The sequence below is a fragment of the Moraxella cuniculi genome (genome assembly GCF_900637105.1).
GTDB classification, from domain to species: domain Bacteria; phylum Pseudomonadota; class Gammaproteobacteria; order Pseudomonadales; family Moraxellaceae; genus Moraxella; species Moraxella cuniculi.
Genome location: NZ_LR134343.1, coordinates 1,441,788 through 1,672,473 on the forward strand (window position 1 = coordinate 1,441,788; position 230,686 = coordinate 1,672,473).

General features: G+C 44.3%; 212 protein-coding genes, 3 tRNA genes, 1 other RNA gene and 3 pseudogenes (1 of these 219 running past the window's edge). 72 read left to right on the plus strand and 147 right to left on the minus strand.

The genetic code is table 11. The features are described 5' to 3' along the window. Nucleotides 1-1,372, plus strand: partial view of a site-specific recombinase gene (locus tag EL162_RS06555; protein WP_227543454.1) — the 3' portion only. The gene continues 884 nt to the left of window position 1, outside the view; only the last 1,372 of its 2,256 coding nucleotides appear in the window; the start codon falls outside the window, past its left edge; its stop codon occupies nt 1,370-1,372. 250 nt (nt 1,373-1,622) lie between these two features. Here the strand turns inward: EL162_RS06555 and rpoD are convergent, their stop codons facing one another. After that, nucleotides 1,623-3,476: an RNA polymerase sigma factor RpoD gene (rpoD, locus tag EL162_RS06560; RefSeq protein ID WP_126331698.1), complete on the minus strand. Its 1,854-nt coding sequence runs from the start codon at nt 3,474-3,476 to the stop codon at nt 1,623-1,625. A gap of 415 nt (nt 3,477-3,891) precedes the next feature. On the opposite strand from rpoD, the gene EL162_RS06565 reads away from it, so the two are divergent. Continuing rightward, entirely contained in the window at nt 3,892-4,311 is a 420-nt protein-coding gene (locus EL162_RS06565; protein ID WP_076555211.1) for a CidA/LrgA family protein, read from the plus strand. Continuing rightward, nucleotides 4,304-4,996 carry an LrgB family protein gene (locus EL162_RS06570; RefSeq protein WP_126331699.1) on the plus strand — a complete coding sequence of 231 codons (693 nt, stop codon included), beginning with the start codon at nt 4,304-4,306 and terminating at the stop codon, nt 4,994-4,996. Before EL162_RS06565 ends, EL162_RS06570 begins: the two co-directional genes overlap by 8 nt. On the opposite strand, the gene EL162_RS06575 is transcribed toward EL162_RS06570, so the two are convergent. After that, nucleotides 4,988-5,290, minus strand: coding sequence for a hypothetical protein (locus EL162_RS06575; RefSeq protein ID WP_126330945.1), 303 nt, complete (start codon nt 5,288-5,290; stop codon nt 4,988-4,990). The genes EL162_RS06570 and EL162_RS06575 overlap by 9 nt on opposite strands. 73 nt (nt 5,291-5,363) lie before the next feature. On the opposite strand from EL162_RS06575, the gene EL162_RS06580 reads away from it, so the two are divergent. Further along, entirely contained in the window at nt 5,364-6,260 is an 897-nt protein-coding gene (locus tag EL162_RS06580; protein WP_126330947.1) for a lytic transglycosylase domain-containing protein, read from the plus strand. A gap of 235 nt (nt 6,261-6,495) precedes the next feature. Further along, nucleotides 6,496-7,398, plus strand: coding sequence for a protease HtpX (htpX, locus tag EL162_RS06585; protein ID WP_126330948.1), 903 nt, complete (start codon nt 6,496-6,498; stop codon nt 7,396-7,398). 79 nt (nt 7,399-7,477) lie between these two features. Here htpX and hflX read toward each other — a convergent pair whose 3' ends face one another. Beyond that, a complete protein-coding gene (hflX, locus tag EL162_RS06590) occupies nt 7,478-8,884 on the minus strand; it encodes a ribosome rescue GTPase HflX (RefSeq protein ID WP_126330950.1) in 1,407 nt (468 codons plus the stop codon). A 251-nt stretch (nt 8,885-9,135) separates the two neighbouring features. Here hflX and folP point away from each other — a divergent pair, with 251 nt between their 5' ends. After that, nucleotides 9,136-10,020, plus strand: a complete 885-nt coding sequence (gene folP, locus EL162_RS06595) for a dihydropteroate synthase (RefSeq protein WP_076555217.1) — start codon at nt 9,136-9,138, stop codon at nt 10,018-10,020. 126 nt (nt 10,021-10,146) lie between these two features. Here the strand turns inward: folP and EL162_RS06600 are convergent, their stop codons facing one another. From EL162_RS06600 to EL162_RS06635, 8 genes are all read right to left on the minus strand, one after another. Continuing rightward, nucleotides 10,147-10,878, minus strand: coding sequence for a 16S rRNA (uracil(1498)-N(3))-methyltransferase (locus tag EL162_RS06600; protein ID WP_126330952.1), 732 nt, complete (start codon nt 10,876-10,878; stop codon nt 10,147-10,149). A gap of 24 nt (nt 10,879-10,902) precedes the next feature. Beyond that, a complete protein-coding gene (gene metF, locus EL162_RS06605) occupies nt 10,903-11,847 on the minus strand; it encodes a methylenetetrahydrofolate reductase [NAD(P)H] (protein WP_076555219.1) in 945 nt (314 codons plus the stop codon). A 13-nt stretch (nt 11,848-11,860) separates the two neighbouring features. Then, nucleotides 11,861-12,313, minus strand: a complete 453-nt coding sequence (locus EL162_RS06610) for a type II toxin-antitoxin system VapC family toxin (RefSeq protein WP_076555220.1) — start codon at nt 12,311-12,313, stop codon at nt 11,861-11,863. Beyond that, nucleotides 12,303-12,536 carry a hypothetical protein gene (locus tag EL162_RS06615; RefSeq protein ID WP_076555221.1) on the minus strand — a complete coding sequence of 78 codons (234 nt, stop codon included), beginning with the start codon at nt 12,534-12,536 and terminating at the stop codon, nt 12,303-12,305. The genes EL162_RS06610 and EL162_RS06615 overlap by 11 nt, the downstream gene beginning before the upstream one ends. Nucleotides 12,537-12,550: 14 nt before the next feature. After that, the gene (locus tag EL162_RS06620; protein WP_126330957.1) at nt 12,551-12,802 is read right to left on the minus strand and encodes a hypothetical protein; all 252 of its coding nucleotides are present in this window, start codon (nt 12,800-12,802) and stop codon (nt 12,551-12,553) included. Next, nucleotides 12,786-13,139 carry an Imm51 family immunity protein gene (locus EL162_RS06625; RefSeq protein WP_197718965.1) on the minus strand — a complete coding sequence of 118 codons (354 nt, stop codon included), beginning with the start codon at nt 13,137-13,139 and terminating at the stop codon, nt 12,786-12,788. Before EL162_RS06625 ends, EL162_RS06620 begins: the two co-directional genes overlap by 17 nt. 87 nt (nt 13,140-13,226) lie before the next feature. Further along, nucleotides 13,227-14,600, minus strand: coding sequence for an adenosylhomocysteinase (gene ahcY, locus EL162_RS06630; RefSeq protein ID WP_126330959.1), 1,374 nt, complete (start codon nt 14,598-14,600; stop codon nt 13,227-13,229). 224 nt (nt 14,601-14,824) lie between these two features. Further along, nucleotides 14,825-16,717, minus strand: coding sequence for a TonB-dependent receptor domain-containing protein (locus EL162_RS06635; RefSeq protein WP_126330961.1), 1,893 nt, complete (start codon nt 16,715-16,717; stop codon nt 14,825-14,827). A gap of 378 nt (nt 16,718-17,095) precedes the next feature. Here EL162_RS06635 and EL162_RS06640 point away from each other — a divergent pair, with 378 nt between their 5' ends. Continuing rightward, on the plus strand, nt 17,096-18,643 hold the full coding sequence (locus EL162_RS06640; protein ID WP_126331700.1) for a mechanosensitive ion channel family protein: 1,548 nt from the start codon (nt 17,096-17,098) through the stop codon (nt 18,641-18,643). A gap of 280 nt (nt 18,644-18,923) precedes the next feature. Then, nucleotides 18,924-19,727, plus strand: a complete 804-nt coding sequence (locus tag EL162_RS06645) for a TatD family hydrolase (protein ID WP_126330964.1) — start codon at nt 18,924-18,926, stop codon at nt 19,725-19,727. Between the two features lie 232 nt (nt 19,728-19,959). On the opposite strand, the gene accC is transcribed toward EL162_RS06645, so the two are convergent. The 19 genes and pseudogenes from accC to EL162_RS06740 all read right to left on the minus strand — a co-directional run bounded on the left by accC (nt 19,960) and on the right by EL162_RS06740 (nt 41,700). After that, complete coding sequence (gene accC, locus EL162_RS06650; RefSeq protein WP_076555228.1) at nt 19,960-21,303, minus strand: acetyl-CoA carboxylase biotin carboxylase subunit; 1,344 nt, start codon at nt 21,301-21,303, stop codon at nt 19,960-19,962. A gap of 11 nt (nt 21,304-21,314) precedes the next feature. After that, nucleotides 21,315-21,746: an acetyl-CoA carboxylase biotin carboxyl carrier protein gene (accB, locus tag EL162_RS06655; protein ID WP_076555229.1), complete on the minus strand. Its 432-nt coding sequence runs from the start codon at nt 21,744-21,746 to the stop codon at nt 21,315-21,317. Nucleotides 21,747-21,936: 190 nt separating this feature from the next. Next, complete coding sequence (locus EL162_RS06660; protein WP_126330966.1) at nt 21,937-22,572, minus strand: LOG family protein; 636 nt, start codon at nt 22,570-22,572, stop codon at nt 21,937-21,939. A 12-nt stretch (nt 22,573-22,584) separates the two neighbouring features. Next, on the minus strand, nt 22,585-23,820 hold the full coding sequence (locus EL162_RS06665) for a ribonuclease D (RefSeq protein ID WP_126330968.1): 1,236 nt from the start codon (nt 23,818-23,820) through the stop codon (nt 22,585-22,587). 31 nt (nt 23,821-23,851) lie between these two features. Continuing rightward, nucleotides 23,852-24,445 carry a recombination mediator RecR gene (recR, locus tag EL162_RS06670; RefSeq protein WP_126330970.1) on the minus strand — a complete coding sequence of 198 codons (594 nt, stop codon included), beginning with the start codon at nt 24,443-24,445 and terminating at the stop codon, nt 23,852-23,854. A 3-nt stretch (nt 24,446-24,448) separates the two neighbouring features. Beyond that, nucleotides 24,449-24,784: pseudogene (locus EL162_RS06675) on the minus strand (YbaB/EbfC family nucleoid-associated protein); the annotation flags it as partial. 107 nt (nt 24,785-24,891) lie between these two features. After that, nucleotides 24,892-27,168: a class 1a ribonucleoside-diphosphate reductase subunit alpha gene (gene nrdA, locus EL162_RS06680; protein WP_126330972.1), complete on the minus strand. Its 2,277-nt coding sequence runs from the start codon at nt 27,166-27,168 to the stop codon at nt 24,892-24,894. A gap of 490 nt (nt 27,169-27,658) precedes the next feature. Next, entirely contained in the window at nt 27,659-28,612 is a 954-nt protein-coding gene (gene rluB / locus EL162_RS06685; protein WP_078310104.1) for a 23S rRNA pseudouridine(2605) synthase RluB, read from the minus strand. A 230-nt stretch (nt 28,613-28,842) separates the two neighbouring features. Then, on the minus strand, nt 28,843-29,409 hold the full coding sequence (gene scpB / locus EL162_RS06690; protein ID WP_076555235.1) for an SMC-Scp complex subunit ScpB: 567 nt from the start codon (nt 29,407-29,409) through the stop codon (nt 28,843-28,845). Between the two features lie 24 nt (nt 29,410-29,433). Continuing rightward, on the minus strand, nt 29,434-30,228 hold the full coding sequence (locus EL162_RS06695; protein ID WP_126330974.1) for a segregation and condensation protein A: 795 nt from the start codon (nt 30,226-30,228) through the stop codon (nt 29,434-29,436). Beyond that, nucleotides 30,225-31,283, minus strand: a complete 1,059-nt coding sequence (gene trpS, locus EL162_RS06700; RefSeq protein WP_126330976.1) for a tryptophan--tRNA ligase — start codon at nt 31,281-31,283, stop codon at nt 30,225-30,227. The genes EL162_RS06695 and trpS overlap by 4 nt, the downstream gene beginning before the upstream one ends. A 36-nt stretch (nt 31,284-31,319) precedes the next feature. Then, on the minus strand, nt 31,320-32,159 hold the full coding sequence (trpC, locus tag EL162_RS06705) for an indole-3-glycerol phosphate synthase TrpC (RefSeq protein WP_126330978.1): 840 nt from the start codon (nt 32,157-32,159) through the stop codon (nt 31,320-31,322). Next, nucleotides 32,156-33,250: an anthranilate phosphoribosyltransferase gene (gene trpD, locus EL162_RS06710; protein ID WP_126330980.1), complete on the minus strand. Its 1,095-nt coding sequence runs from the start codon at nt 33,248-33,250 to the stop codon at nt 32,156-32,158. Before trpD ends, trpC begins: the two co-directional genes overlap by 4 nt. Before the next feature lie 38 nt (nt 33,251-33,288). Beyond that, nucleotides 33,289-33,912, minus strand: a complete 624-nt coding sequence (locus EL162_RS06715) for an aminodeoxychorismate/anthranilate synthase component II (protein WP_126330982.1) — start codon at nt 33,910-33,912, stop codon at nt 33,289-33,291. A 364-nt stretch (nt 33,913-34,276) separates the two neighbouring features. Beyond that, on the minus strand, nt 34,277-34,846 hold the full coding sequence (locus tag EL162_RS06720; RefSeq protein WP_126330984.1) for a DNA-3-methyladenine glycosylase I: 570 nt from the start codon (nt 34,844-34,846) through the stop codon (nt 34,277-34,279). Continuing rightward, a complete protein-coding gene (gene cysE / locus EL162_RS06725; RefSeq protein ID WP_076555242.1) occupies nt 34,846-35,649 on the minus strand; it encodes a serine O-acetyltransferase in 804 nt (267 codons plus the stop codon). The genes EL162_RS06720 and cysE overlap by 1 nt, the downstream gene beginning before the upstream one ends. Before the next feature lie 84 nt (nt 35,650-35,733). Next, nucleotides 35,734-36,591, minus strand: coding sequence for an RNA methyltransferase (locus EL162_RS06730; RefSeq protein WP_126330986.1), 858 nt, complete (start codon nt 36,589-36,591; stop codon nt 35,734-35,736). Continuing rightward, complete coding sequence (gene dnaE / locus EL162_RS06735; RefSeq protein ID WP_076555244.1) at nt 36,591-40,328, minus strand: DNA polymerase III subunit alpha; 3,738 nt, start codon at nt 40,326-40,328, stop codon at nt 36,591-36,593. The genes EL162_RS06730 and dnaE overlap by 1 nt, the downstream gene beginning before the upstream one ends. Nucleotides 40,329-40,554: 226 nt before the next feature. Further along, nucleotides 40,555-41,700 carry a cupin domain-containing protein gene (locus EL162_RS06740; RefSeq protein ID WP_126330989.1) on the minus strand — a complete coding sequence of 382 codons (1,146 nt, stop codon included), beginning with the start codon at nt 41,698-41,700 and terminating at the stop codon, nt 40,555-40,557. A gap of 491 nt (nt 41,701-42,191) precedes the next feature. On the opposite strand from EL162_RS06740, the gene prmB reads away from it, so the two are divergent. The 12 genes and pseudogenes from prmB (at nt 42,192) to EL162_RS06800 (ending at nt 55,583) form a co-directional block, all read left to right on the plus strand. Continuing rightward, nucleotides 42,192-43,244, plus strand: a complete 1,053-nt coding sequence (prmB, locus tag EL162_RS06745; RefSeq protein WP_076555277.1) for a 50S ribosomal protein L3 N(5)-glutamine methyltransferase — start codon at nt 42,192-42,194, stop codon at nt 43,242-43,244. 96 nt (nt 43,245-43,340) lie between these two features. Then, nucleotides 43,341-43,880, plus strand: a complete 540-nt coding sequence (locus tag EL162_RS06750; protein ID WP_126330937.1) for a helix-turn-helix domain-containing protein — start codon at nt 43,341-43,343, stop codon at nt 43,878-43,880. Nucleotides 43,881-43,918: 38 nt separating this feature from the next. Further along, a pseudogene (locus EL162_RS06755) lies at nt 43,919-44,608 on the plus strand (IS3 family transposase); the annotation flags it as partial. 297 nt (nt 44,609-44,905) lie between these two features. After that, entirely contained in the window at nt 44,906-46,114 is a 1,209-nt protein-coding gene (gene rlmN / locus EL162_RS06760; RefSeq protein WP_126331701.1) for a dual-specificity RNA methyltransferase RlmN, read from the plus strand. An 88-nt stretch (nt 46,115-46,202) separates the two neighbouring features. Then, on the plus strand, nt 46,203-46,760 hold the full coding sequence (locus tag EL162_RS06765) for a pilus assembly protein (protein WP_126330992.1): 558 nt from the start codon (nt 46,203-46,205) through the stop codon (nt 46,758-46,760). Nucleotides 46,761-46,830: 70 nt separating this feature from the next. Next, nucleotides 46,831-47,946: a flavodoxin-dependent (E)-4-hydroxy-3-methylbut-2-enyl-diphosphate synthase gene (gene ispG, locus EL162_RS06770; protein WP_076555246.1), complete on the plus strand. Its 1,116-nt coding sequence runs from the start codon at nt 46,831-46,833 to the stop codon at nt 47,944-47,946. 57 nt (nt 47,947-48,003) lie between these two features. Further along, the gene (locus tag EL162_RS06775; protein WP_126330994.1) at nt 48,004-48,756 is read left to right on the plus strand and encodes a hypothetical protein; all 753 of its coding nucleotides are present in this window, start codon (nt 48,004-48,006) and stop codon (nt 48,754-48,756) included. Between the two features lie 52 nt (nt 48,757-48,808). Beyond that, nucleotides 48,809-50,077, plus strand: coding sequence for a histidine--tRNA ligase (gene hisS, locus EL162_RS06780; protein ID WP_126330996.1), 1,269 nt, complete (start codon nt 48,809-48,811; stop codon nt 50,075-50,077). 95 nt (nt 50,078-50,172) lie between these two features. Beyond that, nucleotides 50,173-50,940, plus strand: coding sequence for a YfgM family protein (locus EL162_RS06785; RefSeq protein ID WP_126330998.1), 768 nt, complete (start codon nt 50,173-50,175; stop codon nt 50,938-50,940). Nucleotides 50,941-51,060: 120 nt separating this feature from the next. Beyond that, nucleotides 51,061-52,227, plus strand: a complete 1,167-nt coding sequence (gene bamB / locus EL162_RS06790) for an outer membrane protein assembly factor BamB (protein WP_126331000.1) — start codon at nt 51,061-51,063, stop codon at nt 52,225-52,227. 119 nt (nt 52,228-52,346) lie between these two features. Continuing rightward, nucleotides 52,347-53,762, plus strand: a complete 1,416-nt coding sequence (gene der / locus EL162_RS06795) for a ribosome biogenesis GTPase Der (RefSeq protein WP_076555251.1) — start codon at nt 52,347-52,349, stop codon at nt 53,760-53,762. 216 nt (nt 53,763-53,978) lie between these two features. After that, nucleotides 53,979-55,583, plus strand: coding sequence for a DnaJ-like cysteine-rich domain-containing protein (locus EL162_RS06800; protein ID WP_126331002.1), 1,605 nt, complete (start codon nt 53,979-53,981; stop codon nt 55,581-55,583). A gap of 362 nt (nt 55,584-55,945) precedes the next feature. On the opposite strand, the gene EL162_RS06805 is transcribed toward EL162_RS06800, so the two are convergent. The 8 genes from EL162_RS06805 to EL162_RS06835 form a co-directional block, all read right to left on the minus strand. Then, nucleotides 55,946-56,377 (minus strand): organic hydroperoxide resistance protein, encoded by a 432-nt coding sequence (locus tag EL162_RS06805; protein WP_126331004.1) that lies wholly within the window; start codon nt 56,375-56,377, stop codon nt 55,946-55,948. Nucleotides 56,378-56,720: 343 nt separating this feature from the next. Next, nucleotides 56,721-57,353, minus strand: coding sequence for a DsbA family protein (locus EL162_RS06810; RefSeq protein ID WP_076555254.1), 633 nt, complete (start codon nt 57,351-57,353; stop codon nt 56,721-56,723). Nucleotides 57,354-57,444: 91 nt separating this feature from the next. Further along, the gene (locus tag EL162_RS10305) at nt 57,445-57,612 is read right to left on the minus strand and encodes a hypothetical protein (protein WP_197718966.1); all 168 of its coding nucleotides are present in this window, start codon (nt 57,610-57,612) and stop codon (nt 57,445-57,447) included. Continuing rightward, nucleotides 57,606-58,295, minus strand: a complete 690-nt coding sequence (locus EL162_RS06815) for an MBL fold metallo-hydrolase (protein ID WP_197718967.1) — start codon at nt 58,293-58,295, stop codon at nt 57,606-57,608. Before EL162_RS06815 ends, EL162_RS10305 begins: the two co-directional genes overlap by 7 nt. A gap of 203 nt (nt 58,296-58,498) precedes the next feature. Next, entirely contained in the window at nt 58,499-59,155 is a 657-nt protein-coding gene (locus tag EL162_RS06820) for an NAD(P)-dependent oxidoreductase (protein ID WP_126331006.1), read from the minus strand. 742 nt (nt 59,156-59,897) lie between these two features. Beyond that, complete coding sequence (locus EL162_RS06825; RefSeq protein ID WP_126331008.1) at nt 59,898-60,290, minus strand: DoxX family protein; 393 nt, start codon at nt 60,288-60,290, stop codon at nt 59,898-59,900. Between the two features lie 29 nt (nt 60,291-60,319). Beyond that, complete coding sequence (locus EL162_RS06830; RefSeq protein WP_126331010.1) at nt 60,320-60,712, minus strand: nuclear transport factor 2 family protein; 393 nt, start codon at nt 60,710-60,712, stop codon at nt 60,320-60,322. Between the two features lie 126 nt (nt 60,713-60,838). Beyond that, on the minus strand, nt 60,839-61,330 hold the full coding sequence (locus EL162_RS06835; RefSeq protein ID WP_126331012.1) for a nuclear transport factor 2 family protein: 492 nt from the start codon (nt 61,328-61,330) through the stop codon (nt 60,839-60,841). 193 nt (nt 61,331-61,523) lie between these two features. On the opposite strand from EL162_RS06835, the gene EL162_RS06840 reads away from it, so the two are divergent. Together EL162_RS06840 and thiI are read left to right on the plus strand one after the other, a co-directional pair. Then, complete coding sequence (locus EL162_RS06840; RefSeq protein ID WP_126331014.1) at nt 61,524-61,889, plus strand: winged helix-turn-helix transcriptional regulator; 366 nt, start codon at nt 61,524-61,526, stop codon at nt 61,887-61,889. 119 nt (nt 61,890-62,008) lie between these two features. Further along, nucleotides 62,009-63,463: a tRNA uracil 4-sulfurtransferase ThiI gene (thiI, locus tag EL162_RS06845; protein ID WP_126331016.1), complete on the plus strand. Its 1,455-nt coding sequence runs from the start codon at nt 62,009-62,011 to the stop codon at nt 63,461-63,463. Between the two features lie 130 nt (nt 63,464-63,593). Here thiI and EL162_RS10020 read toward each other — a convergent pair whose 3' ends face one another. The 3 genes from EL162_RS10020 to EL162_RS06855 all read right to left on the minus strand — a co-directional run bounded on the left by EL162_RS10020 (nt 63,594) and on the right by EL162_RS06855 (nt 67,968). Beyond that, nucleotides 63,594-63,743: a hypothetical protein gene (locus tag EL162_RS10020; protein WP_158078437.1), complete on the minus strand. Its 150-nt coding sequence runs from the start codon at nt 63,741-63,743 to the stop codon at nt 63,594-63,596. Further along, nucleotides 63,736-65,046, minus strand: coding sequence for a peptidylprolyl isomerase (locus EL162_RS06850; protein ID WP_126331018.1), 1,311 nt, complete (start codon nt 65,044-65,046; stop codon nt 63,736-63,738). The genes EL162_RS10020 and EL162_RS06850 overlap by 8 nt, the downstream gene beginning before the upstream one ends. Nucleotides 65,047-65,217: 171 nt before the next feature. Then, nucleotides 65,218-67,968: an LPS-assembly protein LptD gene (locus EL162_RS06855; RefSeq protein ID WP_227543390.1), complete on the minus strand. Its 2,751-nt coding sequence runs from the start codon at nt 67,966-67,968 to the stop codon at nt 65,218-65,220. Nucleotides 67,969-68,313: 345 nt separating this feature from the next. Here EL162_RS06855 and EL162_RS06860 point away from each other — a divergent pair, with 345 nt between their 5' ends. The 6 genes from EL162_RS06860 (at nt 68,314) to mfd (ending at nt 74,933) form a co-directional block, all read left to right on the plus strand. After that, complete coding sequence (locus EL162_RS06860) at nt 68,314-69,351, plus strand: aminoglycoside phosphotransferase family protein (protein WP_126331020.1); 1,038 nt, start codon at nt 68,314-68,316, stop codon at nt 69,349-69,351. A gap of 25 nt (nt 69,352-69,376) precedes the next feature. After that, nucleotides 69,377-70,084, plus strand: a complete 708-nt coding sequence (locus tag EL162_RS06865; RefSeq protein WP_126331021.1) for a nucleotidyltransferase family protein — start codon at nt 69,377-69,379, stop codon at nt 70,082-70,084. A 208-nt stretch (nt 70,085-70,292) separates the two neighbouring features. After that, a tRNA-Val gene (locus EL162_RS06870) sits at nt 70,293-70,368 on the plus strand. A 4-nt stretch (nt 70,369-70,372) separates the two neighbouring features. Continuing rightward, nucleotides 70,373-70,449 (plus strand) — tRNA-Asp (locus EL162_RS06875). A gap of 233 nt (nt 70,450-70,682) precedes the next feature. Beyond that, nucleotides 70,683-71,345, plus strand: coding sequence for a thiamine phosphate synthase (locus EL162_RS06880; RefSeq protein WP_076555266.1), 663 nt, complete (start codon nt 70,683-70,685; stop codon nt 71,343-71,345). Nucleotides 71,346-71,351: 6 nt separating this feature from the next. Beyond that, nucleotides 71,352-74,933 carry a transcription-repair coupling factor gene (gene mfd, locus EL162_RS06885; RefSeq protein WP_126331023.1) on the plus strand — a complete coding sequence of 1,194 codons (3,582 nt, stop codon included), beginning with the start codon at nt 71,352-71,354 and terminating at the stop codon, nt 74,931-74,933. A gap of 115 nt (nt 74,934-75,048) precedes the next feature. Here the strand turns inward: mfd and EL162_RS06890 are convergent, their stop codons facing one another. The 5 genes from EL162_RS06890 to EL162_RS06910 are packed head-to-tail and all read right to left on the minus strand — an operon-like array spanning nt 75,049 to nt 78,441. Further along, a complete protein-coding gene (locus EL162_RS06890) occupies nt 75,049-75,288 on the minus strand; it encodes a hypothetical protein (protein ID WP_126331025.1) in 240 nt (79 codons plus the stop codon). 3 nt (nt 75,289-75,291) lie between these two features. Continuing rightward, nucleotides 75,292-76,545 carry a beta-propeller domain-containing protein gene (locus EL162_RS06895; RefSeq protein WP_126331027.1) on the minus strand — a complete coding sequence of 418 codons (1,254 nt, stop codon included), beginning with the start codon at nt 76,543-76,545 and terminating at the stop codon, nt 75,292-75,294. A 26-nt stretch (nt 76,546-76,571) separates the two neighbouring features. Further along, nucleotides 76,572-77,297: a hypothetical protein gene (locus tag EL162_RS06900; protein ID WP_076555270.1), complete on the minus strand. Its 726-nt coding sequence runs from the start codon at nt 77,295-77,297 to the stop codon at nt 76,572-76,574. A gap of 6 nt (nt 77,298-77,303) precedes the next feature. Then, complete coding sequence (locus tag EL162_RS06905; RefSeq protein WP_375537531.1) at nt 77,304-77,738, minus strand: ExbD/TolR family protein; 435 nt, start codon at nt 77,736-77,738, stop codon at nt 77,304-77,306. Then, complete coding sequence (locus tag EL162_RS06910; protein WP_126331028.1) at nt 77,731-78,441, minus strand: MotA/TolQ/ExbB proton channel family protein; 711 nt, start codon at nt 78,439-78,441, stop codon at nt 77,731-77,733. The genes EL162_RS06905 and EL162_RS06910 overlap by 8 nt, the downstream gene beginning before the upstream one ends. A 207-nt stretch (nt 78,442-78,648) precedes the next feature. Here EL162_RS06910 and hrpA point away from each other — a divergent pair, with 207 nt between their 5' ends. Both hrpA and EL162_RS10025 read left to right on the plus strand, forming a co-directional pair. Next, on the plus strand, nt 78,649-82,812 hold the full coding sequence (gene hrpA, locus EL162_RS06915; RefSeq protein ID WP_126331030.1) for an ATP-dependent RNA helicase HrpA: 4,164 nt from the start codon (nt 78,649-78,651) through the stop codon (nt 82,810-82,812). 155 nt (nt 82,813-82,967) lie between these two features. Beyond that, nucleotides 82,968-83,144, plus strand: a complete 177-nt coding sequence (locus EL162_RS10025; RefSeq protein ID WP_158078472.1) for a hypothetical protein — start codon at nt 82,968-82,970, stop codon at nt 83,142-83,144. A 262-nt stretch (nt 83,145-83,406) separates the two neighbouring features. Here EL162_RS10025 and EL162_RS06920 read toward each other — a convergent pair whose 3' ends face one another. The 3 genes from EL162_RS06920 to EL162_RS06930 all read right to left on the minus strand — a co-directional run bounded on the left by EL162_RS06920 (nt 83,407) and on the right by EL162_RS06930 (nt 86,032). After that, nucleotides 83,407-84,918, minus strand: a complete 1,512-nt coding sequence (locus EL162_RS06920) for a subtype B tannase (protein WP_126331033.1) — start codon at nt 84,916-84,918, stop codon at nt 83,407-83,409. 209 nt (nt 84,919-85,127) lie between these two features. Further along, on the minus strand, nt 85,128-85,520 hold the full coding sequence (locus EL162_RS06925) for an antibiotic biosynthesis monooxygenase family protein (protein WP_126331035.1): 393 nt from the start codon (nt 85,518-85,520) through the stop codon (nt 85,128-85,130). A 71-nt stretch (nt 85,521-85,591) separates the two neighbouring features. After that, nucleotides 85,592-86,032, minus strand: a complete 441-nt coding sequence (locus EL162_RS06930; protein ID WP_126331037.1) for a hypothetical protein — start codon at nt 86,030-86,032, stop codon at nt 85,592-85,594. A 145-nt stretch (nt 86,033-86,177) separates the two neighbouring features. Here EL162_RS06930 and EL162_RS06935 point away from each other — a divergent pair, with 145 nt between their 5' ends. Beyond that, on the plus strand, nt 86,178-86,618 hold the full coding sequence (locus EL162_RS06935) for a MarR family winged helix-turn-helix transcriptional regulator (protein WP_126331039.1): 441 nt from the start codon (nt 86,178-86,180) through the stop codon (nt 86,616-86,618). Between the two features lie 129 nt (nt 86,619-86,747). Here EL162_RS06935 and EL162_RS06940 read toward each other — a convergent pair whose 3' ends face one another. Then, a complete protein-coding gene (locus EL162_RS06940; protein ID WP_126331041.1) occupies nt 86,748-87,593 on the minus strand; it encodes an AraC family transcriptional regulator in 846 nt (281 codons plus the stop codon). Between the two features lie 95 nt (nt 87,594-87,688). Between EL162_RS06940 and EL162_RS06945 the strand changes: the two genes are divergently transcribed. Continuing rightward, nucleotides 87,689-88,813, plus strand: a complete 1,125-nt coding sequence (locus tag EL162_RS06945) for an NADH-dependent flavin oxidoreductase (protein WP_126331042.1) — start codon at nt 87,689-87,691, stop codon at nt 88,811-88,813. A gap of 100 nt (nt 88,814-88,913) precedes the next feature. Here the strand turns inward: EL162_RS06945 and EL162_RS06950 are convergent, their stop codons facing one another. From EL162_RS06950 to EL162_RS06960, 3 genes are read right to left on the minus strand one after another with little or no spacing between them, the layout of a single operon-like run. Beyond that, nucleotides 88,914-89,822, minus strand: coding sequence for an alpha/beta hydrolase fold domain-containing protein (locus EL162_RS06950; protein WP_259772348.1), 909 nt, complete (start codon nt 89,820-89,822; stop codon nt 88,914-88,916). A gap of 54 nt (nt 89,823-89,876) precedes the next feature. Further along, nucleotides 89,877-91,040 carry an HlyD family secretion protein gene (locus tag EL162_RS06955; RefSeq protein WP_126331045.1) on the minus strand — a complete coding sequence of 388 codons (1,164 nt, stop codon included), beginning with the start codon at nt 91,038-91,040 and terminating at the stop codon, nt 89,877-89,879. An 8-nt stretch (nt 91,041-91,048) separates the two neighbouring features. Next, the gene (locus EL162_RS06960; protein ID WP_126331047.1) at nt 91,049-92,638 is read right to left on the minus strand and encodes an MFS transporter; all 1,590 of its coding nucleotides are present in this window, start codon (nt 92,636-92,638) and stop codon (nt 91,049-91,051) included. A 106-nt stretch (nt 92,639-92,744) separates the two neighbouring features. Here EL162_RS06960 and EL162_RS06965 point away from each other — a divergent pair, with 106 nt between their 5' ends. After that, nucleotides 92,745-93,608, plus strand: a complete 864-nt coding sequence (locus tag EL162_RS06965; protein ID WP_126331049.1) for an AraC family transcriptional regulator — start codon at nt 92,745-92,747, stop codon at nt 93,606-93,608. 88 nt (nt 93,609-93,696) lie between these two features. Here the strand turns inward: EL162_RS06965 and EL162_RS06970 are convergent, their stop codons facing one another. The 7 genes from EL162_RS06970 to EL162_RS07000 form a co-directional block, all read right to left on the minus strand. After that, nucleotides 93,697-94,659, minus strand: coding sequence for a carboxylesterase family protein (locus tag EL162_RS06970; RefSeq protein WP_126331051.1), 963 nt, complete (start codon nt 94,657-94,659; stop codon nt 93,697-93,699). A 26-nt stretch (nt 94,660-94,685) separates the two neighbouring features. After that, on the minus strand, nt 94,686-95,009 hold the full coding sequence (locus EL162_RS06975; protein WP_126331053.1) for a hypothetical protein: 324 nt from the start codon (nt 95,007-95,009) through the stop codon (nt 94,686-94,688). A gap of 27 nt (nt 95,010-95,036) precedes the next feature. Then, the gene (locus tag EL162_RS06980) at nt 95,037-96,236 is read right to left on the minus strand and encodes an alpha/beta hydrolase-fold protein (protein ID WP_197718969.1); all 1,200 of its coding nucleotides are present in this window, start codon (nt 96,234-96,236) and stop codon (nt 95,037-95,039) included. A 361-nt stretch (nt 96,237-96,597) separates the two neighbouring features. Then, nucleotides 96,598-97,155 carry a flavin reductase family protein gene (locus EL162_RS06985; RefSeq protein ID WP_197718970.1) on the minus strand — a complete coding sequence of 186 codons (558 nt, stop codon included), beginning with the start codon at nt 97,153-97,155 and terminating at the stop codon, nt 96,598-96,600. A gap of 30 nt (nt 97,156-97,185) precedes the next feature. Continuing rightward, on the minus strand, nt 97,186-97,812 hold the full coding sequence (locus EL162_RS06990) for a LysE family translocator (RefSeq protein WP_126331057.1): 627 nt from the start codon (nt 97,810-97,812) through the stop codon (nt 97,186-97,188). Between the two features lie 117 nt (nt 97,813-97,929). Further along, nucleotides 97,930-98,361 carry a tetratricopeptide repeat protein gene (locus EL162_RS06995; RefSeq protein ID WP_126331059.1) on the minus strand — a complete coding sequence of 144 codons (432 nt, stop codon included), beginning with the start codon at nt 98,359-98,361 and terminating at the stop codon, nt 97,930-97,932. Nucleotides 98,362-98,370: 9 nt separating this feature from the next. Beyond that, on the minus strand, nt 98,371-99,171 hold the full coding sequence (locus EL162_RS07000) for a PhzF family protein (RefSeq protein ID WP_197718971.1): 801 nt from the start codon (nt 99,169-99,171) through the stop codon (nt 98,371-98,373). 185 nt (nt 99,172-99,356) lie between these two features. On the opposite strand from EL162_RS07000, the gene mnmC2 reads away from it, so the two are divergent. Further along, nucleotides 99,357-101,300, plus strand: coding sequence for a tRNA (5-methylaminomethyl-2-thiouridine)(34)-methyltransferase MnmC2 (gene mnmC2 / locus EL162_RS07005; protein ID WP_227543391.1), 1,944 nt, complete (start codon nt 99,357-99,359; stop codon nt 101,298-101,300). Nucleotides 101,301-101,450: 150 nt separating this feature from the next. Here mnmC2 and EL162_RS07010 read toward each other — a convergent pair whose 3' ends face one another. Further along, nucleotides 101,451-102,092: a MarC family protein gene (locus tag EL162_RS07010; RefSeq protein ID WP_126331061.1), complete on the minus strand. Its 642-nt coding sequence runs from the start codon at nt 102,090-102,092 to the stop codon at nt 101,451-101,453. Nucleotides 102,093-102,239: 147 nt separating this feature from the next. Here EL162_RS07010 and queC point away from each other — a divergent pair, with 147 nt between their 5' ends. Further along, nucleotides 102,240-102,959, plus strand: a complete 720-nt coding sequence (queC, locus tag EL162_RS07015) for a 7-cyano-7-deazaguanine synthase QueC (RefSeq protein ID WP_076555924.1) — start codon at nt 102,240-102,242, stop codon at nt 102,957-102,959. Nucleotides 102,960-103,059: 100 nt separating this feature from the next. Here the strand turns inward: queC and pyrF are convergent, their stop codons facing one another. From pyrF to EL162_RS07065, 10 genes are all read right to left on the minus strand, one after another. After that, nucleotides 103,060-103,752, minus strand: a complete 693-nt coding sequence (gene pyrF, locus EL162_RS07020; RefSeq protein ID WP_076555923.1) for an orotidine-5'-phosphate decarboxylase — start codon at nt 103,750-103,752, stop codon at nt 103,060-103,062. A 70-nt stretch (nt 103,753-103,822) separates the two neighbouring features. Continuing rightward, on the minus strand, nt 103,823-104,215 hold the full coding sequence (locus EL162_RS07025) for a LapA family protein (RefSeq protein ID WP_076555938.1): 393 nt from the start codon (nt 104,213-104,215) through the stop codon (nt 103,823-103,825). 48 nt (nt 104,216-104,263) lie between these two features. Then, nucleotides 104,264-104,566: an HU family DNA-binding protein gene (locus EL162_RS07030; RefSeq protein ID WP_076555922.1), complete on the minus strand. Its 303-nt coding sequence runs from the start codon at nt 104,564-104,566 to the stop codon at nt 104,264-104,266. Between the two features lie 297 nt (nt 104,567-104,863). Further along, a complete protein-coding gene (gene rpsA / locus EL162_RS07035; RefSeq protein ID WP_197719013.1) occupies nt 104,864-106,540 on the minus strand; it encodes a 30S ribosomal protein S1 in 1,677 nt (558 codons plus the stop codon). A gap of 188 nt (nt 106,541-106,728) precedes the next feature. After that, on the minus strand, nt 106,729-107,427 hold the full coding sequence (gene cmk, locus EL162_RS07040) for a (d)CMP kinase (RefSeq protein ID WP_126331063.1): 699 nt from the start codon (nt 107,425-107,427) through the stop codon (nt 106,729-106,731). 23 nt (nt 107,428-107,450) lie between these two features. Then, nucleotides 107,451-108,038 (minus strand): tRNA adenosine(34) deaminase TadA, encoded by a 588-nt coding sequence (gene tadA / locus EL162_RS07045; RefSeq protein WP_227543392.1) that lies wholly within the window; start codon nt 108,036-108,038, stop codon nt 107,451-107,453. 2 nt (nt 108,039-108,040) lie between these two features. Continuing rightward, the gene (gene ung / locus EL162_RS07050) at nt 108,041-108,751 is read right to left on the minus strand and encodes a uracil-DNA glycosylase (RefSeq protein WP_076555919.1); all 711 of its coding nucleotides are present in this window, start codon (nt 108,749-108,751) and stop codon (nt 108,041-108,043) included. Beyond that, complete coding sequence (locus EL162_RS07055) at nt 108,748-109,659, minus strand: RDD family protein (protein ID WP_126331065.1); 912 nt, start codon at nt 109,657-109,659, stop codon at nt 108,748-108,750. The genes ung and EL162_RS07055 overlap by 4 nt, the downstream gene beginning before the upstream one ends. Nucleotides 109,660-109,703: 44 nt before the next feature. Beyond that, a complete protein-coding gene (locus EL162_RS07060; RefSeq protein ID WP_126331067.1) occupies nt 109,704-110,324 on the minus strand; it encodes a flavodoxin family protein in 621 nt (206 codons plus the stop codon). Between the two features lie 297 nt (nt 110,325-110,621). After that, entirely contained in the window at nt 110,622-111,770 is a 1,149-nt protein-coding gene (locus tag EL162_RS07065; protein WP_126331706.1) for a beta-ketoacyl-ACP synthase III, read from the minus strand. A gap of 286 nt (nt 111,771-112,056) precedes the next feature. Here EL162_RS07065 and argF point away from each other — a divergent pair, with 286 nt between their 5' ends. The 3 genes from argF (at nt 112,057) to EL162_RS07080 (ending at nt 115,013) form a co-directional block, all read left to right on the plus strand. Then, entirely contained in the window at nt 112,057-112,977 is a 921-nt protein-coding gene (gene argF / locus EL162_RS07070; protein WP_126331069.1) for an ornithine carbamoyltransferase, read from the plus strand. A 237-nt stretch (nt 112,978-113,214) separates the two neighbouring features. Then, nucleotides 113,215-113,895, plus strand: a complete 681-nt coding sequence (locus tag EL162_RS07075; protein WP_170161428.1) for an SIMPL domain-containing protein — start codon at nt 113,215-113,217, stop codon at nt 113,893-113,895. A 62-nt stretch (nt 113,896-113,957) separates the two neighbouring features. Then, entirely contained in the window at nt 113,958-115,013 is a 1,056-nt protein-coding gene (locus tag EL162_RS07080) for a L,D-transpeptidase family protein (protein WP_126331073.1), read from the plus strand. A 190-nt stretch (nt 115,014-115,203) separates the two neighbouring features. On the opposite strand, the gene EL162_RS07085 is transcribed toward EL162_RS07080, so the two are convergent. Together EL162_RS07085 and EL162_RS07090 are read right to left on the minus strand one after the other, a co-directional pair. Continuing rightward, on the minus strand, nt 115,204-116,649 hold the full coding sequence (locus EL162_RS07085) for an outer membrane protein transport protein (protein ID WP_126331075.1): 1,446 nt from the start codon (nt 116,647-116,649) through the stop codon (nt 115,204-115,206). Nucleotides 116,650-116,853: 204 nt separating this feature from the next. Beyond that, nucleotides 116,854-117,069, minus strand: coding sequence for a SlyX family protein (locus EL162_RS07090; protein ID WP_126331077.1), 216 nt, complete (start codon nt 117,067-117,069; stop codon nt 116,854-116,856). 213 nt (nt 117,070-117,282) lie between these two features. On the opposite strand from EL162_RS07090, the gene EL162_RS07095 reads away from it, so the two are divergent. The 3 genes from EL162_RS07095 (at nt 117,283) to panD (ending at nt 120,768) form a co-directional block, all read left to right on the plus strand. Next, nucleotides 117,283-119,241, plus strand: a complete 1,959-nt coding sequence (locus EL162_RS07095; RefSeq protein ID WP_126331079.1) for an ATP-binding cassette domain-containing protein — start codon at nt 117,283-117,285, stop codon at nt 119,239-119,241. Next, the gene (locus tag EL162_RS07100; protein ID WP_126331080.1) at nt 119,238-120,281 is read left to right on the plus strand and encodes an LpxL/LpxP family acyltransferase; all 1,044 of its coding nucleotides are present in this window, start codon (nt 119,238-119,240) and stop codon (nt 120,279-120,281) included. Before EL162_RS07095 ends, EL162_RS07100 begins: the two co-directional genes overlap by 4 nt. 103 nt (nt 120,282-120,384) lie before the next feature. Further along, nucleotides 120,385-120,768, plus strand: coding sequence for an aspartate 1-decarboxylase (gene panD, locus EL162_RS07105; RefSeq protein ID WP_126331082.1), 384 nt, complete (start codon nt 120,385-120,387; stop codon nt 120,766-120,768). A 29-nt stretch (nt 120,769-120,797) separates the two neighbouring features. On the opposite strand, the gene EL162_RS07110 is transcribed toward panD, so the two are convergent. The 3 genes from EL162_RS07110 to EL162_RS07120 all read right to left on the minus strand — a co-directional run bounded on the left by EL162_RS07110 (nt 120,798) and on the right by EL162_RS07120 (nt 123,475). Further along, nucleotides 120,798-121,445 (minus strand): FMN-binding negative transcriptional regulator, encoded by a 648-nt coding sequence (locus tag EL162_RS07110; RefSeq protein ID WP_126331084.1) that lies wholly within the window; start codon nt 121,443-121,445, stop codon nt 120,798-120,800. A 169-nt stretch (nt 121,446-121,614) separates the two neighbouring features. Continuing rightward, nucleotides 121,615-122,460, minus strand: a complete 846-nt coding sequence (locus EL162_RS07115) for a purine nucleoside phosphorylase YfiH/LACC1 family protein (protein WP_126331086.1) — start codon at nt 122,458-122,460, stop codon at nt 121,615-121,617. Then, on the minus strand, nt 122,453-123,475 hold the full coding sequence (locus tag EL162_RS07120) for an RluA family pseudouridine synthase (RefSeq protein WP_126331088.1): 1,023 nt from the start codon (nt 123,473-123,475) through the stop codon (nt 122,453-122,455). The genes EL162_RS07115 and EL162_RS07120 overlap by 8 nt, the downstream gene beginning before the upstream one ends. A 246-nt stretch (nt 123,476-123,721) precedes the next feature. Here EL162_RS07120 and EL162_RS10030 point away from each other — a divergent pair, with 246 nt between their 5' ends. Beyond that, nucleotides 123,722-123,859: a hypothetical protein gene (locus tag EL162_RS10030; RefSeq protein ID WP_170161429.1), complete on the plus strand. Its 138-nt coding sequence runs from the start codon at nt 123,722-123,724 to the stop codon at nt 123,857-123,859. Between the two features lie 250 nt (nt 123,860-124,109). On the opposite strand, the gene EL162_RS07125 is transcribed toward EL162_RS10030, so the two are convergent. From EL162_RS07125 to ftsY, 9 genes are all read right to left on the minus strand, one after another. Beyond that, on the minus strand, nt 124,110-124,961 hold the full coding sequence (locus EL162_RS07125; RefSeq protein WP_126331090.1) for an OmpA family protein: 852 nt from the start codon (nt 124,959-124,961) through the stop codon (nt 124,110-124,112). A 59-nt stretch (nt 124,962-125,020) separates the two neighbouring features. Next, complete coding sequence (locus EL162_RS07130; protein ID WP_170161430.1) at nt 125,021-126,382, minus strand: YadA family autotransporter adhesin; 1,362 nt, start codon at nt 126,380-126,382, stop codon at nt 125,021-125,023. Between the two features lie 369 nt (nt 126,383-126,751). Then, the gene (locus tag EL162_RS07135; RefSeq protein ID WP_126331094.1) at nt 126,752-126,946 is read right to left on the minus strand and encodes a hypothetical protein; all 195 of its coding nucleotides are present in this window, start codon (nt 126,944-126,946) and stop codon (nt 126,752-126,754) included. A 96-nt stretch (nt 126,947-127,042) separates the two neighbouring features. Next, nucleotides 127,043-128,383, minus strand: coding sequence for a lytic murein transglycosylase (locus tag EL162_RS07140; RefSeq protein ID WP_227516584.1), 1,341 nt, complete (start codon nt 128,381-128,383; stop codon nt 127,043-127,045). Nucleotides 128,384-128,592: 209 nt separating this feature from the next. Further along, nucleotides 128,593-130,122 (minus strand): amidophosphoribosyltransferase, encoded by a 1,530-nt coding sequence (gene purF / locus EL162_RS07145; protein ID WP_076555903.1) that lies wholly within the window; start codon nt 130,120-130,122, stop codon nt 128,593-128,595. A gap of 132 nt (nt 130,123-130,254) precedes the next feature. Continuing rightward, complete coding sequence (locus EL162_RS07150) at nt 130,255-130,767, minus strand: CvpA family protein (protein WP_126331096.1); 513 nt, start codon at nt 130,765-130,767, stop codon at nt 130,255-130,257. A 15-nt stretch (nt 130,768-130,782) separates the two neighbouring features. Continuing rightward, nucleotides 130,783-131,823 (minus strand): quinone-dependent dihydroorotate dehydrogenase, encoded by a 1,041-nt coding sequence (locus EL162_RS07155; RefSeq protein WP_076555901.1) that lies wholly within the window; start codon nt 131,821-131,823, stop codon nt 130,783-130,785. A 395-nt stretch (nt 131,824-132,218) separates the two neighbouring features. Next, nucleotides 132,219-132,740, minus strand: a complete 522-nt coding sequence (locus EL162_RS07160; RefSeq protein ID WP_126331098.1) for a methylated-DNA--[protein]-cysteine S-methyltransferase — start codon at nt 132,738-132,740, stop codon at nt 132,219-132,221. 9 nt (nt 132,741-132,749) lie between these two features. Beyond that, the gene (gene ftsY / locus EL162_RS07165) at nt 132,750-133,691 is read right to left on the minus strand and encodes a signal recognition particle-docking protein FtsY (RefSeq protein ID WP_126331100.1); all 942 of its coding nucleotides are present in this window, start codon (nt 133,689-133,691) and stop codon (nt 132,750-132,752) included. A gap of 235 nt (nt 133,692-133,926) precedes the next feature. Here ftsY and EL162_RS10310 point away from each other — a divergent pair, with 235 nt between their 5' ends. The 8 genes from EL162_RS10310 to EL162_RS07200 all read left to right on the plus strand — a co-directional run bounded on the left by EL162_RS10310 (nt 133,927) and on the right by EL162_RS07200 (nt 144,175). Then, nucleotides 133,927-134,055 carry a hypothetical protein gene (locus EL162_RS10310; RefSeq protein ID WP_259772315.1) on the plus strand — a complete coding sequence of 43 codons (129 nt, stop codon included), beginning with the start codon at nt 133,927-133,929 and terminating at the stop codon, nt 134,053-134,055. Between the two features lie 9 nt (nt 134,056-134,064). Continuing rightward, complete coding sequence (locus tag EL162_RS07170) at nt 134,065-135,450, plus strand: M16 family metallopeptidase (protein WP_126331102.1); 1,386 nt, start codon at nt 134,065-134,067, stop codon at nt 135,448-135,450. A gap of 15 nt (nt 135,451-135,465) precedes the next feature. Next, a complete protein-coding gene (locus EL162_RS07175; RefSeq protein ID WP_126331104.1) occupies nt 135,466-136,968 on the plus strand; it encodes a M16 family metallopeptidase in 1,503 nt (500 codons plus the stop codon). Nucleotides 136,969-137,266: 298 nt separating this feature from the next. Then, nucleotides 137,267-140,851: a bifunctional proline dehydrogenase/L-glutamate gamma-semialdehyde dehydrogenase PutA gene (gene putA / locus EL162_RS07180; protein ID WP_126331106.1), complete on the plus strand. Its 3,585-nt coding sequence runs from the start codon at nt 137,267-137,269 to the stop codon at nt 140,849-140,851. Between the two features lie 498 nt (nt 140,852-141,349). Further along, nucleotides 141,350-141,541: a DNA gyrase inhibitor YacG gene (locus EL162_RS07185; protein ID WP_126331108.1), complete on the plus strand. Its 192-nt coding sequence runs from the start codon at nt 141,350-141,352 to the stop codon at nt 141,539-141,541. Between the two features lie 49 nt (nt 141,542-141,590). Next, on the plus strand, nt 141,591-142,769 hold the full coding sequence (locus tag EL162_RS07190) for an aspartate aminotransferase family protein (RefSeq protein WP_126331110.1): 1,179 nt from the start codon (nt 141,591-141,593) through the stop codon (nt 142,767-142,769). A 53-nt stretch (nt 142,770-142,822) separates the two neighbouring features. Further along, nucleotides 142,823-143,692 carry a threonine/serine exporter family protein gene (locus EL162_RS07195; protein WP_076555893.1) on the plus strand — a complete coding sequence of 290 codons (870 nt, stop codon included), beginning with the start codon at nt 142,823-142,825 and terminating at the stop codon, nt 143,690-143,692. Nucleotides 143,693-143,695: 3 nt separating this feature from the next. After that, complete coding sequence (locus EL162_RS07200) at nt 143,696-144,175, plus strand: threonine/serine exporter family protein (RefSeq protein WP_170161431.1); 480 nt, start codon at nt 143,696-143,698, stop codon at nt 144,173-144,175. Between the two features lie 85 nt (nt 144,176-144,260). Here EL162_RS07200 and EL162_RS07205 read toward each other — a convergent pair whose 3' ends face one another. Next, on the minus strand, nt 144,261-144,626 hold the full coding sequence (locus tag EL162_RS07205) for a hypothetical protein (protein WP_126331111.1): 366 nt from the start codon (nt 144,624-144,626) through the stop codon (nt 144,261-144,263). A gap of 106 nt (nt 144,627-144,732) precedes the next feature. Here EL162_RS07205 and EL162_RS07210 point away from each other — a divergent pair, with 106 nt between their 5' ends. Then, entirely contained in the window at nt 144,733-145,083 is a 351-nt protein-coding gene (locus EL162_RS07210) for a helix-turn-helix domain-containing protein (protein WP_126331113.1), read from the plus strand. Nucleotides 145,084-146,018: 935 nt separating this feature from the next. On the opposite strand, the gene leuA is transcribed toward EL162_RS07210, so the two are convergent. After that, on the minus strand, nt 146,019-147,731 hold the full coding sequence (leuA, locus tag EL162_RS07215) for a 2-isopropylmalate synthase (protein ID WP_126331115.1): 1,713 nt from the start codon (nt 147,729-147,731) through the stop codon (nt 146,019-146,021). 224 nt (nt 147,732-147,955) lie between these two features. Between leuA and EL162_RS07220 the strand changes: the two genes are divergently transcribed. Next, the gene (locus EL162_RS07220) at nt 147,956-148,423 is read left to right on the plus strand and encodes an Lrp/AsnC family transcriptional regulator (RefSeq protein WP_126331117.1); all 468 of its coding nucleotides are present in this window, start codon (nt 147,956-147,958) and stop codon (nt 148,421-148,423) included. A 43-nt stretch (nt 148,424-148,466) separates the two neighbouring features. Here EL162_RS07220 and EL162_RS07225 read toward each other — a convergent pair whose 3' ends face one another. From EL162_RS07225 to EL162_RS07265, 9 genes are all read right to left on the minus strand, one after another. Then, a complete protein-coding gene (locus EL162_RS07225; protein WP_126331119.1) occupies nt 148,467-149,987 on the minus strand; it encodes an ABC transporter ATP-binding protein in 1,521 nt (506 codons plus the stop codon). After that, nucleotides 149,965-150,990 (minus strand): ABC transporter permease subunit, encoded by a 1,026-nt coding sequence (locus EL162_RS07230; RefSeq protein WP_126331121.1) that lies wholly within the window; start codon nt 150,988-150,990, stop codon nt 149,965-149,967. Before EL162_RS07230 ends, EL162_RS07225 begins: the two co-directional genes overlap by 23 nt. Nucleotides 150,991-151,002: 12 nt before the next feature. Beyond that, on the minus strand, nt 151,003-152,055 hold the full coding sequence (locus EL162_RS07235) for an ABC transporter permease subunit (protein ID WP_126331123.1): 1,053 nt from the start codon (nt 152,053-152,055) through the stop codon (nt 151,003-151,005). A gap of 3 nt (nt 152,056-152,058) precedes the next feature. Beyond that, the gene (locus EL162_RS07240) at nt 152,059-152,655 is read right to left on the minus strand and encodes a manganese efflux pump MntP (protein WP_126331125.1); all 597 of its coding nucleotides are present in this window, start codon (nt 152,653-152,655) and stop codon (nt 152,059-152,061) included. Nucleotides 152,656-152,898: 243 nt separating this feature from the next. Next, nucleotides 152,899-153,687 carry a hydroxyacylglutathione hydrolase gene (gene gloB / locus EL162_RS07245; protein WP_227543393.1) on the minus strand — a complete coding sequence of 263 codons (789 nt, stop codon included), beginning with the start codon at nt 153,685-153,687 and terminating at the stop codon, nt 152,899-152,901. After that, nucleotides 153,684-155,651, minus strand: coding sequence for an extracellular solute-binding protein (locus tag EL162_RS07250; RefSeq protein WP_126331127.1), 1,968 nt, complete (start codon nt 155,649-155,651; stop codon nt 153,684-153,686). Before EL162_RS07250 ends, gloB begins: the two co-directional genes overlap by 4 nt. Further along, nucleotides 155,632-156,723: a 3-phosphoserine/phosphohydroxythreonine transaminase gene (serC, locus tag EL162_RS07255; protein ID WP_126331129.1), complete on the minus strand. Its 1,092-nt coding sequence runs from the start codon at nt 156,721-156,723 to the stop codon at nt 155,632-155,634. Before serC ends, EL162_RS07250 begins: the two co-directional genes overlap by 20 nt. A 133-nt stretch (nt 156,724-156,856) precedes the next feature. Continuing rightward, a complete protein-coding gene (locus EL162_RS07260) occupies nt 156,857-157,639 on the minus strand; it encodes a hypothetical protein (protein WP_126331131.1) in 783 nt (260 codons plus the stop codon). 58 nt (nt 157,640-157,697) lie between these two features. Continuing rightward, complete coding sequence (locus EL162_RS07265) at nt 157,698-158,513, minus strand: D-Ala-D-Ala carboxypeptidase family metallohydrolase (protein ID WP_170161432.1); 816 nt, start codon at nt 158,511-158,513, stop codon at nt 157,698-157,700. Nucleotides 158,514-158,916: 403 nt separating this feature from the next. Here EL162_RS07265 and EL162_RS07270 point away from each other — a divergent pair, with 403 nt between their 5' ends. Then, entirely contained in the window at nt 158,917-159,489 is a 573-nt protein-coding gene (locus EL162_RS07270; protein WP_076555172.1) for a septal ring lytic transglycosylase RlpA family protein, read from the plus strand. Between the two features lie 107 nt (nt 159,490-159,596). Here the strand turns inward: EL162_RS07270 and EL162_RS07275 are convergent, their stop codons facing one another. The 10 genes from EL162_RS07275 to rsmG form a co-directional block, all read right to left on the minus strand. After that, entirely contained in the window at nt 159,597-160,352 is a 756-nt protein-coding gene (locus EL162_RS07275; RefSeq protein WP_126331135.1) for an ABC transporter ATP-binding protein, read from the minus strand. An 18-nt stretch (nt 160,353-160,370) separates the two neighbouring features. Next, nucleotides 160,371-161,357, minus strand: coding sequence for an ABC transporter substrate-binding protein (locus EL162_RS07280; protein WP_126331137.1), 987 nt, complete (start codon nt 161,355-161,357; stop codon nt 160,371-160,373). A 3-nt stretch (nt 161,358-161,360) separates the two neighbouring features. Further along, nucleotides 161,361-162,113, minus strand: a complete 753-nt coding sequence (locus tag EL162_RS07285) for an ABC transporter permease (protein WP_126331709.1) — start codon at nt 162,111-162,113, stop codon at nt 161,361-161,363. 156 nt (nt 162,114-162,269) lie between these two features. Beyond that, a complete protein-coding gene (locus EL162_RS07290; RefSeq protein WP_126331139.1) occupies nt 162,270-163,286 on the minus strand; it encodes a DNA polymerase III subunit delta' in 1,017 nt (338 codons plus the stop codon). Between the two features lie 8 nt (nt 163,287-163,294). After that, nucleotides 163,295-164,056, minus strand: coding sequence for a 3-deoxy-manno-octulosonate cytidylyltransferase (gene kdsB, locus EL162_RS07295; RefSeq protein WP_126331141.1), 762 nt, complete (start codon nt 164,054-164,056; stop codon nt 163,295-163,297). A 63-nt stretch (nt 164,057-164,119) separates the two neighbouring features. After that, on the minus strand, nt 164,120-165,187 hold the full coding sequence (lpxK, locus tag EL162_RS07300) for a tetraacyldisaccharide 4'-kinase (protein ID WP_126331143.1): 1,068 nt from the start codon (nt 165,185-165,187) through the stop codon (nt 164,120-164,122). Nucleotides 165,188-165,260: 73 nt separating this feature from the next. Continuing rightward, entirely contained in the window at nt 165,261-166,334 is a 1,074-nt protein-coding gene (locus EL162_RS07305) for a ParB/RepB/Spo0J family partition protein (RefSeq protein ID WP_076555166.1), read from the minus strand. Nucleotides 166,335-166,400: 66 nt separating this feature from the next. After that, the gene (locus EL162_RS07310) at nt 166,401-166,790 is read right to left on the minus strand and encodes a hypothetical protein (protein WP_126331145.1); all 390 of its coding nucleotides are present in this window, start codon (nt 166,788-166,790) and stop codon (nt 166,401-166,403) included. A gap of 9 nt (nt 166,791-166,799) precedes the next feature. Then, nucleotides 166,800-167,588: a ParA family protein gene (locus EL162_RS07315; RefSeq protein WP_126331147.1), complete on the minus strand. Its 789-nt coding sequence runs from the start codon at nt 167,586-167,588 to the stop codon at nt 166,800-166,802. 55 nt (nt 167,589-167,643) lie between these two features. Then, nucleotides 167,644-168,333, minus strand: a complete 690-nt coding sequence (gene rsmG / locus EL162_RS07320; protein WP_126331149.1) for a 16S rRNA (guanine(527)-N(7))-methyltransferase RsmG — start codon at nt 168,331-168,333, stop codon at nt 167,644-167,646. A gap of 221 nt (nt 168,334-168,554) precedes the next feature. Between rsmG and EL162_RS07325 the strand changes: the two genes are divergently transcribed. Beyond that, a complete protein-coding gene (locus EL162_RS07325) occupies nt 168,555-170,912 on the plus strand; it encodes an ATP-binding protein (protein WP_126331151.1) in 2,358 nt (785 codons plus the stop codon). A 127-nt stretch (nt 170,913-171,039) separates the two neighbouring features. After that, on the plus strand, nt 171,040-171,684 hold the full coding sequence (gene nth, locus EL162_RS07330) for an endonuclease III (protein WP_076555188.1): 645 nt from the start codon (nt 171,040-171,042) through the stop codon (nt 171,682-171,684). Between the two features lie 201 nt (nt 171,685-171,885). On the opposite strand, the gene EL162_RS07335 is transcribed toward nth, so the two are convergent. Next, nucleotides 171,886-171,972, minus strand: a tRNA-Leu gene (locus EL162_RS07335). A gap of 264 nt (nt 171,973-172,236) precedes the next feature. Between EL162_RS07335 and ppk2 the strand changes: the two genes are divergently transcribed. From ppk2 to nfsB, 3 genes are all read left to right on the plus strand, one after another. Next, nucleotides 172,237-173,370, plus strand: a complete 1,134-nt coding sequence (gene ppk2, locus EL162_RS07340; protein WP_076555161.1) for a polyphosphate kinase 2 — start codon at nt 172,237-172,239, stop codon at nt 173,368-173,370. Nucleotides 173,371-173,461: 91 nt separating this feature from the next. Beyond that, nucleotides 173,462-175,015, plus strand: coding sequence for an exodeoxyribonuclease VII large subunit (gene xseA, locus EL162_RS07345; protein WP_126331153.1), 1,554 nt, complete (start codon nt 173,462-173,464; stop codon nt 175,013-175,015). Further along, the gene (gene nfsB / locus EL162_RS07350; RefSeq protein WP_076555159.1) at nt 175,012-175,665 is read left to right on the plus strand and encodes an oxygen-insensitive NAD(P)H nitroreductase; all 654 of its coding nucleotides are present in this window, start codon (nt 175,012-175,014) and stop codon (nt 175,663-175,665) included. Before xseA ends, nfsB begins: the two co-directional genes overlap by 4 nt. Before the next feature lie 22 nt (nt 175,666-175,687). Here nfsB and dusB read toward each other — a convergent pair whose 3' ends face one another. The 7 genes from dusB to lysS form a co-directional block, all read right to left on the minus strand. Further along, on the minus strand, nt 175,688-176,713 hold the full coding sequence (dusB, locus tag EL162_RS07355) for a tRNA dihydrouridine synthase DusB (RefSeq protein ID WP_076555158.1): 1,026 nt from the start codon (nt 176,711-176,713) through the stop codon (nt 175,688-175,690). 163 nt (nt 176,714-176,876) lie between these two features. Continuing rightward, nucleotides 176,877-178,598, minus strand: coding sequence for a hypothetical protein (locus EL162_RS07360; RefSeq protein ID WP_126331157.1), 1,722 nt, complete (start codon nt 178,596-178,598; stop codon nt 176,877-176,879). A 74-nt stretch (nt 178,599-178,672) separates the two neighbouring features. Further along, nucleotides 178,673-181,042: a hypothetical protein gene (locus tag EL162_RS07365; protein WP_126331159.1), complete on the minus strand. Its 2,370-nt coding sequence runs from the start codon at nt 181,040-181,042 to the stop codon at nt 178,673-178,675. 306 nt (nt 181,043-181,348) lie between these two features. Beyond that, nucleotides 181,349-182,218 carry a LysR family transcriptional regulator gene (locus EL162_RS07370; protein WP_126331161.1) on the minus strand — a complete coding sequence of 290 codons (870 nt, stop codon included), beginning with the start codon at nt 182,216-182,218 and terminating at the stop codon, nt 181,349-181,351. 411 nt (nt 182,219-182,629) lie between these two features. After that, entirely contained in the window at nt 182,630-184,888 is a 2,259-nt protein-coding gene (dnaX, locus tag EL162_RS07375) for a DNA polymerase III subunit gamma/tau (protein WP_126331163.1), read from the minus strand. Nucleotides 184,889-184,906: 18 nt separating this feature from the next. After that, complete coding sequence (locus EL162_RS07380; protein ID WP_126331165.1) at nt 184,907-186,349, minus strand: cation:proton antiporter; 1,443 nt, start codon at nt 186,347-186,349, stop codon at nt 184,907-184,909. Nucleotides 186,350-186,444: 95 nt separating this feature from the next. Further along, nucleotides 186,445-187,965 carry a lysine--tRNA ligase gene (gene lysS, locus EL162_RS07385; RefSeq protein WP_126331168.1) on the minus strand — a complete coding sequence of 507 codons (1,521 nt, stop codon included), beginning with the start codon at nt 187,963-187,965 and terminating at the stop codon, nt 186,445-186,447. A gap of 266 nt (nt 187,966-188,231) precedes the next feature. On the opposite strand from lysS, the gene EL162_RS07390 reads away from it, so the two are divergent. After that, nucleotides 188,232-188,807: an isochorismatase family protein gene (locus EL162_RS07390; RefSeq protein ID WP_076555151.1), complete on the plus strand. Its 576-nt coding sequence runs from the start codon at nt 188,232-188,234 to the stop codon at nt 188,805-188,807. 133 nt (nt 188,808-188,940) lie between these two features. Here the strand turns inward: EL162_RS07390 and argJ are convergent, their stop codons facing one another. Together argJ and xthA are read right to left on the minus strand one after the other, a co-directional pair. Beyond that, the gene (argJ, locus tag EL162_RS07395; protein ID WP_126331170.1) at nt 188,941-190,158 is read right to left on the minus strand and encodes a bifunctional glutamate N-acetyltransferase/amino-acid acetyltransferase ArgJ; all 1,218 of its coding nucleotides are present in this window, start codon (nt 190,156-190,158) and stop codon (nt 188,941-188,943) included. A 122-nt stretch (nt 190,159-190,280) separates the two neighbouring features. Beyond that, complete coding sequence (gene xthA / locus EL162_RS07400; RefSeq protein ID WP_126331172.1) at nt 190,281-191,096, minus strand: exodeoxyribonuclease III; 816 nt, start codon at nt 191,094-191,096, stop codon at nt 190,281-190,283. Nucleotides 191,097-191,309: 213 nt separating this feature from the next. On the opposite strand from xthA, the gene EL162_RS07405 reads away from it, so the two are divergent. Genes EL162_RS07405 through EL162_RS07415 form a run of 3 tightly spaced genes read left to right on the plus strand, consistent with a single transcriptional unit; the run spans nt 191,310 to nt 193,230 of the window. Continuing rightward, entirely contained in the window at nt 191,310-191,792 is a 483-nt protein-coding gene (locus EL162_RS07405; protein ID WP_126331173.1) for a thioesterase family protein, read from the plus strand. Beyond that, nucleotides 191,792-192,463, plus strand: coding sequence for an ABC transporter ATP-binding protein (locus EL162_RS07410; protein WP_126331175.1), 672 nt, complete (start codon nt 191,792-191,794; stop codon nt 192,461-192,463). The genes EL162_RS07405 and EL162_RS07410 overlap by 1 nt, the downstream gene beginning before the upstream one ends. After that, on the plus strand, nt 192,460-193,230 hold the full coding sequence (locus EL162_RS07415) for an ABC transporter permease (protein WP_126331177.1): 771 nt from the start codon (nt 192,460-192,462) through the stop codon (nt 193,228-193,230). The genes EL162_RS07410 and EL162_RS07415 overlap by 4 nt, the downstream gene beginning before the upstream one ends. A 322-nt stretch (nt 193,231-193,552) precedes the next feature. Here the strand turns inward: EL162_RS07415 and leuB are convergent, their stop codons facing one another. From leuB to EL162_RS07460, 10 genes and pseudogenes are all read right to left on the minus strand, one after another. Next, a complete protein-coding gene (leuB, locus tag EL162_RS07420) occupies nt 193,553-194,623 on the minus strand; it encodes a 3-isopropylmalate dehydrogenase (protein ID WP_076555146.1) in 1,071 nt (356 codons plus the stop codon). Nucleotides 194,624-194,729: 106 nt separating this feature from the next. Continuing rightward, nucleotides 194,730-195,386, minus strand: a complete 657-nt coding sequence (leuD, locus tag EL162_RS07425; RefSeq protein ID WP_126331179.1) for a 3-isopropylmalate dehydratase small subunit — start codon at nt 195,384-195,386, stop codon at nt 194,730-194,732. Nucleotides 195,387-195,406: 20 nt separating this feature from the next. Continuing rightward, nucleotides 195,407-195,940, minus strand: coding sequence for a YbhB/YbcL family Raf kinase inhibitor-like protein (locus EL162_RS07430; protein ID WP_126331181.1), 534 nt, complete (start codon nt 195,938-195,940; stop codon nt 195,407-195,409). Next, complete coding sequence (locus EL162_RS10315; protein ID WP_259772317.1) at nt 195,937-196,170, minus strand: hypothetical protein; 234 nt, start codon at nt 196,168-196,170, stop codon at nt 195,937-195,939. The genes EL162_RS07430 and EL162_RS10315 overlap by 4 nt, the downstream gene beginning before the upstream one ends. Further along, nucleotides 196,133-196,516 carry a hypothetical protein gene (locus tag EL162_RS10320; RefSeq protein ID WP_259772318.1) on the minus strand — a complete coding sequence of 128 codons (384 nt, stop codon included), beginning with the start codon at nt 196,514-196,516 and terminating at the stop codon, nt 196,133-196,135. The genes EL162_RS10315 and EL162_RS10320 overlap by 38 nt, the downstream gene beginning before the upstream one ends. Before the next feature lie 15 nt (nt 196,517-196,531). Then, nucleotides 196,532-196,855, minus strand: coding sequence for a hypothetical protein (locus EL162_RS07440; protein WP_126331183.1), 324 nt, complete (start codon nt 196,853-196,855; stop codon nt 196,532-196,534). A 61-nt stretch (nt 196,856-196,916) separates the two neighbouring features. Further along, nucleotides 196,917-197,252 carry an Imm41 family immunity protein gene (locus EL162_RS07445; RefSeq protein ID WP_126331185.1) on the minus strand — a complete coding sequence of 112 codons (336 nt, stop codon included), beginning with the start codon at nt 197,250-197,252 and terminating at the stop codon, nt 196,917-196,919. Between the two features lie 30 nt (nt 197,253-197,282). Then, entirely contained in the window at nt 197,283-197,432 is a 150-nt protein-coding gene (locus EL162_RS10405) for a toxin C-terminal domain-containing protein (RefSeq protein ID WP_126331710.1), read from the minus strand. Between the two features lie 314 nt (nt 197,433-197,746). Beyond that, nucleotides 197,747-199,168, minus strand: coding sequence for a 3-isopropylmalate dehydratase large subunit (gene leuC, locus EL162_RS07455; RefSeq protein WP_126331187.1), 1,422 nt, complete (start codon nt 199,166-199,168; stop codon nt 197,747-197,749). 205 nt (nt 199,169-199,373) lie between these two features. Next, nucleotides 199,374-199,778, minus strand: a pseudogene (locus EL162_RS07460) (DUF805 domain-containing protein); the annotation flags it as partial. Nucleotides 199,779-200,305: 527 nt separating this feature from the next. On the opposite strand from EL162_RS07460, the gene EL162_RS07465 reads away from it, so the two are divergent. Next, the gene (locus EL162_RS07465; RefSeq protein ID WP_076555139.1) at nt 200,306-201,178 is read left to right on the plus strand and encodes a LysR family transcriptional regulator; all 873 of its coding nucleotides are present in this window, start codon (nt 200,306-200,308) and stop codon (nt 201,176-201,178) included. A gap of 98 nt (nt 201,179-201,276) precedes the next feature. Here EL162_RS07465 and ruvA read toward each other — a convergent pair whose 3' ends face one another. From ruvA to pdxA, 7 genes are all read right to left on the minus strand, one after another. After that, nucleotides 201,277-201,894 (minus strand): Holliday junction branch migration protein RuvA, encoded by a 618-nt coding sequence (ruvA, locus tag EL162_RS07470; RefSeq protein WP_126331189.1) that lies wholly within the window; start codon nt 201,892-201,894, stop codon nt 201,277-201,279. Further along, nucleotides 201,891-202,928: a class II fructose-bisphosphate aldolase gene (gene fba / locus EL162_RS07475; protein WP_076555137.1), complete on the minus strand. Its 1,038-nt coding sequence runs from the start codon at nt 202,926-202,928 to the stop codon at nt 201,891-201,893. Before fba ends, ruvA begins: the two co-directional genes overlap by 4 nt. Before the next feature lie 186 nt (nt 202,929-203,114). Continuing rightward, entirely contained in the window at nt 203,115-203,426 is a 312-nt protein-coding gene (locus tag EL162_RS07480) for a lipoprotein (protein WP_076555136.1), read from the minus strand. A gap of 269 nt (nt 203,427-203,695) precedes the next feature. After that, nucleotides 203,696-204,892, minus strand: coding sequence for a phosphoglycerate kinase (locus EL162_RS07485; protein WP_126331191.1), 1,197 nt, complete (start codon nt 204,890-204,892; stop codon nt 203,696-203,698). Nucleotides 204,893-205,088: 196 nt separating this feature from the next. Continuing rightward, nucleotides 205,089-205,919, minus strand: a complete 831-nt coding sequence (locus EL162_RS07490; RefSeq protein ID WP_126331193.1) for a symmetrical bis(5'-nucleosyl)-tetraphosphatase — start codon at nt 205,917-205,919, stop codon at nt 205,089-205,091. Between the two features lie 30 nt (nt 205,920-205,949). Continuing rightward, a complete protein-coding gene (gene rsmA / locus EL162_RS07495) occupies nt 205,950-206,798 on the minus strand; it encodes a 16S rRNA (adenine(1518)-N(6)/adenine(1519)-N(6))-dimethyltransferase RsmA (protein ID WP_126331195.1) in 849 nt (282 codons plus the stop codon). A 193-nt stretch (nt 206,799-206,991) separates the two neighbouring features. Then, the gene (gene pdxA, locus EL162_RS07500; protein ID WP_227543457.1) at nt 206,992-208,032 is read right to left on the minus strand and encodes a 4-hydroxythreonine-4-phosphate dehydrogenase PdxA; all 1,041 of its coding nucleotides are present in this window, start codon (nt 208,030-208,032) and stop codon (nt 206,992-206,994) included. A gap of 203 nt (nt 208,033-208,235) precedes the next feature. Here pdxA and dnaB point away from each other — a divergent pair, with 203 nt between their 5' ends. From dnaB to EL162_RS07515, 3 genes are all read left to right on the plus strand, one after another. Next, nucleotides 208,236-209,636, plus strand: a complete 1,401-nt coding sequence (gene dnaB / locus EL162_RS07505; protein ID WP_076555186.1) for a replicative DNA helicase — start codon at nt 208,236-208,238, stop codon at nt 209,634-209,636. 86 nt (nt 209,637-209,722) lie between these two features. After that, nucleotides 209,723-210,844: an alanine racemase gene (alr, locus tag EL162_RS07510; protein ID WP_126331199.1), complete on the plus strand. Its 1,122-nt coding sequence runs from the start codon at nt 209,723-209,725 to the stop codon at nt 210,842-210,844. A 34-nt stretch (nt 210,845-210,878) separates the two neighbouring features. Next, nucleotides 210,879-211,640: a MipA/OmpV family protein gene (locus EL162_RS07515; protein WP_126331201.1), complete on the plus strand. Its 762-nt coding sequence runs from the start codon at nt 210,879-210,881 to the stop codon at nt 211,638-211,640. Nucleotides 211,641-211,689: 49 nt separating this feature from the next. On the opposite strand, the gene bfr (EL162_RS07520) is transcribed toward EL162_RS07515, so the two are convergent. The 3 genes from bfr (EL162_RS07520) to EL162_RS07530 form a co-directional block, all read right to left on the minus strand. Beyond that, a complete protein-coding gene (gene bfr / locus EL162_RS07520; protein ID WP_126331203.1) occupies nt 211,690-212,163 on the minus strand; it encodes a bacterioferritin in 474 nt (157 codons plus the stop codon). 12 nt (nt 212,164-212,175) lie between these two features. Then, nucleotides 212,176-212,670 carry a bacterioferritin gene (gene bfr / locus EL162_RS07525; RefSeq protein ID WP_076555128.1) on the minus strand — a complete coding sequence of 165 codons (495 nt, stop codon included), beginning with the start codon at nt 212,668-212,670 and terminating at the stop codon, nt 212,176-212,178. 388 nt (nt 212,671-213,058) lie between these two features. Beyond that, nucleotides 213,059-213,253, minus strand: coding sequence for a (2Fe-2S)-binding protein (locus EL162_RS07530; RefSeq protein ID WP_076555127.1), 195 nt, complete (start codon nt 213,251-213,253; stop codon nt 213,059-213,061). 298 nt (nt 213,254-213,551) lie between these two features. Here EL162_RS07530 and EL162_RS07535 point away from each other — a divergent pair, with 298 nt between their 5' ends. Next, on the plus strand, nt 213,552-214,604 hold the full coding sequence (locus EL162_RS07535; RefSeq protein ID WP_170161433.1) for a WG repeat-containing protein: 1,053 nt from the start codon (nt 213,552-213,554) through the stop codon (nt 214,602-214,604). 51 nt (nt 214,605-214,655) lie between these two features. After that, entirely contained in the window at nt 214,656-216,068 is a 1,413-nt protein-coding gene (locus EL162_RS07540) for an L-serine ammonia-lyase (RefSeq protein WP_126331207.1), read from the plus strand. A 121-nt stretch (nt 216,069-216,189) separates the two neighbouring features. Here the strand turns inward: EL162_RS07540 and EL162_RS07545 are convergent, their stop codons facing one another. The 5 genes from EL162_RS07545 to EL162_RS07565 all read right to left on the minus strand — a co-directional run bounded on the left by EL162_RS07545 (nt 216,190) and on the right by EL162_RS07565 (nt 221,259). Beyond that, a complete protein-coding gene (locus EL162_RS07545; RefSeq protein ID WP_126331209.1) occupies nt 216,190-216,591 on the minus strand; it encodes a DUF4377 domain-containing protein in 402 nt (133 codons plus the stop codon). A 269-nt stretch (nt 216,592-216,860) separates the two neighbouring features. Continuing rightward, the gene (folD, locus tag EL162_RS07550; RefSeq protein WP_126331211.1) at nt 216,861-217,712 is read right to left on the minus strand and encodes a bifunctional methylenetetrahydrofolate dehydrogenase/methenyltetrahydrofolate cyclohydrolase FolD; all 852 of its coding nucleotides are present in this window, start codon (nt 217,710-217,712) and stop codon (nt 216,861-216,863) included. A gap of 51 nt (nt 217,713-217,763) precedes the next feature. Next, the gene (locus EL162_RS07555) at nt 217,764-220,061 is read right to left on the minus strand and encodes an AAA family ATPase (protein ID WP_126331213.1); all 2,298 of its coding nucleotides are present in this window, start codon (nt 220,059-220,061) and stop codon (nt 217,764-217,766) included. A gap of 21 nt (nt 220,062-220,082) precedes the next feature. Beyond that, nucleotides 220,083-220,403, minus strand: a complete 321-nt coding sequence (locus EL162_RS07560) for an ATP-dependent Clp protease adaptor ClpS (protein WP_126331215.1) — start codon at nt 220,401-220,403, stop codon at nt 220,083-220,085. 100 nt (nt 220,404-220,503) lie between these two features. Then, nucleotides 220,504-221,259, minus strand: a complete 756-nt coding sequence (locus EL162_RS07565; RefSeq protein ID WP_227516550.1) for a hypothetical protein — start codon at nt 221,257-221,259, stop codon at nt 220,504-220,506. Between the two features lie 232 nt (nt 221,260-221,491). Between EL162_RS07565 and EL162_RS07570 the strand changes: the two genes are divergently transcribed. The 3 genes from EL162_RS07570 (at nt 221,492) to ybeY (ending at nt 224,023) form a co-directional block, all read left to right on the plus strand. Continuing rightward, on the plus strand, nt 221,492-222,268 hold the full coding sequence (locus EL162_RS07570; RefSeq protein ID WP_126331217.1) for a Nif3-like dinuclear metal center hexameric protein: 777 nt from the start codon (nt 221,492-221,494) through the stop codon (nt 222,266-222,268). Nucleotides 222,269-222,450: 182 nt separating this feature from the next. Further along, a complete protein-coding gene (locus EL162_RS07575) occupies nt 222,451-223,488 on the plus strand; it encodes a PhoH family protein (protein ID WP_126331219.1) in 1,038 nt (345 codons plus the stop codon). Continuing rightward, nucleotides 223,478-224,023, plus strand: coding sequence for an rRNA maturation RNase YbeY (gene ybeY / locus EL162_RS07580; RefSeq protein ID WP_375537698.1), 546 nt, complete (start codon nt 223,478-223,480; stop codon nt 224,021-224,023). The genes EL162_RS07575 and ybeY overlap by 11 nt, the downstream gene beginning before the upstream one ends. A gap of 44 nt (nt 224,024-224,067) precedes the next feature. On the opposite strand, the gene ffs is transcribed toward ybeY, so the two are convergent. Continuing rightward, nucleotides 224,068-224,164, minus strand: an RNA gene (gene ffs / locus EL162_RS07585) — signal recognition particle sRNA small type. A gap of 247 nt (nt 224,165-224,411) precedes the next feature. Here ffs and EL162_RS07590 point away from each other — a divergent pair. After that, a complete protein-coding gene (locus EL162_RS07590) occupies nt 224,412-225,893 on the plus strand; it encodes a PepSY-associated TM helix domain-containing protein (RefSeq protein ID WP_126331221.1) in 1,482 nt (493 codons plus the stop codon). 272 nt (nt 225,894-226,165) lie between these two features. Here the strand turns inward: EL162_RS07590 and sixA are convergent, their stop codons facing one another. From sixA to EL162_RS07615, 5 genes are all read right to left on the minus strand, one after another. Next, a complete protein-coding gene (gene sixA, locus EL162_RS07595; protein WP_126331223.1) occupies nt 226,166-226,654 on the minus strand; it encodes a phosphohistidine phosphatase SixA in 489 nt (162 codons plus the stop codon). A gap of 51 nt (nt 226,655-226,705) precedes the next feature. Next, on the minus strand, nt 226,706-228,004 hold the full coding sequence (locus EL162_RS07600; RefSeq protein WP_076555114.1) for an NAD(P)H-dependent glycerol-3-phosphate dehydrogenase: 1,299 nt from the start codon (nt 228,002-228,004) through the stop codon (nt 226,706-226,708). A 116-nt stretch (nt 228,005-228,120) separates the two neighbouring features. Next, nucleotides 228,121-228,696: a nitroreductase family protein gene (locus tag EL162_RS07605; protein WP_076555113.1), complete on the minus strand. Its 576-nt coding sequence runs from the start codon at nt 228,694-228,696 to the stop codon at nt 228,121-228,123. A gap of 32 nt (nt 228,697-228,728) precedes the next feature. Beyond that, nucleotides 228,729-229,826, minus strand: a complete 1,098-nt coding sequence (gene zapE / locus EL162_RS07610) for a cell division protein ZapE (protein WP_126331225.1) — start codon at nt 229,824-229,826, stop codon at nt 228,729-228,731. A gap of 68 nt (nt 229,827-229,894) precedes the next feature. Then, nucleotides 229,895-230,545: an alpha/beta hydrolase gene (locus EL162_RS07615; RefSeq protein ID WP_126331227.1), complete on the minus strand. Its 651-nt coding sequence runs from the start codon at nt 230,543-230,545 to the stop codon at nt 229,895-229,897. Nucleotides 230,546-230,686: the final 141 nt, after the last annotated feature.

Consider the following 230,686-nt stretch of genomic DNA (forward strand, 5'->3'; position numbering starts at 1 on the left):
TGGTTCGTTAATCGAGTCCAATACTCGGCTTTTGTCGCGAAAAGTTACCGAAAATGCCAGTCGTGTCGGTGAGCATTATATCAGTACTGACAGTACGGGCTATCGCAAAATGTACCAAAAGGCAGCAATCGGCGGTTTGTTTATTGGCTTTATGGCTACGCTGAAAACTTTGGCTTACCATTTGGCATTGGCACCGATTGGCAGGGCGTTTGTCAATAGCATGATTTATGGCTTGGGCTTTGTGTTCATTCATATTGCTCGTGGTACGGTGGCAACCAAGCAGCCAGCAATGACAGCGGCAGCGATTGCCTCTACCATTTCAGAATCCTCTGGCAAAAAAACTCAGCAGCTAACCAAGTTATCTGAATTGATTGTTGATATTTTACGAACACAGTTTGTAGCAATTTTGGGTAATATCTCCGTTGCCATGCCTGTGGCACTGCTGATTGCCATGGCGTGGTCGTATTTTCAGCCCATACCAATGATTGATGGTGCTCAGGCGGCAAAATTACTGCATGAACTTGACCCGATTCGTTCATTAGCCTTGCCTCATGCGGCAATTGCTGGGGTGTTTTTGTTCGTTTCTGGGTTGATTGCGGGTTATTATGACAATTTGGCAGCGTATAATAAGATTGGCGAGCGTATTCGGCGACATTGGCTCTTGATTCGCTTGATGCCCAAGCGATGGCTGGATAAATTGGGCGGTTTTGTTGAGGTAAATTTGGGTGCAATCATGGGTAATTTTATCTTTGGTTGCTTCTTGGGCAGTACGGCAACGGTCGGTTATATGCTGGGATTACCGCTTGATATTCGCCACATTGCCTTTGCTTCGGCGAACTTTGTGCATGGGCTGTATTATCTATCGCCTGAACATTTAACTTGGCAGGTTATTACCCTGTCTTTTATTGGCGTGCTGTTGATTGGTTTTGTAAACTTGATGGTGAGTTTCTCTCTTGCTTTGATGGTGGCACTGCGTTCCAAAGAGGTGAAATTCATGGAATGGAAACGCCTATACAGCATGGTTGTGGGACATTTTTTTGCTCGCCCTCTGGATTTCTTTTGGCCACGCAAACAAACGGTCAAATATGCCAAGATTAACAGCTTTGGTGAGATGATTTTTGAGGAGGCAAGTCCTGCCAAAGAAACTCGCTTTTTCTCAGATTCTATCGTTCGCCGACTGGGTCGCAAGCCCAAAGAAAAAGAAGAGGCAGAAAAGGCGGACAATCAGCCAGAGGATATTCGTGAAGCAATTGAGGCGTATCATAACGATGAATTGGACAATCCGCCCAAGTCAGTCGATGATGCTGAAGATGACGAGATTGCTATCAATCCATTGCCAAAACCTGCCAATCCACCAAAACTGCCCAAATAATCCCAAAGCCCCAGTCAAAGCTGGGGTTTTTGTTATATAAACCAATGGTAGGCGTGATTGCTTTGTTTGTCAGTGGGCTGAATTTATCAACACCATCACAAAGTTTGCGGTGATTTTTATGGGCTGTAGTGGCAAACTGTTAAATTTTTAATATACTAACTGTTTTTATTAATAAAATCGGTGAGAATAGTTTTTGCATAAAAAAACTTGCCAATCATAGCGATTGGCAAGCTCAATAAACCGACAGTAATTAGTCATTTTCAAGGAATGAACGCAAATGCTCAGAGCGAGAAGGGTGGCGTAGTTTACGCAGAGCCTTAGCCTCAATTTGGCGAATGCGTTCACGAGTAACATCAAACTGCTTACCAACCTCTTCTAGGGTATGATCGCTTGGCATATCAATACCAAAACGCATTTTTAGCACTTTTGCCTCTCGTTCGGTTAGGTTGTTTAGCACTTCACGCGTTGCCTCTCTCAAGCCTTCGGCTGTGGCATTTTCTACAGGGCTTGAGATGGTATTATCCTCAATAAAATCACCCAGATGGCTATCTTCATCATCACCAATTGGCGTCTCCATTGAGATTGGTTCTTTGGCGATTTTTAGCACTTTGCGAACTTTTGCCTCGTCCATATCCAAGCGTTCGCCCAGTTCTTCTGGTGTTGGCTCTCGTCCCATTTCTTGCAGCAATTGGCGACTGACACGGTTGATTTTGTTAATCGTTTCAATCATATGCACAGGAATGCGGATTGTGCGTGCTTGGTCGGCAATTGAGCGAGTGATGGCTTGGCGAATCCACCAAGTGGCATAGGTGGAGAATTTGTAACCGCGGCGGTATTCAAACTTATCCACTGCTTTCATCAGACCAATATTGCCTTCTTGGATAAGATCAAGAAATTGTAGACCACGATTGGTGTATTTTTTGGCAATCGAAATCACCAGACGCAAGTTGGCCTCCACCATGTCTTTTTTGGCACGGCGTGCTTTGGCTTCACCGATTGCCATTTGGCGTGCCACAGCTTTCATGTCCTTAATATCCATTTGCAAATTATGCTCATGGGCAAGGATTTTTTGTTGCAAAGCGATGACTTCGGGTTCGATTTTTGCCAAAGTCTCGGCAAAGGCAGCACCACCTGCAATGCGATGAGCCAGCCATTCAATATTGGTTTCGTTGGCTGGGAAGGTTTTTTTGAATTCTTCGATGGGCATCTTGCCACGGCGAATGACTAGTTTCATGATACGCCGTTCATTATTGCGAACATCTTCATAAACTTCTCGCATCAGGGTCATGACTTGGTCTGATAGGCGATTGTTGAGTTTGATGAGCATAAAATGATTGGCAAGCTCATCATTGGCGGCTTTAAGCTGTTTGCTGCCACGACCGTGTTTTTGGAGTGCTTTTTGTGTTTTGTCGTAGAGTTTTTGCATTTCCTCAAAACGAACACACACCTCTTCGGGGTCAAGGCTGGATTCTTCGGCATCTAGCGAGCTTTCATCTGCGTCATCTTCATCCAGATCTTCTGGTGGATTTGGAAAATCAGCCTCTGCCTCAAGGTCAAATTCACCATCATCGGCACTCAAAAATCCCGATACGATATCAGAAATCTTTTTTTCGCCTGTCAGCACTTGCTGGTATTCATCAAGGACAAATTTTACAGTACCTGGCCAATATGCCATGATGTACTGCACTTCACGCGTGCCTTCTTCGATGCGTTTGGCAATGCCAATCTCACCATCTCTGGTCAAGAGATCAACCGTTCCCATCTCGCGCATATACATACGCACAGGGTCGGTGGTGCGACCAGGCTCAGTCTCAACGCTTGCCAATACCGCCGCTGCTTCATCGGCAGCCATGTCATCATCATTACCTGTATTGGACAACAAAATATCATCATCATCAGGTGCAACTTCAAAAACCTGAATGCCCACATCGGTCAGCATCTGAATGATGTCTTCGATTTGGTCGCTTTCGGTAACAGATTCGGGCAGCTGGTCATTGACTTCAGCATAGGTCAAATAACCTTGCTCTTTGCCTAGGCGAATCAGTGCAGCCAATTGCGATGAAGATTCATCGTAATCATCAGCGATAAAATTATTTTCGTTCATGTCATTCATCTCTTGGTGGGCGTGAAGTGGCTCATGCACAATGTAACTTTTTATTATAGTGCTTTTTGTGGTTTTTTTCAAGATGGCTTTGGGCAGGGTGTATCATGGTTTGGTAAGTGCGTTAATTTGCTGGATTTAATTATCCACCCAAGCAATATGCAGCTGACGATTATTTATGATGAATTTATATTTAAAAAGTGGCAATAATTTTTAAAATCTAATATTATTTATAAATATTAATTAATAAATAATGGGTTTGTTGATTTGGCATGGCTGTGTTTTGCCGAAGTGGATTTTGGTTGTTTGTGATGAATCGATTGCTGATATCAAGTGAATTATGATAAGCTATCACTGCTGGCAATTTTGTTAAATTTCTGATAAAAATGACAGCAAATGCCAAGCAAAGGAGGGGTAAATGTCAATCAAGCAACCAAGTGGCACAAAGACCGCACTGGCAATGCTGGCTACGATTGCTGTAGCGGTGGCTGTGCGTGAAATATCTGTATGGCTATGCACTTGGTTTGGTATGCCAACGGCTGCTAATATTGTTGGCTTGCTTGGACTGTTTGCATTATTGATTGTGGTGCGATTGACGGTTGGGTTGCCAGCGTGGCTGTCTGTTTCGGCGAATAAATTGCTTGCCGAAAGTGGTTTTGCTTTTTTGCCAGTATCGGCAGGTGCTGGGATTTTATTATTTGGCTTGGGTGCGGATTTGCCAAAGGTTGCCATGGTGATTGCCCTAAGCACGCTGTTGCCTTTATGGTTGGTTGCTCGCTTGGCTGCCAGCTGGTTATCTGTTGAATCAAATACTGGTGGTCGTGCCGATGATGCTTGATACTGTATCTGTTGCAATGGCGTTTATCATCACTTTGATTGCCCATGTTGCCGCCAAATATGTGCTAAAGTATATCAACCGCCATATACAAGGCGTGCCATTGATTATTGTTGCGATTGTGCTGACCTTGTTGCTGTTGTTTGTATTTTCGGTGGATTATGCCACTTATTATGCCAGCAGTAAGCCGATATTTGATCGCTTGCTGGGCTATAGTACGGTTTTGTTGGCTGTGCCATTGGCTGGCATGAGTTTTCAGGATTTGCCAATCAAGAAATTAAGCCTAATCGTCGTGCTTGCCAGCCTCACTGGAGTGCTATTGCCAATGACTTTGGCTTATGTTTTTATGCTGAATTTGCAAACCATCTTGGCATTTGCCACTCGCTCTGTTACTACACCTGTGGGACTGTCTGTGGCACAAATCATTGATGCACCGCTGGTGCTTGCCAATCTGATTATTATCGTTTCGGGGATTTTGGGTGCTTTGCTGTGCCGTGTGTTGTTTGCTCGCATTGATGATGATCGGGCAAAGGGCTTGGCATTGGGATTGGTGGCACACGCCATTGGTACGGTGGAGGCTTGGAGCATTAGCCCAGTGGCAGGGCGTTATGCGGCATTTGGGTTAGCGGTCAATGGCTTATTGACGGCGTTGTGGTTGCCACCTGTGTTGTTGTGGTGGTTAAATTAATCCATGATTACAAAGTGTATCGCCGTATCCGCCAACAAGCGTATTTTCACCATATTGTATATTTGCAACAGCGGTTTTTCTTTTGTTGATTAAATCAAAATCCAGCACTTTGATTATACCATAACAAACCAAATTATCATGGATAAATACCAAAACTGACCATGTATAAATTGCCATACATAAAAAAGTCTTATAAATACCTCGCAAAATCATTCGCGAATAAGATGGGCGATAAAGCAGTAAGGTCAGAAAAACTTTGGCGTTAATATGTTTCTGTAATGTAGCATTTTGCATCTTTGATGATTTGCCTGTACTATTTATCATTTTTATGATATAATCGCAGAAATTTTTTTGTGATGAAGACAATATGCAAACTTCAAACCTCCATATTCATGCTCTTGTGGCAGCGACATTTGGTATGCTAAGCAGTACTGCATTTGCCCAAAATCCAGTTTCGGTATATATCGCACCACAAGCTTCAGCAAGCACTTCTGTGGCTTCGGTTTATACTTTATCAAACAGCAATAACGCCGTCGAGCAAAAATTGCTAAGCAGTCTGCAAGCAAATACCGCAGGCTCACAAAAATACACACAACTTAGCACCACGCAACCTGTGGTGAATTTTTCTGCTACCGCTGCAAATACCGCAACAGCCAGCAGCTATGCTGCTTATGAGTCTGGTGCATACTCACAGCGTAGTATGTATGATGATTTGATTCGTGATGCGGCGGCACGATATGGTGTTGATCCTGGCTTGGTGAAGGCAATTATTCATACCGAATCAGCATTCAACCCACGAGCCAGATCGCCAGTTGGTGCGATGGGCTTAATGCAGTTGATGCCAGCAACAGCACGCTATATGGGCGTTTCTAATGCTTGGGATCCTGCCCAAAATATTGATGGTGGTACCAAATATTTGGCATATCTACAGGGTCAATTTAGCAATCCTGATCATGTTATTGCTGCCTATAATGCAGGGCCGGGCAATGTCCGTAAGCATGGCGGTATCCCACCATTTCGCGAGACTCGCAACTATGTTGTCAAGGTAAACGATCGTTATAATAATATCTATCGTCTTGATGCGAATCTATATCAAGGCTTTGATGCCAATCGTGCTGTCTTGGCAATGAATGCTACAGCAACGCCAGCAGCTTCTGTCAGCACACAGACAACCTCATACGCACAGCCAGTTAATCAGGCAACCCCTGTTAATCCAACCGTTGGTCGCGAAGGTTCGGCACAGATTTATTTCTTGAATAAATAATTAAATCTTAATAAATAAAATAGGCAATCTGAAAATATCAGGTTGCCTATTTGTTATTATTCATAATCATTGTGCCAAAATATCAAGATATTGTTTGCTTTTTGTTTAAATTGGATGAAATAATCAAAAGATTCAAGTTTTTAGCTTTTATTTTGCTGTTTTGTCCTTATAATATAACTGTTTGATTTTTTGTAAATTAATATAACCATGGCTTAAATAAAAGGAAAATTTCTGTATGATGCGAATTGGTTTGTTTTTATTGACCAACTTAGCCGTTTTGATTGTGTTTAGCATTGTCTTTGCTGTGCTATCACGAGTATTTGGCTTGGGCAGTGTGTTTGGTGCAGGTGGACTAAATTACACCAGCCTTGCGGTGATGTGCCTTGTTTGGGGCGTGGTTGGTTCAATGATTTCATTGTTTTTGTCAAAATGGACGGCAAAAAAATCAACAGGCACGGTGGTGATTGATGTACCAAAAAATGGCACGGAGCAGTGGCTGGTTGATATGGTTGCTCGCCAAGCCAAAGCGATGGGCATTGGTATGCCAGAGGTTGGGATTTTTGATAATCCACAGCCAAATGCCTTTGCAACTGGCTGGAATAAAAACAACGCCTTGGTTGCAGTTTCTACAGGCTTGATTCATACGATGACCCCTGATGAGGTTGAGGCGGTACTGGCACATGAGATTGGCCATGTTGCCAATGGTGATATGATAACGCTTGCCTTGATTCAGGGCGTGGTCAATGCGTTTGTTATGTTCTTTGCTCGTGTTATTGGCAATTTTGTTGATCGTGTTGTTTTTAAAAACGAAAGCAATTCTCCCGGGGTTGCATATTATGTCACCAGTATCGTGATGGATATTTTGCTTGGCATATTGGCATCGGCAATCGTGATGTGGTTCTCTCGTTTGCGTGAGTATCGTGCTGATGAAATGGGTGCCAAGCTGGCAGGTCGTGATAAGATGATTAGTGCCTTAAATGCATTGCGTCCTGCTGAGGCTCGTCCAGACACCATGCCAGAGGCGATGAAGGCTTTTGCCATCTCATCAGGACAGTCGCAGAGCTTTAGCATTGCTCACTTATTCCGCTCACACCCAAGTTTGGACGATCGTATCGCTGCATTACAAAAGTTGCATTAAGATATGATAAATAAAACAGACCTTCGATAAAAGGTCTGTTTTTTTATTGCGATGACGGCAGGTTTGATGTTTTTGCAGTTTATTGACAAAAAGGATCAAGCTCTTCTGGGGGTGTGATTTTTGGCATATCGCTGCTGATTTGTTCAAATGGCTCAAGCACAGGCTGCAGGCTGGCTGCTTGCTCGGCAGGTAGCACAGCTGTGGCAGATAATCCGTATTGTCCCAGCAGTTGTTTTATTTTGTTGGCGGATAGCTGCACATCTAGCACCTGTCGCCCTTGCTCATCGTAACTATGATGGCTGATAACGCCAAGATTGTGCAGTGTATTGTGCAAAGCACCTGCATGATGCGGCAGGGTGAGCGTGTAATGATTCACCGTGCCAGACAGCAATTCTTGCACTGCTGTGATAAGTTTGTCAATACCCAAGTTTTGTTGAGCGGAGATATATACACGGTGTGGTTTGTGCGGTTCTTGATAATATAAGGCAGGAGTTTCGCCACTTTTGTCAATTTTATTAAATACCAATAAAATCGGTGCGTCAGCTTTGATTTGTGCTAGTACATCATTGACTGCTGCAATCTGTGCGTGCATATCCTCACTTGCTGCATCAACCACATGCAGCAGCAAATCCGCCTCCAAAGTTTCTTCAAGAGTGGCATGAAAACTCTCAACCAGCTCGTGTGGCAGATGACGCACAAAACCAACGGTATCTGCCAGCACCACATTGCCAACGCCCGGCCAAGCAACTTTTCGTAAGGTGGGGTCTAGCGTGGCAAATAATTGGTCGGCTGCATAGATGTTATCATCAGTTAGGCGGTTAAACAGGGTGGATTTGCCTGCATTGGTATAGCCAACCAGCGAAATGGTGGGAATTTCGGATTTTTGGCGTTTGGCACGACCTTGGGCACGAGTTTGTTTGACTTTATCCAATTTTGCCTTCAGCTGAGTTACGCGAATTTGTAATAATCGGCGGTCGGTTTCTAGTTGTGTCTCGCCCGGCCCTCGCAAGCCGATACCGCCTTTTTGTCGCTCCAAATGCGTCCAGCCACGAACCAGTCGTGTGGCAAGATGGTTAAGCTGTGCCAGTTCAACCTGTAGCTTGCCTTCATAGGTTCTGGCTCGTTGTGCAAAAATATCCAAAATCAGCCCTGTGCGATCCAGCACGCGGCATTTGACCAGTGCTTCCAGATTGCGTTCTTGGCTGGGTGTGAGTGTGTGGTTAAAAATTACCACGATATCATCGGTTTGATTGGATTCACGAAAACGCTTGACGGCATCGGCAATCTCTTCGGCTTTGCCAGTACCGACAAAATATTTGGCGTGTGGCTTGTTGCGAGTACCTGTGATGGTCTCAATCTCGTTAGCACCTGCCGAATGCACCAGCAGGCGAAACTCCTCCAAGTCATCAGGGTCGCTGATTTGATGAATGTCCAAATGTACCAAGATGGCGTTTTCACCACCTTCATGCCGTTCAAAATACTGCAAAATACTTCCTTTTTAAAATATTACTATCAAAATATTACCAAACTTGGACAGATTTATCCAGTTGTTGTGCTGCTTGTTGATAAATTGTGTTGGGTGTGTGATTTTCAAGTGGCAGGGCGTAGGGCTGTCATTTTATTGGTGTTTTCTGTGATGATTTTTCATCATGGGCGATAAAAATACAAATCTATGTTACAATAAACAGTGGCTTTTGCCAAATATGAACTTGTATGGATTGTGTGAAAAGGCGTGTTATGTCATCACAAGCAAAAAATTTTCAGCTGATTTCTCGGCACAAATCGCTTGATTTGTCCACACCTAAGATTATGGGTATTTTAAATATCACGCCTGATTCATTTTCTGATGGTGGGCGTTATACCAACCTTGATGACGCACTAAGACAGGTTGAGTATATGATTGAGCAGGGCGTGCATATTGTTGATATTGGTGGCGAATCTACTCGCCCAAATGCCCTGCCTGTCAGCAGTGATGTTGAGATTGCTCGTGTGCTGCCTGTGGTGATGGCAATTCGCCAAAGGTTCGGTGATGGGCTGTGGCTGTCTTTGGATACCAGCAACCCAAGCCTGATGCAGGCAGGCATTGAGGCAGGGGCGGATATGATTAATGATGTACGAGCCTTGACCCGCAAAGGGGCAGCGGCGGTGGCAGCAAATCTGAATGTGCCTGTTGTGCTGATGCACCACCGCGGTGAGCCAGATGAGATGGATCGCCTTGCCAGCTATCATGATGTGTTAAATGAGGTGATTGCTGAGCTTGGCAATCATGTCAATACTGCCATAAAAGCAGGCGTTAGTCGCGATAATATCATCATTGATGTAGGCATGGGATTTGCCAAAAATTTTGCCGAGCATCGTATTTTGACAAAAAATCTGGACAAAGTCATCGGGCATTTTGGCTTACCAATGCTGTTCGGCGTTTCTCGTAAACGGTTTTTGGGCGAGATTTTACAAAATGGTCAAAAAGCTTGGCATAATCACGAGCCAAGTAAGAGAGATACACTTGGTGCGGCGATGTCGCTTTTGGCGGTGCAGGCAGGGGCGAGCATTGTGCGTGTGCATGATGTTGCCAAAACAGCACAGGTATTGTCTCTTTGGCAGCAGATTTATGGTGATGAATAGAATATAAGTAAAAATTATTAATAAGTGTAAAATTTATCAAATATGCCAAAATTACCCGTAATACGCATGGAGCAGGAAAATTTGCCCAAAGCATGATGTGAATAATTGACCGCAAACAGGGCAGTCTTAGCTTTTTTGCTGTGCCAAGATATGTAAGGCAGTTAGGGCGACCACAGGGGCGGTCTCGGTACGCAGGATTCGCTCACCAAGCGTCCAAGGGACAAAGCCATGTTGTATGGCAAGGCTGATTTCATCAGGGCTAAGACCGCCTTCTGCACCAATCAACAGGCTGATGTGATGAGGCAGGGGTGTGCTAAAGTCTGGATTGCCATCGGTTAATGTCAGCACAAGTTTTAGCTCTGCTTGACAGGCTGCCACCCATTCGTCAAGTGCAACTGGCGGGGTGATTTGGGGGACAAGATTTAGCCCACATTGCTCACAGGCAGCTATGGCAACGGCTTGCCAATGGTCTAGTTTTTTTAAATCTCGTTCGTACTTTAGGTGTGCCTGACATCGCTCACTGGTCAGTAGCTCAATGCGATGTACGCCCATTTCGGTGGCCTTTTGAATGGCATAATCCATGCGTTCGCCACGACTCATCACCAATCCAATGCTGGCAGCAAAAGCAGGTGTGCGATTGATGGGGTTGAATTCACCAATCGCTACAGTGGCTGTTTTTTTATCAATTGCAGTTAGCGTGGCTTGGTATTCGCCGCCACGACCATCGAACAAAATAGCACCATCACCAACTTTGGCACGCAGCACCTTGCACCAATGATGATAAATTTCATCAGGCAGTTGTATTGTTTGTCCGATGTGCTGTTGGCTTAGCTGACTGTTAATAAAAAATCGTGGCATAATGTTGACAGACTGATGTGCTGATTATGAAGTCAAACCCAAAGCCTTGACAAGCTCTTTGTTTGGTTCGGTGCTGTTCATGCTATAAAAATGCAACGCAGGCACACCTTCACGAATCAATCTTTGGCACAGGGTATGCACCACCTCAAAGCCAAATTGGCGAATTGCCTTGCGATCATCGCCAAAATCTGCCAACTGTTTGCGAATGTAGCGTGGAATATCTGCACCACACCCATCAGCAAAACGGATGATATTGGAGGCATTGGTAATGGGCATGATGCCTGCAATGATGGGGAATTGATCTTGATGCACACCTTTTTTGGCCAATTTATCACGCAAAAACAAATAGCTGTCAGCGTTATAAAAAAACTGTGTAATTGCTTCATTGGCACCAGCGTGATACTTGGCAACTAGGTTATCAATATCGGCATCAAAGTTGCGTGCTTGTGGGTGCATTTCTGGATAGGCGGCCACCTTGATGGTAAAATGCTCACCGCTGTGCTGGCGAATAAATTTCACCAAGTCAAGTGCATAAGGCAACTCACCATAGCCAACTTGACCGCTAGGTAGATCGCCACGCAATGCCACGACTCGGGTTACGCCAAGTGATTTATAAAAATCAAGTAACTCACCGATTTCGGCTTTGGTGTCGCCAATGCAAGACATATGCGGTGCAATGGGTGTGTCAGATTGCTTGCTTAATGCCTCAACAATACCCAGTGTGCGTTCGCGTGTTGAGCCACCAGCCCCATAGGTTACGCTAAAATACTGCGGATTTAGGGCGTTTAGTGTGTCAAAAGTGGTCAAAAGTTTGTCTTGGGCTTCGTCCGTTTTGGTGGGAAAAAACTCAAAAGAAAATGGGACTTTGTTGTTTGTGTTGTTTGGCTTGGTTTGGTTTTGTAATTCTGATTTGACAGAATTTAATAGGGTTTCAATGTCATTAAGACGATTTAAAAGTGATTGGGTCATTTTAAAGCTCTATTTAAATTAAGGGGTTAATAACGGTTAAAAAAGGATAATCGGTAAAGTCTCTGGTGTTGGCGGTATAAATACCGTTGATGCCATTGTCTTTTAGGGTAGCTGTAATGGCGGTATCAAATATTTTATTTCTTGAAAAATGTGTTTTGATTAGGTCAGCAAAAGTGGTAATTTGTGTATTTTTTGGGTGAATGATTGTTAATCCACAGTCTTGTAAATAATCAATAACATCAATGGCTTGTTGGGGTGTTAGGGGTCTTTCTAATCTGTGCCAAGTAATGCTGTGTACAAACTCAATACAGCTTTGTTGGCAGATGCAAATGGATAATTGACCAAATTCGTCAAACTGGGTCATTTTTTGCGATAAAAATTGCCCTGCCTTTTGATGAAAAGGCGAGCCTTGATTATAGGCATAAACCAAAATATTGGTATCAATGGCAAATGGTTTATTTATCATCATCAATACCTAAGATTTGTTTGTGTCTTTCTTCGTATATTTCGTTACGAGTGGGCGTATCAATATTTCCCAAATCAAAAGGCGTTAATTCAAATGCTTTTTTGGGTTTATTTGATGGTTCGGGTGCTATTTGCTTTAAGCTGTCGGCAATGGCAGATATTGCCTGTATCCGCTCTTGATAGCTGGCATTGACAATTTCATAAATCGCTTGTTCAATGGCCATCTTTCACTCCTTATTTAAAATTTAGTGATTAAAAAACTCACCCCAATCATTATCCACATCAGCACTTCTAATAATAAACACACATAAATATATTTGCCTTTATCTTTTTGACCAAGACCAACAAAAGAAACAGCCAAGAATGAGGCATAAATCACCATAATGACATCACGCCCAATGCCCTGCCATAATAATATCGTACAAATAATAAAACAACCGACATTGAGCGATAAGCTAATTAAGTCTTGAATTTTAGTCCAGTTCGGCACGGCTAAATAAATCCAAAATTAGCTCATTATCATCAAGAGCATTTTTAAAAGCGATGATAAATTCTTTTAAAGCGTTCGTATCAGCGTGATTTGCCCATACGCAAAACATACTACTTTCGCTATCAAAGTGAATTTTATCCGTCAAATGGGGCATTTTTTCGTCCAAAAACACAACTGCCAACGATTGCCAATCATAGCCATTCCCTTCAAAGTCTTCATCGGCACGGTTATCAAAGATGTGTTGTTTATAATCGCCAACGTCGCTCATAATGACCGAAACGCTGTCTTCGTGTTCTATCCATTTAAAGGGGGTGATTTGGTTTTTAAAATCGGACATTATTATCTCCTTAATAAATTTACAATAAAAGTGGCATTAAACAATACCACTTTTATCATAGCAATGATTAAAAGTAAAATCAAGTCATCAGTATTTATATTCGTCCGCCTTAAAAGGGCCGTCCACAGGCACGCCCAGATAATCCGCTTGCTCTTGGGTGAGTTTGGTAATAACTCCGTTAAAGCCTGCAACCATGGCGGCGGCAACTTCTTCGTCCAGTTTCTTTGGCAGGACTTTGACATAAACCTTGTCCGCTTTGGTAGCTGCTGGCAAATCAGCAAATTTTTCTTGATACAGATGAATCTGTGCCAGCACTTGGTTGGCAAATGAGCCGTCCATGATGCGTGATGGGTGGCCTGTGGCGTTGCCAAGATTCACCAAACGACCTTCTGATAGGATAATCAGATAATCACTGTCATCATTTGAGCGATATACTTGATGCACTTGTGGCTTGACCTCAACCCATTTCCAGTTATCACGCATAAATTGGGTGTCAATTTCGGTATCAAAGTGTCCGATATTACAGACCACAGCGGTTGATTTTAGGGCTTTTAGCATATCGGCATTACACACATGATAATTGCCCGTTGTGGTAACGATAAGGTCGGTATCTTGTAGTAAGGTGGTATTTACGCCATTGGCAGGGTCGCCATCAACAAACGGTGAAACCAACTCATAGCCGTCCATGCACGCCTGCATGGCACAGATTGGGTCAATCTCACTGACACGCACAATCATGCCTTCTTGGCGTAAACTTTGAGCAGAGCCTTTACCAACATCGCCATAACCGACAACCAAGGCACGGCGACCTGATAGCAACATATCGGTACCACGCTTAATGGCATCGTTGAGCGAGTGGCGGCAACCGTATTTGTTGTCGTTTTTGGATTTGGTAACTGCGTCATTGACATTGATTGCAGGGACTTTTAATTCACCTTTGGCAAGCATATCAATCAAGCGATGCACGCCTGTGGTAGTCTCTTCGCTAATGCCATGAATGCGATCTAGCATTTGTGGGTATTTGTTGTGAATGAGTGCGGTCAAATCACCCCCATCGTCCAAGATAAGGTTGGCGTCCCACAGTTTGCCATCTTGGTGAATTTGTTGCTCTAGGCACCATTCGTATTCTTCTTCGGTTTCGCCTTTCCATGCAAACACAGGAATACCAGCAGCGGCAATGGCAGCGGCAGCGTGGTCTTGGGTAGAGAAGATATTGCAAGAAGTCCAACGAACTTCGGCACCCAATGCCACCAAGGTCTCAATCAGTACCGCAGTCTGAATGGTCATGTGGATACAGCCGACGATTTTGGCACCAGCCAGTGGTTGGGTGGCTGCATAACGCTTACGCAGACCCATCAAAGCAGGCATCTCGGTTTCGGCAAGTTTTATCTCTTTGCGACCAAATTCGGCAAGGCTGATATCAGCCACTTTATAATCAGTAAATGCAGACACTGCGTCCACTCCTTTAAATTGAATAAATTAAAATTGGCGAATAAAACGCAGATGTCGTTGATTATTTTCAAATAACCACATTTGAAAAAGCAAGCCTCACCGAAAACGGTTGCAACATCTCTTGCTGATTGGATTTGTTATTATAACAAACATTTTGGAAGTTTTCATTAGCCAATGATATTTTGCCAAAAAAAGACGGCTTGATGGGACAAGCCGCCTTGTATTGCATTGGCTTAGTATTTTAAAGTAATGGCAGTGTAGAAATTAATGCCGTCCTCATTATAGCGAGTACCCCAGCTTTCGTTGGTAATGTATTTTTTGTTTAATACATTGTTAAGTCGCTGAGTAATGCTGATATTTGGCGACAGTTCATAAGTGCCACTTAGGTTTAATAAACCATAACCTTCGATTTTGGCACCATGATTTGCTTGCATATAGTAGCTGCCAAGACGCTGATATTCGGCACGCAGGTTGAAGTTGTTGCCAACATAGCCGATGTATGCCGTACCCTTATGCTCTGGGCGAACAGTTAGATTGCTCTTGGTTTTTGGGTTGGTGGCTGTTGGGGTTACATCGTTAGCCTCTTGATAGTCATAGCTTAGACCTGCGATATAGCCATTATTAAACGCCCAATCAGTGGTTAGGTTGGCACCCATCACCTCAACTTCGTTGAAGTTTCTTAGAGCCCAGACGCCATTGTTGTCCCAGCCACCGATTAAGTCGGTAACATCGCTGTAATAGCCTGTCAGTCTGGTTTTGTGATTGGCACCTGCCAGCTCTACAAAGGCTTCGGTATTTTTGCTGTTTTCAGGTTTTAGATCTGGATTGCCACTGTCAGGCCAGTACAGCTGGTTAAAACTTGGTGCTTTAAAGCCTGTGGCATAATTGACACCAACACGCACCGCTGGCGTTAGGCGATATGCCAAACCTGCGTTGTAGGTTGTTTTGTCGCCATACCAAGAGTTGTCATCATAACGAACAAAGGCTTGGGCATCAAAGTTGTTGTAGTTGGCTTGATAACCAACATAAGCACCAGTGTTGCGGCGGCTTGTTTGCGAATAGTTGGTGCTGGAGTCTACATCTTGTTGCAAATGCTCACCGCCAACCAGTATCTTACCAACAGGCAATGCGTGTACTAGGCTTAGGTTGGTTTGTTTTTGAGTGCTGTCAAATATGCCTGTGTTTCTTGTGTTGGCAAAATTACTGCTTTTGTCGATGGATTCACCATATTGTAGGCGAATTTGACCATTTGGGTGATAGTTATAATTAATATAAGCATTGGCAGAGCCATTTTTTTGCTTATCATAAATATTTTCTGCGGTTGAGAAGGTATTGTCATATTCAACCGTGCCTTTGCTTGCCAATAGGCTAGCACCAACTTCCACTTGATTGATTTTGTGGCTGATGCTGGCACTGATGCTATTGCGGTCAAAGCCGTCCGTATCTCGCTGGCTTGCTGCGTATGGGCTGGCAATGGCGTTAATGCCGTCAGTTTCGGTATGGCTGGCAGTCAGACTAAGGTTGGTGTTGTCATTGGCATAGCTGACACCAGCACCATAGGTGAGCTTGTCATGCGAGCCAGCACCAACTGTAGCAAAGGCGTGCAAGCCGTTTTCAATGCCTTTTTTGGTGAATATCTGAATCACCCCACCCATCGCACTGGCACCGTAGATACTAGAACCTGATGCACCATGTAAAATCTCAATACGCCCAATCTGGCTGGCACTTAAAGCACCTAATGCAGACTGACCAGTGGTTAGGCTACCATAGCGAATGCCGTCAATCAGCACCAAAATGCCACTGCTATCAAAGCCACGCAAATAAAAATTACTGGTCTTGTCCGTGCCACCGCTTGAATATGAGCTAAACCCTGACTGTGCCTTGATGATATCAAGTGCATTTTGACCCTGATAGCGTTGCAGTGCTTCGCCATCAATAACAGTGGTCTGAGCGATGGTGTTGGTTACCTTGGTTGGTGTGCGTGTCGCAGTTACCACCACAGGGTCAAGATTGACCGTTGGTACAGTGCTGGTAGTGGCTGTGGTATTGGCGATTGCCACCGTTGATAAAGTTGTGGTTGGGGCTAGTGCCAAAATAATGGCATGGCGTAGTGTAATAGAGGACATAATTTACCCTAAGTTATAGCGATTTGATATTTTTGCAATAATTCTTGCTGTCTTTTTGCTTTTTGTAAGCTAAATTTTTATTATAACATGAATAAAACTTACTAAAATAAATTTATCATGAAATTTTTTAATATAATATTGAAAATTTTTCAGGTTGTATGTTAATGCATGAAAAATCAACGACAAAGGGGGTGACTGGTTGATTGTCAGCGTGTTCGGTTATACAATAAATCATAAAAATTGGCAATGTGTGCAGAACAAACTGCTGATAATTGCCAGATTTAATGGTGTTGATTTTGGCAGATGTGATATCGTGAGGTTTTTTTGACTTTTTTGCGTAATGCTTTGGGTGTTTTGTGTGTGCTTGGGCTGTTTTTGATGGTGCCAGTGCAGGCAAACACCACCAAATGGCTTAATCAAGACAAGCAGACAGCAGCTCAGCCACAAGCAGAGCCTGATAGTTTTGGTCGAGAAACGCCCAGAGGGACGGTGCAGGGCTTATTAAAAGCGATTGCCGCTGGTGATGATGAGTTGGCAACAAAATATCTTGATGGTCGCTATCTTGCCAGTAGCAAGACACCCAATCGTGAGATTGTTGAGCGGTTGATTGTCGCTCTCGATGCAGGGGGTAGGTTATATCCTGATTTGCAAATCAATCACAGCAGTGAGGGTAATTTATCGGACAATCTGCCTAGTGATATTGATAAAGTGGGTGAGATTGTGCTGATGAATGAGCGTTTTGATATTTTGCTCAATCGGCGAGTTGATGATAATGGCGTGGCATTTTGGCAAGTGTCGGCACAGACGCTGCAAAATCTACCAACCACAACCAAACACACACAAACCCTGTCTGAGCGGTTGAAATTCAGCACGGCACAAACCGATATCGAGAGTAAATATTGGCTTGAGCTTGCTGCTTTGTTGCTGCTTGTGGTGGCACTGTATGCGGTGATTAATCTTTTGGTGTGGCTATTGTATTGGGTCAGTAAGCTGGCTTATACCGCGATAAGTCATAAGCCGTTTCGGGTAACGCCAAGTGTCATTATGCCACTGTCGCTGGTTGTGGTGGCGTTGATTTTGCCCGAAGTTATGCTAAAACTTGGCGTACCTTTGACCTTGCGTAATTCATTTGGACGCATCAAAGACATGATTGCATGGGGTGCGGTGGCGTGGTTGATGTTGCGATTGCTTGATGCAGTATTTCGTAGAGCGGAGGCGAATTCACTCAAGCGAGCCAGACCTGAGCAAGTGTCTATCCTGAATTTATTACGCAAAGTTGCTAAAGTATTTTTGTTGATTTTTGTGCTGATTTTAATTTTTGGCAACTTGGGTTTTGATTTGACCACAGGCATTGCAGCACTAGGGGTGGGCGGTTTGGCACTTGCTTTTGGTGCTCAAAAAAGCATCGAGAACCTTATCGGCTCGGTCGTGGTGGTGGCAGATCGCCCTGTGCATGTGGGCGATTATTGCAAATTTGGCACTTATGAAGGCGTGGTTACTGATATTGGCATTCGCTCAACACGCATTCGCACGCTAAATCGCACGGTGGTTACTGTGCCAAATGGTGAATTCTCGTCATTGCAAATTGAAAATTTCACCGCAAGGGATATGTTTTATTTTTTGCATGAATTGTTTATCAAACGCACGGCAGATTTGGCTGAAATCGAACGAATGATTACCGAATTGCAGGCGTATTTGGCAGCACATGAGTTGACCAATGATGAATGGAATCAGGTGTGGATTCGCCAGCTTAGACAAGACTGCTATGTGATTGAGATGCGAGCGTATATTGCCGCTGCCGATGCTCGGGATTTTTATGCCAAACAGACCAAATTGCTGATTGATGTATTAAGGCAGGTTGAGCAGTATTCGGTGGAACACGCACTGCCCAGCCAATCGGTGCTGATTGATAAAGAGCATGATTGAAAAGCTAAGCTAGGCTATAATTTGGCAAATTAGGGCTTGGTTTTTGCTTATCATAAGAGCGTGTTGGCTTGCAAAATCTTGGACGGTCGCCAAATTAGCCCAAGCACAGATAAGGCTTGAATGTATCGGCAAGATAACCAGTGAGGCTGGCGGTTTTAATGTGTCATTTTTGTATTTTTGAAAAAAATGCCAAGAAAGTTTATAATAATAAAATACAGATAATAAGGTATTTTAATTTTAACTTGTTAATTAAATAAAACTATTTAATAAAGGTTTAGCTATGTCCTTTACTGACAGCCATGCTCATCTAACTTACCTGACACTTGACAATCACAATCATCAACCGCAAGCACTGCTTGATGCCATGAGCCATGCTGGTGTTGGTCGTGTGATGGCAATCATGTGTCAATTGTCAGAAAATCAGGCAATTCGCGAATGGGTGGATTTGGCATCACAAAATCAATCCATGCCTGATATTGGTATGAGTGTCGGCATTCACCCTTGTCAAGATGAGGCTGTGCTGGCGGCCGTTTGTGTTGATGATTTGTTGGCACTTGATGGTGATAAAGTATGGGCATTTGGCGAGACTGGGCTTGATTATTATTGGGACGAAAACAAAAGCAAGGCACAAAAACACAGTTTTGCAACCCATATCGCTGCCAGCAAGATTGCCAAAAAACCCATTGTGGTTCATACCCGAAATGCCTATCAAGATACTTTAGATGTGCTAAAATCCGAAAACTGTGAGCATGGGATTATCCATTGTTTTACTGAGGATTATGCGTTTGCCCGTCAGGCACTTGACGGTGGACTTTATATTTCGCTTTCGGGGATTATAAGTTTTAACAAATCGCAGGATTTGCGAGAAGTTGTTGCCAAGCTGCCTCTGGATAGATTATTGATAGAGACGGATAGTCCATATTTGGCACCTGTACCGAAGCGAGGCAAGCAAAATGAGCCAACTTTTGTCCCTTATGTGGCACAAGTTTTGGCAAAAATTTTTGACAAAACGCCTGAGGAAATAGGGCAAATCACCAGTGATAATTTTATTAGACTGGTTAATCAATATAAAAATATTATTTAAAAAATAAAAACAATACCCTGTCATTTAATCAGCAAGCTGGGTTTGATTTATTGTTTTAAATAAAACAGCGATGATAAATTGCAAGCTGGGCTATTGTTGTGGCAAGCAAATGTATCCAAGGCAAAAAATAACTGGTCTTAGTATCTTTAATGGGAAAGAGCTGGTAGGTGGGATTTTTAATAAATTAAACAATCAGGGCAGAAAATTAATCAGCCCTGATTGTTAGAAGTGGTTAAGCCTTTTTTAGCATATGCCCTTCAAGATAATGAATATTTTGTGCCTCTTCACAAAATGCCTCATCTTGCAAAATGACATCTCGGTGGAGCGGAATGTTGGTTTTGACACCACCAACCACCAGTTCGTCCAAAGCGTGCAATGTCTTAGCAATGGCTTGGCGACGAGTCTGTGCATGACAGATCAGCTTGCCAATCAAAGAGTCATAATAGCTTGGAATGCGGTACCCTTGGTACAGATGCGAATCAAAGCGAATGCCAGAGCCACTCGGGGTAAATAGCTGTTCAATTTTGCCGGGTGAGGGCATAAAAGTCTTGGGGTCTTCGGCATTGATACGGCATTCGATGGCATGACCACGAATGGTGATTTCATCTTGATGATAAGACAATCCATAGCCTGCGGCAATTTTTAATTGCTCAACCACAATGTCAATGCCTGTAATCATCTCGGTAACAGGGTGCTCAACTTGCACACGCGTATTCATCTCAATAAAGAAAAATTCGCCATTTTCGTATAAAAATTCAAAAGTACCCGCACCTCGATAACCGATTTGTTCGCACGCACGCACGCAGGCTTGCAAAATTGGTGTGCGTACATCATCAGGAATATCAGGGGCTGGTGCTTCCTCAAGCACCTTTTGATGACGGCGTTGTAATGAGCAGTCGCGATCAAATAGATGCAAGGCATGACCGTTACCATCGCCCAATACCTGTACCTCAACATGGCGAGGATTTTTTAGGAATCGCTCCATGTATACCGTATCATCGCCAAAGGCACTTTGAGCTTCGGTTTTGGCGGCTTGTACTTGGTTGAGCAGCTCTTCAAAGCGTTCAACAACACGCATACCACGACCACCGCCACCAGCTGCGGCTTTGACAATCAAAGGAAAACCGATTTTTTTGGCTTGTTCTTCGGCGTTATGAATGGTGATGGCACCGACCGAACCTGGTACAGTTGGCACGCCAGCTTCTTTCATGGCATTAATGGCAGAGACTTTATTGCCCATCAAGCGAATATGCTCAGGGTGTGGACCAACAAAGGTCAATCCTGCTTCTTCGACACGCTCGGCAAACTCGGCATTTTCGGACAAAAAGCCATAACCTGGGTGGATTGCATCTGCCCCTGTGATTTCGGCAGCGGCAAGCAGGGCATTAATATCTAGATAACTCTGGGCAGAAGGTGCGTTGCCGATGCAGACCGCTTCATCAACAAAACGCAAATGCATCAGATCTTTGTCGGCAGTGGAATACACACCAACGGTTGCAATGCCCAGTTGCTTACAGGCTCGGACAATACGCAGAGCAATCTCGCCACGATTGGCAATGAGGAGTTTTTTAATCATGGCACATCTCGTTAGGCTTTGTAGCGGATAACAGGTTGTCCAAATTCAACCACTTCGGCATTACTGACCAAAATTTCTTCGATAATGCCACTTTGGGTGGCTTCTAGCGGATTCATGATTTTCATTGCTTCAATGATGCCCAAAGTATCGCCAGCTTCAACTTTTTGACCAACCTTGACAAATGGAGGATCGTTTGGACTAGGTGCAGAATAAAACACACCAACCATAGGCGAAGTTTCGATTTTGCCGCTGATTGTTTTGCTGGCGGCAGGTGCAGGAGTGGCAGTAGTGGTAGCAGGAGCGACAGCTTGGGGGGCGACAACGGTTTGGACGGCGGTGTTGCGTGTAAGACTGATGTATTTGTCGTCATGACCATATTCTAGGTTTAACAGATCTTTTTCTTCCATCAGATCGACAAGTTCGCGAATTTTTTTGATGTCCATCAGGATTACCTTTGCTAAAAAGTGAAAAACAGGCTAACTGTCGAGCGACTGCAACAACAGCGAGCAAAACAATGCAAGAACACCGGATTTGATGCCAGCGTCAAATATCTTTATATAGTGTACATTCGTTTTATTTTATTGCAAGTGTTTTTTGCAATATTTTGCTACAAAATTGTCAAAAAGGGCTTTTTTAGGTGAATTTTGGCACGATATAGTCGGTGTCATCAGCCAGCCACTTAGGCTTGACCCATTTTTGTGATTCAACAAATTGATAGCTTGTCATCTGATGTAATAAATCGTCAATGGTGTTGGCAACACAGACCAGATTCATGTTGCTTGCTGGCATAAAGCCTGTTTCTGCGGTTTGTTCCAGCAACTTTAGCAAGGGGTCAAAAAATCCATCAATATTCAGCACACCAATGGGTTTGTTGTGTTGGCGAAGTTGTGCCAGTGAGATGACCTCAAACAGTTCTTCATAAGTACCAATGCCACCGGGTAGGGCAATAAATGCCTTGCCAAGCTCAATCATTTTTAGCTTGCGAGTTGCCATATCACAAGTAGTGATGAGTTCGCTTAAGCCTTGATGGGCAACCTCTTTGTCCTTTAAAAATTGTGGAATCACCCCAATGCTGGCACCACCGTGTGCCATGATGCTGCCTGCCAAAACACCCATCAAGCCAACTTTGCCACCGCCATAGACCAGCGTAATGCGATGTTTGGCAAATGCCTGTCCCAGTGCATAAGCAGCATCACGATAGGCGGGCGTATTGCCCAGATTGGAACCGCAATATACCACGATGTGAGAAAATTTATCGCTATAATTCATTAGATATTCTTATTAATGGTTATTGTTGGTAATTTGTGGTGTATTTAGTACTTGTAAAATATGCTCTTTAAATGGTGTTAATACTGGGAGTAATTTTTCGCACACAAGCTGCTTACGATAACCAAGCAGCTCTCTGGGTAGGTTATCAATATCACCATCATAGGCAACCAAGAGTAACAGATGATTGAGCCAGCGATTTTTTAGTAATAAATTGACGGGAATGTGGTGCGTATCACTGTATTCACTCAAGGCAGCATCAAGTGGTTTTTTAAAGGGTTTTGCCTTGCTGTGATAAGTAGGGTTTGGTAAGGGTGGCAGGGCATTTTCGGGCAGGGCGTTGGTTTGGCGAATGATACGCACGATCTCATCGCCATGGCGTCTTAGCACGGCACGGTTTAGTGTGGTGCGTGCCAGCAGTTTAATGCTGTCAGGCATTTGCTCGATAATCTCACGCAAGGCTTGCTTGCCAATAATAAAACTGCGAGGTTCGTTGGTGGCACGAGCCAAAGTTTCTCGCCAGATGGTCAGTTGCTGAAGTGCAGCGATTTGACGGCGATTATAAATCGGAGCTAATAAATCAATATATAGCACATCATCATTTTGTGTGGCAAGTTCGTGTAATTCATGTGCATAATGCCGACTGTCCTCTTGAGTGCAGCTTAGAATGTTACGCCGTGCCAATTCATCACAAACCACCTCATAAAGTGTCAATAGATAACGCACATCGTTGGCGGCGTATATTTCTTGTTCGTGTGATAAAGGGCGTGCCAGCCAGTTGGATTGACTTTCGCCTTTGTCAATATTGATGCCTAAAATCTCGCTTAATGCTTGGCTGTAGCCTGTTTGTAGTTTGCCTGACAGGTATGCCACCGCCAGCTGCACATCAAAGACATTGTCAAGCGGTGGGCATTTGGCAAGTAGATAAAAAATCCCCAAATCTTCACCACACGCATACCAAATCATTGTCGGTATTTCTGCCAATGCCTGCCAAAATTCCGTCAAATCAAGGCGTGGAGCATCGACCAAATAAATAGCACTGCCAGTATTCACCTGCACCAATGCCAAAATCGGATAGTAGGTGGTGCGTTTAATAAATTCGGTATCAAGTGCAACTTTGTCAATCCCATCAATTTCATCAATCAGGGCATAAAGCTCATCCTCGGTGCGAACCCAGCGTGTGGGTAGCTGGTCAAGAGCATGGGTGTCAATGGTTGGTTTTGGGGGATTAAAATACGCTGTTTGTGTCATGGTGATTGTTTGGGCGGTTGCTCAGGACGGATTATAAAGAACCACGATTTTGTAGGGCTTGGTGTAGGGTAATGCTGTCGATATACTCAAGTTCGCCACCCATTGGAATGCCTTGGGCTAGGCGAGTGATTTTTGTTACATGATTGCAGACAGCGTCATGGATAAAAAACGCCGTAGTCTGACCTTCAATGGTTGAGCCTGTGGCGATGATTAATTCACTGATGGCCTCATTTTTGATGCATGCAATCAGCTCATCTATGTGCAAATCGTCAGCATTAATGCCATCAATTGGAGAAAGATGACCACCCAGCACAAAATATCTGCCACGATATGCACCGCTTTGCTCAATCGCCATCACATCGGCGGCACTTTCAACCACGCAAAGTAACGAACTATCACGGCGGGAATCACGGCAAATTGGGCAGATTTCATCATCGCTGAATGAATGGCAATGACGACATTCGATGATCTCTTTCATGGCAATATCCAGTGCGGCTGCCAGATTGATGCCTTGTTGGCGTTTTTTGCTAAGTAATTGCAGTGCCATGCGTTGGGCTGATTTTTGTCCAACGCTTGGTAAGATTTGCAATTGTTTGATGAGATGGTCAAGTTTTGGCGTGAGCATGAGTTAGCCAAACAACCCTTTCATGCTGGGCGGCAAACCCATGCCTGTTGTTGCACCAGCCATCACTTCTTCATGTAGCTCGTCAGCTTGACGCACTGCATCATTAACCGCAGCTGCCACCAAATCTTCAATCATATCAGGCTCATCACCCATCAGGCTTGGGTCAATAAAGAGGCGTTTGACAACATGGCGACCTGTCATGGTAACTTTCACCAAGCCATTACCAGCTTCACCTTGCACCTCTTTGGTGGCAAGGCTGGCTTTGGCAGCTTCGACATTTTTTTCGACTTGCTTTTGCATGGCTTGGGCTTGTTGCATTAGGGCTTGAATGTTCATACTTTTCTCAAAATTAACTTATTAATCATGTGATAATAATTAAAATCATATCACAAAAAATGCACAGCTAACATTATAGCATAAATTTACCAAAGTAGCGGTGCATTGGACTAAATTTTGCACGCACCATTGGCACAGCCGTCATCAAGGTCGTTTTGACTATCGTCCGCACCATCACGCGTGTTGTGATAATAAAGTGTTTTGACACCAAATTTATAAGCAGTGAGCAAATCTTGAATCAAAACCTTCATCGGTACTTTACCACCGTCAAATTTGGCAGGGTCGTAGTTGGTATTGGCTGAGATGCTCTGGTCGATGAATTTTTGCATGATGCCAACCAATCTTAGATAGCCATTATTATCAGGAATATCCCAAAGTAGCTCATATTGGCTCGCCAGTCGCTCAATTTCAGGGACGACTTGTTTTAAGATGCCATCTTTGGACTGCTTGACCGATACCAAGCCACGAGGCGGTTCGATGCCGTTGGTGGCGTTGGCGATTTGGCTAGATGTCTCTGACGGCATAAGGGCTGACAGGGTGGAGTTGCGTAAGCCGTATGTCTTGATGTCAGTTCGCAATGCCTCCCAATCTAGGTGCAAAGGCTCGGTGCAAATACTGTCCAAATCTGCCTTGTAGGTATCAATGGGCAGAATGCCTTGACTGTAGGTGGTCTGCTCAAACCATGGGCAAGCCCCTTGCTCTTTGGCAAGTTTGTTAGAAGCCTTTAATAGATAATATTGTAATGCTTCAAAAGTGCGATGGGTAAGCCCCAGTGCTGCAGCATCCGAATAGCGAGTGCCATTTTTTGCCAGATAATAAGCATAGTTGATAACGCCCACACCAAGCGTGCGTCGGTTCATGCTGCCTCTTTTGGCGGCGATGACAGGGTAGTCTTGATAATCAAGCAGGGCATCAAGGGCACGCACGATAAGTTCGGCAGGCTCTTCAATGTCGCTTAATGAATTGATTTTGCCCAAGTTTACTGCCGAAAGTGTACAAAGGGCGATTTCACCTTTGTCGTCATTGATATTATCAAGTGGTGCAGTTGGCAGGGCGATTTCCATGCACAAATTTGATTGGCGAATCGGTGCAATGCTCGGATCAAAGGGGCTGTGTGTGTTGCAATGATCGACATTTTGGATATAGATACGACCTGTGCTGGCACGCTCTTGTAGCATAAGGCTGAACAAATCACGGGCAGCGACTTTGCGTTTGCGAATGTTGTCATCTGCCTCGTATTGATGATAGAGGCGTTCAAATTCTGCCTGATTGGCAAAAAATGCCTCATACAGACCCGGCACATCAGAGGGTGAGAATAGGGTGATTTGTTCGCCTTTAATCAGTCTTGTGTACATGGTTTTGTTCAGTTGCACACCATAATCCATGTGGCGAACACGGTTATCCTCAACACCGCGGTTGTTTTTTAGCACCAATAGACTTTCGATTTCTAAGTGCCATAGTGGATAAAATAAGGTTGCTGCACCACCGCGTACACCGCCTTGCGAGCAAGACTTGACAGCTGCTTGGAACATTTTAAAAAATGGAATACAGCCTGTGTGTTGAGCTTCACCGCCACGAATTGGACTGCCCAAAGCACGGATTGCCCCTGCGTTGATGCCAATGCCTGCCCGCTGTGAAACATAGCGAACAATGGCAGAAGTGGTGGCATTAATACTGTCCAAATTGTCATCGCATTCAATCAATACGCAGGAGCTAAATTGTCTGGTCGGTGTGCGTACACCTGCCATAATTGGCGTAGGTAGCGAGATATAAAAGTTCGAAGTGGCATCATAGAACCGCTTGACATAATCCAGTCGGATTGCCTTATCGTAGCTGGCAAATAGGCACATACCCACCAGCATGTACAAAAATTGGGGGCTTTCATAAACTTGCTTACTGACTCTGTCTTGCACCAAATATTTGCCCATCATTTGTTCAACGGCGGCATAAGCAAGGTTCATATCACGACTATGGTTGATATGGTCATTTAGCGTGTTAAATTCTGCGACGTCGTAATCTGCCAAGATGTGCTTGTCGTATTTGCCTTGTTCGGTGAGATTTTTGACATGGTCATACAGATGAGGTGGTTCAAACTCACCGTAGGCAATTTTACGCAGATGAAAAATCGCCAAGCGAGCTGCCAGATATTGATAATCTGGTGTGTCGGTTGAAATTAAATCGGCGGCAGCTTTGATGGTGGTTTCGTGGATATCACGAGTGCGAATACCATCATAAAACTGTATGTGTGATTTTAGCTCAACTTGAGATACGGAGACATTGTCAAGCCCTTCGGCAGCCCAAGTAATGACACGGTGAATCTTATCCAAATCAATAGGCTCAAGACGACCATCTCGTTTTGTTACTTTGATTTTATCGATATGCGTCATCGCTACTCCTAAATTGATTATTAACCAAAATTAAATTTATCTATGGCAACATTAAGATATTGCTACAGCTGAATGAAGCAATATGTAAATAATTAACCTACAATATTTAGTACATGGGTAATTTAAGGCTACAATATAGCTGATTTTTTTTGAAAATAAAAGATTGCAACTTTTTTATTTTTGTGATTCATTTACAAATTTTAATTTTTTCAATAACTTACTTTACGATAAAATTTAAACTTTTTTGTAACCAAGAAAATAATTTTTGCCGATGGGGCATAATGAAGGAAATTTTGCAAATTTTATATAAACAGCATTATTAAAAAATATAAAATTTTGCCATATTGGCAGCGTGTATGGGTTTGGGTATTTTGTGATATTTATCAAGTAAAATATAAAATATTATTAAATAAATTTGCAATTTTATCCAATAAATAATAAGCACAAGTGCCAAGCCAAATTGGTTGGCACTTGGGATATTGGGTGGATTTTAGATTTTGCGAAATTTGGCAGTGCGTAAATTTGGCGTGGCTGGTTTGGCTTGCTCATTGTGTTTTTTGCGAACCTCACGAGCCTTGAGCGGTTTTTTGTGAATGCGTGCTTGTTTTTGGCGGGTGGCATGGTTAAGCCCTGTGCCTTGTCGCTGACGCAAACCAACAGATTCAACCAACTTGCCAATTTCTTTGGCATCAAGTTCAATAAAACGACCTGTACGCAATTGGGTTGGCAGCGTGATGACTCCATAGCGTGTGCGAATCAGCCGAGATACTTTGAGATTTTGGCTTTCGAACATACGGCGGACTTCACGCTTACGACCTTCTTTGATGCTGACATGATACCATTTATTGACACCAGTACCACCACCTTCTTTAATGTCGTCAAATTTGGCAAAGCCATCATCAAGCTGCACGCCAGTGGTCAAGGCCGAAGCAATCTGTGGCGTAACTTCGCCCAAAACACGCACGGCATATTCACGCAGTACCTCATGAGATGGGTGCATCAGTCGATGAGCCAGCTCGCCATCGTTGGTAAATAACAACAAGCCTGATGAGTTGATGTCAAGGCGACCGACCATGACCCAACGATCGCCTGTCAGCTTAGGTAGGCGGTCAAATACCGTAGGGCGACCTTCGGGGTCGGACGCTGAGCAGATTTCGCCCTCGGGCTTGTAGTAGGCGATGACACGACGGCGTTTTTCACGCTCGGCTTTTAGGCGAACTTGCCTGCCGTCAATGCGAATCTCGTCAGTCAATACGGCACGGTCGCCCAAGGCGGCAGTTTGCCCATTGATTGAGATGCGTCCTGCCTTGATGATTTCCTCAAGCCCTCGCCGTGAGCCAAGACCTAGCCGTGCCAGCAGTTTTTGTAATTTTTCGCCAGCAGGTTTGTCGGCATCAATGGTGGGAATTGACGGTTGCGTATCGATTTTTGTGTGATTATTCATAAGCTGTCCTGAAAGTGGAATTTAACATTTCTCAATGTAAAGTAAATTGCTGGTACTCATTGGTAGAATCTGTCAAAAACAGCTACTTACCAGCAGTTGCTATGATAGGGCATTTGCTGTCTTTTGGCAAGCATTTGACAAAATAACCAATCATGGCATGGTTTTATGACTTGATATTGACTGATGATTGATTAGAAATTCTTCATTAATTTGGTAAAACAAGTGATGTATCATGACAAAGATTTTAATCGCTCCAAATCTGGCAAGGGTGGCAAATCATCAAGCGTATCCAAGCCAAATGCGTCCAAAAATGCCTTGGTGGTGTGCAGCAGTGCAGGGCGACCCAAAGTGTCTTTGTGTCCTTGTTCGATAATCCAGCCTTTGTCAAATAATTGACGCAAAATATTACTCGATACAGTTACGCCACGCACTTGCTCAATGTCGGTGCGAGTAACGGGCTGCTTGTAGGCAATGACGCTTAGGGTTTCAAGCAGGGCTTGGCTTAGGTTTTCAAGACGCTCTGGAAATACCTGCTGAATCAATCCACTGTAACTGTCTTTGATTTGTAAACGATAGCCGCTGGCGGTTTTGTTTAAAGCCAGCACGCCATGGCTAAGCCGCTCTTGTAGCACTGCTAAGGCATCATTAAGCTCTGATTTACCAATCATCAAGTGCTTTTTTAGGTCGTTGTCGGTTAGCGGCGTTTCACTGGCGTGTAGCAAAACCTCAATGTAACGGCTAAAGGTTTCTGCCTTTTTGTGTGCTTGTAAAAAATCAGGTTTTTGGGTGTCGCTCATTGCTTGCTCGTGTAACTAAAAATCTCAATGTAGCCAATGCAGTGATTCATTGGCAATATCCGTGTTGTCATTATCTGCATGATTAAAACCGATAAAGCCCCGCTTAATCAGCTCAAGCACTGCCACAAAGCTGACAACAACGCCTATTTTGCCTTGCTTTTTATCAAGCAATTCGGCAAAACTACTCACGCCTTTTTCGCTGAGCGTGCGACTAATCATGGCAATGCGTTCGGACAAAGGAACGGTGTCAGCTTGCACCGTGTGCATGGTTGGCTCGGGGCGAATCTGCATGGTAATCAAGCTGTTAATCAGCAAATCTGGTGAATAATTGGGCAGCTCGCGTTGCATTGCTTCATGGCTTGGCATACTGGCAAAAGCCAAAAAGACATCTCGCTCAAGCCGCAATAAGCCATCAATACGATGGGCGGCCTCTTTAATTTGGGCGTATTCTTCCAATCGCCGAATCAAGCGAGCCTTGGGGCTTGTCTCGTCATCACTGATTTCAGGTTGTGGCAACAATAATTCAGACTTGATGGCGATCAGCGTGCTTGCCATCAACAGATAATCACCTGCCAACTCAAAATAAGCCTCGTCCAAATCTTGAATATAGCTCAAATACTGCTCTGTAATTGGCAAAATTGCCGTTTCTGTCAGGTCAAAGTTATTTTTTTTGACCAAATATAGCAAAAAATCAAGCGGCCCTGCAAATTGCTCAAGCCAAATGGCAAATGCCTGAGGAGGAATGTACAAATCCTCAGGCAGATTGAGTACAGGCGTATCAAAAATGCGTACGCCAATATCAGAAGAGGTTGTTGTCATTTAAGTTTCGCCAGTGGCTTAATTCCGATGGCACGCCTAGTTTTGTCCAGTTGTTTTTGGGCAACTCGGCGTGCTTTGACAGCACCCATTTGCAGAATTTCTTCAAGCTGCTTTGGGTCATTCATCAGCTGTAGATAACGCTCACGATAAGAGGCAATTTCGCCATTGATTTTGTCAAACAAAATTTGTTTTGCTTCGCCCCAGCCGATGCCACGCCGATAATGCTCAGCCAAGGCATGAATTTCATCATCGCTGGCAAATGCTTTATAAATCTCAAAAATTGTGCAATTGTCAGGATCTTTTGGTTCGTTGGGTGCTTGCGAGTTGGTTACGATTTGGGCGATTGCTTTTTTTAGGGCTTTTTCGGGATCGATTTGAGGATTGCCATCGCCAAACAAAGGAATGGTGTTGTTGTAGCTTTTTGACATTTTGCGACCGTCAAGCCCTGTCAGCAGTGGCGTATTCTCATCAACAATGGCTTGAGGTTCAACAAACAGTGGCTTGTATTTAAAATTAAAACTCCCTGCAATATCTCTTGCCATTTCGATGTGCTGAATTTGGTCCTTGCCAACAGGCACATGGGTGGCATTAAACATCAAAATATCCGCCGCCATTAATACAGGATAGCTAAACAATCCCATGCTGATGCCGTAATCGGGATCGGTGTCTGGTTTGGTAAGGTTGATATCCACTGCTGCCTTGTAGGCATGGGCTCGGTTCATTAGTCCCTTGGCACAAGAGCAGTTTAGCACCCAAGATAATTCAGCAATTTCTGGAATGTCTGATTGGCGATAAAAAGTTACTTTTTCAGGATCAAGACCGCAGGCAATCCAAGTGGCAGCAATGGCTCGTGTAGAGCGGTGGATTTCGTCAGGGTCAAAGCATTTGATGATGCCGTGATAGTCAGCCAAAAAGAAAAAAGCATCGCCGTCATTTTGCTCATGGGCGGCATTTGCCGAGGCAATGGCAGGGCGAATTGAGCCAACATAGTTACCCAAGTGGGGAATGCCTGTGGTGGTAATGCCTGTAAGAATGCGTTTTTTGATTTCGCTCATAATGTACTCTAATTATTAAAATTTTCTAAAATATCATCAAATATCAGCCAAGAGAGAGGAAAGGGCTGCACCTGCATTGGCAGTTCTCATGAATTGTTCGCCAATTAAGAAATGGTGAATGTTGTTGCGTTGCATCAGCCTAATATCATCACTGGTATTAATGCCGCTTTCGCTCACCATCAAAGCATCATCACCCAAAGCGGCAAACAGGCTTTGGCTTAGGCGAATACTGTGTGCCAAATCTACCTCAAAAGTATGCAGGTTACGGTTGTTAATGCCGTAGATATTGGCAGGCGACTGTGGCAATTGCAATGCACGCTCAAGCTCAAGCTCATTATGGATTTCGATCAGCACATCAAGCTCAAGCTCGGTCGCACTTTGGTGCAGGTGTTTGAGTGTGGCATCGTCCAAACAAGCCATGATAAGCAAGATGCAGTCAGCACCGATGGCAGCAGATTCGATAATTTGGTATTCATCAACCATAAAGTCTTTGCGTAATACAGGCAGGCTGACAGCTGTGCGTACATCAATCAAATATTGATCATCGCCTTGAAAATAGTCGCGATCGGTCAGCACAGACAGGCAGGTTGCTCCTGCTTTTTGATAGCCGATGGCACTTGCAACGGCGTCAAAATTTGGGCTAATGATACCTTTTGAGGGCGAGGCTTTTTTGACCTCGGCAATGATACCAACTTGGCTGTTGGTATCAACTTTGCGTAGACTGTTGGCAAAACCTCGCGGGCTATGATTTTTGGCAATGCTTAGCAGCTCCGCTTGGCTTTTTTGCTGCTTAGCGATCGCAACCTCTTGATGCTTGGTTGCGATAATTTTTTGTAAAATGCTTGGCGTGGCGTTTGTTAGAGTTTGCTTTGTCATGATAGGCTCACCGATTGGGTAAATTGGGCTAGCTCATTGAGTTTATCAAGTGCAGCCGAGCTGCTTAGTATTTGCATGGCTTTGGCAACACCTTGTGCGTGCGTGTCGGCAAGTCCTGCCACATAAATGGCGGCACCTGCATTGATGGCAATCATCGCACGAGCTTTTTGGGTGATGGCATCATTGTGCGTGCCAGCAAGTGCATTTTGGATAATATTTAGGCTCTCGGCAGCGTTGGCAACTTGCAGTCCTTGCAAATCCTGACTGGCAATGCCAAGCTCTTTGGGATAGCTGATATAAGTGTCAATAACACCATGCTTTAATTCTGCAACATGAGTGCCTGTTGCAAGGCTGAATTCATCAAGGCCATCTTGGGAATGTACCACCATCACATGAGTCATACCCAATTTGGCAAAAACTTCCGCCAAGGGCTGGCATAATTTGGCATCAAAAACACCAACAACCGCTCGCTTGACTCTGGCAGGGTTGGTTAGCGGCCCTAAAATATTAAAAATCGTTCGAGCCTTTAACTGTTGGCGGACGCCGATGGCATGACGCATGGCTGGGTGATGGTTGGGGGCAAACAAAAAACCAATGCCCAGTTGGTTGATGGCATCGCGAGTATGGGCAATGTCGATGTCCAAGCGAAGCCCTGCAAGACTCAATAAATCCGATGAGCCAGAGCTGGTAGAAACGCCACGATTGCCATGTTTGGCAATGCTTACGCCTGCTGCTGCTGCAACAAATGCCGATGCGGTCGAGACATTAAATAAATTTGAGCCATCACCCCCTGTGCCAACAATATCAACTGCATTGGCGTCGTCAATTTCAATGGTATTGGCAAGCTCAAGCATGGCATTGGCACAGCTGACAATCTCATCAATGGACTCGCCTTTTTGTCGCAGTGCAATTAGGATTGCTCCCATCAGTGCATCAGGACAGCGTCCCTGCATGATAATCAGCATGACTTGGTGCATTTGCCATGCAGGCAAATCTTGATTGTCAAGCAGGTTTGACAGTGCTTGGGTTAGAATTTGTTGGACTTGTTCATCGCTTAATTGGGCGATTTGTTCAGGGCTTATGTTACTCATGCGTGTTCAATCATTTGCTGCTTGGTTGTGGTGTGAAATTAGGCAACTTGTGGCAGTTGGTCGTCGCCCAATACGGCAAGGTTGTGCTGCTTTAAAAAATTATTCAACAGCTGATAGCCGTGTTCGCTAAGAATGGATTCTGGGTGAAATTGCACCCCTTCAACCGCCAATTCTTTGTGGCGAACTCCCATAATTTCCTGCATACTGCCGTCAGCATTGTTGGTCCAAGCGGTGATTTCTAGGCAGTCTGGCAGTGTGTTTTTGTCAATAACCAGTGAGTGATAGCGTGTGGCTGCAAAGCCATTGGGCAGATTGGCAAACACCCCTTGTGCCTGATGATGAATGTTTGACAGGCGACCATGCATTACCTCGCCTGCACGCACCACTTGACCGCCAAAGGCTTGACCGATTGCCTGATGACCAAGACAAATGCCCAAAATGGGAATTTTGCCAGCCAATTGTTGCAAAATCTCAAGACTGACCCCTGCCTCACTGGGGCTACAAGGGCCCGGCCCAATGATGATTGCCTGCGGTGCCAGTGCAATAATGTCCGCCAGTGTCGTTTCGTCATTACGCCATACGGTGATGTCTTGTTTTAATTCGCCAAAATATTGCACAATATTGTAAGTAAAACTACAGTAGTTATCAATCATTAAAATCATTTTAATACAACCTGTTAAACGAATTAAGTATTTTATCCATATTTTAGCTTGCGACAAGGCTTTGGGCGATTTATGGCAACCATGTGGTTATTTTACCACTTTTTTGGCGGTGGTAAAATACCGAATGTTACCAGTTTGGCAATGGCAAATGGTTTGGGCATTAAACAATCATTTGTGCATTAATACTGATAGTATTTACCAAATTAACAATAAAATTTAAGAAAAATTTAGTAATTTTTACAGATTTATGCTTTTAATCATTTGCCAACAATCAATGGATTGGTCAATTACAAAACTTTCTATTAACTTAATATAAAGTATTAAATTAAATTTCTTACAAATTAATCACTACTGATTGCGTTGATTATTTATTGGCAAATTGACAATCTATCAAATGATCATTGACCATGCCAACCGCTTGCATAAAGGCATAGCAGGTGGTTGCACCAACAAATGTAAAGCCGTCTTTTTTGAGCTGCTTGGCAAGCTTGGCGGAAATTTCGGTTTGTGCAGGAATTTCGGCAAGCGTTGCAGGGTGGTTGATGACGGGCTTGCCGTCAATAGTGGTTATGCCCCACAGATAGTCGCTAAAACTGCCGTTTGCCTTGATGGCAAGATAGGCTTTGGCATTGTTGATGATGGCACGAATTTTTCCACGATGGCGAATGATGCCGTCATTTTGTAGCAATTCGTTGATTTTTTGATCGTCATATTGGGCGATTTTGGCAGGGTTAAACCCATCAAAGGCTTGATAATACTGCTCACGGCGTTTTAGGATGGTAATCCAGCTTAGTCCTGCTTGCATGGCCTCTAGACACAACAGGGCAAAGAGTGTTTCGTCATCATAGATGGGCTTGCCCCATTCTTCGTCATGATAGCGAATGTACAAGGGGTCAGACAGGCACCAAGTGCAGCGGTTTATCGGTGTATTCATCAGATATAAAACTCAATTTGACTGTCCTGATCGCCCAGTACATCAAGATCATCTTTGCAGAGTGATTTTAGGCTCTCGGCATGAAAAGTGGGGTCAAGGCGTTTGATTGCCTCGCTTAGCTGACAGATTTGCTTGTCTTGGGTCTGGATATGAGCAAGCAAGGCGGCGATGCTGGAGGCAACAGGGTCTTTGGCATCTGGCTTTAGCCCATAGGCGGCAAATAATGCTTGTGATTGAGCTGGGTGGGCAGAGGGTGCTGGTGCGGATTCTTTGACAATCATGCGAGCGGCATTGCCAACCATTGTAGCACCAGCAGGCACGGGTTTGACCACAACGGCATTTGAGCCAATCTTGGCATCATCACCAACTGTAAAGCCGCCGAGTATTTTTGCACCAGCACCAACGACAACATTATTGCCAAGCGTAGGGTGGCGTTTGGCACCTTTTTCCCAAGAGACACCGCCCAAAGTTACGCCGTGATAAAGCGTTACATCATCACCGATTTCGGCAGTTTCGCCAATCACCACGCCCATGCCATGATCAATAAATAATCGTTTGCCGATTTTGGCGGCAGGGTGAATCTCAATGCCCGTGGTGCAGCGGCTAAGGTGCGACAGGCTGCGTGCCAAAAATTTATATTCAGCATTCCAAAGGGCGTGGGCAGCACGGTGCATGATACGAGCATGAATGCCGGGATAGGTCAGTAAAACCTCTGATTTGGTGCGAGCGGCAGGATCGCGAGTTAGCACCGCTTCTAGGTCATCATTGATGGCTTGTGTTAATTGGCGTAGTTTTTTTAGCATAAATGAGTTACCTTAAATCTCTACATGATACCGTCCATGGTGCGGTTTGGCAAATTTTGTGTTGGCATATCAATATGCAATTTGTCAAGTTGCTGTTTTTATGGCTGTGCTAATCTTGGCAATCAAGGCACGCATGAGTGCGTATTCTTTTTGATCCAGTTGCAATCGCTGATTGAGTCGCAATAAGCGATTTGTCAGTTGGGTAAGTTTGTCATCACGAACAAGGTCTAATTGCTCCATCAAGGCAATCAGTGCGGTGGTCAGCTCGTCAGCTTGTTGATGGGTGATGGCAGGTGCGTCCCAGTCGCTACGAACCACTAACTCAAGTGGATACTGCGTTTGGGCGACCCCTTGTGTTTGTTTGGTGCTGCTGATGGGCGAATGAGCAAACTGTGCCGAAAATCTCTCATAAAAACAAGCAGCAATGACCTGTATGGCACTGGCAACATTAAGCACAGGGTAGGCAGGGTTGGCTGGGATTTGGATATGATAATGAGCCAGTGCCAGCTCTTCGTTAGTCAGACCGCGATCTTCACGGCCGAACAAAATGGCGATTTTTGGCAGGCTGTGTGCTTGCGTTGTTGCTAAACTCTCGGCCGTAAGCAGTCTTGTGATGGCGATATCAGCCGCCATGCTCGGAGTAACAACAGGGCGAGGCAGCTGTCTGCTTCTGGCACTGGCGGCAAAAACGAGCGAGCAATCATTGATGATGGATGTCAAATCATCGGCGATGACGGCATTATCCAAAACACAGGTTGCACCAGCAGCGTTTGCTATGCTGCTTTGGTCAATGGGCAGGCGTGGATTGATGATTGTTAGGTTGTCCAGTCCCATGGTGTGTAAGGCACGAGCCGCCGAGCCGATATTGGCAGGCAGGGTTGTGCCAATCATGATGGTGTGGATTTGTGCCAAACAGGCAGCAAGTCGGTCAGTTTGTGTCATTAGCGAAATACCAAATTGTTCGTGTCAATATAGGATTTGAGCTTGCTAATATTGTCATCGCTAGGGTAGAGGCGAAAGCGTTCATTCACCTGAACACGGCTGATACTGCACTCATCATACAGATATAGGGCAATCGGCACGCATAAATCTGATGGCGGTACCGATGTTGCCTCGCCATCTTCGTCATGTGCCAAAGCGGCAAAATCGTGGGCGGTGAGTAGCTCAGGCGGTGGGCTATTTTCTTTTAATAAACTTAATACTTTATTTAATTTATCAGTATCATTGGCAGCCAGCTTGATATGAATTTCTTTTAAGCGTCTTAAGCGTGCCTGCTCAATCGGCTCAATGTGCAACAAGCGATAAAACAGTCTGCCGTCATCGCTTTCACGCACGCTGATTTTGGCGATGACGACATTGGCGACCGTCATACTCTCTGGCTCGCCTTTACTATTAAATGCTGGCTGATATTCTTCATCAAAGCCTCTGACTTTTTTGCCTGCGGTGATAATTTCTTTAAATTTATTAAAAGTATCGCCATAGCAACTAAGCTCTATACGACCTTTGCCATCGTCAATTTTGACAACAATACGATTGCCAAAAAACGCCACATCAAAAATCAGCCCTGCAATACGCACCGAACCATGATGACCTGTATCTTTTAGATCAAGCACGCTGTTTACAGAAGTGTACAGACCAAGCTCGCTGCGGTATTCGTCCAGCGGATGTCCTGTCAGATACAGACCGATGGTTTGTTGTTCATATCGTAGGCGGTCTTGGGTATGCCAATAGACATCTTCTAGCACGGGAGCAACCGACAGACCATCGTCCACTTCAGCAAATAAATCCATCGTGCCAGCAAGCTGATTTTGGCGGTTCTGATCGGCAGTTGCCATCGCATCAGGCAGTTGTCGCCACAGTCCGCGGCGTATCTGATAGCTGTGATCAAAACTCTCACCAAGATAATGCGGCTTGAGCGTTTCTGCCAAAATATCAAAGCAACCTGCTTTAATCAAGGCTTCCAATGAGCGTTTGCCGACTTTTTTTATGTCCACACGATTACAAAAATCGTACAAGTCCTTAAACGGCCCGTCTTTGCGTGCAGCGACAATGCTATTGACCGCTTCTTCGCCAACGCCTTTTACAGCACCAAGCCCATAGACGATGGTTTTGGCATCACGAACGACAAATTTCCACTGACTGTGATTGACGCTGGGTGGGATAACATTTAGATTAAAATTATCTTTACAATCACTTAACAAAAATACCACCTGATCGGTGTCGTCCATCTCGGAGGTTAATACCGCTGCCATAAATTCCGCAGGGTAGTAGTGCTTGAGATAAGCGGTCTGATAAGCAAGTACACCGTAGGCTGCCGAGTGCGATTTGTTAAATCCATAGCCTGCAAATTTTTCTACCAAATCAAAAATTTGTGCCGCCAAAGTGCCGTCAATGTTTTGTGCCACCGCACCTTCAACAAAAGTGCTGCGTTGTTTTGCCATCTCCTCTGGCTTTTTTTTGCCCATGGCTCGCCGCAACATATCGGCACCACCGAGCGTATAGCCCGCCAGCATTTGGGCGATTTGCATGACTTGCTCTTGATAAACAATCACCCCATAGGTTGGCTCAAGTGGTGCTTTTAGCAGCTCATGCTGAAATTGTGGGTGAGGGTAGGCGACTTCTTGAATGCCGTGCTTGCGTTCAATAAAGTCCGATACCATGCCAGATTCCAGCGGGCCGGGTCGGTACAGGGCACACATCGCAATGACATCTTCGATGTTTGATGGCTTTAGTTGGGCGAGGTATTTTTTCATGCCTGTGCTTTCTAGCTGAAATACGGCAGTGGTTTTGGCTTCTTGCAGCACCGCTTGATAAACCGCTTCGTCATCAAGTGGCAATTCGTCCAAATCAATTGGCTCTTGGTTTTGTAGTTTGCGAGTGTGGTTAATGTTGTCAATCGCCGCCTGAATAACAGTGAGATTGCGAAGACCCAAAAAGTCAAATTTCACCAAGCCGACAGCCTCGACATCGTCCTTATCAAACTGACTGACAGGGTGTCCTTCGCTATCGCAATACACCGCACTAAAATCGCTGATGCGGTTTGGGGCGATGAGCACACCACCTGCATGTTTGCCGACATTGCGTGTGATGCCTTCAAGTTTTTTTGCCATCTCCCAGATTTCTATTGCCAAATCATGATCTGGAACTTCAGGATTGGTTAATAACTCTTTAAGCTGTGGTTCTTGTTCCAAAGCAGCATCTAGGCTGATGCCGGGGGTTTTTGGGATAAGTTTTGAGATGCGATCACCAAGACCAAAGGGCTTGCCTTGCACACGCGTAACATCACGCACCACAGCACGAGCTGCCATGGTACCAAAGGTGATGATTTGGCTCACGGCTTGGCGACCGTAGGTTTGTGCAACATAATCAATCACCCGATCACGGCCTTCGATACAAAAATCAATATCAAAATCAGGCATCGAAACACGCTCTGGATTCAAAAACCGCTCAAAAAGCAAATCATAACGCAAAGGATCAAGGTCGGTAATGTTTAAGGCATAAGCAACCAGCGAGCCCGCCCCTGAGCCGCGACCTGGCCCAACAGGCACGCCATTGGCTTTTGCCCAGCGGATAAAGTCCATTACGATTAAAAAATAGCCTGGAAAACCCATTTTTAAGATGATGTCCAACTCATAATCAAGTCTGTCATCATAGCCTTTGCGAATTTCTGCCCAATCCTCGCCACGCTTATTGGGTGGATAAAGTTTGTCAAGGCGTGCGTTTAGACCATCTACAGAGACTTTTCTAAAAAAGCTGGCAATGCTTTCGCCTTCTGGAATCGGAAAATCAGGCAATACATTAATGCCCAGCGTCAAGGTTACATTGCAGCGACTTGCCAACAGGGCGGTGTTTTCGATAACTTGTGGCAAATCAACAAACAGCTCCGCCATGTCGTCTTGGCTTTTAAAATACTGCTGCTCACTGTATTCTCTGGGGCGGTTTTTGTCGCCCAAAGTATAGCCGCTGGCGATACATACGCGTGCTTCATGTGCATCAAAATCACTGCTTGTGGCGTTATTTTTGTCATTGATATCAACCACCGTTGGGTTAATAAAACGCACATCATTATGGGCAACGATGGCGATGCCAAGTTTTGAGGCTTGTATGATGGCATTTTCGTTGAAGCGATCATCGGAAGTTTTGATGCGGCGAATGCCAATATATAGTCGGTCGCCAAACCATTCTTGCCATGTTTGCAAAATTGGTAAGGCATTGTCAGGATTATTGCCAAGTAAAGAGGAAGCGATTTCTGAGCGGTGGGTTAAGATGGCAATCAAGCCTTCGCATCGCTTGGCAAGGGCTTCTTTGGTGATGATGGGTGTCTCAAAAACCACTGTGCCATTTTCACCGATTGGGCGACTGGTATACGCATCAGAAATTAGCCGAAGCAGGTTTTGGTAGCCATTATTATCCATGGCGTACAAAATCACACTGTGCTTGGCATCAGCGTCTGCTTTGTCTTGATGATTGCCAACGACAACCTCTGCACCCAAGATTGGCTTGATGCCCGCTGCAACACAGGCTTTGTAGAATTTGACAGCGGCGAACATATTATTATAATCCGCCAGTGCCAAGGAGTGCTGATTGTCAGCAGCGGCAGCCTTGACAAGCTGGTTGATACGGACGATAGAATCAACAATGGCGTATTCGCTGCGGATACCTAGATGAACAAATGACATAGTTTTATTTATATTTAATCAACAGTCTATTAACTTATAATGGATTTATCGTTACAGGAATGGGATTAAATTTTTTGCCATGCAGTTTGTTTTGTTGGTACAAAAATAACCAAGCAAGCATCAATCCTGTAATCATAACTATGAACAAAATCTTAAAAGTCCTACGCAGTAATATGCTTAAATTTACCATGACAATCCCCCATTTTGGCTCAAATGCTGTGCATGATTATACCAAAATCAGCCAGTTGTCATTAAGCCATTGACACAAGGTGGTCAAGTTGCCATCGGTGATTTCGCTTTCGGTAATTGCCTCGCCTGCCAACAGTACTGCAAGCAACTCTTGGTCGGCAGGTGAAAAATCCATCGCCTCGCCATTGATGTACCAACAATCATCAGTACGCACAAAACGACAGGCAGAGTTAATCAGCAAGCATTCGCCAGATTGCAGGCGAGATTTGAGTGTTTGATTATTTAGCTCATCTTCAAAGGCTAATAGCTCATACTGTCGTTTGCTGACCAGTTCGGCAATCGCTTGGGTGAGCAGTTTGTCGCCGTGTTCGCTGTTTAGCATGGTCATCAGTTCGTGCTTGATGGCTTGTATGCTGTCATTACTTAGCAAAAGTGCGTCTTGTTGCAATTTTTGTGGTAGGGTGAGTACGCGAAACAATTGCTCGTGGCTTGTGCCAACATCGGCAAGAGTATCAAGGATTTGTACCAAATTGGGACGGCGAAAGCCAAACGAAAAAGTTAGACAATCTGAAGTGGCAACCCCATGATGGCTTAGCATTGGCGGCACATATAGGACATCGCCTGCCTCCAGCACTTCGTCAAAAATAATCTGACCCATGTCATCAAGCAAGCGGATTGGCTGATTGGCGACAAATGCTGTGTTGGCATCGCACATCTTACCCAGCTGCCAGCGGCGAGAGCCATAGCCTTGAGCCAAAAACACATCATACTCATCATAATGAGCCCCAACCGAGCCACCCGCAGGTGCAACCGAGACCATGATGTCGTCTTGTTGCCATTTGGGAATAAAATCAAAATGCGACCACAATTGCCCAAGCTCTGGCGACCATTGCTCCAAATTTTGTACCAAAATCGTCCACAGTGCAGGCGTGCTATCAATATCCGCTTCGCTAAGCGGCGATGGCTTGAGCGACCATTGATGGCAATCGGCATCGTCTTGGCTGATTAGCCGTGCTGATACGCCATCTTCGATTGCCAAATCCAGCACATCTGTTGGTTCAAACATGCCAACAAGTTCAGGCAGACCGCCTTTAATAAGCAAAGGTTTTTTTTGCCAATATTCACGCAAAAAGGTCTCGGCGGTCATGCCATCGGGCAGGCAATAACGAATGGGCTGATTCATGATGGCTCCAAATAAGCTGGTGATATGATGATAACTGGCTAGCAAAAAGCACTTTTAACCAACCATCTTAAAAAATTTACCCTGATTTGTCAATTTGCTTGTGCATTTGCTGGTTGATTATTTAAGCTCTTTGGCACGGGCATAAAAGCGGTGTTGTTTGTGCCAAGTTGTGTCAGGCAAGCAATAAGTATGTCTAGGCTTGGGGATTTTGTCCGTTCAAACTATGTTCTGCTTGCAAAACAGTGGCAAATTATTAACAATTTTATTATAATAAAAAATAAATCATGGTGTGCTGGCTATTATTTTATTTTTATAAACTTTCTTGATAGAATTTATAATTAATAATTGCCAAATCTACCATTTAAGCATTTGCCAACTATCAATTTAGGTAATTTATGACAACGCACATACCCAATGTATCCGCTCAAGAAATCACCGAAGCCAGACTTGGTGAGCAAGGTGATGAGTCAGAATTTGAGTTTGACTATGCCATGAGTGAAAATGACGATTTGACACAAGCGGACATTGCTGCACTTTATGCCGAGCTTGCCGAAGCCGAGCAGGCATTGGTAACAATTCGTGATTTTATCCGCTTTGTTGTTACCAAACTGCGTCAATACGATGTGGTGGTGGCACAAGGGACAAATGACGAGTTTGCTGAAGCGGCAGCGATTGTGCTACATTCTTTGTCGCTGCAATGGTCGGCAGATGAGCAGATTTTGGATTGCAAGCTCACCCCCAGCGAAAAACAAGAAGTGCTGACTTTGCTGTCAGAGCGTATCATTCAACGCAAGCCTTTGTCTTATTTGATTAATTTGGCATATTTTTGTGGCTTGCCGTTCTATGTTGATGAGCGGGTGCTGATTCCGCGTTCGCCAATTGCTGAACTGATTAACCAGCAATTTTATCCGTATTTTGATGTTGATGATGTCCGCAAAAATAAGTTTTTTAGCCATGGCTTGAGCGAGTCGCAATTGGCAGCCCCTGAGCGGATTTTGGATTTATGCACAGGGTCGGGCTGTATCGCCATCGCCCTTGCCAAAGCCTTCCCCGATGCCAACATTGATGCAACCGATATTGACAAAGACGCACTGGAAGTAGCGTGGATTAATGTTGAGCATCATGAGCTTGCCCATCAGGTCAATCTGCTTGAGTCGGATTTATTCGCCAAATTGCCTGCCGAGAATCAGTATGAGTTGATTGTCAGCAATCCACCGTATGTTGATGCAGCGGTGATGGCGGACTTGCCTCCTGAATTTTTGCATGAGCCTGAGCACGCACTGGCGGCAGGTCAAGATGGCTTGGATTTGGTGCATCAAATCCTATACCATGCTGCTGATTATTTAACCCGTGATGGCTTGCTGGTCTGCGAAGTTGGCGACAGTGAATGGGCATTGCGTCAGGCTTATCCTGAGATACAGTTTGACTGGCTGGATTTTCAAAAGGGTGGCAGCGGCGTATTTGCCATTACCCGTGAAGAATTGCTTGAGTATCGTGAAGATTTTGCTCGGCAAGTGGCACGCGTCCAAGGGCAGCACCATTAAGCAGTTAAACAGCCAAAAGCATTTTGCAAAAACCGTATGTTGTGAACCGCACCCCAAAAGTTAGACATTCCACTACTAACTCTTGGGGTGCTTTCTATGGCAAAATACACACTTGATTTCAAGCTGTCTGTGATGGCCTATTATCAAAACAATCACAGCTACAAACGCACAGCAAAACATTTTGGTTTAGACCACAAAACAGTAGAGCTTTGGGTCAAACTCTACCAAACACACGGTATTGATGGTATTAAAAGACGAAGAACCAAAGCCATCTATGACACCACCTTTAAACTTAACGCTGTACAACAAGTTCTTCTTGGCAAATCTTTGACACAGCTTGCCATAGAGCTTAATCTACCACAACCTGCTTTACTGTCAAACTGGTTAAAGTCCTATCAAAGCTTTGGTATAATGGGACTTACTCCCAAACCCAAAGGCAGAAAAGCAATGCCAAACAAACACAATACCAATAAAGACAAAACAACCAAAAACAAATCAACAAGCAAAACCAAGCCACAAGATGATGACTATGCCAAACTTCTAAAACGCCTAGCATACTTAGAAGCAGAAAACGACTACCTAAAAAAGCTCGATGCCTTAATTCGTCAAAAGGAACAATCAAAGAACAAGTCCTGATTGTTCAAGAATTAAGGCATAAACACCCTCTAAAAGATTTGTTGGTAATCTCAAACCTGCCAAGAAGTGTGTTTTATTACCACATTCGTCAAAGTACAAAGCCTGACAAAGACCAATTCCTAAAAGAACGCATTAACCACATCTACCATAAGCACAAAGGCAGATATGGGTATCGTAGAATTACCTTAGAACTCAACCATCAGCTTAACAATCAAAAATGGTCAACTGATGTAACAGAGTTTAAGGTGCAAGATGAGGCACAAAATGGCATAATCACAGAGAAAAAACTGTATCTATCGCCCATCATAGACTTGTTTAATGGCGAGATTGTCAGTTATGCTCTCAATGAACGACCTACTTATGACTTGGTTAATGAGATGTTAAGTAATGCTTTATCTAAACTAAGACCTAATGAAACACCCATCATTCATTCAGACAGAGGCATACACTACCAACAGTATCATTATCAACAAACTTTAAAGGAACAAGGCTTAATCCAAAGTATGTCAAGAAAGGGTAATTGTCTTGATAATGCAGTCATTGAAAGTTTCTTTGGGACACTCAAACAGGAAATCTTTTATGAACAAACCACTTTCACATCCATCAATGAGCTTAAAACAACGATTGATGAGTACATTCATTATTACAATTATAATAGAATAAAGACCAAACTAAAAGGACTAAGTCCTGTCAGATACAGAAGCTTAGTCCTTGGTCAAACCACTTAGCTTTATCAACCTAACCTTTAATCTTGTGTCTAAGATTTGGGGGTCGGTTCAGTTGTTCATGCGGTTTTTTATTGACCTTAAATCGTTATCGGTGATGATGAATTGCAAAAGTTTTATTGTCTTAAGCAAATAAACGCCAGCCATCATAAATTATCAAGTATTAACGAACGAATTGGCAGGCAGACCAATGGCAGGGCGGTAAATTTTCATTTGCATCATGACTTTGGGGCGAGATTTTAGTATAATTGTTTGTTTTTATAAAATTTCCATTAGCCAAATTTAGCCAAGAGTATGCAAGTGAACAAAATCCCTGTTATGGACATTGCCAAATCTGCCGAAATTACTGACAAAATCAATCTTTTGGGTATGTCAAAAGATGAGCTTGCGGCTTTTTTTGTCAGTATTGGCGAAAAACCGTTTCGTGCCACGCAGGTGATGAAGTGGATTTATCAGTTTGGCGTAACGGATTTTTTTGAGATGTCAAATATTTCAAAAAAACTTCAACAACGCTTGCATGAATTGGCGTGCGTGCTGCCACCTGTGGTGCGTTATAAGGAATTTAGCCAAGATGGTACGCGAAAATGGGTATTTGAAGTGGCAGGGGGTTCGTTGGTCGAAACCGTGTTGATTCCTGCCGAAGATAATAAGCAATTTGGACGCAAGACTTTGTGCATATCATCGCAAGTGGGCTGTGCCTTAGATTGCTCATTTTGTAGTACTGGTAAACAAGGATTTGAGCGTGATTTAACACCGAGCGAGATTATTGGTCAATTGTGGGTTGCCAATCAGTCTTATATGGACGATGTGCCAGCGACCAAGCGGCAGAATTTGGTTACCAATGTGGTGATGATGGGTATGGGCGAGCCATTGTTAAACTATGAACCAGTGGTGGCAGCAATGTCATTGATGCTTGATGACCATGCATTTGGGTTATCCAAACGCCGTGTAACGCTATCAACTTCGGGCATTGTGCCAAAAATGTACGACTTGGCAAAAGATATTGATGTGGCATTGGCAATCAGTCTGCACGCACCCAATGATACGCTGCGAGACGAATTGGTGCCGATTAATAAAAAATATCCCCTAAATGAGCTTATCAAGGCTGCCAAAGCCTATATTTATGATGAAAATCCACGCCACAAAAAGCATGTAACCATTGAATATGTTATGCTGGCTGGCGTGAATGACAGCGATGAACACGCACACCAATTGGCGGCATTGCTCAAGGACTTGCCAAGCAAAATCAATCTGATTCCATTTAATCCATTTGCTCACGCTCCTTATCAGCGTTCAAGCAATAATCGCATTCATGCTTTTAGCAATATCTTAAACCAAGCAGGGTTTGTTTGTACCATTCGCCAGACTCGCGGTGATGATATTGATGCTGCTTGTGGGCAATTGGTCGGGCAGGTGGCAGATCGTACGCGTCGTGCCAAAAAATGGCAAGAAAGTATCGAAAAACGCCAGCAAGCGATGCTGCTAGATGGTGCTGATATTGCCAAATAATCAAAAGATTGCTAGAATGCCAAACAGAATAAATTCATGCTAAGCGAGGTGGTGGGTGCAAAAGATTGTCATGGTTTTGGTGATTCTTATGAGCCTATCCGCCTGCCAAAGCACACCCAGTGGCACAAATCACAACAATCAATCGCTTGCAGTGATTTATACCGAGATTGCCGAGCAGCTGCTTGTAGCAGGTGAGATTGATGCTGCCAAAAATCAGCTGGACAGAGTGTTTGAGCTGAATAAAAACCATGCCGCTGCCTATCGTGTCTTGGCAAATATTTATCAAGCCACACAAGATGATGCATATAAGCAGCAAGCACGCACATTGTATAAAAAGGCGATTCTTCTTGATGAAACGGATATGCAAAATTACATGGATTACGGCTTGTATTTGGTGCAGCTTGGTGAATATGACGAGGCGTTGCAGCAATTTGCCAAACCAAGCAAAGAAATTGGTTATGCAGCACGGCTGATGGCGATTGAAAACATGGCATTTATTGAATACAAAAAATTGCAAACGCTTGCCACAGCTGAGCAGCTTAGCCGAGCCAAAACCGCTTTATACCGTGCGGTGCAAGCAGGCAGTCAAAATCCTGCATTATTGGCAGCGTATCAATCCGTGAGCAATGTTGGTCTGCTTGATTGATTATTTTGTGCAATAATCTTGGCAAGTTTTGTTTAATTTATTAAAAATTTAATTACAGTTGGTTATTTTTATGTCAATCCATACGCCCATCAAACGCCGCCTGACCAAAAAAATCCATGTTGGCACCGTTGCCATCGGTGGTGATGCACCCATCAGTGTACAGAGCATGACCAATACGGATACCTGCGATGTACAGGCGACCGTTGCACAGATTCAGCGGTGTGTCGCTGCTGGGGCGGATTTGATGCGTGTTTCGACACCAACGATGGACAGCGTGGCTGCCTTTGCCGAGATAAAAAAACAAGTTTCGGTACCCTTGATTGCTGATATTCATTTTGATTATAAAATTGCTCTGGCGGTGGCAGATGCTGGGGCGGATTGTCTGCGTATCAATCCGGGAAATATCGGCAATGATGCCAAAGTTCGGGAAGTTGTTGCAGCTGCACGCCATCACAATGTACCCATTCGTATCGGCGTGAATGCAGGTTCGCTTGAAAAAGATTTGCAAAAAAAATATGGCGAACCAACAGGTGAGGCAATGCTAGAATCTGCTTTGCGTCATATTGATATTTTAGAAAAGCTAAATTTTCAAAATTATAAAATTTCGGTCAAGGCATCAAATGTTTTCTTAACTTTAGATGCTTATCGCTTAATCTCTGCACAAATTGATAATCCGCTACACTTAGGCGTTACCGAGGCTGGTGTGTATCGCACAGGCACGGTAAAATCCGCAATTGCCCTAGGGGGCTTGTTGCTTGATGGCATTGGCGATACCATGCGTATTTCTTTGGCCGCCGAGCCCGAAGAAGAGATTAAGATTGGTTTTGATATTTTAAAATCGCTGGGCATTCGCTCAAATGGGGTGAATTTTATCGCCTGTCCAAGTTGCAGTCGCCAAGAATTTGATGTGATTAAGGTGATGAATGAGCTGGAGGCGAGACTTGAGGATATCCGAGAACCTTTGGATTTGTCAGTGATTGGCTGCAAAGTGAATGGACCGGGCGAGGCAAAAGAAGCAGATATTGGCGTGGTGGGAGCCAATCCCAACAGCCTTGTGTACAAAAATGGCAACAAAAGCCATCTGATTGATACCAAGCAGTTGGTTGATGAGATTGAAATGATGGTGCGTGAGCGTGTCAAAAATATCCAAGAAGCCCGTGCCAATGAGATTATCCGAGTTGGTTAGTTTATGCGTGTAAGTTTTGACAGTTGCCAAAATTTACACCAATAAGGAGATTTGATAATGTTAAAAGCTGCTATTTTGACTACAGGCTTGCTATTTGGCACAGCGGCATTGGCTGAAACTATCGATTGGACACCCGCCCTAGAAAGTTTAAAAAATATGTGCAACCAAGAAGCGATCCATGACAGTGATATTGACTGGTGGACTGCAGCAAATGTCCCGTATTACAAGGACAAACGCATACTTGGGAGTATGCTCTCGCCATCGGTCATCAAATCAACCGTGCGATTTGGCAAACAGGTGCATCATCTAAAAAATGCAACCGCTTTTGGTTTGCCGATTACAAGATTTGAGCTGGACAATGGTGGCAATGGAATGCTTGATCGTGTTGAAATATTTTTTGCAAATAATGACTTTTTAAAATTACGCTCTGAATTTTATGCCGTCAAAGATCGAGGAGATAATGCACAAACCGTTTATGCTAACGAAAAGCAAGCATGGATGGAGTATTATTATTCTCAAGATGGCAATGGATTTTCTGATTTGGATTATCATGACGAGCTTGAGGATGATGTTGAATATCTGGGTGCAGAAGATATTGATTATGCACAAAAAGATCGGTTCTCTGAGATTGTAACCACAGGCGATGGCGACACAGATACGCTGAGCGTTTATTATGAAGCCAATGGCATGGGGCTGGTATATATGCCAGAGAATGTTACAATCGATGGTGGAAATTGGCGTAGTATTAATTTGACTTTTGATAACAAAAAGAACAGCATTCGCTGTGAATACACCTATCCACCTGCCTAAGCATAGGCTTTGGTAAATTTTAGATATATTAACAAAAAAAATTGAGAAAATTATGAGTACAATCACCGCCATTCGTGGCTTTAATGATATTTTACCCAGCCAGACTGCCGCATGGCGAGACATGGAGCAGGCATTGACAGAGGTGCTGGACAGCTACGGCTTTAGCCAAATTCGCCTGCCACTGATTGAGCAAACGCAATTATTCGCACGAGGCGTTGGCGAGGCGACAGACATTGTTGAAAAAGAGATGTTTGGCGTGGTGCATGGTGGCAACAAGGGTGATGATAATACATCATTGACCTTACGGCCTGAAGGGACGGCAGGTTGTGTGCGAGCGATTATTGAGCATAATTTGACCAGAGGTGATACGCCAAAACTTTGGTACATTGGACCGATGTTTCGTTATGAACGCCCACAAAAAGGACGCTATCGCCAATTTCATCAGCTGGGTGTTGAGTGCTTTGGTAGCAGCCTGCCCGATGCCGATGCGGAGCTGATTGCCATGACTTATGCGATGTGGCAAAAACTTGGCATTGCTGATGTGCTGACGCTACAGTTAAATACACTGGGCGAGGCAGAGGAAAGAGCGGCGTATAAGGCAGCATTGGTTGCTTATTTGACGGAGCATTATGCACAATTGGACGAGGATTCTCAGCGTCGCCTTGAGAGCAATCCATTGCGTATTTTGGATTCCAAAGATGCCAAAACTCAAGAAATTCTAAACAATGCCCCAAAACTTAGCGATTTTTTGGGTGCGGAGACGCTGGCACATTTTCATAAGGTGCAAGAGTATTTGACGGCACTGGGAATTAAATTTCAGATTAATGAAAAATTGGTACGCGGCTTGGATTATTATAACAAAACCGTATTTGAATGGGTAACGGACAAGCTGGGTTCGCAAGCTACTGTCTGTGGTGGCGGTCGTTATGATGGCTTGGTAGGGGTGATTAAGGCAAATCCCAACCAGTCCGAGCCTGCGGTGGGCTTTGCGATGGGACTTGAGCGATTGATGCTGTTGCTTGAGGCAACTCAAGTCATCACGCCACAGAGTCAGTGCGATGTATTTGTTATCGCACACCCTGATTATTATGCAGATGGGCTAAAATATGCTCATAATTTGCGTCTGAATCAGCCAACCTTGCGTGTCAAAATGGCAAGTGCCACAGGTCTAAAAGCCCAAATGAAAAAGGCGGATAAATCAGGGGCAAAATACACCGTTATTATTGCCGAAGACGAGGTGGCAAATGGGCAGCTGACCATCAAGACGATGGCGACAGCAGAGCAGGTGCGTGTGGCAATGACGCACAAGTTTGAATTGTAGCCTTGCTGGCGAATAGATTGCAAATTTCTGCATGAATTGCCACGATGTGCTATAATATGGCATATCTATATATTGACAAATCATCGAGCTTAACCATGACACAAAAAAATAACGAAAACTCAGCGGATACAGCATTTGCAGATAAGCAGTCCATCAGTGCCATCAAGGCACATGGCGAAAAGATTGTTTATGCTGTGATTGCGGTGCTTCTGATATTTTTTGGTTGGCAATATTACCAAAAAAACTATGCCAAAGTTGATACCGTAGCGGCAGATATGTATACCAATATTGCAACTACCGATGAGCAGTTGTTGCAAGTAGCCCAAGAGGGCGACAAGACCGCCAAGGCAGAACTTGCTGGCAAGCAAGAGGCGTTGTTTGCTGATATTGATAAGCTGGTTTTGGAGCATGACAAAACAGCCTATGCTTGGCAGGCGTTGATGATTAAAGCTCGCCGTCAGGTGGCGGTCAATGATTTACCTGCTGCTGTTACAACGCTCAATCAGGCGGTATCGGTCGCACAATTGGTTGGTGATGATGGATTGCTTGCAATGAGTAAGATTCGTTATGGTCGAGCGATGCTAGCCAATAACGATGTTGAAGGTGCCTTGTCAATTGCGAACGAATCACTGCCTGAAGCATTTGAAGCATCACGCCAAGAACTGCTTGGTGATGTTTATATGGCAAAAAATGATTCAGAATCTGCCAAAAAAGCTTACAGCACTGCTTGGGAGTTGATGCGTGAGCGTCAAGAAAATCGTGCAGTTTTGGCGTTGAAACTACAGTCTTTGGGCGTCAGAGCTGAACCAATCAAGGTATTATCCGCAGCTCCAACAGCTCAAAATCAAACAAATCAGCAATGATAATTTGTCAATGATAAGCCACAAATGTTAAGTGTATTAACATATTATTTGTAAATTAATTAATCATTGGCATGCTGTCATTGATTATCGACATACAGTACAGTAAAGAAGGATTGTGCAATGTATCAGACTTTTATAAAAACAGCACTGGTTGCTGGGTTGGCAATGGCTATGGCTGGCTGTGGCACCAAAACAATCAAGCCTACCGAACGCAAGGCAGCCAAACTTGCCGCCATTGAAGCACCGATGAATGTATTGAGCCAAGTGTCCAGCGTGCGACTTGATTCAGGCAAGGCAAAAACAAACAAAAAAACCCAATCAACCAGCGAGTTACAACCAGCGGTAACTGCCACAGGCTGGATTGCTGCAAGTCGCGGTGGTGTTTTGGCGGCATTTGCTGGCGGAGCAAAACTGTGGCAAGTGCAACTGGCTGATAGCGTTACTGGCGGTGTTGGTTTGGATTCTGCCGAGACATTGGCGGTGGTTGGGCTGCGTTCGGGACAAATCATTGCTGTTGATGCCAAGACAGGGGTGCAGCGATGGACGGTAAATTTACCTTCAGCGAGCCTTTCGCCTGCTTTGGTGATTGCCGATAAGACGGTTGTTAGCACCAATAATGGCATGGTATATGCTTTGGATAATCAAACTGGCAAGACTATTTGGCAATATGCCACTCAAGCACCAAACACCAGTGTGCGTGGTATCGCCAAGCCATTGGCATTGGATGCAGGCACGATATTAATCGGTGGTGCTGATGGCCGCATTCATGCACTGGATGCTGCAACTGGTACGCCAGTTTGGGCACGCCGCATTGGACTTGCGATGGGAACCAGTGAGTTGGCAAAATTAAGAGATGTTGATGGTACGCCGATTGTTGTCGGCAATCATCTGTATGCCAGCAGTTACAGCGGACAGCTGATGGGTTTTGATATGACAACTGGCCGCACGATGTTTAGCAGCACTCTGCCAAGCACCACCAAGCTCACCGTTGTGTCAAATGCCATCATCGGCAGCAGTGTCAATGGCGAGTTGGTTGCCTTTGATCGCATAACGGGTGCTAAGCTGTGGGATAATAATGAGCTAAAATATCGTGGGCTGAGCAATCCTGTTAGCTTGGGGCAGTATATTGCAGTGGCTGATAAACAAGGGGCTGTTCATATTTTGAATGCACAAGGCAAAATCATCAGCCGTGTTGATGCCAAAAGCGGTTTGACAAATCTGCAAGTGGTGCAAAATCGCCTTTATGCACAATCGGTCAATGACACAGTTCATGTTTGGCAATTTTAATAAAAATCTGCTTAACCTTTGTTGCTTATGCAGCAAGGGTTTTGCTATTTTTAGGCGATGAAAAATCCATTTATTCTACCGATGAATTATCACACAAAAATACAAATTAAGAGAAGTGTATGAGTATTAAGCCTGTTGTTGCCCTGATTGGTCGTCCGAATGTTGGCAAGTCTACGCTGTTTAATCAATTAACCAAAAGTCGTCAGGCATTGGTTGCTGATTTGGCTGGGCTGACCAGAGACCGTCAGTATGGTGATGCTCGCTATGAAAATAAGTCATTTATTGTGATTGATACAGGCGGTATCGGCGAAATGGACGATGGCTCGGGCAGTATCGATGACTATATGGCAACTCAGTCATATACAGCCATTCATGAAGCTGATATTGTGGTGTTTGTGGTTGATGCACGAGCGGGGCTGATTGGTGCAGACAGTGAGATTGCTCAATTTTTGCACGGACTTGGCAAACCTGTATTTTTGGTCGCCAACAAGATGGACGGTGTGCATGAAGCATCATCAGCGGAGTTTTTTGCTTTGGGTTTTGGTGAGCCTTTTGCGATGGCGGCAAGTCATGGCAAAGGGGTGGCGAACTTGCTTGAGGCATTGACTGCTGATATGGCAGAAGATGAAGAGGTGGAGCTGGATAGTCAAGCCCTAAAACTTGCCATTATCGGCAGACCTAATGTTGGCAAATCAACATTGGTCAATCGTCTGCTGGGTGAAGAGCGAGTGGTGGTATTTGATATGCCCGGCACAACTCGAGACAGTATTTATATCCCCTTTGAACGAGAAGGTCGAGAGTATGTACTGATTGACACGGCTGGCGTGCGTCGTCGTGGTCGCATTGATGAAAAAGTTGAGAAATTCTCTGTTGTAAAAACTCTGCAAGCCATCAAAGATGCCAATGTCGTGGTGGTTGTAATCGATGCCAAAGAGGGGGTTGTTGATCAGGATTTGCACATGCTTGGGTATGCACTCGATGCAGGGCGTGCCATTGTGGTGGCGATTAATAAATGGGACGGACTAAGCCCAGAACAAAAACAGATGGTAAAAATTGAAATTGACCGCAGGTTTAATTTTGTGCCATGGGTAAAAATCCACCTTATCTCGGCATTGTACGGCAATGGCGTGGGCAATCTGTATCCATCAATTCACAAGGCGTATGACGCTTCGATGTTTAAGGTATCAACAAGCCAGCTGACGCGTATCTTGGAAGATGCTGTTGCCAACCACCCACCACCGATGGTTGGTGGTCGCCGTATCAAGCTGCGTTATGCTCATTTGGGCGGTCATAACCCCCCTGTCATCGTTATTCATGGCAATCAGACCACTGCCTTGCCAAAATCCTATCAGCGATATTTGGAAAATATTTATCGCACGGTGTACAAGCTAGAAGGCACGCCTTTGCAAGTGGAATTTAAACAAAACGCCAATCCGTATGAAGGCAAGAAAAATCCCAAAGTGCAAAACAAAGCCCGTGCCATGCGTAACAAAAAACGCATTGCTGAATTTAAAAAACGAGATAAAAAGCGTTAAATTATCTCAAAGGAATTGACGCAGTATTAACTGTTGGTGTTAATGATGTCGCTTGGGTGATAAAGTCGTGGCTTTGTCGCCCAAGGTATTAAGAAATGGCAGTGTCAAAATTGCTTGGCATTAATTCATTATCACGCCTTAAAAATTCCTGTAGATAATGCAAATAAGCATTACCATGGATAAGATTGTTTTGATAACAACAAGGAAAAAGTGCTTATGTATCAAGCAGATGGCTATCACCCACAAGCTGATATTGATATTTTGCTTAAAGATTTGCAAGCTTTGATTGATGGCAATCAAGCAGTTGCTGATGATTTGAGTGTGAGCGATTGGAGTGCCAGCACTTTTTCTTTGACATTATCGGTCAATTGGCTGTTTTCTGGCTATAGCGATAAACAAACCAAAGCAGGCAATCACAAACAAGACATTTGTTTTGCTAATACGCAAGAGCTTGATAAGCATTATCATAATCTGATGAATGAGGCAAGTTTTGGTCAATCTTTGCGTCAAAACTTTTTGCAAAACATTCGTTCATTAAACAAACAAGCATTGCTTGAATATCAACAATCATATACTTTTCATCAGTTTGAGCCTTTTTCAATTTTTGAGGATTGTGGTACTTGTCATGCTGTGGGCAAGGTTTCATGCACGGATTGTGGCGGACGGGGCAATAAAAGCTGCTGGGACTGCGGTGGCGGCGGGCAGGAGAGTTATCAGGTACCCATCTATGACAACAAAAATCAAATTCGTGGCTATCAGACCCAGTATCGCTCTTGTTCGGCGTGTTTTGGCAGTGGCAGACAGCGTTGTGGCACTTGTAGCGGTAGCGGTCGAGTTGCTTGCAATAACTGTGCTGGTCATGGATTTTTTACCCATATTTATCAAATCAAAGCCCAAGCACAACCAACTTTTCACTTAAGCCACACCAATCCTTTCGAGCCTGATGAGTTCAATCAGCTGTTCGTTGATAAAGGTGCGGAATTTTTTGCCAAGCATATTGATTTGGCTTTGACAGATGAATGTGCAATTGAGCAAGACACCCATCAGTTTGTGTACCAAGGGCAGAGTATTGCGTTTGATATTTTGCTTATGATGAAACAAAAGCAATTTTATTGTGCGGCTTTTTCATCGCCACCTTATGCTTATGTGCGTCCTTATTTGTTTGATGAGTTGTTTTTTGATGAATGGCAATTTTTAAAAAATGCTCAAGACAAAAAAGGCAATATTGCAAAAAATAACGCTCAAGCTTTCTTTTTCAAATACATGAATCAGCCTGTTTTGGACAGTGCCTTAAAGGACATTGCCAAAAATAACCATGCACCAAAAACAGCTGTAAAAATCGCTTGCCAGAATTACATTTCTGATGAAATGGCAAATAATATCGGACGGTCATTGTGGTATATTTTGGATAAGGTGTCGCCCACGCATTCAAAATTGGCTTGGGTTTTTGGTGCGGTGCCTGCGTGCCTTTGGTTGGGTGTGGTTGCTGTTTATCATTTACAAACAGTCAGCGGTGTGCTTGATGCTGTTGCCAAAATAACAAAAACCATCTGGCAAAGCATGCTTGTGATTTTGATATGTGTGAGTATATCGTGGTTGTTGAGCCGTCTGTTTGTTTGGGCTGTTAATCAAAAAATCCCCAAAGAATATCATCAAGCAGCAAACAATCGCTTAATGCTGCGTTATTATCTGATGACGATGGGTGTGGTAGTTGTTTTGGCGATTATTTATGCCGTTTTGGTTAATTATGGTTATCTGCCACCCATGAGCGATCGCTGGTATCTTTTATTAATGGCAATAAAAGGCAAATTGCCATTTTGATAAGAATGGTTATTTAAATTACTCGTGTTTGAACTTGCAGACCTTGAGATAAAATTCTTGGGCGTTATTATCTTATTAATTAAAATTTATTTTTTGTTTGCCGATTTTGTGGTTTTTCTTCTTTTTCACGATTGTGTGAGAAAAACCACAAAATGAAAAGGCGAGAAGTGAATGGTTTATAACGAAAAGTTATAAATATGTAAGATTTACCGCCAAGAGCAGGATTCAAAAATTTTTAAGAATCCTACCGCTTGTTAGGTTAAAGATGGTGGCTCAGGGCGGTTTTGTAAGACGACACCGCAGTATCTGCCGTACAGCGGACATGGTTTCTCTCGCCACGCCCAACGGCATTGTCTGCCCCCTTAAAGATCGAATGAATTAACCACCTTAACATGCAAACGCACTTCCACATTGCCACGCACTGCATTAGAATATGGACAAACTTCGTGGGCTTTTTTGATTAAGGTTTTTGCCTCGTCTTCGCTCAATCCTTCCACCGTGATGGTAATATCCAAATCAAGACCAAACGCCCCATCTGGCTTTTGTCCAATACCAACACCCACAGTAGTACTGGATTTACTGGGTTTAATACCTAAGGTTGGAGCAACATGATTCATCGCACTGTCAAAGCACGCCGCATAACCCATCGCAAAAAGCTGTTCTGGATTTGTGCCAACTTTGCCGCTGTCATTTTGAAAACCAACCAAATCAAACCCAATTGAACCATCATCAACTTGGGTATGCCCATCACGACCGCCTGTTGCTGTTGCACTTGTGTGATAAAAAATTTTCATAAAAACTCCATCAAATAAAATAAAACATCAGGGCAAATCACCCACAAATTCTGACACCATGCCAAAAATCCAAAACCATTTTAGCAAGTTTGTCTAACAACTGGTATCTTATTTATCCAAAACTCTTGCCTGATTCTCTAAGTTTTTGGGTTTGATGGTTTGGTAATCAACCAAGGTTTTGTTGGGTATTTTACAAAAAGCATTGTAAATCACACGCAGGCTGTACAACGCCATAGATGCCTTGACTGTGAGTGTGATTCTTTATTGGTGGCTGTTTGGGGTTGATTTTGTCCAAAAAGCATATCGCAAATGCCAAAAACCCAACCTGTTGGCTGGGTGAGATTTATTTGGCGAATTCTGCCAAAAATGCTTGGATTTTTGTGCTTATATGCTCGTCATGCTGATATAAGAACTGGCTTGGAACAACCACCCAGTTGTCATCAACTTGTGCCAGTAGATTGGGAGTGCCATGTACGCCAAGCTGCTGAGCGAGATGCTGTCCGTGTTGCAGCCATTGATTGGTTTGGCTGTGGCTGTCTGGGTTGTCCATTTGTTTGGCAATGTCAGCCTTGCCAAGGGCAATCAGAGCCTCTTGCACCTGCTGCTTTTGGCTGGTGTCAGAGCCGTCCACATAACGCACGGCTTGTAATTGTGCCAAGGTTGGCAAAAGCTGGCTTGGCATCGTCTGCTTGAGCAAATGGCACGCCATGCTTAGATAAAAAGAATTAAACTCACCACCTGCCAGCAGGACATTTTGGTGGTATTTCTCGCTAAATGGCAAGCCTGTCAGCTGGGCTATGCGTTGGTCATTTTGCCAAGCGTGCTGTGCAAAGGCAGTATCCAGCACCTTGCCAGTATTGGCAAATAAGCCCGTTGCTATCGCATCAACCTTGTGCTGACTGGCAAGAGTTGTAATGGCAGGTGAGGCAGCATAACACCAACCACACAAGGGGTCAAATAGATAAAGAAATTTCATCTTAATCTCCTGTGGTGGTCTGATACACAAACCACCGCTAATTTATCGATTTTTGATAAATGATGGCAATATGCCAAATTTATCGCTGCGGCTACCATTTCATCTCGCCCTTATTGACTTTTGCACCCAGCTCCAGATTGCTGATGGCGGTCAATTTGGGATAGGCTTGTTGCATTTTGCTAATTACCTCACCGCTTGTTTTGCTGTTTGCCAAAACTTGCTCGTACTTTTTGAGATATTCTTGATTAAATTTTAACAATGACGCATCGTTTTGCTGCCTTTGGCGGCGTGCCCTGCGATGACAACGGCAGGTTTTAGGCTTGCCATTTCTGCCAATTGAGCAGACCATGCCTGACGCTCGGCAGGGCTTTGGGTGTCAGCTGTCCACAGGTGCATATTGCCAAATACTGCCACATTGCCTGCGATGGTTTTTTGTGAAGGAATCCAAACATAAGGGCGGTGTGCCAACAATCCGCTGGTGCCACGAATTTCGATAGTCTCACCGTCCAAACTTAGTTGCTTGCCCACAAATGGCTCTGGCAGAACGATATTTTTTGGGGCGTTTGCACCCATTTTTGGTGACCAGACTGCAAGCTTGGTTGCAACTTTGGCGTTAATTTTCTCCAGCACCGCAGGGGTGGTGATGACTTTGGCATCAGGGAAAATTTCTTTTAGTGTGGCAGCACCAAAATAATAATCAGGGTCAGCTTGACTGATAAAGATTGTCGAAAGCTGTTTTTGACTGTCCAAAATCTGTGCAGCGATGCGTAGAGCGTCAGCACGAGTAAAGCCGCTGTCAATTAAGATGGCTTCTTTTTCGCCCAAAATCAGCGTTGATTGCACCAAAAAGCTGTTGGCATCTGCCGAGTAAGTTTGAATCTCTAGGGCGTTGGCAGAATTGGCAGCAATTGCCAATAGGGCGGCAAGTAGTCGTTTTTTCATAAATTGCCTTTATGGTATTGATTTTATTTGCTTTGATAAATTTTAAATAAATTTTCAATTAACAAATAAATTGGTTTTGTTTAAATGATAGATTTTCAGCAATACACCGTTTGTGCCGGCATTTTAGATTTTGCATGAATGTTATTTTGACAATCTGTGTGCCTTTGTATGACTTGGAAGCTGGGACAAAGGCACGACCAAGATTAGGCAGCAGCGGTAAAACGCTGGTGTAAATGTGCGTGATTTTCCACATCATCGGCAATCGCAATCGCCAAATCCGCCACGCTAATGCCAGCAGGCACATCACCATTCATCAACAAATTGTCTTTGCCCAAGCGATATTCACCCGTACGCTCCTCGCTGTAACCTGCGTCCGCTCCCAACATCGCAGGCGGCGAAATAAACGCCCAATTCACATCACGGCGGTCTTGCAAGTCATTCAACAAATGACGCGCGGCATTGGCACCGTCATAAATTTCTTTGGGAAAATCAGGCGTATCAATCAGCTGCACGCCATCGCCAACATACAGGCTGCCTGCACCACCCACGATAAGTAAATATGGCACTTTGGCGGTCTTGGCGGCTGATACAATCGCATTCGCACCCTGCGTGAACTCTGCACCGATATTAGGATTCGTCCAGCCTGGATTAAAAGCACTTACCACGCCATCAAAGCCTTGTAATTGCTCGGCAAAATCAGCCGACAACACATCGGCTTGCACCGCTTGAATATTGCCTGCAGCCTGAACCTTGTCAATATTGCGGGCAAAAGCCACCACTTGATGACCACGACTTGCCAGCTCCCGCACCACGGCAGCACCAACATAACCTGTTGCACCAATTACTGCAAATTTTTTCATCACAACTCCTATATTTGATTGTATTGATTGACGATTTTGCTGAATGAGTGAAGTTATCCAGCAATGTTGTTATTTTATATAATAAAATTTTTATTTGTAAGTACTTACAAAAAAGTAAGTATAAAATAATTGCATAAGTTATTGATTTTTCATTGATTAAATTTTCAAATATTCATATATTTGCCACTTGGTTGCATTTATCAACAATCCAAGTCAGCAAATTGGCTTTTCATCTCCACTTAGTTTTACGCCAAGCCACAAAATCATTATTTTCTACCTTATTCATTGGATAATAGCCAGCTTTTAAGATTGTATTTATCATCACAAGCCATTTGGTGTATTGAAATCCCAATTGGCACCCCTGTGGTAAAAATCCGCAAATCAAGCAAAATTTGGCAAATTGGCAAACGCATATCAAGACACATTTTCAGGCTGCCTGATCTTCTTGGCATGATTTGCCCAATTCTCCAAAGAGCAGTACGCCCAGCCCATCAGCGACACCAAAGCCGTTTTATAAAGCTGGGCAGATAGGGGTATTTTGCAATGAAAGATTGATACTGTGATTAAAAATTTTAAAATATATTAAGCGTAATTGTATAATTTTTAACCATATATCAATTTGCCATTTTAGCTGCGACTTTTATTTATTCACCAAAATAGCAAAAAGCGACAAATGCCGCTTTTATAAGATGGCTTGGCTACCGTGAGGCTTGACTCGGTGCATTGTGATGACAATGTCGGATTATTTCTTTGCCAAAACATTGTCCAGTGACCAAGCACCGCCGCCTGCTGCTGCCAAATATAGAAAAATAAAGCTAAACAACATCGCCGACTCGCCGCCGTTGGTAAAAGGAAATAGCGAAAAGTGCATCATAAAATACGCCACCGCCATTTGTCCTGACAAAATAAATGCAGTTGGGCGAGTGAATAATCCCAAAATCAGCAAAATGCCACCAACGATTTCCAAAATACCTGCCGCTCCAAACAGCGAAAACAATGGCACCGAACCATTACCGTCCGTCATCGAGACAGGAAATTCAAAAAATTTTGCCGTGCCGTGCAACAAAAAAGCATAGGCGGTTGCTATTCGCACGATGGATAAGATTTGCGATTGAAAAGGTTGTAAAAATTTCATCATTAAACTCCTAAATTTATTAATCTGGTTTAGTTGCCCCAAAACGCATCTTCGGCGGTTTGGTCGTCTGAAAACAGCCAAACGGTTTGGATTTTGCCGTCCACCACTTCAAACAAATCAATGCCTGTCATATCCATTTGCGAGCCGTCCGCTTTTTTGCCCGAAAAACGCACGGGGCAGGCGACCAAATTGCCATTGACCATTAAATTGCCATTTGGTGTAAGGGCGAATGAGCCTTGGGTGTCTGTCATCATTTGTCCAATCATTTCACCGATTTGCCCTGCACCGATTTTCATGCCTGAAAATTTGTTGTTACCAGGTTGGTGCCATTTTACCTCTTCGGCAAAGGCAGAAAAAGCGGCTTCAATGTCGCCTTTATCAAGGGCGGTTAAATAATTTATGATAGTGGTTAATACAGTCATAAAATTTTCCTCATAAAAGTAAAAATGGATTTTTGTATTAAAATATCATGTTCAGGCAGCCTAAAGCGATGGCGATTGGCACTGCCTAATTAACAATAAATATCAGCCAAATGGTGCAGATTGCTATCAAAACATACTGCGACCGCTGACGGTTTTTGCAGGAACGGGCTGCACGGTATCCCAGTGTTCGACAATTTTACCGTCATCATCAAAACGGAAAATGTCCACCACTGATTTGCCAAGATCGTTGGCGTTTAGCTGGCTGTGTACATGCAGCACCACCAAATCACCTTCGGCAACCACTCGCTTGATGGTGGCACGAGACTGTGGGGCTTGGCTGACAAATCCGCCAATGCCTTTGACAAAGGCTTCTTTGCCGTCCGCCACCATTGGATTGTGCTGTAAATAAACATCACCAATGTATTTATCGGCGGCTTCTTGGACTTTGTGCTGGTTAAATGCCAAATCGTAAAAAGCGATGGCATTGGCTTTGTTGCGTTCGGCTTTGCTTTGGGCTTGGGCGGTGATGACGCTTGGCTTACTGCTTGAGCCTGCGATACTTTGGCAACCTGTCAGGGCAATGCTTGCCAAGATGGTGCTTAGGATTAATTTTTTCATAAATACCTCAAATTATTAAATGTCAAATCGTCAGGCTGCCAACCTGATAACCAGCAAACACAGTCATCAGATAAAAAGCATTGCCAAACAACCATGAAGCATATTATAATACACGAAATTTACTTTTGTAAGTACTTACAAAAAAGTAAGTATAAATTATGCCAATTATCAGCCAAGTGGCAACGGAGAATCTATGACGAATCACGCAGACGATAACAAAGGCTATGTGCTGGCAAAAGACTGCCCCAGCCGTGAGATTTTGAATCACTTAACCAGTCGCTGGGGCGTGTTGGTGCTGATTGTGCTACTAGAGGGCAGGAAGCGTTTTGGTGAAATCCGCAAACAAATCGAAGGGGTGAGTGAGCGAATGCTATCTGAAACCCTAAAGCAGCTTGAGCAAGACGGCATGCTTATCCGTCAATCATTTGATACCGTGCCGCCTCATGTGGAGTACTATCTGACTGATTTGGGCGTGCAGGCTGCCGAAAAAGTGCATGATTTGGTAGATTGGATTGAGACAAATTTAAGCATAATTTTACAGGCAAAACCGAGCAAGTGATTTGCTTGGCATAGGTTTGTCGGGTAGTGAGCTTGATGGCATTTGATGAATGTTAGAAGCAATATCAAAAAGTTAAAAAATCGTGTAAAATAGGCTTTTTGTCAAAATTTGGTTCTCACATGAAATTTATTGTCAAACTCTTTCCTGAAATCATCATGAAAAGCGAATCAGTTCGCAAGCGTTTTATTAAAGTTTTGACAGGAAATATTAAAGAAATACTACAAAAAATCGACAGATCTGTTGTGGTGATTCGCCATTGGGATTTTATTGAAGTGCGTAGCCACAATGAGCAATACCACAAGGCATTGCGTGAAGCGTTGCAAAGAATCTCTGGTATTCATCATTTTTTGGAAGTGCAAGAGAGCAGTTACCAAGATTTGCATGATATTTTTCTACAAACTTTGGCAGAATATCAAGATAAACTTATCAATAAAAGTTTCTGTGTGCGTGTCAAGCGACGCGGCAAGCACGATTTTGACTCCATGGCGGTGATGCAATATGTTGGCGGTGGGCTAAATCAGCACATCGAATCCGCCAAAGTGCAGCTAAAAAACCCTGATGTTACCGTTTTGCTTGAGATTGACCAAGACAAACTGCTCTTAATCAAGGAGCGTTTTGAGGGTATGGGTGGCTTTCCGATGAGTACCCAAGAAGATGTGCTGTCGCTGATTTCTGGGGGCTTTGATTCGAGCGTGTCAAGCTATATGTTTATGCGGCGAGGCAGCCGTGTGCATTATTGCTTTTTTAATCTGGGTGGTAAGGCACATGAAATTGGCGTAAAACAAATGGCTTACCATCTGTGGTCTCGCTACTCTTCATCGCATAAAGTAAAGTTTGTTACGGTGGATTTTGAGCCGGTGGTTGCCGAAATTTTACGCAGTATTGATGATGGACAAATGGGCGTAGTCTTAAAACGCCTAATGCTAAAAGCTGCAAGCGTCATTGCCGAGCGTCTGGGAATTCAGGCATTGGTTACAGGCGAGGCATTGGGGCAGGTGGCAAGTCAGACATTGACCAATCTGCATGTCATTGACAAGGCGGCGACACGCTTGGTACTAAGACCACTTATTACCAGCGACAAAGAGCAGATTATTAAGTTATCCGAACAAATCGGCACCATGGATATTGCCAAATCCATGCCAGAATTTTGCGGGGTGATTTCCAAGTCTCCAACGGTGAAGGCTGTTGAGCAAAAAATTTGTGCCGAAGAGGAAAAGTTTGATTTTGGCATTTTACAACACGCAATTGATACGGCGATTATTAGCGATATTCGCACGCTGGCAGAGGCGGACGGCAGTACTTTACTCATGCCTGAAGTGGTGCATGAAGTGCAGGCGGGGCAAGTAGTACTGGACATTCGTACGCCTGATGAGTGCGATGAGTTGCCACTATCGGTTGATGGTGAGGTGATTGCCGTACCGTTTTATCAATTATCCACACGCTTTGCAACACTTGATTCGGCCAAGACCTATTTGCTGTATTGCCAGCAGGGTGTGATGAGTAAATTGCAAGCAGGGCGACTGCTTGAGCAGGGTCATCAGAATGTCAAGGTGCTAAAAATAATAAAAGCTTAATTGATTAAAAATATTTAATAATGGTTTGTTAAATGTATTTTGGCAAATACTGTACTATTGTTTATTTTAAAATATTTTTAATACAAAATTTATCGTCTTGATAATCCGACCAAATCATCAGCAAAGTTTTTTATAAAAATTGCTCGTGCTGCCTATTCGCCATCAGGCTATTTGACCGTGTTTTGGCGAATTTGTCAAATCTTGCATTGCTGGCATAAATTGCCATAAATTCTGTACATAAAAATACCGCCATCACAGGCGGTATCTTGGGCTTATTCATAAATTTTTATGTATGCACCAGCACGCAATTCTTGCAACCAGTCCTCTTGGGCTTGTGGTGCTTGGCGTGCAAACAGATATTCTCGTGCAACATTGCGGCGATACTGCTCGGTAACATCACGCTGGCGAATATTATCCACTTTTAAGATATGCCAGCCAAATTGTGAGCGAAATGGCACCGAAAAATCACCTTGAGCGGTATTTTTCATCATGGCTTCAAATTCGCTGACCATCTGACCTTCGCCAACCCAGCCCAAGCTGCCCTTGGCTGCCGCTGAGCCTGTGTCATCAGAATAGGTTGCTGCCAGAGATGCAAAATCCGCCCCTTGTTGCAATGCTTGATATAGTGCGTTGATTTTTTGTTCTGCCATATCAGCACCTTGATTGTCATCGATGCGAGCAAGAATATGGCTGGTCTGCCACTCTGGGATAATAACTTGGTTTGTTTGTTGTTTATTGACCAGTTTGATAACATCGATACCATTTGTAGTGATGATTGGTGCTGAAGTTTGCCCAATGTTTAGCTTATCTACTTCGCCAGCAATCGTTGCAGGCAGGGCGACCGCGTCAATCAGTCCTGTGTCTGCACCTTGTAATTCGGCAGCATAGTCTGCACGAGCCGTTTTCATTGCCTGATCAAGCCCCAAGCCGCTATCCAAAGCTGACTTGACGCGTAATGCCGTCATGCCTGCTTGTTGGCGTGCATTGGCATCTGGATTGCTGCTCAGATATGGCACACGGATATGCAGCAGTTGGTATTTGGTTTGGTTTATCCGTGCTGATTCTGGACTTTGTAAAAAAGCTTCAATTTCATCATCGCTAATGCGAACACGGCTTTGTACTTGATTTTGCCACAAGGCAGCGATGGCAGCTTCTTGAATCAGACGCTGACGCATGGCGGCATAGCTGCCTGCTTGCTGGGCATCAAGCACCGACTGTAGCTCAGCCAAACTTGACAAGCCCTCTGACTGGGCGATGGCAAGGAGCTGTTGGTTAATGATGGTGTCATTTGGCACAACACCTGCTCGCTTAATCAGCCCAAGCTGTAGCTTTTCGTTGATTAAATTATCAAGTGCCAGCATCTGAATTTGTTCAGCTGTGGCACTCGCCCCTGATTTTTGTATTTCGGCAGCAACGATTTGTTTGGCTTGATTTAATTCACTTTTTAGAATAATTTCATCATTCACAACGGCAACAATGCCATCGGTACTGTTGCTACTGATGGAGGCTTGGGCGACTGTTATGCTTAAGCCTAAGCCTACGATGGCAGCGGCTAATTTTTTTATAAGAAATTTGGTCTGCATGGATAATCCTTAAAATTATCATGTTAATTAACAAAAACTGCTTACTGTCGCAAGCTGTATTAATTTATCTAAGTGTAGCACTTAGTACAGCAATCGTCAAACAACATCTGATGATTAAGAATGCTATTGACAATCTGTTACAGCCTTGCCAATAACAAGTAACTTTTTTGTTTAGTAGGCTTGCTGCCAAGCATTTTGTACCTGATCATAGCCCAAGATTTTCTCGCTAAGCAGACGATTGAGGCGACCTACGCTGGTGATGCCACTTAGGCGAATTTCTGCCATGATGGCGGTATTTGGCGACAGGCTTGGGTTGATGGCATCACGATAACGGCGTGCATAGACGGACAGTCCATAGCAACAATCCTCATAATTCACCCCAAACAGTGAATCCATCAGATAGCCTTGTTGATAATCATACTGCACCTGACCCATCAATCGCCAACGATTATTCACAGGGAAAATTGCCGAAGCAGTGTAGGCAGACAGGGCGTATTGATTGGTTGCCTTGTGCTCTTTGCGTTCAATCACCCCAATGTTAAACAATTTACTGTCGCTTGGCTGATAACGCACTTGGGCAATGACGCTGCTTGGGCGGTAGCGAGTGTCAAAACTACCTGCCGCCTCAATCCATAGATTGTTTTTTGGTTGCAGTGAGGCTTGCCACGCCATGCCCGAAGCTCTGCCGCTAAAATTCTCACTCTTGTCAATGCCGACTCGAGTGTCGCTTAATAATAATTGCTCGGCAATGCCGCCTTCAAAGCGAGTAACGCCTGTGCTATCAATATAACGATAATTCACCGCTGGCGTGATGGCGTGCAAGTCTTGAATGCGGTCATAACCCAAAAACCAGCTGTTATTTAGCAGTTGCTCATAGCTTAGTTTGGCAATGCTGGTTTCAAAATTTGGCAGTTTTTGCTGATCTTTAAATGGTGTATAAGTATAATGCAAGCGAGGTGTCAGCAGCTGATAGCCACCTAGACTGTCATCATACCAGCCAAATGGTGAGCCCTGTTTTTCAAAAAACAGCCCACTGTCAATGCTAAGCGTCGGTGCAAAAATCGAGTAACTGCCTTCTTCTTTGGTCAGTTTCTGATCAGCCAAACTGTCCTCATCATAACTGGCGTATAAATGCGATAGGCTTAATTTTGGCGTTACATAACCCCAAGAACGCAGTATGGGATAACTGGCACTGATTTGGTTAAACATACGCACGCCGCTTTTTTCGGCTTCGGAATTGTCTTTGATGGTTTTCTTAAAATAAGCAGAATTATGAATGCCGTCAATTTTTATCCCATCTGGTAGCCCCAATGAGGTTTTTGGCAATTGATAAGCCACTGATAATTGTGGCAGGCGTGCATAAGGACGGTCTTTGTCCAAAATTGGCGTGCCGTCAATATTAACACCATCAAGTCGCTGAAAATCCTCTGCACGCAAATCTGCCGACACATACTCGCCTGCAAAACTTGCTCCGATACGCCGTGGCAAATTCAGAGCAATGGTATCAATCCCTAGGGTATTAAAATCGGAGAGATATTTGGCATCAGAGACATATTGATACTGTGCATAGGTATTGATTTTATTAAAATTTTTCGGCTGCCATGCATGATCAAAGCGGACACGGCTACGATCTTGATTGTTATAGCGTTTGTCGCTTGGCAGATAAGAGGCATTTAAGGTTCCTGCACCGAAATTTTCGGTCAGATAACGAAATTCACCCGTCAGCATCGGATTGCGATTGCTAAAAATCGTTGGCGTAAGGGTGGCATCATAATTGGGTGCAAGGTTAAAATAATACGGCGTGCTGATCTCAAAGCTGTTTGTCGCCCCAAAGCCAATATTTGGCAACAAAAACCCTGACGCACGGCGAGAGTCAATTGGGAAGTTAAAATACGGCAAATAAAGCACTGGCACATCTTTGATGCGTAAGGTGGTGTTTTTTGCGATGGCACGCCCTGTGTTGTTGTCAATATCGATGCTATCAGCGTCCAGATACCATTTGCGTTCGGTTGGAGGGCAGGTGCTAAACATCACTTCTTGCAGGCGATATTTGTTATCGCTTAATTTATCCATCTGACCTGCATAGCCATGTGCATTGATGGCGGTGCTGGCAAATGCCACATCTTTTGCCGTGCCTGTCTTGCCATCAGTGCTGTATTCTAGATTTTCGGCAACGCCAATCAAGCCTGTTTTGCTGGGCGTGGCACCAGCATCGCTAAATAGCACCTGACCTGAAGCCACAGCACGCCCTGTAATGGTATCAAGCTCTACTTTGTCGGCACTGACACGCTGACCGTTTTGTTCAACGATGACATTGCCTGATAATTCAGCATATCGGGCGGCGTCATAATATCCATAATCCGCTTGTGCAAAAATCCCATCGGCAGCCAACGGATTGCCATCGCCATCAAAACGCTGCGTGGCTTGGGTTGTGGGCTGCAACCAAACCCCTTGGCAGCGAGCCTGTTCATTGGGCTTGGTGTGATAATTTTCGGCAAGTTTGGCAAGGCTGCGACTGCGAGCATCTTGGCTGGTATCTTTATCGCTTTTGGTTGTTGCTGCATTTTCATCGCTTTGCCAAGTTGTGGCAGTGTCCGTATTCTGTGCTACACTTGACGATTCGCTAGAAGATAAAGTTTGTGCCTGCTGATTGATGGTTGCAAAATCCACGCCATCAAACGCATTTGGCTGATTGCTTGCAGCCAAACCAACCGAATCTGCCGTGTTATCTGCAACTTGCTTGGTGGCATTAACCTGCCAAGCATCTGTTTGAGTCTTGGTGCTATCATCATTGGCATGGGCTGACATCATGATTGGCAAACTTACCATGCCAAATAACGCACAACGAATGGCGACAGACAGATAAGAAGATTTGTGGCAAACAGCAGTACAACTGGCAGAAGAATGTTGAAGATGAATCACAACCAAACCTTGCAAAGAAAAATTTTACTTATTTTACACCATTATTGCGTTTGGTGCGACTGTATTTATCACCATTGACAAAATTACCGCCTTGATTGCAATCTATTGGATAACACGCCGTGCAACAAAGCCATCATACACACAAACAATTTTACTGGTGAAAATCAGAAAAATCAGCTAAACTAACGCATGACAGTACGCAAGATTGTGGCTTGATGGTTTAAACAACCAAAAAACTTCATTTTAAGGGCTATAAAATAGCCAAAATCCAAAACCAGTTGCACCATGATACATGTTGCTATCGCCACAAAACAGCCCAATACCAAATCACAAAAGGATAATCCGATGAGTACTTTACGCAAGCAGCAGATGATGGATTTTTTGCACAGCCATTTGGCGGCAGGATTTCGCGTGGAGAGTTTGGCAGCTGATGCCAGTTTTCGTTGCTATCACCGCATTCATTTGCCAATTATTGGCGAGCAGGGCAAGCATGAGATGAGCTATTTGCTGATGGACGCACCACCTGACAAGGAGGATATTGGGCAATTTATTCATGTTGCCGAGCTGATGAGCGAGGCTGTGAATGTGCCAAATATTATCGCAAAAGATGAAAAACAGGGGTTTTTGTTGCTGCAAGACTTTGGCACGGTGCAGTTTGCTGATGCCATCGCTTCCGATGCAGATAACAAAGATCGTTATTATACTTTGGCATTGTCCACCTTGGCAGATTTGCAAAAAATTGATACCGATATTGATTTGTCTGCCTACAGCGATGACAAACTTCGTGAAGAAATGGAGCTGTTTTGTCAGTGGTTTTTGCCATATTTGGGCGTTACTTTGGATTCGCCTGCACAACAACTGTGGCAAACACTCACCGAAAAACTCATCAAAGATATAAGCAGCCAACCAGCCGTTGTGGTGCATCGAGACTATCACAGTCGCAACCTGATGATGGATAAGGGTAGTGATGGTTTGGGGGTGATTGATTTTCAGGACGCACTGATTGGTGCTTATACTTATGATTTGGTTAGCCTTGTGCGTGATGCTTATATTGATTATGATGAGCAATGGGTAGAAAAACGCATTCAGGAATTTTATCAGCTGATACGCCCAGCGGTTGATTTGGGCAGTTTTATCGGACAGACCAATATTATGGGCGTGCAGCGTCATTTGAAAGTCTTGGGTATTTTTATTCGCCTATCACAACGAGATGGCAAGCATCGTTATTTGCATGACATTCCTAAGGTGATGCGTGATTTATTAACAGAGCTAAACTGGCTGAATACACATAGCAATGAGGCAGTTTATGGCGAGTTTTTGACATGGATTAATAATCAAGTCTTGCCAGCTTATCAGCATAAATTTATTAATAAATCTAAATAATATCATCAAATCTAGGGGCGATACGATGGCAATAACGCAGGCGATGATTCTGGCGGCGGGCAAGGGGACGCGTATGCAACCTTTGACACTTCGCACACCAAAACCACTTGTTCCAGTGGCTGGCAAGCCGCTAATTGTCTGGCATATTGAGCGATTGGCACAAGCAGGCATTCGTCATATCACGCTAAATGCAGGCTATCTGGCTGATGTGCTGATTGCAGGATTGGCTGATTTAAACATTGAAGAAAAATTAAACATATCATTGCATATTTCTGTTGAGAAGGGCGAGCCGCTGGAGACGGCAGGTGGCATAAAATACGCACTGCATCAGGGTTTGTTAAATCATGCCCCGTTTATCTTGGTCAATGGTGATGTCTGGACAGAGTATGACTTTACCAGCCTTTGCCATCATAAGCTTGGCGATTATTTGGCACATTTGCTTTTGGTGGATAATCCTGATCATAATTTGGCAGGGGATTTTGTATTGCACGAAGGCAAGGTTTTAACCAAAGCGGCTAATGGCTCGTCATTGACCTTTGCAGGCATTAGCGTTTTGTCAGACAAGCTGCTCGATGAGGTCGCTGTGGGACAAATCGCACCTTTAGCACCTTATCTAAGCACTGCGATGGCACAGAGCAAAGTAACTGGCGAAAAAATGCATAACAAATGGGTTGATGTCGGTACGCTTGAGCGACTTGCCAGTCTTGAGCAATATCTTGACGGCAATCAATGAAAAATAAATTTATGTAATATCAATAAGTTACAAACTTTATCAACAAAAATATCAAATTTTCCCCAAAAAAAGTTTGACAGTTGATAAATTTCGTATATAATACGCACCACAAAGACGATGAACAAGACGAAAATCAAGTTCTTTAAAGTTTTTGAAAATGTTACTTAAAATGCGATACCTTGACACAGTATCATAAAAAAGCATTTTAGGGTGGTTAGCTCAGTTGGTAGAGCATCTGCCTTACAAGCAGAGGGTCAGCGGTTCGATCCCGTTACCACCCACCACTTAGCAGCGGTAGTTCAGTTGGTTAGAATACCGGCCTGTCACGCCGGGGGTCGCGGGTTCGAGCCCCGTCCGCTGCGCCATATTTTAAAACAGTTGTTTATTCCCAAATCGCAAGGTTTGGGATTTTTTTTGGCAAAATTTTACCATTTATCAATACTTAATAATTATTAAACAATAAACTAATTGTATTTGCTGAAATTTTGGCATCTCTGTCTGTGCTTTAGGTAATAAGCAGATGGCACAAATTCATCATCTGCGTTATAATGCTGCTTTGGACAAGCATGGTTCATTGCGATGATAAGGAGAATTTGCCATGAATACACAAAGCACTGACAAAGCACCGAAGTTGTATTTGCTGACCAATGATGACGAGCTAACAACACTGCTTGACAAACTGCAACGAGTGTTTGATACAGGTGCGGTATCTTTGCTGCAAATTCGCCGCAAGTCTACTTTAAAATTATACGACTTGGCAACCGTTTATCGAGAGGCAGAGATGATCGTCAGCCTTGCCAATGACTACGATATTGATGTGGTGATGAATGATGACTTGGAATTGGCATCGCATTTTGGCACAGGGCTGCACTTAGGTCAGCGTGATGGTAGTGTGCGTGTAGCAAGAGAAATCTTGGGCGATGATGTGGTGATTGGTCGCACCTGCCATACTGACATTGCCTTATTTAAGCAAGCCAAGCGAGAAGGGGCAAGCTATGGTGCGATGGGTACGGCATTTGCCTCCATCACCAAACCTCGTGCCAATATCATCTCACGCGATATTTTGCTAAAAGCGATTGAGGTTGATTTTCCGCTGTGTATTATTGGCGGTATTGCTCTTGAAAACATCCACCAGCTGCGTGATGAGTTGGCTGGCAGGCCTGTAGAATACATTGCCGTTACCGCCGATATCATGGGGCATTCGGTAGACACCATTGCTAATAAATGCCGTGCATGGCAAGAAAAACTAAATAATTGGTAAATTTATATGATGCAAAATCTCACCGCTGATTTGCCCACAAAGCCTGCCCATAAGACCACTTTGCCTTTATTGGGTGGTGCTGATTTGAGTTTTTGGCTGTCTCATCTTGGCAAGCAGCGGCTAACCGTGATGATTACCAAAGATCAGCATGAGCTAAATCAGCTAGAAACAGAATTGGCATTTTTTGGCATCACTGCCAAAGTTTTTAGCGATTGGGAGATTTTGGCATACGATCAGTTATCCGTGCATCAAGACATCAGCTCCGAGCGGATTGCACTGCTGACCCAAATGCCAACAACGGGTATTTTGTTGGTGAGTATACAGACGCTGATGCAACGAATTGCACCAGCTGCTTGGCTAATTGGCAGGCATTTTGATTTGCAAGTTGGCGAGCGATTTGATATTGACAAGCAAAAACAACGGCTAAGTAAGGCAGGTTATATCCACACGGATAATGTCTTTGAACCCGGTGAATTTGCTGTGCGTGGCAGCATTGTTGATATCTTTGCGATTGGGCAAAGTTTGCCGTTTCGCCTTGATTTATTTGATGATGAAATTGAATCCATCAAGTTTTTTGATCCGCAAACACAGCGAACCATTGATGATAATAAATTAGCAGAACTAAAAAAACAATCTTGGGAAAATAGCGAAATTGCCAACTGGCAACTGCCCAAGACTGCAAGCGTTGAGCGAATGCGTCTGTTGCCTGCACGAGAATTTCCGCTAATCGAAGGGCGTGAATTATTTCGTCAGAATTTTGCCAGTATCTTTGAGACGGTCAGTGCCAGAAAGGTTGAACTGTTTAATGATGTAATGGCTGGCATTGCAGCACAGGGGGTGGAATATTATGCACCGCTGTTTTTTGATATTGATCAATGGCTAAGCACGGGCAGTTTGTTCTCTTATTTGCCACAAGATACGCTGATTGTCAGCCATGCCAATACGGCAGAGCAACATGAGCGTTTTTGGCAACAAATCCAATCTCGCTATCATGCACGAGCTCATGATAAACAGCTGCCAATTTTGCCACCTGATTATTTATTTTTGCCAAATAATGAATTTCATCAAGCATTAAAATCTTATGCACGCATTGTCATTGATACATCGCAACAAGCTGCCATAGAGCAAGCCGACTACGCACAAAGTAGCCAACCAAAACTTGGCGATATGCAGATTGTGCCGCCACCAACTTTGCTTATCAATCATCAGGCGGCAGAGCCACTTGTAGAACTGCTTGACTTTATTAAGACCAATCAGGCAGCCACATTGATTGTTGCCGAAAGTGCTGGTCGCCGTGAGATTATTTTAGAATTACTAAAAGGTAAAATCGATACCGAACTGGTTGATAATTATCAAGATTTTATTAATAAAAAAGATAGATTTTATACAAATAAAGTTGCCATCAGCGTTTCTGTCATTGAGCGAGGTTTGTGGTTGCAAGGTGATGATAGCATCTGCATCATTAGTGAGACGCAAATTTTTGGTCGGCAGGTATTGCAGGCACGCCGTCGTCGCCAATCCAGTGTTTCGCAAGATTTTTTGGTCAAATCAGTAACCGAGCTGACCGAAGGTGCTTTGGTGGTGCATTTGGAGCATGGCATCGGTCGTTATCAGGGGCTGGTAGTGCTTGATGTTGGCGAGGGTGAGCAAGAATTTATTCATCTAAAATACGCCGATGATGCCAATATTTATGTGCCAATTACCAATTTGGCGTTGATTGGGCGTTATAGCGGTACAGATTCGCAAGCGGTTGCTTTGTCAAAAATTGGCTCGGGTAAATGGGAGAAATCCAAACAAAAAACCTTAGAGCAGATTTATGATGTTGCCGCTGAGCTGTTAAACACCCAAGCCAGACGCAATGCCAGATCTGGTATCAGTTTTGACATTGACATGGCTCAATACGAGCTGTTTGTCAGTGGTTTTGCCTTTGAAGAAACGCCAGATCAAACCGAAGCGATACAGGCGGTAATTCATGATATGAAGCAATCCAAACCAATGGATAGGCTTATTTGTGGTGATGTTGGCTTTGGTAAGACAGAGGTGGCAATGCGTGCGGCGTTTATTGCCGTGCAGGCAGGCTATCAAGTGGCGGTTCTTGTGCCTACCACGCTGCTTGCAGGGCAGCATGAGGACAGTTTTTTGAGCAGATTTGCTGATTGGCCAATTAAAATTGAAAGTCTTTCGCGATTTGGTAATAAAAAACACCACGAAAAAGTCATCAAAGGTCTGGCAGAAGGCGTGGTGGATATTGTCATCGGCACGCATAAGTTGATTCAGGACGATGTTAAATTTAAGCGTCTAGGCTTGATGATTATTGATGAAGAGCATCGTTTTGGCGTGCGGCACAAAGAGCGAATCAAGGCATTGCAAAGCAATATTGACAGTCTATCTATGACAGCAACGCCCATTCCTCGCACGCTGAATATGGCATTGTCTGGTATGCAGGATATTTCTATCATTGCCACACCGCCTGCCAGACGCTTGCCCATCAAGACTTTTTTGTTGCCAAAATCAGACAGTACAATTGTTGATGCGATTTTGCGTGAGATTTTGCGTGGTGGGCAAGTGTATTATCTGCACAATGATGTTGCCAGCATCGAGGCGGCAGCGGATAGCTTGCGAGAGCTGGTGGGGCAGGCTCGCGTTGCGGTGGCACATGGACAGATGAATGAGACAGAGCTGTCGATGGTGATGAGCGATTTTTATCACAAAAAATTCAATGTCTTGGTTGCAAGCACCATCATCGAAACAGGCATTGATGTACCAAATGCCAACACCATCATCATTCACCGAGCGGATAAATTTGGTATCGCTCAGCTGCATCAGTTGCGAGGTCGTGTCGGACGCAGTCATCATCAAGCCTACTGTTATCTGCTTGTGCCTTCGCTAAAAGGACTAAGTGCAGATGCCAAAAAACGCCTTGATGCCATCACTCGTGCCAATACTCTGGGTGCAGGATTTATGCTGGCTTCAGAGGATTTGGAAATTCGTGGTGCTGGCGAAATCTTGGGCAAGGAACAAAGTGGCAATATGCAAACCATTGGCTTTGGGCTATACATGGATATGCTTGAGCGTGCAACCAAGGCCATCAAGCAGGGCAAAACACCAAGCCTTGCCACGCCACTGGACTTAATCAGCGAAATTGACATTCATGCTTCGGCACTGATTCCCGAGAGCTATTTGGCTGATGTGCATGAGCGGTTGTTATTTTATAAAAAAATCAGTAGCTTAGATGATATCGCAGCACTGATTGCTGTGCGTACCGAGATGATTGACCGATTTGGTGCCTTGCCTGTTGCCACCCAGAATTTATTTGCTGTGCATCGCATTCGCATTCGCAGTAAGGCGTTGGGCATTGCTAAGATTGACGCAACAGACAGGGTTATTACCATCTTGTTTCGCCCTGATACTTTGGTTGATGGTCTGGCGATTATTAAGCTGATTCAATCTGGCGATGGCTATCGTATGCTTGGCGAAACGACAATCCGCCATCAAAGCCCATCGGTGATGGACACGCAAGCACGCCTTGACAAAATCCATGAGCTGCTTTTGTATTTTGAGGCAAATACTGTTCGCTTAGCCAGTTAAAAAGGGCGGTGTCAGGCTTAGGCAGATAGCTGTGTTTAATTAAAATATATTATTAATTATTATAAAAACTCAAGTACAGACTTAAGGCGAGCAAGCAACCATAAGGCAGATACTCTTAGAACCAATCCTCCAGCAAAAAAACACGCCCTCTGACCTGTGGTGGCTTGGTCTTGGCAGGGCGGTTTTTTTGTGGCAGCTGGTTGCTACCTTGTGATTGCAAAGGCGTAATGACTGGCTGTGGCTCATTGAGTTTAATCGGCAATGGGCTTGGTGCTAATTGGATATTTTGACAAGCAGTCAAAGACAGTGCCGCCAAAATCAGCCCAAGTCGCAACCACAAATGCTGATATTGCATGGGTTATTTTGACCACACTGGATCACGCACAACGCCTGTGGTTGGCAGTGTCTGCACGGCATTGTTGGACAATGAACGAATCATCAGCTGACTTTGGTTGCCTTGATTGACAGCGTAGACAATGCGGCTGCCCGATGGCGAAAAACTGGCGGCGGTTTCTGTGCCTGCGACAGCAAAGCTTTGCAGCGTCTTGCCTTGTTGATTGGCAATGATGATACGGCCTGCGGCAGTGTAGATGATTTTTGAGCCATCAGCACTAACGCGGGGGTTGCTGCCACGGGCGACAAGCTGGGTGCTTTTGCCTGTGGCAAAGTCGTATTTTTGCAAACTTTGGCTGCGAGTGCCATGATCTGCGGTATAAACAAACCCTGCACCATCGGGCAAATAACTGGGAGAGTTTTCTGCTCCTGACAAGCTGGTCAGTTTCTCAAGGCTGTTTGCTGCCAAATTCAGCCGATAAATGTTGGGATTGTTTGCCTCATGACTGCCCGAAAAAATCAAACTGCCCCCATCTGGCGAAAAACTTGGTGCTAAATTATGCCCCCAAAATGGCGTAACCATTTGCACCTGATTGTTATCCAGTGAACGCACATAGATCACAGGCAGGGCGTTTTTGCTTTGTACACTATAGGCGATATAACGGCCATCTGGCGAAAAACTTGGTGTCATGATTGAACCATTAACCGTATCAAGCGTTGCCAAATTTTTACCACTCATGTCCACAAGTTTTAGCATGGAGGTTTTGTTGCTTGGCAAGCCTGTTTCTTCAACAAAGGCAATTTTGCCGACCAAATCTGATGGCTTGCCTGTGATGCTTTGATAAATTTTATCGCTGATTTGAGCATAAGAGGCTGCCAAGGCGGTGCTGTTATTCTCACTGACTTGGGTCTGTTTGGCACCAACCGAGCCTGTGGTGGTATCAACCAACTGATAGCTGATGGCAAGTTTATTGGCTGGCATGGTGTGCGTTTGCACCAGCACCACTTGACGAAATCCTTGATTACGCCAAGTGCTAAGATTATTGACAATATCGGTAGCATTGGTGGTGTTTTGTGGCAGATTTTGTGCTGTTGCTCCAAGCCCTGCAAGCGTCAGATTGTCGGTAATGCGTCCTGCATCAGCAAATGGCATGACCGCCACAGGGTAGCGACTTTCTTGTACTTGGCGAGTAACCACGATCACTTCATCTTGTGCCATGGCAACTGATGGTATCAGGCTGATAAATAGTGTCAGTGGCAAAATACGAATTGTTGGCATATTGGCTTTCCTATCAATTGTTAAATTCATGGCTCATTGGGCGTGCTGATTAATTGCTCGGTAACAAATTGCAGCTTGATATTATCCCTTAGTCCTGCAAGCTCACTAAAGGGTGCAGCGGCGTATACCGCAGCTTCAATGGATTCTTTTAAATCAGGATGTCCGCCCCCATAAATGATGGCTGTTACATTGCCATTGCCATCAATATTCACCTGAAAGCTGATGCTTTGATTGGGCTGGGCTGGATATCTTTTCCAGATGGTTTCGATGCGGTTTTTGACAGCGGTCAATGCGGCATTGATTTGAGCCTTGTCTGGTGTACTGGTTGTTGTTGTGCTGCCAATTGTCGCCAACTCACTGGTATCGCTTGGAGGATTGTTGGTGTCAAGTGTAGGATAATCATCAAAACTTGGCGTGGAACTTGCCAGCTCTTGATACGCTTCAGCTGGCTTGGTGGATTGGTAGGCTTGGCGATGATAAGTTTGGGCAGTCATCAGTGCCATGTCAGAAGGGGTTATTTGCGTGGTTTGGCTGGTTTTTTTGGGCTGGGCTTGTAATAGAGCGTCTTTGGCAGCGGCAAAATCAGCCTGACTTGCCAGCACGGTTGTCATGGCGGCTGGCTGCTGTGGCGGCATTATCGATGATAAGCTGAGTGCAAAGATAGCAAGCCCATGCACCAGCACACTTGCCACAATGGGCAGTGCCACAGTGCGTTTTTGTTCATTGGCGGGCGTAGACAAATACGGCTTCATGACAATCTACTTGGTGGGTTTTGTTTCGCTTAATAAGCTCACTTGGCTAATGCCTGCCTGCTGAATGCGTGCCATGACAGCCATGATTTGACTGTAAGGGTTGCGTGCATCAGCATTTAGCATGACTTGCAGCTCGTTATTTTCGGCATATAATTGACGCAATAATCCATCAAGTGCCACAAGATCCATCGGCTCGTCAATGGCGTTTTTGTGGCTGACATACAATGTGCCATCGGCTTGTAGACTGATGATGACGGGCAAATCCGACTGCTTAATGGATTTGGTATTCTCAGCAGGCAAAGAGATTTCAACCCCTGTGGTCATCATCGGTGCCGTTACCATAAAAATCACAAGTAGCACCAGCATGACATCAATATACGGCACAACATTCATCTGGCTATTGAGCGATTTTTGTGTGCGAGTGAAGCGATGCCTAGCCATGATAAGACCCTTGTGTGCTTGACTCTTGGGCGGTGTCGGTATATCGTGCCGCCTTGGTAAAAGCTACCAGCAGTGTCGCCAACAAACCTTCGGCAAATAAACTACGGCGTTCGTAGATGGCATTGGCTTTGGCGGTAAAATGGTTAAATGCAAGACTGGCAGGAATGGCGGCAAATAAACCAAGTGCAGTTGCAATCAATGCCTCAGCAATGCTTGGTGCGACAACGGCAAGGCTGAGCGAATCTGCCTGACCTAATCCAATAAAGGCGTTCATAATCCCCCAAACCGTGCCAAATAAGCCAATATATGGCGACACCGAAGCGATGCTGGCAAGGGTTGCCAAGCCAGACTCAAGCGATGCCTGCTGATTGCCCAGTTGTTGGTGCAATCGTCTTTGCAGCACCTCAACATGGGTATTGGGCGGCAGGCTATTATCACGCTGGCTCATGATGTCATAAAAAATCGCCTCAAGCCCCGTCCGCTCATTTTCTCTTTGTACCACAGCCAACTGCTTATCAAGACTGTCCGTCCAAAACCACGCCTCAAAGCGTTCATCAAAGCGTGCCACGCCGCCAATTCTGATAAACAGTTGAAAAATAATCACCCAGCTGACAACGGATAAAATAAGCAGTAATGCCATCACCAGTTTGACAACAAGGCTGGCTTGCAACACAAGGCCGATGAGATTGATGGATTCATTCATACAAAAACTTAACTTGCAATTATGATAAATACTCATCATTATAGCATAAGTTTGGCAAACATAACCATGACCCAACAGGCTGTCTGCGGTTATTTTTATCAAAAAATTGCACCTTGTGTGGATTTTATTTACAATGGACAGCCAAAGGCGATACTTGCAATCAAAAATCCAACAAAAGCACGAAATACACAACAAATGACCATACACATGACAACACACACCCAGCAAAATGACAATAAACACAAAGAAAATCTGCCTGTTTTGGCAAAAGATCGGTATTTTTTGACACAATTACAAAAACAAATCCGCAGCTCATCTGGTGAAGAAAAACTAAAAAATGAGCAACGATACAATGAAATAAAAACACGCTCAACGCTTGCTGTTGCCAAGCGTATTGACAGCCTGCCTTGGAATTTGTGGGATAAGCTAAATGCAGATTTGCCCGTCAGTGGTCAAGCCAAAGAGCTGATTGATGCCATTATCTCTCATCAGGTTGTTATCATCGCAGGCGAGACAGGCTCTGGCAAAACCACTCAACTGCCAAAACTTGCCATGCTGGCAGGGCGTGGTATTACAGGGCAAATTGGGCATACACAGCCTAGACGCTTGGCAGCACGATCGGTGGCAGCACGCATTGCCGAAGAGCTTGGTGAAGAGCTTGGGCAGACGGTGAGTTTTAAGATTCGCTTCACAGAAGAAGGGGGAAAGCACTCACTTGTTAAGCTGATGACTGATGGTATTTTGTTGGCAGAGCTAAGCGAAGATCGTTTTTTGACCAATTATGACACCATCATCATAGACGAGGCTCACGAACGCAGCCTAAATATTGATTTTATCATGGGCTATCTAAAGCAGCTGCTGCCCAAAAGACCAGATCTAAAAGTCATCATCACCTCCGCCACGCTTGATACCGAGCGGTTTGCCTCTTATTTTTCGCATAATGGCAAGCCTGCACCTGTGTTTATTGTTGAAGGGCGTAGCTATCCTGTTGAGGTGCGTTATCGACCGCTGGTTGATGCCATCATTACCAGCCACGATGATGATGTGTTTGATGAGGCAGAGGACAGATTGCCCTATGTTTTAACTTCTGCTGTGGCAGAATGCTTTGATGATGCCAAAGCCAAAGGACACCCAGATCAGGCTGATATTTTGATTTTTGCTGCAACAGAAGCCCAAATTCGCGAACTGCAAGATATCTTAAGTGATTATGCACCTGCACACACCGAGATTTTGCCACTATTTGCTCGCCAAAGTGTCAGCGAGCAACAGCGGATTTTTTCGCCAGCTGGCAAGGGTCGCCGCATCATCATCGCCACCAATGTTGCCGAAACCGCCTTAACCGTGCCAAATATTCGCTATGTGATTGATTTAGGCTTTGCACGCATTTCACGCTACAACTACCGCTCACGCGTGCAGCGACTGCCCATTGAGGCAATCAGTCAAGCTGCTGCCGATCAGCGAAAAGGGCGTTGTGGACGAATTGCAGCAGGTGTGTGCATTCGCTTGTATTCTAAGGAGGATTTTGACAGTCGCCCCAAATTTACCGAGCCTGAAATTTTGCGAACCAATTTGGCCTCGGTCATTCTACAGATGCAGCGGCTAAAACTTGGCGACCCAAGCTCTTTTGGTTTTATTACACCGCCTGATTTGCGATTGATTAATGACGGTCGTAAGTTATTGATAGAGCTGGGTGCGTTTGAGGAATCTTCCTACACCAAAACTCGTGCCAAAAAGGGGTTGAAACAGCACGACAAACTGACCAAAATCGGTCAGCAAATGGCAAAAATGCCCATCGATCCACGCCTAGCTCGTATGCTGATTGCTGGCGATATGTTTGATTGCTTGGCGGATATGCTGGTGATTGTTTCGGCACTTGCTGTGCAAGATGTGCGTGAAAGACCTGCCAGCAAACAAACCCAAGCCGACCAAAAACACGCCTTATTCCGTTGTGATGATTCGGATTTTTTGTTTTATTTACAATTATTTGCAGCATTATTTGACAAGCACCCAACCAATGATAATCAGCCGCTTAGCAGCAACGCACGCCGCAATTTTGCCAAAAAACACTACCTAAGCCATGCCCGCATTCGTGAATGGCACAAGACCCATCAGCAGCTAAGTCAGATGATGGCACAGTTGGGATTTTTGATTGAAAAACCCACAGCAAACGCCGATGCACCAAACAAAGACATCAGCAAAAAGGGCGTGCGATTGTCATTAAAAGCAATCAGTAGCACGAAAAATACCGCCCATCAAGGGCAGGCACACCCCAATTATGCCAATATTCACCGTGCTTTATTGACAGGTTTGCTGTCTTTTGTGGCACACAAAACCGATACCGCTGGCGAATATCTGATGGCACGCAGCCAAAAAGCACGCATATTCCCTGCCAGTATTTTGCACAAAAAAGGTACCGAATGGCTCATGGCATTTGAGGTGGTGGAGACCTCGCAGGTGTATTTACGCACGGTGGCAAAAATTGAGCCAGAATGGATTATCAAAGCCGCCCCCAACTTATTAAAATATCATTATTTTGAACCGCATTGGTCAAAAAAAGCAGGGCGGGTGCGTGCGTATGCCCAAATCAGCTTATTTGGACTAATTGTTGTTGCCAAAGAGTTGGTTAATTATGAACAAATTGACCCAACCCAAGCTCGCGAGATTTTTATCCAAGATGCATTGGTTGCCAATCAATACGGTATTTATATCAAATTTTTGTCAGACAATATCAATAAAATCAAACAGATACAAAGAATAGAGGATAAGCTACGCCGCCGTGATTTGTTGGTTGATGAAGAGGCTTTGTATCAGTTTTATGACAGTAAAATTCCCAAACACATTGCCAGCCGCAAGAGTTTTGAGGAATTTTATCACGAAGCAGAGAATCAATCACCGAATTTTTTGCACTTTAGCGATGAAGATTTGCTAAATGAAACAATTAATGAAAATAATCAATTTCCAGAAAGTTGGCATCTAGGCGGTGTCAGATTGCCACTGTCTTATGTCTTTGACCCAAGTGCTGACAATGACGGTGTTACGGTGCGTGTGCCAGTCAAGGCATTGGCGCAGCTGGATTCTGTGGCACTGCTTTGGGGGATTGCAGGGTGGCGATATGAGCTGGTGTTGCAGTTATTAAAGACACTGCCCAAAGAAATCCGCCGTCAAATTGTACCAATTCCTGACACTTGCCAAAAGATTTTTGACAAATTAGACAGCAGTAGCCAGGCGGGGCTGCTCACCCAGTTGAGCAATGCCTTGATGACGCTTGGTGTGCGTACTGAGCCTCAGGATTTTTGCCCTGATAAAGTAGATGATTATCTGCGACCGCTTATTTGTGTGGTTGATGACAAAAACCGCGTCATTGAACAAAGTCGCGATTTGCTCCGCCTGCAAGCTCGCCATCGAGCAACCACCAGCAAAAGCATCACGATTGAGGCTGGGCTGCACCAACAATTCCCTGCACATTTTGATTTTGTCAAAAATACCCATGCATCAGGCATTGTTATGCAGCAGTTTTCTGCATTGCAGCCAGACAAACTGGGCAATGCAACCTTTATTGCCACTTTTACCGAGATTGGTGCTGCATTAAATACGCACCAAAAAGGCGTGATAACTTTGATTAAATCAAAATTGGGTGCCAAGCAAAAACAGCTGACAGGGCAAATTGATAAGGCCTTTAAACTTGCCTTTGCACCGCTTGGAGATTTAGAAAAACTAAAAAATATTGTCGTTGATGCCACCTTGCAGGCTTGTCTGTATCAGCACGCTCATAACTTTGAAAAACAGTCGGTGGATTTGGCAACCGAGCAAGCACGGCAGGCTGTTTTTGGACTGATTAATGACAAAAACGCATGGCAGTTGGCTCATTTGCCCTTAAGCGAGCAAGAATTTTTGCTCACTCAAGCCACTGTTTTGCAGCATTTTTTGGCAACTGGGCAAGAGGTATTAAAAATCCTCAAAGACATTTATAGCACATGGCAGCTGGTGCGTGGCAAATTGCTGATGCTTGATGGCGAAATTTTTGCTGAAAATATTGAAGATATTGAAGATCAGCTTGATGATTTGTATTTGGCTGACTTTGTTTATCGCACAGAATATCGCTATTGGCAACATTATCCACGATACCTGCAGGCGTTAAATATACGCATGGATCGTCTGCTGCACAATCTGGAGGCGGATTTGGACGGCGTGTATTTGCTTGATGTGCATATGGAGCGTCTGGCTCAATATGCCAACAATCCACAATATGCCGAATATCGCTGGCTGGTTGAGGAATATCGCATTAATCTTTTTGCCCAGCCGATGAAAACACTTTCGGCAGTTTCTGAAAAGCGGCTAGAAAAAATATGGGCAACGCTTAATAAGGCATGATTTGGCGATATTTATTAAATTTTTATTAATAATGTGATTTATTGTATCGCCAATTTATTTTTGATAAGGTGCGTGTTGCCAATTATTATTGCAATGACAAAAATTTCATTGTAATTATAATGAAATTACAAAAATAGGCAACACAAGGTATTGGCATGGCTGGGTTTATCATTTGGCAGACGGTTCATAACAGTTTGGCTTGCCATCATCAATATCAAGCCAATCAGCCTGTGAATTTTACTCATGACTGCCTTGATGACAAATCGGCGATGGTTGCGGTGATGATAAAAAATAAATGTGCCGTCAAAGCCGACTTTAATTTAATCGCTTAAAAATCTCCAAAGCGTTTATAATCTGCTGTCTTAGCCGATTGCTTATACTTCGCATAATATATATTATGTTAAATGATATGACAAAAACACACCATGCCTAAGATGATAAGTTTTTATTAGCCAAATGAATGCTTGATATTTTTTGCAAAGGCTTGCAGGTTTGAGTTGATATTGCTTATATCAACTGGCGGCAAAGCCAACATTGCCACCAGTTTGCCCATCAACCAAATCGTCAAATTATTTGACAAAGGCATTGCAGCTCTCACGGTGCTGAGATACTTTTTACCCAGTCAAATAGCTCTTGCAAATCATAATCGCCACTGTGTCCTCGTCCCCATGGCAAGGCAAAATCCACCACTTTATCTTCCTTATCAAGTTTTAATGCCATCAGTGCAGAGATTGCCAAAGCTGTATCACGGTCATTTTCTCCGTGTCGGATGCGATAATATTTGGTTTTGGACTGAAAATTCATCGGATTCATCATATAAACCGTGCGTGAATCTGCCTTGCTGGCACCCAAAACTGTGCTATTTGCCATCGAAAAATCGGTAAAATGCTTTTTTGCAACTTGCTGATCGCCGAACAGATTATTTTCCGCTGTTGAAAGGTCAATGCCATCAAACGCAGGCGTGGTTTTTTGCCGTCCGACAAATTTGGCATATGCAGCAAAATCAGCAGCAACCACCCTACCGTTTGTTATTGTTAGCCATGTCTGGTCGGACAAATCCTCGCCACGATTTATCGCCTCTTGTGCTGACTGCATGAGCAAGCCTTCGATATGGCGTTTAAAACTGCCATTGCCATCTGCGTCCAAAGTTAGCTTAACGCCTTGTTTATTATATAGATTTAGACTGTTGATATAAGGGATAAATGCTTGTTTTAATTCATCTGATAGCTTGATTTGTTCGCTGGTTTGTACACCATTGATTAATTTTCGTTCAATGCGATAATCAACATTCTCAATGGAGATTTTTTGATAATCATTCACTCCGTTAAATTGCCATTCATAAGCCATGTCAGCGTGTTCCAAATTGGCAATCGGACAATATGCCGATACAGCAAAAATCGTATCATCAGCGGTGGCAGCACCAAGCTGTTGTAAATAGGGTTCAAATTCAGGAGCGTTACCACTGGTGCCAAGTAATGCCGACAAAGCACCGCCTGCCGATGTGCCATTACTGATGATTTTGTTGGCATCGCCTGCCATCTGCTTGTCATTGGCCTTTAAATAACGCACAGCAGCCTTCAAATCTACAATGGCTGCAGGAGCTCGGCCTGTTGATTCGGTACGGCCACGAGCCCCTGCACTGGCAACCACATAGCCTTTTGATAGAGCAACCATCATTGCATTGGGTGAGCCGCTGCGTTTATCCAACTCTGGTCGCCCTGCGATTGCAGGCATATAGCCACCAACTTGATTGGCTAGGAAAATTGGGGCAGTTTCGGCGGTAAAGCCATCTATGCTTTCGTCCTGAAAATACGCTTCGGGGATGTAAATATTCATAAATTGATAACGCGTATCAACAGGGTTTAGTACATAAACAATATTCTCAAAAGCACGATAGCGAACCGTTTGCCCCTCAAGCTCAAATTGCTGCACGCTGCCTGATTGTTTGGCAAAATCCAAATCGGCAGGTGCTGGCAATCTTGTCAATTCCGACCGTTGTCGCTTGTCCATGTCAGCTGCATTAGAAGGGGTTTGATTGCCGACATTGACACACGCTGCCAGCGATAATGCCATCGTCATTGCACAAAGACATATTGGCTTTTTCATATATTTCTCCCAGTCTTGATGATTGCCAGCTTATTAATACAGCACAGCTTGGCAACAAATTGTTATTTTATAACAATATCAAATTTTTGTACAAGGATTTGTCCAGAATGCTGACGATTTTGCCAACCCACCTGATGAGCGATAAAATTGGATAGGTAAGTCTGTAAAAAAAGGTCGGCAAAAGTTACCGACCTTTTGTCTTGCAAGCATTAATCGCTTTCAATCACTTGGTACAAATCAGGGGTGAAAACGACACCTTCAACGGCGTTATCCTTCAAAGTGGCACGCATATTGGCTGTGGCTTTTTTAAAGTCCTCCGCCGAACGCCATACCGCAACATTAATCAGATGAAATTTGCCGTTGGGGTTTAGGTTGCGGTGCAAGCGTGTGCTGATGTAGCCGTCTTGGGTTTTTAGAAAATCCCGTGATTTCTGCCACGATGCCAAAGCCGCCTGTTCTTTGCCTTTTGGCACTTCAAAGGTGTTAATCAGCACCACTTGATTGCTTGTTTGTTGCACTGCCGTGGTCGGCTTGGTAGCACAAGCAGTCAGGGCGACACCTGCCAAAAGCGTCAAGGCAGCGTTTTTAATTACTTTTTTCATTTTGTACTCCTTTGGTTGAAAACTAACAATGTTGCTATTGGTTAATTTCTTGAACATCTTATCCAAGGTTATTATTTCTTTCTAATGCCCATACCGTCTTTGATGGAAAGCACCATCAGGGTCAAATTCACCGCCCCTGCCAGCAATTCCAAACCTTGCACGAAATAAAAATAACCGTCAAAAGCCCCAAGATTTGCTTTGTAACACAAATAAAATGCCGATGGCAGCAAAATCAATAAACCGTTTGCCGCTATAATCGGCATTCGTTTTTTCTTGGCGACAATTTTGGCGTGTTTAGATTTTCCGCCCATTTTAAAGCCTGTCGCCCCAGTAACCGCCATCGCAATGATGAGCAGAAACACAGCATAGGAAATGGCATTTTTAACCGTTACAACCACGCTTTGCGACAAAAACAGTTCGCTGATGAGCGTACTGCCCCAGAAGCTTGCAATGAGCAGCGTGGCACAAATGGCGGCAATTTTATGAATGGTGCGTAAAGTATCGCGGTTCATGCTCTTTTCCTGAGTGATGAAATTTATTAAAATAAATAGCAAGCTATTAAACTGAAAACAGTATATCATGCTATACTTTTAAATAGCAAGCTATTTTTTACAAATATGTGATATAATTGCTATCTTATTGATTTTGGAGAATTTTATGCAACCACACATTTCCGCTGGTTATCTGGTAAACCATCTGGCACGGCAATTTGCTATTTTATTAGCCAAAGACTTAGAGCCTTTGGGGATTAGCCCTGCTCAATTTCCCATCTTACTCACCCTTTGGGAAAAGGACGGACTCAGCCAAAATGAATTGGTTGAAATCGCCGATCTTAGACAGGCAACTATTGCGAACACATTGGCAAGAATGGAACGAGATGGGCTGATTGAACGAAAAGCACACCCAAGTGATGCCCGTAGCCGATTGATTTTTTTGAGTGAAAAAGCCAAAAATTTGCAGGAACAAGCCACCCAAATCGCCAAAAATATCAATGCTGGGGCATTGTCGGTATTAACTGATGATGAACAAGCAATGTTTATCCTGATGATGAACAAGGTGATGGCACAACAAAAACGAATGATTGCACAAAAGCCTTAATGCTTACTCATATATTTGGCAAAATTATTAAAAATAATTAATATTAAATTTTATAAATAATAAAGATAATAAATATGGATAATTTTTAATTAATTAACTAATTATCCATATTTATTAAATATTAAAGCCTTAAACATCCTTTGGCGACACCCCAAAATAGCGTTTATATTCTCGGCTGAATTGGCTCGGGCTTTCGTAGCCGACTTGAAAGGCAACTTCGGCGATGGCGTGGTTTTGCTGCTCAATCAGCCGCTTGGCGGTGAGTAAGCGGTGCGATTTTTGATATTGCAGGGGCGAAAGGTGAGTGAGCTGTTTGAAATGGGCGTGAAAGCCCGACACCGACATTCCCGCCTGTTTTGCCAGATCTTCAATGCGTAATTTTTCGGCAAAATGTTGCTCGATCCATTGTGCCGATTGGGCGATCCGCTGGGTTTGACTGCCCTCGCTCACCAGCTCACGAAGCCCCTGCCCCTGCTCGCTTTTGAGCAAAGTGTAGTAAATCTGCTGTTGAATGAGCGGAGCGAGAAAATCAATGTCTTCTGGATTTTTGAGCAAGTCAATCAGGCGTTCAAAATGCCCAAAGAGGGTTTCTTCCAACTGCCATTGCAAAAAAGCGGTCGGATTTTTGCCCTGTTTTGCAAGGTTTGGCACGCGGGGTAAAATCTGGGCGACCATCAGCAAATCGATCTTCATCGTCAGCATTAAATAGGGTTTTTCCTTGCTCGCCTGCACCACTTCCACCGAAAACGGCACATTGACAGGGCAGAACATAAAATGCTTGTCGCCGAAAATCGTGCATTGATCACCGACACAAATTTTGCGTTCTCCTTGCAACACAATGCAAATGCGTGGATCAAGCACGGCGGTTTGAACGGGCGTGGGGTGATCGGCGTGTTGCACCACCAGCCCAGAAATGGCGGTTTGCCAAACCTGATTAGGTGGCACAAGCGGTAATAATTTATCAATGATTTGCATATTTGGAGAATTGGGCAATTATTTTGGAGAAATAATATACCATATTTTATCAAAAAATCGCTAAAATAATCGCCAAGATATATCTGGAGCTGACAATGAGTAAACTTTTTCAAGCCTACACCCTAAACAATGGAGTCGAAATTAAAAATCGCCTTGTGGTTGCCCCGATGACCCACTTAGTGTCCAACCCAGACGGCACGATCAGCGAGCAAGAGCGTCAATTTTTGGCGAACCGCGCCAGTGATATGGGGATGTTCATCACGGCGGCGACCTTAGTTTCTGCCAATGGCAAAGCCTTTTACGGACAGCCTGAGGTGATTGGCGAGTGGCATTTAGCCAGCCTGCATGAAACCGCCAAAATCCTGCAAGATCAAGGCACCAAAGCCATTTTGCAAATCCATCACGGCGGTGTTTGTGCTATCAAAGATTTGCTTGGCGGGCAAGATCTCATCGCCGCCTCTGATCACGCTGAAAGTGGGGCAAGAGCCGCCAGCGAGTCAGAAATTCAGCAGTTGATTGACGCTTTTGCCAATGCGACCCTTGCGATTCGAGCTGGATTTGACGGCGTGGAAATTCACGGGGCGAACGGTTATTTGATTCAACAATTTTTCTCCGCCCAAACCAACCAACGCACCGACCAATGGGGCGGTAGCCTTGAAAATCGCTTGCGTTTTCCGCTTGCGGTGGTTGATGCGGTAACAAAAGTCAAGGCTCGCCACAGTAAACCTGAATTCATTATCGGCTACCGATTTTCACCCGAAGAGTCAGGCGAGCAAGGTTTAACGATGACGGACACTTTTGCCCTGCTTGACGCATTACTCACAAAACCGCTGCAATATCTGCATATTTCGCTGCGGGATTTCACCAAAAAAGCACGCCGTGGGGCGGATACTTCCCTCACCCGAATGCAGCTGGTTCATCAGCATATTAACGGTCGTTTACCGCTGATTGGCGTGGGTAATCTTATTTCAGGCAGGCAAATTCGTGAGGCTTTCCAAACGGGCTGGGCGGAGTTTGTTGCCCTCGGCAAAACCGTGATGCTAAACCCAAATGTGGCGACCCTGCTCAAAGAGAATCGTGATAGTGAGATCATCACCGAACTAGACCCAACCCAAGCGGATCAATATGGTATTCCTGATGTGCTGTGGGGATACTGCCAACAAGGCGAGGCTTGGTTGCCACCGCTTAAAGGGGCAGACTGGCAACCGATGGATATCTAAACCAAGCCCACTGTGATGGACGCAGGTTGATTTGATGACTCAAAATCTACAAATACAACAAAAGCACCGTTTGAATATCAACTCAAACGGTGCTTTTAATTTAACTTCCCATCACTTTTTGAATATCAGTAAACACTTGCTTGGATTCTGGTGCGATGGTCGCCCCCATAAAAACATGGAACGCCTTTTCAAAAATATGTAAATGACAAACCGTCCCTGCTTGCTTGGCTTTTTCGGCAAAGCGTTTGGCATCGGCAATAAAAATATCATAAGTGCCTTGATAAATATGCAAATCTGGCAAATCATTTAATTCATCATAAATTGGACTAACTTGTGGGTCTGTGGTTGGGCGAGTGCCTGCCCATACTTGTCCGCACCAAATCAGTCCGCCTTTGTCAAGCATGGGGTCATTTGGAGCAACTTCATCAATTGCAGGGTTGGTCATTGTGGCATCAAGCCAAGGCGAGAATAAAAACACCGCTTTGGGCTTTGGTTTATTTTGCTTGCGAAGCTCAATTGCCAATGCCATCGCCAATCCGCCCCCTGCCGAATCCCCTGCCAAATAAATATCAGCGGTTTTTGCACTGTCATAACAAGCAAGCACAAAGGGCAATTCGCTGTCTATCGTGGCGTGTGGAGCAAGGCGGTAAATCGGCACAATCACGCTTGCCGCTGTTTTGTCAATAAGGGCTTGAATAATCCACCAATGAGCAATCTGCAAATCACCAACATACGCCCCACCGTGTAGATAAATGATGGTTTTGGTTGGTGTTTTGTTTTTGGGCGTTAGGCTGATAACTTGGCGTTCGTGCAGGTATTGCACTTTCACATCACATGATTTTTTTAGCGAATTGGTTAAATCGGCTCGGGGTGTGGCAAATTGGATTTCGTGCTGAATGCTTGCGGCGGTGTGAAGCATAGAGGAATTCAGTGAAAATGCTTTGTGTAATACATTTAAAATCAAAGACATAATCATCTCCTTTGTTAAATTAACACCAAAAAACGATATATGCTATTTTCTTAGGGCGTGGTTTTATCATAAACCAAACGCCATTTCCACCGCTCACTTCAGAGTAGTTTTATCAATTTTTACCCGTGCTGACATTCCGATGCTGATATCTTTGATAAAATCTTGACCTTTGTCAAATTCAATTTTGACAGGAATTCGTTGGGCGATTTTAATAAAATTACCAGTGCTGGGGTCGGTCTTGGCACTGCTAAACTCTGATCCTGTGGCGGGGGCGATTTGCACCACTTTGCCTGTCAGCACGGTTTTGCCGCCCAATGCGTCAATCTCAATTTGGGCGGTATTTCCCACGGCAATGCTGGCAATTTCGGTTTCTTTGATATTGGCAATCAGCCAATGCTCTGGCGGAACCACGCTCATCAATGCCGTTCCTACCGAAACCAGCTGTCCTTGTTTGACGGAAATTTCACCCAAGCGTCCGCTTGTAGGGGCTTTAATCAAGGTTTGCGACAATTCCAGTTCGGCAAGGTTTAGCCCTGCTTTGGCGTTGTCAATAGCGACAAGGTTGCTTTGTTCGTTCACACCCACATTGGCAATTTCTTGTTCGGCATTTTTCTTTTGGGCTTGGGCTTGCTGCAAGCCAGCTTCGGCTTTTTGTACATTGGTTTTGGCGTTGTCGTATTCTTGGCGAGAGACGGCATTCATTTTGACCAGCTCGCTCATTCGGTTAAACTGGACTTTGGCATTGTCCAAGGTCGCTTTGGCAGAGGCGATGTTGGCGTCCATCACCGCCACATTGGCAACCGCTGAATTGTTCGCTTGCTTGATTTTTTGCAGGCTGACTTCTTGAGCTTTAACCCCTGCTTGGGCTTGGGCAAGTTTCATCTCATATTGGTCGGTTTCAATTTGCACAAGCGGCTGCCCCTGCTCCACCCATTCGTAATCTTGCACCATGATTTCTTTGACATAGCCTGCCACTTTGGGGCTGACCACAACAGGCTTGCCACGCACATAGGCATTGTCGGTTTCAACGAATTTGGGCATAAAGGGCGGTAATTGATAAGCATACAAAATCCCAAATACCCCTGCCAAAACCAGCCCTAATATCAATATTCTGCCCAAAACAGATTGTTTTTTGGGTTGCCACTGGGCTTGTTTTGGCGGAGTGTTTTGTGCTGTGTCGCTGGCATTGTTTGCTTCTGTATTGCTGTCAGGGCGGTTTGTGCCGTCCGTTTCATTTTTGTTGATTTGTTCGCTCATTATTTAACTCACTTTTTACTTGGGTTTATTGCTTCTAGGGCGACCATTTCATTTGCCAATACATTAATACCACGCACACGCCGATATAGCCAAGCAAACAAGCTAATTACAAAACTTGTCCCTGCACACAAAAAAATCAAATAAAACAAATCATTATAAGCAAGCACAGTTGCTTCTAGATTGGCTTGTCTTATCAAGTTCGGCAGCAGATTGGCAGGCGTGTCGGTCAGCTGCTGGCTAATATTGGCATAATGCTCACGGGTTTTGTAAGTAATAAAATAACCAAATACCGCTGACCCCAAAAGTGCCCCCAAAGTTTGCGATACCGCAAACACAGCAATAAAACTAACAATATAATCGGTACTCTTTGCCATTGCTCGCACCATACCTTCTAGCATGACAGGACCGGCAAAATAAAAAGACGAAAACGCCAAAATTGCCTGACTGATATAGAAATACGACACAGGCGTTTGGCTGCTGACCCCAATGTCCAGATAAGACCCCAAGGCAATGCCAAACAATGCCACGACAATCGGGCGGCGAATGTCTTTAATGTCCAATCTGATTACTGACAACACTATCCCTGCCACCGATGACAAGCCAATAATGGTGTAATAAGTGATCAGTTGGCTGGTGGTTAAGCCCAATGCTTGCAAAAATCCGTTTGCTCCTGTGCCTTGTTCAGCGGTAAATACTCTGGTCAAAAACGAAATTATCAAAAACATCAGCATATTGCGACCCAATGCCCACCGCCAGTCTATTAAGGGCTTGGCACGGTTTAATTCGATCAACATCATCAAACCAATCGCAAGCACTGCCAAAGCCAGCAGATAGCCAAGCCAATCGGTTGTCCACCACACAATCTGCCCTTGGATCAAAAACGCACACAGCAGTGCTATACCGACGGTATATAAGACAAAACTTAGCACATCACGCCACGACAAGCTTTTTTGTTCCAATGTGGGCGGTAAGCGTAAAGCAAGCACACAAGCGGTTGCCAGAGCGGTTATCGCCCCTTGAAACACAAACACTGCCTGCATATTACCATCATCAAATAAATTGGGCGTAATGATAAGTGCTAAAGTTGCCGCAACCTGCATTAAGCCTGACAAAATCACAATCAGGGCAACTTTTGCCATGCCTGCCACCGATAACATTGCATACAACACACCCAGCGTAAACAAGCCGCTTGTTCCCATGCCCATCATCAGCCGTGCGATAATTTCCACTTCATAACTGCGAAAAAATACCTGCAACACATTGCTTGCCAGCACCAACAGCAAAGTCCATCGTATAAATTTTGCCAAACCAAAATGCGGACGGATTTTAAAAAACAAAATGCTCGCCGTGGTATAGGTCATAAAATAGGCAAGCGTTACCCAGCCACCTTCTTGCAAGGTCAAGCCAAGTTCGCCACGCAAATTGGCAATGTTTGCCGTCATTAGACCATTTTGTAGCCCCGCTGCCACCGCCAAGAAAAAACCCGTCAAGCCATACAGCAGACGGCGTTTGCCCGACATATCAGGCGTAGCTGGCGAACCTGCCATCATCGGCAATTCGTGAGGCTTAAAAATATAACCGTTGTCTTGAAGCATCATAAAAAGTATGTATCAAATTTCGTTCATTATAAAATAAAATGCCAAAAATCATTGCCAATTTGTGTTAAAATATTTGCCTAATTGCCCTAAATTAAGAAAATTTCTCATGCTTGATATCAATGCTTGGCAAGAATACTCATCGTCTCAAGCCTACCAAATAAACGAGATCTTGCCCCATTTACGCACAGGCATAATCCAAGCAGACGGCATTTGGCGACGCCGCCACCCTACCATTGGCTTGTTATGGGTACAGCAAGGCAAATTGAATGCCAAAGACGAACAAGACAGTGTTCATCTTTCCGAAGGCTTATATTTATCAACGGTGCAACACCCTATTATGGTGCAAGTCCCAACCGACAGCGATATTGCCAAGATTCTGATGTATCGTTTGGATTTTGTGGCATTGGCACAGTATCATAAGTTTGCCATTTTTAATGAGCAGCACTTGCCGTTTAAGATTATGCCTGTTGATGATGGGAGGATTTGTCCATTGTTACAAAGGCTGGCAGATTTGCCTGATTGTCCTTATGATAGACAGGCTTTGTTACCACTTTGGCATTCTGAACTGCATTACCATCTGGTAAGAACATTGGCAGGCAGTCGTTTATGCCATCAGATTTTTTCCAATAAAAATACCCAAAATCTAATGCAGATTGTGGCGTATATACAGGATAATTTTTGCCTACCCATTAATTTTGACACGCTGGCACAGAAGTATGGCATCAGTCGCAGCGTGCTTTACCAAAAATTTAAAACCTTGACAGGCACAAGCCCTTTGCAATATCAAAAGCAGCTGCGGTTAAATTGCGCCAAAAATTTACTCATTGACAAAAAACTATCCATCAAAGAGACGGCGTATTGGGTGGGGTATGAGAGCATCAGTCAGTTTAGCAGAGAATATAAGCGATATTTTGGGGTTAATCCAAAGAAAGGGAAAGAAAGCAAGGGGGGGGGAGCGGTGAGATTTTAAATCCCGCCCTACCCCTCTCTTGCCGCACAGAGGATTTATTCCGTTGGGGGGAGTGTCGGGCAATCCCACCGCCCACCTTTCAATCAACCTATCGGCTTTGTTTAAACAGCCACTCACGGGCAGGGGAAAGTTTGTAAGCATAATCAAACGAGTACATATGCTCGCCGTGGGTGTTGCCTTGTGGCACAACGGTGTTTGGCGTGAAGCGGATAAAGTTGGCGGATTGGTTTTCAGCCAGCATTTTGGCAACCGCTTGATTTTGCTCGGCTTGTGGCAGTTTGGCGGAAAATTTGGTTTCGGCAATTTGCACGCCGTTTTTGTTCATCAATTCAATCACTTCTTTCATACCGACCGAGGCTTTCGGGTCGGTGGCGGAGACGGTGTAGATGAATTTGGCACGGGTCAAAGGCTCTAGCACATTGATGTCCCACTGGCTGCCGACAAACATTGAAGCGGCAAATAAATCTGGCTCAATGCTGTTCAAATAAAACGAGATCATACCGCCCATAGATTGCCCTGTGGTGTAGAGGCGTTTGCTGTCAATCGGGTATTTTTTGGCGATTTCACGCACCAAATTCGGGGTAACTTTGACTTGGTCGCTGGTTTGCCAATCATCGCTGGTGGCTTTGGTGTCGTAGGCAGGCACCAGCACAAATGCTGGATTTTTGGCTTGGCTTTCCTCGGTTGCCCAAATAATACCGCCCCAGCCCTGCATTAGCGGTGCTTTCGCCCCTTTGCCAGCGGTGGACGCGTCCGCAATAAACATTACCAACGGATATTTTTTATTTGGGTCAAGATTTTTCGGTGTGTAGAGATTGTAGGTGATTTTCACGCCCGATTTATCCACAAATTCAAACACTTGAAATTTAGGAGCGATAATTTCACGCATTTTCAGCAATTCGCTGTCGTAAGATTTGTCGGCACCGCCATATTGGGTATCCCACGCAGGATTGGTCTGGCTGACGGTTTGCGTTGGTGCGTTTTGCGGTGCGGTTTGGCAAGCGGTTAAAAACACGCCACAAATGGCGAAAGCAAGTAGGGATTTTTTCATCATCATACTCCAATTATTGGCTAAAATTACTGTTCAGAAAATGGGGCAAAGCCCAGCTGCTCGGCTTGTGCCAGCTGACCTTTATCAATCGTATAAATATTGACGCTGCCCGTTGCACCGCCGCACACGGCAGGATAAGCTCGATTAAGCTGCCCCTTACGCATTTGATAAACCACGATATTTTGTAGCTGACTTCGCATTTGCTCGGGCGAAATGCCACCGCCACCACACTGCACCGATTCATCGCTTTTGTAAATGTCCATGCGTGCACTGTTTAAATTAGGGTTTTGTGATTGGCAAGCGGTCAAAAATACACCACATATTGCCAACAAAAATAAGGATTTTTTCATTTACAAGATCTCTAAAATCAAACAAATTTAAAATGAAACATTCAATCTTTTCAACGCATCCATCGCAGGCTGGCTGACATGGTCGCCCCTTTGAGCAGATTTTTTATACCACGCAATCGCTTGATTTAAATCCGATTTTGTTCCAATACCATTTTCATAGCAGTAGCCCAACCAATATTGCGAAGTGATGTCGCCATTTTTACTGGCTTGTTTAAAGTTATCAAAGGCTCGTCTTTCATCTTTTGCCACGCCTTGACCGTTTAAATACATCAAGCCAATATAGCGTTTGGCTTTGATATGACCTGCTTTATCCGCTTGGTAAAATGTATTTAAGGCAGCCTGAAAATCTTTTTTATCATAAAAAGCAATCGCTTGATTGAGTAATTGACCTGCCTGCAATTTATCGGCGGTCATCACATCTTTGGCAGCCTTGCTCTGCATCAAAAGCCACTCGCGTGCAGGGGCAAGTTTGTAAGCATAATCAAAGGAGTACATATGCTCACCGCCTTTGCTTTCCGTATTATTGGCAGGCAGCACAGTACCTTTGTCAAAATAAACGATATTAATCGGACTGCCTTTGGCAAGCAGTGCCGACACTTGGGCATTTTGCTCGTTTTGCGGCAGTTTTGCCGACAAATTTATCTGTTCAAACGCCACTTGGTCGGCGTTTAACATTTGGGTCAATTCGCGATAAGTTTTTACCGCACCCAAATCGCCATCAGCAAGCGTAAAAATCCATTTGTTTTTTTCAAGCGGTTTTAACACATTGATATCCCATTTTGAGCCGACAAAATAAGAAGCTGCAAATAAATCAGGCTCTATGCTGTTGAAATAAAAGGAAATCATACCGCCCATAGATTGCCCTGTGGTATAAACCCGATTGGCATCGATAGGATAATCGGTAAGCGTTTTTTTGACCAAATCCAAAGTCATTGCCACTTCGGGGCGGGTCGTCCAATCATCATAAACCGCCTTTTCGCTAAAAGCTGGCACCAGCACAAAAGCAGGATTTTTGGCTTGGTTCTCATCGGTTGCCCAAATAATGCCGCCCCAGCCCTGCATCAACGGAGCTTTGATGCCCTTGCCAGCCGTGCTTGCGTCTGCCATAAATAGCACCAACGGATATTTTTTGTTCGGGTCAAGATTTTGGGGTGTGAATAAATTGTAGGCAAGCGTTTTGCCTGTTTTCAAATCTTTAAATTCAAGCTGTTGGAATTTTTTCGCCAATATTTCACGCTGTGCCAAAAGCTCGGTGTCGTAGGATTTGTCTGCACCGCCGTATAATTCCCTATCCCAAATGGTCGGCTGGGCAGCAGTATTATCTATGGCGACTGGCGTTTAGCAAGCGGTTAAAGTCGCCAAAAGAGCGGTGGTTAAAATGAGTTTTTTCATTGGCTTATCCTTGTTAAAATTGGGGGTATTTTAGCACAAATGAAAATGAGTTTCATCATTATAAGAAGCCTTTTTGCAAATTTATAACAAACCCACCGCTTGTATGGCGGCAAGCGGTGTTTTTAATATTTGGCTTGCTATTACAGGGCTGGCTTTTTCATTCACAATTACCTTTGTATGGTTAATTGATTTTTATCTATTCAGCGACCAAACTCTCCCCAATGGCATAAAACTGACCGCCTGCAATATAATGCAAAGTTCGCCATTCATCGCCCATTTCATCAAACTTCCAACGCCCATTATCAAAAATCCGACTGTCCGCCCAAGCCGACAACACTTCGCCGATAAAAAGGTCGTGATTTTGCTCATTATCAAGATTGCGGATCAGTCTGCACACAATCCAGCCTGCACAGCCCGCCACCAGTGGAACATCAAAATTCTCTTGATAAAACAAAGGGATGTTGTCAATTTTGTGTGGGTTGTCTTTACGGCTTTGCCCCATTGCCATCACCACATCCACTTGTTTTACCATTGGGATTTGCACCGCAAACAGCCCGCTTTGCTCAACCAGCGTGCGAGTATAAGCCGACTTGTCCAACACCACGGTTAATTTGGCATTGGGCGAATAATCAAGCGGACACACCCAAGACGCACTCATCACATTTTCTACACCCTTGTGTTTGGCACTGATGAGCGTGGTTGCACCGTGATTGATGAGACGATAAAATTTATCTAGGGGAACGGGTTTTATCATTATAAATACCTAGTTTAACAATGACCAATGTTAGACACTATCCCAAACCAAGCCCGCCGCCAATAACACAAAAATCACCGCACACAAACGGTTTAAGTACATCAATCTGGCATTTTGTAACAGCCATTTGGACAACGCCACACCGCCTGCGGTATAAATCAGTTGCCAAAAAGTTTCTATCACAAAAAACGACACGGTCAAAATCAGATATTGGGGCAATAGGTCTTGTTTGGTATCTAAAAATTTGGGGAATAATGCCGCAAAAAATAAAATGGCTTTGGGGTTGGACAAAGATACCCAAACTCCGATTTTAAATAAAGACCACGGACTCACTTGGATGGGTTGTGCACTGCTGTCGGGTGATAATTGAGGCTTGCTTTGTTGCCAAGTTTTTACACCCAAATACGCCAAATAAGCCGCCGCCAACAGTTTGAACAATTCAAATAAGATGGGGGCACTTTGTGCCAAATATGCCAAAAAACTCAATGAAATCAACAGTAAAATCAACAAGCCCGAACTCAAACCTGCCAAAGCGTACAAAGTTTTTTTGATGCCGTGATTGACCCCAAATGAAAAAGCAAGCAGCATATTTGCCCCTGGTGTGGCGGAAATAAAAAAGGTGCTACCGATAAACATCAGCCAAACTTGCCAACTCATTGAATTAATACCTATTTTTCAAAGGCGTATTATAAATCATTGTGTCTGGTTTTAATACCGTTGCTTTAAATAAGGTCAAACGGTGTTTTGGTTTATATCGGGTTGATGAAAGCAGATTTATTTTACATTCAACCGCTTTAACGCCTCTATCGCAGGTTGGCTGATGTGATCGCCTCGTGCGGCGGATTTTTTGTACCAACCGACCGCTTGCGTGAGGTTTTGTGCCGTGCCGATCCCGTTTTCACAACAAAACCCAAGCCAGTATTGCGAAGTGATGTCGCCTTGTTCGCTGGCTTGCTTGAAATAGGCAAAGGCTTGTTTTTTATCTTTCGCCACGCCCTCGCCGTTTAAATACATCAAGCCCAAATAGCGTTTGGCTTTCATATGGGTGCTTTGTTCAAACAGCTGTTTGGCTTGGGCGTAGTTTTTCGCTTGATAAAGGCTAACCGCTTGATCAAATTGGGCTTTTTCCGCTTGACCTCTCGCAGGGAGCGTCTGGCAAGCGGTGAGAAAAACGGCAAAAAACGCCGTCAAAAGATACTTTTTCATTCTGTTTCTTTAAAGATAAATTTCCGATTTGGCGAATAATACCGCATTGCCACCCAAAACAACCCGATCTCCGCTGATTTTCCCTTGCAAAATGCCACTTCTAGGGCTGGCTTGGTAGCCGATGAGGTCGGTTTTGCCGAGAGTTTTCGCCCAGTAGGGGAAAATGTGGCAATGCCCCGAACCGCACACGGGGTCTTCGCTGATCCCGACTTTCGGGGCGAACGAGCGAGAAACGCAGTCAAACTCACCGCTTGGGGCGGTAATGTGGCACAGTAAGCCGTCTAGTTGGGCGATTTTTTCATCATTTGGCTCGAAATTTTTGACCCAATTTTCATCATCAAAAACGCAGAGCAAATCTCGCCCCAAATAAGCCGCTTTGGGGGTAACGCCCAGCACTTCGCCGATTTTGGCGACATCCGCCACTGGCGTTAAAGGATAGGCGGGGAAATCCATCAGAAATAAATCGTCCTGTTTTTGCACGGTAAGCACGCCAGCTTGACGAGTGTGGAAATAAAAGGTGTCGGGCGGAGTGGCGAGTGCCTGCGTGAGGGCAAACGCGGTGGCAAGGGTGGCGTGTCCGCACAAATCAATTTTGGTGGTGGGCGTGAACCAACGCAAGTCAAAGTCGCTTTGTGGCACGGTATTTTTCGGCACGACAAAGGCGGTTTCCGACAAATTATTCTCTTTGGCGATGTTTAACAGCGTGGCATCATCAAGCCAATCGTCCAGCACGCAAACAGCGGCAGGATTGCCCTGAAAAACTCGGTGGGTAAAGGCATCAACGGTGTATTGTAAAATAGGTTTTGGCATAACGACTTGCTTACTAAGGCTGATTGGGAGATATAGTGTAACAAATAGCTAAGCCCAAAGCAATAATCCGCACCCTGCCAACCGCCCTACTCGCCGATTGAATTTTGGTGAAAAAATTACCATCAGTGATGGCGTGATTTATTGATTGTGATAAAATAAGGCATTGTTTTATTTTTGGTTTTGATATGACAAATCACCATCAGTCCATGCTTAGTACAGCAACAATTTCTTGGCAAACTGACCATCATGGCAACCGTGTGCCGATTTCTACACAGTTTGATGATGTGTATTTTTCACAGGCGGGCGGTCTTGATGAGACGCATCATGTTTTTTTTCAGGGCAATCGGTTGCCAGAGCGTTTTGCTGCCCTAGACGAGCAAGAATGCTTTGTGATTGGTGAGACTGGCTTTGGCACAGGGCTGAATTTTTTGGCAACTTGTCAGTTATGGCAAACGCTCGCCCCAAAAACCGCCAAATTGCACTTTATCAGTACCGAAAAATTTCCCCTAAGTCGCCATGACTTAGCCCACGCCCTATCCGCTTGGCAGCATACCCCGCTTGCAGCATGGATATCGATACTGCTTGACAATTATCCCTTGCTGATCGCTGGTTGCCATCGTCTGCATATTAGCGATACGATTACCCTTGATTTATGGTTTCAAGATGCCACCGAGAGCCTGCATGGTTTGCTTGCAACCCAGCAACAACAACGCATAGATGCGTGGTTTTTGGACGGATTTACCCCAAACAAAAATAGCGATATGTGGCAACCGCCCTTGTTTGCAGCGATGGCAGGATTATCACACGCACAGACGACGCTGGCGACTTTTACCGCTGCAGGTTTTGTCAGACGATCGCTGCTTGATGCTGGTTTTGATGTTGTCAAAGGAGCAGGTTTTGGGCGAAAGCGAGATATGTTACACTCTGCTAATGAGCCATATCAACCAAAATTCCCCAAAAAATCTCTCAAGTCGCCTGCCAAAAACATCGCCATCATCGGCGGTGGTATTAGTGGTGTCAGCATGGCGATGGCTTTGCTAAAACGAGGGCATTTTGTAACTATTTTTGACAAAAATCCATTAATGTCAGGTGCTTCTGGCAATCCTTGTGCGTTGCTTGCCCCAAAACTCACCATATCCAAGCAGGTTGCCAATCATTTGCCAACTGCCAGCTTTTTGTATTCATATCGTCATTACAAAGCACTGACAAAGTACAGTCAAGTCATAAAAACCACTGGCGTAATAGATTTACTGTTACCCAGCCAAAAATCTGCACAAAAACGCCAGCAATTGATTGATGAATACCCAGATGAGCTGATTCAAACCCTTAAGCAGTCATCATATCAACCGCCAGTCGCCCTAGAGCAGGATATGAGCAATGCTGATATTGCAGCCTTTGTCCGCATGGGCAGTGTTTTATACCCAGCAAATATTGCAAAAATTCTTAATAATGATTTGGCAAATTACCAAAGATTTTCTTATCAAAATTATAATATAAATAACATAACCGAGTGCGATGATGGTGTAAATTTGGCAACCATTGACAGAAATTTTCACTTTGATTCGGTGGTTATTTGTGCAGGATTTGCCAGCCATTTATTGCATGAGCATTTATTTAACTGCCGAAAAATTCGTGGCCAAATTTCATGGGTGTCCGCTAATCATTATGACGATATCGCCCCTGCGGTGAAATACGAAGGCTATTGCAGTCATTTTGTTGATTCTAGCAACCAGAAGCCCTATTTGTTATTTGGGGCAAGTTTTGTGCGAAATAGCACAGACACAGCGGTATATCATGATGAACATTTGTTTAATTATCAAAAACTTAACCAAAGTCTGCCACAGTACTGTCAGTTGCAGCAAATCAATGAAGATACCCAATTTTATGGACGAGCGGCGATTCGTGCCCAAACGCCCGATTATCACCCTGTGGTTGGCAAAGTACCACACAGCAAGCACAGTTATTGCTTATACGGTTTAGGCTCTAAGGGCTTTGGCTTTGCACCTTTTTGTGCAGAGATATTGGCAGAGATGATAGATGGAGGGATTTTGCCTGTGGAGCGTGGTTTGCTTGATAAGATAAGCCCCAGTCGCACAAGACTACAAACACCGCTTGATGAAAGCAAATAAACTGATTATTTTTAATCAAAACTAATCAATGATTTATTAATTCTGGTAATTATTTATAATTATTATTTAATATATAATTAATATTAATTTAATAATTGGTCATTAAATGAACACAAGGCAACTTGACCATCAAAGCTGCCTTGTGCCGAGTTATAATAAAGCAGGGAAAATATTTCGCAATCCAGAAACGATGATTTCAATGGCAAGTGCTGCCAAGATAATCCCCATGATGCGATTGATGACATTTAATCCTGTATCGCCAAGCAACTGGCTGATTTTGTCAGCAGCCATTAACGAAACATAACAAAAAATACTGATGCACAATCCTGCCAACACGATAAGCCCCAGTCGCATGGGGTCAGTTACTTGTGCCGAATAAATAATCACCGTTGAAATACCACCGGGGCCAATCATCATCGGAATCGCCAGTGGCACAACCGCACTGCCTGTCAGGGATTTTAGGTCTTTGGGTTCGTCAGAAGTTAATTCATCTTCATTGGGTTTGGCTGGGTTATTGCCATCACTCATCATGCCAAGTGCAATCAAAAATAACAATATGCCCCCTGCCACACGAAATGAACCAAGCGAGATACCCAGTCCTTGTAGCAGGATTTCACCAAACAAAGCAAAAAAGGCAATGGTGATAAAGACAGTTGCACAAGCAATGCGTGCTGCTTTGCGTTTTTGGTGTATGTCGTAGCCTTGCGACATATTGATAAATAATGGCACGGCACTTGATGGGTTAATCAGCACCACAAACGCAAGAATGATTTTTACAATTTCAGCATCCATCAGCACTCCTAAGCGATTGATCCGAATTTAAATCGGTTATTTTATCACGCTTTGTTGGTAATTTTACAGCTGTTTATTGATAATCAACAAAAATATCCACAATCATGTTAAAATAATCACCGTTTTATTATTTTATAACTTTATACCATGTCAAATCATCACCAAAATGCGGTCGTGCTATTCTCTGGTGGTTTGGATTCCACCACTTGTTTATACTGGGCAAAATCACAATTTGCTCACATTACTGCCATCAGTTTTCGCTATGGTCAGCGGCACAGCAGTGAGCTGATTGCTGCCGAAAAAATCAGCAAAATTTTGGGCATTGCTCATCATATTATAGATATTGATATTGCCAAACTTGGTGGCTCAGCATTGACCGATCCTAATCTTAGCGTGCCTGATTATGACCAAAGTGTTATTTATGATGACTCGCAGCGGGTTGCTCCCATTACTTATGTGCCAGCACGCAATACTATTTTTTTGTCCTATGCTTTGGCGGTGGCTGAAGTAAGCAAGGCGTCTGCAATCGTCATCGGTGTCAGCTCGGTGGATTATTCAGGCTATCCTGATTGCCGTCCCGATTATATCGCTGCTTTTGAGCAATTGGCGAATCTTGCGACAGTTGCAGGCAGGCAAGGCCATCGCCTATCCATTATCGCTCCTTTGCAGCACTTATCCAAAGCACAGACGCTAAAACTGGGGTTGTCGCTGGGCGTTGATTATGCCCAAACCGTTTCTTGCTATCAGGCTGACGGTGATGGCAGAGCATGTGGCGTTTGTGATAGTTGTCATCTAAGAAAACAGGGCTTTGCCGATGCAGGGATTATTGACCCTACGCACTATCAGCATGCGCCAAAGTCGCAGTAATTGCCAAATTATTGGCTGCAATCGGTGAGATTGCCAATCAAGCGATACAGAATGTTTGACAATAAAAAACCTTGCAAATAGCAAGGTTTTGCGGTATTTATTAATTTAACTGCGATAAAATCAATCGTAATTTTTCATTGGGATTATTAGCTGTGGTAATTGACCGACCAATAACCAAAAAGTCGGCACCCAGCTGTTTGGCTTCTGGCGGTGTGCAAATTCGTGCCTGATCGCCCTTATCATCATCTGCCAGACGAATGCCTGGTGTGATTAGCTGGAATTGCTTGCCGAATTTTTGTTTTAATAACGATGCTTCTTGGGCAGAACAAACCACGCCGTCCAATCCTGCCTCATGCGTCAATCCTGCCAAATGCACCACCTGCTCGCTAACACTGCGAGCAATGCCTAATTGTGCCAAATCAGCATCACGCATTGAAGTCAATACCGTTACAGCGATGAGCATGGTCTGATACCCCCCTGCCTGCAGGCGGGATTTGCATAACTTCATCGCATCCACACCGACACTGGCATGGATATTGGTCAGCCACACACCCATGTCTGCTGCGGCCAATACAGCTTGGGCTGTGGTATTGGGAATGTCATGGAATTTTAAATCCAAAAACACATCAAAACCACGCTGATGAAAGGCCTTGACAACCTCGCTGCCACAAACCGTAAAAAGCTCTTTGCCTACCTTAAGGCGACATAGGCTTGGGTCGAGACTATCAGCCAAAGCCAGTGCATCATTTAGATTGTGTTTGTCCACCGCCACAATGATTGGTGATGTGGTCATGTCCACTCCTTAATTTGGCTAAATTTGCAATCGTTGCCTGATGTTATTTGGCAACAACCAATATTTGTGCTTAAAACGATGGATTGTGCGGTGTTGTATTGTTCACTGAAGTGGTCTCTGCCAGCACGACAACATCAGCCTGCTTTTGTTGTGCTTGGCGGATTTCTTCTGCCTGCTGAGCCAGTTTGATATTGGCATCCGTTAGCTGTGATTGAATGGTGTTGATTTCTTTTTTCAGACGGCTAATTTCCCATTTGTTTTGAAAAACGCGAAACAGTAGCAGTGCCAATAATATGCCAATTAACACGCCCAAAAAAATGGTCGCCACAAGCACCAAGCCCAAGCTCATGTTGGCAACATCAGAAAATAGCAAATTCACCGAGATGGCTTGGTTATTTAGCACAACCAATGCTAAAGAGTAGGCAAATGCCAAAACTAATAAAATAATTAAAATAATATGCATAATTTTACTCATTAAATTTGTTAAAAACTGTCAATCTTGGACCAAGTCTTATTGGGACATGGCAGCATTTACCGATTCACGCAATGCCTTGCCGGGTTTAAAAAATGGCACAGCTTTTGGCTTGATTGCAACTTTTTCGCCTGTGCGTGGATTGCGTGCGGTGCGAGCATTGCGATGATGCAGACAAAAACTGCCGAAACCCCGCACCTCAATGCGTCCATCATGCACCAATTCATCAACCATCATGGCAATCAATAATCGCACGGCCTGATCAACGGTATGCTCTTCAATATTCTCGCAAGCCGATGCCAAATTGGTAATCAAATCAGATTTATTAACTGTCGTCTGCATAACTCACCTTAAACGACCATTGCATATTTAACATTTTTATCAATGATTTGTTTAATATGCCAAAAAACTTAGCCCATAATAACTGAAATTGAAAAAAAAGAAAATCTATTTTTTGTTAAAATTGCAATTGTACAACAATTGGGGTGATTTATTGAGAATTTTTAAAGTTTTCTTGAATGATATTAATCAGACAGTATGTTAAATATCTTGTACCGCAGTTTATGAATATTCATTATGCACAGCCAATAATAAAAGGACGATGATTGCTCACCGCCCTTTTGTTTGTTATTTTGGCAATTAGCCTTTTAGCTGGTCGCCAAAGATATCGCCCAAAGTTTTTGGTTGAGCTTCTGTGGCGGAGTTTGATAGCTCTTTGATGGCTTGACGCTCATCCGCTTCATCTTTTGCTTTGATAGACAAGCTGATGTTGCGAGCTTTGCGATCAGCACCAACGATTTTTGCTTCAACTTCATCGCCAACATTTAGCACTTTTGAGGCATCTTCGGTACGCTCACGAGCGATATCAGAGGCACGCAAATAGCCTTCAACTTCATCTGCAAGAGTGATTACCGCACCTTTGGCATCAACTTCTTTTACTGTGCCTTTTACGATTGCACCACGGTCATTTGCCAGTAGATATTCGTTGAACGGATCAGAGTTTAGTTGCTTGATGCCTAGGCTGATACGATTGGCTTCTGCATCAACAGACAGTACTACTGCTTCAACAGTATCGCCTTTTGAGTAGTTGCGAATCGCTTCTTCGCCAGATTCAGTCCAAGAAATGTCTGACAAGTGTACCAAGCCATCAATACCACCTTCTAGTCCAATAAATAGACCGAAGTCAGTGATTGATTTGATGGTGCCGCTGATTTTTTGACCTTTTTCGTGGTTTTTGTCAAATTCAGCCCATGGGTTTGGCATGGTTTGCTTGATGCCTAGGCTAATACGACGACGCTCGCCATCGATTTCTAGTACCATTACATTTACTTCATCGCCAACTTGAACCACTTTTGATGGGTGGATATTTTTGTTGGTATGATCCATTTCTGAAACATGCACCAAGCCTTCGATGCCTTCAGCGATTTCGGCAAAGCAACCGTAGTCAGTTAGATTGGTTACGCGTGCTTTGGTAATGGTACCTACTGGATAGGTTTGCTCAACTTCAGTCCAAGGATCAGCACCCAATTGTTTCAAACCTAGGCTTACACGATTGCGTTCACGGTCAAATTTCAAGACTTTTACTTTTAGGTCTTGACCAACTTCCACAGCTTCTGATGGGTGCTTGATGCGTTTCCATGCCATATCAGTGATATGTAGCAAGCCATCAATACCGCCCAAATCAACGAATGCACCGTAGTCAGTTAGGTTCTTAACGATACCTTCTACTTCCATGCCTTCTTCTAACTTGGCAAGCAGCTCATCACGCTCGGCTGAATTTTCAGCTTCCATAACGGCACGGCGAGATACAACGATGTTGTTGCGTTGCTTATCGATTTTGATAACTTTAAACTCAAGCTCTTTGCCTTCTAGGTGTGTAGTTTCGCGTACTGGACGCACATCAACCAATGAACCCGGCAAGAATGCACGCACTGAGCCGATTTCAACAGTGAAACCACCTTTAACTTTTGATGAAATAACGCCTTTAACGATTTCGTCATTTTCATGCAATTGCTCAAGTGCACGCCAGCTTTCTTCACGCTTGGCTTTTTCGCGTGAAAGTACAGTTTGACCCATGCCGTTGTCCACAGATTCGACAACCACATCGATACTGTCGCCTACTGCTACTTCAAGCTCGCCAGCTTCGTTTAGAAACTCTTCACGAGCGACGATGCCTTCAGATTTTAGGCCTGTGTCTACTGTAATCCAATCGCTGTCGATTGCTACGACAGTACCTGCAATCACTGAGCCACGCTCAATGTTTAGACCTTGTTCTGATTGGCTTGCTTCAAACAGTTCAGCAAATGATACCATTATGTTTACCTTAAAAATTAGCCACAGCCTGTCCAGCACAGTGTGGTGCAAGTGAATGTGCGTCGTTGGCAGATGCTGGTTTTTTATCCAACTGGCACTGGAAAAATAAATATCTCGACTATTCTACACCAAATTTTGACAAAAATCACCCAAATAATTCTTTGGGTGATGATTTTTTGTATAAAATTTCGCTATACAATACCTTGCTGCTGGCAAAATTGCCATGCCTGATGAAATACCTCATCAGCGGTTAATGATGAGCTGTCAATGACCAAAGCGTCATCGGCAGGACGGCTGGGAGCGATGGCACGATTTTCGTCTCTGTCATCACGAGCGATGATATCTGCCAAAATCGCTTGATAATCGGCTGGTTTACCAGCATTGATGAGCTGTTCATAACGCCGTTTTGCTCGTGCTTGACTGTTCGCAGTCAGATAAATTTTGGCGGCAGCATTGGCAAAAACGACCGTTCCCATATCCCGACCATCAGCAACCAGTCCTGTTTTGTTGATGGCGATGTTTCGCTGCAACTGCAATAATGCCGTGCGTACTTTGGCAAAAGTTGCCACAACGGACGCATAGCCACCAACGGTTTCGTTACGAATATCTGCCAATAGTGGCTGCTCATCAATATAAATATCAACACTTTGGCTGTTGTTATTTATTCGAAAACTTAAATTAAGTGTTGAGGTTAGCTCTGCCAATTTATCCTCATCTGGCTTATCAAGCAAGCCTGCTTGGTGTGCCATCAGTCCAACAATGCGATACAAAGCACCGCTGTCTAGCAACTCAAAACCATACTGCTTGGCTAAGCGAAATGCCAGCGTTCCTTTGCCTGCTCCTGATGGGCCGTCAATGGTAATGATGGGAGTTTGGTGATGTGTTTTCATAAGTTTTACCAAAGATTATTTTGTTAGCACGACATTTTTTGTTTGCGTCTTTGGCGAAAAAACGCACTCATCATTGCTGAGCATTTTTTGCCAAATAGTCCATGTTGCACGACCAAGCTGTGATTATAAAAAGGCATGGCCTGCAAGCTCAGACGACTGCCAACCACGCCTGATTTTGGCTCGCAGGTGGCATAAACCACCCGAGCAACCCGTGCATGAATCAATGCTCCAAAGCACATGGTGCAAGGCTCAAGCGTTACATACAAAGTACTGCCCTTGGGCAGGCGATAGTTATTAAAATACTTGCAAGCTGCACGAATGGCAACTATCTCGGCATGGGCTGTGGCATCACAGTTGCCAATTGGCTGATTATACCCCATGCCGATAATTTTATTATCATGTACCAACACCGCCCCCACAGGCACTTCGCCTTGTTTGGTGGCGTCATAAGCAAGATTTATCGCCTGCTGCATAAATAACGCATCTGCCAATGGCCAAAATTGCAATCCGTTTAGATTGATAGTGTCATGCTGATAATATTGACAAAAATTGCCATAAATTTCGGCTGCTGCATGGATATTTTGCACTGGCTGTGTGGCGAGTTTACTCATGGTTAATTTTGTGGCAATGCCCAATCAATCGGTGATTTGCCGTGCCTTAGCAAGTATTCATTGGTGCGTGAAAATGGCCGTGTGCCAAAAAATCCACCGCGATTTGCCGACAGTGGCGAGGGGTGATTGGCAGCCAGTATCAAATGCCGCCTTGCGTCAATAAACCGCCCTTTGTGCTTGGCATAACTTCCCCATAATATAAAAACCGTATGGTCGGTTTGTTCATTAATCAGCTCAATAACCGCATCGGTGAACTCTTCCCAGCCTTGCTTTTGATGACTGCCTGCCATGCCTGCTTGTACCGTCAAAGTGGCATTAAGCAGTAGCACGCCCTGCTTTGCCCAATGGCTTAAATCGCCATGGCGACTGATGTCAATGTGTAAATCAGCTGCAAGCTCTTTTAAGATATTTTGTAGACTGGGTGGCTTCGGGATAATGCGTGGCACGCTAAAGGACAGCCCCATTGCCTGCCCTGTGCCATGATAGGGGTCTTGACCCAATATTACCACCTTAACCTGAGACAAAGGGGTTAGATAAAATGCCTGAAAAATCTCATGCTTAGGCGGATAAATTTGTTTATTGGCAGCATATTCAGCACGCAAAAATGCACGCAATCTATCCATCTGTGGGCTAAGCAGTGCAGGTGCTAGGGCTGTCTTCCAGTCCTCTGGCAGCTGCACACGAGAGAGTGTCGCCTGTTGTTCTGGTGTCATTTTTTTGCCTTTTGAAAGCCAACTTCGGCAGTTTTTACAACCACTGTGCCCGCCAGTTTATCATGCCAGCCTTGCTTGTGAGTGCTTTTGGCAGCGATAAAATAATTCACCATCAACAAAATCAAAGTCATATTAATCGGCAGTGGTAGACCACTAGATAATTGATAAATAAAAAATAACACCAAAACACGCAAAACCACACCCTTAAAAAAGCTAGGTTTTTCAAAGGTTTGTGCATCGACAGTGCGAATGCCCACCGCCATTTTGCCAAATGACTGTCCACGAGATATGATTAAAATTAGCTGAATTACGCAATAAGCAAGCAATAATAAACTGCTCAATGTTGCTGCATCTGCAGGGATTTTGGCAGCCAATTCTTGTGCATAAGCCATGCGTGTGGCAAAATTGCCTGTATTTAGTGCCACAGGGTCTGGATTTAGTTTGACAAACTGCTGCAAAAATGGCAATAAAGTCAGCATAAACAGCACAACATTAATCATCACCGCCAAAAAGCGTGAGCCAATAGACGCATAAGCTGTTTGGCTGTTTGGCTTACTGATGGGCTTTGTTGGCGTTTGTTGCCAAGCTGGCGTGTCATCGGCCGCAGGTTTTTGTCCGTATAGCTCGGCAACGCTGACTCGGCGAGGCTTATTTTGTAGCTCAACATTATCGCCAAAAGCTTGGGTGGTTGATTGCGACAATTCAGCCAATGGCTGTTTGTTGGTCAAATCAGCTGGCTGATAATAAAGCTGCCCTGCTGTCAAATCACCCAGTCGCCGCCACTGACTCATGGGTGCGTGCCAAATCAAATCATCAAGCACCACCTCTTGCGAGGCAAGCATGGTGTTTAGCTCATCTAGGGTATAAGGGCCTGCCTGCACATGATTTCTTGCCAAATAAATTTTCATAAATTAGCCACTCGCTTCGTCATTATAATCACCAAAAACCACTTTTAGACCGTCTGATTGGTTTGAGAATTGGGAGTAAAACGCAACAAAGTTTTTGCCAAATGCTCACCAAACCAAACGGCTGTCTGAATATCACCCTGACAAGGGCTTAGCTCTGGGGGCAAATCAGCCGATTGCGTCATCAATCCCAAAAATGAACTTAGCCGATTGAGATCCTCTTCGCTGTTGCCTGTTGGCATCAGTGGCATACCAACCCAATTCATGCCATGCTGCATGGCAAATAGACAAAGCTGCTGTAGCACCGCCAGTTTATCGCCACTTAATCCGCCAGAGTTGGCAAAACCAGCGGCAAATTTACCCTGCCATGTGCGAGCCACCCAACGCTTGGAGGTGCTATCCATAAAGGTCTTAAACTCGGCTGTAACACTGCCCATGTATACCGCACTGCCAAACACAATCAACGAAGCGGCATCAATGCACGCCCAATCTTGCTCATCAATGGCAGCAATATCCACCATGGATACGCCCACTTGCCCATTTGCACCTTGGGCAATCGCCTGTGCCACGCGGCGAGTATGCCCATAGTTGGAATGATATACGATGGCAATGCTTGGCTTGCTATCGGCTTGATGAGAGGATTGGTTGTTTGTTGATAAATCGTTCATGATTTTGTCTTTGATTGTATTACTGTGGCGTTTTAAGTTGTGCTAGTTTTTAATCCGTGCTAAAGCTGCTTAAGGAGCCGACTTTGGCTAAATGGCAGTTCGTTGTGATAAGGTTGGAGCTTTGGCACTGGCAGATGGTTCCGATTGCCTTTGTCCAACTTTATCCAACCAAACCCAAACCAAATGCCAATCATTAAGCCAAAGGCGGGTTGATTTTGGCATGGATAACTTGGTAAACTTATTTATTTGGCATAATATGGACAAACTGCCAAATTGCAATGGCAGCTTGTTAATTGCTTAATTTGCCTTTTTTAACAATACCGAGCCGATGGAATAGCCAGCACCAAATGAGCACATCACGCACAAATCACCTGCATCAACGCCCTCTTGGGTTTCATGAAATGCAACCACAGGGCTTGCTGAGCTGGTATTGCCATATTCAGCAATCACCACAGGGGCAATGGCTTTGTCGGCATCTTTACCAACCACAGTTCGCAAAATCAAATCGATCATATTGATATTGGCTTGGTGTAGCCACATACGCTTAATTTGTTGTGGGCTGATGGCATTTTCGCTCAAATGGGTGGTGATAATTTCTGATACTTTTGGGCAAACCTCACGAAATACCTTACGCCCTTCTTGCAAAAATAATTTGTCGCTGACAGGCTCTTTCAAGTCATCATACATTGGCGTGCCAGCTGCCAAAAATTCACTACGATCCATAAAGCCGTATTCGTTTTTGATATTGGCAGAAAACTGCGTGTACAGCTTACTGTCTAGGATTTCGTAGCCTTTTGGCGTGTCAGATTGTTCAATGATGGTTGCTGCGGCAATATCACCAAAAATAAAGTGGCTATCACGATTTCGCCAGTTAAGGTGTGCCGAGGTGATTTCTACATTCAGCACGGCAATTTTTTTGCCAAGTCCTGCTTTGATGCTGCCTACCGCTTGGGCAATGCCGAAGGTTGCAGCACTACAGGCGACATTCATATCATAAGCAAAACCATGCGTCATGCCGATGGCGTGCTGAACCTCAATGGCGATGGCAGGATAACAACGCTGAAAATTTGACGAAGCACAGATAATCCCATCTAGCTCATCGGCAGATAGATTGGCATTTTTTAGAGCGTCTTGTAGTGCCGCAAGTCCCATTTCTGCCATGACAGACAGCTCCTCTCCGAGCTTGCGAGCAGGAAAAATCGGTGCCATAATCTGCGGATCCAAAATGCCCTTTTTGTCAATAACATAACGAGATTTAATGCCTGAGGCTTTTTCGATAAATTCGCTGGTGGAATATTGCAAGGCCTGTTTTTCGCCAGCTGCGATGGCTTGTGCGTGTTCTTGATTATAAGCATCTACATAGGTATTAAATGTTGCTACCAGCTCATCGTTACTGATTTTGTAAGCGGGTTTATGCACCCCTGTCGCTGTCAAATAAATTGCCATAATCTTATCTCCTGTCGTATTTTTATTGGCTAAGCCAACAGTCAATTGGGTTAATTTTAGCATAAATAAATGTAACAAGTCGTAAAAATTACACGCAATTTTGCCAAATTATTCGCAATCTCAACAAAATCAAGCCATCAACACGGCGATTGCAACCATATTTTTTGCAGCAAAAGCAGAATAATGCCAGAAAATGACAAAAACCATCATCAGCTATGGTCAAGCAGACCAAGCAATGCTATACTAAAGTTTTGGTCAAATTTTATTGCAAAATTAGGATTTTTTCATGTCAGTACGCCATTTTCGTAATCTGCTCGATTTGACCCCGAGCGAACTTCAAGCCATCATCGCACGAGCCAGTGAGCTAAAGCAAATGCAGCATCGTGGCGAGATTTACCGTCCTTTTGTTGGGCGTACTTTGGGCATGATTTTTGAAAAATCATCAACTCGCACTCGCATCTCTTTTGAGGCTGGCATGGGGCAGTTTGGCGGTCAGGCGATTTTTTTGTCGCCCAAAGATACCCAGCTTGGGCGTGGCGAACCTATTGAGGACTCTGCCAAAGTCATCTCCAGCATGGTGGATATCATCATGATTCGCACTTTTGAGCATAAAAAACTTGAGCTGTTTTGTGAAAATTCTTCCGTGCCTGTGATTAATGCACTGACAGATGATTTTCACCCCTGCCAACTGCTGGCTGATATGCAGACCTTTCATGAGCATCGTGGCAGCATTAAGGACAAGATAGTTACTTGGGTTGGTGATGGCAATAATATGTGTGCTTCTTATATTCTGGCAGCTCATCAGTTCGGCTTTCATTTGCGAGTAACCGCCCCCTATGGTTTTGAGCCAAATCCTGAATTAATCGAAGAATATAGCCACTGCGTCAGCTATATAGAAGATCCACAAGAGGCAGCCAGAGGGGCACATTTGATTGCAACCGATGTCTGGGCAAGCATGGGACAAGAATCTGAACAGATGACACGAGCACGCCGTTTCGCCCCTTATCAGGTCAGCCCTGCCATGCTTGACAAGGCCGAGCCTGATGTGCTGTTTATGCACTGTTTACCTGCTCATAGAGGTGAGGAGATTAGTTTTGATTTGCTCAATGACCCCAGATCTGTGGTTTGGGTCGAAGCTGAAAACCGCTTACACGCCCAAAAAGCCCTGATGGAATTTTTGCTAAAAGACAAAATCAAACTTGATTGACTTTGATTTTATTAATAAAACTTTAAAACTTAATTAAATTTAAGCCATCTTCGGTGCTAATAAATACTGCGATGATTGTACGCTTTGCCATCTTGGCTGCTTTTTACAATTTTTTAGCACAAAGTTACAATTTTTGACAGACAATCACCATCTGGCAGATAATTTGCTTTTATAATAAGCGAAATAAATTAAATTTTGATAAATTTTTATCATTGCAACAAATTCATGGGAGATAAAATGAAACGCACCCTTGCTTTGATGACGGCAGCTGCCATCACACTTTCGCCGACGGCATTTGCAAATGAGTACAACCGCATTAGCTTTAACAGTAAAGTCAAAAGCGAAATCGCCAATGATGAGATTCGTGCTAGCTTGAGCAAAACCGCCCAAGCCGCCACTGCTGCTGCCATTGCCAAAGAGCTTAACAGCAGTATCAATGCCATGCTTGCCATCAGCAAACGCTACCCTGAAGTTGTCGTCAGCACAGGTCAGCAAACAACTTATCCACGCTATAATAATGCTGGCAAGATTATCGGCTTTACAGGCTCGGTATCGCTCAATCTTAAAAGTGGCGACTTTGCCAAAACCAGTCAGCTGATTGCTGATTTGCAATCGGTCATGGTGGTTGATGATATCAGCTTTGGCGTATCTGACACGCTAAAAGAGCAAGAAGAAAAACGCCTGCAACTTGAGGCCATCAAGCGTTTTGGTAAAGAAGCCGAAGACATCAGCCGTGCTTTTGGCAGTGCTGGTTATAAAATTGTGAATGTCAGCCTAAATGGCGATGGCTATAACCGCCCTGCCATGCCAATGATGGCGGCGATGAAAGCAGCCGAAAGTAGCGTACCACAGAACTTTGAGGCAGGAAATACGACGCTAAGTTATACCGCCAATGGCACCATTGAGTTGGTGAAATAAACTCAAGCCTGCCATCACAGATGAGAAATTTTAATTTTAACTTATTAATATCATGAGTTTTTATGAAAGCAATTAAATCTTTAATGGTCGCCATGCTTGGTTTGTCAAGCCTTAGTATCACTGCCTATGCCGCTGGTGAAGAAAAAATTGTCTCAGGTGAGGTGGTGATTCCAACCAACAAAAAAGCCACCATCAATCCCAATCCAAGCAACAAACGCACCACAGTTCATGCACTGGATGAATACGCCCAGCGTGTCAATGATGCCACATGGAGCGAAAACATGAACATCAATACCGCAATGACGGTAAAAATCCAAGCCCTGCTTGATTGGAATAATGCCTCTGTCGGAGCAATTGATGGTGGTTGGGGCATGAATAGCAAAAAAGCCCTAACCAATTTTCAAAAAATGCAAGGCATAGAAGCAACAGGCAAGATGAACGAGGAAACTTGGCAGGCATTAACTGCCACTACTGCCGATCAGCCTGTGCTTGTGTCCTATACCATCACCGAAGCTGATGCCAAAGGCCCATATAATAAACTACCAGAGAGCGTGGAGGCTCGCTCCAAGCTTAAGGCACTAAACTATGAGAGCATTGAAGAAATGCTTGCCGAGCGGTTTCATATGACCATTGCTTATCTAAAAAAAGTCAATCCGAACAAAAAATTTGTCGCAGGTGAGACCATCACAGTAATCAATACTGGCAAACCGCTGGAAGAAAAAGTCGATCGTGTCGTTGTTAGCCGCAGTGATAATGTGCTGTATGCCTATCAAAAAGACACATTGGTCGCCAGCTATCCAACCACTGTCGGTGGTGAGGCAAGCACCACACCGGGGGGCAAATACAAACTCATCAATAAAGTGGAAATGCCCAACTACAAAGCCACTGTAGAAAATGACGATGGCAGCAAAAAATCCTTCATCTTGCCATCAGGGCCAAACAGTCCTGTGGGTGTTGTGTGGATGGGATTAAATAAACCCAGCTATGGCATTCATGGCTCACCAATGCCAGAGCGTATCAGCCGCCAGTCATCATTGGGCTGCGTGCGTTTGACCAACTGGGACGCTTTGGAATTGCTTGCTGTCATTGATGATGGAGCCACAGTGGAGATTCGCTAGTCCATGTGCCAAAACCCTTTGTTATACAAAGGGTTTTTTGCTGCTTAACTGCAAACTGCCAGCCGATGTTGATATTTGCTCTTTGATAAATTATTGCACGGTGTATCAAGCCATCAGCTACGCCAGTCTTGCAATTGATAAAAGACAATAGAAAAACAGCTTGGCAATAACCAAGCTGCTTTTGTTGGGATTATTTGCTTTGGTAGGCAAGTTTTACACCAACGATATAGCCATCATTGTCTTCAAATTTGCCCACAATGGCTTTGGTTGGTAATTGTGCTTCGGCATCGCCAAATTTCAGATACTTACCACCAGCGGACAATGACCACTCTGGGGTGATGTTATATTTTGCACCCAAGCCAACCGAGTAGTATCCTTTGATTGGACCAAGCGAGGTGGCTGGATTGCCTGCACCGCTGTCATAGCCAACCGAGCCAGACACTGCTAGGCGATCGCTGAGTTTTTTGCCAAGTCCAAGCTCTGCTGACCACTGGTCTTTGGCATAGCTGACAATCGGCAAGGCGGTGCCTGTTGCACGCTGGGTTGCAGCACCATAGCTTGGTGGGCGAATGTCAAAATCACTCCATGGTACATAACGCACTTTGGCAGTCAAAAGCGTGGTTGGGTTTACGCCAGTTTGAAAATCCAAATTCCACGAGCTTGGCAACGAGACGCTAAAATCACGGTTGGTGCTAGTAGCAAGTGCAGGAACCGCTTCAGCAATGGTGCTGTTATGCTCAATTTCCGAGCGATAAGTCAATGCTGCTTTTAGTGCAATTTCAGGTTTATAAAATGCAGCTCCAGCCACCCAGCCAACTGCCGTATCAGTAGCAATGCGCGCATCATAGCCAGTCATGGCATTATATGCCGTACCACGCAATTTCACCTCGCCATTTAGACGCTGTGCTGCAGGTCCACCATAAATCTGAAAATTCTTATTAGCACCAAATTTTGCACCGACAAGCATGGTGATATTATTGGTACGGATATCAACGGAAGTACCTTCATCTTTTTGAATTTCAGCAGTTTTAGAAGCATTGATTGCTGCACCTAACCTAGTTGCAGCTGCTTGAGCCTCTTGGAGGTTGTTTGTACCAGTTGCAGTCAGAATTCGCTGCTCAATTTCGTCCTTTTGAGCTTGCAAGAATCCAGCAAAAGCTGGATCAGCATCTTGTAACATTTGGTTGATATTTGCCAAACCCTGGAAACCAGCATTAAGTCGCAACAAACTATTTTGGGCTGTAGCCAAATCAGGCATACGACCATTGGTCAGACTGGTAATGGTGTTATCACCACCTTGACTAACAAAATTATTCACCCCTTTATATTGCACTGACGCACCAAATGGCTCATCGTACAATACACCAACGCTAAATGTGTCATTGATATCTGTTTTTACGCCATAACGGAAAAAATCATAAGAATTTGCCATATCAGGCACGGCGTTGCCTACTGTGTCCTTGCCCTTGACATCAGCATCAATATAGGTATAAACAGCCTCTGCATAAGTACCATTTTGTAAAAATGCTGTAATATCCTGACCTGAACGATCCAAGCCTGCCGCTTGAGCAGTTGTCGCTGCTAGACCCGAAACAACAGCCACTGTCAGTGCCTTATAACCAAATTGTAAGCTCATATTTTTCTCCATGATATTTGCTTTTAAGCCTATTATGCAAAACTTTCAACTTTAGCACCCGTGCAAAAAGTTGTAAAAAAGTTTTACATATTTGTATCTTAAAACAATTTGTCATGTAGCACAAGCAAAATTTGTAGTTTTTTGTATTATTTATTGATAATCGCCATCATGCCAAGCCATTTTTGGCAAATCACGCACGCTTAATCAATAATGTGGTGGCTTATCGGCGAGCAAGTCAAATGGAGCGATACCAGCATCATTGGCTTTGAGCATCTGCTGATAGATGAGGCGTAATTGATCCTGCATATCCATCAATTGGCGATCTTGGTTGGCAATGGTTTTGCTAAGCGTTTCGCACATATCCTCCAAAAAACTGATTCGCACTTGCAAATCTACGATATCTTGCTCGCTGGTCATCATCTTTTACCTCTGGTTAATCTGTATTGGTCGGTGGTGGTGGCAGAGCTTATACGCCTGTATTTATACGGTTAATAGTCTGCTCGTTGATAGTGGCTGCTTTGTGGTTATTTTGATAAATTACGGTGCTATTTTACGACATTGCATACAAATTGTGGGGAAAATTTGGTATGATAGGCAACTGTTTTGGGGGTGATACATTAAAAGATTGATAATATGGCATTAATTCAACTAAAAAATATCCAACTGGCATTTGGTGCTGCAGCGATTTTGGACAATGTGCAGCTGTCTGTTGAGCCAAATGAGCGTGTTTGCTTGATTGGTCGCAATGGCGAGGGCAAATCCACACTGCTTAAGCTCATTACGCGGCAACTGGAGCCTGATGATGGCGAAGTCCTGATTAAAGATGGCACAAAAATCGCCATGCTTGCCCAAGATGTACCCAATCACACCGACAGCGTGCTGGATGTGGTGATGAGTGGCGATCCCAAGATTGCTCAGGCGTTGCGTGCTTATGAGCAAGCAAGCAATGCCTGTACGCTGGGCGATATGGCGGCGTGCGAGCGTATGACCCAGTATCAGCACGAGCTGGAGATACTAAATGGCTGGGACTTTGAACGCCAAGCACGCACAATTATTGACAGTATGGGGCTTGACGCTGATGCATTGGTCAGTGAGTTATCAGGTGGACGCAAACGCCGTGTGCTACTTGCTCGAGCATTGGTTACTCGCCCTGATGTACTGCTGCTTGATGAACCAACCAACCATCTGGATATTCAAAGCATTGACTGGCTTGAGAATTTTTTATTAGACACAAGTTTAACTGTGCTATTTATCAGCCACGATCGCCGATTTGTTGATAAACTTGCCACGCGTATCATTGAGCTGGATCGTGGTCAATTGTCCAGTTATGATGTTGCCCAAGGTGTCGGCGGCTATGCACGCTACCTTGAGCTAAAAGAGCAAGAACTTGCCAGCGAACAAAAGAGCTTTGCTGAATTTGACAAAAAACTTGCCCAAGAGGAAGCGTGGATTCGCCAAGGCATCAAAGCGCGCCGTACACGCAACGAAGGTCGTGTGCGTGCCTTAAAAGCCATGCGACAAGAAGCAAAAGCACGCCGTGAGGTGGTGGGTGATATCCACATCAGCCAAAACAGCAGCGAAAAATCAGGAAAAATCGTCTGTCAAATCAATGATTTAACCCTTGCTTATCAAGGAAAAACACTCATCAAGCAATTTTCTACTTTGTTGCTGCGAGGGGATAAAGTTGGGATTATTGGCAATAATGGCGTTGGCAAAACAACCCTGATTAAGGCAATTTTGGGGATTGATGAGCAATCGGTGCAGGCAGGTAAGATTAAGCGAGGCACCAACTTAAATATTGCTTTTTTTGATCAGCTAAAAGATGAGCTAGATTTGACAAAATCTGTTGCAGAAAATGTGTCCGAAGGCTCAGATTATGTTGAGATTGCAGGACGCAAAACGCATATTTTGGGCTATTTGCAGGATTTTTTGTTCAGTCCAAATCGTGCCAGAACGCCCGTGCAGGCATTGTCTGGCGGTGAGCGTGCCAGAGTGCTGCTCGCCAAATTGCTACTAAAACCTGCCAATGTGCTGGTGCTTGATGAGCCGACCAATGATTTGGATATGGCGACACTGGAGCTGCTTGAGGAATTTGTGGTGAATTTTGATGGCACGGTACTGCTTATTAGCCATGACCGTGCGTTTATGAACAATGTTGTAACCCAAACTTGGGTATTTGATACCGACAAGCATGGCGATGGCGTGGTGCGAGAATATGTTGGTGGCTATGATGACTACCTGATACAGCATGAAAGATTTTTGGCAAATAATCCACAAATTGCCGAAACGGTAACAACAAACAAAACCAGCACAAAGCCAGAGCCTACGCCCAAAGCTACCACCCCTGAAATGAGCGTGCAAACAAAACGCAAACTGTCCTATAAAGAACAGCGAGAGTTGGAATCACTGCCTGATGAGATTGCGTCCTTGGAGCAAGAACAAAGCGAGCTTGCCGATAAGCTGGCTGATGGCTCATGGTTTGCCAGTGATTTGCAAGCAGCAACCGTTGCCAGTACGCGACTTGCCGAGATTGATGAGCTGCTGCTTGTTAAACTTGAACGCTGGGACGAACTTGAGAGTATCACCAAATGAGCTGCCAATCATCAAACTGCCGCTGCCAAACAGCAGGTCAATCTGTAAGTTTGACAGCGACACACAAACAAACCCAAGTTGCAGCCGCCAAGCCGTTTTCGTGGCAATTTTTGCACCCAAAATACTGGGGGATTTGGTTGGCATTTGTGCTGATTTTACCGCTGATTTACCTGCCTTTGTCGGTGCAATTTTGGCTAGGAAGGCAAATTGGCAAATTGGTATTTTTGCTTGCCAAAAAGCGTGTGCAAGATACCCTAACCAATCTAAAACTTGCGTTTGCCGATATGTCAGAGCAGCAGCGAGTCATGACCGCACGGCAGGTTTTTATCAATCAAGGCATTGGCATTTTTGAGAGTTTGTGTGCTTGGTTTCGCCCCAATGTTTTTGTGAGAAGCTTTAGCATTTCAGGCTTGCACCATCTGATTGATGCCCAAAAATCAGGCAAGGCGGTCATTTTGCTCGGTGGGCATTATACCACGCTTGAGCTTGGCGGTCGGTTATGCACGCAGTTTTTTGCCGCCGATTGCGTCTATCGTCCACAAAATAATCCACTGCTTGAGTGGTTTATTTATAATGCACGCCGCCGTATTTTTGATGAACAAATCGCCAGCCGTGATATGAAAAAACTCATCACACGCATTAAGCAGGCTCGGGTGATTTGGTATTCACCCGATCAGGATTTTGGGCTGGAGCATGGCGTGATGGCGACTTTTTTTGGTGTGCCTGCCGCCACGATCACCGCACAACGCCGCCTTGCCAAAATGGGCGACAAAGCCAATCCCCCTGCCTTGATTATGATGCACATGGTTCGCCAAACCCCTGATTATGTCCCACGAGGGCGGCGACCACATTATCATATCAGCCTAAGCCGTGCTTTGGATAATTATCCAAGCAATGATGAGCTGGCGGATGCTGAACGCATTAATCGCTTGATTGAGGCAGCAATTTTAAAAGACATCAGCCAGTGGATGTGGTTTCATCGCCGTTTCAAGACCCAGCCTGATGGCACAAACTATTATCAAAAACACAAAATTGACTAAATTAATAAAATTCGTGTCTGCTTATATTAATAATTCATTCTTTATTAAAATAAAATTATTTATCTTAGCCAGACATGATTTTGTTGTAGATGTGAGGATTTTTATGATTCGTACTTTGCTTGGTGGCAAAATTCATCGTGCTACCGTAACCCAAGCCAACCTAAACTATGTAGGCAGCATCACTGTTGATGTTGATTTGTTGGACGCTGCAGGTATTTTGGTTAATGAAAAAGTCAGCATTGTCAATAATAATAATGGCGAACGCTTCGAAACTTATACCATCGCAGGCGAGCGAGGCAGCGGCATTGTCTGTCTAAACGGTGCAGCGGCACGCAAAGTACAGGCTGGAGATATTGTCATCATCATGTCATATGTCATGCTAACTGACGAACAAGCACGCAAGCACAAGCCCAATGTGGTCTTGGTTGATGACAATAACACCATCTGCAAAGTGCTGCATTATGAACCAGCCAATACCATCTGGTAAAGTTGGTAACTCCAGCTGCTATAATAGCATTACGACTTGGCAAATTTTGCCACAAGCTGTGCCATCTTAACAGCCTCTGGCGTGGCGATTTGAGTCAATCCTGCCACTACCCCTGCTTGGTCGGCGGCAGGCTTGTTTTGGCTAAGTTTAAATTGTGCCTGAATCTCAATAATCTCAAGCTCAATGGCAACCAGTGCTGCACACATTTTGTCAATAAATGGCTCTGGTGCATCGCTTAGTTGCCATGCGGTATGGCTAGGCAGTTGCTTGCTGATTTTTTGTTCAAAAAAATCAGTCGTTTGGGCAAGTATGGTTTTGGCAGCCTCCAGCTCATCAAGTACACGAGCTTGGGCGGTGATATGCACGGTTTGGTAATTGTAGGTTGGCACTTCTTTGTGGCTTTGTTGTTTGCTTGGATACCAGTTGGCACTGATATAGTGGCTTGCACCCATAAAAACAATCAGCCAAGGCGTTTTGGTATGTTGCCACACCTGATTGGCACGAGCAACATGGGTGATGAGCTTATGCTTGCCATTTTCATAACAATGCAGCACAGGCACATGGCAGACGCATGGCTTGCCATCGGCAATGTAGCTAATGCTTGCCAATGGATATTCATCAATTAATGCAAAAATTTCATCTTGATTATGCTCGGCAAATGACTTGGGAATAAACATATCATCTCCTATGTAGGGCGAGAAATGGGCGATATTTAATCACAAAAAACCATTCAACGCAACCAGCAGTAAGGCAAAATTGCACCGCTTGCCATTTATCAAAGTAAATCAACCATGATAAATATTTAACAGCCAGCTTGTTGCATTTGACCAGCGTCAAGTCAGCATATCAGCCAGCAGCGATGAGCAATGCCATTCTGCCTGCGGCTGATTTTTTGCCATGTGTTTGGGCACGGTATGAATAATGCACAGGTGAGTGATAGCTGCATATCGGTTCATCATTTAATACCACAACACCCAAATGCTCAAGTTCCAAGCGTGCAAGTTTGGCAACATCAAGGCGTACCTTATTTGCAGTATCAGCAGATAAGATGGCTTGAGCCAATGCTGATTCATCAAGTGCTACCAGTCCATTGGCGACCACTTGCCGAACAATCCTATCGCCCAATTCGGCATCTATCTGATAAGCGGCTTGTGAGATGCACGCACCGATGATGGCTTTGGGGCGATTTGGCATGGGCATTTTGGCAAAAGTTTTGGCAATCACCCCCAAAGTCAGACCCTGCCAACCTGCATGAATGCAAGCAATCGCCCTATTGTCCACCTCTGCTTGTTCATCAAAAATTGCCACTGGCACGCAGTCGGCTGTCATGATTGCCAAAGCTGTATTTGGGCGAGTGCTAATCAATGCATCCGCATCGTATAGTCGCTGTGATCTGCTGCCATCGACCATCAGCACTGTGTTGCCATGCACTTGGTTTAGCCAGTGAATGCAGTCAATCGCGGGCTGGTATTGGCGTAAATAGCCCATAAGCTCAATGCGATGATTCAGTACAGTGATTGGATTGTCGCCAACATGAAGCCCCAAATTAAACGCACCGTACAAATCTTCTGCGGCAAATTTATCAAACGCCCCTGCTTGCGTCTGGGCAATCAGCACGCCATTATCATGATAAAGCAGCTCAAGTGGCGAAGTTATCGTAGGTATGGTTGTACAATCCGTGTGCTTAGTCATGTTGCAATACCTCAATCAACTGCTGCATATCATCAGGCAGTGCGGCGGTAAATTTCATAGACTCGCCTGTGTCAGGGTGGATAAAACCCAGCGTGTGTGCGTGCAGTGCTTGACGATTAAAATTAAGCACCGCTTGCCTTTGTGCTTGGCTAAGCCCAGCACGAGGTGATGTACCATAAACAGGATCGCCAACAATCGGGTGTCCGACATGGGACAAATGCACACGAATCTGGTGCGTTCGGCCTGTTTGTAGCTGTACATCGAGCAAGCTGTAACGCTCATGCAATTGCTTTGCACTTACAATGTAAGTAACAGCTGGCTTGCCTGTGTGCCGCACTGCCATTTTGGTGCGTTGGCTTGGGTGTCTGCCAATCGGTGCATCAATACAGCCATGTTGTAGCACCTCATGAGCTGCCCCCAGTACCACGCATTGATAATGTCGATAGACGCTTTTGTCCTTTAGCTGTTCTATCAAAGCAAGCTGGGCTGATTTGTTGCGTGCAACCACAAGTAGCCCTGTGGTATCCTTGTCAATACGGTGTACCAGACCTGCTCGCGGTAACTGTGCCTGCTGCGGATAGTGATACAGCAGTGCATTGACCAGTGTGCCTGTTGGATTACCTGCACCGGGGTGTACCACCATGTTGGCAGGCTTATTGATGACAATCACCGCATCATCACAATAAACAACATCAATGGCGATATTTTCGGGCAAATCTGCCGAATGTTGCTCTAAGGCAACGGATAAATTTAGCACATCGCCTGCCTTGATGGCGTATTTTGCCTTGACAACTTCGCCATTGACACGCAATGCTCCTGATTCGATAAATTTTTGTAGATTGGCACGAGAAAAATCAGCAAACACAGTGGCGGCAAGTTTGTCAAGTCGTACACCAACATCAGTCGCTGTCGCCTCATAATCACCAAGAAAATTTTGCTGTGCTGGATTTGTCTCACTGTCCGTCAGCTCGTCATCGAGCAGCACGCCATCATCAAGCAGGTTTGAAGTATTCATAAATGGTTTTGGAATAAAATTTTGGCAACTTTAGCACATTTGTCATCACTTGCCAAGCTCCAACCATCTGCCATGTATAATAACAAGAGCTAATGACAGATTATCCACCCAGATAACTGATAAATCTTAACAGCTTGACACGGCAGGACAATAAGATATTTTGACAAGATTGGATTTGTGCAACCGCTGATTTGTGCAATACCTTAAGTTTAAAAATCACCAACCGCATCAATGACTAAACCTTAAATGATAAAATTTGGTCAAATCATGCTGGTGTGGTATACCGCTTTGGGCTGGTTATTAGGCGTAAAAGTCGTGGCGGTTGATTTGTCGCATGGTGATTTATCGTTGGTTGATAAAAACATACGGCAGGCGGCACGGTGAAGCTTGGATTGCTTTATATTTATTATTAAATAAAATATATATTTAATATAACTAAATTATTAATACATCATTGACTGCCGATTCTTGACATGGTATTAAGCATAAAAAGCATTTTGTCGTTTTGCCAATAAAATACACGGCATCAAACCTTGGTAAGCAAATCATGATGACAGATGACGGCATTGCTTAAGTGATAATAAAAATAAAAAAAGCAAACCTGCACAGTGCAGATTTACTTTTATAGGCAATATTACTGAGTAATTGCTTGGGCGTAGACGGTTACTTGCACCTCAACACGGCGGTTCGGTTGCAGGCAGTCAATCAGTTGATTGCGACTTAGTCCATCTGAGCATTCACGCACAGGACTACTCTCCCCTGCACCTTGGGCAATCAAAGTGGCAGGATTGACACCTTTGCCAATCAGATAATCACGCACGGTATTGGCACGCAGCTGTGATAAATTCAGATTATACACATCATCACCCAAGCGGTCGGTATGCCCTGTGATGATGACGCGGCTATCACCTCGTTGCTGCCAAGCACGCAGCTGCTCCGCCAAGCCATCAAGGGCAGCACGCCCTGCTGGTAGCATATCGCTGGTTTTGAATTTATTAAAGGCAAACAAAGTATCGGCAGCCAAGTTAATGCGTTCATCAACCACCACTTGCGGTGCAGCCTGAACAATAACAGGTGCTACCGTTGGCACAGCAGCTACAGTTACAGGTTGCTGCAACCCAAAGCAGCCCTCTTCGCCACGCCAGTACAATGCTTTGGCAATTTTTTTGTCAAAATCAACACGCAATTGACAACGAACATAATTTTCGCTATTTGGTACACGAATGTCCAGCAGATAATTCCACTGGTTATTTCGCAATACGCCTTCGTTAAATTGTGGATTGCCAAGCAGCTGGCGAATGCTGTCTTTGTTTAGCCCAACATCAAGGCGTGCCACATCAGCAACTTCGTAACGAGGCACTTGCTTGAGGTAGCTTTTTTCAAATTCTGGAAAAACAATCTCATCGCCAGCTTTGACAATGGGGGCTGCATAGGTTGTGGCAGAATAAGCCAAAGTCAATGCCGCCAAAATTTTTAGCATTTTCATAGATACTCTTATAAATTTTCTTAGTTAAATTAAAATATAATCACAACGACGGCAATTTATCAGTCAATCACGCCACTGATGCCAATACGAACACCAGTTTCGCCCTGTGTGGCTGTAGATACGCCACCAGAGAATGCCCAGCGACCATTATCCGCTGTTTTGCGTAAGGTGGCTGCCACCGCTTGCTCACCGCCATAATGTGCTGCACCCAGTGCATAAGTCCATTTGCCAGCAACAAAAGGAGCTTCCTCGAACGCCATCGCCTGTGCAATACCTGCCTTGGCATCACGATCAACCTCACCAATACGGTTGTTTAGCTGATTAATGTTATAATTGGTGGCATTGGCAACTGCATACAATTGACTGCCATTGATGGCATCTGTACTTGTGGCGGTGATTTGTCCTGCTGCGACATTTTGTACTTGGCGTTCATTACCAACCGAACCTACTGACATCGCACTGCTCGGTGCTGACCCTGCAAACTCGCCATAGCTGACACCACCCACCGTGGCGGTGCGTGTCGGCACTACCTGTGCTGTGGCACTTTCCGCTCCGATGGCAACATCACCAGAGGCGGTATTGGCAACCGCATTACGGCCGATGGCAATACTGTCATCTTTGAAGGCTTGAGTTTCTCTGCCGATATTGATGGTGTCTTTGATGGTGATTGATTTTGCTCCTGCTTGTGAGCCGATGGCAATATTATCATCGCCGCTGATTCGCTCGCCAGCATAACGCCCGACAGCGACATTCCCATCCCCTTTGCTGCTGCCATCACGCTCACCGCCACCAGCACGATAGCCTACAGAGACATTCTGATCGCCATTTTTATAAGACGCTGCCTCGCTACCAACCATGGTATTGTAGTGTCCAGCAGCATTTAGACCTGCGGCATTGCCCAAAGCCTCGCTGTAGTTTAGCTGGTTGGGATAAGGTATGGCACTGATATAGCCCTCATCAACACCGCCTGCGTGCGTACCAACAGCAATCAATCCAGAGGTTTGGCGATTTTTGGCTGACCCCCAGCCAATCATTACCGCCTGTGAGCCACTTGATCCTCTGCCAGCATCTGTACCGATCATCAGGGTGTTGTTGGTTATCTGTGATTCATGGCCAGCTCGCTCGCCGATGGCAACCACTCGCTCGCCAATCGCCTGTGCCTGTACGCCCACGGCGATTGATGCACGGTTTGTTGCTTCGGCATTGCTACCGATGGCGATTGTTTCATCGCCAAGGCTTAATGCCTGATTGCCGATGGTGATGGTGTTGTTGCCAGACGCTACTGCCTGATCACCAACTTTGATGACCTCTGTGGCACTCGCTTGCATGGTGGCAAATACCGCACACGCCAGCAATGCCAGTTTCAGTGATGAAGCTGGTAATTTTGCCTGTGCATAATTACCTTGTGAATATGCGTTCATAAAATACCCTCTGTTCAAGCAGGGGGGGGTTGTGCGTATAACCTGCCGAAAAACCACCATAATACCAACCGCCCCAAGCATCAGCCAAAATAGCTGATGTTTTTATACTATGGTAAAATATTTAATTTTATTAAAATATCATTAATCAAAATCTACTTATTGCAAATTTATCATCATGCAATAACATGACATACCATTGCAATGATTTATGCTTATCAAAAAATTTTATTAAAGCATTTGTTAATTATGATTAAATCATGCTCAATCGCATATTTAACCACCAGCACAAGCCAATAATGCTCAAATCAGCAAGTAAAGATTGATTAACCGCCTTATTATAACAAATTAATAATCAATTTATTGTAAACTTTATAACAAGCCATCATTTGCCAGCGATACGCCTACCGTTTGTTTATTTATTGAATATTTATTATTGCTAAAATTACTTTGTGCTAATAATAAATAACAATCACTGACCGCTTGGTGTATTTTTAGCATTGATAAACAATGGCAAGTTGCTTGGGCTTGATAAATTTGGCTGATTTGCCCAAACTTATCTGCCATCTTTGCTAACAAATCACAATCATCAGCATGATGGCAGTTGCCAATTTGTCAAAGCCCAATCGATCAACAAACCGATTACCTATACAAGCCTCAATATTACCAAGCCAAATTGCCTGCCGTACGCTGGCTGATGAAGCCGTCTGGAATCTGACCATTGTCCGCCTGCCAGCGAGCAAATGCCTTGCGTGTGTTGCTGCCAGCTACGCCATCAACCCCTTGTGTATCATAGCCCTGTGCGGTGAGGTTGCGTTGCAAATTTTGCACCTGTGTGCGAGACAGTGGCTGTTCATGGCGTGGCCAAGATTTTAGCAAATTATCACCACCTGCGATACGCTTGGCAAGCAGTGCCACGCCCAATGCATAACTTGAGGAATTGTTATACACACGAATGACCTCAAAGTTTTTTGTCAAAAGTAAGGCAGGACCATTGGCACCAGCTGGTAGCCACAGCTCAGCTTGTGCTTCGCCAGCGAACGGTTCGCCAGCTGCCAGCAGCCCAAGATTTTTCCACGCATCTAGACTTTGTTTTTTGCCAAGTAGCGAATAATCAAAGCCTGCAGGTAGACGCACTTCATAAAACGGTGCCAAGCCACGCACCCAACCTGCATTGGCAAGATAGCTGGCGGTAGAGGTCAGAGCATCGCTACGCTGCCATGGGTTTTTGCGACCATCATTGTCGCCATCTACCCCTTCGCTAAGCCAAGTACTTGGGATAAATTGAGTATGCCCCATGCCCCCTGCCCATGAGCCTTGTAGCTGCGAAGCACTGACATCGCCTCGCTCAATCATTCGCACCATGGCGATCAGCTGGTTTTCGGCAAAACTGCGGCGGCGACCATCATAAGCTAGGCTTGATAGTGCATTGACCAGATTCATACTGCCCATACCAGCACCAAATGATGATTCCATGCCCCAGATGGCAGTGGTAATTTCTTTGGGCGTGCCGTACAAAGACTCAGCAGAAGCTAAGGTGCTAAGATTTTCGGCAAGTTTGTTTTTGCCTTGGCTGATGCGGTTGCTTGATGCTGCTGATTCGACATATTCCCACGGCATTTTGCTAAATTCAGCCTGACTGCGATCCAGCTCAATTACTCGCTCATTTAGTGAGGCTGTTGCCATGAGATTATTTAAGATCGTACCATTGACCCCTGAAGCGGTCGCACGGCGGATAAAATCGTCTCGCCATTGATTAAAGCTGCCATAAACCATCTTGTCAGGCGTGGTTGTTGCAGTGGTTGTCGTGGCAGCTGCAGGCTCTTTGGTGGGCTTGGTTACTATGATTGGTTGTTGCGGGGTTGCTTGCACAACCTGAATGGGCTTGCGTTCAGGGGATTTTTGTGGTGTGGGTGTGGAGCTGCACGATGCCAATAATGTTGCCACAACCGCCATAGACAGTGCTGATTTATAATGTGGTTTAATCATAGATTTTTTTTGCATGATAATTCCAATAAAAGAAAAATAATAAATTTGCCAAAACGACAACGCCGCCAAAGTAGCGACAAAACAGAATCTCTTGACAGTGCAATCTTAACAACCATCAACTGCTAAGATGATAGTAATCGTCTGCTTGATTGATAAAATAATCTTGACAAATACCAGCCAAAACCAGCTGGTATTTGTAAGTTTTGCTAATAAATATACCGAAATCAGACCGCTGATACACCTGTCATATCTACAGGGGTGTCCACCATCGTAAGCCCCTTGTCTTTGGCGGCATCGTTGCGTTTATTTTGCAAGTTGAGCAAATACGCTTCATCAATCTCACCTGCGATATAGTTGCCATCAAATACTGAACAATCAAAACCATGCACACGGCTGTGCTTGGTATCATTAACCGCCTCAATCAAATCTTGCAAATCCTGAAATATCAAGCGATCAGCACCAATAATCTCACGCACTTCCTCAACGCTGCGACCAGAAGAAATCAGCTCACTGCGTACAGGCATATCAATGCCGTAGACATTTGGGTACATAACAGGTGGTGCCGCCGAAGCAAAAAAGACATTTTTCGCCCCAGCATCTCGTGCCATTTGGATAATCTCATGGCAAGTTGTGCCACGAACAATGGAATCATCAACAAGCAACACATTTTTATTTTTAAATTCAAGCGGAACGGCGTTTAGCTTTTGACGAACGCTTTTTTTGCGTTGCTGCTGACCTGGCATAATAAAGGTGCGTCCGATGTAACGATTTTTATTAAAGCCTTCACGATATTTGACATTTAGTCGTACCGCCAGCTCCAATGCTGAATTGCGAGAAGTGTCAGGAATAGGAATAACCACATCAATGCCATGATCTTCGCCCCACTCACGCAGGATTTGCTCGGCAAGTTTTTCGCCCATACGCATACGGGCTTTGTGCACAGAAATATTATCAATAATAGAATCAGGACGAGCAAAATAAACATATTCAAAAATACACGGCGTATACTGCCCTGCCTGAATCTCCACACATTGATGGCTGTGCAGATTGTGCTCAAGGTCAATAAATATCGCCTCACCTGGTGCAATATCTCTAACCACCTCAAATCCCAATGCTTGCAGAGCAACAGATTCTGATGCAACCATGTATTCAATACCATGCTCGCTTAAACGGCGACCATAAATCAATGGTCTGATGCCATTGGGATCACGAAACGCCACCAAGCCATGCCCTGTGATTAATGCCACCACGCCATAAGCACCCTCGCAGCGTGCATAGACTTTTTTTAGGGCTGTGAAAATATCTTCTGGCTGTAATACAGGCTTGGTGAATGTCTGCAATTCATGAGCAAAAATATTAAGCAAAACTTCAGAATCTGACTGTGTGTTGAGATGACGGCGGTCTTCTTCATACAGCTCTTTTGCTAATTTTTCGGCATTGGTGAGATTGCCATTGTGTGCCAAGGCAATGCCGTATGGCGAATTGACATACAGTGGCTGAGCCTCTGCGGTGCTTGATGTGCCTGCTGTTGGGTAGCGAACATGACCAATGCCACAGTTGCCAACCAGTCGCACCATGTGCTGATTCAAAAACACATCACGCACCATGCCATTGTCTTTGCGTAGATATAGGCGATTGTCTTTTAAGGTAACAATCCCTGCTGCATCTTGCCCACGGTGTTGTAGCATGGTTAGACCATCATACAACATTTGATTGACTGGTTCATGAGCCATGACACCGATTACGCCACACATATTCACTCCAAATTATTGGTAAATAAAGAAAAATTTAATAAATATACAGCAAAGTATGCAATCATGCACTTGGCTGTCAAATTTGGTTTATTCACACCAACCTAGCCAATGCCAAAAATACATCTGCCAAGATTAGCCCTTATTCTCATAAGGATTATCCATCTGCTGCCAAGCATTGCCGATGGCTTTTTTGATTAAAGTTTTGGCAACAGGTGCATACGGCAACAAGCTGGGTGCAAGCACGGCGTTTTGCCAAGCAGGCAGCCGAACCAAAACTGGTGCAATGACGCTTAGCAGCACCAAAACTTTTAATAAGCCAATCATCACGCCAACCGCACCGCCAGCCATGCGATCAACAAGACCCATTCTAAGCGCCTTGAGCGAACGCTTGAGTATTGATGCCACGATGGACATCACAGCCAGAACCATCAGTACAATTAACAAAAACATCACAGCTATCTGTATGGCACGGTCAGACAATACATTTGCCAACAAAAACGCATAATCATCTGCCAAGCGAGATGCCACAATTAATGCAATCAGCCATGCAAGCAAGGTGCTGATGCTTTTTATCAGCCCTGCTTGAAAACCCCGCCACAAGCCAAGCAGCAGTATCAAAAAAATAACGCCATCAATCCAGCTCATTTGCCCATCAGCTCGTCAGTTATTGTTTTGTTGGCTATAATAATCGCCCGTCAGTGCTTGCACACAATCCATCACAAGGCCCGGGCCTTTGTACACCAAGCCTGAATACAACTGCACCGCCTTGGCACCTGCGCGGATTTTTTTGACGGCAAGCTCGCCTGTCTCAATACCGCCCACGCCAATCAAATCAACCTTATGAGCGATACGATCGGCAAATTGCGACAAAATCAGCGTGCTTTGGTGATTCACAGGTCGTCCAGACAAACCCCCTGCCTCATTGCAATGGGCAAAGCTCTCAACCCCTGTGCGAGATAAGGTGGTATTGGTTGCAATGAGTCCATCAATGTCAAATTCAAGCACCGTGCGAGCAATGTCATCAACCTGCCCCAAATCCAAATCAGGGGCGATTTTTAGGGCAATCGGCACATAAAAGCCATAACTGGTTGCCAATCGCATCTGGCAATTTTTTATGCCATCAAGCAGTACTGACAGGGCATCGGCACTTTGTAAATCGCGTAAATTTTTGGTATTTGGACTGGAGATATTGATGGTGATGTAGCTGGCGTATGGATAAACTCGTTCTAGGCAATAAATATAATCATCAAGAGCGTTTTCAACAGCAGTTGTGGCGTTTTTGCCAATATTAATGCCCAGCACGCCTTGATATTTGGCTCGTTCAATATTGGCAATCATCGCCTCTACGCCATCATTGTTAAAACCCATGCGGTTGATGATGGCGTGCGTTTGCTTAATGCGGAACAATCGTGGCTTGTCATTGCCTGCTTGTGGGCGTGGGGTAACGGTGCCAATTTCCAAAAACCCAAAGCCCAGCTCGCTTAGAGCATCAATATAAGCACCATTTTTATCCAATCCTGCCGCCAGCCCAACAGGATTTGGCAGATGAATGCCCATGCACTCGGTTGGCAGTGCCTGCTTGCTGTAAATAAAGCCGAGCAAATGTGCATTATTGGCAGCCTCTAGCAGCTCCAGTGTCTTTTCGTGTGCCTGCTCAGGGTCCATGCTAAATAAAATAGGACGCAGCAATGCATAAGACATAAAAACAACCCCTTGCCAATATAAAATAACAGAAAATAAATGGTCTAATTATAGCACATTTTGTTGCGGTCAGATAGGCTTTGATGAATTTATCTGGGTATTTTTATGAAGTTTTGTCTGTTGCTGTTTTATCAAAAGCTAATAAGATTTGCCATAAATGCAGGATTTGGACTGATTGATTTGGCAGTCTGCTCGCGGGACTGTGTTTTGTTGATGAAGATTTTGTTATTTTATGGCTGATGGTTGCAATGATTTTGTCTATGCTTAGCAATCACTATGTCAGTGCAAATAATGGTAATCACAAAAGCAATATTTATTAATCAATACTGTATTTAATGGTAAAAATAAATACCCAATCAGAAAAACTCTGTAGATAAGCAGTGGCAAAGTCAGTTCTAGGTGATGGCTGCCTCGTGCATTAATAAAGTTTGTTTGATGGCTGTGCCGCCTGTATAACCGCCCAAACTGCCATCGCTTGCAATGACGCGGTGGCACGGTATGATTAGGCTGATGGGATTTTTGCCATTGGCGTTGGCACAGGCACGAAATGATCTGGGTCTGCCGATGGATTTGGCAAGTTCAGCATAGCTAATGGTGGAGCCGTATTCAATGGTTAATAACGCCTGCCAAACTTGCTGTTGAAATGCCGTGCCGCAAGAAAAATCCAATGGAATATCAAATACTTGCCGCCTGCCCAAGAAGTATTCATCAAGCTGATGACAGACGCTTAATAGCAGTTGTTCGTCATCACCCAAGCCAAGGTCATGCCGTGCGATGTGTTGGCGATTTTGGGGGATTTTGGCAAGCAGCTGACTGGTTTTGTCATCAAACCAATCAAGCAATATCAACTTGCCAGCACGAGCGGTCAGCGTCATGGCAGGCAGTTGATATGGAGGCAGATAAGTGGTGCTAATCATGCGTTGGTGCTATTCGTCTTTTTCAAGCAAAGCATCGACAAACTCTTTGGGCTCAAAGGGCTGTAGGTCATCAATCCCCTCGCCCACGCCAATAAAGCGAATGGGAATTTCGGTATTTTGGGCGATATTAAATACCACACCGCCCTTGGCAGTGCCGTCTAGCTTAGTGATACTGATGCCTGTCAAATGCACCGCCTCTGAAAAAACCTGCACCTGATTGATGGCATTTTGACCTGTGCCAGCATCTAGCACAATCATGGTCTCATGCGGTGCAGTTTCGTCAGCTTTTTTGATGACACGGACAACCTTTTCAAGCTCATTCATCAGATGAGTTTTATTCTGCAATCGCCCTGCTGTATCGGCAATCAGCACATCAATGCCGCGTGCTTTTGCTGACTGCATGGCGTCAAAAATCACCGAAGCACTGTCGGCACCATGGCCTTGTGCCACCACAGGAATATGGTTGCGTTCGCCCCATATTTGTAGCTGTTCGGTAGCGGCAGCACGAAAGGTATCGCCAGCGGCAAGCATGACCGACTTACCTTCGGCTTGTAGTCTTTTGGCGAGTTTGCCGATGGTGGTGGTTTTGCCAACGCCATTGACACCAACCATCAGGATAACAAATGGTTTTTTGCTATTGTCAATCTCAAGCGGTTGAACCTTGGGGGTTAAAATGTCGTGCAGTTCAGACTTGAGTGCCTTATATAAGGCATGCGAATAAATCAAATCACCACGAGCGGTTTGTTCGGTGAGATTGCTAATAATGCGATTGGTGGCATTGACGCCAATATCAGCAACCAACAGCTGATCTTCAATTTCTTCTAACAATTCATCATCAATTTGCTTACCACCAACCAACACACTGACCAGCCCTTCGGACAGATTTTTGCTGGATTTGGCAAGCCCTGCTTTCATGCGGGCAAACCAACCGCCTTGTTCGTTTTCGCTCATAATTTGCCTTTGTTTGTCAAGATTTTGGTGATTGTAGCATATTTTGCCGAATATTTCATTAGGCGGTTTTTTGTTAAACTTTTAAAACTGTCAAGCCAAAGCACGCAATCTATACCCATGCCAATTATGCCAAATTATCAATGCTATAGACATTTTGCCCGCTTGGTGCTATATTGAGAAAAAATCTCAACATCAACCTGTGTCAAATTGATACACAACAAAATAAGGAAAACCCATGAAGCGTATTTGTCAAATGATGATTTTTGTGGCGTGTGCCGCAACTGTTTTGGGCTGTAATAGCCTTAAGCCAACCGCTTCGGTCATGGTTGGCACAACGCTAAACCAGCCACAAAGCACACGATAAGAGCATATCATGAAAACAAAAACCACCGTTTTGACCACTTTGACGCTGGCATTGACCGCTTGTCAAGCCCTACCAACGACAAGCCAGCCAGCCAAGACCTCGCCCAATCTGCAAGCCACCCAAGCCACAGCAGACACAACCGCTCCTTATCTGACCAAACTTGACAACGGCTTGACCGTCATTATTAAACAAGATACCCGTGCACCGATTGTCATGACGCAGATTTGGTATAATGTTGGCTCGGCTGACGAACCCTTGGGCAAGGGTGGCATTTCACATTATTTGGAACATTTGATGTTCAAGGACTCAGTTGGTGTTAGTGGCAATGATTATCAACGCCTGATGAGCCATTTTGGCAGTCAAAATAATGCTTTCACCACCGATGAGCATACCGTTTATTATGAAAGCCTGCCTGCCAACCAGTTTCCGCTGGCTTTGCAAATTGAGGCAAACCGCATGAAAAACCTGCTGCTTAAGACAGATGAGGTTGCCACCGAACGACAAATCATCAAAGAAGAGCGGCGACTGCGTACCGAAGACAACCCCCTTGCCAAAGCCTATGAAGAGTTCTTGCAACAAGCCATGCCAAACTCACCAAAAGGTCGCCCCATTATCGGCAGTATGGCGGATTTGGACAATATCACGCTTGATGATTTGCAACAATGGTACCGCACATGGTACGCCCCCAACAATGCTGTGCTGGTGCTGGTTGGCGATATTAGTCCAGAGGCTGCAATGCCTTGGGTAAAAAAATATTTTGCACCGCTGCCAGCACTGCCTCTGCCCCAGCGGGTGAATCTGGACGAAACCAGCCATCGCGGTTACAAAGAGCTGCAAAGCACACAAAATGTTGAAGTACCAAGTTTGCTGTTGGGCTTTAATGTGCCTGCACTGGGCAGCAAGATGGGCAATGAGGCTTATGCACTGTCTTTGTTGAGTGATATCGCTGACGGTGGTTTGTCGGCACGATTTGAGCAAAATTTGGTTCGCAAATCCCAAAAATTAAACAGCGTATCAGTCAGCTATGATATGCTTGCCAAAGGCGACACTGTATTTAGTATTTTTGCCACCCCTCGTGCCAATGTCAGTTTGCAAGAGGCACAAGAGGCGATTTTGTCCGAACTTTGGCAAATCTACCAAAACCCAATAAAAGAAGAAGAGCTTGCTCGCAGTCGTGCCAGCTTGTTGTCCTCACTGGTGTTTGCCAATGACAGCATTGACAATCAAGCAAATACCTTGGGACTGCTTGCCAGCATGGGCTTACCACTTGATACATTGCAAACTTTGCCAAACAAACTTGATACCATCAGCCAAGATGACATTAAAAATGTTGGCAAAAAATATCTCAATAAAGACAATCTGACAAGCGTTCATATCATACCAAAACAACCCTAAAGCAAGCAGACCATCATGAATTACCTAAAATTTATAAACCGACAGCTGCTAACAATAGCCACGCTTACAACACTGCTGGTTGGCTTGCCTACACACGCCAATCAATCATCAACAGCTGCACAAAAAACCAGCAATCAGCCACAAAGCTACCCAGCCCTATCGACAGACAGTATCATTGACAGCATTGATAAACTGGGCGAGCTGGATTTTCGCCCACCGCAGTCGCAATATTTTCAGACGGACAATGGCATTCCTGTGGTCTTTACGCCACTAACGCAGATGCCAATGGTGGATATTAGTGTGCATTTTTTTGCAGGTTCGGCTTATGACGAACCAAGCAGTCAAGGGGTTGCCAATATGGTTGCAACCATGCTCACCCAAGGCACAACAACGCTCAGCGAAGATGAATTTGTTGCCAAAAAAGAACGGCTCGGCAGTCAAATCACCACCAGCGTCTCCAAAGATGGCTTTTTGGTTTCGCTGCGTAGTCTGTCGGATGCACCAACTTTGGCACAAAGCACCAGTTTATTTGCTGATATGCTGACAAATCCTGCTTTTGATACGGCGGTGCTGGCACGCAACAAAGACAGATTGCTTACCTCGCTTAAGCAGCAAAACCAAAACCCTGCCTATCGTGCCATGGTGGCGTTTGACCAAGCCTTGTACGGCTCGCACGGCTATGGTCAGCTTAGCACAGGCAATGAGTCCACCCTAGCCACCATCACGCCCAAGATGCTGATGGCATTTAAAGAAAAATATCTCAATGCAAACAATGCCGTGCTGATAATTACAGGCGACATGAGCCTTGAGACCGCCAAAAAGACAGCCAATGAGCTTGGCAGGCAACTGCCCAAAGGTCAATCGTACCGCAATACGCTGCCAGAGGCAACGCCACCAAAGGTTCGCCACATTCATCTGGATCATGAAAGCACACAGACACAGATAATCATTGGGCAGATGGTGGATAAACTTGCCACCGATGATGCCAGTCGCCAAGTTGCCAGTGATTTTGCATTGGGTAATAGCATCTTGGCTGGCAGTGATTTTAATGCACGATTAATGCAAGCCATTCGAGAACAAAAAGGCTACACTTATGGCATTTATGGCGATATAAAGCAGCTACAAGCGGCTGGTAGTTATGCGGTGAGCTTTTCAACCGATGGCGACAAAGCAGCCGATGCTATTTTTGACACCATGGATATTATTAAAAATACCTTAAAAGATGGCGTTACACAAGATGAGCTGTCTTTGATGTATCTGGGCAAAAAAAATGGCTTTGCAAATGGCTTTTCGAGCAATGCCAGCATTCATAAAATCATCAGCAAATTGACCAGTGATAATTATCCAAGAGATCATATAGCAACCGTTATTGACCGCCTAGATAAGGCAAGCGTTGATTCGGTCAATGCCGCTTTGGCAGCAACTATCAAGCCTGATGAATTTATCATTATCACAGTTGGTAAATCCAAACCAGATTTGAGTAAATTATTTAAAAATACCAATAATTCATCTCAATGATTCGTCCAAATGAAATTTCCAAGCAAGCATAGCAGTTTGGTATGCTTGCTTATTTTTTGATAGCTATTCATTGGCAGCATGATTGTTTGTGATAATTATCAAATGATAAGTCTGTTTGTTGATTGATGATACTCAATTGTGCACTATTGTGGCTTATCATCAGACCACTTGGCATAATAATCCATACAATAGCAACAAAATCCATCACAAGATACACAAATCGTTAAAATTTGCTTGGTTTATCACCCTTGCTGATATATAATTAATGTTTTGTTTGACTTAATCATGTGAGTGTCTCATGTTTGATTTTACCCAGCCCCAAACCGCTCTGCGTGATGCCATCACCAGTGCATATCGACTCGATGAGGTAACAGCTGTTACCAACCTTTTGTCCACCTTGCAATTTGATGATGCCCAAAAAGCACAAATCAGCGAGCTTGCACGCCGACTGATTACCCAAGTGCGTGCTGACCGCAGCAAATCATCTGGCGTGGATGCCTTGATGCACGAGTTTTCATTGTCAAGCGAAGAAGGTGTGGCATTGATGTGCCTTGCCGAAGCCTTGTTGCGTATCCCTGACACTGCCACACGCGACCGCCTGATTCAGGACAAGCTGGCTGATGGCGACTGGAAAAGCCATGTAGGCAACAGCCCATCTATGTTTGTAAACGCTGCCGCTTGGGGCTTGGTTTTGACAGGCAAGCTAACCCAGCCTACCAGCGAAAACGGTCTGGGTGCCGCTTTGTCGCGTGTGCTACAAAAAGGCGGAGCACCGTTTATCCGTGCAGGTGTCAATCATGCCATGAAAATTCTGGGCAAGCAATTTGTAACGGGGCAAACCATCGAAGAGGCACTTGCCAACGGCAGAGAGCGTGAAATCATGGGCTATCGCTTCAGCTTTGATATGCTGGGCGAGGCAGCAATGACCCAAGAAGATGCTGACCGCTACTATAATGATTATGTTACCGCCATTCATGCCATTGGCAAAGCCGCACAAGGGCGTGGCGTTTATGACGGCAATGGCATTTCGGTAAAATTATCTGCTATTCACCCACGCTATTTCCGCAGCCAGCATGAGCGTGTGATGAATGAACTGTTGCCAAAATTAAAAGCACTGTTCGTACTTGCCAAGCAGTACAATATCGGTCTAAATATCGATGCCGAAGAGGCTAATCGTCTGGAATTATCGCTAGATCTCATGGAGCGATTGGTGTCCGATCCTGAACTTGCAGGATTTAATGGCATTGGCTTTGTGGTGCAAGCCTACCAAAAACGCTGCCCTTATGTGATTGATTATTTGATTGATTTGGCACGCCGCAACAATCAGCGTCTGATGATTCGTTTGGTAAAAGGAGCATATTGGGACAGCGAAATCAAATGGGCACAAGTTGATGGACTTGATGGCTATCCTGTTTATACACGCAAAGTGCATACCGATGTGTCATATTTGGCCTGTGCCAAAAAATTGCTGGCAGCACAAGATGCGATTTTCCCGCAATTTGCCACGCACAATGCCCAAAGCCTTGCCACCATCTATGAGATGGGCAAGGATAAAGAATTTGAATTCCAATGCCTGCATGGTATGGGCGAGACACTGTATGACCAAGTAGTTGGCGAGAAAAATCTTGGTCGCCGTGTACGCATCTATGCCCCTGTTGGTACACATAAGACTCTGCTTGCTTATTTGGTACGCCGCCTATTAGAAAACGGTGCCAACTCCTCATTTGTCAATCGCATCGTTGATGAAAATGTCAGCATTGATGAGCTTATCGAATCACCCATTGATGCCGTCAAGGCAGCAGGCATTAGCCCAAATCCACTAACGCCACCACCACGCCGCATTTATGGTGAGCGTGATAATTCTTATGGTCTAGATTTGTCCAATGAGCATACTCTAGCACAGCTACAAGCCCATATGCAAAGTGCTTGCAATATTGAGTTTGACATTGCCTCTTTGACCGCTGTAGCAGTCAATCACCAAAGCCCGCATACCGTCCTAAATCCAAGCGATCATCGCGATGTTGTCGGTCAGGTATCTTTTATTGACGCTGGCAGTGTTGGCGAGGTTATCAGCACCTCAATTGCTGCCCAAAATGCATGGCAGCAAGTGCCAGCTGCAGCACGAGCGGCAATGTTACGCCGTTTTGCCGACTTGATGGAAGAGCCATCACGCATGGCATTATTGATGATGATTACGGTGCGTGAAGCGGGCAAAACCCTGCCAAATGCCATTGCCGAAATTCGTGAAGCGATTGATTTTTGCCGTTATTATGCCGATGAGACCGAACGCCTCAATCTGTCCACGCCAGTGGGTACAGTTGTGGCAATCAGCCCTTGGAACTTCCCATTGGCAATTTTTGTCGGTGAGGTGGTATCAGCACTGGCAACAGGCAATACTGTTGTCGCCAAACCTGCCGAACAGACCAGTTTGATTGCCCATTTGGCAGTATCTTGGCTGTACGAGGCTGGCGTGCCAACCGATGTGTTGCAACTGGTCTTGGGTGCTGGCGATGTCGGTGCGGCATTAACCTCAGACAATCGCATCAATGGCGTGATTTTCACAGGTTCAACTGAAGTTGCCAAACGCATTAACAGCCTGCTGGCGGCACGAGATGATAACCCTGTGCTAATCGCCGAAACAGGTGGCATGAATGCCATGATTGTTGATAGTACCGCCCTGCCAGAACAGGTTTGTTTGGATGTTTTATCATCTGCCTTTGATTCAGCAGGTCAGCGTTGTTCGGCGTTACGAATCTTGTGCATTCAAGAGGATATTGCCGATCATGTGGTTGAGATGATTAAAGGTGCGATGGATGAGTTGGTGGTGGATAACCCTGCTTTCTTGGCCACCGATGTCGGCCCTGTGATTGATGCCGAAGCACAAGAAAATCTGCTCAATCACATCAATACCCTAAAACAAATCGCTCCATATCACGAAGTGGCAATCAAGTCCGATGCACCGAATGCCACCTTTGTTGCACCGATTTTGTTTGAGCTAAAAGATCTATCGCAACTAAAAAAAGAAGTCTTTGGCCCTGTGCTTCATGTGGTGAGATTTGCCGCCCATGAATTAAATGAGTTGATCGATCAAATCAACAAAAAAGGCTACGCTCTAACGCACGGTATCCACAGTCGCATTGATAGCACCATTGAACAAATCACCGATCGCATCGAGGCGGGCAATGTGTATATCAATCGCAATATTGTTGGTGCTGTGGTTGGCGTGCAACCGTTTGGTGGCCATGCGATGAGTGGTACAGGACCAAAAGCTGGCGGGCCATTTTATTTGCAACGCCTAAGCCGTATCCATCGCTGGGATACGCCAGTGGTAGACACACCTGCCACCATCAACCAAACTTCGCTACAAAAAGTACAAGCGGTTGCCAAGAAGCTGCTCAATGCCGATCAGCTGGCCGCCCTAGACACTGCTGTACAAATTGCCACCAATTCATCGCTCAATCAAGCCGTGGCAGTGCTACCAGGACCAACTGGTGAGGCCAATACCCTATCATGGCACGCACCAAAATGCGTAACGCTCTATGGCGGTAGTATTGCCCAGAGTTTGTTGGCACTGGCTGCCCTATCGCTCAATGGCACATTGGCACAAGTTTGCCCATCACACGCTTTGGCAGCGTATGCCAATGAGCTGACTGGCGTGCTGGAAGTGGTTGAGCAGCCTGCCGCTGACATGAATGATATTGTCATTGCTCTATCAGATTTACCAACTGCTGAACGAGTGCGTTTGTCATCATTAGATGGTGCAATTCGCCGCATTGTTGATGCCACGACAGGACTTGACTTTGCAAGACTGTATCATGAGGTCAGCCAAAGCTACAATACCACCGCTGCTGGTGGCAATGCCAGCTTGATGGCTTCTGCCTAAACCACAAAAAGCACCCTAACTTGGGTGCTTTTTTATGCCAAATCAACTTAAACCATGCCACAAATCAAGGCAAACAATGGGTCATGCTTACTCATTCAAGCAGAAAATTTACTGTATAAATGGCATAAAGTGAATTTGATGACTGCTGGCGGTGTTTTGTTATTGGTGTAAGTTTTAACTTTGGCTGTGGTTAATGAATAACTCGCCACCTATCATAAATGGCATTGGTGATGGTTGTATAATTGATACATTTGATTTATTTGCATCAATTAGCAGGCGTTGCTATGAGTACAATATTATCAATTTACATTGATTGTTATTTTAATTTCATTTATAAATAGACAGCTTTCTTTCGCTTATTATCATCTAGTTTATAATAATAGTAATCATGATATCTTGATGGCGAAATTGTAGAGCCAAGCCGAATAAGATGGTGGAAATTTTACTGCTTTTTTGCGGATTTGTGATAAAATAACAAATATTTCATACGAGAAACTCATGACAATCACCTACCCATGCCCACAATGCCAAAAACCTAGCGTCTGGACAGAAAATCCACATCGACCTTTTTGTTGCGAGCGTTGCAAATTGCTTGATTTGGGTGCATGGGCATCAGAAGAATACAGCATACAGGGTGCCGAATTGCCCTTTTTTGAGGAAGTAAATGGGGTGATTGATGAGCAAGATTAAGCCTTGTAATCTGTCAGATGGAAAACTTGACTATTTTTAAGGATATATTATGACTTACTTAATGCCAACTTATGCTCGCCAACCCATCAGCTTTGTGCGTGGTGAAGGTTCTTATTTATACACCGCAGATGGTACGGCTTATTTTGATGCACTGACAGGCATTGCTGTTTGTGGGCTTGGGCATTGCCACCCTGATATCAGTGCTGCCATCAGTGAGCAGGCAAGTACGCTAATTCATACCAGCAATTTATTCGGGGTGGATTGGCAAGAAAAAGCAGGCGAAATGCTGTGCAAAGCCGCTGGCATGGATGAGGTTTTCTTTGCCAATTCAGGTGCTGAAGCAAACGAATGTGCCTTGAAATTGGCTCGCTTATACGCCCATCAACAAGGAAAAACTCGCCCAAAAGTGGTGGTGATGGAAAATTCATTCCATGGACGCACGCTACTTAGCGTCTCGGCAACCGCCAATCCCAAAGCCCGTGCTGGATTTTTTACCCTTGATGATGATTTTGTGCGTGTGCCATTTAATGACGCCCAAGCTGTCATGGCACTGAGTGATGATGCGGATATTTGTGCGGTGCTGGTTGAGCCAATACAAGGCGAAGGTGGCCTGCATACACCAAGCGATGGATACCTTGAAGAGCTTGCCAAAATCTGCGATGACAACAACTGGCTGCTGATGCTTGACGAGGTACAAACTGGCAATGGTCGCACGGGCAAATATTTCGCCTATCAGCACAGCACCATCACCCCAGATGTCCTAACAACCGCCAAAGGCTTGGGAAATGGTTTTCCGATTGGGGCGTGCATGGTTCGTGGCAAGGCGGTTGGGTTGTTTGGTGCAGGCTCTCACGGCTCTACTTATGGTGGCACACCACTGGGCAGCCGAGTTGTTTGTGCTGTCTATGAGCTGCTGGACGAAGCACTCATGCAAAATGCTCAAACCCAAGGCGAGGCAATTCGCACAGCCATCTTACAAAAATTTGCCACACAAGGCATCAGCGTGCGTGGTCGTGGCATGATGATAGGCTTTGCAATGCCTGATACGGTTGATTTGAGCAATGCCGTTGATCTTGCTCGTGATGAACATCATTTGCTGATTAATGTTACAGGGGGCAATGTCATACGCCTATTGCCTGCACTTAATTTATCCAAAGCAGACACACAGGTGCTAATTGATAAGCTAACGGCGGTATTTGCACAATTATTTGCACAATCCCCACGCTGATTATTTGGTGTTTTATTGAATAAATTATTAAACATAAATTCACAATCCAAGCCATGATACCCAGCGATACCACACCTGCCCTGCTTGCCGTTACTGGCAAGGCAACCGCCCGCATTAACCATCAGCAGCAGCAACGAATTACCCGATTGTGCATTCGCTGTGCCTTATTGCTCATGCAATATGGTGCAGAATCTGCTGTCGTTGTTGATTTGACCAAGCGTCTGGGTCTGGCACTGGGTGTTGATGGCGTTGAGTGCGGCTTGTCTTTTAATGCCGTCACGCTGACCACTTTGTATCAGGGTCGCTGCATCACTACCGTGCGTAATACAGTGCATCAAGGCATTAATGTGAATATCTTGGTGCAAATCCAACAAATCGTCCTACGCACCGAAGAGGCGAAACAAGCACGGCAATTTTTGCCAAATCAAGACGAACAAGATAAGCTCATTGATGACAGCATTAAGCAGTTTGATGAAATCCACAAAAGCAGCTATTCGGATAATATGGTGTCGCTTTTTGTGGGGCTGTCTTGTGCCAGTTTTGCCTACTTAAATGGTGGCGACTTTGCCATCGCAGCAACGACTTTATTGGCAGCTTTTGTGGCAATGCGAACGAGAATTTACCTTGCCAGCCATCATTTTAATACTTTTGTGATTGCCATCATCACCGCCTTTATTGCCACCTCACTTGGTGCGTCAGCGTATTTTTTACAGCTTGGCACCAATGCCGATATTGCTGTTGCTGCCAGTGTTCTCTTGCTCGTGCCGGGTTTTCCCATCATCAATGCCTTGTCCGATATTTTAAAGGGCTATATCAACATGGGTGTGGGACGTTGGATGTTTGCAACCATGCTTAGTTTGTCAGCTTGTGTTGGCATTGTTATCGCTCTGATATTTTTGCAAATACCACATTGGGGATTGTAAATTATGTCGCAGTTTTTGACCATCGACCTTTGGCAAGTTATCGAAAAAATCGCCCTATCGTGCCTGATTACACTCGGCTGGAGCCTGATGTTCACCCTGCCACGCCGCTATATTGCACATTGCATGATGGTAACTGCTGTAGGCTTTGGGCTAAAACTTCTCATGACGGCTATGGGGGTGCATTTGGCGGTAGCGACTTTTTTTGGGGCGATGAGCGGCAGTTTTTTGGGTGTGTATTTCTCGCAGCGTTATGGACTGCCGCCAAAGGCATTGATTGTCCCAAGCCTGATTTGTATGATGCCGGGGATTGCTGCCTATAAGGCGATGGTAAGCATGGTGCAAATTGGCTACTTTGGCTTTAGCTTGGAGCTATTTTTGTTGATGATGCGGCACTTTTTTGATGCGATTTTTATTATTTCGGCGTTGGTTCTGGGCTTATCCATTCCAGGGATTTTATTTTATCGGCGTAAACCGATTGTGTGATTGAAACAAACTTCACTGCCCCAAAACGCTTATTAGCACCAAAAAAGCCCATGGTAATTATGGGCTTTTAAGTCAATTGATAGTATTAACGGCAGATTTGATTCGGTGATTTTTTGGCAACCAGCCATCTTGTACCATCCAAATTTTCTGCCTCTTGGTAGGAGAAAGTTAGAACAGTGGTAAGTTTTACAACTTGGAACTTTGAATCTTCTTCTGTGCTGTCATTACCCTCAAAAATAAGGTAGTTGCTCATTGGGAATGCATCTCTGCCAAAACTCTCATTCATCTGCTGTGAGTTGGTCAAAAGTGCATTGTATCTGTAAGCAGAGCCCCATTGATACATTCCACGCTCTTTCGCACAAATTTCGATTTTCTGTCCTTGGTTTATATCAGCATAACTCATAGAAACAGTCGCCAATAACATTGTCATTACCAGCAGTTTAAATTTCATCGCACTCTCCACTTGTTTGGTAAAATAACACTTGTTTAATTATAAACTTTGAGCTATATTACACAAATCCAATATCGACAAAATACACCGCCATAGTGGAATTGCCATGCAAACGCACGATAAAATCCGAACACTGCGAGAAGCCAAAAAAATCACCCAAGAGGAATTTGCTGAAAAATTATCCATGTCTGCCAGTGGTTATTCTAAAATTGAGCGTGGCGAAACCCAGTTAAATCTCAACCGACTACAGCAAATTGCTGATATTTTGGCAATCAGCGTGTTTGATCTACTGCCCAGCAGTGGCGGTATCATACAGACGCTCAATGGTGCTTATCATTTCAATGGCACTTTTAATCAATACAGCGATGCCCAGCAAGAAATTGAAAAATTACAACTGACAATCAGTCATCTCAACCAGCTGCTGGAACAAAAACAACAACAAATTGATATGCAATAAGAGCTAATATCACTATTAAGACAAGCTCATCAAAATATGCAAGCCTAAATTCTTAGCACTCGCCCATTGCATTTATGGATAGGCAGTATTTGCAGATATATTTTCAACGAGCTGGTTTTTATTTAAACATTTCATCTATACCACCCAAAAAGACTGGATTTCATGGCTAAATTCAGTTTGGCATTGCCACCTTTGTCTAATATCAGGGGGGGGGAATTTACGCCAATCACCGCCTGTTTGTTTTTTCATAATACATTGCTTGGGTCTTTACGAGTGAATTTAATAGTTGCATTAAGTTTAACAGAAAAAATATAAAAAAGACCAATAATGCAAATAGTAAACTTTCTTTTTTTTACACATAGTTTTTTACTCTGTGTTTATTGATGCAATACATCACCCCTAAATAGATAAAATACAAAATAAAATATATAATCACAACCGCAACCACCCGTAACAGTGGCACAATCCACAAAGGCTCTTCCTGCAAAGATCGGCACAATCCATATTCAGAAATAATCGCTGTTTGGGTAAAATACACTATACCAATGCAGCAAAAGAACAGTATATTAAAAGCACATTAAAAAATAAGTAGCAGTTGTTGTATAAATTTCTCTTCATTTTCTTATCCTAATGATTTTAATCTTGTCAGCTTCATAAGTTGTTGTTAGCTGTTTATTATTATCCCAAGGCGTTTAATATTCTGCAAAATACGCTCTATACACTCAATAAAACATTGATTTTTTAATCTTAGTATCAAAATCTTTAAAATAAAACTTAACCATTAAACCACCTTTCACAATACTTCTTGGTTGGTTGTTTATTTATCTTTGATTAAAATATCAAGTATCGCACTCTTATTAAGATCAAAGCTAACAATCAAACCAATCTTTGTTAAAAACTTATAAAAAAGTGCAGACTAAGCTGCACTTTTTAGATTACCATGCTTGAGCCAAGGCGGATAATGCACCTTTTAGCATGGCAGATACGGTGCTGTTACAAGTGCCAATGCCTGAATAAATCTGCCCATCAACCGCCAGTTGAATATACGCTGCTGCCGCTGCATTGGTTTGGTTACCTGTTTTATTATCTGTACGCATGACTCTATCAATGGCGTGTTCGGCATAATTGGTTACATGGATTTGTCTGCCTGTGGCTTTTACCAAGCCATCAATAAATGCCGACAACGCACCATTACCCTGTCCGATGACCTCAAATACCTGCTCGGGTGAGGCAACCTGACCCTGAAAGGTTACCTCGCCACCACGATTGCTGATGGTATAATCACTCAAATGGAATGTATCTTGGCTTAGATAAGCATTGGTGAAAATATCCAAAAGCTCTTCGGTTTTTAGCTCTCGTGCCAGCGTTTCAGCTTGGGCTTGCACCACGCGTGCAAAATCAATCTGCGTCCAGCGTGGCAAATCAAAGCCATAATGACGCTGCAAAATGTACGCCGCACCGCCCTTACCCGACTGGCTATTAATACGCACAACATCTTGATAACCACGCCCGATATGGCTTGGATCAATGGGCAAATAGGCGACATCCCAGTGATTGTCCGTCTCTTGATGTTTTTCGTTATAATCCAGCGATTTTTTGATGGCATCTTGGTGTGAACCACTAAAGGCGGTAAACACCAACTCGCCCACATAAGGGTGGCGTGGATGCACAGGCAAGTTGTTGCACTCACTGACGATTTGCACCACTTCACTGACTTGGCTAAAATCAAGCTTAGGATCAATGCCTTGCGTATACAGATTCATCGCCATAACCAAAATATCCATATTGCCAGTGCGTTCGCCATTGCCAAGCAGTGTCCCTTCGATACGGTCAGCACCTGCCATCAGCCCCAGTTCTGATGCTGCCACCGCGCAGCCACGATCATTATGTGTGTGCAGGCTGATGATGACATCTTTGCGATGCTTTAAATGACGGCAAAAATATTCCACCTGATCAGCATAGACATTTGGTGTGCTGGCCTCAACAGTTGCAGGCAAGTTCAAAATCACCGCCTGACCCAGCCATGGTTGCCATACTTCACATACCGCATCACACACCTCGACCGCATAATCAGTCTCGGTCTGACTAAAGCTCTCTGGCGAATACTGAAACACCCATTCGGTATCTGGATAATTTTTCGCCTTGTCTTTGAGCATTGTTGCACCATTGATGGCAATTTGCTTAATTTGCTCTTTATCCAACTGATAAACTTTATCACGCTGCACTTTTGAGGTTGAATTATACACATGCACAATCGCACGCTTCGCCCCCTGTAGTGCCTCAAAAGTACGATCGATTAAATGCTCTCGTGCTTGCACCAAAACTTGCAAAGTTACATCATCAGGCACAAGATTGTCTTCAATCAAGCGGCGTGTAAAATCAAACTCCACTTGAGCCGCTGAAGGAAAGCCAATTTCAATTTCCTTAAAGCCAATATCAACCAATAGTTTAAAAAATTTTAACTTTTGTTCAATATTCATCGGGTCAATCAACGCCTGATTGCCATCACGCAAATCAACACTTGCCCAAATCGGTGCTTGTGTAATTTGTTTATCTGGCCAAGTGCGGTCATTTAGCTTTGGTGCAAAGGCAAAAGGCTGATATTTGCGAAAATCAAAAGCGGGATTTTTTGGCAAACGCTGCGACATAACAACTCCAAATACTCAAAAAACAAGCTGGTAATGACCAAAATAACAATTCGTCAATTTTTTGGCAATCCAAGCCAGCAATCAATATATCATTATCATAACAAAAAATTATAGCGATTTTTGCCCAAATTAGCATTATTTTTCTAAATTTTTGGTGAAATTTGCCAATATTTTGTTAAAATATAGCGAAAACAACTCATTTTTTGACAATTGGCAGTTTGTTTATGAATAATGCACTTTTTCTTGATGCGACCGACCGCAAAATTTTACGCCTGCTAACCAGCAATGCCCGCTTGGCAGTCGCCGACATCAGCGAGATAATTAATCTGTCCGCCACGCCCACCATTCGCCGCATAAAACGCCTTGAACAGGCGGGCATTATCACAGGCTACCATGCCAGCACCAATGCAAACGCACTGGGCTACTCGCTATCGGTCTATGTGGCGGTGAGTATGGATAAGCATACCCCCGAGAGATTTTTGGAGTTTGAGCAACAGATTGCAGGCTTTGACGAGGTTGTCAGTTGCAGCCTTGTTACGGGACGTAGCGAGGATTTTTTGCTCAAGGTGCTGGTTAAAGATATGCGTCATTATGAAGAATTTTTATTACATAAATTAAGTAAAATTGATGGTGTCAGTCAATTACACAGCAGTTTTGAGCTTCGTGAAGTATTTCATCGCTCAGCAATTTAATGTCCACAAATTCACTGCCACTCTTTAACCGCCAATAAACAAGTTAATCCAAAGCCATGATTTTATGACAAATCGCCTCCAGCATGGCTTTGTCATGACTGATAATCAACATCGCTGTGCCATACTGCTGGTTGATATTTTTAAGCAAATCTAATAATTTGGCAATAGAAATTCTATCAAGCATTGCTGTTGGTTCATCTAAGATTAATACCGAAGGTCTGGCAAGCAAGGCTCGCACAAGGCAGATTCTTTGGCATTCACCGCCTGATAGCTCATCAGGATAGCGGTGCAATAGCTGTTTTGACAAGCCACACAATGCCAATAATTCGTCAATCAATGCCAGCTCCGAAGTTAGTTCTTGATTATCATTTGTAGCAATAGCCTCCAACAGACTATCAAGAATTGTTAAGTTAGGATTAAGACTTGCCCTCACCTCTTGCATGACAAGTTGCACGCGACGACGCAATTGCCGCAAGCTACCAGCACCCAGCTGATGGGGATTTTTACCCTCAATTAGCACCAATCCTGACACCTTCAGCTGATTGTCAAGCTGCAGCACCGCCTTTGCCAAAGTGCTTTTGCCAATGCCTGACGCTCCCATCATGCCGATAATTTGACCACGCTGTAGCTGCAAATCAATCCCTGACAGCACCTGCTTGATGCCCCACCAAAATCTGCGATAACCGACAGCAACCTGCTGTAACTCCAGCACCACTTGCTCGGTGTTGTTGATACTCGGCGTTGTGGGCGTACCATAATCCACCGCCAATAATTGTCGAACAATGGCATGATTGGATAAATCTTGCACCGTACCGATGGCATGATGGCAGTTGTCATCTGTGCGTGCCAATGCCAAAAGCTGATCGCAATGAGTCATGACGCTTGGCAAATCATGACTGACCAAAATGAGTGCCGTGTCATTTTGACGGCATAAATCGGTCAATAGTGTCAAAATTTCATCGGTTAATTGACTGTCCAAAGCACCCGTTGGCTCATCAGCGATGACAAGCCTTGGTCTTAAAGCAAGCACTTGTGCGATACTTATTCTGCGTGCCTCACCCCCTGATAATTCATGCACATAGCGGTGCAAAAATTGTTCAGGATTTGGCAGGTGTACCAATCTTAACCAATGAAGCATATCTTGCTTGCGTTGTTTTTTTGGTAAGCCAAGCTGTCTATACAATTCATCAAAACTCTTGGCAACTGTGTGCAGAGGGTTAAATGCGGCTTTTGGTTCTTGAAAAATGTAACCAATACCTCTGCCACGCAGCGACAAAAACGCCGCCTCATCACCTTGTTTATCAATCGGCAGCAAAGCACCAGCAAAGGTTGCAGATTGAGCCGTCAGCACAAAAGACTGGGGCAATAAGCCAAGCAACGATAGCATTAGCGTTGTTTTTGCCGCACCTGATCTTCCCACCACGCCCAAAACTTCGCCCGAATGCAGGTGCAGTGTCAGATTTTGGATTAATGGCAAGGCAGGCTTGTCAGCAGATTGCAACCAAATGCTAAGATTTACCAATGACAAGACGCATGGCGGACTAGCGATCTCGGTCAAGTGCATTTCGCAAGCCCTCACCAACAAAAATCAACAACAATAACAGCACGGACAATACCACAAAACTTGACAATACCAAATGCGGTCTGTCCAGATGATTCTTGCCCTGTGCCAGCAGCTCTCCCAGACTTGCTGAGCCTACAGGCAGGCCAAAGCCCAAAAAATCCAATGTGGTTAATGCAGCAATATTTGCCGCAATGGCAAATGGCAACTGCGACAATACCAACAACAAAGCACTTGGCAAAATATGGCGACGCATGATCACGCGTGTTGGCACGCCCAAATTTTGAGCAACAAGCACATAAGGCATTTTACGCATGCTCAAAAAATGCAGCCGCACCAAAGGCACAAAACTCAACCAACCAAAAGCAAGCAGCAGCAAAAACAACACAAAAGCCGATGGCTCAAATACGCTGGCAAAAGCAAGCATCACGAACAATTGCGGCAAGCCGATCCATATTTCAAGCAACCGTTGCCCAAGCAAATCCACCACGCCAGCAAAATACCCCATCAAAGCACCAATCAGCACCCCAATCACACCGCCAACAATCGCCAGCATAAAACCAAACAACAACGCCGTTCGCAACGCATACAATATCCGTGCCACAACATCACGCCCTGCCGCATCAGTTCCCAGCCAATGCTTACTGCTTGGCACGGCTGGGTGCGGCATCGCAGCATCAAGCACCAAAGTCTGCTCACCATAACGAATCGGTGGCATCAGCACAGTGCCTTGACGCTCAATCAACGCCATCACCGCAGGGTCTTGATAATTGGCGGTGGTTTCAAACTCACCTCCAAAGCGTGTCTCGGGATAGTCATAAAAAATCGGTGTCAGATACTGCTGCTGATAACGCAGCAAAATTGGCTTATCATTGGCAATTATCGGCACAAATAAGGCAATCACCACCACAATAACCAGCAGTATCAGCGATATCAGTGCCAGCTTTTGCTGACAAAATCGTTGCCAGTATTTTTGCAGTCTGCGTCCTGTTGTTTGCTTATTCATCTTACACCTCAATCAACCAACATGGGCAAAATCAACACGAGGGTCAAGATAATGATACAATAAATCAAACAACAACTGGGTCAGCATGGAGATGAGTGTAAAAACATACAAAATACCAAACATCAGCGGATAATCACGCTGCATAACAGCATCAAAACCAAGTCGCCCAATGCCATCAATACCAAAAATCACCTCAATCAACAAATTGCCCGTGAACAGCACGCCCACCACCACCATCGGCAACTGTGCCACAACTGGCAACAAAGCGTTCTTTAGCACCTGACGATAGATAATGCGTGAAAATGGCAAGCCTCGCGTACGCATTGCCAGCACATAGGGCTTGTCAAATTCAGCCAACAGACCAAATTTGGTCAAATAAGCAATGCCAGCAACAGAGCCTAGGCTACTTGCCAGCACAGGCAAGGTCAAATGCCACAGCAAATCCTTTGCCTTGTCAAATAAATTCATCGCAGCAAAATTATCCGACACCACGCCTTGCAAAGGAAAAATTTGCCAAGTACCAACGCCTGCGAGCAGCACAAGCAAAAACAATGCCAAAACCACCACAGGCAGTGCGTGCAAAATTGCCAGTACAAAAGTAGTCAGATAATCGCCCATTGTCCGATGATATCTCGCCTTATACAGCCCAATCATCACCCCAGCGGCATACATCACCATCAGGCTTAATGCCCCAAGCAGCATCGTGATTGGCAATTTTGTAGCAATCAGAGACATCACCGACTGCCCCTGAAAAAATGACTCACCCAAATCAAATTGTACAAACCTACTTAACATCTGCCAAAAACGCTCCGCAACTGGCAAATCATAGCCAAAACGCGTCTGTAGCTCCGCAAGCATCTCATCAGACAAACCAGCACTGCCGATATAATTCAGGTTCGCCAATGCAAATCCTTGCGTGGCTAGAGATTGTTGTTCACTGGCAATTTTGTCAAGCTGCTCTTCAATGGGTCCTCCGGGTGCAATCTGCACCACCACAAAATTAATCAACAAAATCACAAACAGTGTGGGCAACATCAAAAGCAAGCGACTGAACAAATAACGCATAAATTAAGCCATCAAATCCCTGTACAAAATCGAACAACCAATAATAATAAGCAGCACCCCGCCTGCAATCATCGCCCCTTTGCCAAATCTATCGCCCAGCTGTCGCCCCAGATACAGCCCCATAGTCGCCATGATGGTGGTTGCCAGCCCAATCAAAGCAGCCGCAAGCCAGATATTTACCTGCAAAAATGCCAGTGTAACGCCCACCACTGTAGCATCAATGCTGGTAGCAATGGCTGTAATAAATAGCCACATACTATTGCGGCCAGTGGTTTGCCCATTATCCATGCTGATATTAAGGTTTTGATCAACTTCCTGCCGTCTGTCATTTGTCAGTGCATTATAAATACATCGTATGCCCAAAAGCGTCAGCAGCACAAAGCCAAGCCAATGGTCCACCGCCCGTATCCACTGATGAGCCGCCTGACCCAATGCCCAGCCAATGATCGGTGCAATCGCCTCAACAACACCAAAAATCAACCCCTGCTTCATCGCCTGCGTTATACTCACCGAACGCAATGTCGCACCTTTGACAATCGCTACCGAAAACGCATCCATGGACATAGAAAATGCCAAAACCACCAATGCCAACAGACTCATTATTCTTTCCTTAAATTGATTAAGATTTTACCCAATATCTGTGCGAAAAATAAAAGATAACTTATTGTAAAATAATTAAAAATAGTCTAGGTTTTAAATTTTATCACACAGCAAAACAGCAAACGGTTTATTTGATATTCGGCACAATTTATCCGCTGTATTCTACCACAAGCCTGATTCAAATAGATAAGTGTAAATTAAAAAACCTTTTACCACAGCCGTTATTTCGTTAATCAAGCCATCTTAGGCTTGATTCTTTTGCTCTCGCAACCATGCAAATACCACAAGTGGTGTATTGTCCATCAGCCGATGCTTGTCGGCCAGTTGCTTTGCCAATTGCTCATCACACGCCTGCACAAATACATTGATTTTGCGTTCGTTGGCGAGCGAAGTTGGCAGGCTTATGCCCCCATCAAGGATTTTTTGGCTTATCTGCTTAGTATATTGCTGGATAAACTCTTGATAATTATCAGTTGCCATCATGCTGGCAAATTTTAGATTTGCTAAAGTATATTCATGGGCGGCATAAAACAGGGTATCCTCTGGCATCACCGCAAAACGACTGATGCTGGCAAACAATTGCTCAGCAGTCCCCGTAAAGATACGGCCACAGCCTGCACTAAACAGCGTATCGCCACAAAATATCCGATAACTGCCATCAATACTGACAACATAGCTAAGATGACTATCCGTATGCCCTGCTGTCTGCCATACCACAAAATCAAGCCCCAATAAACCCAGCACATCGCCATCATTGACGCTGTTTGCCCCATCAAGCCCATGCTGCTGATGGGCGTAGAGTTTACACTCAGGATAGCTTGCTATAAGCTGTGCCACGCCACCTGTATGATCGTGGTGATGATGGGTGATTAAGATGGCGATGGGCTGATATTGATTATTTTTATTAAAAAATTCAATTACTTCATCAGCACTACCAGGGTCAATAATGACCGCTTGATTCTTATGACAAATCACCCAAATATAATTGTCCTGCAATGCCCGAATGGCATGAATTTGGTATTTATGTATCATTTTTTTACCTCGTCTGGTGCGTGGTACCACCAATAATCCAGCCCAATAGCAGCACTGGGCAATTTCTCTGGGTGCTGATAGCCTTGATAATACATGACATCGGTGCTATTTTTGCCGTACCATGCAACCATATATTCGCCAGCCAATAACAATCTGTCCAAGACTTTTGTGTACAGGACAATCTGCTCACGATTATCCGCCTGCACAAGCCGAACAATCAGCTCATCTATTGCTGCACTTTGTATGCCGATGGTGTTCTGATTGCCCACCTGCCTTGCCGACTGGCTGCCCCACAGGTAACTCTGCTCTGCACCTGGGGCATTGCCCTGCATGAACTCATCAATAATCATATCAAAATCATACTGACGCTTGCGGTTGATATAGCTGGCCTTATCCAATCGTTTGAGTTTTGCTTGCAAACCAAGTCGTTTTAGATTGTTAAGATATGGTAATAAAATTGCTTGATATTTATCATCAGCCACCAAAATCTCTACACTTAGCTGCTTGCCTGTTTTGTCATACAACCAGCCATTTTGATAAACAAATCCTGCCTGTTGCAACAAGGACTTTGCAGCCAATAAATTGGCTCTATTAATACCATCACCTGTTGATACTGGCTGAACTGGCACACCATCAAGGGCAGATTTTTCATCATTGTTTAAAGGCAGACTTAACAAAACCTCATGCTCTTTGGCATCAGGCTTACCCACCGCTTGCAATGGTGAACCATAAAAATAACTATTAAGCCGCTGATATTCACCAAAAAGCAGCTGCTGATTGCTCCACTGAAAATCAAATGCCAAATTCATCGCTCGCCGCACCCTGATATCAGCAAATAGCGGCTTGCGTAGATTCATCACCAAACCACGCATCAACACAGGGTTGGTGTTTTTGATGGTAACTTTGTTGATTGGTTGATTTTTTGGCAAAAAAGTCGCCCAGCGTTTAATGTCATTTTCGATACGAAAACGATACGCACCTGCCTTAAAAGCCTCAAACGCCACCGCCTCATCAGCAAAATAGACATATTCAATGGCATCAAAATTAAAACGACCTCGATTAACCATCAGATCACGCCCCCAATAGGCATCATCTCGCACATAACGCACACGGCGTGAAGGCTCAGCAAGTTGTAACCGATAAGCCCCGCTGCCCATCAACGGCTCAAGGCTAACCTTATCAAACCTTGTGATGATGTCTTTTTTTGCAAAGATTGGCATAAGCCCAACGGTGCTTTGCAAATCGCCAGCTGACGATGGGTTGAAATAAAATTTCACGCGATAATCATCAAGCACCTCAACAGCGACAATCCCTGACAAAAAAGCACGCCAAGACATTAGACCTTTGCTTAAAATTGCTTGATAAGTCGCCTGAACATCATGGGCGGTAACTGGGCTGCCGTCCCAAAACCGTGCTTTTGGATTAATGTGGTAAATAATCCAGCTGTCATCATTGGGGCTGAAGGTAACTTTCTCGGCAAGCTGCGGATATAGCACGCCCACCTCATCAAGCGAACCTGCCATCAGCGTATCGTACAAATAAAAAGTCCCTGTGGCAGCAATACCTGTGTCAATAAAACCATTTAGACTATTAAACATACCGATGGCAGGCATGGACAGCACACCACCTTTGGGTGCATCTGGGTTGGCATACGGCAAGTGTGTCGCCGTGCTGTATTTGGCAGTATTGTTGATGCTAAGCGTTGTTTGCGTGATGGTTTGTTGGTTGATGTGGCTATTTTTACGCTCTACCCCAAGGGTATCGGCGGACAATGTTGCCAAAAATTCTTGGCTTGCCGCAGCTTGGGTTTGACCATCACCCTGCGAAATAGCCAAAGACCCTGCCGTATCTTGGCGACACGCAGGGGTGATGAGTATCATACAAATAACAAGCCAACGACCAAGACGATGGCGTGGCTTGTTTTGGGCGGCAACAATCATGGGCTTAGCCGTATTTGCGTTCAAACTCCGCCATAAAGGCTGTCAATGCCTGAACTTGCTCAAGCGTGATGGCGTTATAAATGCTTGCTCGCATACCACCAACCACACGATGGCCTTTTAGATTGAGCAATCCTGCTTGTTCAGATTCTGCCAAAAATACCTTATCCAAAGCATCATCAGCCAATTGGAATGGCACATTCATGATAGAGCGATACGCTGGATTGACTTTGTTGCTATAAAAATCACTGCCATCAATGGCATCATACAGCGTTTTGGCCTTAGCATGGTTAATCTTGGCAATCGCCTCAACACCGCCCTGCTCAAGCAACCATTCAAAAACCAATCCTGCCAAATACCAAGCATAAGTTGCAGGCGTGTTCATCATTGAACCGTTGTCAAGCTGGTTTTGATAATTCATCACAGCTGGGCAGTATGCAGACGCTCTACCAAGCAAATCCTTACGAATAATGACCAAAGTCAGCCCTGCAGGACCGATGTTTTTTTGAGCACCTGCATAAATCATGGCAAATTTATTGACATCAATCGGTTCAGACAGAATACAAGAGGACATATCAGCAACGATGGGTGCATCAACTTGTGGCACTTGAAACATCTGCACGCCATGGATTGTCTCATTTGGGCAATAGTGGAAATAACTTGCCGCATCATCAAGCTGCCACTGACTGCGATCAGGCACATCAACAAAGCCTGCCTCGCCACCTGTGGCAACAAGGTTGATTTTACCCAAACCCAGCGTCTCATAACGCTTCGCCTCTTGATAGGCTTTTTGCGACCATGCACCAGTCAGCAAATAATCAGCCGTACCATTATTAAGCAAATTCAATACCACTGCCGAAAATTGCAATGCCGCCCCACCTTGCAAAAACAACACCGCATAATCATCACTGATATTCATCAACTGACGCAAATTGGCTTCGGTCTGCTCGGCCAATTGTGTATAGTGTGAGCCTCGATGGCTAATCTCCATCACTGACGCTCCCAAGCCTTGCCAGTTTAGCATTTCATCTCTGGCACGCTCCAAAACTGCCGTGGGCATACTGGCAGGCCCTGCACAAAAATTTGCAAATCGAGTCATAAATCATCTCCAAAAGTCCAAAAATGGTTTAGTATATCATGTAGCAGCATTCTGACGACAAAATTTCTTAGGCGTTTTTAGCCACCACCTTACCGATGCTCACAGCCAGCTGTATTCATCAATCTTGATAAACCTAATCAGAACTGTGCAATGCCTGCCAAAATCGCTGCTTTGCTGTTTTGTCAAGCAACATTTGCTCAATCTGGTGCGACTGATGCAGCTTAAGCTGATATAAATTTTGCAGGTTTAAATAATCAGGCAAGCTGGTCAAAGGTGCAATATGCCTAAGCCCCAACGATTCACGCATACAGCCAAAAATAAAGCCCTTTAGGCTGGTATTTGCCATTGAGATTGAATTGGCATTGGGGTCATCAACAAAAGGCGGATAGTCCAGTTTTTTAACCATACAACTTAGTCCATGCATTTGTGCTGCCTGCCCAATCGCCCGCTGCAAAGACAGCCACAGCTCACGCCCTGCAATATCCAGCCTATCCACATCAACCATTATCAACCACTGACGATATGCCATCGCCTGTATCTGAAAGCGAATCTCAAGCTGACTTGACTGGGAAGTTTGCAGATTGGGCAGTGGCAATGCTACTTTGGTTTGGTTGGCGTGCTTATCTTGTGTGCTTTGATGGGGAATGCTGGCAATCTGTACCAAAGGTTTGACAGGTGGCACATTTGCGACATCTCCACGCTGGCTGTCTGTTTTGCTGACAATATCCGATTGACTGGTGTGCTGCTTGGCTGGTTTATCCGCCAATAATACCACAGACTGAGTAGCAGCAGGCAAAGTTAGCACCGTACGGTTTTTGTCCACCCATAGGACGATGCCCAGCTGCTGCAAGATTTGGCGACTGTGCTGATGAGCCAAGATGGCTGTTTGTGTGCTGTTCGTGGTCAGGTGGGTCATGATTGCCAGCTTGTCAAATTCCTAAATTTCTTAATTATAGTTACTTAATTATAGCCGCTTAATTATAAGCTGATTGATTGCTCAAATCATGACAAACAGAGCCTGCTTGAGCAAATTGCATGCCCCATTTGCGATATCCTTGCGTATCCAAATGTATCGCCCCTGTGGCGTACAACCCCAGACCCAGCTGCCACTGTTCACCATAATCACGCCAGTATTGGCACAGACCATCTTGCAGCCGAAACATTGCCTGCATGCTCATTGATGATGGCACCTCAATATCTATTGCAGCATTTAGCAAATGCTTACTGCCAGCTGCACCTCCTGCACAGCTGTTGAGCGTACCATGCCGATATACAGAGCGAATTCTACTGTCCTTTGGCAAGATGCCCTGCTGTATCAACTTATTATACACTGTCAGCGTTGGCAACAAATAATCCCAAAGCTGTCGCGGCGGTATGGCATAAGGCTCATCACCACAAGCCTGCCAAGAGCGTGCTGTCGTTGATATTTGTGCCATCGCAGGCATGGTTGCATTAAGATTGTCATTCAAAAACTGCTGATATTCCAGCATGGCTTGCTGCCTGCCTGCTTGTGCCGCAAGCCACTGGCGAAAATGCTCATCACTGCCAACTTTATCAGCTTGCATGGTTTGCGTATCATCAAAGACCTTGCGGTCAATACTGGTATTTTTGCCAACCGCATTCGCTGCATGATGAGTCGATGGTGCGGTAGCTGGTTTTGTCGCCATACAGCCTGCAATGATAGGCATGACAATCAGCCCCATCAAAAGCCACCCACATTGGCGAGCCATGCTCATATTGTTTGCCCCATCATTATGCCCAAAGCCACGCCCATGTCTGATTTTTGTCATCTTATTTATGCCATGTTTCATGTAGTATTATATTGTATCATGTTTGAACTTTGCTTGGCATTTTTCTGCATGAATTTTTTAAAGGCGGTATTTTTTGAGAAATTTGTCAAAAAATAACGATTTTGCTCAAAAGATAAGCAAATTTTACCATTTTATTGCACAAAATCACTTGTATTTTGTCAAAATAGTGCTAATATAAGACATTGGTATTTTATGCCAATAAGTTATTTTGATGAAATTTATTATTTTTTAATAAATTTTTAACCTAAATTAATACTTTGTGGTATTGATTACTTAACTAGTAGCGACTCTGATCAGCAAGGACTCGCTGGATTTGGAGCATTTGTTTTGTTTTATAAATACAAAACAAAGCCCCAGAGCTTTCAACACTATAGAGGCAATCATGAAAACAGTAAGTAAGACTTTATTGATGCTCACAGGATTCACCCTAAGTACTGGCATCAATCTAAGTGCATCAGCCAATAACAATGGCAATATTGACAGCGTGCTTGAGCAACTGACAGCACAGCACAATAATGCCTCAAGTCTGGTAAAATCAGCACGCCAGCCCTCCTCACTGGCACTCAACAGCCCTCTGATTGCCCAATCTGCCAACAAAAATACCGACAAAAAAGACGATGACACGCCCGTGCTTGACAGGCTAACCACAGTCGCCTCAAATACGGTAAACAAATTCAAACAAACAGGTATCGCCAGCTGGTATGGTCGCCAATTTCATGGTCGCAAAACCGCCAGTGGCGAAACTTTTGACATGAACGCTCTGACTGCAGCACACAGCTCGTTGCCAATGAACTGCTATGTGCGTGTTACCAACCGTGATAATGGCAAATCTGTTGTTGTCAAAATCAACGACCGCCCAAAAACCAATCGTGTACTTGATTTATCCTATGGGGCTGCTCAAGCCATTGGTATCACAGGCAATGTTGGCAATGTTACCATCGAACGCATTGATTAAATATAGCATTATCAATACTTTCTTTGCTAAAAGACTGGTAAATCCAGTCTTTTTTGTGCCAAGATAAATACATTTGGCACGCTTATCAACAATTCCAAAACATTATCTCATTGGCAAATTGCTGATAAGATGGCTTGTTTTAGGGACAAATACGCCACCGACTGCTGAAATTCTGCTTGCTGCGGTACCAAGAAGTGATGCGTGAACTTCGCTGGCATGCCTTTTAGCACATAAATCTCATCAGCAAGCAAAATCGCCTCGTCAATATCATGAGTAATGATAAGACAAGTTAAATTCTGTGTTTTTTGAAAATTATGAAACCAAGCATACATTTCTGTCTTGGTAACAAAATCCAATGCCGAAAATGGCTCATCAAGCAGCATCAGCTCATTATTTGACAGATAAGTACGCAACAAAGCAGCTCGTTGCCTTTGTCCGCCAGACAACTGATGGGGATAGTTCATGGCAAGATTTTCCAGCCCAAACAAAGCAAGCCTAGGATAAATCGCCGCCTCAATCTGGGCTTTTGGGGTATTTTTTAGCACCAAAGGCAAAGCGATATTGTCATATACTCGCTTAAAGGGCAGTAGCAAATCCTTTTGTAGCATATAGCCTACATTGCCTGCAACACCTGTACAATCCGCCCCATTGATACGCACCTGCCCTGATTTGGGCGACAAAATGCCAGCAGCGATATTAAACAAGGTTGTCTTGCCAACACCGCTTGCACCGATGATTGCCACCACTTTTGCTGTATCAACCGTCAGATTAATCCCATCAAATAGTGGCAATCGTTGGTTTTTGCTAACAAAATCATGATGAATATCAATCAGTTGTAATTTGGCAACTGTGTCTGTTGGCATGGATATCATAAGCGATAATTATTGTGGCAAATAATCATTGCTAACACCTGCCTGCGGAACAAATGTTTCGCTTAAGCCTTTGTCATATACCCACTGAAAAAATCTATCCCAACGCTGATAATCAAACCGTCCCCAATCGCCTTGCTCGTCCAGATACTGCTTGGAAATGTAGGCTTGGCTTTTTTGTGCCAGCTCTTTGTTCACTTCTGGTGCGTATTTGATTAAAATATCAGCACTTTGTTCGGGATTTTTGGCGGCGTACAGATAGCCCTCTTTGATTGCCGCCAATGCTTTTTTGTATTTTTCTGGCTCGGCTTTGAGCGATTGGCTATTGGCAATCAGCAGCGGTGCATAATAATCAAAGGCAGGGTTTGCATCTTTTAAATAAAAAAAGTTGGTCTGCACGCCTTTAATGCCTGCATAAATACCGTCCCAACTATAATACGCCATAATGTAGTCAAATTGATTCATACGCAAGGCGGTGGTTGCATCGGTAGATTCTCCGGGGATTTTGACCAATGGCGTGCCAACAATCTCCGCCACCACAGCGTCATCAACAGGATCTTCCCAAGTTGAATAACGCTTGCCAGCCAATGCTTGTGGCGACTCTGCGCCCAGCGAAGCCAGTGATAATAGCCCTGCACTGCTGTGCTGTGTGATGGCAGCAACAGCGGTGATTGGCTCGCCTTTGTTTAATCGCTTGACCATATTGGGCTGAAAATATACGCCAAAATCAGCTCGTCCATTGGCAACCAGTGTCGAGGTGCTGTCTTCGCTTGGCTGGACAATTTTGGCATCAAATCCTGCCTGCTGAAAATAACCACGATCAAGTGCAACATACAGTCCTGTGTGATTGGTATTTGGCACCCAATCAAGTGCGATTATCAGCTCTTGTAACTGCGGTGTATCTTCTTTTGCCGTGCTGTCTTGCTTGCTGCAACCAGTCAAAGCAAAAACCGCCAAAAATGCCACAGCCAAGATGGGTGATGAACGAAATTTTCTCATGTATTACTCCTTGTAATTATATGCCAAAACACGCCGCTGTAACCATTTTACCAAAGCAATAAGCAGCAAAGTCAAAAAACTGATTAAAAAAATTACCGCAAACATATTGTCAAGCTCATAGGACTTGCGTACACGAGTCATGTACACGCCCAAGCCATAATAACCACCAAGCCACTCTGCCACCACAGCCGATATTAATGCATAGCTTAAAGCAACTTTTAGCCCTGTGAAAAAATACCCCATCGCTGCTGGAATTTTTAGATGGCGATAAGTTTGATAGGTGCTGGCATTCATTGAGCGAAATAAGTTCAGCTCATCGGTACTCACCGAGCGATAACCATCAAGCAAAGAAACCGTCATCGGAAAAAACACCGACAGCACCACCAGCACCACTTTTGGCAAAATCCCATAACCAAGCCAAATAACCAACAAAGGTGCAATGGCAATGGTCGGAATGGTTTGATTGAGCAAAATCAGCGGATAGACACTTTGGCGAAAATTGCGTGATAAATCCATCACAATAGACAAAACAAAAGCCAGCAAGAGACCAATTGTTGTACCAATAAAAGCCGTTGTCAGCGTATATTTGGCATGATCAGCCAGCAATGCAGCATCATCAATGAGTGCCTGTATGATTTGCCAAGGGCTGGGCAGTAGATAATCAGGCAAAATACCGATTGCTACCACCAATTGCCACAGCAATAATATGGCAAAAACCAACGCATATTGACGCAAAAATTTGGCTACAAATGACATCATGACTGAGCAATCTTGTTACTATTATCCACACATTAATATAAATGGCAACACGGCATCAACCGATAAATCTACGCTTAAGATACATTGTACCACAGACAAGATACCATGAAAACCGCAACAGATAATAATTCTCAATAAGATAATCTTAAGCCCTTAGCATACGGTTGCAGGTTTTGCCATGGCAAGCATTAGCCGCTCAAATCCGAGTTTTTCTTGTATATGTTGCATCATGGAGATTTTGACATCATCACACACCGCTTGCAAATCCTCAAGCGTCTGCCAATCAAGCGGCAGCTGACCCAAAATTGCCTGCGTATCCAAATCTGCATGCAAACAAGGCAAATCAAGGCAAACACGGCGAAGCTCCGCCAACATCATCAAGGACAGTGTCAAAAAATCGGACAAACTTAGGGCTTTTTGCCAATAATCGCTGGCAGCACTGGGGCTACGCATGGCTGATTGCAATGCTGCAAAAGTTTGTAGCCAGAGTTTTCGCTTGCCAAACCAATCCGCACTGGCAATGTCTTTGGCTTGCAAAACTGCCCCATCACTGATGGCAAGCAGCATGGCAGCTTGTTTATCTGGCATAAAATCGCACAGGTATTCCATGGCGTGCTTGTGATTGATGATGGACAAAGGCAAGGTCTGCACACGGCTTTTGATGGTTGGCAAAACTTGGGCGACAAAATCTGTGATAAGTATCAAAAACACGCCATCACGAGGTTCTTCTAGGGTTTTTAATAACGCATTGGCAGCGGAAATGTTTAATTTATCAACATGGTCAATAACAATAACCTTAACACCCTGCCCCTTGTTTTGGCTGTAGTTGTGCAATTGCCGAATGTCATCAATGCCAACACCATCGCCAGTATACACATCGCCAAGCTGTGCCGAAGCTGGCAATACCATCAAATCAGGATGCGTCTGTGCCGTCAGCCAGTGGCAACTCTGGCAAGTTGCACAAGCACCCGCCAAGCTGCGATTTGGGCATAATAAATACGCCACCAATCGCCAGACAAAAGCCCTTTTGCCGATACCAGCCTGACCTGCTGCCAGCAAGCCATGTGGCAATTTGTGCTTCTCAAACTGCCCAGTTAGCTGTTGCCATGCTTGCTTTTGCCATGGCAGTACTTGGTCAAAATACGCCTGCGTGGTTAATTGCTGTGTCATCTGTATAATCAATAAGCCAATAATTGCGTCAAAGGCATGGCATTAAGCCGCTGCAAATCCTCGGCAGTATCAACCCCCGCTGGCAGTTGCACTTTGGCAATCTCACAGGCAATCTGCTCGCCATGCTCCAGCACACGCAGCTGCTCTAGGCTTTCAAGTTTTTCAAGCACACCTTGCTGCCACTTGGTAAAAGCCTTCAGTGTACGCACTCGATAAGCATACAATCCCAGATGACGCAATGCCTGCCACGGAAAATCATCTGTTCCATCACGCCAATGTGGAATCGGCGATCGACTAAAATACAATGCACGATTGGCATTATCCAGCACCACCTTGACAACCGAAGTTTGCAAAAATTGTGTTTTATCAATAATCGGTTCGCACAAAGTTGCCATGGCACACTCAGGCTTGGCAAGCAGTAACTGCACCACCTGCTCAATCAATAACACAGGTATCAGCGGTTCATCACCTTGCACATTGACCACGATATCATCATCGGCAAACCCCAGCTGTGTCGCCACCTGTGCCAATCTGTCCGTGCCTGATGGGTGCGTTGTATCGGTCATCAGCACATCAATACCCGCCTCTTGGCAAGTCTGATAAATGCGTTCGTCATCGGTTGCCACACAGATAGTGTCAGCAAAGCTCACTCGCCTTGCCTTCTCGGCAGTCCACAGAATCATCGGCTTGCCATGAATTGGCAACAACGGCTTGGCAGGCAGGCGAGTTGATTGATAACGAGCTGGGATAACTAGGTGAATTTTTTGCATGCTATTTCCAAGTGGTCTATTTATATAAATTTACTTTCAATATTTTTTATTAAAATTATCAAATCAATACTCATGCACCATCTCATCTGATGGAGAAGTTGGGCAATATTTTGTCATCAAAAGATCGGCTGCCTGATACACTGCCTGCGACAATTTTGCCTCAACAGGCAGCACCCAAATATTGGCAAAAATTGGCAATGGGTTGTCTTGGGCAAGCAGGCGTAATTTTACCGCATCTTTGCTGGTGGTGATAATCGGCAGCTTGTCCAATCCCATTAAATCATCAATGGTAAAATCATGATGATCGCCAAAGGGACGCTCCACAACATCAAAACCAAGCTCAGTCAAGGTGCGAAAAAAGCGAGCAGGATAACCAATGCCACTGACAGCATAGACCGCTGAGCCTACCTGTGGCGGTGGCTGATTGCTTGGCTGTAAGGCTACCAATTTTCCTGCTTGTAGCACCATGGTTGGCTGATTGTCGCTGGCTGGCTTGGTTTTGTTGGCATGGTGATAAACAACCATCGCACCCTCAAGGCGATTAATCGGCTCACGCAAAAACCCTTGAGGCAACAATTTGCCATTGCCAAAACCACGCATCGTATCAACCACAATCCACTCTTCATCACGAGCCAGTGCATAATGTTGCAGCCCATCATCGCTTACAATCAGGCGAATATGCGGAAAACTGGCAAGCAACAAGTCAATGGTGGCAGCACGGTTGGCACCCACTGCCATTGGTAGCATATGCCCTTTGGCGGCTAGGCTTTGGACAATCAGGCATGGTTCATCACCCACTTCATGCGGCGTGCTGGTTGGCAGAACCAGTCTTGGCATGGTTTTTGTATCACCACCATAACCACGGCTAATAACAGCAACCTGCACGCCTTGGGTCAGCAGATACTCAACCAAGGCAATAATCAGCGGCGTCTTGCCACTGCCGCCAACAGTGATATTGCCCACCACCAGCACAGGCACAGATGCACGATAGACGGGTAATTTGCCTGATTGATATAGCCATTTGCGTAACCGACTGATTGCGTGATACAGCCAAGACAAGGGAGCAAGTCCAATCAACCACGATGCTTGCCTTTGCCACGCTTGGGTCAATATCAGTTCTGCTTTTTTCATCGTAATTTATTTATGTATGATGAATGTTTGTTTAATATTAATTGATAATCACCAAATCAATCAACCACCCTGCTTAATCATTGGCGGTCAGTTTATTAATCAGTGCGGTCAATTCATCATTGTCATAAAAGAAAATTTCCACACTGCCTTTGCCGTCTTTGCCTTGTTTTAATTTCACCGTTGCCCCAAGTGCATCAGAAATTTGCTGGCTTAATGCCAAAATCTCATAATCAGGTTCGATTTTGTTGGCAGGTTCAGGGTTTAGGATTGATTTTACCAAGCGTTCGGCATCACGCACGGTCAAATTGCCATCGACAATTTTTTTGGCGATGATGGGCTGCTGGGCATCAGACAGCGACAACAACGCTCGTGCATGCCCCATATCCATCACGCCATCTATCATATATTGCTTAACTTCATCGTGCAGGTGGTTGAGTCGCATAAGGTTTGACACTGTGGTGCGAGCCTTGCCCACCACAGAAGCAATCATCGCATGACTCATGCCAAACTCGGTATGAAATCGTTGCAAGGCCTGTGCCTGTTCTAGCACATTCAAATCCTCACGCTGGATATTCTCAATCAATGCCAAGGCAATTGCCGTTTCATCTGACAACACACGCTCAATGGCAGGAATACTCTCAAGGCCTGCCAATTTGGCAGCACGCCATCGCCGCTCACCTGCGATAATCTCATGCGTGATATCGGCATGTGTTTTTTGTTCAGCTGATAAGAGCGGACGAATCACGATTGGTTGCATGATGCCATGCTGCTTGATGGATAAGGCAAGCTCGTTCAACGCCTCTTCGTTCATATCACGGCGTGGCTGATATTTCCCCGATTGTAGGCGATTGGTGGCAATCTGCACCAAGGCAACTTTTTCACCTGTTGGTGTTTGTTGTGGCAACTGGGCGGACTTTTTGGCTTTTTTGGCTTTGTCGTTTTTGCGTTTTTCATGCTTGGTGGATTTTTTGGCAGATTTGCCAAGATCATCAGCCGAAGCACTCGCCTGATTTAGCACTGCCGTATCAGCGTCTATTTGCGTTTGTTGTACCGCCACTTGGGTGCTTGCAATCACCTCTCTTTCGATGCTGACATCTTTTAATAACAAATCCAAGCCACGCTTGCCCAAGCCGTGTTTTTTATTCATGAGATTTTCCATTTTGTTTGCATTTGATTAACACCCAGTCATCATCATAAATCACACCAATGATGATTAATTTTGCTGTGCATCTGCCAAGCCAAATTGCCAAAATAACGCAATTTCTCGCCGCTGATATTCGCACAATTCATGGGCAGCCATTATATCGCCACGCTCAGCAGCCATATCGGCATGGTGATTATCCAAGTTTTGGTAAGCTGCCATATCATCTGACTGTTCCACATCAGCTGGCTGATTGTCTGATATCTGTGCCGATGACTGCTGTGGATTTGCCATTGCAGTTGGCACTTCGGCTGTGATTTGCTCTTGGGTGGAATAATCTGACGGCTGTGCCAAAGTAGCCTTGGCATCATCAATCACATCAACCACTTGCCGTCCTACTTTGGTGCCACTTAACAAAGCCTCCAAACCACGCTTTGCTCCCAGTCCACGCTTTTTTGCCATTTAAGTTTCCTATGCCGATAAGTTGCGTGCTTTGGATTGAGCGACCACTTCATTCATCAGCATATGATAAGCGATGGCACCTTTTGAAGATTTTTCATAGCCAAAAATTGACTGCCCAAAACTTGGTGCCTCTGCCAATCTGACATTGCGAGGAATGCTGGTCTGATATACCAAATCGCCAAAATGACGCACCAGCTCTGCCGAGACATCTTGTGCCAAGGTGTTGCGATAATCAAATAAAGTACGCACAACGCCACGAATACTAAGATTTGGGTTGATATTTTTAAGTTTATCGATGGTCGCAATCAAATCAGCCACCCCTTCTAGGGCATAATATTCGCACTGCATTGGGATAATCACCCCTTCGGTTGCCGCCAACGCATTGACGGTAATCATGCTCAAACTGGGTGCACAATCCATGATGATATAATCATAGTCAAGGCGATTGGCTGCTTTGGCATCAGCGATGGCTTGTCGCAATAAAAATGGTGCGTCCGACACTCCAGCCAGCGATACATCAATCCCTGCCAAATCACGGTTGGCACCGATAACATCAACCCCTTGCTCACTTTTTATGATGGCATCGGCAAGTGGCACGCCATCCAGCAGCACATCAGCCATCGTATGGGTCAGGGTATTCTTATCCAAGCCTAGACTTGTGGTGGCGTTGCCTTGCGAGTCCAAGTCAATAAGCAGCACCTTTTTTTTGGCAATCAGGCTAAGTGCCGCTGCCAAATTTACTGTTGTGGTTGTTTTGCCGACACCGCCTTTTTGGTTGGCGACTGCGATAATTTCCATGATAAAACCTTATTTGTGGTATTGGTTGTTATAAAATTTCAGATTGATAATGCAATCAGCTGCTTTGTTGTCTTAAATAAACCACGCAGCGATCATCGTTTAATTGTGGCACGGCAATGGGGCAGGCCTCAATTTGCCAAGCGTCAAGCTCTGTAAATTCTTGCTGGCTGGGTGGTTTGCCCTTCATGGCATACAGCACCCCATCTGTTGCCAAGCACGGAGTCGCCAATGCCACAAAATCAGCCAACGAAGCAAAAGCTCGTGAAGTGATTACCTGATAATGCCGAGCTTTGTCAACATGATGATGCTCAATGCGAGCAGCAATGGGGGTAAGATTGGCCAGCCCAAGCTCACTGACAATCTGACGAATAAAGCGGATTTTCTTTTGGTTGCTGTCCAGAGCATCCACCTGCCAATCTGGACGCAAAATTGCAATAATCACCGCAGGCAGCCCTGCACCTGTGCCAATATCAAGCAATCTTACCGAAGCACTATCAGCAAATGGCAGCTTTGGAATAATTGCCATGCAGTCAAAAATATGCTTCACCAATGCCTCTTTTGGCTCGGTGATGGCGGTCAGATTATACGCCTTGCCCCACAGCAGCAAGCCGTCCAAATAACGCAAAATTTGCTCGATTTGTTTTTGGCTTAATGACACACCAAGATCTACCCCAGCCTGATGAATCTCATCGGCAAATGCTTGTGCCTGATGCAAAATCTTTGAAAATTTGACGGCTGTACTCATAGCAAATGCTTTACCACCATAAAATATAAAAAATAAACACAAGTTAGCCCTTAAACATAACTTGCATAAGTTTTGTCTATTTTATCATGCTTTAATCTGCTAAAATACCCTTTTTTGCTTGAGCAAGTTGTGTTTTTGCGATTTTTAGTGATTTTTATGACAATTTGCCCAAAAAATTTTAAAAACCAAAAGACAATTATCACGATTGCTTAATAATATTTATGAAAATAACCGCCCTTGCCAATACGCACCGACTCAGTAGTGATGCCCTAAAACGCCACACCGATGCCACAAAATTACCCAAATCAAGCCGCCTAAGCCTGCCCAAGCTTGAGCTTGATTTTGGTCAAAAGCACGCCCTAAAGACCATCAACACCGCACTGGATATTCAAGCGGCAGGCTATCATGTGTTTGCTGCAGGCGAGACAGGGCTGGGCAAACGCACGCTTATCACAAGACTACTCAAGGAGCGTGCCAAGTCAATGCCAACGCCAAACGACTGGATTTATGTGCATAATTTTGGGGACGCTCGCCGCCCAATTGCCATTGATTTGCCTGCAGGCACAGCTGCCATCTTGCAACAAAAAACACACAAGCTGTGGCAAGTTGCCAAAAAAAAGTTGAGCAGCAAACTGCTTGGCGAGGTGCACCAAAACCAAATCAGACGCATCAAATCCACAATCAGCACCAGCCAAAATGAACAATTTTCCATCATTGATAATGAAGCAAAACTGCACAATCTTAGCCTAAAAAGCAGCAGCGATGGTCGTATTGAATTGGTAGCATTGGATAATAATCAGCCGATTAATCAGCAAGCATTGGCAACTTTGCAGCATAAATTAAGCCAAGCTGAATTGTATATTGAAGAATTAGAAGATGATATCCACAGTCAGCTTGACACACTGTATCAAAGCACCGCACGCAAAGTGCTTGAGCCACTGTTTCGCCCATTGCTCGATAATTTTGCTAATTTTGCGAAAGTTATCAAACACTTAAAAGCCATGCAAGCGGATATGATTGACAATGTTGCACGCATTATCAATGGCGATGACGAGGCTTTTTTGCCTACCACATTAAGCGATGTGCCAAGCCGCTATGCCATCAATATCATTAGCAGCCACAAAGCAGGTGCAGGTGCACCGATTGTTTTTGAGGATTTGCCAACCCACTTGAACCTGCTTGGGCATATTGAATACACCACCGAACTTGGTACGGTATTGACCGATGTCAGCATGATTCGTGCTGGAGCATTGCACAGAGCCAATGGCGGTTTTTTGATTTTACAAGCCGAAAATCTGCTAGAGCACCCTTATGCATGGCAGGGGTTAAAACGAGCTTTGCAATCTGGTCAAATCAAAATTTCAAGCCTTGAGCAAATGTTGACCTTGACGGGCAGTTTGTCGCTTGAGCCTGACAGTATTTGTCTTGATGTGAAACTTATCTTGCTCGGTGAGCTGTCTTTGTATTATCAGCTTTTAGAAATGGATTCTGAATTTTATGGCATGTTCAAGATTCGTGCAGATTTTTATGACACCATCAAAAGAGATGATGCCAGCGAATACATGATGGTGCTAAAAATTGCCGACATGATAAAAGCTCGACAACTGCCTGCCTTTGATAACACTGCTTTTGCGGTGATTATTGATGAGCTTGCCAGACTGACTGATAATCAAAACAAACTGGATCTACACGCAGGCAGACTGCTTGGGATACTGGTTGAGTCAGCACGCATAGCCAATTTATCCAATGCCAAAACAGTCAAAGCCCTGCATGTCAAAACCGCCCTGTCCGACATGACAGAACGCACAAGCTACCTCAAGCAGCTATACTGGCAAGAGATTTACAACGGTCAGCAACTCATCACCATCACAGGTGCTGCAGTTGGTCAAATCAACGCCCTAACCATCATCAGCTATGCTGACAGCGAGTTTGGTCTGCCTGCTCGCTTAACAGCACTTATCACCCCTCGTTTTGGCACAGGGGAGGTTTTGGACATTGAACGAGAGGTGGAATTGGGTGGCAGCTTGCACGCCAAAGGTATGCTGATTATGTCTGGATTGTTGCGGTCATTATTCAGCGAGTTTTGTGAATTGAACTTCAGTGCCTCTTTAGCATTTGAACAAAATTATGGCGAAATTGATGGCGACAGTGCCACGCTTGCCGAAGCTTGCGTGCTACTATCTGCACTGGCTGATGTGCCACTTGCCCAAAATATCGCCATCACAGGCTCAATGAACCAACTGGGTCAAGCCCAAGCAATCGGTGGTGTTAATGCCAAAATCATCGGCTTTTTTGAGGCGTGTCGTGATGCCCTAGACGGCAGTCAAGGGGTTATTTTGCCACGCAGTAATTTGCCACATTTGATGCTGCCAGATGATATTATTGATGCTGTACACGCTGGCAAATTCCACCTGTATGCCGTCGATCATCTCAATCAAGCACTTGAGCTATTGACAGGCATGGCAATTGCCGATAAAAATAAGCATGGCGAATACAAGCGAGCGACTTTGTTTGGCAAAATCATCAAACGGCTTGAGGGCTGGTCGGATAAAGACAACAAAGATGAAAAGTCCAAATAATCTTTGAGATTGTTTATACCAAATCCCATTAATATTTTAAAATTAATTAACAATGAAAACAACCACACGCAACCAACCCAAAAAAATAAGCATCAGCAAAACTGCCGACACGCCAGCTTCACGCCCGATGAATGCCGAAAAACGCTTGGCATTTTTCCAAAAATTAGCCGAACATATCAAAGATCCTGTTACCGAGTTGAACTACAGCTCAGAATTTGAACTGCTAATTGCTGTCATGCTCTCTGCACAGGCAACCGACAAAAGCGTCAATATCGCCACCGAAAAGCTCTTTGCTGTAGCCAATACCCCCCAAGCAATTCTCGATCTTGGTTTGGATAATCTAAAAAAATACATTAGCAATATTGGATTATATAATTCCAAAGCGGCCAATGTCATCAAAACCTGTCAAGATTTGCTCACCAAACACAATGGGCAAGTTCCCCAGACCAGAGATGAACTTGAAATGCTGGCAGGCGTGGGTCGCAAAACCGCCAATGTCGTACTAAACACCGCATTTGGCAAACCTGTAATGGCGGTTGATACGCATATTTTTCGCGTGGGCAATCGTACGGGGCTTGCCACTGGCAAAACAGTGCTGGCGGTCGAGAAAGCATTGCTTAAACGCATTCCCAGTCAATATCTGCTTGACGCTCACCATTATCTGATTTTGCATGGGCGATACACTTGTATGGCACGCCAACCAAAATGCGGCTCATGCGTCGTGTATGATGAATGTATGTTTAAGGATAAAGAAAAATGGGCGGAACAATAACCCGCCCAGTCAAATAGAAATGTTAAGAAAAACTTACAAATATGCAAGGCATTTCATAATAACACCCTGTCAAGCTGTGTGATTTGCCTTTTGGCACTTTTGCCAAGATTTTAAGCAAGGCCTTGCTCAAACAAAACCTGTGCGATGGCTTATTAATGGTAAAAATAAAAACCTGTAACTTAGGCTACAGGTTTTTCTTTATGGTACCAGTGGTCGGACTCGAACCGACACGCTTTTAAGGGCAACGGATTTTGAATCCGTCGTGTCTACCAATTTCACCACACTGGCATGTATGGTTAAGCTCGCTGGCTTATGTGTGCGTATTATACAGGATATTTTTGCCCTGTCAATAACTTTTTTTATTTTTTTCAAAATTTTTTTGCAATTTATCACTTGTCGGCAAATATAACAAACCTGCATCAAAATGCCACACATTTTTTCATAAACTTAGTCGCGATTGGCAAGTGGCAAATGCTTGCGTGTCAGTGGCTGACATGATACCATATTGATAGTAAGGTTTTGTTGTTTTTCATCAGTGATTAAGGAGTTTTTATGACCAACAAAATACCAACAAAAACAGCGGCAAGCACGCAGCCCGCTACCAAAAAAGCAACACAAACCAAACCTGTCGCCAAAACCCCTGCCAAGCCTACCAAAACCACCGTCATGGCAAAAACAGTCGAACAACTAGAAGAACTGCTTGAACACGCCAGCCCAGAAGAATTGGCAGAATTCGGTCAAACGCTCAAAGAATACCTCCCCGCTGCCCAAATCGCAAGCCAAATTCGCACCGATAAATCAAAAGACACGCAACTGTCCGAAAACTGGCGTGAAGGTGGTTATCCGTACAAACACCGCCTAAGCCGCAAAAATTACGAGGCACAAAAGTATAAACTACAAATTGAGCTATTAAAATTACAACGACACATCAAAGCCACAGGGCAAAAGTTGGTGATTATTTTTGAAGGTCGTGATGCTGCTGGCAAAGGTGGCACCATCAAGCGGTTCATGGAGCATCTAAACCCTCGCGGTGCTCGTGTTGTCGCCCTAGAAAAACCCACAGATCAAGAGCGTGGACAATGGTATTTTCAGCGTTATGTGCAACATCTGCCAACCTCAGGCGAGATTGTTTTATTTGACCGCTCATGGTACAACCGTGCGGTGGTTGAGCGTGTGATGGGTTTTTGTAGCGATGAAGAATATCGTACTTTTATGCGTCAAGTGCCTGAATTTGAGAAACATTTGGTCGAATCTGGCATTCATTTAGTAAAATTCTGGTTCTCTGTCAGCCGTGAGGAGCAAAAAGCTCGCTTCGCCAGCCGCGAAAACGACCCACTAAAACAATGGAAACTGTCGCCTGTAGACAAAGCTTCATTGAACAAATGGGACGATTACACTTTGGCAAAAGAGGCAATGTTTTTTAATACCGACACTGCCGAAGCACCATGGATTGTCATCAAATCAGACTGCAAAAAGCGTGCCCGTCTTAACGCCATGCGTTATGTGCTGAACAAATTAGCCTACGAAAACAAGGACTCTGGTCAAATTGGCAATATCGACCCACTGATTGTTGGCCGTGCTGGTGCATTGTACGAAATGGACGAACGCACTGACCTAGCGGTTGCTTCTGCCAAAATTGTACAAAAAACACCTCAAGCTAAAAAACCCACTGGCAACAAAAAATAAGCCCATTTGCCGCCCCGACTTTGGGGTGGCAATTCTTGCCAAACATTGAGCCATTTTGCTAAAATAAAGCATTATTTTAGCAAGTTAAGCCATGTCAAATTTTATCGCAGATCGTGCCATTGCACTTAGCCAAGCCAGCAGTGATGCTGATGCCATTGAACAAAAACATCGCCAAATCGCCGCCGACTTTGAGCAAGAGCTTGCCAAATCACCACCTGATTTGACTGGCGTACAATTGGCACTGTCTGACTATTTATCCGCCGTCAAGCTGGTGCTTGATGATTATTTTGATCATGAAGTTTGGGTGCGTGCTGAGATTCGAGCGATTAACAGCAAAGGTGGGCATTATTATTTTGAACTGGCAGAAACCGATGATGAAGAAAACATCACCGCAAGTTGTCGTGCGACTTTGTGGCGTTTTCGTGCCAAAACCGTCTTGGCAAAATTTACCGCCGCAACAGGCCAAACACTACAAGCAGGCACAAGCGTACTGTTAAAATGCTCAGCAAGTTTTCACGCTCAATATGGCTTTAGCCTAAATATCAGCGACATCGATCCGCATTATACGCTTGGCGAGTTGGCAGCCGCCTATCAAGCCATGAAAAATCGCCTGCACGAATCTGGATTGTTAAATTTAAATAAACAAATCCCACTGCCATTTGATATTCGTCATGTGCTGGTTATTGCTCCAGAGCAAGCAGCAGGACTGGGTGATTTTCGTGCAGAGGCTGACCGACTGGCAGCTACCAAGGCTTGTTTTTTTTCTTATCACCATGCTACTTTTCAGGGAAACGGTGCCGCTGATGAAATCCGCACCACCTTTATAACCAGCCTTGCCAGCTTCCAAAAAAACCACAACACACTGCCTGACTTGGTTGCAATCATTCGTGGTGGCGGTGCTGTTGGTGATTTAGCTTATCTGAACAATTATGAATTGGCAGCTGTTATTGCCGAATCGCCAGTACCTGTCTGGACAGGCATCGGCCATGAGCGAGATTTGGTACTGCTAGATGAAGTAGCACACACTCGCTTTGATACGCCTTCCAAGCTGGTTTTGGCAATTCAATCACATCTGGTGCAGATGACCAGTAAAGCAACTGTGGCAATGGACAGGCTAATCAAGTTTAGCAAAAATAAACTATCCAAAGCCAGTCAAGACAACCAGCAACAATTACAACGCATTCGCCTAAATAGCACACACAGCATCAGTTTGGCAAAAAAAGACCTATTGCACCAGCATAAATATCTAAAAAACAGCACAAAGCATCATTGCAGTCAGACAACTCATCGACTCAACACCCTGCTGACAAGCACTCGTGCTGCCACCCAAGCTATTACCACACAGGCAAAAATCAACAATCTTCGATATTTCAACCAACACAAGATTGTATTTGATTATTTATCAAAATTAAAAAATAATTGCCGATATTTACAGAGTTTGATTCTTATTCAGCACCCCAAGAGAACCCTGAAAAAAGGCTATGCCATCATTCATGAGCAATCACAATCTGCTTGCAACATTGCACATATTGCACAACTATACCCCAAGCAAAAGATTCAAATCACATTACAAGATGGCACCGCCACCGCCACCATTGATGCGATTGATACACGCCAAATGAATAGCACAACGGAGATTTTATGAATCCTGTCATTTATGCACAGCAACGCTATACCTGCAAATCCTATGATGCCAACCGTAAAATTGATGCACAAACTCTTGATGATTTATTACAAATGTTGTGGCTTAGTCCTTCATCAATCAATATCCAGCCATGGCGATTTTTTGTTACAGATAACGCACAAACCAAAGAAAAAATTATAAAATCAATGATTGATGGCGACGAACATAATGTAGCAAAAATAAACAATTGCTCTCATGTGATTATTTTTTGCACACGGACAAACATCGACCAAGATCATCTCATGCGTGTGCTACAGGCAGAAAAAGACAGTGGCAGATTTGCCAGTGAGGACATCATGAAAGCCAGACTGACGCTATGCCAACATTACATATCGCAGCTAACAGCTGATGCTGATACGCTTTTTCACTGGGCGGAAAATCAAACCTTTATTGCCTTAGGGCAACTGCTGTTATCCGCTCAACTGCTTGGCGTTGATGCTACGCCAATTGGTGGTTATAATAAACAATTACTAAATAAAGAATTTGAATTTGATAAGCAAAATTTACAAAGCTCTGTCTTGGTCGCACTTGGCTATGCCAGCAACAATGACAATAACAAAACCTTAGCCAAGGCTCGTTTGGACAAAGCAGAAATTTTTGAATTTATTTAAAACAGGTCATCTTCACCAGCTGCTATGGTGATATTTGTTCAGTTTTTATTAAAAATTTTTCCACAACCCTATATTGCTCATCGGTGGTTTGACAGGCATACATCGCTTCACGAAAGGCGTTGGAATTTGGCAAACCACCCGTATACCACGCAATATGTTTGCGAGCAATACGACAGCCTGAATATTCCCCATAAAAGCGATACAGTTCATCTAAATGTGCCAGAACCACTTGACGAATCTCAGCAACAGTCGGCTCTGGTGCTATTTTTCCTGATTGGGCATAGTAAGCAATATCCCGAAATAGCCACGGCTTTCCTTGTGCTGCTCGCCCTATCATTACAGCATCAGCCCCTGTCATGGCTTGCACCTGCAATGCTTTTTGAGGACTGTCAATATCTCCATTGACAATCACGGGGATTTTTACCGATTGTTTAACTTCTCTAATTAATTCATAGCGAGCCTGCCCTGTATAAAAATCCTCTCGCGTCCGTCCATGTATGGCGATGGCTGCCACGCCTGCCTGTTCGGCGATTTTGGCAATGGACAAAATATTCTCCTGACCATTGGCAAAACCCAACCGTGTCTTTAGGGTAACTGGCACATCAACCGCTGCCACCGCCGCATCCAGCAATCGTTTTACCAAATCCTCATCTTGCAATAATGCCGAACCTGCCAATTTTTTGCAGACCTTTTTGGCAGGACAGCCCATATTAATATCAACAATTTGTGCCCCATTAGCAACCTGAAACTGTGCCGCTTGAGCCAACTTTTCTGGTTCGGCACCTGCAATCTGTGCCGAAATTGGTGCAATTTCACCCTCAAAATTGGCACGATACAAGGACTTTTTGCGTGCATATAATGCAGTATCAGCAATAATCATCTCGCTGACAGCATGGCCTGCACCAAATGACTTGCACAATCTTCTAAAGGGATTGTCAGTAACACCTGCCATCGGTGCCACCCACAATCTATTTGTAATTTGCAAATCTTTGATTTTTAAAGGTTTTAGTAAAATATGCTGGTTATTATCATCATTATTTGTTGTCATATTTTTCCCAGACATCGCCAAATTTATCATGCAGGTATTGTATCACAAATCACAACCGATTGATAAATTAGCATACCGTAACCGATTTTATCAATTTATAATAAATTTAATATTGATTATTTCTTATAAATCAATTAAAAACCATCTTATAAGCAAATCAACATCACTGTTCTTTATTATCATCACCTTCCTGATTGTCCTCTTCTTGACCGTCCTCATTGTCTTCATCAAAATACCAATCATCTTCTGCCTGCCCAGACTGACCCATGATAAGAGCAACCATTGCTTTTAGGTATTTATCATTACTATTTTGTAGTTTATCTACCAAGTCTTTATTATATTCTATAAAGTTTATGGTATTGCTGGCGTTAGGCTCTCGCATCGAAGCAGGCAGCCTGTCAAATAAATTTGTCTGCACAGGGCCAATATTGGTAAAGCTATCAACTTTTAAAGGCTGGCTTATTTTGAGCTTGGCAGTCGCCTCATCATTACCACGAATCAAAGGGTTTTTCCAATATTGTCGCTGATAAATCCAATTAATGCGATTGCCAGCAAGCCCATAATAAGAAAAGGGCTGATACGATGGCAAGTCTGCATCTGGCGATGTCCGCAACTGCAACTGATAGTCGCTGCTAAGTTGTTGTAGCGTATTGAGCAAAAACTGCACAAGCAACTTGGCATTTATTCGGATGGATTCCATCGACTCGCCTTCTACTGGCTCATCGGTGCTTTGATTGGTATTAACCAGCTCAATTAAAGTTTCGCCATCAGCAATGCTTCGCCCACCATCAGCAACCGAAGAAGTCAGCTCGGGATATTCTCTGGTGATATTTTGGTATAAAGTATCAACAAAAATATAGCGAGCATACGCCAACTGCTGTGCATTGGCAGACGATCGGATAATTTTTGGGCTTGATGTTATGCGTTTTTTTGCTTCATCGGGTAAATCATCTGCAACCAATTCTGCCAAAACAGCTTCGGCTTGCACCCAATCAAAAGTATCTGTAGGCAGGCTCAAAAAACTCTGCTTTTTGGCATCTAATATCATTTTTAATAAATGATTGCCAAAGTTGTCTGGCAGGCTGTCATCATTTAGATTAATTGCCAGCCATTTATTCTGCCACTGGTTGCCCATTGCCTTATCCAATGTCTCACTATAAAGCATGGCTAAATTATCCGCCCAAAGATACAGTACGCCCTTTTTTAGATCCAGATACAAAGGTTGGTTGGCATACGCAGTAAAATTGCGTGTCTGATAGCCAAAGCTAGGCAGGAAGCTCACCATTCCAAGCATCGGTTGATAATTGCCAGCTATGGACAAAGTGCTTGGCTCCAATAGATAGGTACGCAATAATTTTGCTTTTTTGACCTCAAGGGCGGTGTGCTTGCCATCATGCTCAAGCTCATAAACGGTTTGGTTGGCTTTTTTGATAATATCATTTTGGTTAATTTGTTCACGCAACTGTACAAATAGCAAATCCATCTGGGATTTGGCATCTAATTGTTTATTTTCACTAAAAAATTTATCCGCATCAAAAGTCTCAATCCCTTGATTTAATATCGCTTGTTGATCGGCAATGCATTGCAAATATTCTTCTTTAATTCGCTGATGCTCCGCTGTTTGCTCCACCTGTTCTGCTGCCACATCTTGCTCTGCCATCAGTTTTTTGGTCAAGGCAATGTAGGCGGCATCATGGCTATCTTCACACGATTGCATGATATTGGCACTGGCGGTAAGCTGCTTATCTGTTGCCGCTGCCAGTGCATTTTCACGCACGCTATTAGAGACATAAAAGTCTGTACGGTAGCCAAACGACTGTCTGGCTTGAGCTGCCATCGCCTGCATAAGTGCCTCTTGGGCAGGTTTGGCTGTGGTTGTCGCCATGGGTGAAGTTGCAACACAACCACTTAAGCCAAATAAAGCAGCAACAAGTGATAAAGGTTGGAAAAATTTAATCTTCATTGGGATAGCTCGCTGCCGTTTTGTTCTGTGTTTTGACAAGTATCATCACACGCATCATCTGACTGCGTGTCCGTATCGCCATCTTGCCGATAGTCCTCTCGTGCCTGAATTGCCAGTTTGCCGATTTGTTCATCTTGCCAAATCTGCCAAAGCCACTGATTACCATCTGCTGATACAGCATTGCTGGTTTTTGGCAGTTTTGTGGTATAAGCATGGTCAAATGGCTTATCACTCAGACGAGTTCGTCCAACGATTTGCATGGCGACATTGGTCATTTGCTGATTGTTATTTTGTATGGACTGCATGCCAATCAGCTCGCCCTGCCCGTTCAGATAATAATACAGATGGCTTGAATTATTGAATGGCAAAATCGCCTCAACCAATGACAAAAAACTGCCAACATCATCACTTTGATAGCCTTGATTGACCAATACCCAGTCATCAATTGCTGATTTTATGCTGACAGGTGTTACTTTCAGACCTGACTGTGCCAAGAGTTTTTTATTGGCATCTTGATAACTGTCGGCATTGAAATCAATGTAATTTTTTAAATCATTGGCAACCAATTTGGCAATGATTGCCAGCATTTTACCCTGCTCGGCAATATTTGGGCTAAATTTAATCACTTGTGCTGCACCAATCTGTTTGGCATAATCATCACCACTCATTGCAACAGGGGTGAATCGTTCGCTGTCCAATTGGGCCAGTGCCAACGGATATGCCCGCATCACCGCATCAAAAACCACTTGGGTGGGAATCATCTCTGCCAAAGGCTGTGGCAAATAAAAACGCATCTTGCCCTCAGTAATTTCTTCTGGCAGATATGCGTATTTTGGAGCAGCCAATGCCAAAAGTGGCAACAACGCCGAGCTGTCAGCGGTGATTTGTGCTTGGTTAAAATCCAGCATGACTGGCAACTGCAAAGACTGCTCAGCGGTTCTAGAACGATATTCCAGCCCCAGTACACTGCTGATTTGCCGCTCTTTGGGCTTGTAATGACTAAGTATGGTGATGGTAGTGTTGTCGTATTGATACAGATTTTTGGCGGTCAATTGCTCGGGGCTTTTTTTGATATAATCAAGCATCGATGAGAACATATTGGCATAGATATTGCCACCAATGCCCGTTGGCAAAGGCAGCTGATTGTCCAGTTCGGGTTCTGCTCCATCGGTCTTGCCCTGTTCAGAATTGTCGGCAGCTTTCATCTGCTTATATGACTGAAGCAAAGAAGGTCTGTCGTATTCTGCACCTTCACCAAAAACCTTGTCATAAAAATCATGCTCAAGGCTCAAAGATTGCTCATAATCATCAGGCAGCGTGATTGGTTTATCAAAAGGATAATACTCATTGACAGCATTGGCACTACAGTACAATGCCTGATAATATGCTGCATTATAGGCTTTAGGGTCGGTAGCAGGGGTAATCCCATCTCGTTTTAGCTGCTCTTGGGTTTGTTTGTGCTCATCTAGACATGGCTTTATTGCCGCCATTGTATCCAGCTTTTTTTGACTTAAGCCATTTTCGATATACGAAAAAGCATCTTGCCGCGAGCTGGTGGTATAGGCGGTTCGGCACATTGTATAGTTTCGCCAGACATTGTCATACACTGCGTAATTCTTAGCTGACAGCGATTTGTTTTGTCGCTTTGCACTAAGTATCTGCTGCAAATCCGTCTGATAATTGCTGGCACATTGGCGAATTGTTTCTATATCTTGACGCTGATAACCCTCTGCTGTTTTTGCCAAATCCAACAAACCTTCATCGCTCGTTTTAATACAGCTGGCAATTTCATCAAGCTGTTCCTTAATGGACGCATCTTGACTGGTGCTACTAGGCTTGGTTTTGATTTTCTCATCAATATTAGCCGAAGCCTCCGACAAGCAGCTTTTTAGGGAATTATAAGTCTCTTGAATCTTTTGCGAGCGTTGCTGATAATCATCAGACATGGCAATCTCACGACTTATGGCATTGGCTGGCACGGTGTTATTTTTTTCATCATAATATCGCAAATACGGCAACGAATCATCTTCTACCAAATACTCTGCCATGCCACGATAAGCGTCTTGCTGGTATTCTGCAGCGGCTTTATTTTTCTGATATTCCTTGAGTTTTAACATCGTCGTCCAAAGGCTATCAGCATTGCCATCAATCTGAGTGTTCGTATTATAAGGAAAAACACGATAATGATAAGTTGATAACGCATAGCGTTCTTTGCCCAGATGCTTGCTGATTGCCGCCAAGGCATCGGTCTTGGCACGCACCGCAGGCGTATTGGCATTGTCTGCAAATGGCAATTGGCTTTGGCTTGGCTGTGGTGCTTGCGTATCAACGCTTTGACAGGCTTGTAATAACATCGCCACAATCATCAAGTAGCCCCATTTGGGCTGCAAATGCATCCGTTTATTTGTATTTTGTGAGAATTTTTTTATCATATCAAATACCAAATCCCATCTTGCTGTGCCATGCCTCAACTTCGCATCACCCATTTCTTCCCAAAACCGCTTGGTTGCACGGCCATCATGCTAATTTCTATAAATCAGTAATGTAACATAATTTTTACAATTTGCCAATAATTTGTTAGCCAATCAGGGATTGATAACAAAGGTAGATTACCACGATACCGACCATAAAAAAGCCCTGTATGACACAGGGCTTTGCTTGGTTAATTGAACTTAGGCTTTAAAATGTGCTTGCAGTACTTCTAGGCACTTTTGGGCTTTGACTGGTACTTGCTCTTTTGAGCCTGTCAAAGCAACCAAATTCAGCTCTGGCAAGCTGTGATTTGGTAAAATTTGTACCAATTTACCTGCCTCAAGTAACGCTTTGGCATGAATTTCATTGGTTTTTACAATGCCATAACCACGCTCTGCCAAATTTAGAGCGATGTTTTGATTGTTGGTAACAAGGCGTGCATTGACACGAACGCTTTGTTTGCCACTGCCATCTTTAAAATCAATGTTCTCGGTTGGTTTTTCGCTGCACAAAATCATGTTGTGCGATGCCAAAGTTTTTGGACTGTCCACAGTGCCGTGTTCTGAGAGATATTTTGGTGAAGCAACCAAGATTTGTTTGATGGTTTTTAGGGTTGTCCCTTGTGCAGACTCGCTTAGCACCAATGCCACATCGATGCGATCTTCGATCATGTCAAGATTATCACGAGAGATGATGTTCAGCGATAAATTTTCATGCTCAGCCAGCCAGTCTGACAATGCAGGCACAAGGTATTCTTGGGCAAGCTCTGCTGAAGCAGCGATACGCAAACTGCCAGAAACTTCATCTTTTAGTTGAATGACGCTATCACGACCTTGCTCAGCCGCCTTAACCATCTGCAAGGCTGCATTATATAGGCTCTCACCCGCCTCAGTTAGGCTTAATTTGCGAGTTGAGCGATGCAACAAAGTAACGCTTAGGTCGTTTTCCAAAGAGCGGATTTGTTGGCTGACAGCACTGGTTGTGATGCCCAGTTCTTTGGCAGCACCGCTGAATGAACCATGACGCACAACGCTTGCAAAAACCGCCATGCCGCGTAGATTATCTAACATATTCACCTCTAAATTTCATCAAGTTCATTGTGTTTTATTGATAATAATAGTTGAATAATTTAACAAGCAAGTCATTATAATCAATTTACTCTCAATGTTTGCAAAAAATAATGACTGCTTGGTCATTTTGACCATACCATCGGTTAGTTTTGTTGCTGTTTTCGCTGTATTGATGGTGATGAATTAATAAAATCAATACAAATCACAACTTAATAAACCAATGATAATTGCTTGCATTTTGATATGAACTATAAAACAAATTTAACCGACTGGCAAGAGATTGTTTATAAAAAATGTGTCTTATTGTAAAGTATTTTTCTAATTTGTTTGTAAAATGTTATTTTGGCAATAATTGCTTAATATCCTCAAGATGGCAGAAAACTAAGCAGTATTTTCAGCAAAACAATAACATCAAGTCTCAATGCTAAGTTTGGAATTGGTCAAAACCGCAGTGCCGTCATTAACCACAAAACCCTGCTGCCATAGGTGCAAAAAAACAGGGCTGTCAATCAGTTGCTTTTGGGCATCTTCACGAATCTGTAGCTGACGGCTCTGTAGCAAGGTTTGTGGCGTTTGTGCCAACATTTCTTCCAATACAGGTTTATCAGCAAGCTGTATTTGCGGATAATGTTTGGCAAATTTTTCAAGCATACTGGCAAAACTTGCCTGCACCTGCGAATTATCCCCACTGGTGTGCAAGCAGCTCACCCCCTGCACCTGCCCTGTCATGATGCTATTTGCCATCAATGCCAGCTCATCTGCTGCAAAAATTTCCTCCGTGCGTGCCAAATGCAGCCAATAATCCCATTTTTGTACCGTCCACTCACCCACGAGCTCAACACTTGGTGGCTTTAGTTTATCAAGCATTTGTGCTTGACTCATCACCATGCCTGTGCTGTTTTGAGCCTTATTGTCAGATGGCGTATCTGTGCTGTGTGTTGTCTCATCAAGCTGTGCCAGAGTATTTGCGTCAAGCTTTTGAGCATCGTCAATTTTTTCAACAAAATCCTCTTTGGGCTGCTCATGCTCATTATCCACCAACACCGCAAGTGTTGGCTCGACATCGATTTGCTCAAGCTCATCATGCGTTGTCGTCTCATCATCTTTTATGGCAGGATTTGGTGGTGTTGTGTCATTTTGAAAGGCGGCAGAATCATCAGCAAAATCATCATGCACCACAAAATCCGCCGATACTGCCATCATTTCATCATCTGGTAAGGCTGGATTTGACACGGGATAATCCATGCGTGGTGGCTCATCTTGGCTGGCTTGCCAAGCGTTATCAGGCGATTTTTCATCATGATAACTGACAAGCTGGTGATTTGGCCGATAATCATCACCATCATCTGCCTGATTGCCATTAATGGATTGCTCATCAAGCTGTAAGGCAGATTGTGCATCATTGCATTGTAAGTCCAATGTATCTACACTGTCAGTATCATCACAGGCTTCGCTGCCAATGGTCTCATTTGTGCTTGGTGATGCAGATGTTGCACTTGCTGCAATTTTGTCATTTTGGTCGGAGTCATCTGTCAGCTCAGCCTTTGCCAAATCATCATGGACAAACTGTGCCTGTGTCAGAGGACGAAATGCCAACAAACGCAAAATCGCCATCTCAAGTGCCTGCATTGGCGTATTTGCCAATCGAATGCCCTCACGGCTTTTGATGGCGATTTCATAATACAGTTGCAGCGTATCGGCACCGATGATGGCGGATAACTGTTGTAATTTTGCCGCCTGCTCTGGACTGGTATCCATTGGAGCATCGGGCAGGACTTGCAACACCGCCATCTGATGAATGCTATCAATCAGCTCATCAAATACCGCTGCCGCATCGATCATTTTTTCACGCATTTGCTGGATTTGTTCGGCAACACCACGGCGATCGTCTGTATAAATTAACTCAAGCAGCTGCACAATGCTGACCTGATTAATCAAACCAAGCATTTGATTGACCGTATCTGAACGAAGCATACCGCCACCAAAGGCGATTGCCTGATCGGTCAATGACAACGCATCACGCACCGAACCTTTGGCAGCACTGGCAAGTTGCCACAACGCCTCGTTGGCAAAATCAATTCCTTCACTGCCCAGCACTTTTGCCAAATGCTCCACCAATAATTGCTGCGATAATGGTCTTAGCACAAACTGCAAACAGCGTGAGACTATCGTAATGGGCAGTTTTTGTGGATCGGTGGTGGCAAAAATAAATTTGACATGAGCTGGTGGCTCTTCTAGGGTCTTTAGCAGTGCATTAAACGAGTGCGTTGAGAGCATATGCACCTCGTCAATCAAATACACCTTATAACGCCCTTGTGCGGGTGCATAAGGCACATTCTCCAGCAAATCCCTTGTGTCTTCAACCTTGGTGCGACTGGCGGCATCAATCTCAATCAAATCCAAAAATCTACCCTGCTCAATGCCAACACAGACATCGCAGCTGCCACAGGGGTTGCTGGTAATGCCTGTTTGGCAATTTAGGCATTTGGCAAGAATGCGTGCAATGGTTGTCTTGCCTACCCCACGCGTGCCAGTGAACAAATACGCATGGTGCAACCTGCCTGTATCAATGGCATTGGCAAGTGCTTGGGCAACATGGGTCTGTCCAAGCAGTTCATGGAAATTTTTTGGGCGATATTTGCGTGCTAGGACTTGATATTGCGTACTCATCGTCTGTCAATCTTGATTCTAAAAACGGTCAGGCTCACACGGCTCATGACGGATTGCTGTTTGCTCATTATACAGATGAATGCTCTGCTTGCCAAATTCATCTTCGGTTAAGATGTATTTTTTGCCAGAGCGGTTCATTTTGTGAATCATGCGTTGATACCAGCCAGCAAAACCTGTCGTTGGCTCATGGTCATTATGATAAAACGCATTAATCACCGCAGGCAAGCCCAAACCGCACACCACGCCTGATAATAACACGACAATAAAAGTATAACCAATCAGCACATTGGTATAAGGCTGCAATTGTGGTACATTAGCAACCGCCAAAATCAATGCCAGCGAAATACCGCCACGCACACCGCCCCATGAGAGAATCTCAAGGCTGCCATTATAGGCATTTTTTCGCACCGAAGGAAAAAAGGCAAATGAGATAAAATTGGCGATAAATCTTGCCAAATGCAGCAGCACAAACGCCACCACGCCGCCGATGACAATATTGGCACTCAAATCCAAAATAAACAACTCAAGCCCAATCAAAGTAAATAAAAATGAGTTGATAATCCCTTCAATGGTATGCCAAAAATGATTGACTTCATCAATCTCTTCTTTTGCCAAAATCTCTTGCCATTTGTTGCCAACTATCAGCCCAGCGACAACGCAAGCAATCGGTGCTGAAGCATGGGCGTACAATGCCACCAAATACGAGCCTGCAGCCAGCAAGGCGGTAATCAATATCAAAGACTCTGATTCGTTTTTGCCCTTGAGCAGGTACAAAGCCGCTCGCCCAAAAGCAATGCCGATAATCGCCGCAACAACCACTTCATAAGCCAGCGATTGCATAACGGCAACTGGGCTAAATTTATCACCCTGCACCACTTTTAAGATGGTCATAAAAATCGCAATACACATGGCATCATTAAACAGCGACTCGCCCTCAAGCTTGACCATCAGGTGTCTGGGTGCTTGGATTGAGCTTAGCACACCCTTGATGCCAATCGGGTCAGTTGCCCCCAGTGCCGAGCCAAGCAGCAATAGCACAATCAGTGGCACAGCTGCACCTGTTAGCCATTGATAGCCAAACAACATCAGCCCAAAAATCACCGCACAAAACAGCAATGCCAACGATGCCAAAATCCCAATCGGCTTCCAGTAGTTTTTTAAATCTGATATTTGAAATTTTAATGCCGATGAGGTTAGGATAAAACAAATCACCCCATTGATTAAAAAGTCATAAAAATTGATATTGCGAACCGCTTGTTCAATGGATTGGATATTGATATTAATAAACGGGTTGCCATTTAACAAAGTCGCAAGCCACTGCAAAATAAACACCAAAAGTGCCGAAACGATTGGCACGCCAATGGCTTGTGGCAAGCCCAAAATGCGTTTGTTAAACAAAGTGGTGGTGATAGAAACCAAGCACACCACAACAAAAATCTCTAAAAAAATAAAACTGCCCAAAATAAATTTCCAAGTTTTATAAAAATTAGTATAAATTAAAGCTAAATGAAATAAAAAAGGGGCAGATTCACCCCTTTTATCAAAAATACTTTGGATTATTTGTGCCGCATGTGTGGAAATAAGATTACATCACGGATACTGGCAGCATCAGCAAAGAGCATGACCAAGCGGTCAATACCAATCCCCTCACCTGCGGTCGGTGGCAAGCCATATTCCAAAGCCTCAATAAAATCAGCATCATAGTGCATTGCTTCGTCATCGCCTGCGTCTTTTTCGGCAACCTGTGCCTTGAAGCGTTCTGCCTGATCAATCGGGTCATTTAACTCACTAAAGCCATTGGCAAGCTCTCTGCCACCAATAAAGAACTCAAAACGATCCGTGATGTGAGCATTGTCATCATTGCGGCGTGCCAGCGGTGAAGTTTCTGCAGGATATTCTGTGATAAAAGTCGGCTGACGCAATTTGCTCTCTACCGTTTCTTCAAATACGATGGTTTGTAGTTTGCCCAAACCAAAACTTGGCTTAACTTCTTGCTTAAGTGTCTGCTTGACAAAGGTCGCCAAAAATTCACGGTCGCTTAATTTATCAGCATCAATTTGTGGATTATGCTCCAAAATTGCCTCAAACATACTTATCTTTTTAAATGGGGCTTTAAAACTAAAAACCTCACCCTGATAAGGCACATCAGTACTGCCCAAAATATCCATGGCAAGTTTTTCCAAAATATTTTCGGTCAATTGCATCATGTCGGTATAATCAGCATAAGCCTGATAAAACTCAATCATGGTAAATTCAGGATTGTGGCGAGTTGATACCCCTTCGTTGCGAAAGTTACGGTTAATCTCAAACACTCGCTCAAAACCACCAACGACCAGCCGCTTTAGATACAGCTCTGGTGCGATACGCAAAAACAGCTCCATATCCAGTGCATTATGATGGGTAACAAACGGTCTGGCTGACGCACCACCGGGGATAACATGCATCATTGGGGTTTCTACCTCCATGAAGCGTTCGGCGGTTAAATATTCACGAATGCCTGCGATGACTTTGGCACGAATCTCAAAGGTCTTGCGTGTTTGTTCATTGACAATCAAATCTAAGTAACGCTGACGATAACGCACTTCGGTATCACTTAGCCCATGAAATTTGTCAGGCAGCGGACGCAAAGATTTTGTTAATAATTCAAAATCTTGTAAATGTATATACAAATCACCCTTGCCCGAACGACCAACATATCCCGTAGCAGCGACAATATCGCCCAAATCCAGCGATTTGATTTGCTTAAGTGCCGACTCGGATAAACCTTTTCGATCAACATACAGCTGAATGCGACCTGTCATGTCCTGAATGACGATAAACGAGCCACGATTGAGCATCACTCGCCCTGCAACTTTGGCATGAACTTGCTCGCCACTTTCGATGGTTGCCTTATCCAGACCTTCAAATTGTGCTTGCAGATCGCCGCAATAATTCTCACGCTTAAAGGTGTTTGGATAAGCGGTTTTGCCCTGCTTGGCAGCTTGTTGTTGCAAGGTTGCCAATTTGGCATGACGCTGGGCAATCAAATCATTATCAATGGCTTCAGATTCGCCTGCTGGGTGGTTTTGCTGGTTCATAAAATTTCCAATTAACACTGGTTATCACTTAAATTGCATTTAATAAAATTTTATCAAATAATCATAAACTTTGCTATTTTAACAGATTATCAGCAATCTATCATTAATAATTTGCCAATTTGTGCGGTTAATTTTGGCAAATCGTGCTTTTTTATGGCTAACTACTCACCGCAGTCTTATGGGTAAGATTTTTTGTAGAAAAAGTTGGCAGCTGTAAAAAATTTTGTTATGATAAAACCATCATTTATCAGCAAAAAGGAGTTGTTATGACGACCAAAACTTTTGGCGTACCGTATCGGATTTTACGAGATGATGTACAAGCCTTGATGATTGATGTGCAAGAAAAACTATTGCCGCACATCGCCGATTATGAAAGCATCAGCAACAAAATCGCTGTGTTGATTCAGGGTTTGCAAGCACTCAATGTCCCCATCATGCTCAATGAGCAGTATAAAAAGGGATTGGGCGAAACCGTTGGTTCGTTGTATGGCTTGCTCAATGAAGCCAACCGCACAAGTTTTGAAAAACGCAGTTTTAGCGTTTGTGATAATCCACCAGCTTGGTCAAATATTGTACAAAATAACCGCCGCATCGCTTTGCTTTTTGGCATCGAAGCTCATGTTTGCGTACTACAAACAGCTCTTGATTTGCTTGATAATGGCATACAGCCCGTGATTGTTGCCGATGCCATTGGCTCACGCAATCCTTATGACAAAAAACAAGCCATTCGCCGTATGCGTCGAGCAGGTGCGGCGGTAACAACCACAGAGGCGATCTTGTTTGAGCTGCTGCGAACCGCTGACGACCCTGCGTTTAAGACCATCTCAAGCTTGGTCAAATAACCTAAGTTTTCGATTAAAGCCTGATTAATAGTTATTTAATCAGGTTTTAAAAATTTGCTTTATTATTTTGTTATCCACCAACCAAGCCATCACAAGGGCTTGGCTCGTAGTTTTGGCAATGGTTGTGATGGCTTTATGAGCGGTAATCGGCATTGATTTTGACATAATCATAAGACAAATCACAAGTATACACGGTGTCTGTCGCCTCACCCTGCCCAAGATTGATATGAATGGTAATCTCAGGGCGACGCATGACCTCCGCACCCGTCTGCTCGCTATAGCCCACCGCCAAACCACCTCTTTGGCAAATCGCAACCTCGTCAAGCCATACATCAACACGGCTTTGTTGTAGTGCCACGCCAGCATTGCCAACCGCTGCCAAAATTCGCCCCCAGTTCGGATCTGAGGCAAAAAATGCCGTTTTTACCAAAGGCGAATGAGCAACCGAATATGCCACATCGGCACACTGCTGCGTATCAGCACCGCCTGTTACCTTGACAGTGATAAATTTACTCGCCCCCTCGCCATCACGCACAATCAAAGTTGCCAAACGCACAAAAACCTTCCGCAATGCCTCATAAATCGGCTGGTAATGCGGATGATTTTCGTCATTAATAATCGTGCCTGACTGGGCGGTGGCAATCAGTGTGCAACAATCATTGGTTGAGGTATCGCCATCAATGCTGATGCGATTAAATGACTCATCAGCCAATCGCTTGAGCATGGTGTTTAGCAATTGAGGTGCGATATTGGCGTCAGTCGCGACAAAGCCCAGCATGGTTGCCATATTGGGGCGAATCATACCTGCACCCTTTGAGATACCCGTGAAGTGATATACGGTATCACCAACCAAAATACGCTCACTGGCAACCTTGGCAATGGTATCGGTGGTACAAATGGCGTGTGCTGCCTGCAACCAATGACTCTCTGCCAAATCTGCCAATGCCATATCCAGATGGGCGATGATTTTTTCGCTGGGCAAGGTCTCACCAATCACCCCTGTAGAATACGGCAAAACATCACTAACAGCCACAGATGCTCTCTCTGCCAAAGCCTGACAGGTCGCCAACGCTCGCTGATAGCCATCGGTGCCAGTTGCCGCATTGGCATTGCCCGTATTAATCAGTAGATAACGCGGTGAGGACTGCTGAATATGCTTGCGCAAAAGCTGCACAGGTGCTGCACAAAATTGATTTTGGGTAGTGATGGCAGCAACAGCGGCGTTTTTGTCAATCTCAATGATGGTCAAATCATGGCGATCTGCATAGCGTATGTGTGCTTTGGCAACGCCCAATCGTACGCCACTGATTGGGTGAATGGTTGTCGGAAGGCTAATATCACCAACTGCCATGATAAACTCCTTATGATGATGGCTTGGATTAAATTTAGCAAATTGTGCATTAATTATAACTGACAAAAGCCCATCAGTCGCTGTGTTTATAAAAATAATCTCAATTAAGTGGCTATGCTTATTTATAAAGCAAACTTTGCCCAAATCGGTGCATGATCAGAGGGCTTTTCCATGGCACGAATTGGGTAACTGATGCCAGCAGCCGTACAGTCTTTTTTGAGCGTATCTGTGCATAAAATATGATCAATTCGCAGACCTCGCTTGGGCGTATCCTCAAAACCCCGTGAGCGATAATCAAACCAGCTAAACTCGTCTGATGATTCTGGATAAAACAAACGATAAGTATCGCTAAGCCCAGTTGCCATCAAGGTTTGGTACCATTGCCGCTCCTCTGGCAAAAATGAACAAACCCCTTTGGCAAGCCATCGTTTGGCATTTGCCTCTCCGATACCAATATCGCAATCCTCAGGCGAGATATTCATATCACCCATGACAATCAGCTCTCGCCCCTGTGCCAACAGCTCACAAATATAATGGCTTAGGTCGGCATAAAAATCACGCTTCATGGGAAATTTGCTTTCGTGATTGCGATTCTCGCCTTGTGGGAAATAGCCATTGATGACATCAATCTGCCTGCCTGCAAAATCATATCGTGCATGAATCAAGCGTCTTTGTGCCTCAATATCGGCAAAAGGAAAGCCTTTTTGTACAAAAATCGGTGCTTGCTTGGATAATAATGCCACACCATAATGCGACTTTTGCCCAAAAAATTCCACATGATAACCAAGCTCATGCACCATCTCAATAGGAAACGCCTCATCATGTACTTTGGTTTCTTGCAGCCCTATCACATCGGCAGCAAGCATTTGTTGTACCGCAGCCAGTTGGTGTGGGCGGGCACGCAGCCCATTGATATTAAAACTTACAAATGTTGTCATGATTTGCCTATTTTGCTGATTTTAGTCTGATATTTTAGCAAGTTTTTGAGTATTTGTGGAGTTTTTTGCCACAAGATTACCAGCCATGCCAAATAGCATTCAACCATTATCCATACCGCCGTTGATTATACGCCGTTTTATAAAATCAAAAGTAGCAAACAGCACCCAAACGGTGTACAATAATTAGCTAAGTCAAATTCATGCAACTTTATTATGCCAAACTCAAAGCCAATTTTTCAGAAAAACTACAAAGTATACATCAACCATACAGATGCTGGTGGCATCGTTTATCATGCCAATCATTTGACATTTTTTGAAAACTGTCGCCGTGATTGGCTGACAACGCTGGGCTATGACGGTTATTTTTTTGATTTATCGGCAGACAATCATAACCCACAAAGTAGCCATCATGCAGCGGTACATTTTGTCGTTAGTCATGCCACGCTGGACTATCATACCCCTTTGTTTGTTGATGATGAATTGTGCGTTACTGTGGATAGCTATCAGCTGCGTCCAGCCAGCCTAATCATACAACAGAGCATTTATCGCCCAAATCAAGAAAAAGCCGCCACTTTGGGCATGATTACTTTGGCTTGTGTACAAAATGACGGCAACAAAATCCGCCCCTACCGCTTGCCAGCCGCCTTTGTTCATGCCCTGCAAAGCACACACGCCAATCAACATCAGGGTGATTGATGAAAAGCAAGCTACTGGATTTTTGTCTACAGCTATCCATACCACAAAAAAATCCACCACAAGCTGCACAAGGTATGCTATGCACGCATGACAAAGTGGTGCTAATGGGCGAATCTGGCTCGGGCAAATCACTGCTATTATCGGCACTGGCAGGACAGATTGCCTATCAAGGTTGGGTGAAATTACACCTACCACACGGTATCGAACAGGCAGATATGCCGCCTTATCTGTGGCGAGACAAAGTTGCCCTACTGACCCAAAATCCACTCATGCTAGATGGCACAGTGCTTGACAATTTACAACTGCCCTACCGTTTTGCTCAGCACAAAGACAAGACTTTTGATTTGCACTGGCAACAAATGCAACTTGCCAAATTCCATAAAGAACCAGATTTTTTGCAGCGTCAGAGTCATAGCCTGTCAGGGGGCGAAAGACAAATTGTGCATTTTTTGCGAACTTTGCAGCTTGATCCAGTTGTTTTGTTGCTTGATGAGCCGACTGCCGCCTTGGACAAAAGCAGTGCAGCCGTGCTGATTGATTGTATCAATCACTGGACTGCTGAAAAAGACCGTGCGGTATTATGGGTTAGCCACCAGCCAGATGAGAGCGACAAACTTGCCGCAAGCTGCTGGTATATGCGTGCAGGCCCTTTGGATACGAGGGTGAGATGATTTTATCAATGCTTGATGTGGCATTTGCTGCAATGCTGATTGTGATTGCCATACTAATTTCTCTCTGGCTGCGGCTTGGTTTGGCAAAAACTCTGCTAATAGCCGCCATTCGCACAGTGGCTCAGCTTAGCCTAATTGGTTTGATTTTGGCATGGGTTTTTGCCAGACAAACATGGTATGAGGTCTTGACAATCTTAACAATTATGACGCTGATAGCCGCTTTTGCTGCCAAAAATCGCATCAGCAAACCCTATCAAGGCTTGCTTTTTGATACTTTATTGTCCTTGAGCGTGGCAACTTTTAGCATTGCCTTGGCGGCTATGTTGTTGATTTTGCAAATTACACCTTGGTATACGCCCCAGTATATCATACCCATTTTGGGGCTGATTTTGGGCAATTCACTGACGGCGATTTCTTTAACCACAGGGCGATTGATTGATTATCTGCACGAACAACAAGCACAAATCCGCATGCTGCTGGCATTGTCAGCCACACCATTTGAGGCGTGTCATCATGCAATCAAAGGTGCAATTACTGCTGGCATGATGCCAACCATCAACTCAATGATGGTGGTCGGCTTGGTAAGCCTGCCCGGCATGATGACAGGGCAAATTTTGGCAGGTGCTGACCCCACCCAAGCTGTGCGTTATCAGATTGTTACCATGTTTTTGATTTGTGCAGGCAGTGCCATCTCTTGTACTTTGTCGGCATTGCTTGTGGTACGAAGATTTTTTGACAATCGACAGCGGCTCTTATTGCCCAATTGATTATATATAATATTATCTTTATTAATATATAATAAAAACACCATATCCTTGTATACAGAAGCAGGCTGACAATCAAAGTTTTGAACCACCTCAAAAAACCATCATCTCATCAAAGTAATTTTGTCAAAGCAGTCCATGCCAAATTTACGCCAGCCCCATTAACCAAACCTTCAAACAAACAAAATAATCAAAAAACAGGCTTATTAACAGCACCACTGTCTAACAGCCTAAACTTTTGGCAAAGTTATGAATAAAAACAGCACAAAGTCTCACCCTGTGCTATTTTATTAAATTAAGCAACTATCTTTGTCAAGTGCGTCAATTATAAGCACTGAACGATAGCATCGCCCATTTTGCTGCATGACACCAGTGTTGTGCCATCTTCATAAATATCTGCAGTTCGCAGCCCCTGCTCTAGTACTTTTTGTACCGCATTTTCAATCTGAGTGGCACAAGTTTCGTTATTTAAGCTATAACGAAGTAGCATCGCCAATGACAAAATTGTCGCCAGCGGATTGGCTTTGTCTTGTCCTGCAATGTCAGGTGCCGAGCCATGTGAAGGCTCATACAAACCCTTGCCATTCTCATCAAGGCTTGCCGATGGTAGCATACCAATAGAACCCGTCAGCATTGACGCTTGGTCGGAGAGAATATCACCAAAAATATTGCCTGTCGCCACCACATCAAACTGCTTGGGAGCCTTGACCAATTGCATGGCAGCATTATCCACATACATATGGCTAAGCTTGACATCAGGATATTCTTTTGCAACTTCGTTAAAAATCTCTTTCCATAATTCTGTGGTTTCTAGCACATTTGCCTTATCCACACTGCACAGTTTTTTGCCGCGTTTTTGGGCAGCCTCAAAAGACACTTTGGCGATACGGCGAATCTCACTTTCGCTATAACGCATGGTGTTAAAGCCTTCTTTTTCGCCTTTATCGTTGGTGATGATACCACGAGGTTCGCCAAAATAAATATCGCCCGTTAATTCACGCACAATCAGAATATCAAGTCCAGACACCACCTCTGGCTTGAGCGTAGAAGCATTGGCGAGCTCTTTATAAAGAATCGCTGGACGCAAGTTGGCAAATAAATTCAAATCCTTGCGAATGGCAAGTAGTCCCCGTTCTGGGCGTAATGGACGCTCCAAATTGTCATATTGTGGAGAACCCACCGCCCCAAGTAATACCGCATCGGCTTTACGCACGATTTCTTGGGTTTGGGCTGGATAAGGTGAGCCATACGCATCATAAGCCTCGCCACCCAATTTGGCATATTCGTAACTAACATCTAGCCCGTTGGCGATGAGTTTGTCAAGCACTTTGACGGCTTGGGCAACGATTTCAGGTCCGATACCATCACCGTTTAGGATTGCAATGTGTTTTGTCATTATATTCTCTTATAATAAATTTTATTAAAATTAACAAATTTGTTGATATGCTTGGCTACTACATGGTTTGTAAAATTATCCAGCAAATAGCCAAACAATAGCCAAATCAGTCAGCAGTGTGTAATTCCTTAAACACCCAAGGTCTGTCCGCACGGGCTTTTTCTTCAAATGCACGAATTTTATCAGCTTCTTGCAAAGTCAAACCAATATCATCCAAGCCATTTAATAAACAATGTTTACGAAATGCGTCCACTTCAAAATTATATTCTTTGCCACTTGGCGAAATCACTTTTTGATTTTCTAAATCCACCGTCAGCTGATAGCCATCATTTGCCAAGCATTCTGCAAACAGTACATCAACCTCATTTTCAGTCAAAATCACAGGAAGCATACCGTTTTTAAAACTGTTGTTATAAAAAATATCGGCATAACTTGGTGCAATAATGGTTCTAAATCCGTACTCATTTAATGCCCACGGTGCGTGTTCACGACTCGAGCCACAGCCAAAATTGGCACGAGTAAGCAGGATTGTCGCACCAAAATAGCGGTCTTGATTTAATACAAAATCAGGATTTTTTGGGCGTTTGCTGATATCCTGCCCCAAATACCCTTCGTCCAAATACCGCAACTCATCAAATAAATTATCGCCAAAGCCTGTGCGTTTGATGGATTTTAAAAACTGCTTGGGGATAATCAAATCAGTATCCACATTGGCACGGTCAAGCGGTGCAACAATGCCAGTTTCGCTGATGTATTTTTTCATTATCTTTTCCTTTTAATCTTTTACCAACTATAATAAGCTGTCAAGCTGGCTGTTGCCAATACTTTGCCATTTAAATTAAAGCCCAAAACCGCAGGGCTGATGGTATTTGGCAAATCCAACACTTCATTTAACGCGTATAGGGTAAAAATATAGCGGTGCGGTTTGTCGCCCTGTGGGGGAAATGCCCCAATAAAACCTGCCAAACCTGCATCATTTTGCAATTCGATAACGCCATTGCCAAAATCATTAGATTTGCCTTTTGGCAATTCACGCCAATCAGCAGGGATATTAAACGCATTCCAGTGCCAAAAACCCGAGCCTGTTGGTGCATCAGGGTCGTACATTGTCAGCACAAAACTTTTGGTTTCTTGCGGAGCATTTTGCCATTTCAGATTTGGGCTGATATTATTGCCTGTATAGCCCCAAATGTTGGCAACATAGTCGTTTGCCAGTGTGCTGTTTGGAGCAATGCCATCGCACGATAACACCATTTCGCCTTGAATTTGTGCAGGTTGGCGGACTTCCAAATAAGGGTTTTGGGCTAAGTTGTTCATTGCACTATTCCTTTTGGTTGATTAACAAAATTTCGTTTATATAGCCGATGGCTTTCAATATTTGCCTGTGCATCTTTAATATCCCAAATTTGCAATTCCCAAGGATAATAAAAATTACTGGCGTTTTTAAAATAACTATGAATGCCAATATAGCCGTCCACATCACGCAAATACCAATTTTTGAGTTGATATTTATCTTTGTATTCGTCCAAATGCGTTAAAAATTTCACCGATACATTCGGACGGCAAAATCCCTCTTGCTCCAAAAATATCATTTAAGATATTATTAACAGGATATTGATTTTGTCTTGCCAAATAGCGGTTAATTTTATCAAAAATTCTTTCGGCAGTTTTTACCCGATAATAAAAATGAATGTCTTTGATATCAGCAAAAAACAAATAATCATTAATCGCTTCGTGCAAATTCAGCCGATACGACAAAATATGTGCGGTTGGCACATTGGCAAGTGTTCGTGATAAATTCACTTTCTCAACCTTGCCTGTTTCAAAATAATCGGTTGAATATTGGGCGTGAATTTGGTTAATTTCACGAATTAATCGTTCGGTTTTTTCCAAATAATTCATTTTTATTTAAGATAAATTAAGCTCATCATTAAGACACTTTAACATATACCTTTGGTAGTCATCAAGTGTTTTAAAATACTTAACATCATCGCCATATAATCTCAAACCATCAAAACGAAAACCCTCATCAATAAAGAAACTTTCACTGGCAATATGCCCTGCTACGGTTGGAAAAGTCGGAGCAATGTCATAACTATCCAATCGCCAAAGGGTGGCAAAATAACCTTTTTGCCTATGTTTAAAAATTTCAATTTTAAATACCCACAATTCGCCATTAGCCATTTCTATGGGGTCGGTGATTGGGGTTTTGATAAGTTTGGAATAATTCATTTATCCAAATCTTCCTTTTCACCAGCTCATATCTCATCACATCTGTTATTTTGATGTAAAATCAATAGGGATTATAACCAAATTCAATTTCATTGATATTTTCACCAGATAACACACAAGAAATTACAACCTTGAATCTCTCAAATCGGTCATACATATCCGTTTGGTCATCAGCATTGATTTTATCAATAGCAAAATTTTCCCAACCTGTTATCATCATCAAATCAATGATTTGATATAAAAATACAATCATGTCTCTTGGAATATCAGTTGGGTACGGATATACCTTTTGAATATTTAAAATAGATTGCTCCAACTTAATATATTCACTATCACACCAAACATAATCATCAACCCATTTCCCAATAAAGGAATTGACATCATAGTCAATAGACATAGGCACATTTCTATAAAAGTCAATCACTTCTTAATCATCCACTCTATTCATATTAATATCAAAGGTTCCATTTCTGGTACTTTTGTTATTTAGCTTTTCAGGCGAAGACACCTCTTTCCAAGCACCGCCCTTATGCCCTGTCCTATCTCGTGTTATGTAACTATTGCCTTTTTTAAAGATAACAGTATTACCAGAACTTCTTAAATTAGTCCGTGTATACCCTAACGCAACAGCAGCTTTTGCAGCCTCGGTATCGTTTTTAAAATTGGTCCACTTGTAGCTCTTGCAGGAGTTGTAGTGGCGTTCGTGGGCGGAGTTTGTCGTTGGCTATTAGTTACAGCGGTAGTCGTGGTAGTTTGTTTACTACCTTTACTGAGCTTACCAGCAAAAGATATTGTTGGCACAGTTATAACGACACCAATCATAATGGATAACAATGTTTTTTTAAACATAAAGACCTCACATATGTTGGTTTAATAAAATAAAACTCAATTCTACGCCACCGCTCGCACATCGACAAAATGCCCATAAATCGCCGCTGCTGCTGCCATTGCAGGGCTAACAAGATGCGTGCGACCGCCATTGCCTTGGCGACCTTCAAAGTTGCGGTTGCTGGTACTGGCACAATGCTCACCTGCTTGCAATTTATCGGCATTCATCGCAAGGCACATTGAACAACCCGGCTCACGCCATTCAAAACCTGCGTCAATAAAAATCTTATCCAACCCCTCATCTTCGGCTTGTTTTTTTACCAAACCAGAACCCGGCACAATCATCGCTTGCTTAATGCTGGCAGCAACCTGCTTTCCTTTGGCAATCGCCGCCGCCTCACGCAAATCTTCAATGCGTGAATTGGTGCATGAGCCGATAAATACGCGGTCAAGAGCGATATCAGCAAGCGACTGCCCTGCCGACAGACCCATGTACTGATAAGCACGAGACCAGTCGTTTCTTTGTACATCATCTTTGGCATCTGCCAGTGTTGGCACGCTTTGGTTGATACCAATAACCATCTCAGGAGAGGTTCCCCATGATACTTGCGGCTCAATCTCTTCGCCCTGCATGACAATCACCGTATCAAATACGGCATCATCATCAGAATGCAAAGTATGCCAATAGCTGACAGCCTTGTCCCAATTTTCGCCCACTGGAGCATGCGGACGACCTTTGACATAGTCTATTGTCTTATCATCAACCGCCACCAAGCCCACTCTGGCTCCTGCCTCAATCGCCATGTTGCACACTGTCATGCGACCTTCGATGGACATATCACGGAACACCTGACCGCCAAACTCTATCGCATAACCTGTACCACCTGCTGTGCCAATTTTGCCAATGATTGCCAAAACAACATCTTTTGGCGTTACGCCCTTACCCAATTTACCATCAACACGCACCAGCATATTTTTCATTTTTTTGGCAACAAGGCACTGAGTCGCCAATACATGCTCAACCTCACTTGTGCCAATGCCGTGAGCCAAACAGCCCAAAGCCCCATGCGTGGCGGTATGGCTATCACCACACACCACTGTCATGCCCGGCAAAGTCAGCCCCTGTTCAGGCCCAACCACATGCACAATGCCCTGACGAATGTCATTGATGCCAAATTCGGCGATATTAAACGCTTGGCAGTTATCATCAAGCGTTTGCACTTGAATTCTTGAAGTATCGTCCTTGATGCCTGCGATGCCCTCTGCGCGCTCTTTTTGCGAGGTTGGTACATTGTGGTCTGGCGTGGCGATATTTGCCGAAATACGCCATGGCTTGCGTCCAGCCAATTGCAACCCTTCAAATGCCTGCGGACTGGTTACCTCATGCAACAAATGGCGGTCAATATAAATCAAACTTGAGCCATCATCACGGCTTGCCACCAAATGATCATTCCACAATTTGTCGTATAAAGTTTTGCCTGCCATATTAACTCCACGGTTAGCTAATCACTTAATTGTCAGTATAAGCGGTTTTTAATAATAAAACAAATTTATAATTTTTTAAAATTATAAAACTTTTTGGAATAATTTTCACCAGTTAATCCACATCATTATAGCAAATTTGCCCACACTTGACAAAAACACAGGCAAAAACAAAAAACCAAATCAATGACGATTTGGTTTTTTTGGCTTATTTTGGTGGTGGTCCGTATCTGTTTTCCGTCTGATCGCCTTCGATGGCAAGTAAGGCAATCAACGCTAAAGTACCAAACAATGGAATCAATGATAACAAATACCACCAGCCACTTTTGTTGGTGTCATGCAAGCGTCTTGCACCAACAGCAATTTCTGGTATAAAAAATGCCAAGCTTGCCAATATGGTAATAACAAAATTAAAATCAGGACAATCGTCAGATTCACAGTACTCCAGTGCATTTAAAAAAGCATCATTGAATAATATTGCATCTAAAAATATTGCTGCAATCATAATTAAAGAACGGGACAGAAAAAAGAACCAATATTCTTTGCGTCTTGCTCGACCGCGAAAATTGGCATAATTTTTCATGCATTTGACAAACCAATCAATAAGGTTATATTCCGCTTCTGGTTTTTGTCTTGATTTTTGCGATACCTGATTTGACACAACCGTTGCTACCTATCTGCCAAGTGTTTCATGCACAACCTTTTCTTATATAATACATTGATAACTTACTGTTAAGTAAAAAGAAACTAAGAATACCTTAGTCTAACAATGCTAAGATACTTTTAGTATGAAGTCAAGCCAAATTAAGCAAATTTACCCCTATGATTTATCAAGCAGTCCATGGTATATCACCAACCAAGACATTAATGCCAATCACCACAGTTTTGGCTTCTCGTTGCCAATATCCACCGACGCAAACAATTGCTTTTTTATAAATTCGAAAAAGCAACACATGGTATTATTTGTGCTATAAAAACAGTTTTATTAAGTTGCACAATGATCAAATTATCGCCAATGGTAAAATATACGCTTGATAAATTTGCATTACCAAAAATTTTCATTGCAAAACTTTTTGGAATACTTTAAGCTATAGCCATCACTAAATATCTGTATGCTTATTTGTACGACTGGACACCACCATGAACACCATCAATCTTGCTACTTTTGTTGCCGTCATGCAAACAGGTAGCATCTCTGCCGCTGCCGAAAAACTATACATCACCCAGCCTGCTGTCAGCAAACGAATCAAAAACCTAGAAGATGAATTTGGCACTGTGCTGTTTGATACCGTTGGTCGTAGCATTATTCCAACGGATGCCGCCCATGATTTATTGCCCTATGTGCGTCGCTGGCTTGATGATTACGAAACCTGCAAAGCAAGCCTACAGCACGCCAAAGAAACCGTTTCAGGTCGCCTAACCATTGGCACCAGTCATCACATCGGGTTGCACCATCTTGCCCCTGTGCTAAAGCGATTTATCCAAACCTACCCTGCTGTGCAGCTGGAGGTGCGGTTTGTTGATTCTGAAGAGGCACACAAATTGGTGTTAGAAGGCGAGATTGCTTTGGCATTTTTGACACTGCCACCAACCTTTGACAGACGGCTCAATTATCACACACTGTGGAGCGATCCGTTGTATTTTGTTACAGGGACGCTTAGCCCTTTGGCACAAAAATCCAAAGTCAGCCTAATGCAGTTGGCACATTATCCTGCCATTTTGCCCGCTGCCAATACTTTTACCAGCCAGATTACGCTGGCGGAATTTGCCAAATATAATTTGCGACCCTATGCCACCATGAGTACCAATCCGCTAGAATCCATTCGTATGCTGGTATCTGTCGGCTTGGGCTGGTCAGTGCTGCCTGAGACGCTCATTAATCAAGATTTGATTAAAATTGACATGGCAGAAACCATTGAATTGCAGCGACATCTAGGGCTGGTTACCAATCCAAATCTAACACGCTCCGCCAGTATGCAAGCACTCCTATCCATTTTATCCATCGCACCATAATGTCGCCTGACGATTATCAAACAAGCTCGTCGCCTAGGCAGTGACAAATAAAGCATATCGCAACAAAAACAGGCCATTGTCAGCCTGTTTTTTATGGTTCAAAAGCCAGATAATTGACGCAGTGCCGCCTTTAGCAAAGCGGAAGTATTGGTAGCGTCCTCAACTTGGGATTGGGCAAGTTTAATGGCAGCTTGGGCTTCTTTTTCTTTGTAGCCAAGATTTAATAAGGCACTTTCAACCTCGGCAATTGCCTGCATACCACCATCGGCAACATCGGTAAATAAATGCTCGCCAGTGGTTATATCGCCAGCAAATTCGTTGAGCTTACCCTTAAGGTCTAAAATGATGCGTTGGGCTGTCTTTTTGCCAATGCCCGGCACACGCACCAATGCCACATCATTATCTCGCTCAACGGCTTGCCTGATTTCGGCAGCGGTCAAGGTTGATAGCATTGCCAGTGCCATTTTTGCACCCACGCCGTTAATCTTGATGAGTTTGCGAAACACATCACGGTCTTGTTTGTCAATAAATGCAAACAGACTCTCGGCATCTTCACGCACATGGTGATGCACATACAAAGTCAAAGTTGCACCAACGGTCAGCTGGTAAAATGACGGAATGGGCAACTCCAACTCATAACCCACGCCACCAGTTGTCATCAGACAAGCAACAGGTGCATTCAGATATTGCACCTGCCCTGTGATACTGCCAATCATTTGTAATATTCAACCATTTTTTCTAGGCTGATTGGGCGAATCTTGCTGGCATTACCCGCTGCACCAAATGCCTCATAGCGTGCCTCACAAATCTCCTGCATTGCCTTGATTGAGGCTGATAGATATTTGCGTGGGTCAAATTCCGCTGGGTTTTCGTTCATGAATTTACGAATCGCCCCTGTGCTTGCCAGACGCAAATCAGTGTCGATATTAATTTTGCGTACGCCATGCTTGATTGCCTCAACCAATTGCTCAACAGGCACGCCATAAGTTTCGCCAATATTACCGCCATTTTCGTTGATGACTTTTAGCCATTCTTGTGGTACAGAGCTTGAGCCATGCATGACAATATGCGTATTTGGCAAAGCAGCATGAATTTCTTTAATGCGGTCAATTGCCAAAATATCACCTGTGGGTGGACGCGTGAATTTATAAGCACCATGCGATGTTCCAACAGCAATCGCCAACGCATCAACATTGGTATCAGCAACGAATTGACGAGCTTCTTCTACCGAGGTTAATAACTGGCTGTGGTCAAGCACCCCTTCGGCACCCACACCATCTTCCTCGCCTGCCATACCTGTCTCAAGACTGCCCAAAACACCAATCTCACCTTCAACCGATACGCCACACGCATGAGCCATTTTGACCACTTCACGCGTGACAGAGACATTATACGCATAATCGGCAGGCGTTTTGCCGTCTTCTTTTAGTGAACCATCCATCATCACCGAACTAAAGCCAAGCTGAATCGAACGCTGGCAAACTGCTGGACTGGTACCATGATCTTGGTGCATAACAACAGGAATGTGTGGCCATTCTTCAATGGCTGACAAAATCAAATGACGCAAAAAAGGTGCACCTGCATATTTGCGAGCACCTGCCGATGCTTGCACAATCACTGGCGAATTGGTTTTGTCCGCCGCCATCATAATGGCACGCATTTGCTCAAGGTTATTGACATTAAATGCTGGCAAGCCATAGCCATGTTCAGCAGCATGATCCAGCAGTTGGCGTAATGAAACGAGTGCCATAATTCTCTCCCGAATTTAATAAGTAACTTGATTAAAATTTATCAAAATCTCTGCAAAATCATCAAAGATGAATGCCATTATTATACCACATCAATGGTATTTCATACAGTGTTTTCTACCCAGTTGATTGCCTGTACAAATACAATAAAAGCCAACAAAATGCTGGCTTTTTTATCAGAGCTTGAATCAGTACTGCTGATCTTCAGGTGCTCTTGCTTCGGCAGATTGACCATTTTCTGCGTTACCAGTTGCTTCGGTAACTGCAGCACCGATATTTTTGGCAGCTTCCGAAGCGGTTTCGGCAGCATTTTCTACAGCGTTGGTTGTTGTTTGAGCAGCATTTTGTGCAGCGGCTTCAGCCTCTTTGGCAACTTGTTCTGTGCTTGCTTTTACATCAGCGGCAGCAGAATCAGCAGTTTGTTTGGCTGAATCTTGGGTTTGTTGGCTGCAAGCTGCCAATAGCAACGCCGCCACTATTGCAAATAAACTCTTGTTCATACTTCATCTCTCTTTGCTTGCCCTGCATCGGCTTATGATACCCTTGGGTAGTTTGGCGATGATTTGGCAAAATTAACTAAATGCTATTAGTTTAGTCATACCCAACCAATTTGACAAGTGCAATAGTAAAAATGCAACAAAAAATAACAAAGCATTAATTTACCATTAAGTTTGGCAAATATCTGGTGGCTTTTGTACAAAATTACAAGTGGATTAATGCCAACTTATCCAGCCTTGCTGTCTGATTTGGCATAAAACAACCACCCGCCTTAACTGGCTTGCAAGGCAGCAATTGCAGGCAAAGTCTTGCCCTCAACAAATTCCAAAAACGCCCCACCGCCTGTTGATAAATAATCAACACCATCAGCAACTTGATACTTGTCAATCGCTGCCAGCGTATCACCACCACCTGCGATACTAAAGCCCTGACTGTCTCTGACGGCAAACGCCAATATCTGCGTACCTGTGCCAAATTTATCCACTTCAAATACCCCAACAGGACCATTCCATAAAATTGTAGCGGCATTGTGAATATGCTGGGCAATCAACTCGGCACTGTCTTTAGCAATGTCCAAAATCATCTCATCATCAGCAATATCATGCACAGATTTGACTTGGGCATCAGCCTTGTCCAAAGAGCCCAAAAAGTCATCAAAGTTGATTTGTGATTTTTTGGCAACCACGACCTCTGATGGCAGCAAAATATTGGTTTTTTGCATGATTTGCTTAGCGGTTTCTACCAAATCAGGCTCGTATAATGACGCACCAACATTCACCCTTGTAGCGGCAAGGAAAGTATTGGCAATACCGCCACCAACAACGATACTGTCGCATTTTTCGGCAAGGCTTAATAGTACATCAAGTTTGGTTGATACTTTTGAGCCGCCAACAATTGCCAGTACAGGCGATTGCGGATTGTCCAAAGCACGCGATAAAGCGGATAATTCAGCAGCCAGCAGATTGCCTGCACAAACCGACTTGGCTTGACCCTTGGCGGCACGAATCACCCCTTCGGTTGAGGCTTGGGCTCGATGAGCCGTGCCAAAAGCGTCCATGACAAACACATCGCACAAGTTGGCATACTGCTCGGCAAGTTTGTCGTCATTTTTCTTTTCGCCGACATTAAAACGCACATTTTCAAGCAAAACCAACTCGCCTGCAGCAATTTCTACACCGTCCAAATAATCCGTCTCAAAGCGTACTGGCATATCCAGTGCCGCCGCAAGATAGTCCGCCACAGGTTGCAATGAATATTTTGTCTCAGGCTCGCCTTCAACTGGGCGACCCAAATGCGATGCAACCAACACGGCGGCATTTTTTGCCAACGCGTCTTTTAAGGTGGGCAGTGCCGCCTGCAATCGCACATCACTTGTGATGACGCCGTCTTTGATTGGCACATTCAAATCCTCACGAATCAGCACGCGTTTGTTTGACAAATCCAACTCATTCATGGCAACGATGGTCATAGGTTATCCTTATAAATTAATAAAGCAAAACTAATGAAATGATATAATACAATCAATCCGATTATAAAAAATTTTTATAATCCTTGCAACCGTTGTTTTGGGCATAACTGACAAACAAGCAAAAATCATCAATACAAATTATCAAGCCCAATACCAACTAATTATAAAAATAAAATTCACTGATTATTTAATTTAACTAAACCTGAAAAATCGCCCCGTCCGCCAAGCGATATGCCACCAAATTACCGCCCCAAACGCAACCACCGTCCAAAGCACGCACAAATTTGGTGTCTATTTCGGCTCGCAAAGCTGCCCAATGCCCAAATAAAATACGCCGCTCACGCACCACAAACCACTCAAACCACGGACGAAAATCAGGTGGCATATCATCATCAAGCGTCTGCTTGAATGAAAATTCCAGCAGCCCTGATTCGCTGCACAGACGCATACGAGTTAAGTAGTTGGCGATGGCACGCATTCTTTTGTAGCCGTTTAATTTATCCGACCATTCATCTGATTTTTTGCTGTATAAATTAGGCAGCAGTCTATCAAGCTGCTTTAGGCTGCCGCTAAGCTGATTTTGTAGCTCTTTGGCGTATTTGGCTGCCTCGCTAATGCTCCAATTAGGCGGTATGCCAGCATGCGTCAGGACGGTTTTGTTGTCAGGAAAAACAAGCAGTGGCTGATTGCGTAACCAATTAAGCAGCTCATCGCAATCTTTTGCTGTAAATATCGCCTCCGTCTTGTCTTTGGGCTTGACTGGCAAGATGCCTCGCCATGTGGCAATTAAAGTAATGTCATGGTTGCCAAGCACTGTGGTCAATGCCCCCATGTCGGACAATTGCTTGGCTTGGCGTAAAGTTGCCAGCGAATCCTCACCTCGTGCAACAATATCACCCGCAAGCCATAATTTATCACAGCTTGCATCAAATTGTATCACCTCAAGCAGCTGATTAAACGCTGCATGACAGCCTTGTAAATCACCGATAACATAGTGATGACGGTATTTTTTTGTATGATTTTTCATGGATAGTCTGTATTTGTTTGGTGAACCAAGTTAATTGATACGCTTGGCAACCAAGTCAGCAAGTGCAACAAATTCTGCCACGCCCAAGGTCTCAGGTCTGGCTTGTGGATTGATGGCAATCTGCTCAAAATCCGTCTCATCAAGCGTTGGCAATAAGGCACTCGCCTTAAAAATAGCACGCAAAGTCTTACGGCGATGATTAAACGCCTCACGCACCACAAGTGAAAACACCGCCTCATCTTTGGCAGTGATGGGTTTGTTGGCAAATGGCGTTAAGCGAAAAACGGCACTGGTAACTTTTGGCGGCGGATTAAACGCTCCATTTGGCACAGTCAGCAAATATTCCGACTGACAATGATATTGCATAATCACCGACAACCTGCCATATGCCTTGGTATTTGGCTCTGCAGTGATGCGATCAACAACTTCTTTTTGGAGCATAAAGTGCATATCACAAATCACATCGGCAAACTCCAGCAAGCGAAACAAGATTGGCGTTGAGATATTATATGGCAGATTGCCCACCACACGAAACGCCCCTTTGCCTTGCTTGATGGCAAGCTCTCGGTAATCAATATCCATGGCGTTATCATTAATGATGGTAAAATCAGGGTGGCTATTTGCACCAATGTTAATCTTTAATTGAGCTGCCAAATCTCGATCAAGCTCAATGACCGTCATGCCATCAACCTCTGCCAACAATGGCTCGGTCAAAGCCCCCAGCCCCGGCCCAATCTCAAGCAAATTATCCCGTCTATCAAGCCCAATTGCCGCAACAATTTGAGCAATAACAGTGGTGTCATGCAAGAAATTTTGACCAAATCGCTTTCTGGGTGCGTGTTTTGCCTGCTGGGGAGATTTTGGAATAATATGTACCATGGCTAAATTAACTAATTATAATAAATGATATAAAATTTTATCAATCAACCACGACAGATGGTTGTTTTGGTGCTACAATCGTGGCAAAAGGTGATAAATGACAGTCTCAAGCTGATTTTGTCGATACTGGCTTGACTTATGATAGCATGATTTGCTGATTTTTGCTGAACTGTTTGGCAAATGATTGTACAAATCAGCCAGCGGTCATCTTTTGGGCATAATTAATCGCCTGCCATAGACTTGAACTTGATGCACCGCCTCGCCCTGCCAAATCCAATGCCGTGCCATGATCCACCGAAGTACGCACATAGGGCAGTCCCAGCGTGATATTTACCGTATCACCAAATCCGTGCGATTTTAGGGGAGCAAGCCCCTGATCGTGGTACATGGCAATAACCGCATCACAGCTACCCAGATGTGGCTTGGTAAACAATGTATCAGCTGACATGGCAAACGAGACATCGATACCAGCCGCTTGCATCTGTGCCAATGCTGGGTTAATGACGGTCAGCTCTTCATCGCCCAAATGCCCTTGCTCGCCTGCATGGGGATTTAGCCCACAAACCAAGATTTTTGGCTTGGCAATGGCAAATTTTTCGACCAGTGCCTGATGGGTGATTTGTACGGTTTTGATGATTTCATCAAAATTTATGGCATCTGCAACTTGTCTTAGTGGCAGATGGGTTGTTACCAAAGCAACCTTCATGGCCGCATTGGCAAGCATCATCACCACCTTATCACAGGCTGCCTTGTGCATAAAATATTCTGTATGCCCACTAAATGGTGTACCGTTATCAAGCAAAATACCAGCGTCAATCATCACTGATTTTTGGATTGGGGCGGTGATGATTGCAGCCACTTGATTTGCCATTGCCAACCGATGAGCCAGCCTTAGCTGTTTTTCAACCATGATGGCGTTGGCAGGGTTTAACTTTGATGGTTTTACCTTTTCATGACAAGCTATGCTCAAAATCACCACATCGCTACTTTGACTGGGATAAAACAAATCATCGCCTGTCTCATGCGATATTTTGCTTGGGCAATCTGATTGCTCAAGCCAAGCTGCAGGCAGTTGCTCAATCTCATCAGGCACATCAATGATAGACCATGCTGGCAAGCGATCAATCACCCCTGCCGTCTTTAGTTGTTTGGCACGCTCGTACAAGGCGGTAGCATCAGCAGCAATCAGCCATCGCCCTGTTAATTTGGGCAAAATATCCAGCACAATATCCATGCCAATCCCAGCAGGCTCGCCTGTGGTGATAAGCAGAGGTTTTTTTTGCGACAAAGCGGTCTGGCATAGAGGGGATTTTGGTAAATTTTGGTAGACTGCTGACATTTTTTGGCTATCCGATGGTGATTTTGTGGTACAATTTGCCAAGACAGTTTAGCACTTTTTTTGGCAAAAATCGACAAAACACCCAGCAAGGACATGACATGACCCCAGATAATGACAAGCCAGATGGTCTGATGAGCCGCCAACCGCCACATAATATCGAAATGGAGCAGTCGCTATTGGCGTCATTGATGAGCATTCCAGAGGCTTTTACAAATATCGAAACCATCGTCAGCAGTGAGGATTTTTATGGTGAGCGGCACAAAAAAATCTTCGATGCCATCAATCACCTAGCCAACATCAATCAGCCCTACGATGCCCTGATGGTGCATGATTACCTTGAGCGAGTAGGTCAGCTCCAGCAGGTTGGCGGTGAGGAATATTTGGCAACCATCAACCAAAGCACGGCGAACTTTTTTAATCTTATCAGCTATGCTGAAAAGGTAAGAGAGCTGTCCATTTATCGACAGCTGATTGGCTCGGCAAATAATATGCTCGCCCTTGCCTATCACCCAAAAAAACAAACCGCCACGGAGATTTTGGATACCGTTGAGGCGGATATTTTTCGCATTGGTGAAAGTTTTGCCAGAGGCTCAAGCAAAACAGGGCCGCAACGCATTGATGATGTACTGGTCAATGTAACCAACCAACTACAAGAGCTGCGTACTCGTCCCAATGGTCTGATTGGGGTAAATACAGGCTTTGAAGAGTTAAATAATAAAACCTCAGGCTTTCAAGATGGCAATCTGATTGTGCTGGCTGCCAGACCTGCCATGGGCAAAACCGCATTGGCATTAAACTTTGTGCAGGCTGCCTTGATGGAAAATAAAGCCGCTGCGGTATTTTCTATGGAAATGTCAGCCGAAGACATTGCCATACGAATGTTGGCGGCATGGGGAGGCATTCATCAAGGGCGACTAAGTTCGGCAAATATGCAAGAAGATGAATGGGCAAGATTAATGAACGCCATGACCCTATTACAAGAAAAAAATCTCTACATTGACGCTCGTTCAGATCTTAGTCCATCAGAAATACGCGCCAGCTGTCGCCGCATTGCCAAAAACCACCCAAATGGACTGGGCATGGTGATGGTTGATTATATGCAATTGATGCGTGTGGCAAATCTAAGCCATAATAAAGTTGCCGAAATTGGCGAAATTTCTCGCAGCTTAAAGGGCTTGGCTCGTGAGCTAAACTGCCCTGTCATCGCTTTGTCGCAATTAAACCGTGCCGCTGATGACCGACCCAACAAACGCCCCATGCTGTCAGATATTCGAGAATCTGGACAGATTGAGCAAGATGCTGACTTGGTTCTGTTTGTTTATCGAGAGCATTACTACAAACAAGATAAAGATGAACTAAAAAATATCGCCGAATTAATCATCGGCAAAAACCGCCGTGGCGAACGAGGCACGATACCGCTGAAATTCTTGGGAGAATATGCACGCTTTGAGGATTTGATCCCTTCAGAGCTGCCCAGCGATTATGTGATGGAAGAATGATTTTTCCAGCAAACAAACAAGCCAACTGCCAGCCATATCATCACAAGTTTGGCTAATTCACATCAACTTTATCAAGCAATAATACAATGAGAAGTACGACAATCACCATACACCCAGATGCACTGGCACACAATCTGCAAGTCATCAAAAACAAACTGCAACCAACCACCAAAGTCTTGGCGATGGTCAAGGCCAATGCCTATGGTCATGACATCGAAGCCACCCTGCCTGCCTTGTCCGCCGCGGACGGCTTTGGGGTGGCGTGCATGAGCGAGGCTATGGCAGTGGCAAACGCCCTGACAGTTGCCAAGCCCATTATTCTTATCGAGGGCGTATTTAGTCAAGCAGAATGGCAGCTCGCCATCGAAAAAGATTTTGGCTGCGTTGTTCACCATAATCAGCAGCTAAATTGGGCATTGCAAAATCAGCCCCAAGCCACCGCCCTGTGCCGCACCATTTGGCTAAAATACAACACAGGCATGAGCAGACTGGGATTTGATGACACTACCATTATTGATGCAGCCAAGGCACTAAGCGATGCAGGCTATCGGTTGATTTTAACCAGCCATTTTGCCTGTGCTGATGACAAAACCCACCCACTAAATGCCGTACAGATTGACAAATTTAACGCCGCACTGGCACAGATTCGCAAATTTGCTCCCAATACACAAGCCTCTTTGTGCAATTCGGCAGGTGTGTTTAATTTTGACACAGTGCATTATGACTGGGTGCGTGCAGGCATCGCCCTGTATGGCTCAAAGCCAACCGCACAGCACCAAGCCAGCGAACTTGGGCTAAAACCTGCCATGACCGTATCTGCACAAATCATGGCAATTCATGAGCTGGCCAAAGGTCAAAGCGTTGGCTATGCTGCCTTGTGGACAGCAAGCAATGATTGCCGCATTGCAGTGGTGAGCATTGGTTATGGTGATGGCTATCCGCGTGTGATTGCAGATGCTCATGTTGGTATCATTGATAAGAATAATCAACTACAACACTGCCCCATCGTTGGGCGAGTGGCGATGGATATGCTGATGGTTGATATTAGCAATATCGAAGCCGAGCTGGGTGCAACTGTAATTTTGTGGGGCACATCACCACACATTGATGAGATTGCCGCCCGTGCAGGCACCATTGGTTATGAGCTGATGTGTCGGCTCACCACTCGCCCAACACGACAAATTAAAACAATCAATGAGTCGTTGTGATACAATAAAACTTCAAAATTATCTAAGGAGATATATGAAATACTCAATCAACACACTGCTGATATTGGTCGCACTGTTAAGCACTGGTTCAGCTTATGCCAAATTAGCAATTGATAATGATGCTCGCCTAAAAATTGGTGCAAACGCCAGTTTTAACGCCACCGCCTATGCCAGCAAAAACCAAATCACCCTGATGCCACAAGCATTCTATGACAATAACCGTGTGTACATTGAAGGTGCTGAAGCAGGTATCTACGCCCTAAAAGACAATCGTCAGCAGCTGCGTCTTGGTGCCAGCTATGATGGCCGTAGCTTTAGCCCAGATGATGCAGATACTTCGGCACTTAGGCAACTTGACAAGCGTCAATGGTCAGCACTGGCACACGCCAGCTATATGTACATCACCGCTTATGGTGGTCTGAAGGTCAAAGCAAGCACCGATTTATTAGACAGACATGGCGGTCAAACAGTCGCCCTATCACACTTAAGCAAATTCACCAAAGATGCATGGACCATCTATCCTGAAATTGGTGCCGTTTGGCAAAGCAAAGACTACAATCAGTACTACTATGGCATCAGTCCCAACGAGAGCCTGCGTACTACTTTGCCAGAATATCAAGCAACTTCTGGCTGGTCGCCATTTGCAACCGTTACCGCCAATTATCAGCTCAATGACAAAATCAGTCTCTTTGCCAATCAGCGACTGGAATTGCTCTCAAAAACCCAAAAAGACAGCCCGCTGACAGATGGCAGTATTGATAGCAAGACACGCATCGGTGTCAATTATCAATTCTAAATCACAAAAAACCACCGAACTTTCGGTGGTTTTTATTAAATCTTGATAATCAATCTTCAGATGCCTTAAGCTGGATATAGTTTTCGATACCCATATCCTCGATTAGCTCTTGTTGTGTATTTAGCCAATCTTCATATTCTTCATTGCCATCTTTTAGTTTTACCAAAATCTCTCTTGAGACATAATCACGATTTTCTTCACAAACGCCAATGGCATCAACCAGTACATCATGCTTGCGTTGCTCAAGTTTTAGGTCGCACGCCAAAATTTCAGCGACATTTTCGCCAATCAACAACTTGCCAAGCTCTTGCAAATTTGGCAAGCCTTCAAGCAATAAAATTCGCTCAATCAGCTCGTCAGACCATTTCATTTCTTGAATGGACTGCTTATAAAACGCTTCATTTAGCTCATTAATGCCCCAGTTTTTGACAATGCGTGCGTGCAAAAAATACTGATTAATCGCAATCAATGACTGTCCCAATACCAGATTTAATGCACGGATAACTTGCTTATCACCTTTCATAACACTCTCCAATCAATGTGCTGCGGTTGGCTGTGTTGGTTCAGCAGTTACGCTTTGTAGGTAGTTTTGTAGCCCCATCAAATCAATCAGACGCAGCTGTTTTTCTAGCCAGTGTGCGTGGTCTTGCTCGGTATCTTCTAGCTGACGCACCAGCATATCACGCGTTACATAGTCTCTCTCTGCTTCACAAAGGGCAATGCCTTCTTTAAGATGCTCTTGTACACTATGCTCCAAATCCAAATCGCTTTTTAGCATACTTGGTACATCATGCCCAATGTTGATTTTGCTGACCTGCATATTTGGCACACCGCCAAGCATCAAGATGCGTTGAATGATCAATTGGGCGTGCAGCGTCTCATCTTCCATTTCATGATAAATGCGATCGTACAATTTGCCAAAATGCCACTCGGCATACATTTGCGAATGAATAAAATACTGATCTCTTGCACCCAGTTCGCCGCCCAATAAAAAGTTCAGATAATCAATGACTTTTTGAGATGATTTCATAATATGACTGCCTATGTTGGTTGATGTGTGATTTGCTGATTGCTCATCAAATCAAATTTATGTGGCGTATGATAACACACAAATGCCCAAAAATAAGCCAAATTTTGTAAGGTTATTGAACTGCGAACGCTTCACACTCTGACGATTGCTTGCAAATGCAATAAAAAATCATCTACAAACCAACCCAGAATCCATGCGTTAATAACAGAATAAGCCATTGTTTTTATTGAATTTTTTGATAATTTTAATAAGAATTATTTTAAAAAAGAACACCACAGCTGACAATGATTATCCATTCGGTGAATGTCGGCTGTGGTGATTGATATTTTTATAGATTGGTTTTGTATTTTTGGTAACAATTGGGTAACAATATTGCAAACCCTGCAAATCAACTTGCCATAACATCGATGCCGATGGCACAGGCTTTATGCTCTTCAACCAAATCCTGCACCATTGGTATGCAGCAACCACAGCAAGTGCCAACAAGCAGCGTCTCTTGCAAACCCTGCACACCATCTACGCCAGCAGCCAATGCGGTTTTGATTTGGGTATCTTTGACATCATGGCAGATACAAACATACATCAGATAAGCCCCTTATATAGCTGTTGCACACTGATTGGTATTTATCAAGCGTGCCAAAACTCATTTACAAAAGCAAAGAATTCTCTTTTGTCCTTATATTAACAATAACCGTTCGTATTTGCAAATATTTTTTGGCTAAATTTATCAAAATATCAAAAAATCATCAAATCACGCCCTGTTGTGATATTTTTGTATCATTTACTGGTTTTTTGGTGGCTTTATCTGTACAAAACCAACAGCAATCGCTAAAATGTTTAATGGGTATTTTATTGGCACAAAAATAACAGAGATAACAACAATGACAACATTAAAACCATTACTGACAACGCTTGGCGGTATATTTGCCATCAGTGCCATTTTGTATGCAAGCCCAGCCCAAGCAAACTGCACCTTGCCAGCGGTCAAGCTCTCTGGTAGCTTTGAAAAAATCACCTGCACAGCTGACCCCAAGACGCTTTTGGCAAGCACCGCAACAGGCAAGCCTTTGGCGTTACTTGATGACACAGGTACTGTTTTGGCAGACTTGTCCGCCTATCAAGCGGTATTGCCCATGAATTTTCAGGCAAACTTATTGCCTGTATTAAAAAATAATAAGGTTGGCTACATTGACCGCCAAGGTAGGGTTATTATCGGCTTTGATTATGATAAAATGCCCACAGATGATTGGGCAAGAGCTGCCAGCGATGAACGCATCATCACCTATGCCAATGGTCGCTATGTCATCATCAGCACAATCGGTCGCTTGATTCGCACTTTTGCCCCCAGCGTCAGTCAAATTGATGATTATCAAGCAGGGCAGGCAAGCGTGATACAAGATGGGCAGCAGTTTAGCATTGATAAAAATGGCAACAGAACCAGCAAAAAGCCACTGATGATGCTTGTTGCCAGTACGGCAAATGTATCATCGGTCAGCAGCCAGCCACCAACCAAGATTGCACAAGCTGGCACGCCAACCCTGCCAAACATCAGCCAAACCCCTATCGCAGGCATAAGTCAGCAACGCAGCAATACCCGCACCCTAATCAAACAGCAACAAAATGGCAAATGGGGCTTTGTTGATGAAAAAGGTGTTCTGCAAGTGCTGTATGCCTTTGATGAAGTGCGTGATTATACCGAGGGATTAGCAGCGGTCAGACAAGGTGAGCTTTGGGGCTTTATTGACGAAAAAGCCGACTTGGTAATCCCTTTTCAATTCCCCCAAAGTGGCATTAATCAAGGCATCATGCCAATCAATCCCAGAGAGTCGCTCAAGTTTGAGCATGGCAGAGCATGGGTTGGCAGTCAAACTGGTGGCAAAAAATTATGCATCAATATAAAGGCAGAGACGGTTGATTGTCTTGTGCGATATTAAAATAAAATAATCCAGCCAGCCTTGTTTGGCACAACAGATTATGGATAGTTTATGATCAGTGTTTTTGACTTATTTAAAATTGGTATCGGCCCTTCCAGTTCGCACACTGTCGGACCGATGGTTGCTGCCAATCGTTTTTTGCAATTGCTTGGCGATGATTTGCCACAGGTGCAACAAATCACCATTGAGCTATACGGCTCACTGTCTTCAACAGGCAAAGGCCATGCCACAGACAGTGCAGTTTTGCTTGGCTTGCTTGGGCATGAACCACGCAGTATCGACACCACCAAAACAGCACAATATCTAGAACCTATCTATCAAGACAATCAACTGAATCTGGCTGGGCGACACAAAATCAGCTTTGATGCCAATCATCATCTACTTTGGGACGATACCGCCCTGCCTGCCCACCCAAATGGTATGTGTTTGCTGGCCAAACTCAATGATGGCAGGCAAATAGCACGCACTTATTATTCTGTTGGTGGCGGTTTTATTAAAGATGAACAGCAGCTCACCAGCGAGACTAAGCAAGAGGACACAGTTAAATTTACCTATCCGTTTAACAGTGCCGAAGAGCTGGCGATGCTATGCCAAACACACAATCTGGATATTGCCAGCCTGATGATGGCAAACGAAACCACCCTGCGTGATGAAGAAGAAATAAAAGCATATTTAAATGAAGTTTGGGACACCATGCAAGCCTGCGTTACACAAGGGTGTAAAGTTGATGGCATCTTGCCCGGTGGATTAAATGTCAAACGGCGTGCCAAAGCTCTGTACGAGCAACTTTCCAAAGAGTATGGTTATTCTGGCAATGGTGGCTTGCTGGCAATGGACTGGGTTAATTTATACGCACTTGCGGTCAATGAAGAAAATGCCGCAGGTGGCAAAGTCGTTACCGCCCCAACCAATGGTGCAGCTGGCATCATTCCAGCGGTACTGCATTATTATCGTGGTTTTATCCCTTCATTTAACTATCAGGGCGTACGAGAGTTTTTGTTGGTGGCAGGAGCAATCGGTGCGTTAATCAAGCAAAATGCCTCAATTTCAGGAGCTGAAGTCGGCTGTCAAGGTGAAGTTGGTTCAGCCTGTGCAATGGCAGCGGCAGGCTTGGCTCATGTGCTAGGCGGTACGGTGGCTCAATGCCTAAACGCTGCTGAGATTGGTCTTGAGCATAATCTGGGGCTAACCTGCGACCCCATTGCAGGACTGGTGCAAGTGCCATGTATCGAACGCAATGCCATGGCATCTGTCAAGGCAATCAATGCCGCTCGCCTTGCCTTGCGTGGTGATGGCAGTCATCATGTTTCTTTGGACAAGGCAATCGCCACCATGAAAGCCACAGGCATGGACATGATGGACAAATACAAAGAAACTGCCAAAGGCGGACTTGCCATTCATGCAACTGATGCCACACAACGCATTGAGATTGTTAATATCGGCACAGGCTTTAGTCAATGTTAAAGCAGACCAAGCCTGAATATTGCCAGCTTGCTTGACTGCGTATAAATCCGCCTCTTTTGAGCATGGTTCTTATAAAAAAGCCCTGAATAACAGGGCTTTTTCAACAAACTTGTAAAGCTGATTATTGCTCGGCAGTCTTTGAGATAACTTTGTTCAAAGACCATGCAGGAACAACCTTACCTGTTCTTTGATCCAAGAAGCGTTCTTGTTTCAAATCAAGCACATAGCGATAGCCAGTTTCGTACTCAAAACCTGCAATTTCACCACTTAGCACATTATAATTGCGGTCAAAAGTACGGCGATACTGCAAGCATTCGGCTTGTACGGTTTCGCCAGCTGTATTGGTCAGCTCACACACTGCCTTGCGTGGAGCAATCTCAACCTGAAAGCTACGCAAATCCTGCACTTGTACTTCTTGTAATTTGCCCTCGACCATGACTGCCTGTGTGTCATTCAGTGGTTTGCTGGCACAACCAGCCAACGCCACAGAAGCCAAAACTGCGGTTGCAAGTAGTTTTTTCATATCATTCTCCCTAGATAGTTTTCGGATAAATGCCAATCGGCACAATGAAGATATTGATTTGTTATAAATCACATCTGTCATTTATCCTATCATACTTTGGGCGATTTTTGCAAAAATTTTGCTGCATTTAGCACAAGATAAACTTAAGACGCCCAAGTTTGGCAGTTGTTATTTTGATACAATCAAGTTATCAACACAGCCAACAGCCGCACTCTACACATCACACAGAATGCTCATAAAAGTAGCCTTAGCTGCTTTTTAAAGGGTGATTACAGCCCTGCTTCTTTTTTGGCTGCCTCGACCGTTTGGCGAATCAAAGTGTTAATGGTCATCGGGCCAACACCTCCCGGCACAGGCGTATAAGCCGATGCAATATTGTCAATGCCTGATAGTTCAATATCACCACAACCGCCTGTATCAGTCGGGTGAAACCCTGCATCAACAACCACTGCACCTTGTTTAATCCAATCTTTTTTGATAAGTTCTGGCACGCCAACAGCACCAATGACAATATCAGCCTCTGCGATATATTTTGGCAAATCTTTGGTGCGTGAATGACAAATGGTAACGGTACAGTTGGCATTTAGCAACATCATCGCCATAGGCTTGCCCAAGATGGCACTGCGACCAACCACCACAGCGTGCTTGCCCTCAAGCTCAACATTATAATGTTGTAACAAGTGCATAATGCCTTGTGGCGTGCATGAGCCATAGGCAGACTCACCCATTGCCATACGCCCAAAGCCCAAGCAAGTAACGCCATCAACATCCTTGTCAAGGCTAATGCGATCAAAGCACGCCCGCTCATCAATCTGTGCAGGCACGGGGTGTTGTAACAAGATGCCATGTACATCAGGATTGGCATTTAATTCGTCAATTTTGGCAAGCAATTCGTCAGTGGTTGTATTGCTTGGCATCTCAACACGGATGCTGTCCATGCCAATGCGTTTGCAAGCATTGCCCTTCATACGCACATAAGTGGCGGAGGCTGGGTCATCACCAACCAAAATAGTTGCCAAAATCGGTGTGCGACCTGTTTTTTGTTTTAAGATTGCAACGCGTTCACTCAATTGATTTTCAATACTGCTTGCCAATGCTTTGCCATCTAGTACTGTAGCCATAATTTGCTCACTTTGCTGGGTTTTGGAATAATTATCAAAGAATTATTATAGTCAATTTGTGCGTTTTTTGCCAGTCAATTTTGCTCGCCTGCTGTCCTCGCTTGGCATGATTTGCAATACAACAGCACCTGATGACAAAGTGGCTTGCACCACACCACCTTCGGCAAGATTGCCAAACAATATCAGCTTTGCCAGTGGTTTTTTGATTTCTTGCTCAATCAATCTTGCCATAGGACGGGCACCCATTGTTTCATCATAGCCCTTTTGTCCCAAATAATCACGCACCTCATCGCTGATGCTTAGCTGTATCTTTTTGTCAGCCAACAAATCCTGCAGCTGATTGATAAATTTATCAACAATACAGCCAATCACTTGGCGATTTAGGGTGGCAAAATGCACAACCCCATCAAGACGATTGCGAAACTCTGGGCTAAACGCACGGCGAATTGCCTCTTGATTGTCATGATGATGGTTTGATTTGGTAAAGCCCATCGGATTGCGAGACAGACTGTCAGCCCCCACATTGGTAGTCATGATGATGATCGTCTGCCGAAATGAAACAGCACGACCATTATTATCGGTCAAGGTGCCATGATCCATGACTTGTAGCAATAGATTAAAAACATCACTATGTGCTTTTTCTAATTCATCAAGCAGCAGTACACAATATGGATTTTGCTGAATCTTTTCGGTCAAAAGACCGCCCTTATCATGCCCAACATAGCCCGGTGGTGCACCAATGAGCCGTGAAGCCGTATGTGCCTCCATGTATTCACTCATGTCAAAACGCACCAAAGGCAAGCCCAGCAATTGTGCCAACTGCTTACTGATTTCGGTCTTGCCCACCCCTGTCGGCCCTGCAAATAAGAACGCGGCAATTGGCTTATCAGGGCGGTTTAGTCCAGCTCGTGCCAACAAGATGGCATCGCTTAATCGCCGAGCTGCCTCATCTTGCCCAAAGATGGATTTTGTAAGATTTTCATATAGATTTTTTAATATATATTTTTCGTCTTGATTAACTAAACTTGGGGCAATGCGTGCCATTTTTGCCACCACTTGCGTGATGATTTTTTCATCAATAATAACAGGATTGGGCTGCTGTGTGGTATTATTGGCTTGTTTGGCATTGGTAGAATTATTTGCCAAACCATCGCGTAAACGAACAAACGCCCCCGCTTCGTCCAAAATATCAATCGCCTTATCTGGCAAAAACCGTTCGTGCAAATGCTTGACAGATAGCTCCACCGCAGCCGTGATGGCATCATCGGTATAGCAAACTTGGTGGAATTGCTCATAATGCTCTTTTAAGCCCTGCAAAATCGCCACGGCTTGTGTCGCGGTTGGTTCGGTAATGTCAATTTTTTGGAAGCGGCGAGACAGTGCATGGTCTTTTTCAAAAATTTGACGATATTCAACAAAAGTCGTTGAACCAATGCAGCGAATCTGCCCTCTGGCAAGTGCAGGCTTGATAAGATTAGAAACATCAAGCGTGCTATCCATAGATGAGCCTGCACCGATAATGGTATGAATCTCGTCAATGAACAAAATCGCTTCGGGCAATTTTGTCAGCTCATCAAGCAATTGTTTGATACGATCCTCAAAATCTCCACGAAATTTTGTACCTGCAATCAATGCTGCCATGTCTAGTGCATAAATCGTCGCATGAGCAAGCATCGCAGGGGCTTTGTCATTAACAATCAACCACGCCAAACCTTCGGCAACTGCCGTCTTACCAACACCTGGGTCGCCAACCAAAATGGGGTTGTTTTTGCGGCGGCGAGAGAGAATTTGAGCTGTGCGTTCTATCTCTGCTGCACGCCCAATGAGCGGATCGATGCCGCCCTGCTTGGCAATTTTGTTGAGATTTTTGGTGTATTTTGCCAAAATACCATCATCAGAGTTTTCTGACACGGTAGCAAAGGGGTTGTCAGTTTGGCGTTTGTCTGCTGAGATTTGCCGCCTTAAGGACAACAAAGTTACCCCATGGCCTTGCAGCAATTTACTGGCATAGCTGCGTTCTTCTTTGATAATCTCAACCAACGCGTGTTTTGGCAGCAGGTTTTGGCCACTGTCTTGTACATACAATACAAGCTGGGTGATGAGGCGAAGATAAGCCTTGCTGGGTGTGGGTTTGTCTACTTCAGCAACAGGGACAAAAGCCGCCAAATATTGCTCCAAAGCCACTGTCAAACGAGCAATATCCACGCCACACGCCTTTAATGTCTGAACACTGTCGTCATCTTGACAAAGCCCCAGCAACAAATGCTCCAAAGTGATGAATTGATGGCTGTGCTGGCTTGCGATTTGCTCGGTCAAATGCTCAATGTGGCTAAAATCATTATCCGACATGGTTATCCTTAAGCATATCTTTTAGGCTTGTTCAATGCTAATAAATAATGGAAATTGCTCCTGCTCGGCAAGTGATGTCGCCTCATCAACTTTCATTTCGGCAATTTCATAAGGCAGTATCGCCACCACCGCACGCCCCGTTTGGTGTATCTGCATCATCAGCTGATAAGCCTGCTCAATCGGTTTATCAAAAACAGCATTTAGCAAAAATACCACAAAATCCATCGTTGTATAATCATCGTTGTGCATGATAACAGCATACAAATCAGGCATCTGCCAGTCGCTTTGGGTCTGGCTGATGACATCAGTATCGGGTATGGTTTGAGGTTTAATCTGTGTCATAAAGGCATGATGATAATTAACAAAAGACTGGCTAAATACTGCTTATTTTTAATGCAAAAACAGGCAAAGCAACGCCCTGCCTGTCCGCTTGCCCTTGTGATTATTCGCTTTTGACGATTGGGCGTTGGCTGGCATTTGACATGGCAGCGGTTGCTGGCGGTGCATCGGTAATCAATTTACCAATTTGCCAATTATACAGCTGTCGTACCTTTTGTGTGCCTGCGGTCAATTCCAATTTCATTTGCTTTGGCACAAAGCCCTCTGGCATGATAAAACGACCACGAATATTGGCAACGCCACGCACATCATAGCTAGATGGCTCAAGCGGAATTTCCACCATGCTGGTTTCGTTTAATAAAGTCAGCTTGGGGAACATTTTTACCGCCTTGCCAGAAATATCCAGCATTGCCACATCAAAACGGTATTCAAAAGTATTCTCAGGCAACGAAACAATCTCTGACGCCAAGATATTTAACGCCACACCACCCTGCTCTGCCACCGAAGTTTTGAGCAGTTCATTGACTTGCTCAAGCTGCAAATTGGTCGTCTTTAGCGATTCAATATCGGTACGCAAACTCTCAAGCGTGGCACGGCTAATGTCTCGCTCTTGGGTGGCGGTGGCAATGTCTTGTTTGAGCTTGGCATTTTCGGCGGTCAGCTCACTGACGCTTGCCACAGCTTCATTATTGGCAGTCATCGTTCTTTCGACACTGTACAGGCCTTGGCGGTAGCCAAATTTATAGCCAATCACCGCAACAATCAATGAGGCAAAAATCAGAGCAATCAAAAACAATGCCAAAATTTGGTTGGTTGAACCACGCTGATTTTTTGTGGTTGAAATAAAAACTTGCTTCACGGTAAAACCTTGAATTGATATCATCAAAAATAGCGATATTATAACAAACATTGGCAAAATAAGAATAACTATTTTTATCAGCTACGAAATTTATACAAATCATTCTCATTTATCGTTCAATCCACGTCGCTTGCCAAGCAAGATTTGCATAATTAACAAAAAATAATTACAATGACAACAGGCTTAATTACCAACTTTGCCATTTGTGCGTCGTTTATCAATAAGGAAAAATATGCCCACTGCCCAAGCCATTAGCCCACAAAGCCTATGCGATTTTTGTGATACGCTCTTATTTGCTGATGAATTTCGTGATTACTGCCCCAATGGCTTGCAGATAGATGCAGGCGTGCCAATCAACAAAATCATCACAGGCGTTACTGCTTGTCAGGCACTCATAGACCGAGCGATACAAGAAAAAGCTCAAGCCATCGTCGTGCATCATGGCTATTTTTGGAAAGGCGAAGACGCGGCAATCACTGGCATGAAAGCAAAACGCATCAAAGCCCTGCTTGAACATGGCATATCATTAATCGCCTACCACCTACCGCTTGATGCCCACCCAGAGATTGGCAACAACCGTGCTTTGGCGGATATGTTGGATTTAACCATCACAGGTGCATTATATCCACACGAAAAGCACCCTGTTGGCAATATCACCACAAGCAAACCAATAAGCTCAGTGCAACTTGCCGAAAAAATCACCCAAGCATTGGCTCGCAAACCGCTACACATCTGTGCTGGCTCGCCAGATAGAACATTACAAAAAATTGCACTATGCACAGGCGGTGCACAAGACATGATTGAGCAGGCAGCCAAGATGGGCTGTGATGCCTTTATTTCAGGGGAGATTTCCGAACGCACCACACACATGGCACGCGAGCTTGGTGTGGATTATTTTGCCGCAGGGCATCATGCCACCGAGCGTGGCGGTATCATGCGACTAACAACCGTGCTGGCGGAGCAATTTGACATTGGCGTACAGTTTGTTGATATTGACAACCCTGCTTAGTTTGCTTCAATTACCCAAATCGCTTCGTTTGATAAAAATTTGGGAAACTTGGCAATTTAGCTGCATTTGTACAGATTGTTAATCGTATGATTTATTGTGATTTGCCCAATAATCCCGATAAATACTTGTAATTTATCAAAACACCCCAATAACCAACAAAAAACTTATGCAAGGATAATTCATTGAGCATCGTTCGTACTGTCAGCACCGACCTAAATCCGCACAAATTACGCATCGCATTTGGTGAATATAATAAACACTTAAAATACATTCAAGAACGCCTACAGGTGCAAATCACTCACCGCCAAGACAAATTCATCATTACAGGCGATTTGACCGCTGTTGAACGCAGCGAATTTATTCTTGGCAAACTTATAGAGCTTGCTGACGAAAAAGACGACATTACAGGCGATGAGTTGCATTTAATTGTCCAATCAAGCCTTGCCAGAGAGCATGACGCTCAAGATAGCCATAATTTGACCGCTGTATCTTTGCGAACACGCAAAGGCAAAATCACCCCTCGTGGCAGTAACCAGCAGCGATATGTCAAAAAGATTTTGGCATCTGACATTTCTTTTGGGGTCGGGCCTGCTGGCACGGGCAAAACTTACTTGGCGGTTGCTTGTGCCGTGGATATGCTTGAGCGAGGCGAAATTGAACGCATTTTATTGGTGCGTCCAGCGGTCGAGGCAGGCGAAAAATTGGGATTTTTGCCCGGTGATTTGACACAAAAAATTGACCCCTATTTGCGTCCTTTGTATGATGCCTTGTACGAAATGCTGGGCTTTGAAAAAGTGGGCAAATTGCTAGAGCGGCAAATAATTGAGGTTGCACCGCTGGCATATATGCGTGGTCGCACACTCAACAACTCATTTGTGATTCTTGATGAGGCACAAAACACCACGCCAGAGCAGATGAAAATGTTCTTAACACGACTTGGTTTTGGTTCTCGTGCGGTTATCACGGGTGATATGACACAGGTGGATTTGCCACGAGGTCATCAATCAGGGCTTGCCCAAGCCATCAAAATCCTCTCTGGCATTGAGGAGATTCACATCACTCGCTTTGATAGCAAAGATGTGGTCAGACATCATTTGGTACAAAAAATCGTCCAAGCCTATGATGCTTTTGACGAAGCAGAACAAATCAGCCGTGCCAACAAAAAAGCCCAGCAAGCTGCCAAACTTGCCAGCAATATCGAAGAGACCGATGATGAGTAATATCGTTGAATTGAGCTTTGCCGAAACCATTGCTGCCGATATACAACAAAGTTATCATGCCATTGATTTGGAAAAAATTGCACGCACAACATTAACGGTGATGACGGATAAATTGCCCAATGTAAATTTTCGCTATTTTGCCAAATTGGACAGTTATTGGTACAAACCAAAATTGCTGGATATCTATATCGTTGATACCAACGAGGGTCGCAGGCTAAATCTACAATCACGCCACAAAGACTATGCAACCAATGTGCTGTCTTATCCCAGTGATTTGCCTGCTGATGTTTTGCCATTGTTGGATGAGATGCATCTGGGTGAGTTGGTGCTGTGCCACGAGGTCGTTTGCCAAGAAGCAATCAGTCAGCACAAACAATTTGACCATCATCTAACGCATTTGGTGGTGCATGGTATCTTGCATTTATTGGGATTTGATCATGAAATCAGCGAACAAGACGCTGATGAGATGGAGCAATTTGAGATTGAAATTCTAGCCAAACTTGGTATCAATAATCCCTATCTTGCCCAAGATTAGCTTGAAATCTGGCAATAAAATAAAAAAATTGCCAAAAAAAATGACTTCATCAGCACATCTTCGGCACACTTTGTATCTACTACCGTTGCTACCTTCCGGTCCTGGCGGGGTTCATAGTACACAGTTGCGAAGCTACCGATGAAGCCAAGCGGTATTATAACAAAAAATCAATTTTTTGCAAGTGTGTTTGTGAATTTTTTATCAGGCATTATCAGCATACATCATCACAATGGCGAAATTTAGCAAACATTCGTCTGAAAAATACTCTTGCTATATTAATAACAAAAATTTTGCCCTTTTATAAAATTCATCAACAACACCAAGGTATCACCCTGATTGTGTTAATTTGTGTTACAATATGTAATAAATCAGCATAACAGGATTAAACATGACGGGCAAGCACCACACTCAAAAAGCATCAGACAGTGCCATGTATTTTACCTTGTGGCGATGGCATTTTTATGCAGGTATATTTGTTGCACCATTTTTGATAATCTTGGCAAGCACAGGTCTTGCAATGTTGCTTTTGACAAATATTTCTGGCAAAGATTTGGACAGAACGGTGGTAAATGTACAAGCCACAACCGCCACCATTGAGCAGCAGGCAGCCAGTGCAATCAACAGCGTAACGGCACCAGATGTGGCAAATGCACAAGTGGTTCAGTACATCAGTCCCCGTGCAGCGGATACGGTCGCCCTATTTCGCATCAAAGCGGAAAAAAATGGCGACAGCATTGATAATATGGTGCTTGTCGATCCGTATACCGCCACAGTTATTGATAGCTTTCCTCGTCAGAGCAACTGGTATTATGTTTTTGATAGCATTCATGGGGACATTCTGCTTGGTACGGTTGGGGATTATTTACTAGAAACCGCCGCCTCTTTGACCATTTTGCTAATTATTACAGGGTTGTATCTTTGGTGGCACAGGCAACGCAATCTTAAGACAATGCTGCTACCCAAAGCCCAGCCCAAACGCTCATTATGGCGAGTGATTCATGGCACACTTGGTAGCTGGGTGTCGGTCATTCTGCTGTTTTTTTGCATCACAGGCTTGGCGTGGGCAGGTATTTGGGGCGAAAAAATGATGCAAGCATGGAATCAATTTCCCGCTGGCAAATGGGGCGTTGAACCCCTACCTCAGTCCACCTTGGTGGTTGATTTTGCCAAAAAATCCACCCCAAGAACCAACAGCAATCAAGCCACAACCCATGAAATGACAACGCACGGCAAAAGCCTAAATGATGGCGGCAGCAAAGATGCCCCATGGGCACTTGAGCAAACGGCAATGCCCATCTCCAACCAAGCCAACAAACAGGCTAATTTGCCCACTTTAAACAGCATCAATCAGCAGGCTCAAATGCTGGGTTTTCAGGGACGCTATCAAATCTACCAACCCAAAGGTGAAACTGGCGTTTGGACCATCAGCCAAGACTCCATGAGCTATGACATGGCAAGTCCAACCGCCGACCGCACGGTGCATATTGACCAATATTCAGGTGCTGTATTGGCGGACATACGCTTTGATGATTATAATGCCATGGGCAAATTTATGGCGGCAGGAATTGCCCTGCACATGGGGACATTGGGCTGGTGGAGTGTATTGGCAAACGCCTTATTCTGCTTGCTGGTGATTGTGCTGTGCATTGCAGGCTATATGCTGTGGTGGCAACGCCGTCCAACTGCTGGCTTACGCAGTCTCAACCCACCTGCTCGCAACAAAGTCGCCAGTCTGTCGTGGCAATTTGCTATCATCTTGCCACTGCTTGCTGCACTTTTTCCCACCGCACTGGTGGCAGTCATGGCAATCGCCTTGCTTGATTGGTTGCTAATCAGTCGCATTGATTGGCTAAAACAGCTGCTCAAATAACCATTTGACACGCCGAAGACACATGGCTCAAGCTACAGACACACTTAGCCATGTGTTTGGCTCTACACAAAAAACCATGGTGATTATCATACTGTCAAGAAGCTGGGTGTAAGGCAACATCGCAAAAACAACCCATCTCTAGACTGCCAATTCATCACAAAGCAGATTTAATGTATCAAAATCAAATTTAATGATAGACTTAAGCAAAGCTATTATACAAGCCAATCTTGACGGCAAATTTAACTTAAAATTTATCCAAAAAATCAGGCAAATCACGGCTGTGTTGGTACAAAACTTGCCAGCTGCTCACCAAAGCCCGCCACTACTGTTGGCGTATCAATCACACGGCATTCTGCCAATTGAAAAGATACTGGCTCTTTGTCCAAAATTTTGCCAGTCAGATGGGCAACGATTGGCATATGACACACCACCACGACACATTTATTATCATCGCCAAACATGGTGGTGATGGTACGGTCAATGTTGCTAAGTGCCACATTGGCATCATCGTCTGGCGTGATGCTATCTAGTGTGATGAATTTGGGTGATGGCTGCATGGTGGCAAGTTGTGCAAGGATAACCTTTGCCGTTTGCTCTGCACGGTTGTAAGGGCTTGAGATAATCAAATCTACCGTATGGTGCTGGCTGATATATTCTGCCGTTTGCTGTGCTTGCACACGACCAAATTCCGTCAAATCACGCCCTGCATCATCAGCACAATAAGCGGTTGCCTGTCCATGTCTTACCAAGATTAATTTCATAAATCACCCTAAAATGTGTTGGTTTGATTGCATTGTTGTCAAATTGGTCAATTATTCATCAATCGACCGAGATTTGTTGGCACTGCTTTTTAGCACTTCGCTAAACTCACGGCTAAGTCTGGCGTTACTCTCATCGTGTGGCAAAACAAATTCTACATCGCTGCGAAAACCTGTTTCCATCAGGTTTAATGCCACGCCCAAAGCCGCCTTGTCTTCGTACAACACTGCGTATAATGCGTGAGTGATTGGCATATAAACACCCAATTCTTTGGCACGGATATGCACCTGCTCAATGGTATTCACCCCTTCGGCAGTTTGTCCCAATTTTTTCACCGCCGCCTCAAGGCTCATGCCCTGCCCCAGCATAAAGCCAACACGATAATTGCGACTTAGTACCGAGTTGCAAGTGGCGTACAAATCCCCCACTCCTGACAATCCCAAAAAGGTCAGCGGATCAGCACCCACTGCCACACCAAAACGACTCATCTCCGCCAACGCCCGAGTTAGCAGCATGGCTTTGGTATTCTCGCCCACCTCGTACGCTGCCGCCATACCCATGGCAATGGCGTAAATATTTTTTAATGCCCCGCCCAGCTCAACACCTCGAATATCATCGCTGGCAAAAACACGGAAAAACGCACCGTGCAACGCTGTTTGCACCGCTTTGCGTAACATCTGCGATTGTGATGCGATAACCGTTGCCGAGGGCAGATTATCCATAATCTCCACCGCCAAATTTGGGCCACTCATCACGCCAAAATTCACCTCTGGCAGCACCTCTTGGATAATATCACTCATCAGAGCAAAACTGTCTTTTTCCATGCCTTTGGTCAAAGAAATAACCGCTTGATGGGTGATAAACGGCTTGATATTTTCTAGCGTTTCTCGAAATGCCGAGCTTGGTACAGCAACAAAAATCACATCCGCACCCATGACTGTTGCTTGCAAATCGTGGCTGAACTTTAAGCGTGTATCCAGCTTATGGCTGGGCAGGTATTTTTTGTTGATATGGGTTTTGTTCAGTGATTTGACCGTGCGTTTATCACGCACCCACAAGGTGGTATTTGCACCATTTTTTGCTGCCAAATTTGCCATCGCCGTACCAAAACTCCCCCCTCCCAAAAAAGCAAATTTTAACAGTGTCTGTGGCGATGGCTCAGATTTTGCCTGCTGCAAAGTTTGGAGGGTTTTGACCGTTTGCTTCTTTTTTAGACCTGTCAATTGGGCAATGCTGTCAAAAATTGGCGTGCCAGTCAAGCCAGAATGCTTAATGGCACTGACCGCATCATCGGCAGCATTGACAATTTTTTGCACTTTGGAGTTTTTGTTGGCGGATTTACGCAATTTCATGGTTTTTCCTTATTTTGGTGTCATGGGCTTTGGCTATCCATTGGCAATCACAGCAATATTTGCTTAATTTATAAGCAAATCATTGATACAATGATTGCCAAACCACCAACGATTCATCATGATTTATAAGTTACAAACTCACTCAAATCAACATCATCGCGATTGGGCATCTGCACCGTGCTTGAGCCTGTATAAATAAATCCACAAATAGTGTCTGCCTGACCCACCCCAAAATACGCCTTCACCTCTGGCAGATTGCACAGCGGCCCTGTACGCCACACAGTGCGATAGCCCAGCGATTCTAGTGCCAATAAGAGATTTTGAGCTGCCGCTCCTGCACTTAATAGTTGCTCAAAAGGCGGAACTTTTTCGTGCGTTTTTAGGGCGGTTGCCAGCGTGATAATCATGGGTGCCCGCAGTGGCATATTTAAGATTTTTTTAACTTCTGCTTCATCAATCACTCTGCCATCAGCTTGTGCTTGTTGCTGTGCTGCTTGCAACAATACCTGCCCAAACTCCACCAGAGCATCGCCAGTTAATACCGTGAATTTCCAAGGTTTTAGCTGTTTATGATCAGGTGCTGCCATCGCTGCCAATAAGGCGGATTCCAACTCGTCTTGGTTTGGCATCGGCAATTCCAATTTACCAATACTGCGTCTTTTGTGAATTATATCTAAAGTATCATTGCTCATTGAATATTCCTTTTTTATAAAGTACACCAAAGTTAGCCCAAGCGATGTTCGGCAGATAAATAATCCTCGGACTGCATCTCAAGCAAGCGTGAGCGTGTGCGTTCAATCTCAAATGCCAATCGCTCGCCTTGATACAGCTCAAGAATGGATTGCTCGGCACGCACCAATAATTTGACACGGCGATCATAAAATTCATCAACCAAATAAATAAATCGGCGTGTCGGATCCATCAAAGTATCATTTAAAAACGGCACATTATCCACCATGACCGTGTCAAAATCATGGGCAATCTCAATAAAATCCGCCGCTGAGCGTGGTTGCATACACAAGGCACGAAAATCCACAAGCAGCATTGTTTCGGTGCGTTTGATGATTTCAATCTGGCGACCACCTATGGTAATCGGTGCATGACTGATGCTCTGTCCACCTGCCAAAGTGTCAAATCGCTGAGCAAGCCAGCCTGTTGTCTCATCTGATAATGGTGAAGTGTATAATTTAGCTTGTTTTAACAATCTAAGGCGGTAATCAATGCCAGCATCAATGTTCATTACTGTGGTATGCTTTTCGACTTGGGCAATGGCTGGCAAAAATCTATCTCGATGAATGCCGTTTTTGTATAAGCCTGCAGGCTCAATATTTGAGGTTGCAACCAAAGTAATGCCTCGCTCAAACAACATGGTGAACAAATCACCCAAAATCATCGCATCAGAGACATTGGAGACAAAAAACTCATCAAAACAAATCACCACCGCCTCATTATGGATAATATCGGCGACTTTTTGTAGCGGGTCGGTTTGTCCTTGCAGTGCCACCAATTCCTTCTGCACTCGCTGCATAAAATGATGAAAATGCATACGCATCTTTCGCTCGATTGGCAAGCTATCATAGAACATATCCATCATCCAAGTCTTGCCACGACCAACCCCGCCCCACATATAAAGCCCCTTTGGCATCTCGGATTTTGGGCGGAATAAATTGGCAAACCAGCCTGAACTTGGTTTTTGTGCCTTGATAATCTGATGGTGCAAATTATCCATATAAGTTACCGCTGCCAACTGAATGGCATCTTCGGCAAACTCACCTGTTGCCAAGGCGGCATGATAACGCTGTAGTGGCGTTTGCACAGTCATGGTATTTTACCCTTTTTTTAGATTTTTTAAATAATTATCAACAAATAATCCTATGGCAAGATTGGCATTCATGGCAAAGTATGCTGCTGCAACGCATCTCTTAGCTCAACCAATTTGCCATGAAAAAAATGCCCAGTTGTCAGTACCGTATGTGGCAGCTGTCTATCTTGGACGAATTTGGCAAGGCTTGCAGGGCTAACCAATTCATCTTGATCGCCATAAATTACAAAACTGCGATTGGCTTGCCACTGCGTTGTCTGCATACCCTGACGCATGATCGAAGGAGCAACCAATGCCAGATTGTGCAACACGACATCATTAAACTCATCAGAGGCTGTGATTGCACTTGCCAACTGACAAGCAATATAACCCCCAAAGCTAAAACCACCCAGCCACAACTTGCGTGCAGGTGTGCATGACAACGCATATCGCAGCACTGTCATGGCATCATCAAGCTCGCCCATGCCCGTGCCAACACTGCCCGTTGAGCGACCAACACCACGAAAATTAAAACGAATCGTATCCATGCCTGCATCACGGCAGAATCGGTACATGGTGCTAACTACCTTGTTATTCATCGTGCCACCTTGGGTGGGATTGGGGTGGCAAATCACCGCCAAAGCATCACTGGCACAACGCTGTCCGCCCTGCCAAATGCTATCCACTTCCAGCACACCGCTGGGTGCATCGATTAAGGTGATTTGTTGTTTTGTGGCCATAAGACATCTGATATAAATACAAATATCTATCATTATAGCACAATTTATCCAACAATTTCACAAACGGCAGCAAGCCAAACTCTAAGCTCACACAAGTATCGTTTATAACGATAAGCCGCTGTTTGCATTTGGACAATCAAT

Coding starts and splice junctions, on each gene's coding strand:
- EL162_RS07210 (WP_126331113.1), top strand. CDS start 144,733: ATGCAAACGCACGATAAAATCCGAACACTGCGAGAAGCCAAAAAAATC.
- scpB (WP_076555235.1), bottom strand. CDS start 29,409: ATGAGCGACACCCAAAAACCTGATTTTTTACAAGCACACAAAAAGGCA.
- EL162_RS06995 (WP_126331059.1), bottom strand. CDS start 98,361: ATGAAAAAGTATCTTTTGACGGCGTTTTTTGCCGTTTTTCTCACCGCT.
- EL162_RS07190 (WP_126331110.1), top strand. CDS start 141,591: ATGACTTACTTAATGCCAACTTATGCTCGCCAACCCATCAGCTTTGTG.
- EL162_RS07600 (WP_076555114.1), bottom strand. CDS start 228,004: ATGAAATTGCGTAAATCCGCCAACAAAAACTCCAAAGTGCAAAAAATT.
- bfr (WP_076555128.1), bottom strand. CDS start 212,670: ATGAAATCATCTCAAAAAGTCATTGATTATCTGAACTTTTTATTGGGC.
- EL162_RS06810 (WP_076555254.1), bottom strand. CDS start 57,353: ATGAAATTTCTTTATCTATTTGACCCCTTGTGTGGTTGGTGTTATGCT.
- recR (WP_126330970.1), bottom strand. CDS start 24,445: ATGCTCACGCCAAAACTTGACCATCTCATCAAACAATTGCAAATCTTA.
- accB (WP_076555229.1), bottom strand. CDS start 21,746: ATGGACATCAAAAAAATTCGCGAACTTGTCGATCTGATGGAAGAAAAA.
- gloB (WP_227543393.1), bottom strand. CDS start 153,687: ATGATACATAAATACCAAATTCATGCCATTCGGGCATTGCAGGACAAT.
- EL162_RS07135 (WP_126331094.1), bottom strand. CDS start 126,946: ATGGCAGATAAGTTTGGGCAAATCAGCCAAATTTATCAAGCCCAAGCA.
- argF (WP_126331069.1), top strand. CDS start 112,057: ATGTCAGTACGCCATTTTCGTAATCTGCTCGATTTGACCCCGAGCGAA.
- folP (WP_076555217.1), top strand. CDS start 9,136: ATGTCATCACAAGCAAAAAATTTTCAGCTGATTTCTCGGCACAAATCG.
- dnaE (WP_076555244.1), bottom strand. CDS start 40,328: ATGTCATTTGTTCATCTAGGTATCCGCAGCGAATACGCCATTGTTGAT.
- dnaX (WP_126331163.1), bottom strand. CDS start 184,888: ATGAGTACGCAATATCAAGTCCTAGCACGCAAATATCGCCCAAAAAAT.
- EL162_RS07140 (WP_227516584.1), bottom strand. CDS start 128,383: ATGCAAAAAAAATCTATGATTAAACCACATTATAAATCAGCACTGTCT.
- fba (WP_076555137.1), bottom strand. CDS start 202,928: ATGGCACTCGTTTCATTACGCCAACTGCTGGATCATGCTGCTGAACAT.
- EL162_RS07225 (WP_126331119.1), bottom strand. CDS start 149,987: ATGCACTTGACCGAGATCGCTAGTCCGCCATGCGTCTTGTCATTGGTA.
- EL162_RS06905 (WP_375537531.1), bottom strand. CDS start 77,738: ATGGCTAGGCATCGCTTCACTCGCACACAAAAATCGCTCAATAGCCAG.
- EL162_RS07515 (WP_126331201.1), top strand. CDS start 210,879: ATGAAATACTCAATCAACACACTGCTGATATTGGTCGCACTGTTAAGC.
- thiI (WP_126331016.1), top strand. CDS start 62,009: ATGAAATTTATTGTCAAACTCTTTCCTGAAATCATCATGAAAAGCGAA.
- EL162_RS06945 (WP_126331042.1), top strand. CDS start 87,689: ATGAGTAAACTTTTTCAAGCCTACACCCTAAACAATGGAGTCGAAATT.
- EL162_RS07220 (WP_126331117.1), top strand. CDS start 147,956: ATGAATAATGCACTTTTTCTTGATGCGACCGACCGCAAAATTTTACGC.
- EL162_RS07080 (WP_126331073.1), top strand. CDS start 113,958: ATGAAAGCAATTAAATCTTTAATGGTCGCCATGCTTGGTTTGTCAAGC.
- EL162_RS07405 (WP_126331173.1), top strand. CDS start 191,310: ATGCCAAACTCAAAGCCAATTTTTCAGAAAAACTACAAAGTATACATC.
- EL162_RS07535 (WP_170161433.1), top strand. CDS start 213,552: ATGACAACATTAAAACCATTACTGACAACGCTTGGCGGTATATTTGCC.
- ybeY (WP_375537698.1), top strand. CDS start 223,478: ATGATGAGTAATATCGTTGAATTGAGCTTTGCCGAAACCATTGCTGCC.
- EL162_RS06965 (WP_126331049.1), top strand. CDS start 92,745: ATGCTTGATATCAATGCTTGGCAAGAATACTCATCGTCTCAAGCCTAC.
- EL162_RS07055 (WP_126331065.1), bottom strand. CDS start 109,659: ATGAAAATTTATTTGGCAAGAAATCATGTGCAGGCAGGCCCTTATACC.
- hisS (WP_126330996.1), top strand. CDS start 48,809: ATGAGTACAATCACCGCCATTCGTGGCTTTAATGATATTTTACCCAGC.
- EL162_RS06720 (WP_126330984.1), bottom strand. CDS start 34,846: ATGAATACACCGATAAACCGCTGCACTTGGTGCCTGTCTGACCCCTTG.
- trpS (WP_126330976.1), bottom strand. CDS start 31,283: ATGAGCGAAATCAAAAAACGCATTCTTACAGGCATTACCACCACAGGC.
- EL162_RS06635 (WP_126330961.1), bottom strand. CDS start 16,717: ATGTCCTCTATTACACTACGCCATGCCATTATTTTGGCACTAGCCCCA.
- ruvA (WP_126331189.1), bottom strand. CDS start 201,894: ATGATTGGCAGTATCACAGGGCAGGTGCAATATCTGAATGCACCTGTT.
- EL162_RS07265 (WP_170161432.1), bottom strand. CDS start 158,513: ATGACAAAAATCAGACATGGGCGTGGCTTTGGGCATAATGATGGGGCA.
- EL162_RS10020 (WP_158078437.1), bottom strand. CDS start 63,743: ATGAATAAGCCCAAGATACCGCCTGTGATGGCGGTATTTTTATGTACA.
- EL162_RS10310 (WP_259772315.1), top strand. CDS start 133,927: ATGAAGCGTATTTGTCAAATGATGATTTTTGTGGCGTGTGCCGCAACT.
- bamB (WP_126331000.1), top strand. CDS start 51,061: ATGTATCAGACTTTTATAAAAACAGCACTGGTTGCTGGGTTGGCAATG.
- EL162_RS06625 (WP_197718965.1), bottom strand. CDS start 13,139: ATGTCCGATTTTAAAAACCAAATCACCCCCTTTAAATGGATAGAACAC.
- EL162_RS06740 (WP_126330989.1), bottom strand. CDS start 41,700: ATGAATCAGCCCATTCGTTATTGCCTGCCCGATGGCATGACCGCCGAG.
- EL162_RS06920 (WP_126331033.1), bottom strand. CDS start 84,918: ATGAAAAAGCCAATATGTCTTTGTGCAATGACGATGGCATTATCGCTG.
- EL162_RS07075 (WP_170161428.1), top strand. CDS start 113,215: ATGAAACGCACCCTTGCTTTGATGACGGCAGCTGCCATCACACTTTCG.
- EL162_RS07130 (WP_170161430.1), bottom strand. CDS start 126,382: ATGAACGCATATTCACAAGGTAATTATGCACAGGCAAAATTACCAGCT.
- EL162_RS07065 (WP_126331706.1), bottom strand. CDS start 111,770: ATGGCAATTTATTTGACAGCGACAGGGGTGCATAAACCCGCTTACAAA.
- EL162_RS06935 (WP_126331039.1), top strand. CDS start 86,178: ATGCAACCACACATTTCCGCTGGTTATCTGGTAAACCATCTGGCACGG.
- EL162_RS07490 (WP_126331193.1), bottom strand. CDS start 205,919: ATGAAAAATCATACAAAAAAATACCGTCATCACTATGTTATCGGTGAT.
- cmk (WP_126331063.1), bottom strand. CDS start 107,427: ATGAAAACACATCACCAAACTCCCATCATTACCATTGACGGCCCATCA.
- serC (WP_126331129.1), bottom strand. CDS start 156,723: ATGACTCGATTTGCAAATTTTTGTGCAGGGCCTGCCAGTATGCCCACG.
- EL162_RS06850 (WP_126331018.1), bottom strand. CDS start 65,046: ATGCAGACCAAATTTCTTATAAAAAAATTAGCCGCTGCCATCGTAGGC.
- EL162_RS06830 (WP_126331010.1), bottom strand. CDS start 60,712: ATGACTGTATTAACCACTATCATAAATTATTTAACCGCCCTTGATAAA.
- mnmC2 (WP_227543391.1), top strand. CDS start 99,357: ATGACAAATCACCATCAGTCCATGCTTAGTACAGCAACAATTTCTTGG.
- nrdA (WP_126330972.1), bottom strand. CDS start 27,168: ATGACGCATATCGATAAAATCAAAGTAACAAAACGAGATGGTCGTCTT.
- folD (WP_126331211.1), bottom strand. CDS start 217,712: ATGGCTACAGTACTAGATGGCAAAGCATTGGCAAGCAGTATTGAAAAT.
- EL162_RS07555 (WP_126331213.1), bottom strand. CDS start 220,061: ATGTCGGATAATGATTTTAGCCACATTGAGCATTTGACCGAGCAAATC.
- purF (WP_076555903.1), bottom strand. CDS start 130,122: ATGTGTGGCGTAATCGGTGTCATGGCTCATGAACCAGTCAATCAAATG.
- accC (WP_076555228.1), bottom strand. CDS start 21,303: ATGATTAAAAAACTCCTCATTGCCAATCGTGGCGAGATTGCTCTGCGT.
- EL162_RS07615 (WP_126331227.1), bottom strand. CDS start 230,545: ATGGCCACAAAACAACAAATCACCTTAATCGATGCACCCAGCGGTGTG.
- htpX (WP_126330948.1), top strand. CDS start 6,496: ATGATGCGAATTGGTTTGTTTTTATTGACCAACTTAGCCGTTTTGATT.
- EL162_RS07010 (WP_126331061.1), bottom strand. CDS start 102,092: ATGGATGCTGAAATTGTAAAAATCATTCTTGCGTTTGTGGTGCTGATT.
- EL162_RS07170 (WP_126331102.1), top strand. CDS start 134,065: ATGAAAACAAAAACCACCGTTTTGACCACTTTGACGCTGGCATTGACC.
- kdsB (WP_126331141.1), bottom strand. CDS start 164,056: ATGCAAAAAATTCACCTAGTTATCCCAGCTCGTTATCAATCAACTCGC.
- EL162_RS07530 (WP_076555127.1), bottom strand. CDS start 213,253: ATGTATGTTTGTATCTGCCATGATGTCAAAGATACCCAAATCAAAACC.
- lpxK (WP_126331143.1), bottom strand. CDS start 165,187: ATGAAAAAAGCAGAACTGATATTGACCCAAGCGTGGCAAAGGCAAGCA.
- ftsY (WP_126331100.1), bottom strand. CDS start 133,691: ATGAGCGAAAACGAACAAGGCGGTTGGTTTGCCCGCATGAAAGCAGGG.
- EL162_RS06840 (WP_126331014.1), top strand. CDS start 61,524: ATGACGAATCACGCAGACGATAACAAAGGCTATGTGCTGGCAAAAGAC.
- EL162_RS06580 (WP_126330947.1), top strand. CDS start 5,364: ATGCAAACTTCAAACCTCCATATTCATGCTCTTGTGGCAGCGACATTT.
- EL162_RS07095 (WP_126331079.1), top strand. CDS start 117,283: ATGGCATTAATTCAACTAAAAAATATCCAACTGGCATTTGGTGCTGCA.
- EL162_RS07605 (WP_076555113.1), bottom strand. CDS start 228,696: ATGAGCAATGATACTTTAGATATAATTCACAAAAGACGCAGTATTGGT.
- EL162_RS10025 (WP_158078472.1), top strand. CDS start 82,968: ATGGCTGGGTTTATCATTTGGCAGACGGTTCATAACAGTTTGGCTTGC.
- EL162_RS07390 (WP_076555151.1), top strand. CDS start 188,232: ATGACGACCAAAACTTTTGGCGTACCGTATCGGATTTTACGAGATGAT.
- der (WP_076555251.1), top strand. CDS start 52,347: ATGAGTATTAAGCCTGTTGTTGCCCTGATTGGTCGTCCGAATGTTGGC.
- EL162_RS06645 (WP_126330964.1), top strand. CDS start 18,924: ATGTCCTTTACTGACAGCCATGCTCATCTAACTTACCTGACACTTGAC.
- rpoD (WP_126331698.1), bottom strand. CDS start 3,476: ATGAACGAAAATAATTTTATCGCTGATGATTACGATGAATCTTCATCG.
- EL162_RS07270 (WP_076555172.1), top strand. CDS start 158,917: ATGAAAACAGTAAGTAAGACTTTATTGATGCTCACAGGATTCACCCTA.
- EL162_RS06960 (WP_126331047.1), bottom strand. CDS start 92,638: ATGATGCTTCAAGACAACGGTTATATTTTTAAGCCTCACGAATTGCCG.
- EL162_RS07465 (WP_076555139.1), top strand. CDS start 200,306: ATGAACACCATCAATCTTGCTACTTTTGTTGCCGTCATGCAAACAGGT.
- EL162_RS06880 (WP_076555266.1), top strand. CDS start 70,683: ATGAATACACAAAGCACTGACAAAGCACCGAAGTTGTATTTGCTGACC.
- EL162_RS07430 (WP_126331181.1), bottom strand. CDS start 195,940: ATGAACAACTTAGCCCAAAACCCTTATTTGGAAGTCCGCCAACCTGCA.
- EL162_RS06800 (WP_126331002.1), top strand. CDS start 53,979: ATGTATCAAGCAGATGGCTATCACCCACAAGCTGATATTGATATTTTG.
- leuA (WP_126331115.1), bottom strand. CDS start 147,731: ATGTCGCAGCGTTTGCCAAAAAATCCCGCTTTTGATTTTCGCAAATAT.
- EL162_RS06750 (WP_126330937.1), top strand. CDS start 43,341: ATGGCAAAATACACACTTGATTTCAAGCTGTCTGTGATGGCCTATTAT.
- EL162_RS07285 (WP_126331709.1), bottom strand. CDS start 162,113: ATGTCATTTGTAGCCAAATTTTTGCGTCAATATGCGTTGGTTTTTGCC.
- EL162_RS07315 (WP_126331147.1), bottom strand. CDS start 167,588: ATGGAAATTATCGCAGTCGCCAACCAAAAAGGCGGTGTCGGCAAAACA.
- EL162_RS07110 (WP_126331084.1), bottom strand. CDS start 121,445: ATGTTTATTCCCAAGTCATTTGCCGAGCATAATCAAGATGAAATTTTT.
- EL162_RS06835 (WP_126331012.1), bottom strand. CDS start 61,330: ATGAAAAAATTAATCCTAAGCACCATCTTGGCAAGCATTGCCCTGACA.
- EL162_RS07200 (WP_170161431.1), top strand. CDS start 143,696: ATGTCGCAGTTTTTGACCATCGACCTTTGGCAAGTTATCGAAAAAATC.
- queC (WP_076555924.1), top strand. CDS start 102,240: ATGTCAAATCATCACCAAAATGCGGTCGTGCTATTCTCTGGTGGTTTG.
- cysE (WP_076555242.1), bottom strand. CDS start 35,649: ATGCTAAAAAAACTACGCCAATTAACACAAGCCATCAATGATGACCTA.
- EL162_RS06610 (WP_076555220.1), bottom strand. CDS start 12,313: ATGATAAATAAACCATTTGCCATTGATACCAATATTTTGGTTTATGCC.
- tadA (WP_227543392.1), bottom strand. CDS start 108,038: ATGAGTAAACTCGCCACACAGCCAGTGCAAAATATCCATGCAGCAGCC.
- EL162_RS07085 (WP_126331075.1), bottom strand. CDS start 116,649: ATGAGCTTACAATTTGGTTATAAGGCACTGACAGTGGCTGTTGTTTCG.
- EL162_RS06925 (WP_126331035.1), bottom strand. CDS start 85,520: ATGAAAAAAGTAATTAAAAACGCTGCCTTGACGCTTTTGGCAGGTGTC.
- EL162_RS06715 (WP_126330982.1), bottom strand. CDS start 33,912: ATGATTTTAATGATTGATAACTACTGTAGTTTTACTTACAATATTGTG.
- EL162_RS07115 (WP_126331086.1), bottom strand. CDS start 122,460: ATGACTAAGCACACGGATTGTACAACCATACCTACGATAACTTCGCCA.
- EL162_RS07125 (WP_126331090.1), bottom strand. CDS start 124,961: ATGAAAATGCTAAAAATTTTGGCGGCATTGACTTTGGCTTATTCTGCC.
- EL162_RS07410 (WP_126331175.1), top strand. CDS start 191,792: ATGAAAAGCAAGCTACTGGATTTTTGTCTACAGCTATCCATACCACAA.
- mfd (WP_126331023.1), top strand. CDS start 71,352: ATGATGCAAAATCTCACCGCTGATTTGCCCACAAAGCCTGCCCATAAG.
- EL162_RS07160 (WP_126331098.1), bottom strand. CDS start 132,740: ATGATTAGCACCACTTATCTGCCTCCATATCAACTGCCTGCCATGACG.
- rsmG (WP_126331149.1), bottom strand. CDS start 168,333: ATGAGTACAGCCGTCAAATTTTCAAAGATTTTGCATCAGGCACAAGCA.
- EL162_RS06615 (WP_076555221.1), bottom strand. CDS start 12,536: ATGGCCATTGAACAAGCGATTTATGAAATTGTCAATGCCAGCTATCAA.
- EL162_RS10030 (WP_170161429.1), top strand. CDS start 123,722: ATGATAAAATTTGGTCAAATCATGCTGGTGTGGTATACCGCTTTGGGC.
- EL162_RS07480 (WP_076555136.1), bottom strand. CDS start 203,426: ATGAACAAGAGTTTATTTGCAATAGTGGCGGCGTTGCTATTGGCAGCT.
- EL162_RS07275 (WP_126331135.1), bottom strand. CDS start 160,352: ATGCCAACAGACACAGTTGCCAAATTACAACTGATTGATATTCATCAT.
- dnaB (WP_076555186.1), top strand. CDS start 208,236: ATGACCCCAGATAATGACAAGCCAGATGGTCTGATGAGCCGCCAACCG.
- EL162_RS07540 (WP_126331207.1), top strand. CDS start 214,656: ATGATCAGTGTTTTTGACTTATTTAAAATTGGTATCGGCCCTTCCAGT.
- EL162_RS06570 (WP_126331699.1), top strand. CDS start 4,304: ATGCTTGATACTGTATCTGTTGCAATGGCGTTTATCATCACTTTGATT.
- EL162_RS06600 (WP_126330952.1), bottom strand. CDS start 10,878: ATGCCACGATTTTTTATTAACAGTCAGCTAAGCCAACAGCACATCGGA.
- EL162_RS06640 (WP_126331700.1), top strand. CDS start 17,096: ATGGTGCCAGTGCAGGCAAACACCACCAAATGGCTTAATCAAGACAAG.
- argJ (WP_126331170.1), bottom strand. CDS start 190,158: ATGGCAGTTGGTGATATTAGCCTTCCGACAACCATTCACCCAATCAGT.
- EL162_RS07240 (WP_126331125.1), bottom strand. CDS start 152,655: ATGAGTCTGTTGGCATTGGTGGTTTTGGCATTTTCTATGTCCATGGAT.
- EL162_RS07590 (WP_126331221.1), top strand. CDS start 224,412: ATGACGGGCAAGCACCACACTCAAAAAGCATCAGACAGTGCCATGTAT.
- EL162_RS06895 (WP_126331027.1), bottom strand. CDS start 76,545: ATGCCAACAATTCGTATTTTGCCACTGACACTATTTATCAGCCTGATA.
- EL162_RS07445 (WP_126331185.1), bottom strand. CDS start 197,252: ATGTCTATTGACTATGATGTCAATTCCTTTATTGGGAAATGGGTTGAT.
- EL162_RS07090 (WP_126331077.1), bottom strand. CDS start 117,069: ATGATGACCAGCGAGCAAGATATCGTAGATTTGCAAGTGCGAATCAGT.
- EL162_RS07025 (WP_076555938.1), bottom strand. CDS start 104,215: ATGCATATTATTTTAATTATTTTATTAGTTTTGGCATTTGCCTACTCT.
- EL162_RS07325 (WP_126331151.1), top strand. CDS start 168,555: ATGAAAATAACCGCCCTTGCCAATACGCACCGACTCAGTAGTGATGCC.
- EL162_RS06970 (WP_126331051.1), bottom strand. CDS start 94,659: ATGAAAAAATCCCTACTTGCTTTCGCCATTTGTGGCGTGTTTTTAACC.
- EL162_RS06660 (WP_126330966.1), bottom strand. CDS start 22,572: ATGAATTATAGCGATAAATTTTCTCACATCGTGGTATATTGCGGTTCC.
- bfr (WP_126331203.1), bottom strand. CDS start 212,163: ATGAAAGGTGATAAGCAAGTTATCCGTGCATTAAATCTGGTATTGGGA.
- hrpA (WP_126331030.1), top strand. CDS start 78,649: ATGACAACACACACCCAGCAAAATGACAATAAACACAAAGAAAATCTG.
- lysS (WP_126331168.1), bottom strand. CDS start 187,965: ATGAACCAGCAAAACCACCCAGCAGGCGAATCTGAAGCCATTGATAAT.
- EL162_RS06565 (WP_076555211.1), top strand. CDS start 3,892: ATGTCAATCAAGCAACCAAGTGGCACAAAGACCGCACTGGCAATGCTG.
- EL162_RS06865 (WP_126331021.1), top strand. CDS start 69,377: ATGGCAATAACGCAGGCGATGATTCTGGCGGCGGGCAAGGGGACGCGT.
- prmB (WP_076555277.1), top strand. CDS start 42,192: ATGAGTGAAAATGACGATTTGACACAAGCGGACATTGCTGCACTTTAT.
- EL162_RS06910 (WP_126331028.1), bottom strand. CDS start 78,441: ATGAATGAATCCATCAATCTCATCGGCCTTGTGTTGCAAGCCAGCCTT.
- EL162_RS07260 (WP_126331131.1), bottom strand. CDS start 157,639: ATGACCCACCTGACCACGAACAGCACACAAACAGCCATCTTGGCTCAT.
- EL162_RS06900 (WP_076555270.1), bottom strand. CDS start 77,297: ATGAAGCCGTATTTGTCTACGCCCGCCAATGAACAAAAACGCACTGTG.
- EL162_RS07570 (WP_126331217.1), top strand. CDS start 221,492: ATGCCCACTGCCCAAGCCATTAGCCCACAAAGCCTATGCGATTTTTGT.
- EL162_RS07305 (WP_076555166.1), bottom strand. CDS start 166,334: ATGAATAAAAAACACGGCTTGGGCAAGCGTGGCTTGGATTTGTTATTA.
- pdxA (WP_227543457.1), bottom strand. CDS start 208,032: ATGGATATTGTGCTGGATATTTTGCCCAAATTAACAGGGCGATGGCTG.
- pyrF (WP_076555923.1), bottom strand. CDS start 103,752: ATGACCACATCACCAATCATTGTGGCGGTGGACAAACACAATCTAAAT.
- EL162_RS06955 (WP_126331045.1), bottom strand. CDS start 91,040: ATGAGCGAACAAATCAACAAAAATGAAACGGACGGCACAAACCGCCCT.
- EL162_RS06815 (WP_197718967.1), bottom strand. CDS start 58,295: ATGAAAAAACGACTACTTGCCGCCCTATTGGCAATTGCTGCCAATTCT.
- EL162_RS07365 (WP_126331159.1), bottom strand. CDS start 181,042: ATGATTGTGGCGATGTTATTACAAGCCTGTCAAAGCGTTGATACGCAA.
- ung (WP_076555919.1), bottom strand. CDS start 108,751: ATGACACCAGAACAACAGGCGACACTCTCTCGTGTGCAGCTGCCAGAG.
- EL162_RS06730 (WP_126330986.1), bottom strand. CDS start 36,591: ATGACACAAACTGACCGACTTGCTGCCTGTTTGGCACAAATCCACACC.
- EL162_RS06785 (WP_126330998.1), top strand. CDS start 50,173: ATGACACAAAAAAATAACGAAAACTCAGCGGATACAGCATTTGCAGAT.
- leuC (WP_126331187.1), bottom strand. CDS start 199,168: ATGGCAGGCAAAACTTTATACGACAAATTGTGGAATGATCATTTGGTG.
- EL162_RS06985 (WP_197718970.1), bottom strand. CDS start 97,155: ATGATAAAACCCGTTCCCCTAGATAAATTTTATCGTCTCATCAATCAC.
- ppk2 (WP_076555161.1), top strand. CDS start 172,237: ATGACCAACAAAATACCAACAAAAACAGCGGCAAGCACGCAGCCCGCT.
- EL162_RS06765 (WP_126330992.1), top strand. CDS start 46,203: ATGAGCCTATCCGCCTGCCAAAGCACACCCAGTGGCACAAATCACAAC.
- trpC (WP_126330978.1), bottom strand. CDS start 32,159: ATGACAAAGCAAACTCTAACAAACGCCACGCCAAGCATTTTACAAAAA.
- EL162_RS07310 (WP_126331145.1), bottom strand. CDS start 166,790: ATGGCAAAAAAGCGTGGACTGGGAGCAAAGCGTGGTTTGGAGGCTTTG.
- EL162_RS07100 (WP_126331080.1), top strand. CDS start 119,238: ATGAGCTGCCAATCATCAAACTGCCGCTGCCAAACAGCAGGTCAATCT.
- panD (WP_126331082.1), top strand. CDS start 120,385: ATGATTCGTACTTTGCTTGGTGGCAAAATTCATCGTGCTACCGTAACC.
- EL162_RS07155 (WP_076555901.1), bottom strand. CDS start 131,823: ATGTCTTATGCATTGCTGCGTCCTATTTTATTTAGCATGGACCCTGAG.
- sixA (WP_126331223.1), bottom strand. CDS start 226,654: ATGAAATTAATCTTGGTAAGACATGGACAGGCAACCGCTTATTGTGCT.
- EL162_RS07120 (WP_126331088.1), bottom strand. CDS start 123,475: ATGAATACTTCAAACCTGCTTGATGATGGCGTGCTGCTCGATGACGAG.
- EL162_RS07150 (WP_126331096.1), bottom strand. CDS start 130,767: ATGAGCTGGATTGATGGCGTTATTTTTTTGATACTGCTGCTTGGCTTG.
- EL162_RS06665 (WP_126330968.1), bottom strand. CDS start 23,820: ATGACACAAACAGCGTATTTTAATCCCCCAAAACCAACCATTGACACC.
- nfsB (WP_076555159.1), top strand. CDS start 175,012: ATGAATCCTGTCATTTATGCACAGCAACGCTATACCTGCAAATCCTAT.
- EL162_RS07560 (WP_126331215.1), bottom strand. CDS start 220,403: ATGACACAGATTAAACCTCAAACCATACCCGATACTGATGTCATCAGC.
- EL162_RS06695 (WP_126330974.1), bottom strand. CDS start 30,228: ATGACAACAACCTCTTCTGATATTGGCGTACGCATTTTTGATACGCCT.
- alr (WP_126331199.1), top strand. CDS start 209,723: ATGAGAAGTACGACAATCACCATACACCCAGATGCACTGGCACACAAT.
- EL162_RS06825 (WP_126331008.1), bottom strand. CDS start 60,290: ATGAAATTTTTACAACCTTTTCAATCGCAAATCTTATCCATCGTGCGA.
- EL162_RS06775 (WP_126330994.1), top strand. CDS start 48,004: ATGTTAAAAGCTGCTATTTTGACTACAGGCTTGCTATTTGGCACAGCG.
- leuD (WP_126331179.1), bottom strand. CDS start 195,386: ATGAAAAAATACATCAGCGAAACTGGCATTGTTGCACCGCTTGACCGT.
- EL162_RS07290 (WP_126331139.1), bottom strand. CDS start 163,286: ATGACACAGCAATTAACCACGCAGGCGTATTTTGACCAAGTACTGCCA.
- EL162_RS07440 (WP_126331183.1), bottom strand. CDS start 196,855: ATGAATTATTCCAAACTTATCAAAACCCCAATCACCGACCCCATAGAA.
- EL162_RS07205 (WP_126331111.1), bottom strand. CDS start 144,626: ATGAAATTTAAACTGCTGGTAATGACAATGTTATTGGCGACTGTTTCT.
- trpD (WP_126330980.1), bottom strand. CDS start 33,250: ATGAGTAACATAAGCCCTGAACAAATCGCCCAATTAAGCGATGAACAA.
- EL162_RS07060 (WP_126331067.1), bottom strand. CDS start 110,324: ATGAACGATTTATCAACAAACAACCAATCCTCTCATCAAGCCGATAGC.
- EL162_RS06940 (WP_126331041.1), bottom strand. CDS start 87,593: ATGCAAATCATTGATAAATTATTACCGCTTGTGCCACCTAATCAGGTT.
- EL162_RS07545 (WP_126331209.1), bottom strand. CDS start 216,591: ATGAAAAAACTACTTGCAACCGCAGTTTTGGCTTCTGTGGCGTTGGCT.
- EL162_RS07360 (WP_126331157.1), bottom strand. CDS start 178,598: ATGGCGACAACCACAGCCAAACCTGCCCAAGAGGCACTTATGCAGGCG.
- EL162_RS07370 (WP_126331161.1), bottom strand. CDS start 182,218: ATGTTAGATAATCTACGCGGCATGGCGGTTTTTGCAAGCGTTGTGCGT.
- metF (WP_076555219.1), bottom strand. CDS start 11,847: ATGACCCAATCACTTTTAAATCGTCTTAATGACATTGAAACCCTATTA.
- EL162_RS06930 (WP_126331037.1), bottom strand. CDS start 86,032: ATGAACCGCGATACTTTACGCACCATTCATAAAATTGCCGCCATTTGT.
- EL162_RS07000 (WP_197718971.1), bottom strand. CDS start 99,171: ATGCCAAAACCTATTTTACAATACACCGTTGATGCCTTTACCCACCGA.
- EL162_RS07175 (WP_126331104.1), top strand. CDS start 135,466: ATGAATTACCTAAAATTTATAAACCGACAGCTGCTAACAATAGCCACG.
- EL162_RS07235 (WP_126331123.1), bottom strand. CDS start 152,055: ATGCGTTATTTGTTCAGTCGCTTGCTTTTGATGTTGCCCACACTGTTT.
- leuB (WP_076555146.1), bottom strand. CDS start 194,623: ATGACAAAACACATTGCAATCCTAAACGGTGATGGTATCGGACCTGAA.
- rluB (WP_078310104.1), bottom strand. CDS start 28,612: ATGAATAATCACACAAAAATCGATACGCAACCGTCAATTCCCACCATT.
- xseA (WP_126331153.1), top strand. CDS start 173,462: ATGTCAAATTTTATCGCAGATCGTGCCATTGCACTTAGCCAAGCCAGC.
- rsmA (WP_126331195.1), bottom strand. CDS start 206,798: ATGGTACATATTATTCCAAAATCTCCCCAGCAGGCAAAACACGCACCC.
- EL162_RS06860 (WP_126331020.1), top strand. CDS start 68,314: ATGAGTACTTTACGCAAGCAGCAGATGATGGATTTTTTGCACAGCCAT.
- EL162_RS06575 (WP_126330945.1), bottom strand. CDS start 5,290: ATGCAAAATGCTACATTACAGAAACATATTAACGCCAAAGTTTTTCTG.
- EL162_RS06990 (WP_126331057.1), bottom strand. CDS start 97,812: ATGAGTTGGCAAGTTTGGCTGATGTTTATCGGTAGCACCTTTTTTATT.
- EL162_RS07415 (WP_126331177.1), top strand. CDS start 192,460: ATGATTTTATCAATGCTTGATGTGGCATTTGCTGCAATGCTGATTGTG.
- ispG (WP_076555246.1), top strand. CDS start 46,831: ATGTCAATCCATACGCCCATCAAACGCCGCCTGACCAAAAAAATCCAT.
- EL162_RS06890 (WP_126331025.1), bottom strand. CDS start 75,288: ATGCAATATCAGCATTTGTGGTTGCGACTTGGGCTGATTTTGGCGGCA.
- EL162_RS07030 (WP_076555922.1), bottom strand. CDS start 104,566: ATGCAGACGACAGTTAATAAATCTGATTTGATTACCAATTTGGCATCG.
- EL162_RS07280 (WP_126331137.1), bottom strand. CDS start 161,357: ATGAGAAAATTTCGTTCATCACCCATCTTGGCTGTGGCATTTTTGGCG.
- EL162_RS06805 (WP_126331004.1), bottom strand. CDS start 56,377: ATGAAAATTTTTTATCACACAAGTGCAACAGCAACAGGCGGTCGTGAT.
- EL162_RS06820 (WP_126331006.1), bottom strand. CDS start 59,155: ATGAAAAAATTTGCAGTAATTGGTGCAACAGGTTATGTTGGTGCTGCC.
- EL162_RS06975 (WP_126331053.1), bottom strand. CDS start 95,009: ATGAAAAAATCCTTATTTTTGTTGGCAATATGTGGTGTATTTTTGACC.
- EL162_RS07195 (WP_076555893.1), top strand. CDS start 142,823: ATGATACCCAGCGATACCACACCTGCCCTGCTTGCCGTTACTGGCAAG.
- putA (WP_126331106.1), top strand. CDS start 137,267: ATGTTTGATTTTACCCAGCCCCAAACCGCTCTGCGTGATGCCATCACC.
- dusB (WP_076555158.1), bottom strand. CDS start 176,713: ATGACAACAAATAATGATGATAATAACCAGCATATTTTACTAAAACCT.
- nth (WP_076555188.1), top strand. CDS start 171,040: ATGAATGCCGAAAAACGCTTGGCATTTTTCCAAAAATTAGCCGAACAT.
- zapE (WP_126331225.1), bottom strand. CDS start 229,826: ATGACTGTGCAAACGCCACTACAGCGTTATCATGCCGCCTTGGCAACA.
- EL162_RS07185 (WP_126331108.1), top strand. CDS start 141,350: ATGACAATCACCTACCCATGCCCACAATGCCAAAAACCTAGCGTCTGG.
- xthA (WP_126331172.1), bottom strand. CDS start 191,096: ATGACAACATTTGTAAGTTTTAATATCAATGGGCTGCGTGCCCGCCCA.
- EL162_RS07230 (WP_126331121.1), bottom strand. CDS start 150,990: ATGAATAAGCAAACAACAGGACGCAGACTGCAAAAATACTGGCAACGA.
- EL162_RS07485 (WP_126331191.1), bottom strand. CDS start 204,892: ATGACCATCGTTGCCATGAATGAGTTGGATTTGTCAAACAAACGCGTG.